189 protein-coding genes and 1 pseudogene (1 of these 190 running past the window's edge) are annotated in these 230686 nt (G+C 71.9%); 84 read left to right on the top strand and 106 right to left on the bottom strand.

All coding sequences use genetic code 11. The features are described from left to right. Positions 1-52: 52 nt before the first annotated feature. From ACH4U8_RS25120 to ACH4U8_RS25130, 3 genes are all read right to left on the bottom strand, one after another. Positions 53-1828 (bottom strand): Cys-Gln thioester bond-forming surface protein, encoded by a 1776-nt coding sequence (locus tag ACH4U8_RS25120; protein ID WP_395780313.1) that lies wholly within the window; start codon positions 1826-1828, stop codon positions 53-55. Between the two features lie 259 nt (positions 1829-2087). Further along, positions 2088-3536 carry an APC family permease gene (locus ACH4U8_RS25125; protein WP_395780315.1) on the bottom strand — a complete coding sequence of 483 codons (1449 nt, stop codon included), beginning with the start codon at positions 3534-3536 and terminating at the stop codon, positions 2088-2090. A 57-nt stretch (positions 3537-3593) separates the two neighbouring features. Further along, a complete protein-coding gene (locus tag ACH4U8_RS25130) occupies positions 3594-4889 on the bottom strand; it encodes a zinc-binding dehydrogenase (protein WP_395780317.1) in 1296 nt (431 codons plus the stop codon). Between the two features lie 177 nt (positions 4890-5066). Between ACH4U8_RS25130 and ACH4U8_RS25135 the strand changes: the two genes are divergently transcribed. After that, positions 5067-5708 (top strand): helix-turn-helix domain-containing protein, encoded by a 642-nt coding sequence (locus tag ACH4U8_RS25135; protein ID WP_395780319.1) that lies wholly within the window; start codon positions 5067-5069, stop codon positions 5706-5708. Positions 5709-5874: 166 nt separating this feature from the next. Beyond that, positions 5875-6576, top strand: a complete 702-nt coding sequence (locus ACH4U8_RS25140) for a transcriptional regulator (protein ID WP_395780321.1) — start codon at positions 5875-5877, stop codon at positions 6574-6576. Positions 6577-6670: 94 nt separating this feature from the next. Here ACH4U8_RS25140 and ACH4U8_RS25145 read toward each other — a convergent pair whose 3' ends face one another. Next, positions 6671-7477, bottom strand: a complete 807-nt coding sequence (locus ACH4U8_RS25145) for an anti-sigma factor family protein (protein WP_395780323.1) — start codon at positions 7475-7477, stop codon at positions 6671-6673. Further along, positions 7474-8034: a sigma-70 family RNA polymerase sigma factor gene (locus ACH4U8_RS25150; protein ID WP_395780324.1), complete on the bottom strand. Its 561-nt coding sequence runs from the start codon at positions 8032-8034 to the stop codon at positions 7474-7476. Before ACH4U8_RS25150 ends, ACH4U8_RS25145 begins: the two co-directional genes overlap by 4 nt. 347 nt (positions 8035-8381) lie before the next feature. Between ACH4U8_RS25150 and ACH4U8_RS25155 the strand changes: the two genes are divergently transcribed. Both ACH4U8_RS25155 and ACH4U8_RS25160 read left to right on the top strand, forming a co-directional pair. Continuing rightward, positions 8382-9353, top strand: a complete 972-nt coding sequence (locus ACH4U8_RS25155; RefSeq protein ID WP_360313408.1) for an ATP-binding cassette domain-containing protein — start codon at positions 8382-8384, stop codon at positions 9351-9353. Then, positions 9350-10150, top strand: coding sequence for an ABC transporter permease (locus tag ACH4U8_RS25160; protein WP_360313406.1), 801 nt, complete (start codon positions 9350-9352; stop codon positions 10148-10150). The genes ACH4U8_RS25155 and ACH4U8_RS25160 overlap by 4 nt, the downstream gene beginning before the upstream one ends. A gap of 516 nt (positions 10151-10666) precedes the next feature. On the opposite strand, the gene ddaH is transcribed toward ACH4U8_RS25160, so the two are convergent. Next, on the bottom strand, positions 10667-11512 hold the full coding sequence (gene ddaH, locus ACH4U8_RS25165) for a dimethylargininase (RefSeq protein ID WP_360313404.1): 846 nt from the start codon (positions 11510-11512) through the stop codon (positions 10667-10669). A 1266-nt stretch (positions 11513-12778) separates the two neighbouring features. On the opposite strand from ddaH, the gene ACH4U8_RS25170 reads away from it, so the two are divergent. Both ACH4U8_RS25170 and ACH4U8_RS25175 read left to right on the top strand, forming a co-directional pair. Further along, entirely contained in the window at positions 12779-13471 is a 693-nt protein-coding gene (locus tag ACH4U8_RS25170) for an LmbU family transcriptional regulator (protein ID WP_395780326.1), read from the top strand. A gap of 703 nt (positions 13472-14174) precedes the next feature. Next, on the top strand, positions 14175-15524 hold the full coding sequence (locus ACH4U8_RS25175; protein WP_379990206.1) for a lysine N(6)-hydroxylase/L-ornithine N(5)-oxygenase family protein: 1350 nt from the start codon (positions 14175-14177) through the stop codon (positions 15522-15524). An 85-nt stretch (positions 15525-15609) separates the two neighbouring features. Here the strand turns inward: ACH4U8_RS25175 and ACH4U8_RS25180 are convergent, their stop codons facing one another. From ACH4U8_RS25180 to ACH4U8_RS25190, 3 genes are all read right to left on the bottom strand, one after another. Beyond that, positions 15610-16482, bottom strand: coding sequence for an SAM-dependent methyltransferase (locus tag ACH4U8_RS25180; RefSeq protein ID WP_360313398.1), 873 nt, complete (start codon positions 16480-16482; stop codon positions 15610-15612). Between the two features lie 191 nt (positions 16483-16673). Beyond that, positions 16674-16826, bottom strand: coding sequence for a hypothetical protein (locus ACH4U8_RS25185; RefSeq protein ID WP_395780328.1), 153 nt, complete (start codon positions 16824-16826; stop codon positions 16674-16676). Between the two features lie 137 nt (positions 16827-16963). Next, the gene (locus ACH4U8_RS25190) at positions 16964-18463 is read right to left on the bottom strand and encodes an MFS transporter (RefSeq protein ID WP_360313394.1); all 1500 of its coding nucleotides are present in this window, start codon (positions 18461-18463) and stop codon (positions 16964-16966) included. A 131-nt stretch (positions 18464-18594) separates the two neighbouring features. Here ACH4U8_RS25190 and ACH4U8_RS25195 point away from each other — a divergent pair, with 131 nt between their 5' ends. Beyond that, entirely contained in the window at positions 18595-19365 is a 771-nt protein-coding gene (locus ACH4U8_RS25195) for a TetR/AcrR family transcriptional regulator (RefSeq protein ID WP_395780330.1), read from the top strand. Between the two features lie 189 nt (positions 19366-19554). Here ACH4U8_RS25195 and ACH4U8_RS25200 read toward each other — a convergent pair whose 3' ends face one another. Beyond that, on the bottom strand, positions 19555-19995 hold the full coding sequence (locus tag ACH4U8_RS25200; RefSeq protein ID WP_360313390.1) for a MarR family transcriptional regulator: 441 nt from the start codon (positions 19993-19995) through the stop codon (positions 19555-19557). 160 nt (positions 19996-20155) lie between these two features. Between ACH4U8_RS25200 and ACH4U8_RS25205 the strand changes: the two genes are divergently transcribed. Next, entirely contained in the window at positions 20156-21670 is a 1515-nt protein-coding gene (locus ACH4U8_RS25205) for an MFS transporter (RefSeq protein ID WP_379990202.1), read from the top strand. Between the two features lie 65 nt (positions 21671-21735). Next, positions 21736-22755: an NADP-dependent oxidoreductase gene (locus ACH4U8_RS25210; protein ID WP_360313386.1), complete on the top strand. Its 1020-nt coding sequence runs from the start codon at positions 21736-21738 to the stop codon at positions 22753-22755. A gap of 123 nt (positions 22756-22878) precedes the next feature. Here ACH4U8_RS25210 and ACH4U8_RS25215 read toward each other — a convergent pair whose 3' ends face one another. From ACH4U8_RS25215 to ACH4U8_RS25235, 5 genes are all read right to left on the bottom strand, one after another. Further along, positions 22879-24336, bottom strand: a complete 1458-nt coding sequence (locus tag ACH4U8_RS25215) for a CHRD domain-containing protein (protein WP_395780332.1) — start codon at positions 24334-24336, stop codon at positions 22879-22881. 194 nt (positions 24337-24530) lie between these two features. Beyond that, on the bottom strand, positions 24531-25154 hold the full coding sequence (locus ACH4U8_RS25220; RefSeq protein ID WP_379990200.1) for a hypothetical protein: 624 nt from the start codon (positions 25152-25154) through the stop codon (positions 24531-24533). Between the two features lie 242 nt (positions 25155-25396). Beyond that, positions 25397-26866: an SDR family NAD(P)-dependent oxidoreductase gene (locus ACH4U8_RS25225; protein WP_360313380.1), complete on the bottom strand. Its 1470-nt coding sequence runs from the start codon at positions 26864-26866 to the stop codon at positions 25397-25399. Between the two features lie 187 nt (positions 26867-27053). Further along, complete coding sequence (locus tag ACH4U8_RS25230) at positions 27054-27467, bottom strand: PPOX class F420-dependent oxidoreductase (RefSeq protein ID WP_395780334.1); 414 nt, start codon at positions 27465-27467, stop codon at positions 27054-27056. Further along, on the bottom strand, positions 27353-28078 hold the full coding sequence (locus ACH4U8_RS25235) for a YitT family protein (RefSeq protein ID WP_395780336.1): 726 nt from the start codon (positions 28076-28078) through the stop codon (positions 27353-27355). Before ACH4U8_RS25235 ends, ACH4U8_RS25230 begins: the two co-directional genes overlap by 115 nt. 124 nt (positions 28079-28202) lie before the next feature. Here ACH4U8_RS25235 and ACH4U8_RS25240 point away from each other — a divergent pair, with 124 nt between their 5' ends. After that, positions 28203-28673: a MarR family winged helix-turn-helix transcriptional regulator gene (locus tag ACH4U8_RS25240; protein WP_360313374.1), complete on the top strand. Its 471-nt coding sequence runs from the start codon at positions 28203-28205 to the stop codon at positions 28671-28673. Positions 28674-28705: 32 nt separating this feature from the next. On the opposite strand, the gene ACH4U8_RS25245 is transcribed toward ACH4U8_RS25240, so the two are convergent. Both ACH4U8_RS25245 and ACH4U8_RS25250 read right to left on the bottom strand, forming a co-directional pair. Beyond that, a complete protein-coding gene (locus ACH4U8_RS25245; RefSeq protein ID WP_395780338.1) occupies positions 28706-29137 on the bottom strand; it encodes a nuclear transport factor 2 family protein in 432 nt (143 codons plus the stop codon). Between the two features lie 869 nt (positions 29138-30006). Beyond that, positions 30007-30552, bottom strand: a complete 546-nt coding sequence (locus tag ACH4U8_RS25250) for a GNAT family N-acetyltransferase (protein WP_360313368.1) — start codon at positions 30550-30552, stop codon at positions 30007-30009. Positions 30553-30702: 150 nt separating this feature from the next. On the opposite strand from ACH4U8_RS25250, the gene ACH4U8_RS25255 reads away from it, so the two are divergent. The 4 genes from ACH4U8_RS25255 (at position 30703) to ligD (ending at position 33971) form a co-directional block, all read left to right on the top strand. Continuing rightward, positions 30703-32202 (top strand): pyridoxal phosphate-dependent decarboxylase family protein, encoded by a 1500-nt coding sequence (locus tag ACH4U8_RS25255; protein ID WP_395780340.1) that lies wholly within the window; start codon positions 30703-30705, stop codon positions 32200-32202. A 42-nt stretch (positions 32203-32244) separates the two neighbouring features. Then, positions 32245-32415, top strand: a complete 171-nt coding sequence (locus ACH4U8_RS25260; RefSeq protein WP_355537031.1) for a DUF5670 family protein — start codon at positions 32245-32247, stop codon at positions 32413-32415. 258 nt (positions 32416-32673) lie between these two features. Continuing rightward, complete coding sequence (locus ACH4U8_RS25265) at positions 32674-32952, top strand: hypothetical protein (protein ID WP_360313363.1); 279 nt, start codon at positions 32674-32676, stop codon at positions 32950-32952. Positions 32953-33089: 137 nt separating this feature from the next. After that, positions 33090-33971 (top strand): non-homologous end-joining DNA ligase, encoded by an 882-nt coding sequence (gene ligD, locus ACH4U8_RS25270; protein ID WP_360313361.1) that lies wholly within the window; start codon positions 33090-33092, stop codon positions 33969-33971. A gap of 54 nt (positions 33972-34025) precedes the next feature. Here the strand turns inward: ligD and ACH4U8_RS25275 are convergent, their stop codons facing one another. Then, the gene (locus tag ACH4U8_RS25275; protein WP_360313359.1) at positions 34026-34976 is read right to left on the bottom strand and encodes an ATP-dependent DNA ligase; all 951 of its coding nucleotides are present in this window, start codon (positions 34974-34976) and stop codon (positions 34026-34028) included. A gap of 305 nt (positions 34977-35281) precedes the next feature. Further along, positions 35282-39916 (bottom strand): hypothetical protein, encoded by a 4635-nt coding sequence (locus tag ACH4U8_RS25280; RefSeq protein WP_395780342.1) that lies wholly within the window; start codon positions 39914-39916, stop codon positions 35282-35284. A 352-nt stretch (positions 39917-40268) separates the two neighbouring features. Here ACH4U8_RS25280 and ACH4U8_RS25285 point away from each other — a divergent pair, with 352 nt between their 5' ends. Together ACH4U8_RS25285 and ACH4U8_RS25290 are read left to right on the top strand one after the other, a co-directional pair. Beyond that, complete coding sequence (locus ACH4U8_RS25285; protein WP_360313355.1) at positions 40269-41381, top strand: glutamate--cysteine ligase; 1113 nt, start codon at positions 40269-40271, stop codon at positions 41379-41381. Positions 41382-41564: 183 nt separating this feature from the next. Continuing rightward, positions 41565-43358 (top strand): amidohydrolase, encoded by a 1794-nt coding sequence (locus tag ACH4U8_RS25290; RefSeq protein ID WP_395780344.1) that lies wholly within the window; start codon positions 41565-41567, stop codon positions 43356-43358. A 52-nt stretch (positions 43359-43410) separates the two neighbouring features. On the opposite strand, the gene ACH4U8_RS25295 is transcribed toward ACH4U8_RS25290, so the two are convergent. Next, entirely contained in the window at positions 43411-43956 is a 546-nt protein-coding gene (locus tag ACH4U8_RS25295; protein WP_360313351.1) for a YbaK/EbsC family protein, read from the bottom strand. 251 nt (positions 43957-44207) lie between these two features. Further along, entirely contained in the window at positions 44208-44885 is a 678-nt protein-coding gene (locus ACH4U8_RS25300; RefSeq protein ID WP_395780346.1) for a hemerythrin domain-containing protein, read from the bottom strand. Between the two features lie 167 nt (positions 44886-45052). Between ACH4U8_RS25300 and ACH4U8_RS25305 the strand changes: the two genes are divergently transcribed. After that, positions 45053-48535 carry a BTAD domain-containing putative transcriptional regulator gene (locus ACH4U8_RS25305; RefSeq protein WP_395780348.1) on the top strand — a complete coding sequence of 1161 codons (3483 nt, stop codon included), beginning with the start codon at positions 45053-45055 and terminating at the stop codon, positions 48533-48535. Positions 48536-48570: 35 nt separating this feature from the next. Here ACH4U8_RS25305 and ACH4U8_RS25310 read toward each other — a convergent pair whose 3' ends face one another. The 5 genes from ACH4U8_RS25310 to ACH4U8_RS25330 form a co-directional block, all read right to left on the bottom strand. Then, the gene (locus ACH4U8_RS25310; protein WP_395780350.1) at positions 48571-50316 is read right to left on the bottom strand and encodes a GMC oxidoreductase; all 1746 of its coding nucleotides are present in this window, start codon (positions 50314-50316) and stop codon (positions 48571-48573) included. Positions 50317-50455: 139 nt separating this feature from the next. Then, positions 50456-50686 (bottom strand): DUF5302 domain-containing protein, encoded by a 231-nt coding sequence (locus ACH4U8_RS25315; RefSeq protein WP_355547702.1) that lies wholly within the window; start codon positions 50684-50686, stop codon positions 50456-50458. A 138-nt stretch (positions 50687-50824) separates the two neighbouring features. After that, positions 50825-51493: a TetR/AcrR family transcriptional regulator gene (locus ACH4U8_RS25320; protein WP_395780352.1), complete on the bottom strand. Its 669-nt coding sequence runs from the start codon at positions 51491-51493 to the stop codon at positions 50825-50827. Between the two features lie 94 nt (positions 51494-51587). Then, complete coding sequence (locus ACH4U8_RS25325; RefSeq protein WP_395780354.1) at positions 51588-53192, bottom strand: DHA2 family efflux MFS transporter permease subunit; 1605 nt, start codon at positions 53190-53192, stop codon at positions 51588-51590. Between the two features lie 272 nt (positions 53193-53464). Further along, positions 53465-54169 (bottom strand): hypothetical protein, encoded by a 705-nt coding sequence (locus tag ACH4U8_RS25330; protein WP_395780356.1) that lies wholly within the window; start codon positions 54167-54169, stop codon positions 53465-53467. 383 nt (positions 54170-54552) lie between these two features. Here ACH4U8_RS25330 and ACH4U8_RS25335 point away from each other — a divergent pair, with 383 nt between their 5' ends. From ACH4U8_RS25335 to ACH4U8_RS25355, 5 genes are all read left to right on the top strand, one after another. After that, a complete protein-coding gene (locus ACH4U8_RS25335; RefSeq protein ID WP_026218929.1) occupies positions 54553-54774 on the top strand; it encodes a hypothetical protein in 222 nt (73 codons plus the stop codon). Positions 54775-55063: 289 nt separating this feature from the next. Beyond that, entirely contained in the window at positions 55064-56875 is a 1812-nt protein-coding gene (leuA, locus tag ACH4U8_RS25340; protein WP_395780358.1) for a 2-isopropylmalate synthase, read from the top strand. Positions 56876-56920: 45 nt separating this feature from the next. Continuing rightward, the gene (locus tag ACH4U8_RS25345; protein ID WP_395780360.1) at positions 56921-57613 is read left to right on the top strand and encodes a FadR/GntR family transcriptional regulator; all 693 of its coding nucleotides are present in this window, start codon (positions 56921-56923) and stop codon (positions 57611-57613) included. Positions 57614-57741: 128 nt separating this feature from the next. Next, positions 57742-58860: an LLM class flavin-dependent oxidoreductase gene (locus ACH4U8_RS25350; RefSeq protein WP_395780362.1), complete on the top strand. Its 1119-nt coding sequence runs from the start codon at positions 57742-57744 to the stop codon at positions 58858-58860. A 59-nt stretch (positions 58861-58919) separates the two neighbouring features. Continuing rightward, complete coding sequence (locus ACH4U8_RS25355; protein WP_360313331.1) at positions 58920-59552, top strand: FMN reductase; 633 nt, start codon at positions 58920-58922, stop codon at positions 59550-59552. Positions 59553-59596: 44 nt separating this feature from the next. Here ACH4U8_RS25355 and ACH4U8_RS25360 read toward each other — a convergent pair whose 3' ends face one another. From ACH4U8_RS25360 to ACH4U8_RS25370, 3 genes are read right to left on the bottom strand one after another with little or no spacing between them, the layout of a single operon-like run. Continuing rightward, positions 59597-60400, bottom strand: a complete 804-nt coding sequence (locus ACH4U8_RS25360; protein ID WP_395780364.1) for an SDR family oxidoreductase — start codon at positions 60398-60400, stop codon at positions 59597-59599. After that, the gene (locus tag ACH4U8_RS25365) at positions 60400-61152 is read right to left on the bottom strand and encodes an SDR family oxidoreductase (protein ID WP_395780366.1); all 753 of its coding nucleotides are present in this window, start codon (positions 61150-61152) and stop codon (positions 60400-60402) included. The genes ACH4U8_RS25360 and ACH4U8_RS25365 overlap by 1 nt, the downstream gene beginning before the upstream one ends. Continuing rightward, the gene (locus ACH4U8_RS25370) at positions 61149-62375 is read right to left on the bottom strand and encodes an acyl-CoA dehydrogenase family protein (protein ID WP_360313325.1); all 1227 of its coding nucleotides are present in this window, start codon (positions 62373-62375) and stop codon (positions 61149-61151) included. The genes ACH4U8_RS25365 and ACH4U8_RS25370 overlap by 4 nt, the downstream gene beginning before the upstream one ends. A gap of 146 nt (positions 62376-62521) precedes the next feature. On the opposite strand from ACH4U8_RS25370, the gene ACH4U8_RS25375 reads away from it, so the two are divergent. The 3 genes from ACH4U8_RS25375 (at position 62522) to ACH4U8_RS25385 (ending at position 64755) form a co-directional block, all read left to right on the top strand. Next, positions 62522-63163: a TetR/AcrR family transcriptional regulator gene (locus ACH4U8_RS25375; RefSeq protein ID WP_360313323.1), complete on the top strand. Its 642-nt coding sequence runs from the start codon at positions 62522-62524 to the stop codon at positions 63161-63163. A gap of 82 nt (positions 63164-63245) precedes the next feature. After that, positions 63246-63869 carry a GNAT family N-acetyltransferase gene (locus ACH4U8_RS25380; protein ID WP_395780368.1) on the top strand — a complete coding sequence of 208 codons (624 nt, stop codon included), beginning with the start codon at positions 63246-63248 and terminating at the stop codon, positions 63867-63869. 163 nt (positions 63870-64032) lie between these two features. Next, entirely contained in the window at positions 64033-64755 is a 723-nt protein-coding gene (locus tag ACH4U8_RS25385) for a hypothetical protein (protein WP_360313319.1), read from the top strand. 326 nt (positions 64756-65081) lie between these two features. On the opposite strand, the gene ACH4U8_RS25390 is transcribed toward ACH4U8_RS25385, so the two are convergent. Both ACH4U8_RS25390 and ACH4U8_RS25395 read right to left on the bottom strand, forming a co-directional pair. Further along, the gene (locus ACH4U8_RS25390; RefSeq protein WP_395780370.1) at positions 65082-65279 is read right to left on the bottom strand and encodes a DUF397 domain-containing protein; all 198 of its coding nucleotides are present in this window, start codon (positions 65277-65279) and stop codon (positions 65082-65084) included. A gap of 35 nt (positions 65280-65314) precedes the next feature. Beyond that, positions 65315-66058, bottom strand: a pseudogene (locus ACH4U8_RS25395) (helix-turn-helix domain-containing protein); the annotation flags it as partial. A 764-nt stretch (positions 66059-66822) separates the two neighbouring features. Between ACH4U8_RS25395 and ACH4U8_RS25400 the strand changes: the two are divergent. The 4 genes from ACH4U8_RS25400 to ACH4U8_RS25415 are packed head-to-tail and all read left to right on the top strand — an operon-like array spanning position 66823 to position 68341. Next, entirely contained in the window at positions 66823-67038 is a 216-nt protein-coding gene (locus tag ACH4U8_RS25400; protein WP_380020499.1) for a hypothetical protein, read from the top strand. Continuing rightward, entirely contained in the window at positions 67038-67244 is a 207-nt protein-coding gene (locus ACH4U8_RS25405; RefSeq protein WP_395780372.1) for a hypothetical protein, read from the top strand. Before ACH4U8_RS25400 ends, ACH4U8_RS25405 begins: the two co-directional genes overlap by 1 nt. Then, a complete protein-coding gene (locus ACH4U8_RS25410) occupies positions 67241-67453 on the top strand; it encodes a hypothetical protein (RefSeq protein WP_395780374.1) in 213 nt (70 codons plus the stop codon). The genes ACH4U8_RS25405 and ACH4U8_RS25410 overlap by 4 nt, the downstream gene beginning before the upstream one ends. A 12-nt stretch (positions 67454-67465) precedes the next feature. Continuing rightward, a complete protein-coding gene (locus tag ACH4U8_RS25415; RefSeq protein WP_395780376.1) occupies positions 67466-68341 on the top strand; it encodes a methyltransferase domain-containing protein in 876 nt (291 codons plus the stop codon). A gap of 362 nt (positions 68342-68703) precedes the next feature. Here the strand turns inward: ACH4U8_RS25415 and ACH4U8_RS25420 are convergent, their stop codons facing one another. The 6 genes from ACH4U8_RS25420 to ACH4U8_RS25445 all read right to left on the bottom strand — a co-directional run bounded on the left by ACH4U8_RS25420 (position 68704) and on the right by ACH4U8_RS25445 (position 75006). Further along, positions 68704-69537, bottom strand: coding sequence for a hypothetical protein (locus ACH4U8_RS25420; RefSeq protein WP_395780378.1), 834 nt, complete (start codon positions 69535-69537; stop codon positions 68704-68706). 41 nt (positions 69538-69578) lie between these two features. Then, positions 69579-70910 (bottom strand): class I SAM-dependent methyltransferase, encoded by a 1332-nt coding sequence (locus tag ACH4U8_RS25425; RefSeq protein ID WP_395780380.1) that lies wholly within the window; start codon positions 70908-70910, stop codon positions 69579-69581. 172 nt (positions 70911-71082) lie between these two features. Beyond that, positions 71083-71835 carry an amino acid ABC transporter ATP-binding protein gene (locus ACH4U8_RS25430; RefSeq protein ID WP_360313442.1) on the bottom strand — a complete coding sequence of 251 codons (753 nt, stop codon included), beginning with the start codon at positions 71833-71835 and terminating at the stop codon, positions 71083-71085. Positions 71836-71888: 53 nt separating this feature from the next. Further along, positions 71889-72803: an amino acid ABC transporter permease gene (locus ACH4U8_RS25435; RefSeq protein WP_360313307.1), complete on the bottom strand. Its 915-nt coding sequence runs from the start codon at positions 72801-72803 to the stop codon at positions 71889-71891. Positions 72804-72912: 109 nt separating this feature from the next. Next, positions 72913-73818: an ABC transporter substrate-binding protein gene (locus tag ACH4U8_RS25440; RefSeq protein ID WP_360313305.1), complete on the bottom strand. Its 906-nt coding sequence runs from the start codon at positions 73816-73818 to the stop codon at positions 72913-72915. A 264-nt stretch (positions 73819-74082) separates the two neighbouring features. After that, positions 74083-75006: a UbiA family prenyltransferase gene (locus ACH4U8_RS25445; RefSeq protein ID WP_395780382.1), complete on the bottom strand. Its 924-nt coding sequence runs from the start codon at positions 75004-75006 to the stop codon at positions 74083-74085. A gap of 182 nt (positions 75007-75188) precedes the next feature. Here ACH4U8_RS25445 and ACH4U8_RS25450 point away from each other — a divergent pair, with 182 nt between their 5' ends. The 3 genes from ACH4U8_RS25450 to ACH4U8_RS25460 are packed head-to-tail and all read left to right on the top strand — an operon-like array spanning position 75189 to position 77779. Next, on the top strand, positions 75189-76244 hold the full coding sequence (locus ACH4U8_RS25450; RefSeq protein WP_395780384.1) for a type III polyketide synthase: 1056 nt from the start codon (positions 75189-75191) through the stop codon (positions 76242-76244). A 6-nt stretch (positions 76245-76250) separates the two neighbouring features. Then, positions 76251-76769 (top strand): isoprenylcysteine carboxyl methyltransferase family protein, encoded by a 519-nt coding sequence (locus ACH4U8_RS25455; RefSeq protein ID WP_395780386.1) that lies wholly within the window; start codon positions 76251-76253, stop codon positions 76767-76769. Then, complete coding sequence (locus ACH4U8_RS25460; RefSeq protein WP_395780388.1) at positions 76766-77779, top strand: NAD(P)/FAD-dependent oxidoreductase; 1014 nt, start codon at positions 76766-76768, stop codon at positions 77777-77779. The genes ACH4U8_RS25455 and ACH4U8_RS25460 overlap by 4 nt, the downstream gene beginning before the upstream one ends. 67 nt (positions 77780-77846) lie before the next feature. On the opposite strand, the gene ACH4U8_RS25465 is transcribed toward ACH4U8_RS25460, so the two are convergent. Beyond that, positions 77847-79277 carry a PLP-dependent aminotransferase family protein gene (locus ACH4U8_RS25465; RefSeq protein ID WP_395780390.1) on the bottom strand — a complete coding sequence of 477 codons (1431 nt, stop codon included), beginning with the start codon at positions 79275-79277 and terminating at the stop codon, positions 77847-77849. Between the two features lie 63 nt (positions 79278-79340). Beyond that, entirely contained in the window at positions 79341-80180 is an 840-nt protein-coding gene (locus ACH4U8_RS25470) for an SAM-dependent methyltransferase (RefSeq protein ID WP_360313293.1), read from the bottom strand. A gap of 332 nt (positions 80181-80512) precedes the next feature. On the opposite strand from ACH4U8_RS25470, the gene aspS reads away from it, so the two are divergent. Next, complete coding sequence (gene aspS, locus ACH4U8_RS25475) at positions 80513-81814, top strand: aspartate--tRNA(Asn) ligase (protein WP_395780392.1); 1302 nt, start codon at positions 80513-80515, stop codon at positions 81812-81814. Positions 81815-81891: 77 nt separating this feature from the next. On the opposite strand, the gene ACH4U8_RS25480 is transcribed toward aspS, so the two are convergent. The 4 genes from ACH4U8_RS25480 to ACH4U8_RS25495 all read right to left on the bottom strand — a co-directional run bounded on the left by ACH4U8_RS25480 (position 81892) and on the right by ACH4U8_RS25495 (position 87772). Continuing rightward, complete coding sequence (locus ACH4U8_RS25480; RefSeq protein WP_360313289.1) at positions 81892-83406, bottom strand: RNA polymerase sigma factor; 1515 nt, start codon at positions 83404-83406, stop codon at positions 81892-81894. A gap of 970 nt (positions 83407-84376) precedes the next feature. Further along, positions 84377-85234: an NAD(P)H-binding protein gene (locus ACH4U8_RS25485; RefSeq protein WP_360313287.1), complete on the bottom strand. Its 858-nt coding sequence runs from the start codon at positions 85232-85234 to the stop codon at positions 84377-84379. 147 nt (positions 85235-85381) lie between these two features. Further along, the gene (locus ACH4U8_RS25490; protein WP_395780394.1) at positions 85382-86227 is read right to left on the bottom strand and encodes an AraC family transcriptional regulator; all 846 of its coding nucleotides are present in this window, start codon (positions 86225-86227) and stop codon (positions 85382-85384) included. A gap of 9 nt (positions 86228-86236) precedes the next feature. Continuing rightward, positions 86237-87772, bottom strand: coding sequence for an acyl-CoA carboxylase subunit beta (locus ACH4U8_RS25495; protein ID WP_395780396.1), 1536 nt, complete (start codon positions 87770-87772; stop codon positions 86237-86239). Between the two features lie 815 nt (positions 87773-88587). Here ACH4U8_RS25495 and ACH4U8_RS25500 point away from each other — a divergent pair. The 3 genes from ACH4U8_RS25500 to ACH4U8_RS25510 all read left to right on the top strand — a co-directional run bounded on the left by ACH4U8_RS25500 (position 88588) and on the right by ACH4U8_RS25510 (position 91472). Further along, positions 88588-89478, top strand: a complete 891-nt coding sequence (locus tag ACH4U8_RS25500) for an SIS domain-containing protein (RefSeq protein ID WP_395780398.1) — start codon at positions 88588-88590, stop codon at positions 89476-89478. 40 nt (positions 89479-89518) lie between these two features. Then, a complete protein-coding gene (locus tag ACH4U8_RS25505; RefSeq protein ID WP_395780400.1) occupies positions 89519-90451 on the top strand; it encodes a 1-phosphofructokinase family hexose kinase in 933 nt (310 codons plus the stop codon). Between the two features lie 166 nt (positions 90452-90617). Then, positions 90618-91472, top strand: a complete 855-nt coding sequence (locus tag ACH4U8_RS25510; protein ID WP_360313277.1) for a class II fructose-bisphosphate aldolase — start codon at positions 90618-90620, stop codon at positions 91470-91472. Between the two features lie 463 nt (positions 91473-91935). Here the strand turns inward: ACH4U8_RS25510 and ACH4U8_RS25515 are convergent, their stop codons facing one another. The 7 genes from ACH4U8_RS25515 to ACH4U8_RS25545 all read right to left on the bottom strand — a co-directional run bounded on the left by ACH4U8_RS25515 (position 91936) and on the right by ACH4U8_RS25545 (position 98395). Beyond that, the gene (locus tag ACH4U8_RS25515; RefSeq protein WP_395780402.1) at positions 91936-93315 is read right to left on the bottom strand and encodes a cytochrome P450; all 1380 of its coding nucleotides are present in this window, start codon (positions 93313-93315) and stop codon (positions 91936-91938) included. Then, a complete protein-coding gene (locus ACH4U8_RS25520) occupies positions 93312-93932 on the bottom strand; it encodes an ATP/GTP-binding protein (RefSeq protein ID WP_360313273.1) in 621 nt (206 codons plus the stop codon). Before ACH4U8_RS25520 ends, ACH4U8_RS25515 begins: the two co-directional genes overlap by 4 nt. Further along, on the bottom strand, positions 93913-94212 hold the full coding sequence (locus tag ACH4U8_RS25525; RefSeq protein ID WP_379988508.1) for a DUF742 domain-containing protein: 300 nt from the start codon (positions 94210-94212) through the stop codon (positions 93913-93915). The genes ACH4U8_RS25520 and ACH4U8_RS25525 overlap by 20 nt, the downstream gene beginning before the upstream one ends. 47 nt (positions 94213-94259) lie before the next feature. Then, positions 94260-94667: a roadblock/LC7 domain-containing protein gene (locus ACH4U8_RS25530; RefSeq protein ID WP_360313269.1), complete on the bottom strand. Its 408-nt coding sequence runs from the start codon at positions 94665-94667 to the stop codon at positions 94260-94262. After that, a complete protein-coding gene (locus ACH4U8_RS25535; RefSeq protein WP_379988503.1) occupies positions 94664-96067 on the bottom strand; it encodes a sensor histidine kinase in 1404 nt (467 codons plus the stop codon). Before ACH4U8_RS25535 ends, ACH4U8_RS25530 begins: the two co-directional genes overlap by 4 nt. 1003 nt (positions 96068-97070) lie before the next feature. Next, positions 97071-97676, bottom strand: coding sequence for a septum formation family protein (locus ACH4U8_RS25540; RefSeq protein WP_395780404.1), 606 nt, complete (start codon positions 97674-97676; stop codon positions 97071-97073). Positions 97677-97795: 119 nt separating this feature from the next. Beyond that, positions 97796-98395 (bottom strand): CGNR zinc finger domain-containing protein, encoded by a 600-nt coding sequence (locus ACH4U8_RS25545; protein ID WP_395780406.1) that lies wholly within the window; start codon positions 98393-98395, stop codon positions 97796-97798. A 443-nt stretch (positions 98396-98838) separates the two neighbouring features. Here ACH4U8_RS25545 and ACH4U8_RS25550 point away from each other — a divergent pair, with 443 nt between their 5' ends. Further along, positions 98839-99360, top strand: a complete 522-nt coding sequence (locus ACH4U8_RS25550; RefSeq protein ID WP_379988499.1) for a GtrA family protein — start codon at positions 98839-98841, stop codon at positions 99358-99360. Between the two features lie 79 nt (positions 99361-99439). Here the strand turns inward: ACH4U8_RS25550 and ACH4U8_RS25555 are convergent, their stop codons facing one another. Further along, positions 99440-100288: an IclR family transcriptional regulator gene (locus tag ACH4U8_RS25555; RefSeq protein ID WP_379988507.1), complete on the bottom strand. Its 849-nt coding sequence runs from the start codon at positions 100286-100288 to the stop codon at positions 99440-99442. Positions 100289-100460: 172 nt separating this feature from the next. Here ACH4U8_RS25555 and ACH4U8_RS25560 point away from each other — a divergent pair, with 172 nt between their 5' ends. The 7 genes from ACH4U8_RS25560 to ACH4U8_RS25590 all read left to right on the top strand — a co-directional run bounded on the left by ACH4U8_RS25560 (position 100461) and on the right by ACH4U8_RS25590 (position 106712). Then, the gene (locus tag ACH4U8_RS25560; RefSeq protein ID WP_360313257.1) at positions 100461-100634 is read left to right on the top strand and encodes a putative leader peptide; all 174 of its coding nucleotides are present in this window, start codon (positions 100461-100463) and stop codon (positions 100632-100634) included. A gap of 287 nt (positions 100635-100921) precedes the next feature. Beyond that, positions 100922-102049 (top strand): ABC transporter substrate-binding protein, encoded by a 1128-nt coding sequence (locus tag ACH4U8_RS25565; protein ID WP_395780408.1) that lies wholly within the window; start codon positions 100922-100924, stop codon positions 102047-102049. Then, complete coding sequence (locus ACH4U8_RS25570; protein WP_379988497.1) at positions 102042-103082, top strand: ABC transporter substrate-binding protein; 1041 nt, start codon at positions 102042-102044, stop codon at positions 103080-103082. The genes ACH4U8_RS25565 and ACH4U8_RS25570 overlap by 8 nt, the downstream gene beginning before the upstream one ends. Beyond that, positions 103079-103936: an ABC transporter permease gene (locus tag ACH4U8_RS25575; RefSeq protein ID WP_395780410.1), complete on the top strand. Its 858-nt coding sequence runs from the start codon at positions 103079-103081 to the stop codon at positions 103934-103936. Before ACH4U8_RS25570 ends, ACH4U8_RS25575 begins: the two co-directional genes overlap by 4 nt. Further along, complete coding sequence (locus tag ACH4U8_RS25580; RefSeq protein ID WP_395780411.1) at positions 103933-104721, top strand: ABC transporter ATP-binding protein; 789 nt, start codon at positions 103933-103935, stop codon at positions 104719-104721. The genes ACH4U8_RS25575 and ACH4U8_RS25580 overlap by 4 nt, the downstream gene beginning before the upstream one ends. Continuing rightward, positions 104722-105636 carry an ABC transporter substrate-binding protein gene (locus tag ACH4U8_RS25585; RefSeq protein ID WP_395780413.1) on the top strand — a complete coding sequence of 305 codons (915 nt, stop codon included), beginning with the start codon at positions 104722-104724 and terminating at the stop codon, positions 105634-105636. It abuts the gene before it with no gap. Continuing rightward, positions 105633-106712: an LLM class flavin-dependent oxidoreductase gene (locus ACH4U8_RS25590; protein WP_360313245.1), complete on the top strand. Its 1080-nt coding sequence runs from the start codon at positions 105633-105635 to the stop codon at positions 106710-106712. The genes ACH4U8_RS25585 and ACH4U8_RS25590 overlap by 4 nt, the downstream gene beginning before the upstream one ends. Before the next feature lie 85 nt (positions 106713-106797). On the opposite strand, the gene ACH4U8_RS25595 is transcribed toward ACH4U8_RS25590, so the two are convergent. Continuing rightward, positions 106798-107589 (bottom strand): SDR family oxidoreductase, encoded by a 792-nt coding sequence (locus tag ACH4U8_RS25595; protein ID WP_395780415.1) that lies wholly within the window; start codon positions 107587-107589, stop codon positions 106798-106800. A gap of 182 nt (positions 107590-107771) precedes the next feature. Here ACH4U8_RS25595 and ACH4U8_RS25600 point away from each other — a divergent pair, with 182 nt between their 5' ends. The 3 genes from ACH4U8_RS25600 to ACH4U8_RS25610 all read left to right on the top strand — a co-directional run bounded on the left by ACH4U8_RS25600 (position 107772) and on the right by ACH4U8_RS25610 (position 109496). Next, positions 107772-108377, top strand: coding sequence for a TetR/AcrR family transcriptional regulator (locus tag ACH4U8_RS25600; RefSeq protein WP_395780416.1), 606 nt, complete (start codon positions 107772-107774; stop codon positions 108375-108377). A 61-nt stretch (positions 108378-108438) separates the two neighbouring features. Further along, positions 108439-109134, top strand: a complete 696-nt coding sequence (locus ACH4U8_RS25605) for a glycerophosphodiester phosphodiesterase (protein ID WP_395780418.1) — start codon at positions 108439-108441, stop codon at positions 109132-109134. Between the two features lie 182 nt (positions 109135-109316). Then, positions 109317-109496, top strand: coding sequence for a hypothetical protein (locus tag ACH4U8_RS25610; protein WP_360313237.1), 180 nt, complete (start codon positions 109317-109319; stop codon positions 109494-109496). A 29-nt stretch (positions 109497-109525) separates the two neighbouring features. Here the strand turns inward: ACH4U8_RS25610 and ACH4U8_RS25615 are convergent, their stop codons facing one another. The 4 genes from ACH4U8_RS25615 to ACH4U8_RS25630 all read right to left on the bottom strand — a co-directional run bounded on the left by ACH4U8_RS25615 (position 109526) and on the right by ACH4U8_RS25630 (position 116197). Then, a complete protein-coding gene (locus tag ACH4U8_RS25615) occupies positions 109526-111262 on the bottom strand; it encodes a SulP family inorganic anion transporter (protein ID WP_395780420.1) in 1737 nt (578 codons plus the stop codon). A 1142-nt stretch (positions 111263-112404) separates the two neighbouring features. Then, positions 112405-113904: an MFS transporter gene (locus tag ACH4U8_RS25620; RefSeq protein ID WP_379988488.1), complete on the bottom strand. Its 1500-nt coding sequence runs from the start codon at positions 113902-113904 to the stop codon at positions 112405-112407. Positions 113905-113957: 53 nt separating this feature from the next. After that, positions 113958-114572 carry a TetR/AcrR family transcriptional regulator gene (locus ACH4U8_RS25625; RefSeq protein ID WP_395780422.1) on the bottom strand — a complete coding sequence of 205 codons (615 nt, stop codon included), beginning with the start codon at positions 114570-114572 and terminating at the stop codon, positions 113958-113960. 137 nt (positions 114573-114709) lie between these two features. Next, positions 114710-116197, bottom strand: coding sequence for an MFS transporter (locus ACH4U8_RS25630; RefSeq protein ID WP_395780424.1), 1488 nt, complete (start codon positions 116195-116197; stop codon positions 114710-114712). A 252-nt stretch (positions 116198-116449) separates the two neighbouring features. Between ACH4U8_RS25630 and ACH4U8_RS25635 the strand changes: the two genes are divergently transcribed. Next, positions 116450-118309 carry a protein kinase gene (locus ACH4U8_RS25635; RefSeq protein ID WP_395780426.1) on the top strand — a complete coding sequence of 620 codons (1860 nt, stop codon included), beginning with the start codon at positions 116450-116452 and terminating at the stop codon, positions 118307-118309. A gap of 82 nt (positions 118310-118391) precedes the next feature. On the opposite strand, the gene ACH4U8_RS25640 is transcribed toward ACH4U8_RS25635, so the two are convergent. From ACH4U8_RS25640 to ACH4U8_RS25650, 3 genes are read right to left on the bottom strand one after another with little or no spacing between them, the layout of a single operon-like run. After that, complete coding sequence (locus tag ACH4U8_RS25640) at positions 118392-119585, bottom strand: hypothetical protein (RefSeq protein WP_395780428.1); 1194 nt, start codon at positions 119583-119585, stop codon at positions 118392-118394. Between the two features lie 29 nt (positions 119586-119614). Continuing rightward, positions 119615-122218, bottom strand: coding sequence for a right-handed parallel beta-helix repeat-containing protein (locus tag ACH4U8_RS25645; protein ID WP_395780430.1), 2604 nt, complete (start codon positions 122216-122218; stop codon positions 119615-119617). Beyond that, on the bottom strand, positions 122211-130058 hold the full coding sequence (locus tag ACH4U8_RS25650) for a hypothetical protein (RefSeq protein WP_395780432.1): 7848 nt from the start codon (positions 130056-130058) through the stop codon (positions 122211-122213). The genes ACH4U8_RS25645 and ACH4U8_RS25650 overlap by 8 nt, the downstream gene beginning before the upstream one ends. A gap of 129 nt (positions 130059-130187) precedes the next feature. Between ACH4U8_RS25650 and ACH4U8_RS25655 the strand changes: the two genes are divergently transcribed. Together ACH4U8_RS25655 and ACH4U8_RS25660 are read left to right on the top strand one after the other, a co-directional pair. Then, a complete protein-coding gene (locus tag ACH4U8_RS25655) occupies positions 130188-131063 on the top strand; it encodes a hypothetical protein (protein ID WP_360320762.1) in 876 nt (291 codons plus the stop codon). 79 nt (positions 131064-131142) lie between these two features. Next, on the top strand, positions 131143-131442 hold the full coding sequence (locus ACH4U8_RS25660) for a hypothetical protein (RefSeq protein WP_360320759.1): 300 nt from the start codon (positions 131143-131145) through the stop codon (positions 131440-131442). An 81-nt stretch (positions 131443-131523) separates the two neighbouring features. Here ACH4U8_RS25660 and ACH4U8_RS25665 read toward each other — a convergent pair whose 3' ends face one another. The 4 genes from ACH4U8_RS25665 to ACH4U8_RS25680 form a co-directional block, all read right to left on the bottom strand. Beyond that, positions 131524-136179, bottom strand: coding sequence for an FtsK/SpoIIIE domain-containing protein (locus ACH4U8_RS25665; protein WP_395780434.1), 4656 nt, complete (start codon positions 136177-136179; stop codon positions 131524-131526). A 118-nt stretch (positions 136180-136297) separates the two neighbouring features. Then, a complete protein-coding gene (locus ACH4U8_RS25670) occupies positions 136298-137419 on the bottom strand; it encodes a hypothetical protein (RefSeq protein WP_395780436.1) in 1122 nt (373 codons plus the stop codon). After that, positions 137416-137943 carry a sigma-70 family RNA polymerase sigma factor gene (locus tag ACH4U8_RS25675; RefSeq protein WP_360320750.1) on the bottom strand — a complete coding sequence of 176 codons (528 nt, stop codon included), beginning with the start codon at positions 137941-137943 and terminating at the stop codon, positions 137416-137418. Before ACH4U8_RS25675 ends, ACH4U8_RS25670 begins: the two co-directional genes overlap by 4 nt. Before the next feature lie 206 nt (positions 137944-138149). Beyond that, positions 138150-138563: a helix-turn-helix domain-containing protein gene (locus tag ACH4U8_RS25680; RefSeq protein WP_360320747.1), complete on the bottom strand. Its 414-nt coding sequence runs from the start codon at positions 138561-138563 to the stop codon at positions 138150-138152. Positions 138564-138686: 123 nt separating this feature from the next. On the opposite strand from ACH4U8_RS25680, the gene ACH4U8_RS25685 reads away from it, so the two are divergent. After that, complete coding sequence (locus ACH4U8_RS25685; protein ID WP_395780438.1) at positions 138687-139616, top strand: zinc-binding dehydrogenase; 930 nt, start codon at positions 138687-138689, stop codon at positions 139614-139616. A 96-nt stretch (positions 139617-139712) separates the two neighbouring features. Here ACH4U8_RS25685 and ACH4U8_RS25690 read toward each other — a convergent pair whose 3' ends face one another. Continuing rightward, complete coding sequence (locus tag ACH4U8_RS25690) at positions 139713-140531, bottom strand: DUF2127 domain-containing protein (RefSeq protein WP_360320741.1); 819 nt, start codon at positions 140529-140531, stop codon at positions 139713-139715. A 133-nt stretch (positions 140532-140664) separates the two neighbouring features. Further along, positions 140665-141303 (bottom strand): TetR/AcrR family transcriptional regulator, encoded by a 639-nt coding sequence (locus tag ACH4U8_RS25695; RefSeq protein ID WP_395780439.1) that lies wholly within the window; start codon positions 141301-141303, stop codon positions 140665-140667. Positions 141304-141470: 167 nt separating this feature from the next. On the opposite strand from ACH4U8_RS25695, the gene ACH4U8_RS25700 reads away from it, so the two are divergent. Beyond that, positions 141471-142649, top strand: coding sequence for a thiolase family protein (locus tag ACH4U8_RS25700; protein WP_395780441.1), 1179 nt, complete (start codon positions 141471-141473; stop codon positions 142647-142649). 56 nt (positions 142650-142705) lie between these two features. Then, the gene (locus ACH4U8_RS25705; RefSeq protein WP_395780443.1) at positions 142706-143467 is read left to right on the top strand and encodes a 3-hydroxyacyl-CoA dehydrogenase; all 762 of its coding nucleotides are present in this window, start codon (positions 142706-142708) and stop codon (positions 143465-143467) included. Positions 143468-144019: 552 nt separating this feature from the next. Here the strand turns inward: ACH4U8_RS25705 and ACH4U8_RS25710 are convergent. Together ACH4U8_RS25710 and ACH4U8_RS25715 are read right to left on the bottom strand one after the other, a co-directional pair. After that, the gene (locus ACH4U8_RS25710) at positions 144020-144664 is read right to left on the bottom strand and encodes a TetR/AcrR family transcriptional regulator (protein WP_360320729.1); all 645 of its coding nucleotides are present in this window, start codon (positions 144662-144664) and stop codon (positions 144020-144022) included. Positions 144665-144800: 136 nt separating this feature from the next. Then, complete coding sequence (locus ACH4U8_RS25715; protein ID WP_395780445.1) at positions 144801-146789, bottom strand: hypothetical protein; 1989 nt, start codon at positions 146787-146789, stop codon at positions 144801-144803. A 469-nt stretch (positions 146790-147258) separates the two neighbouring features. Here ACH4U8_RS25715 and ACH4U8_RS25720 point away from each other — a divergent pair, with 469 nt between their 5' ends. Next, positions 147259-148155 (top strand): GntR family transcriptional regulator, encoded by an 897-nt coding sequence (locus tag ACH4U8_RS25720; RefSeq protein WP_395780447.1) that lies wholly within the window; start codon positions 147259-147261, stop codon positions 148153-148155. 124 nt (positions 148156-148279) lie between these two features. On the opposite strand, the gene ACH4U8_RS25725 is transcribed toward ACH4U8_RS25720, so the two are convergent. Together ACH4U8_RS25725 and ACH4U8_RS25730 are read right to left on the bottom strand one after the other, a co-directional pair. Next, on the bottom strand, positions 148280-149011 hold the full coding sequence (locus tag ACH4U8_RS25725) for a GntR family transcriptional regulator (protein ID WP_395780449.1): 732 nt from the start codon (positions 149009-149011) through the stop codon (positions 148280-148282). A 103-nt stretch (positions 149012-149114) separates the two neighbouring features. Further along, a complete protein-coding gene (locus ACH4U8_RS25730) occupies positions 149115-150647 on the bottom strand; it encodes an ArnT family glycosyltransferase (RefSeq protein ID WP_395780451.1) in 1533 nt (510 codons plus the stop codon). Between the two features lie 877 nt (positions 150648-151524). On the opposite strand from ACH4U8_RS25730, the gene ACH4U8_RS25735 reads away from it, so the two are divergent. From ACH4U8_RS25735 to ACH4U8_RS25745, 3 genes are all read left to right on the top strand, one after another. Beyond that, a complete protein-coding gene (locus tag ACH4U8_RS25735) occupies positions 151525-152064 on the top strand; it encodes a TetR/AcrR family transcriptional regulator (protein WP_360320714.1) in 540 nt (179 codons plus the stop codon). A gap of 57 nt (positions 152065-152121) precedes the next feature. Further along, positions 152122-152562: a DUF5360 family protein gene (locus tag ACH4U8_RS25740; protein ID WP_395780453.1), complete on the top strand. Its 441-nt coding sequence runs from the start codon at positions 152122-152124 to the stop codon at positions 152560-152562. A gap of 88 nt (positions 152563-152650) precedes the next feature. Further along, the gene (locus ACH4U8_RS25745; protein WP_380017991.1) at positions 152651-153133 is read left to right on the top strand and encodes a peroxiredoxin; all 483 of its coding nucleotides are present in this window, start codon (positions 152651-152653) and stop codon (positions 153131-153133) included. A gap of 25 nt (positions 153134-153158) precedes the next feature. On the opposite strand, the gene ACH4U8_RS25750 is transcribed toward ACH4U8_RS25745, so the two are convergent. Further along, on the bottom strand, positions 153159-154076 hold the full coding sequence (locus ACH4U8_RS25750) for a S1 family peptidase (RefSeq protein ID WP_395780455.1): 918 nt from the start codon (positions 154074-154076) through the stop codon (positions 153159-153161). A 242-nt stretch (positions 154077-154318) separates the two neighbouring features. Between ACH4U8_RS25750 and ACH4U8_RS25755 the strand changes: the two genes are divergently transcribed. After that, positions 154319-155347, top strand: a complete 1029-nt coding sequence (locus ACH4U8_RS25755; RefSeq protein ID WP_360320702.1) for an ABC transporter substrate-binding protein — start codon at positions 154319-154321, stop codon at positions 155345-155347. 133 nt (positions 155348-155480) lie between these two features. Beyond that, positions 155481-156704, top strand: a complete 1224-nt coding sequence (gene fes / locus ACH4U8_RS25760) for an enterochelin esterase (RefSeq protein WP_379988641.1) — start codon at positions 155481-155483, stop codon at positions 156702-156704. Here the strand turns inward: fes and ACH4U8_RS25765 are convergent. The 3 genes from ACH4U8_RS25765 to ACH4U8_RS25775 form a co-directional block, all read right to left on the bottom strand. After that, positions 156684-158189 carry a DHA2 family efflux MFS transporter permease subunit gene (locus ACH4U8_RS25765; RefSeq protein WP_395780561.1) on the bottom strand — a complete coding sequence of 502 codons (1506 nt, stop codon included), beginning with the start codon at positions 158187-158189 and terminating at the stop codon, positions 156684-156686. The genes fes and ACH4U8_RS25765 overlap by 21 nt on opposite strands. Before the next feature lie 86 nt (positions 158190-158275). Then, the gene (locus ACH4U8_RS25770; RefSeq protein ID WP_360320693.1) at positions 158276-158491 is read right to left on the bottom strand and encodes an MbtH family protein; all 216 of its coding nucleotides are present in this window, start codon (positions 158489-158491) and stop codon (positions 158276-158278) included. Beyond that, positions 158478-165884, bottom strand: coding sequence for an amino acid adenylation domain-containing protein (locus ACH4U8_RS25775; protein WP_395780457.1), 7407 nt, complete (start codon positions 165882-165884; stop codon positions 158478-158480). The genes ACH4U8_RS25770 and ACH4U8_RS25775 overlap by 14 nt, the downstream gene beginning before the upstream one ends. Positions 165885-166027: 143 nt before the next feature. Between ACH4U8_RS25775 and ACH4U8_RS25780 the strand changes: the two genes are divergently transcribed. The 3 genes from ACH4U8_RS25780 (at position 166028) to ACH4U8_RS25790 (ending at position 170233) form a co-directional block, all read left to right on the top strand. Beyond that, on the top strand, positions 166028-167209 hold the full coding sequence (locus tag ACH4U8_RS25780) for an amidohydrolase (RefSeq protein WP_395780459.1): 1182 nt from the start codon (positions 166028-166030) through the stop codon (positions 167207-167209). A gap of 558 nt (positions 167210-167767) precedes the next feature. Continuing rightward, positions 167768-168895: a serine hydrolase domain-containing protein gene (locus ACH4U8_RS25785; RefSeq protein WP_395780563.1), complete on the top strand. Its 1128-nt coding sequence runs from the start codon at positions 167768-167770 to the stop codon at positions 168893-168895. Positions 168896-169027: 132 nt separating this feature from the next. Further along, a complete protein-coding gene (locus ACH4U8_RS25790) occupies positions 169028-170233 on the top strand; it encodes a serine hydrolase domain-containing protein (RefSeq protein ID WP_395780461.1) in 1206 nt (401 codons plus the stop codon). Positions 170234-170244: 11 nt separating this feature from the next. On the opposite strand, the gene ACH4U8_RS25795 is transcribed toward ACH4U8_RS25790, so the two are convergent. The 5 genes from ACH4U8_RS25795 to ACH4U8_RS25815 all read right to left on the bottom strand — a co-directional run bounded on the left by ACH4U8_RS25795 (position 170245) and on the right by ACH4U8_RS25815 (position 174911). Continuing rightward, the gene (locus ACH4U8_RS25795) at positions 170245-170475 is read right to left on the bottom strand and encodes a phosphopantetheine-binding protein (RefSeq protein WP_360320660.1); all 231 of its coding nucleotides are present in this window, start codon (positions 170473-170475) and stop codon (positions 170245-170247) included. A 7-nt stretch (positions 170476-170482) separates the two neighbouring features. Further along, the gene (locus tag ACH4U8_RS25800) at positions 170483-171115 is read right to left on the bottom strand and encodes an isochorismatase family protein (RefSeq protein ID WP_395780463.1); all 633 of its coding nucleotides are present in this window, start codon (positions 171113-171115) and stop codon (positions 170483-170485) included. Positions 171116-171152: 37 nt separating this feature from the next. Then, positions 171153-172784, bottom strand: a complete 1632-nt coding sequence (locus tag ACH4U8_RS25805; RefSeq protein ID WP_395780465.1) for a (2,3-dihydroxybenzoyl)adenylate synthase — start codon at positions 172782-172784, stop codon at positions 171153-171155. Continuing rightward, positions 172781-173968 (bottom strand): isochorismate synthase, encoded by a 1188-nt coding sequence (locus ACH4U8_RS25810; RefSeq protein ID WP_395780467.1) that lies wholly within the window; start codon positions 173966-173968, stop codon positions 172781-172783. Before ACH4U8_RS25810 ends, ACH4U8_RS25805 begins: the two co-directional genes overlap by 4 nt. 163 nt (positions 173969-174131) lie before the next feature. Continuing rightward, complete coding sequence (locus ACH4U8_RS25815) at positions 174132-174911, bottom strand: 2,3-dihydro-2,3-dihydroxybenzoate dehydrogenase (protein ID WP_379988632.1); 780 nt, start codon at positions 174909-174911, stop codon at positions 174132-174134. 191 nt (positions 174912-175102) lie between these two features. On the opposite strand from ACH4U8_RS25815, the gene fhuB reads away from it, so the two are divergent. The 4 genes from fhuB to ACH4U8_RS25835 all read left to right on the top strand — a co-directional run bounded on the left by fhuB (position 175103) and on the right by ACH4U8_RS25835 (position 181677). Next, complete coding sequence (gene fhuB, locus ACH4U8_RS25820; protein WP_395780469.1) at positions 175103-177373, top strand: Fe(3+)-hydroxamate ABC transporter permease FhuB; 2271 nt, start codon at positions 175103-175105, stop codon at positions 177371-177373. Between the two features lie 203 nt (positions 177374-177576). Next, positions 177577-178467 (top strand): SigB/SigF/SigG family RNA polymerase sigma factor, encoded by an 891-nt coding sequence (locus tag ACH4U8_RS25825; protein ID WP_395780471.1) that lies wholly within the window; start codon positions 177577-177579, stop codon positions 178465-178467. 245 nt (positions 178468-178712) lie between these two features. Further along, entirely contained in the window at positions 178713-181067 is a 2355-nt protein-coding gene (gene secA2, locus ACH4U8_RS25830) for an accessory Sec system translocase SecA2 (RefSeq protein WP_395780473.1), read from the top strand. A gap of 235 nt (positions 181068-181302) precedes the next feature. After that, entirely contained in the window at positions 181303-181677 is a 375-nt protein-coding gene (locus tag ACH4U8_RS25835; protein WP_360320651.1) for an RNA-binding S4 domain-containing protein, read from the top strand. Between the two features lie 58 nt (positions 181678-181735). On the opposite strand, the gene ACH4U8_RS25840 is transcribed toward ACH4U8_RS25835, so the two are convergent. From ACH4U8_RS25840 to ACH4U8_RS25855, 4 genes are all read right to left on the bottom strand, one after another. Then, on the bottom strand, positions 181736-183319 hold the full coding sequence (locus ACH4U8_RS25840) for an APC family permease (RefSeq protein ID WP_395780475.1): 1584 nt from the start codon (positions 183317-183319) through the stop codon (positions 181736-181738). Positions 183320-183460: 141 nt separating this feature from the next. Beyond that, positions 183461-184681: a Cmx/CmrA family chloramphenicol efflux MFS transporter gene (locus ACH4U8_RS25845; RefSeq protein ID WP_395780477.1), complete on the bottom strand. Its 1221-nt coding sequence runs from the start codon at positions 184679-184681 to the stop codon at positions 183461-183463. A gap of 136 nt (positions 184682-184817) precedes the next feature. After that, entirely contained in the window at positions 184818-185399 is a 582-nt protein-coding gene (locus ACH4U8_RS25850; RefSeq protein WP_395780479.1) for a TetR/AcrR family transcriptional regulator, read from the bottom strand. Between the two features lie 207 nt (positions 185400-185606). Beyond that, positions 185607-186260 carry a TetR/AcrR family transcriptional regulator gene (locus ACH4U8_RS25855; RefSeq protein WP_360324079.1) on the bottom strand — a complete coding sequence of 218 codons (654 nt, stop codon included), beginning with the start codon at positions 186258-186260 and terminating at the stop codon, positions 185607-185609. A gap of 220 nt (positions 186261-186480) precedes the next feature. Between ACH4U8_RS25855 and ACH4U8_RS25860 the strand changes: the two genes are divergently transcribed. Both ACH4U8_RS25860 and ACH4U8_RS25865 read left to right on the top strand, forming a co-directional pair. Further along, the gene (locus ACH4U8_RS25860; RefSeq protein ID WP_395780481.1) at positions 186481-187104 is read left to right on the top strand and encodes a TIGR03086 family metal-binding protein; all 624 of its coding nucleotides are present in this window, start codon (positions 186481-186483) and stop codon (positions 187102-187104) included. After that, positions 187101-187976 carry an alpha/beta hydrolase gene (locus ACH4U8_RS25865; RefSeq protein ID WP_395780483.1) on the top strand — a complete coding sequence of 292 codons (876 nt, stop codon included), beginning with the start codon at positions 187101-187103 and terminating at the stop codon, positions 187974-187976. The genes ACH4U8_RS25860 and ACH4U8_RS25865 overlap by 4 nt, the downstream gene beginning before the upstream one ends. 97 nt (positions 187977-188073) lie before the next feature. Here the strand turns inward: ACH4U8_RS25865 and ACH4U8_RS25870 are convergent, their stop codons facing one another. From ACH4U8_RS25870 to ACH4U8_RS25885, 4 genes are all read right to left on the bottom strand, one after another. Continuing rightward, entirely contained in the window at positions 188074-188862 is a 789-nt protein-coding gene (locus tag ACH4U8_RS25870) for a hypothetical protein (protein ID WP_395780485.1), read from the bottom strand. A gap of 41 nt (positions 188863-188903) precedes the next feature. Further along, positions 188904-189692, bottom strand: coding sequence for a hypothetical protein (locus tag ACH4U8_RS25875; RefSeq protein WP_395780487.1), 789 nt, complete (start codon positions 189690-189692; stop codon positions 188904-188906). Further along, positions 189679-190209: a SigE family RNA polymerase sigma factor gene (locus tag ACH4U8_RS25880; protein ID WP_360324089.1), complete on the bottom strand. Its 531-nt coding sequence runs from the start codon at positions 190207-190209 to the stop codon at positions 189679-189681. Before ACH4U8_RS25880 ends, ACH4U8_RS25875 begins: the two co-directional genes overlap by 14 nt. Positions 190210-190362: 153 nt before the next feature. Continuing rightward, entirely contained in the window at positions 190363-190962 is a 600-nt protein-coding gene (locus ACH4U8_RS25885) for a TetR/AcrR family transcriptional regulator (RefSeq protein ID WP_395780489.1), read from the bottom strand. A gap of 99 nt (positions 190963-191061) precedes the next feature. Between ACH4U8_RS25885 and ACH4U8_RS25890 the strand changes: the two genes are divergently transcribed. Then, on the top strand, positions 191062-191547 hold the full coding sequence (locus ACH4U8_RS25890) for a pyridoxamine 5'-phosphate oxidase family protein (RefSeq protein ID WP_395780491.1): 486 nt from the start codon (positions 191062-191064) through the stop codon (positions 191545-191547). 18 nt (positions 191548-191565) lie between these two features. On the opposite strand, the gene ACH4U8_RS25895 is transcribed toward ACH4U8_RS25890, so the two are convergent. The 5 genes from ACH4U8_RS25895 to ACH4U8_RS25915 form a co-directional block, all read right to left on the bottom strand. After that, the gene (locus ACH4U8_RS25895; protein ID WP_395780493.1) at positions 191566-192378 is read right to left on the bottom strand and encodes a polysaccharide deacetylase family protein; all 813 of its coding nucleotides are present in this window, start codon (positions 192376-192378) and stop codon (positions 191566-191568) included. A 189-nt stretch (positions 192379-192567) separates the two neighbouring features. Next, positions 192568-193131, bottom strand: a complete 564-nt coding sequence (locus tag ACH4U8_RS25900; protein ID WP_395780495.1) for a rhodanese-like domain-containing protein — start codon at positions 193129-193131, stop codon at positions 192568-192570. Between the two features lie 114 nt (positions 193132-193245). Beyond that, positions 193246-194448, bottom strand: coding sequence for a homoserine O-acetyltransferase (locus ACH4U8_RS25905; protein WP_395780497.1), 1203 nt, complete (start codon positions 194446-194448; stop codon positions 193246-193248). 33 nt (positions 194449-194481) lie between these two features. After that, on the bottom strand, positions 194482-195831 hold the full coding sequence (locus tag ACH4U8_RS25910) for a bifunctional o-acetylhomoserine/o-acetylserine sulfhydrylase (protein ID WP_360324101.1): 1350 nt from the start codon (positions 195829-195831) through the stop codon (positions 194482-194484). Between the two features lie 380 nt (positions 195832-196211). Continuing rightward, positions 196212-196292 carry a putative leader peptide gene (locus ACH4U8_RS25915; protein ID WP_360324125.1) on the bottom strand — a complete coding sequence of 27 codons (81 nt, stop codon included), beginning with the start codon at positions 196290-196292 and terminating at the stop codon, positions 196212-196214. Between the two features lie 314 nt (positions 196293-196606). On the opposite strand from ACH4U8_RS25915, the gene ACH4U8_RS25920 reads away from it, so the two are divergent. The 4 genes from ACH4U8_RS25920 (at position 196607) to ACH4U8_RS25935 (ending at position 201527) form a co-directional block, all read left to right on the top strand. Further along, positions 196607-197662 carry an isopenicillin N synthase family dioxygenase gene (locus tag ACH4U8_RS25920; RefSeq protein WP_395780499.1) on the top strand — a complete coding sequence of 352 codons (1056 nt, stop codon included), beginning with the start codon at positions 196607-196609 and terminating at the stop codon, positions 197660-197662. Positions 197663-197823: 161 nt separating this feature from the next. Then, a complete protein-coding gene (locus ACH4U8_RS25925) occupies positions 197824-198309 on the top strand; it encodes a (2Fe-2S)-binding protein (RefSeq protein WP_360324105.1) in 486 nt (161 codons plus the stop codon). Positions 198310-198315: 6 nt separating this feature from the next. Further along, positions 198316-199338, top strand: a complete 1023-nt coding sequence (locus tag ACH4U8_RS25930; protein WP_395780501.1) for an FAD binding domain-containing protein — start codon at positions 198316-198318, stop codon at positions 199336-199338. Further along, entirely contained in the window at positions 199335-201527 is a 2193-nt protein-coding gene (locus ACH4U8_RS25935) for a xanthine dehydrogenase family protein molybdopterin-binding subunit (RefSeq protein WP_395780503.1), read from the top strand. The genes ACH4U8_RS25930 and ACH4U8_RS25935 overlap by 4 nt, the downstream gene beginning before the upstream one ends. Here the strand turns inward: ACH4U8_RS25935 and ACH4U8_RS25940 are convergent. Further along, on the bottom strand, positions 201510-203066 hold the full coding sequence (locus ACH4U8_RS25940; RefSeq protein WP_395780505.1) for an ATP-binding protein: 1557 nt from the start codon (positions 203064-203066) through the stop codon (positions 201510-201512). The two genes, ACH4U8_RS25935 and ACH4U8_RS25940, sit on opposite strands and share 18 nt — an antisense overlap. Positions 203067-203306: 240 nt before the next feature. Next, positions 203307-203828, bottom strand: coding sequence for a protease (locus ACH4U8_RS25945; RefSeq protein ID WP_395780507.1), 522 nt, complete (start codon positions 203826-203828; stop codon positions 203307-203309). A gap of 132 nt (positions 203829-203960) precedes the next feature. Between ACH4U8_RS25945 and ACH4U8_RS25950 the strand changes: the two genes are divergently transcribed. From ACH4U8_RS25950 to ACH4U8_RS25965, 4 genes are all read left to right on the top strand, one after another. Beyond that, positions 203961-204914, top strand: coding sequence for a GlxA family transcriptional regulator (locus ACH4U8_RS25950; RefSeq protein ID WP_395780509.1), 954 nt, complete (start codon positions 203961-203963; stop codon positions 204912-204914). A gap of 142 nt (positions 204915-205056) precedes the next feature. Beyond that, positions 205057-206784 carry an alpha-glucosidase gene (locus ACH4U8_RS25955; protein WP_395780511.1) on the top strand — a complete coding sequence of 576 codons (1728 nt, stop codon included), beginning with the start codon at positions 205057-205059 and terminating at the stop codon, positions 206782-206784. A 29-nt stretch (positions 206785-206813) separates the two neighbouring features. Next, on the top strand, positions 206814-207335 hold the full coding sequence (locus ACH4U8_RS25960) for a DUF4232 domain-containing protein (RefSeq protein WP_395780513.1): 522 nt from the start codon (positions 206814-206816) through the stop codon (positions 207333-207335). A gap of 105 nt (positions 207336-207440) precedes the next feature. Further along, complete coding sequence (locus ACH4U8_RS25965) at positions 207441-208607, top strand: N(5)-(carboxyethyl)ornithine synthase (RefSeq protein ID WP_395780515.1); 1167 nt, start codon at positions 207441-207443, stop codon at positions 208605-208607. Positions 208608-208848: 241 nt separating this feature from the next. On the opposite strand, the gene ACH4U8_RS25970 is transcribed toward ACH4U8_RS25965, so the two are convergent. After that, positions 208849-209316: a hypothetical protein gene (locus ACH4U8_RS25970; RefSeq protein ID WP_360323107.1), complete on the bottom strand. Its 468-nt coding sequence runs from the start codon at positions 209314-209316 to the stop codon at positions 208849-208851. Between the two features lie 367 nt (positions 209317-209683). Between ACH4U8_RS25970 and ACH4U8_RS25975 the strand changes: the two genes are divergently transcribed. Next, positions 209684-210589, top strand: coding sequence for a Gfo/Idh/MocA family protein (locus ACH4U8_RS25975; protein ID WP_395780517.1), 906 nt, complete (start codon positions 209684-209686; stop codon positions 210587-210589). 297 nt (positions 210590-210886) lie between these two features. Here ACH4U8_RS25975 and ACH4U8_RS25980 read toward each other — a convergent pair whose 3' ends face one another. The 8 genes from ACH4U8_RS25980 to ACH4U8_RS26015 form a co-directional block, all read right to left on the bottom strand. Beyond that, entirely contained in the window at positions 210887-212038 is a 1152-nt protein-coding gene (locus tag ACH4U8_RS25980; protein WP_360323111.1) for an MFS transporter, read from the bottom strand. A 201-nt stretch (positions 212039-212239) separates the two neighbouring features. Next, a complete protein-coding gene (locus ACH4U8_RS25985) occupies positions 212240-213277 on the bottom strand; it encodes a BadF/BadG/BcrA/BcrD ATPase family protein (RefSeq protein WP_360323113.1) in 1038 nt (345 codons plus the stop codon). After that, positions 213265-214551 carry a 6-phospho-beta-glucosidase gene (locus ACH4U8_RS25990; protein WP_395780519.1) on the bottom strand — a complete coding sequence of 429 codons (1287 nt, stop codon included), beginning with the start codon at positions 214549-214551 and terminating at the stop codon, positions 213265-213267. Before ACH4U8_RS25990 ends, ACH4U8_RS25985 begins: the two co-directional genes overlap by 13 nt. Beyond that, complete coding sequence (locus ACH4U8_RS25995) at positions 214548-215453, bottom strand: carbohydrate ABC transporter permease (RefSeq protein WP_360323117.1); 906 nt, start codon at positions 215451-215453, stop codon at positions 214548-214550. The genes ACH4U8_RS25990 and ACH4U8_RS25995 overlap by 4 nt, the downstream gene beginning before the upstream one ends. A 100-nt stretch (positions 215454-215553) precedes the next feature. Continuing rightward, positions 215554-216519, bottom strand: coding sequence for a sugar ABC transporter permease (locus tag ACH4U8_RS26000; protein WP_360323119.1), 966 nt, complete (start codon positions 216517-216519; stop codon positions 215554-215556). 4 nt (positions 216520-216523) lie between these two features. Beyond that, positions 216524-217807, bottom strand: coding sequence for an ABC transporter substrate-binding protein (locus ACH4U8_RS26005; protein ID WP_360323155.1), 1284 nt, complete (start codon positions 217805-217807; stop codon positions 216524-216526). 235 nt (positions 217808-218042) lie between these two features. Then, on the bottom strand, positions 218043-219254 hold the full coding sequence (locus tag ACH4U8_RS26010; RefSeq protein ID WP_360323121.1) for an ROK family transcriptional regulator: 1212 nt from the start codon (positions 219252-219254) through the stop codon (positions 218043-218045). Positions 219255-219389: 135 nt separating this feature from the next. Next, positions 219390-219914 carry a VanZ family protein gene (locus ACH4U8_RS26015; RefSeq protein ID WP_395780521.1) on the bottom strand — a complete coding sequence of 175 codons (525 nt, stop codon included), beginning with the start codon at positions 219912-219914 and terminating at the stop codon, positions 219390-219392. A 189-nt stretch (positions 219915-220103) separates the two neighbouring features. Here ACH4U8_RS26015 and ACH4U8_RS26020 point away from each other — a divergent pair, with 189 nt between their 5' ends. Next, positions 220104-221537 (top strand): sugar porter family MFS transporter, encoded by a 1434-nt coding sequence (locus ACH4U8_RS26020; protein WP_395780523.1) that lies wholly within the window; start codon positions 220104-220106, stop codon positions 221535-221537. A gap of 310 nt (positions 221538-221847) precedes the next feature. Here the strand turns inward: ACH4U8_RS26020 and ACH4U8_RS26025 are convergent, their stop codons facing one another. Together ACH4U8_RS26025 and ACH4U8_RS26030 are read right to left on the bottom strand one after the other, a co-directional pair. Next, a complete protein-coding gene (locus ACH4U8_RS26025; protein WP_395780525.1) occupies positions 221848-223503 on the bottom strand; it encodes an ABC transporter permease in 1656 nt (551 codons plus the stop codon). Continuing rightward, positions 223500-224438, bottom strand: coding sequence for an ABC transporter ATP-binding protein (locus ACH4U8_RS26030; protein ID WP_360323129.1), 939 nt, complete (start codon positions 224436-224438; stop codon positions 223500-223502). The genes ACH4U8_RS26025 and ACH4U8_RS26030 overlap by 4 nt, the downstream gene beginning before the upstream one ends. A 56-nt stretch (positions 224439-224494) precedes the next feature. Between ACH4U8_RS26030 and ACH4U8_RS26035 the strand changes: the two genes are divergently transcribed. Then, a complete protein-coding gene (locus tag ACH4U8_RS26035) occupies positions 224495-225016 on the top strand; it encodes a GbsR/MarR family transcriptional regulator (RefSeq protein WP_395780527.1) in 522 nt (173 codons plus the stop codon). Between the two features lie 116 nt (positions 225017-225132). On the opposite strand, the gene ACH4U8_RS26040 is transcribed toward ACH4U8_RS26035, so the two are convergent. Further along, positions 225133-225840: a DUF1524 domain-containing protein gene (locus ACH4U8_RS26040; RefSeq protein ID WP_395780529.1), complete on the bottom strand. Its 708-nt coding sequence runs from the start codon at positions 225838-225840 to the stop codon at positions 225133-225135. A 216-nt stretch (positions 225841-226056) separates the two neighbouring features. Here ACH4U8_RS26040 and ACH4U8_RS26045 point away from each other — a divergent pair, with 216 nt between their 5' ends. The 3 genes from ACH4U8_RS26045 to ACH4U8_RS26055 all read left to right on the top strand — a co-directional run bounded on the left by ACH4U8_RS26045 (position 226057) and on the right by ACH4U8_RS26055 (position 229820). Continuing rightward, positions 226057-226680: an RraA family protein gene (locus ACH4U8_RS26045; RefSeq protein WP_395780531.1), complete on the top strand. Its 624-nt coding sequence runs from the start codon at positions 226057-226059 to the stop codon at positions 226678-226680. A gap of 468 nt (positions 226681-227148) precedes the next feature. Next, positions 227149-228957, top strand: a complete 1809-nt coding sequence (locus tag ACH4U8_RS26050) for a hypothetical protein (protein ID WP_395780533.1) — start codon at positions 227149-227151, stop codon at positions 228955-228957. A gap of 500 nt (positions 228958-229457) precedes the next feature. Then, complete coding sequence (locus ACH4U8_RS26055; RefSeq protein WP_360323156.1) at positions 229458-229820, top strand: cupin domain-containing protein; 363 nt, start codon at positions 229458-229460, stop codon at positions 229818-229820. Between the two features lie 55 nt (positions 229821-229875). On the opposite strand, the gene ACH4U8_RS26060 is transcribed toward ACH4U8_RS26055, so the two are convergent. Further along, complete coding sequence (locus ACH4U8_RS26060) at positions 229876-230502, bottom strand: TetR/AcrR family transcriptional regulator (protein ID WP_395780535.1); 627 nt, start codon at positions 230500-230502, stop codon at positions 229876-229878. A gap of 112 nt (positions 230503-230614) precedes the next feature. Here ACH4U8_RS26060 and ACH4U8_RS26065 point away from each other — a divergent pair, with 112 nt between their 5' ends. After that, positions 230615-230686 carry the 5' end (the start) of an NADP-dependent oxidoreductase gene (locus ACH4U8_RS26065; RefSeq protein WP_395780565.1) on the top strand. It continues 939 nt past the right edge of the window, so only the first 72 of its 1011 coding nucleotides appear in the window; it begins with the start codon at positions 230615-230617; its stop codon lies beyond the right edge, outside the window.

Here is a 230686-nt window from a genome sequence, read left to right on the forward strand (position 1 = left end):
CCTGGTGACTCGGCCCGGTTCAGCGGTCGTGCGGTTGCCCGGGTCGAGGACGTCAGACCTGGTGGCGACCACGGCGGCGGTTGAAGTAGATCGCGCCGCCACCGGCCGCGAGCAGTGCGGCGGCCGCACCGGCGATCAGGAAGGTGGCGGAGTCGTCACCACCGGTGTTGGCCAGGTCCTTGCCCTTGCCCGCGGGGGCGACGGGCAGCCACGGCACGACAACGGCCGGGTCGTCGGTACCGGGCTCCACGATCGGCTTGGTCGGCCCGGTGCTGCCGCTCGGCTGCGCGCTGGTGGCCGGCGGCGCCGAGGAGGTCGCGGGGGCGGACGTGGTCGTCGGCGCGCCCGTGGTCGCGGGGGCGCCCGTACCCGGGCCCTGGCTGGTGGTCGGGGCCGCACTCGTCGGCGGCGCGGACGAGGTCGCCGGTGCCGAGGTGGTCGGCGCGGCGCTGGTCGCGGGGGCGGACGTGCCCGGGGCCGGCGGCGCGGTCGTGGTGGGCGGCTTCGGCGTGGTCGGCGGCGTGGTGTTGACCGGCGGCAGGCTGGTCGGCGGCAGGCTGGTCGGCGGAGCCGTCGTCGGCGGGACGGTCGGCGCCTCGACGCAGTCGAGCTTGTTCGTGTAGGTCTGCGAGTAGTTGCCCGGACCGGTCACCTTGATGGTGTAGTCGGTGTCCTCGGCGACCTTGACGAAGTGCGTCTTGGTCGAGCTCGGCGGCACCTTCACCGTGGTGCCGTTGACCTTGAAGTCGGCCGGTCCGTCACCGGAGTTCTTCAGCGTGACGGTGACACCGCCCTCGACGCAGTCCTCCTTGGCCGCCGAGGAAGGCACCGGGACGGGCTGGTGGGACCACTTGACCTGGGCCGAGGCACTGGCCGAGAACGGCTGCGAGCCCGCGGTGATCAGGGTCTGGGTGTGCTTGCGGTTCTTGCCCAGGAACACCCGGCCGATGTTGATGCCGGCCTTGGTGGTGGCCGAGATCTTGGTCTCGCCCGGCGTCTTGGGCGCCTTGACGTAGAGCTCGGTGCCGTTCGCGGCCGTGTTGATCGGGTTGCCGTCCTTGCCCACCAGCGAGGCGCCGGCCGGGACGTTGCCGTCGAGCTTGACCGCGACCGGGTCGGTGCCGGAGGTCGTGACGGTGATCGGACCGACGCCCGGAGTGTCACTGTCGTTGCCCGACTTGGTGGTCGGCGACAGCTCCAGCGCGGCGCCCGGCTCGGTGGCCAGACCCTTGTTGGCCGGGCCGGTCAGGTAGGCGTAGAGGGCGTTGACGTCCTCGTCGTTGCTGCTGCTCGCGTCGACACCGTTGCTGTAGTGCCAGATCGCCGCCTGGGTGGCCGCGACGGCCTCCGCCGCGTCGAGGTCGTAGAACTTCTTGTCCTTGTCCTTGCCCCGGCCCTTGTGCAACGGCAGACCCGCGGTCTTGGCCAGCGCGTCGAGGTCGGCGGTCTTGGGGTACGAGTTGTTCAGCACCCAGTTGATCTTCGCGACCTTCGCGGTGTCCTGGAGCCAGGACTCCCCCCAGGTGCCCTCGCGGTACTCCGCCTGGTCCTGGACGGTGGTGTCCAGGTCGATGCAGTAGACCAGAACCTCGGGCGTCCCCCGGCGCTCCTGGCTGAGGATCATCAGCTCGGTCTGCACGCCGAAGGGGAAGCCCTTCAGGCGGACCGAGCCCTCCGTGTCGTCCACGTGACCGCGGAAGCGGAGCTTGGTGCCGGCGTCGGCGTCCGCGTGCGCGGTGGGCGCCAGGCCCACGACCGCGACCGCGGCCAGTCCGGTGGCGACGAACGCCGAAGCCACGCGGGATATACCCCGCTGCGTCTTATGCATGAAAGAAACGACTCCTCGCGAAAAGGCGGCCCCCGCTGCCCGGGTCTGTCACCGGGATCCCCACCCCTGGGCCGCCGAACGCAAGAATCGTGGTAGCGCGAAGTTTAGTCAATTCACGTCCAGGGAAATCCGGCCGCGAATCGGAATCCGCCCGGCGGCGTATCCGGGCATTGATTACCATTTGCCGTTTTTGATGCCGATGGGCGTCCGTCGCGCCCGCCGCCCCCCGAGCGGGCGGCGGCGGGCGCGACGGAACCGGCTACGCCGCGTCGTCGGCGAACGTGCCCGCGCGGGCGGCGCGTTCCGGGTCGCGGGCGCGCAGGACCGCGTAGCCGGCGATGCCCACCACCAGGGCGCCGACGAAGACGTACGGCAGCACGTTGAGCGGGGATTCCGGGACGGGCCACAGGTTGCGGTAGAAGACGTAGACCATCGCCGCCGCGCCGATCAGGCCCAGGGCCCAGGTGATCGCCAGGGCCCGGGCGCCCGTCCTGCGGACGAACAGCGGCGCGGCCAGACAGACCAGGACGTACGACAACATGTAGCCGAAGACGCCGATCGTGTCGATGTACGTGGTCGCGTCCAGGCCGTTGGTGCCGGCGAGCACGACCGCCACCGTCGGGATCGCGACGAAGGGCGTGACGACCAGGATCGCCGCCGAGGGCGTCTTGTGCGTCGGGTGCGCGCGACCCAGGCGGGCCGGCACCACGCCCTCCCTGGCCATGCCGAACAGCAGTCGGGCCGCGACCGTGACGCAGGCCATCACCACCGCCAGGAACGAGGCGGCGAAGCCCGCGTGCAGGAAGAACTTCAGGAAGCCCAGGCCGGAGAGTTCGGCCAACTCGTCCATCGGGTCGGCGCTGGCCACCAGGCCGTCGGGGCCGCCGAAGCCGACCACCTGCGCGTAGGTGGCGAACATGTACAACAGCCCGGCCAGCAGCGCGCTGCCCATCACCGCACGCGGGATCGCCTTGTACGGGTCGGTCGCCTCCGCGCCCAGCGAGGCCGCGCCCTCGAAACCGACGAAGCCGAGCACGCCCAGGACCACCGCGAACACGACGCCGTCCAGGGTGCTGCCGCTCAGGGTGAGTTGGTCGGTGTCGAACAGGTCGTTGCCGCTCTTGAAGAACACCGCGAGGAGCACGACCACGATCAGCACGATCGAGATCACCTCCAACGTCGCCGCCACCCGCGCCGCGGTGCGCACGCTCGCGATGGTCAACCGCACCGCGATGGCGGCCAGCAACACGTCGAGCAACACCTGACCGGCCACGCCGGTGAAGGCGCCCACGCCGATTCCGTCCAGCGCCCGGCCGGTGTAGTAGCCGGCGCCCGCGAGCGAGCCGGAGCCGATGCACACCGCGCCGATCAGCAGCGCCCAACCGGTCACGAACGCGCCGGCCGGTCCGAGCGAGAGCCGGGTGAAGGCGTACAGCGAGCCGGTGCCGGCCCGGCGGCGGGCGAACACGCAGATGCAGTACGCGATCGCCAGCACCGCGGCCATGGCCAGGAAGAACGAGAACCACGCGCCGTTGCCCGCGGACGCGGCCATGCTCGCGGGCGCGAACGCGATCACCGCGCTGGGCGCGACGTTGGCCACGCTCTGCGCGCCCACCTCGAAGGTGGTCACGCTGCGCCGGGCCAGGCCGTCGTCGGGCGGGCCGGAGTGGGTGCCGGGGGAGGGGAGCGAGGCTGCGGATGCGGGCACGGGTGCTGCCTTTCCGGACTTTCCGGCCGAATTGCCTGGGGTGAGAGTAGTCATCGGTCAGCCCTCGCGCTTGGTGGGGTCGTACGCGGACGGGGCGTGCGTGGTGGAGCCGGAGGCGGACCGGGGCGCGACGTACGCGGTGTACGCGTCGTAGGCCGCCGAGTCGGAGCCGGCCACGCCGGCCTCGGCCGGGTCGTGGGGCGCCGGCCGGTAGCCGGTGATCAGCAACTGCCGCAGGGCACGGCCCTCGTTCAGCTCCGCGAGGGCGTCCCCGGCCTCCTCCAGCGGACGCCGGGCCGAGATCATCGACTCGACGTCCAGGAAGCCGCCGACCACCAGGTCGACCAGCACCGGGATGTCGCGGTGGGCGACCACCGAGCCGTAGTTCGAGCCGAGGATGCGCTGGTCGGCCTCGGCCAACGCGAGCGGGTCGAAGCGGGCGGTGCTGCCGGTCGGCGGGAGGCCGACGATCACCGCCGCGCCACCTTGACCGAGCGCGGCGATGGCCTGCTCGGTGGTGGCGATCTTGCCGATCGCGTCGAACACGTAGTCCAGGCCCTCCGGGACCAACGTGCGCAGCGCCGCCACCGGGTCGACCGCACTCGCGTCGACGGTGTCGGTGGCGCCCAGCGTGCGCGCCAGGTCGAGCTTGTCCGCGACCACGTCCACCGCGACGATCCGGCCCGCGCCGGACAGCCGGGCGCCCTGTACGCAGGAGAGCCCCACGCCGCCGCAGCCGATCACCGCGACCGTCGCGCCGGCCTCCACTCCCGCGGTGTTGCGGACCGCGCCCACCCCCGTGGCGATCGCACAGCCGACCAGGGCCAGCGCGTCCAGCGGCGCGTCCTTGCGCACCTTGATCGCGCCGGAGGCGGGCACCACCACCCGGTCGGCGAACGAGGATACGCCCAGGTAGTGGTGCAGTTGCTCGCCGTCGGTCGAGCTCAGTCGGCTGGTGCCGTCGTACAGCACGCCCTTGGGCGCGACCACCTCGGCGACCAGCGAGCACGCGGCGGGCCGGCCGGCGAGGCAGTAGCGGCAGGCGCCGCAGGCCGGCACCCAGGACAGCACCACGTGGTCGCCGACGGCCAGGCCCGAGTCCTCGGTGTCCGGCCCGAGCGCGGTCACCACGCCGGAGCCCTCGTGGCCCAGTACGACCGGCATCGGCACGTCCCATTCGCCGCGCACCACGTGCAGGTCCGAGTGGCACACGCCGGCCGCGACCACCGCGACCTCGACCTCGCCGGAGCCGGGCGGGGCCAGCACGAGATCGGTCATGGTCAGGTCGTTGCCGGGGCGCAGAACCACGCCGCGGACGCGGTCGGCGGGTGCCGGGGAGGGGATGGTGCTCATGGCTGCTCCTGGCTGGACGAGGTCGCGTTTAGTAGCGCTAAACTTTCGTCAAGGTTTTACAGGAGTAAACTCGTGGCGTAAAGACCCCCGAGCAGGGTGAATCCGAACCTTTACGGACCGCTCGGCGGTCGCGGAACGGTGCGCTGAAACGACGGGAGGACGGGTACCGTGTCGCGCGTGCCAGCACATACCGGAGCAGAGTCCGGCGCAGAGCCCGCGGCCACACCCGCCGCCAAGGACACCTCCAGTCGGATGTCCCGGGTCGGCCCGCGCCTGCGCGAACTGCGCCTGGCCCAGGGGCTGACGCTGGTCCAGGTGGCCGGCGCCGCCGGGGTGACCAAGGGCTTTCTGAGCCTGGCCGAGCGCGGCAAGGCGTCGGTGTCCGTGCCGACCCTGCTGCGCATCTGCGACGCGGTCGGCACCAGCATCGCCGCCCTGTTCGACTACCCCGACCAGGACGTGGTGCGCAGCGGCATCGGCGCCCCGCTGGAGATGGGCGGCATCGGGATCGAGGAGTTCCTGTTGACGCCGGCGGAGGAGACGCACGTCCAGGTGATGCGCACCGTGCTGAGCCCGGGCGGCGGCTCGGGCGGCGCGTACGCGCTGGAGGCCGAGACGGTGTTCGCCTACCTGGTCCGCGGCAGCCTCGAACTCACCGTCGACGGCGCCGTGCGACATCTGGGCGCGGGCGACTCGACCACGTTCTCCGCGCGACTCGAACACGGATGGACGAATCCGGGCGAGATCGAGGCCGAGGTGTTGTGGTCGATCGCGCCGGCGCTGCCGCGCCATGTGACCAAGCTACGGCCCAACCGGTAATCATCGGTTGCCGATCGGTTGCCGCTCGCTTGCCGACCGGGGTCGATCGAGTGCACACCCGGTACGGACCGGGTGCCGGCCCGATGTCCCCCGGACGCGGGCCGGTTCGCCGTGTTCCCGGAGACGTCGGCACCACGCCGGCGCCGAGGCTTTCTATGCTTGCCGCGTGACCGACCCCAATGACCTCGATGTCCGACCGGCGTTCTCGCCGTCCGCAGCCGCCTCCGCCCGGGGGGTGATGGCGCTAACCTGCGAGCGTGTGGCCGCGACATTGGCTTCGTACGAGCTGCGGGTGCTGCCGTCGACCGTGGCCCAGTGGGAAGCCGGGACGGAACGCCCGAACGAAGCCGAACTGCTCGCCCTCGCCAAGTCCTTGGTCGTCCCCGTGAGCCAACTCATGGGCGGCCGACCGAGCAATCTCCAGGACCACCGGATCGCGGCCGGCCTCACCCGCGCCCAACTCGCCAACCAGGTACGGATGAAGGAGATCGGCTACGCCCGACTCGAACGTGCGAACAAGTGGCGGGCCGACGAGCAGCGGACCGGCTTCCTGGTCCGCGCCCTCGGCCTGTCGATGCGTGACCTGGCCGAGGTGTCCGGCGTCGGCCCCGAACTGGAAAACCTGCTCGCCGAGGCGGTGGTGGGTCGCTGGAAGACCCAACTGCCGGATATCACCCGGTTGATCGGGATGCGCCGCAAGCGCATCGGCGAGGTGCTCGAAGCGCTGAGCTCGGTCTTCCCGGAGGGCATGGACGTGGCCGACGTGCCGCGGGCCGCGGTGGTCGAGCGGTTCTGGGGGCTGCTCGGCGACCCGGTCGCGGACCCGGGCGCCCCGGGCGTGTGGCTGCTGCAAGGACGATTCGCGTAACCGACCCCGAACCGAACGGTCCTGCCGTCCCGTCGGATCCGACGGGACGGCAGGACCGTTCTTTGTTCGCGCCGGGCGCGTCCGGCGGCACCTACTAGACCGGTACGCCGACCAACGTTCCGCCGTCGGCGATGCGGACCTCGAAGCGGGCGAGTTGGTCCGCGGGCGTCCAGGTGCCGGTCCGGATCACCAGGGGCGCCTCCGAACCCGGTACACCGTAGCCCTTCTGCGGGACCGTCCAGCCGGAGATCTGCTGTTCCTTGCCGTCCTTGCCGATCGCGACCAGCGAACACCGCAACGGACCGCGAACGTTGCGCAGTTCGAGCGCGAGGTTGGTGCCCCAGCCCTTGCTCTCCAGTGCGATCCGGGCGGCTGCCCCGGTGCGCGGATCGGTGGCCTGCAGCGTCGTCCCGTTCTCGGCGATGGCCCGGAACGGGTCCGCCTGCTGCGCCGAGGTGGACGAATCCTCCTTGAGCCAGGTCCGGCCGGCGAGCACGCCCGCACCCAGACCGATCACCAGGAGCGCGACGCACGCGGCGACCAGGAGGGCGAGCCGGGGGGTGCGTCGGGCGTTGCGCCGCGCGGCCGATTCGTCCACCGGACCCGGGCCGGCGACCGGCGGCGGGGCAGCGGTCGGTTCCGGCGTCGGCACCGGGACCGGTCCGGGTGTCCACGCCGGTCGGGTCGGCGCCGCGGGTGCCGGTGCCGCCGGCTCCGGCAGTTCGTACACGCCCTCGTCGCGCACCTCGGTCAGCAGCGTGGCCAGACCGGAGAAATCGGCCAGCTCGTCGAGACAGCGGTCGCAGCCGGCCAAATGCTCCTCGAACGCATCCCGGTCCGCCGGCTCCAACAGGCCGAGGGCATACGCGGCGACATCCGCATGTTCGGGTTGCACGCTCATGCCGACACACCCCTCTCCTCCAGGACGAGCCGCAGCGCGCGCAGCGCGTAGTACACGCGTGACTTCGCCGTACCCGCCGGGATGCCGAGTACCTCGGCCGCCTGGTTGACAGTACGGTCGCGGAAGAACGTTTCGATCAAAATTTCCCGGTGCGATGTGGAAAGGGCGTCCAGCGCGTCGCCGACCACCACCGAGCGCAGCAGCCGATCGACCTCGTCGCCGGTGGGCAGCGTGGCCAACGGCTCGTCGCCGACCTCCGGCGGACGGGCCGCGCGGGCCCGCTGCTCGTCGATGACCAGCCGGCGGGCGACGGTGACCAGCCAGGGCAGCAGCGGCGCGGCGGGATCGAGCTTGGTGCGATTGCGCCAGGCCCGGACCAGCACCTCCTGCACGCTGTCCTCGGCCCGCTGCCGATCGCCACCGTTCAGTCGCGACACGACCGCGAGCAACGGCCGCGAGTACTCGCGATAGAGCATCGTGACGAACTTGGTCTCCTCGTCCGAGCCCGGCGGGTCGGAACCCGGCGGGCCGGACCCCGGCACGTCCACATCGGACATTCGCGACCGGCCTCCTCCCGTAGCCGAGATCCGCATCCCGGAGCAGGCAACACCCTAGGGGGCGCCTGCCTGCCGCCATGGCGCCATCCCTGTTTCGGCCATCCGACCAGGCACGATGCGAAAATGACGCCACTTTGGCTCCATGGGGTTCACTGTGGCGTCAAAAGTGTGCCATGCTGGCCGCAACGGACCTCCAGGGTCACCGGAAGCGGTTGTTGTGGTCGGATCGCCGCCGGATTGCGACCCGATCACGGACCGATCGGTACTTGGCACCACCATGGCGCCGCGGCACTGCCATGCCGGCGCCGAACCATTCGACAGATCCAGGGAAAGGAAGGGTGGGCGCGATGACCGCCACCACCACTCGGATCGCCACCCCGGGCGGAATCACCGCCCGCGGGGTGCGCAAGTCCTACGGCGACAAGGTCGTGCTCGACGGCATCGACCTGCACATCCCCGAGGGCACGATCTTCGCCCTCCTGGGTCCCAACGGCGCCGGCAAGACCACCACCGTGCAGATCCTCACCACGTTGATCGGCGCCGACGCGGGCGAGGCGCGGGTGGCCGGGCACGACCTGCGGACCGACCCGGACGGGATCCGCCGGGAGATCGGCGTCACCGGACAGTTCGCGGCGGTGGACAACCTGCTCACCGCCGAGGAGAACCTGCTCCTGATGGCGGACCTGCACCACCTGGACCGGCGGGAGGGCCGGCGGCGCGCCGCCGATCTGCTCCACCGCTTCGACCTCGCCGCCGAGGCCGGGAAGTCGGCGTCCACCTTCTCCGGTGGCATGCGACGCAAGCTCGACCTGGCGATGACCCTGGTCGGCCGCCCGAGTGTGCTCTTCCTCGACGAGCCGACCACCGGCCTGGACCCGCGCAGCCGGCGGGTGATGCGGGACCTGATCCGCGATCTGGTCGCCGACGGCACGACCATCTTCCTGACCACGCAGTATCTGGAGGAGGCGGACCAACTCGCGGATCGCATCGCGGTGTTGGACCACGGGAGGCTGGTTGCCGAGGGCACCGCGGCCGAGCTCAAGGGGCGCATCCCCGGCGGGCACATCCGGGTGTTCTTCGCCACCGAGCGGCGCCTGGACGCGGCGGCCGCGCTGTTCCCCGGCGCGCTGCGCGACAACGAGGAACTCGCCCTGCAAATCCCCGGCGACGGCAACATCGCGGCCCTGCGCGACGTGCTGGACGCGCTGGAGTACGCCGGTGCGGAGGCGCAGTCGCTGTCCGTGCACACCCCCGACCTCGACGATGTCTTCCTCGCCCTGACCGGTCGGCCCGAGTCGTCCAAGGAGAACGCGCGATGAGTACTTCCACCTATGCGGTACGCGACTCGATGACGATGTTGCGCCGCAACCTCAAGCGCGCCCGGCGCTACCCGTCCATGACGCTGTCGACGGTCATCACCCCGATCCTGATGTTGCTGCTGTTCGTCTACGTGTTCGGCAACGCGCTCGGCAACGGCATCGAGCTGCCCGGCGGCGGCTCCGGCCGCGGCGACTACATCGACTACGTCACCCCGGGCATCATCTTGATGACGGCCACCTCCGGTGCCGTCTCCACGGCCGTGTCGGTGTGTTCGGACATGACCGAAGGCATCATCAACCGCTTCCGCACCATGTCCATCTCCCGGGCCTCGGTGCTCACCGGTCACGTGCTCGGCAACGTCATCCAGACCATGATCGCGCTGGTCATGGTGACCGGCGTCGCCTTCGCGGTCGGTTTCCGGTCGAACGCGACCCCGATCGAATGGCTGGCCTCCATCGGCCTGTTGCTCCTGCTCGCCTTCGGGTTCAGTTGGCTCTCGGCCGCGATGGGCCTGGGCGCCTCGACCGTGGAGACCGCGAGCAACGCGCCGCTGCCGCTGACCTTCCTGCCGTTCCTGGGCAGTGCGATCGTCACGCCCGACTCGATGCCCACCGGGCTGCGCTGGTTCGCCGAATACCAGCCGTTCACCCCGATCAACGAGACGCTGCGCGGCCTGCTCCTGGGCACCGGGATCGGCAACGACGCCTGGATCGCCCTGGCCTGGTGCCTCGGCCTGGCGTTGGTCGGCTACCTGTGGTCGCGCTCGATCTTCAACCGCGAGGCCCCGAAGGTGTAGGCCCGTCACCGTGTCGCACGATGCCGAAGGGCTCGGCCCGTCACCAGGTGACGGGCCGAGCCCTTCGGCATCGTCGCGCGCTCGGGGTGCCCCGAATTCCGGCGGATTTCTCGGCCGGCGGTATTTCCCGGGCGATGACCCGGTTCCTCCTGTGACCGGCCGGCCGCAGGAGGAACCGGGCCGCCGACGGGAATTGCCCGGGCGGAGGCATTTCCCGACGGCAGTCGATGGGTGGAACCGATGATCAGCCTTGTCCGGCCGGCGATTCGGGTAATTCGGTGCGACCCGGCCGCAGGGGTCGCACCCGAACCCCGCCGACTTCCCGATCCGTATTCCGACACCCGCTCCGGTGAGGCGAGCGTACTTCCCGGTCGGAATTCGGTGACCGGAAACGACGGTCGGTCGAGTCGGCCGCGAACAATTGGGCCCACCACGAATCCTCGGCGCCGCCGGCGGGGGCTGTCCCGTCGACGGGACCCGGTACCGAACGAGCGCCCCGCCCCGCATCGGGGCCGCTCAGCGGCGCAGTTCGAGCGTGCAGCACTTGGCGTTGCCGCCGGCCTTGAGCAACTCGACCAGGTCGATCCCGATCGGGACGTAGCCACGTTCGCGGAGCTGCGGGCCGGCGAGTTCGACGGCGCGTTCCGGCAACAGCACGTGTCGGCCGTCGGACAGCGCGTTGAGCCCGAAGACGACCGCGGTGGCCTCGTCGGCCAGGATCGCGTCGGGGAAGCGCTCGGCCAGCAGCCGCCGGCTGTCGGGGGAGAACGCCTGCGGGTAGTACATGATCTCGTCGGGGCCGAGCACCGTGAGCGCGGTGTCCAGGTGGTAGAACCTGGGGTCGACCAAGGTCAGGCTGAGCACCGGGATGCCGAAGAACTCCCGTGCCTCGTGGTGCCCGCGCAGGTCGCTGCGGAATCCGGAGCCGGCCAGCAGTTCGCCGCCCACGTAGAGGAAGTCGCCCTCGCCCTCGTTGAGGCTCTCGGCCTGGCGTACCTCGGACCATCCGTCGGCGCGGAACCAGTCGAGGTACGCCTGCGATTCGTCGGCGCGCTGCGGGTGGCGAAACCGGGCGACGAGCACCTTGCCGTCCACGACCGTCGCGCCGTTGGCCGCGAACACCATGTCCGGGAGACCGGGCACCGGTTCGATCAACGCCACGTCGTGCCCGAGCGCGACGTAGGCATCGTGCAGACCCTTCCACTGGGCCGACCCGGTGTCCGCGGAGGTGGGCACCCGCGGGTCCATCCACGGATTGATCGAATACGTGACATCGAAGTAGGTGGGCCGGCACATCAGGAAACGCCGCGGCCGAGCCGTGCGGTTGCCGTCCGAAGTCGCCTGGGTGTTTGTCTGGGTCACTTTGATTCCCTTGTTCTCCGCGATTTGTGTCCGGGGTGAAATCAATGCCGATGCGAAACGGTGTGTTCGACCGGACGGAAACACGGCGTTCGCCCGATGCAGGCATGCCGGAAAGGAGCGGGATCGCCGCGGGCCGAAGTTAGCACGAGGTGTGGGCCGCACTCGTCCCGTTGACGGGACAACCACCTGCAATTGATATTCGGGGATTTCATCGGAGTCGATTCGGGTAATTCCCCCCGGCGTTCCGTCGGGCGCTCGGTCGGGGTGCGGGCGGGTGCGCGACGGGGTGCGCGACGGGGTTCGCGGGCCGGGCCGAGGTCGTCGCCGGCGGGCTGCGGCGAGCCGGGCCCGCATCTGCGGATCGCCCACCGGCCGGCCGACTCGCCCGGTGGTGGGTCGACGCCCGACCCGGCCGCGTCCGGTGCGGTGCACAGGCCGGGAACCGCCGCGGAGCCGAGCGCCGGCCCGGTTCGGCGCGGATCCGGGCCGGCCGAATTCGATCGATCGACGCGCGTCGCCGGCACTCGAACGGGGCACCGAAGAATCCGTCCGGATGGTCGAAGTCATTCCCCATGCGGCCCGGTCGTGAATGTGCGATGACACCCGCCTATCGGTGCCGTTAGGACCGCGTCAAGACGGCCGGGTTTTCGAGCCGCAGCAGGTACGCGCCCTTATAGTGACCGGCCCCGCGAACTCGCTCGATCCGATCACCCCGGCCATGTATGGAAACAACTTGGTTGGTCAAATCTTTTTTCGCCGGTTGTGGAATGAGACGATCGACTACCCGGCGACAGTGGGCGGTATCGTTCCGAAACGATCAGCGGCCGTTTCCTTGATTTCCGGGAGTTGCTGGGATCTACTCGGGTAGGCCGTCGAAGAGGCCCACTTTGAATGTGGATCTTCGGGAGACGGCAAGGCGTGACGCCGGTAGCCGCAATGCCAACGGGGATCTGCAAAGAGGCGAACGGGGCAAGTCGTTGATGCACGCATTCGTACATATGTCCACCATGTCCGACCGCGCGATCCCAAGGATCGCGTGGCACGGTCGTACGCAGGTGGAGCCCAGGTCGTCGAACATTCGGCCGGGAGCGATCCGAGAGTGGCCTTCGGGTCCGATCGCGCCGATGGGATCGATGGTCGACCGAATGTATATCGGATATGTCTGGTATGCACCCGTGGTGGGACTCCCCGTGGCAACGAACTGCGCAAGAGCGGCACGGAATCTGCGCAACATTCGCTTGTTCGAGCGTGCACTCACATGGAGGCATGGTGGCGAATCAAACCAGAAATCATGAAATCGCGAGAGAGACGCAGCTTCGCTCGGGCCCGGGGGTCGTCGCCCGACCGCGGAGAGCCATCGGGGACCATCCGCACTGCGGTCGGCTGCTCACCACAAAAGTGGGTCTGCAAATACCTGCCGATATGACCTTCGAAGACTGGGAGCAGGCCGGTCGCAAGCTGTCGGGAATCCTGGATTCCTCGTCGTGGTGGCTCGGCGACTGGTTGGTATACGGCAAGGACCACTATACCGATCTGTACCAGCGGGGGATACGCGCGGCCGGATTAAGCTACCAGACGCTAAGGAATTATGCATGGGTTTCGAGGCGTTTCGAGTTCCATCGCAGGCGGTCGGCACTGAGTTTCCAACACCATGCGGAATTGGCCTCGTTGCCGCTCGCCGAACAGGAACTGTGGCTGGACCGCGCGGAAGAGATGAAGTGGACCACCAAACAGCTTCGCAACGCCATCCGTGACGTCCGGGCGGCGACCGAGGGGCAGGACGGCCGGCAGGCCGAGGCGACGCGCCGGCTCGCGGTGCCGGGCGATCGCATCCAGTGGTGGCACAAGGCCGCGGAGCAATCGGGGATCGACTTCGAGCAGTGGGTGCTCGCGACGCTGGACAACGCCGCCGAGCGGGTCCTGGAGGACGTCGAGGAGCAGACGGCGGTCAGCGCCTGACGGCAGGTGATCGAGGCACAACGGGGTGATCGTGGACAGTGCACCGCCCGGGGCGGTGCAACGCACCACGATCCCGGGGCCCGTGCTCGCGAGCACGGGCCCTTCGGTCGTTCTCCGGAACGGGTCCGGCTTCGGCTGCCCGGCCGCCCGGCAATTCGTCGATCGTCCGCCGAGCCCGGAATACCCGGCGGGTGTATGGCGAAAGGGGCGTCCGCCGAGCCGGCGTCCGGCGCCGGTTACCAATTGATTACCACGGATCGGCTCGACCATCCATGAACGGCCCGGTTCGCGATACCGCCGGGTAACGAACACGCGGGAACTCACCCGCTCGGTAATCCGGTGCGCCATGTCGCGGAGCATCCTGGCTTCGTGTGCCCGGGCAGTGGTTCGGTACCCGGGTGGACGATCGGGCCGGCGGACCGACCGGAGCGTTGTCCCGTCGGCGGGACGGCCCCGGCGGTCGTATTGCGGACCGAGCCCCTTGAAAGGTTTGCCCGGCCCCCCTACGTTGGAACTGCGGTGCCCCCAGACGCAATATCGAATGCGTTTCTCCCGTATGGCCGGTCGAGAGATTCGGGAGCATGGGCACGTCGGACAATGGTTATCCTGAATTCCCGACCAGGGTCCTCTTATCGGTTTCCGTGACCGACCCGCCGAAGATACGGAAGTCCCTGTCGCCGCCCTGCTAGCGGGAGAGTTTTCTATGGGCACTTTTGCACGCGAGATCTACGACGTGGTGGGCATCGGGTTCGGCCCTTCCAATCTGTCGTTGGCCATTGCGCTGGACGAGTATCGGTCCGCAGGTCCGGACGATCCGTCACAGCCGTCGGCGATGTTCTTCGAACGACAGCCCGCGTTCGGCTGGCATCGCAATATGCTGTTGCCCACGACGACCATGCAGATTTCCTTCATGAAGGATCTGGCCACGTTCCGCAATCCGGTGTCGAGCTTCGGCTTCGTGTCGTTCCTGCATGCGTCCGGTCGGTTGACGCAGTTCGTCAACAACCAGGACTTCTTTCCGACGCGCCAGGAATTCCACCAGTACCTGGAATGGGCGGCGGCCCGCTTCACCGACCGGGTCCGCTACGGCACCGAGGTGACCGGGATCCGGCGGCCCGCGGCGACCGAGGGCGACGCCGGCGAGCCGTACGTGGAACTGGAGGTCCGCAGCGGCTCCACGACCCGGGTGGTGGGCGCACGCAACGTGGCCGTCTCCACCGGCCTGGTGCCGCGCATGCCCAAGGGTGTGCAGCGCGACGAACGTGTGTGGCACAGCTCGGAGTTCCTGGACAAGTTCGGTCGGATGGACCCGGCCGGGCTCAAGTCCGTGGCGGTGGTCGGCGCGGGTCAGAGCGCGGCCGAGATCACCCGCTATCTCTACGACGAACTGCCGCACGCGCAGGTCTACTCGATCATTCCGTCCTACGGCTACTGCGTGGCCGACGACACCCCCTTCGCGAACCAGATCTTCGACCCGGGCGCGGTGGACACCTACTACTTCGGGACGGATCGCTCCCGCGAGGCGTTCTGGCACTACCACCGGAACACCAACTACTCGGTGGTCGACGACGAGGTGATCCGCGACCTGTATCGGCGTTCGTACGACGAAGAGGTGCGCGGCCTGGACCGGTTGCGCTTCCTCAACCTGACCAGGGTCGACCAGGTCAAGCGGGCCGGCGACGAGACGCGGGTGTCGCTGCTGTCCCTGCCGACCGACGAGACGCCGGAACTGGACGTGGACGCGATCGTGTTCGCCACCGGCTACGACGCGATGGAGCCGACCGCGCTGCTCGGCGACCTCGATCGATACTGCCTGCGCGACGACACGGGTCGGCATCGCGTCGCCCGGGACTACCGGCTGGTCACCACGCCCGAGTTGGGCTGCGGCATCTACCTCCAGGGCGGTACCGAGCACACCCACGGCCTGACCTCGTCGCTGCTGTCGAACCTGGCCGTGCGCAGCGGTGAGATCGCCGAATCCATCATCGGCCGGCGCGCCGAGCCGATGGCGGAGCCACCGCTTCGCCGGGTGGTCGCCGGCGAGACCGGGTGATCCCCTCCATCCGGGAGTCGCGGCCCGTCGGCGATCCCGACGGGCCGTTCCCGGCTCGGACGCGGCTGTCCGGCGCGGTGCACCGTCAGGGCTTGATGCCGACCGCGCCGTAACCCCAGACGTTCTCCACCGTGTCCAGGGGGTGGTCCGGCTCCGCGTCCGGGTTCCAGTGGGTGCGCAGACCGGGGTCGACCAGGTCGAAGCCGGCGAACAGCGACAGGATGTCGTCGTGGCCGCGCATGGTCATCTCGGCGGAGGCGTTCTTCCATCCGTCGGCGCCCTTGCGGCCCTGGTTCGGGTCGGCGTCGAAGGACGCGTGCGAGAGCAGCAGCATGCTGCCGGCGGGCAGCGCGTCGCGCAGTCGGGCGACGATCTCGTGCGGCTTCTCGTCGTCCCGGATGAAGTGCAGTATGGCGACCAGCATCAGCGCGACGGGCTCGCCGAAGTCGATCACCTCCAGCACCTCGGGCGCCGACAGGATGTCCTGGGGCGAGCGCAGGTCGGCCTGGGTGAAGGTGGTCCGGCCGGGTCCGGCGTCGGCCATCAGCGCCCGCCCGTGCACCAGCACGATCGGGTCGTTGTCCACGTACGCCACCCGGGCGTCCGGGGCGATCTCGTGCGCCACCTCGTGGGTGTTGCCCGAGGTGGGAATGCCGGTGCCGATGTCCAGGAACTGCCGGATGCCCCGGCGCGCGGCGTAGCGCACCGCGCGGCGCAGGAAGAGCCGATTGAGTTGCAGGGTGACCGGCAGGTCGGGAATGGCGGCGACGATGGTGTCCGCCGCCGCGCGGTCCACCGCGAAGTTGTTCTTGCCGCCCAGCAGATAGTCGTAGATCCGGGCGGTGTGCGGAATGCTCGTGTCGATCCGTGCGGGCAACCGACTCTCGACCTCGTCGAGGCGGGGCAACCGCCAGGTCTCGTCGTCGTCTCCCGCGTCCCCCGCCGGTATGGATGTCACGTTCGCCTGCCTCCGCACCACCGATTCCCCGTTTTCGCCGAGCGTACTGTGGCCATTCGCGGTTTGGGATCGCGCCGAAGGCGCTGTGGGGGAATCGATACACGGCCCGGGTCGCCGGGCGGTCGACTCGGGCGGGCGGTGCCGGCGATCGGCCCCGTGGCGCGGACCGCCGGCACCACCCTGCTCGGGGGTTACTCGGGCATGCCCTCGTCGACCCAGCGGGCGAAGGCGTCCACCCGGTCGGCCGGCCAGGGCCCGTCGCACGGCATGGTGCCCGCACGCAGCCGGGCCAGGATCGCCTCGGCATGCGCGCCGACGCCGGCGTGCGACCACAGGTCGAACATGGCGCCTGGTACGGCCGTGAGCCGGCGGGCGCGCCGATCCCGGCGAACTGGCCGTACCGCACCGCGTCGCTGATCCGGTGCGCCCTCGGCGGCACGATCCCCCCCGACACCCCACCGCCGTCCACCCCGGCCACGCCCTAAGGCGAGTCGATCGGCTCCTCGTCGCGCGGCCGGCGCGGCAGCAGGAACGCGGTGAGTACGACGAGCGCGAGTGCGGCCACGACCACCCACAGGGTCTGTTCCAGCGCGTGCGTGTACGCATCGGCCCGATCCGCGGCGTCCGGTGCGGCGGCGGCGTCGAAGAACACCGTGCCCAGGATCGCCACCCCCAGCGTGGCGCCGAGTTGCTGGTTGGCGTTCAGCACGCCGGACGCCGAGCCGGTCTCGTGCTCGTCGACGCTCGCCAGTGCGATGTCGAAGAACGGGGCGAGCACCAGGCCCATGCCGATCCCGACGACCACCAGGGACGGTGCGAGCTGCCCGGCGTCCACGTCGGCGCCCACCCGATGCAGGGTCAGGGACAGCGCGGCCACGCCCACCGCCATCACCACCGCGCCCGCGTGCAGGACGGTCCGGCCGAACCGCGGCACCAGCACGGCACCGGCGGCCACCGCGCCGAGCACCACGCCCAGCGCGATCGGGGTGCTCGCCAGGCCGGCGTGGATGGCCGACCAGCCCAGGCCGATCTGGAGGAACAGGCCGAACACCAGGATCAGTCCGTTCATCGCGGCGAAGAACACCAGGCCCACCGACAGGCTGCCGGTGAACGCCCGTTTGGCGAGCAGGCTCGGTACCACCAGCGGTGATCCACCGGCTCGCGCGATCCGCCGCTGCCACCAGGCGAAGGCCGCCAACACCGGCAACGCGCCCGCCATCGAGGCGAACGTCCAACCGGGCCAACCCGATTCGCGCCCCTGGACCAGCGGATACACCAACAGCAGCACGGCGGCCGAGACCAACACCATGCCGATCGGGTCGAGCCCGGGCCGCCGCGGCGCCCGCGATTCGGGCACGTAGCGCAGCGCGCCGAGGATGGCCAACACGCCCAGCGGCACGTTGATCAGGAAGATCGCCCGCCAGCCGGTGCCCGCGGGATCCGCCTCGATCAGCGCGCCGGCCACGATCGGGCCGCCCACCGAGGCCAACGCCATCACCGGCCCGAACAGGCCGAAGGCTTTGCCGCGTTCGGCCGGCGCGAAGACCGACACCACCACCGAATACGTCTGCGGGATGGTCAGCGCGGCGAACAGGCCCTGCACCGCGCGAGCCGCGATCAGCAGCCCGATGGACGGCGCGACCGCGCACAACGCCGAGGTCGCGGTGAAGCCGCCGAGGCCGATCAGGAACATCCGGCGGCGGCCCAGGATGTCGCCGAGCCGACCGCCGGTGATCAGGCCGACGGCGAAGGTCAGCGTGTACGCGGCGGCGATCCACTGCAGCCCGGTCGAACCGCCGCCCAGGTCCGCCCGCACCGACGGCGCGGCGACCCCGACCACGGTCGCGTCGAGCAGGTCCATCGTCTCGGCCAACAGGGCCACGGCGAGCGCCGCCCACCGCCGCGGATGGGGCACGGCCTCCGTCACCGAAGGCCGGTCCGGGGCCGGCGGGGCGCCCGACGGGAAGGTGCTGACATCCATGACTCTCCTCGACGAATAAGGTTCGTACCGAACGAATGTCGTTCGGTGGAACGATCGCTGTTCGTTCCAGGAGTCAGTGTTCGGGTCAACTACGCTGTTCGCAACCCCCGATCGAAACAGGACGGCAACAGATGGCGAGAACGCCGCGGACCGGATCCCCAGGCACCCCCGACCGACCGCCCGCGGACGCGGGCGCCGACGTGCCGGAACTGCCCACCCCGCCGTGGCGGCGCGGCCGGGCCAAGCCGGTGCGCCCGCCGCTGAGTCGGGCGTCGATCGTGCGGGCGGCGCTGGCCGTGCTGGACGAGGGCGGCCTCGAAGCGGTGAGCATGCGGCGGGTCGCCGACGAATTGCAGACCGGACCGGCGTCGTTGTACGTCCACGTGTCGAGCAAGGAGGAACTGCTCGAACTGGTGCTGGACCACGTGCTCGGCGACGTGGTGATCCCGGAGCCGGACCCCGAGCGCTGGCAGGCCCAACTCAAGGAGGTGGTGCTGGACTTCCGGACCGTGTTGGCCGCACACCACGACCTGGGCCGGGCGGTACTGGCGGCGATCCCCTCCGGACCCAACGCGCTGCGGATCAGCGAGGGGCTATTGGCCGTGATGCGCGGCGGCGGTGTCCCCGAACAGGCCAGCGCGTGGGTGCTGGACGTGCTTCAGCTCTACATCTCGGCCGACGTCTACGAGGCGGCGCTGCACCTGTCCCGGTCCGAACACGGGGAGGATCCGATGGCGATGGCCCAGTCCTACCTCGGCGAGGTCATCGAGTCGTTGCCCCCGGACCGATTCCCGACCCTGATCGCCCTGAAGCCGCACATGACCACCGGCGGCCGGTTGGCCCGGGTCGAATTCGGCCTGGACGTCTTCATCCGCGGCCTGGCGGACCTGCCGCACCCGTGACCCCGGCGGCGCCGTCGCCTTGGTCCGCGCCGGGCGGGTGCGGGCGCTCTGTCGGCGTCGATCACCCAGGGCGGCCCCGGCGCAGGCCGAACCCGCAGCGGCGCGGGCAGTACGGTGCGACGACGATGGTGACGCCGTTGGGCAGTTCGACCACGCCGGTGCCCGGCCCGGCGAGGCGACCGATTCCGGTCAGGCGTGCGGAGCCTCCATGGCCGGCCGCAGCCGGGCCAACAGGCGGTACAGCGCGAGGCGTTCCTCTGGGGTGAGGGCGTCGAGGGCGGCGCGGGTGGTCTTCATCTCGCTGCGGATGCGGCGGATCGTGGCGTGGCCCTCGTCGGTGGCCACCACGTTCTTGACCCGGCGGTCGTTCGGGTCGGGCTCGCGGCGGACCAGGCCGCGCGATTCGAGCCGGTCCACGATGCCGGTGACGTTCGAGGCGTCGCACACCAGGCGGTCGGCGAGCCCGCGCATCGGCAGCGGGCGGCGGAGCAGGGACAGCGTCTTGGCCTGCACCGAGGTGAGGCCGTGCCGGCTGACCACGGCGGCGAAGTCGTGGAAGTACGCCGTGCCGACGGCGGCCATGGCGTCCATGATCTCGGCGGTGTCGGGGCGGTCCGCAGTGCTGCTCATGGAGCCAAGTTAACGCAAAAAGGTTGAGGACTTCAACCTTTGAACTTGACGTAGCAATTTCCGACTGTCTACGGTCGGTCCGTCGTATTGCTTGAAGACCTCAACCATCGAGGCTCCCAAGCTTCCCTCCTGCCCCGTCCCCTTCCAGGAAGAGCACCCCGTGAGCCTCACCCCGCCCGGCAAGGGCACCGGTACCGCCGCCGGTGGCGCCACCGCCGACAAGGGACGATCCGGTGCCCCGCTGATCCTCGCCCTGGGTCTGGCCGCCATGGTCGTCGCGATGGCGCAGACCCAGGTCATCCCGATCCTCGGGCTGCTCCAACAGGAGCTGGGCACCACTCCCGCCGGCGTCGGCTGGGTGACCACCGCGACGCTGCTGTCCGCGGCCGTGTTCACCCCGCTGCTCGGCCGCTTCGGCGACCAGCACGGCAAGAAGCCGACCCTGGTCGGCGTGCTGATCGTGATGATCGCCGGCTCCGTGCTGGCGGCGGTCACGTCCTCGCTGCCGCTGCTGATCCTGGGCCGGGTGCTCCAGGGCGCGGCGACCGCGATCTTCCCGCTCGCGTTGTCGATCATTCGCGAGGAGCTCCCGGTGGAGAAGCTGCCCGGTGCGATGTCGCTGATCAGCGGCACCCTCGCGTTCGGCAGCGGCCTCTCGCTGGTGGCCACCGGGCTGCTCACCCGCGGCGACGACCCGAACTACCACCTGGTCTTCTGGTTCTCCGCGATCCTGTCCGCCGTCGCCCTGCTCGCGGTGATCCTGCGGGTGCCGGCCGGGGGCAGCAAGGCGGGCGGCCGGATCGACCTGCTCGGCGCGGCCACCCTCGGCCTGTTCCTGGTGCTGCTGCTCCTGGGCATCTCGCAGGGCCACGAATGGGGTTGGGCGTCCGGCCGGACCATCGGCGCCTTCGTCGGCGCGGTGCTGACGGCGGGTGTGTGGGTCCGAGTCGAGCGCCGGGTCGCCGACCCGCTGGTGGACCTGCGGATGTTCGTGCACCGTCCGGTGCTGCTGACCAACCTGGCCGGTCTGTTCGTCGGCTTTGCCGCGTTCAGCCAATTCATCGGCATCTCCTACCTGGTGCAGATGCCGGAGCGGGTGGCCGGCTACGGATTCACCGCGTCGGTGTTGCGGGCCTCGGTCGAATACCTGCTGCCGGGCGCGCTGATCTCGCTGCTCGCGGCGCCGCTGGGCGGTCTCCTGGTGGGCAGGATCGGTGCCCGCACGACCCTGGCGATCGGCTCGACGGTGGGCATCGCCGGCTTCGCGTGGCTCGCCTTCGGCCATGGCACCTCCGCGTCGGTGATCCTCGCGGGCATGCTCACCGGCATCGCGATCTCCTTCGGGTACGCGGCGATGCCCGCGCTGATCGTGGCCAACGTGCCGCACCACCAGACCGGCATCGCGAACGGCATCAACTCCATCTCGCGCAGCGTCGGCAGCTCGATCGCCAGCGCCGTGATCACCACGCTGCTGGCCTCCGAGTCGGTCCGGGGCCTGCCCGCCGGCGTCCCGCCGATCCCGGCCGAGAGCCGGTTCACGCTCAGCTTCGTGATCGCCGGGGTGATGTTGGTCCTGGTCGTCGGGGTGGCGTTGCTGGGCCTGAAGCGGGTACCCGCCAGGGCCGAACCCGTGGCCGTCCCGGTGCCGCAGGAGCGGCAGCCCGTGGACGCCTGACCCGAGAGCCGCACCGACGCCCCGCCTCCCCACCCACCCTTCACCGACGAGAGAGGCCACCACCGATGACCCCCACCACCAGCCGCGCATGGCACCTGCTGGCCCGCCCCAAGGGCTGGCCGAAGGCGGAGGACTTCGCGCTGCGCGAGGTCGAGATCCCGGAACTCGCCGACGGGCAGATGCTGATCCGCAACCTGTTCCTGTCGGTCGACCCCGCGATGCGCGGCCGGATGAACGACGTCAAGTCGTACACCCCGCCGTTCGAGCTGAACAAACCCATGGACGGCGGCGCGGTCGGCCGGGTCGTGGCCTCCAGGGCTCCCGGTTTCGAGGTCGGCGACGCGGTCCAGCACTGGCTCGGCTGGCGCGAGTACTCGGTGGTCCCGGGCAAGGGCGCGGGCGCGGTCAAGGTCGATCCCGACCTCGCGCCGCTGTCCGCCTACCTGGGCGTCCTGGGCATGCCGGGGATGACCGCGTGGGCGGGCCTGCTCGACGTCGCCTCCTTCAAGCCCGGCGACGCGGTGTTCGTCTCCGGCGCGGCCGGTGCGGTGGGCAGCCAGGTCGGCCAGATCGCCCGGCTCAAGGGCGCCTCGCGGGTGGTCGGCAGCGCGGGTTCGGCGGACAAGGTCGCCTTGCTCGTGGACGAGTACGGCTTCGACGCCGCGTTCGACTACAAGCAGGGTCCGATCGCCGAACAACTCGACAAGGCCGCGCCCGACGGCATCGACGTGTACTTCGACAACGTCGGCGGCGAGCACCTGGAGGCCGCGATCGGCGCGTTGCACACGCACGGGCGGGTCGCGATGTGCGGCGCGATCGCGCAGTACAACGCCACCGAGCCGACCCCGGCGCCGCGCAACCTGGCGCTGTCGATCGGCAAGCGGCTGCGCCTCCAGGGCTTCATCGTGATCGACCACTTCGGCCGCCGCGACGAGTTCCTCGCCGAGGTCGGCGGTTGGCTGCGCGAGGGCAGGCTCAAGTATCGCGAGACGGTGGTCGAGGGCATCGAGAACAACCTCGAAGCGCTCCTGGGCATGCTGCGTGGGGAGAACACCGGGAAGATGGTCGTCGCCCTGCCGGAGTGACACCGCCGCGGCACGGTTGCCGCCGCCGGACATGCCGAGGGACCGCGCGTGGGGTCGGTCGCGCGGTCCCTCGGGTCCTTCGGGTCGGGCGAGTCGTGCGGGTCTTGAGCGGTGCGCCTGCGGTCAGCCGATGAACAGGTAGTCGGCCTGGTAGGGCACCTCGGCGGTGGGCCGGCTCGCCGGGTCGCACGCGCCGGCCGGCGCCACGCCGCCCCGGGTGTTCAGCCGCAACACCTGGGTGGTCGCGGAGAGCAGCCCCTCCGGCTTGCCGGTCCGGGTCGCGTTCAGCACCAGCTCGGGGATGTTGCCGTCACCGTTGGGCAGCTTGCTCGCCACCGCGCCGGTCACCGCGCTGCCGTCCGGAGCGATCCACTGCGGCGGGCCGGCGGTCGGTGTCACGAAGGTGTGCTTGAGACCGCCCTGGAGCTTGGCCGCCACGTCGAGCTGGGTGAACGCGGTGCCGCCGTCCTTGGTGGTGCACTGGTAGATCTGCTTGCCCGCGACCACCGACAGGTTCGCCGCCGGCGGCTTCGGGGTCACCTTCCGGTCCGGTTGCCCGCGCACCGCGCCGCCCGGGAACTCGCCCGTGTGCAGGTTGGTGTAGTAGTTCGCCGGCGTCGCGTCGATCCGCTCGACCACGGCCGGGTCGATCCCCTCCACGGTGCCGGCCAGGCCGGTCACCGACTGCGGCAGGCCGGCCTTCGCCTCGAACAGCGGTGCGACCACGTCACCGTTGGCGCCCGCCGCCCCCCGGTGCAGGTGGCCCAGGGTGGGTGGCGCGACGCCGGTCCAAGCGAACGACCAGTCGATGCAGTTGCCCCACGGCCGGATCGAGGTGTCCGCGCGGCCGTCCGGGTCGCCGGTCTTCCCGCCCGCCGGGTCGGCCACCTCCTGCTTGCCCGTCGCCTCGGCGGGCAGCGTGCCGTTCTTGAGCACGCTGTTCACCTCGACGGGGCGGGTGAGCTCGACCAGTTGGCCGCGGATCGCCCCGCCGGGAAACTCGCCGGTGTGCACGTTGAAGTACACGCTCGCCGGGTCGCTCGTGATCTTCGCCCGCAGCGCGGCGTCGGTGACCTGGACGCTGCCGGTGACCGCGTTCGCGGTGCCGGGCAGGGTCGAGGCGAAGAACGGCACCGCGACCTCGCCGTTGCGGCCCTTGCCGCCCAGGTGCAGGTGGGCCGCGGTGGGCGCGCCGATGCCCTCCCAGCGGATCCCGAAGCTCACCTGGTCGCCCTTGATCCGGACCAGCGCGGTGCCCTTGCCGTCCCGGTCGCCCACCGCGGCGTTGCCGCCGGGCACCTCGTTCGCGCCGGACAGGCCCGCGGCGAAGAAGGTCTCCGCACCGGACGCCGGTTCGGCCGCGCCGGTGGTGGTGTGGTCGGCGGCCGGGACGGTGCCGCCGTGTTCGGCCCCGTGCGCGGTGCCGGGGTTGTCGGCCGGGTCGTTGGCGCCCTTGGCCACGGTGGCCGAATCGGCCTTCCCGGCACCGGACTTGGTGTCCGAGGACGCGCAGCCGGAGACGGCGAAGGCGAGGGCGGTGGCGAGGGCGACGGTGGGCAGCGTGTACTTGCGTGCGGGCATGACGAATCTCCCCGAGGTCATGGTTCGGTGAAGTACGCGTGGGTGGGATCGGCCGGGCCTCGTCCGCGTCGTCGGCGCGGGGGCGCGGGGCCGGTAATGCCGGTGGCAACTCATCGATGATGCCCCGGAGTTGCCGGATCAGTGGTCCTTGGCGAGCGGTGCCGGGGCGGACCGACCGGCACCGCTCGGGTCGGTCAGTATCCGCCGCCGGTCGAGGGCTTGTCGGTCTGCGGCGCCGTGCTCGTGGCCGCACCGGCCTTGCTGCCGTCGGGGGTCACCGCGAACCAAGTGCCGTTGACGCCCTGGCCCTTGGTGTCGCCGGGCTTGGCGTCGGCCGCGAAGCGGTACACCGGCCAGCCGCCGATGGTGACCTGGGTGCTGCCGTCGGTGCGGGTGACACTGCCGACGGCGGACTGGTCGATACCGTTCAAGGTGACGCCGCCGGTGTCGGTCACGGCGGGCCACTTCACGGCGCAGTCGCCGTCGCAGTTCGACTTGGCCGGCTTGGCGGTGTCCTTGTCGAAGCGGTACAGGGTGAAGCCGCTGCCGTCGGTGACGATCGCACCGAGCTTGGCGTCGGTGCCCGCCTTCAGTACGGCCTTGCCCGCCGTGCCGTTCGGGGTCTGGCCGGGCGCGCTCGGCGCGGGCTGGGACGGCTGCGTGGCGGGCGGGGTGGTGTTGCCGGCGGCCTTGCCGTCGTCCTTCGAGTCGCTGCCACAGGCGGACAGCCCCAGCCCGAGCGCGCCGGCGATGGCGACGGCGGCGATGCCGCGGGTGCCGCGGCGGCTGTGGGTGCTGTGGGTGCTGAAAACGGACATGGTGAACCCCCGCAAGATGATCGATGGTTTGGTCGAACGGCGGTACGGGAGGAGGACTTTGGGTCCCCGTTCCCGAGTCGACCGGTTCGCGTGCCGGTCGTTGCGCGTCGACATCCAGCAGTACGGGGGAGGGGTCGCGGAGGGTTCAACGCGGTCCGAAGTTTTTTTCCGCGAACCCGGCCGGAACCCGAACCGGCCCCGGCGAGAAGCTTCGCCGGGGCCGGAACGCGCAGGTGGGCGGCCTACCAGGCGGCCGGTGCGTAGTCCTTGAGGAAGCAGCCGTACAGGTCCTCGCCGGCCTCGCCGCGCACGATCGGGTCGTATACCCGGGCCGCGCCGTCGACCAGGTCGAGCGGCGCGTGGAAGCCCTCGTCGGCGAGCCGCATCTTCTGCGGGTGCGGGCGCTCGTCGGTGATCCAGCCGGTGTCCACGGCCGTCATCAGGATGCCGTCGGAGAGCATCTCCTCGGCGCTGGTGCGGGTCAGCATGTTCAGCGCGGCCTTGGCCATGTTGGTGTGCGGGTGGCCGGGGCCCTTGTAGCCGCGGCTGAACTGGCCTTCCATCGCGGACACGTTGACCACGTACTTGCGCCGTGCCGAGGCCGCGGCCATCGCCGGACGCAGCCGGCTGACCAGGACGAACGGCGCGGTCACGTTGCACAGTTGCACTTCGAGCAGTTCGACCGGGTCCACCTCGTGCACCCGCTGCGTCCAACTGTTCACCGGGTCCAGGTCGGGTACCAGGCCGCCCGCGTCGATCGCGGTGCCGGTCTCGATCCGGGCCGGCGAGGCCGATCCGCTGGTGAGCGCGAGCGCGGTGAGCGCCTGTGGGGTCAGTGCCTGTTCCTCCGCGCGGGACTGGCCGGGCAACAACACGTGACCGCTGCCGCCGATGTGGCCGAACGAGACCATCTCCGGCAACTCGCCGGCCGGGAGCGGGGCGGCCTCGGCGGCGGCCAGTGCCGCGTACGCCTGCGGGGTCCGACGCACCGTCTGCGCGGCGTTGTTGATCAGGATGTCCAACGGCCCGGCCTCGGCCACCGAGTCGGCCAGCGCGACCACCTGGGCCGGGTCGCGCAGGTCTATCCCGGCGATCTTGAGGCGGTGCAGCCAGTCCGCGCTGTCCGGCATCGCGGCGAACCGGCGGATCGCGTCGTTGGGGAAGCGGGTGGTGATCGTGGTGTGCGCGCCGTCGCGGAGCAGGCGCAACGCGATGTACATGCCGATCTTGGCCCGACCGCCGGTGAGCAGGGCGCGGCGCCCGGTCAGGTCGGTGCGCTGGTCGCGGCGGGCCCGGTTTTCGGCGGCGCACTCGGGACACAGCTGGTGGTAGAACGCGTCCACCTCGCGGTAGCGCTTCTTGCAGATGTAGCAGGCCCGGGCGCGTTCGAGCACGCCGGCGATCTCGGTCGTGGTGACCGTGGTCAACGCGATGCCGAGCGTCTCGTCGTCGATCCGCCCGGGGGCGCCGGTCGCGGTGGCGGCGGTGACCGCCTCGTCGTTGGCGATCACCCGGTCCCGGCGCTCCTTGCGGCGGCGTTCCTTGACGCTCTTGTAGATGGCGGCCGTGGCCCGGCGGATCCGCACCGCGTCCGGGTGCTCGACGTCCAGGTCCTCGACCTCGGCGAGCACGCTCAGACACAGCTCCATACGCACGGGGTCGATGCCTGCCCGCACGCTCGTGTCCGCCTGAATGTCGCTACTCGCTGTCATCGTCGTTGCCGTTTCCTGTATTCGCCGCCACCACGAAACCCCGGCGAAACTCTACGTCGTGCGGGGACCTGGACCAATTCCCGCACCGGCCCGCCCGGGTGCTCCCGGGCCCGGCCGCCGCCCGTCACGCACCGCCACGGCATCGGTGCGAGGGGTTCGCGGCGGCCCGCCGGACCGGCGCCCTCGCTCAGGTGCGGGACCAGCCGTAGGTGCGCTCGACGGTGATCCGGATGACGACCCGGTGTTCGGCGGCCATCACGGCGCGGTATTCGGTCCAGTCCGGGTGTTCGCCGACGATCCGGCGGTAGACCTCGACCAGTTCGTCGGCCGCGGTGTCGTCGGGGGCCCGGCAGGGCGCGCCGATCTCGGCGCGGCCCTCGGCGACCAGGTAGCCGGCGTAGTCGGGCGCGGTGACCAGGAAGCTCGCGCGCGGGTCGCGGGCGAGGTTGCGGGTCTTGGCGCGGTCGGTGGTGGCCGAGATGCGAATCAGCCGCAGGTCCGGCTCCCAGAGGTAGGAGACCGGGGAGAGCTGGGGGCGGCCGTCCCGCTTGAGGGTGGTGAGGACGCCGCGTCGATCGGTGCCGAGGAGTTCCGTGTCCATGTCGGGTGGCTCGCTTCCGGTTTGGGGGGCAGGGTCAGGCGGGGCAGGAACCAGTGGGCCAGCGGGCCGATGGTGAGGGTGAACACGACCGTGCCGACGCCGACCGTCCCGCCCAGCAGCACCCCCGCCACCAGCACGCTCGCCTCGATCACCGTGCGGCCCACCCGGATCGAGTGGCCCCGGGCGGCCCATCCGGTCATCAGCCCGTCGCGCGGCCCCGGGCCCAGACCCGCGCCGATGTACAGGCCGGTGGCGATCGCGGTCACCACGACGCCCGCGAGCAACAGCCCGGTCCGCAGCGGCAGGCCCGTCGGCGTCGGCAGCAGCCACAACAACGCGTCCACCACCAGGCCGACCAGCACGACGTTGGCGATCGTGCCGATCCCCGGTCGCTGCCGCAGCGGGATCCAGAGCAGCAACACCAGGACGGCGGTGCCGATCACGATTCGTCCGAACGGCAGCCCGGTGCGCTCCGCGACGCCCTCGTGCAGCACGTTCCAGGCGTCCAGCCCCAGCTTCGCCCGCACCATCAGCGCGATGCCGACGCCGAACAGGGCCAGGCCCAGGAACAGCCGGATCAACCGATTCGGCAGGCGATCGGGCACGCTCACGAGGTACCGGCCTTCCCGGCCGCACCGTCGGCGTGGACGTCGGGCCGAACGGAGTGGTTGATGTGTCATGTAAATCGTCGCGGGCAGGTATATGACATGTCAAGTAGCTGCTAGATTGGCGGCCATGGCCGGTATCGAGGAGACGCCCTGGCTCGACCCGGGGCAGCAGCGCGCGTGGCGGGGATACCGCCGCCTGCGGCTGCTCGTGGACACCCGGGTGGCCCGAGATCTGGCCGTCGACTCGGGCCTGTCGGATCCCGACTACGACGTGTTGTCCGAACTCTCCGAGGCGAGCGGGCACCGGCGCAGACTGGGCGAGTTGGCCGAGCGCATGTTGTGGTCGCAGAGCCGGATGTCGCATCACGTCAAGCGCATGCAGCAGCGCGGCCTGGTCCGCCGCGAGGAGTGCGCGCGGGACGGGCGCGGTGCCGAGATCGTGTTGACCGCCGAGGGGTTGCGGGTGATCGAGGAGGCCGCGCCCCGGCACGTCGCCTCGGTCCGGCGGAACCTGATCGACCTGCTCACGCCGGACCAGATCGCGCTGCTGGAACAGATCGCCGACACCGTGGTCGAGCACCTGGAGGCCCGCCCGTGACCCGCGCCCGCCGGCGGGCGCGGGCGAAGCCGTCAGGCGCCCTGCGCGTAGCCCTTGGCGACGTGTTCGAGCCACCACTGCGGCGCGGCGTTCATCAGCGTGCCGAAGTCCCAGTAGTCGTGCCAGCGCACGATCTTCCCGTCCCGGAACTCGTGGATCGACACGAACGGCAGGATCACCTGCTCGCCGCTCTCCCAGTGCCACTCCTCGGCGTGCTCGGTGACCACCAGGTCGCCTTCCGCGACGGTGCTGCGGTGGTGATGGATGTAGCCGGTGAGCATCTCCAGGCCCAACCGCAACCGCGCCTCGATCGCGGCCGGCCCGGTCGCGCCGGGACCGGGCGCGGCGACGTCCGTGTAGTGGCCGTCGTCGGCGAAACAGGCCGCGACCTTGGCGAAGTCGCGGGCGTACAGGTCCTGCCAGAACTGCTCGATCAGCCGCTTGTTCGCGGTCGCGTCACTCATGGCGCGCACCCTACGCACGCACGCCGAAACTAAACAGAGGCAAGCTTCTCCGTGCCGCCGCGCCGTGCCACGACGCGCCCGAGCTCGGGTACGCCACACCCCGGCCGCCGTCGGTTCCGGGCGCCGCCCGCGGAACCCCCCCCCCCCCCCCCCCCCCCCCCCCCCCCCCCCCCCGCCCCCCCCCCCCCCCCCCCCCCCCCCCGCCGCGCCGCCCCCCCCCCCCCCCGGCCCGCGGGGGGGGGGGGGGGGGGCGCGGGGGGGCCCCCCCCCCGGCGCCCGGAACCGGTCGACCACCTCCTCCGGATCCACCGCCGTGCCCCGTCGCAGCACCGGCCACCTCGGCCGGGCCGCGCAGGTCCAGCGCGAGTTCGCGCACCGGCGCCGCGCCGGCCCGCTCGTCACCGCGCCCGCGGTTGTCCGCCTGGGCCCCCAGATGGAACGGCTCGGGCAGACCGAGCCGCCGGGCCAACTCCGAAGCGAACAATCGCGGCTCGCGCAAGGTGCCAGGCCGGCCCATCAGTTCGGCCGGCGAACACCACAACACCTGGGCCAACGCCAGGAGTTGTGGCTCATCCGGGCGGTCGGTGCCGGCTTCCCAGGCCGCGACGTCGGTGGCCGTGACCCGGGTCCGGAACGCCGCCATCGCCTCGGCTACCCGCGCGAAGGGCGGCCTCGGCGCGCGACGTTGCCGGCCGGCCGCCCGGGGCGAACGGCGGATGGTCCGCGAATCCCGGAAGTGACCGCACGCGCACAGGCCGGGGCGGTGCGCACCGGGTACGAATCGGTGTGATCACCCCACGGCGCTGCCGGCATGTGTGCTCGGATCGGGAGGATCCTCCGACGCCCGTGCCGGTGTGCGCGGCACCGGGTCAGCGCCGATCGAGCAGCATTACCGTGAGCAGCGGCGCGTCCGGCCAGGCCGGACGCAGATCGCCGAGCACCCGATAGCCCCACCGCTCGTAGAGCGCGAGCACCCTCGGGTGGGTCGGATCCACCAGCAGGGTCACCCGCTGTTCGGTACGGGCCGCCAGCAGCGTGTCGTGAATGGCGCGGGCCGCACCCGAACCGCGCCACGGTTCGCGAACCATCAGCTCGTTGAGCGCGAACGTGCGCCGGCCGTCCTCCTCGATGTCCACCGCGGGCACCGGCTCGGTCAATCCGACCCACCAGCGCGCACCGGCCCGGAGCGGGTAGCCGAACGCGTAGCCGACCGGGATGTCCCGGCTCCAGCCCACGACGCACTCGAAGCCCGGCGCGGCGGCGTAACCGGCCAGCCGCCGCGCGAAGTTGTGCACCGACTGGAAGGGGCGGTCCAGATCCGCCGCGTACACCTCGGCGTAGATGTCGAGCAGCACCTGCCGGATCTCGTCGAGGTCGCCGCCTCGGTGATGGGTCCGCTCGATGTCGGTTGCCACGCGTCCTCCAGACAGAGGTGATCGGCCCCCCGGGCGGATCTTCCCCGCGCCGCGCGTCCCCCACGCACCGCCGTCCTGATGAACCGTCAACGACCTTGCACAGCAAGGAAATACTCGACGCGGACCGGGCCCGCGTGTTCCCCTGCCGGTATGGCTGACCCCCTCCACGAACGCGACCTCGTCCGGCCCGCCCTCGACCTGGTGGCCAAGGCCGCCGGGCCCTACCTGGAGGCGCTGCCCGAACTGCCGGTCCGCAATCCGGCCGCCGACGCGCTCTTCGACCGGTTGGGCGGGCCGCTGCCCGAGCGTGGCGACGGCACACTCGCCAGTGTCGAGGAACTGCTCGACGTCGGCACCCGCGCCGCGATGCAGTCCTCGGGGCCCCGGTTCTTCCACTTCATCGTCGGCGGCGCCACGCCCGCCGCCCAGGCCGGCGACTGGATCACCGCGCTGCTGGACCAGGCGGGCGGTCTGTGGGCCGCGTCGCCGCTGGCGACCGAGGCCGAGACGGTGGTGCTCGGCTGGCTCAAGGACCTGTTCGGGCTGCCCGACGCGTACGGCGGTGTACTCACCCCGAGCGCCACCTTCGCCAATCTCACCGCGCTCACCTGCGCGCGCCACTGGTGGGCCGCGCAGCACGGCGTCGACGTGAGCGCCGACGGTCTCGCCGGACTGCCGACCATGCCGGTACTGGCGAGCGGATACGTCCATCCCAGCAACCGCAAGGCGTTGCAGATCCTGGGCTGCGGGCGGGACACGCTGCGGGTGTGCGCGCGCGACGACGTGGGCCGGGTGGACATCGACGCGATGGAGCGCGCGCTGATCGAGATCGACGGACCCGCGGTGCTGATCGCCGCGGCGGGTGAGGTCGACACCGGCGACTTCGACCCGATCGAGGCGCTCGCCGACCTGGCCCGGCGGTACGGCGCGTGGCTGCACGTGGACGGTGCGTTCGGCCTGTTCGCCGGGGTCTCGCCGCGGCTTCGCCACCTGGTCCGGGGGGTCGAGCGGGCGCACTCGGTGGCCGCCGACGGACACAAGTGGCTCAACGTGCCCTACGAGAGCGGCTTCGCCTTCGTGCGCGACGCCGAGCTGATGGGCAGGGCGTTCGGCGCGTGGAATGCCCCCTACCTGCCCGGTGTCGGCGACACGCACCTCAACTACGCCTCGCTCGGGCCGGAATCCTCGCGTCGAGCCCGGGCCCTGCCGATCTGGGCCACGCTGCGCGCCTACGGCCGGTCCGGCTACCGGTCGATGATCGAGCGGCACCACGACCTGGCGAACCATCTCGCCGCGCTGGTCGAGCAGGCCCCCGAACTGGAACTGCTGGCCCCGGTCCGGCTGTGCGTGGTGTGCCTGCGCTACCGCCCCGAAGCCGCGCTCGGCGAGGCCGGACTCGACGAGCTGAAATCGCCGGCTGGGCGCCGAACTGAACGAGGACGGCCGGGTGTACGCCGGTACCACCGTGTACGCGGGCCGGGTCGCGCTGCGTCCGGCGATCGTGAACTGGCGGACCACGGCGGCGGACGTCGAACTGTTCGCGCAGGTGGTCCGGGAGATCGGTGCCCGGGTGGCCGCGGACCTCGGTGTGGGCACACCGGCGGGCGCCGACACAGACGCCCTCGAATGAATTTGCGACGCACCGCGTGAACCGAGACTTCCGGGGCAGACGTCGGCCGGAGGTGGTTCAAGATGATTCCGCTGCTTGTCGTGCTTTTGCTCGCTTTGATCCTGTTCGGTGCGGGATTCGCCCTCAAGGCTCTCTGGTGGATCGCCGTCATCGTATTGGTGCTCTGGGCCCTCGGGTTCGTCTTCCGCAGCGCCGGCGCGGGTGGTCGGCGCGGGCGCTGGTATCGCTGGTGAGTCACGCGTAGCCGAACCGGCGCAGACGGGGCCCGTCCGGGTGACGGGCCCCGTCGCCGCGCCCGGGGTCGGTCGGCGCGGCACGCGCCGATTCGGCCGCGCCGCGATGTCGAAACGATTTTGCGCGGGGGTCCGGACGGCGTGACGGTAGGAGTACTTTGGGCACACCGAGGGCACCTCGTATGCCGTCATCCACGGCGGCGTCGTCTGCGGCGATCCGGACATTCGCGCACCAGACCGACCAGAGGATTCGAACCCATGTACTCACAGCACTCGATCGCGGGACACCGCCGAAGCGCTCGACCGGAGACCACGGTCGAGATGACCTACGGCCTGGCCTGCACGATGTGCGGCCGCGACCTGCGGGCCGCAGCGGACCGACCCGCGCACGACGCGGTGCCGGTCGGACACGTGGAGGAGCGGCAGACCTTCGCCTGCCGAGGAGTGTGCGCCCGCTTCGCCAGCGGTTCGGCGGACGGGATCGCCGAGGAGCCGGTGCCGCTGGACGAGCGCGTGGCGGCATTCCCCACCGACTGAACACCGCCGGGCGACCGACCGAAAATCCGCCTGGCCGGCGACCGGGGTCCACCGGGCCGCCGACCGGAATCCGCGAGGCCGCCGGGCGATTGCTCGGCCCCGCGCATCGAAACGCGGCAGCGGGGGACTTTCCTCCCATGCCGGACCGCATCGCCACGACAGTCGACGGACGTTCGCTGACGCTCACCCACCTGGACAAGGTGTGGTGGCCCCAGACCGGATACACCAAGGGCCAAGCCCTGGACTACTACGCCCGGATCGCCCCGGTCCTGCTCCCGCACATCACCGGACGCCCGGCCACGTTCATCCGCTTTCCGCACGGCGTGGACGGCGGCAGCCGCTTCTACAACAAGAACGTCCCGGCCGGCGCGCCCGACTGGGTGCGCACGATCGAGGTGGTCGGCCGGGAGGAGAACCGGCGACACGTCGACGTCGACTCGTTGGCCACCCTGATGTGGGCGGCCAACCTGGCCGCGATCGAGATCCATGTGCCGCAGTGGGGCACCGACCCGGACGCCCACGACCGGCTCGTGCTCGACCTGGACCCCGGACCCGGCGCGGGCCTGCCCGAGTGTCGCCGGGTCGCGCTGCTGGCCCGCGACCTGCTCGCCGCCGACGGGCTGACCTGCGTGGTCAAGACCTCGGGCAGCAAGGGGCTGCACCTGTACGCGGCCCTGGAACCGACACCGGAGGCGGCGGTCGGCGCCTACGCCAAGGCACTCGCGATGCACCTGGAGCGGGAGCACCCGGACCTGGTCGTGCACCGGATGGCCAAGAAGCTGCGCACCGACCACGTGTTCGTGGACTGGAGCCAGAACGCGAGCGCGAAGACCACCGCCGCGCCCTACACCCTGCGTGCGCAGCCCGAACCGACCGTGTCCACACCGGTGTCCTGGGCCGAGATCGAATCGCGCGCGGAGCTGGTCTTCACCCCGGCGCAGGTGCTGGAACGGGTGGCCCGCGACGGCGACGGGTTCGCGCCGCTGCTCGCCGCCGAGACGACGGGCAGGCTGCCGTAAGGGCTTCCGAGTCGGTCGGTCCTCGGCTGTCGGTCCGGTCGGACCTCGACCCGGTCAGTCCTCCGCCAGGTCCGGCCGCAGCCGGTGCCAGGACGGATGGCGCAGCAGGCCGGCCCGGGTACGCATCGAGTACCGCACCTCGCCGACCAGCCGCGGCAACACCCAGCGCGCGTCGGCCACCACGGGTTGCGGCGTGAACGGGCACGCGTCGATCGAGGACACCTCGAGCAACTCGCCCAGCACGACCCGATCCCGGATGCCGAAGCCGGTGCCCACCGCGCCGACGTAGCGCAACAGCCCACCCTCGCGCACCCCCACCAGCAACGCGCCGGGCAGCCCGGTGAGCCGGCCGCGACCGGGCACCCATCCACCCACGATCACGTCCACGGTGTGCACGTGCCGGATCTTCACCCAGTTCGGCGAGCGCTCGCCGGGCGTATAGAGCGAGTCCAGCCGCTTGCAGACCAGCCCCTCCAGACCCTCCGCCCGGGTCGCCGCGAGGGCGGCCTCGCCGTGACCGACCAGCGCGGCCGGGGTCGACCAGTGCGGGCCGCGCAGATCGAGCCCTTCGAGCACCCGGCGCCGGTCCGCGTACGAGCGGCGGAGCAGCGGCTCACCGCCCAGGAACAACACGTCGAACAACAACAGCCGCACCGGCACCCGCTCGCGCATTCGGGCCGCCTCGGCCGGCCGACCGGCCAACCCCATCCGGGACTGGAGCCGTTCGAAGTCGCTGTGCCCATGCTCGTCCGGCGCGACCACCTCCCCGTCCAGCACCGCCGACCGGGTACCCAACGCGGTCCGCAACCCGCGCAACTCCGGATAGGCCGCGGTGATGTCCGCCCCCGACCGCGCCCGCAACACCACCGTGCCGTCCCCCGGCAGGTAGCCGACACACCGCTGCCCGTCCAACTTCGTCTCGTACGCCCAGGCGTCGTCCTCGGCGACCGGCGGCAATACCCCCGAGGTGGCGAGCATGGGCGGATACACCGGCAGATCGACCATGGGAGGAACGTGGTCGCACCACCCCACCGCTACACACCCGACCCCCCGAACGGCCCAACGCCGCCCGGTCCGCCCACCACCGAAGCCGTCGGCGCGCCGACCTCGGTGGTGGACGGTCGCCCGATCCGCTACGTTCGGTGCCCGCGTGTTGTCGGAACGAACCGGTCGACGAGGGTCGCCCGGTGGGACGGGGGAGCGGCCCAGAGCACGGAGGCGCCCGGGGGAACGCCGGTTCCGCCGCGATTCACCCCGGGGCAAACCCCGCGAACGCGGTGTGCCGATCGGGGCCGCTCGGTCGGGTGGGGTCAGCGGGTCAGCAGGGCCTCGATGGTGGAGCCGGGGGATTCCGGGAGCCAGGTGGGGTCGCAGCCGGCGAGGGCGGCGAAAACTCGGTGCCACCGGGTCGGGTCGGGGTCCAGGTGGGTCTTGAGCAGGGCGGCGATCTCCGTGTGCGCCTCGGTCGCGGCGGCGTGGATGGCGGGGTCGACCCCGATGCGCCGGGTGGCCTCGGCGATCCAGCGCAGCAGCGAGCCGGCGCCGCGGGCGAGGTGTACCAGGTCGTGGCCGGTCAACAGGCCGGCCGAGACCAGGTGGTCCAGGTGGGTGTACCACGCGGCGTCGCCCAGGACACTGTTCCCGAAGGCCACCGAGGCGCGCGCGTGCGCCGCGTCCAGGGTCGCCGCCGTGCGGGCCACCCGGTAGTACACCGGCCCCAGTTCGAGCAGCCGTGCGGGCGAATCCGGCTGGAGGACGAGACGGTTCACCACCTCGGCCGGGAACGGCTCCCGCTCGTGCTCGGCCACGATCAGGGCCCAGTCGCGCAGATACGGCAGGTCGAGCACTTCGCCGGCATCGGTGCCATCGAAGCACCTGCGCAGCTTGGTCACCAGCTTCTCGCCGGACCGCTCACGGTCGATCCGCTCGGTGAGCGCCGCGTCCGGATCGGCCGTCGCGAGTGCCTTGACCACCACCCGACCGGCGGTCGCGCCCAACACGCCCTGCTCGACCAGGTCGCCGATCCGATCCGCGCCGCCGTGGCGCAACAGGCCGCGCAGGCCCAGCAGTCGGTCCAGCAGCGACGCCTTCTTGCCCAACTGGCGCAGTGCGTGCTCGATCAGCTCCGGATCGGCCGCCTCGACCTTGATCCGCAGCGCCGGCAGCACCGAAGCGGTGGCCCGACGGTCGGCCGACAACCGCTCGCGCAACACCGGGTCCAGCGCGAGCAGATCCGCCGGTCCGGCGGCGGGCCGACCCTGCGGCACCCGGGACAACACCGCGCGGCGCACCGCGACGTGCTCGCGCGCCGACGGCGTCCCGTACAGATCCGCGTTCAACTCCGGATCGTCCAGCCGCAACAGCCGGGCCCGGACCTCGGCGTCGCGACGCCGGGCCGCCAGGATCCGCAACGCGTCCCGATCGCCGGTCAGGAACGCGTATTCGTCCAACGCGCTCGACGCGTACTCGACGTGGCGCGCATACGCCCACAGAGTGGGGTAGGCGTGCGTGCCCAGGAGCGGCAGCAGCACCGCGAGCGCCTCGGGCGACGCGCGCAGCAGCAGATCGCCGGCCGGCCACCGCCAACCGCGCCGAATCCGCCAAGTGTTCGCGTACGCCGCCTCGAACTCGACGACGATCGGCGACCGGAGCCGCCGCCAATCGCCGACGCCCGCGCCGCCGACCGCCGCCGACTCCACCGCCGCGTCCAGGAGTTCCGGCAACGCGCGGTCGCCGGCCGTACCCATGGCGAGCAGCGCGGCCGACCACCGGGCCGGGTCCACGCCCAGCCGCTCGGCCACCGACACCTCGATCGCCCGGTGCAGCGGATCCGCCACGATCCGCGAGCGCCACTTCCTGGGCAGCGGGGTCAACGCCAGTGCGGGCAGCACGCCGAGCAGGTCGAGCGGCCCGACGAAGCCGTGCCGATAGGCGCTCTCGGCCAGGAAATCGCCACCGCCACGCTGCTCGTCGTAGTACTCGCGGATCCAGCGCAGGTACGAATCCGGCCGGGCCGGGCCCGGCCAGGTGTCCGACATCGGGTACTGCTCCGGGCGTTCTGCGGGCGTGCCGGCCAGGATCGAGGCGAGCCGATCCCGGGTCGGCTCCTCCAGGTCCTTGTTCTCGGCCATCGCCGCCAACACCTCGGGCTCGCCGAGGTCGATCAGGTCGTTGGCCACCGACTCGTCGAACACCCGGCGCCCCAACGCCGCACGCGGCCGCACCGAAGCACTGTCGAAACACGCCTGGTAGAGCCAACCGGGGAACTCGTAGCCCGGCGTGTCGGCGATCCGCACCGACGCCAGCGCCGCGAGCACGTCCGGATCGTCCGGCACCGGAACGCCCTGCGGATCGGGCCCCGAGGCCAGGGTGCGCAGTACCTGCACCGCCACCAGCCAGGACGAACGATCGGGCTCGGCGGCGCGGCCGACCCGGGCGCGCCGGATCGTCGGCTCGGCCGCCGCCGGTTCGCTGCTCGCGCTCTCCGCCGCCTCGCGCCGCGCGGCCTCCAGCGTCGCGGCGTCCGCGCGGGCCAGCTCATCGGCGTCGGGACGCGGACCCGCCACCTGGCCGGCCAGCACCACCAACTCGGCGAGCGACCCGGTGAAGCCGTCGACCAGACCGACCGCGACGGCCAACGCCTCGGTGTGGCCCGCGAGATGCTCCCGGGTCAGCTCGGCCAGCCGGGCCCGCATCGGGGCCAGCACGGTCTCCGGGTTCATCGAATGCGCGGACTGGACCACGGCCTGCGCCGGATGGGCCACGTCGATCAGTTGCACCGGATCGAGCAGGTCGTTCTCCACCGCCGCGTTCACCCAGGCTTCGTCCCGGCCGAACGGCTCGGCGCGCAGCCACTCCGGCGGCGGGGTGTCGATCGTCCGGCGTGCGTAGGTGCGCTGGGCGTTGACCAGCATCAGGCACAACCGGGCCCGATCCTCGTCGGTGGCGTCCTCGTGCCGGATCAGGTCGTCGATCGCCTCGAAGGCGAACGGTTCCGCCCGGTTGGCCGCCATCAGCAGCGGGAAGTCGTGGGCGTACGGCTCGTGCACCAGGTCGCGCACGGTGGTGCGACTGGTCCGGGTCTGCAGACGGTGCGGCAACGTGGCCGGGTCGTCGTAGGGTTCGCCGCTCGCACGCAGGTCGGCCAGGCCGTCCTCGGCCTTGAGGGCGGCCTCCACCCGCTTGCGGATCTGCGCCGCGGTGTCGGCCCCGCTCCGGTCCAGGAGGGTGCGCACGCCGTCCGGGCCGTGCCGCTCCCACACCTTGATGTAGGCGTACTGCTGGGCGATCTTGCGGCAACCGAACGCCAGCGCCCGCGCGGCCAGTTCCGGTTCGCCGCCGGCCACCAGCGGCAGCAGCGTGCGCCGGTCGCCGTGCGCGAGCAACTCGCTGCGCAGGCCCGGGTCCAGCGGTGCGCGTCGGGCGATGACGCGGCGCAGCGACGGGGTCGCGCGCATGCCGAGATAGGCGGCGGCGTCCACCGCCGGGACCTGCTTGGCGACCAGGCGGGCGAGTTCGCGGATGTCCAGACCGACATTGCCGGCCAGCGCCTGCCACGCACGCGGGTCGGTCGAGGTGATCGCCGCCTCGTGCACGTGCGGGGGAAGCGAGCCGCTGGAGAGCAGGTCGCGCACCAGGGTGTCGGGCAACTCGGGCAACAACTCGCGCAGGTCGTCCGGGTCGGCGCAGACGAGCAGGTGGCGGAACGGCTTGGTCAGGGTCGGCGGGGGACCGCCGGCCTGCTCCGGCGGCGCGGTCACGGTGCCCGCCTCGATGCCCGCCAGCAGGGTCGGCAGCGCGTCGCGGTGCCGGGGCAGCACGGCCCGCAGGGTGTTCCAGCGGTCGGCGTGGCGGCCCAGGTGTCGGTGCAGCAACGCGCGCAGTTCGGGGCACTCCGGCAGTTCGACCAACGTGGCGACCGCGGTCCGGGCGGGGGTCACCTCGGTCAACACCCGGGCCGGGTCGGCGGGTTCGGCCAACTCGCGGGCGAGCGCGGCGATCCGGGCCAGTGCGGGGTGCTTGGGCGTGCCGATCGCCGCCCGCAACACCGCGAGCGTCGGCCGGGCCACCGGGCCCACCGTCGTCGGATGCGCGGTGTAGAGCGCGACCAGCAGGTCCTCGGGGCAGTCCGGGTCGGCGGCCAGCAGCGCGGCGGCGGCCTCCGGCAGCGGCTCGCGCCCCTGCTCGACCCGCAGCGCGGCCCAGTCGATCTCCCGGCGCCAGGTCGAGGGATGGAATCCGGCGCGCAGTTCGGCGATCAGTCCGGCGGGGCCCTCGGCCTCGGCCACCGCGACGGCGAGCGCGTCGGCCGCGGCCCGGTGTGCCCCGGCCGGCTCGCCCGGGCGGTCGAGCAGCGCGGCCACCTCGGGGCGCACGTGGCGCAGCGCCTCGGGCAGCAGGTGGGTGCCGCCGTGTCGGCTCAGGGACAGCAGGCCGCGCAGTTCCTCGGCGGCGGTCAGGGTGCCGGCGCACACCCGCAGCGCGTGTGCGACCAGTTCCGGTCGTTCGGCGACCACCGCGGCGGCCGGTCCGCGGGCCGGCGGATCCTCGGCGGACCGGGCGAGCAACTCCTCGTGCAGCGCGCTCAACGGGTGCGGCGTCCCGGTGTGGCGCCCGGGGGCGAGTACGACCCGACGCATCCAGGTGGTCGCCTCGGGATGCGTGTGCACGATCCGGTCGACCACCGGGTCCGGTTGCTCCAACAGCGCGGCCAGGTCGGTCGGCGTGAGCACCGTCCCGTTGTGCGCGAGCCGGCGGCGGACCCACGGGTCGGGATCGTGTGCCGCCAACGCCCGCAGGGCGGGCGAGAGTTTCCGGTCGCCCAGGAGGGCGGCGATCACGTCGTCGCCGATCCGCCGGCGGACTCGGCCCAGGTCGCCGACGGCGGCTCCCTCGAACAGCAGCCCGACCAGGAGAGCCTTGTTCGCGACCTGCACCCGTGACATCACGTGCCCCCGTACTCGCCCGTTCCACTTGCGGGTTCCACCTCATCACAACGCCCGGACATCGGGGACGCCCGCCCCGAAGCGGACTCGCCCGACTCGGACGCGACCCCGGGTCGACGTGTCGACCTGCGGTGGATACGGGTACAACCGAGCGAGTCCTCCCAAGTAGTACGGCCTGTCCGGATCTTGGTCGAGTACGTACTGCGTCGCGATGCCGAACCCGGTGGGGTGCCGGGGTGTTCCCGGAGCCGATGAGCAACCGGGCGCGGTCGTGGCGCATACCGGCTGCGGACGGGTCGGGTCCGAGTGGAGGCCCTGCCCGGCGGGTTCGCCCGCTCGAAAGGACGGTTCGGTGAAGACCACCCTGGGTGTCGAGGAGGAGTACCTGCTCGTGGACCCGGTCAGCGGACTGCCGGTGCCGGCGGCCGAGCGGGTCCGGGCCGAGGTGAGCTTACGGCCCGGGTACGGCGTCGGCGACGTGCAGCCCGAACTGCTGAAGGCCCAGTTGGAGGTGGCCACTCCGGTGTGTTCCTCGCTCGACGAGATAGGCCGGCACCTGTACCGGATGCGACGCGAACTGTCGGCGGCGGCCGAACGGGTCGGCTGCCGGCTGGTCGCCTGCGGGACCACGCCCGCGGGCGACGGGAAGCCGATGGAGATCAGCGAACATCCGCGCTACCTCGCGATCGCCGAGAACGCCCGGCGATTGGCCGACGTGCAACTCATCCACGGGATGCACGTGCACGTGGCGGTGCCGGATCGGGAGACGGGTGTGCAGGTCGTCAACCGGATCCGGCCGTGGTTGCCGCTGTTGGTCGCGATGGGTGCCAACTCGCCGCTCTGGCAGGGGGTGGACACCGGGTTCGCGAGTTGGCGCACGATCCATTACGCGCGCTGGCCGGTCGAGGGTCAACCACCGGTGTTCGTCGACTTGGAGGAGTACGAACGCAGGGTGGACGCGCTGCTGGCGGTGGGAGTGATGCTCGACCGAGGTCAGGTGTACTGGCAGGTGCGACTGTCCGAACGATTCCCCACCATCGAGATCCGCTGTCCGGATGTGCAGTTGCGGGCGGACGACGCGGTGATGCTGGCCGGGCTGATCCGGGCACTGGTGGTCACCGCGCTGCAACAGCACGGCGAGAAGGCGCCGTACGCCGCACCCGACCCGGAACTGCTGCGTGCGGCCTGCTGGTTGGCGGCCAGGGACGGGCTGGAGGGGGATCTGTTCGGGCCGGTGGGGCCGGCGGGCACGGCCCGTCGGGTCGAGGCGGGCGACCTGGTCCACGAGATGCTCGCGCACGTCACCCCCGTGTTGGATCGCTTCGGGGACACCACGCGGGTGTTCGCCCTGGTGGATCGGCTGATCCGGCAGGGGACGGGGGCCGATCGGCAGCGGGCGGCATTCGTGGCCGGGGGGCTGCCGGGCGTGCTGGACCTGATGGTCTCGGATACGTCGGCCGGGTAGCCGTCGGCCGGCCATGCCGGTTGAGCTCGGCCGAGTGGCCCGCCGACGCGTGGGCCTGATTCGTCCCCCGGTCGGCCCGACCGACACAGGATGTCCGAATATCACCTTCGATGTAACGGTCCGTCGCCGACAGACTGCATAGCGACACGGGCGTCGATACAACGAAGGACGGGGTGAGCGGTGATGTCGGAGGGATTCGCGCCGGAGACGGGCGCACAAGCGGGCCCGGGAGCCGAGCCCGGCGCGGCCGACGTGATTTTCCACGGCGGCGAAATCGAGACGGTGGCGGGTGGGCCCGGCCCCGAGGCGGTCGGGGCGGAGCCGGGTGCGCGGCCCGAGGCGGTCGCCGTCAAGGACGGCCGGATCGTCTTCGTCGGCGACCTGGACCGGGCGCTGGAACACTGGCGCGGGCCCGAGACCCGGTTGTACGACCTGGCCGGCCGGGCGTTGTTGCCGGGCTTCATCGATCCGCACGGCCACGTGGTCGGCACCGGACTCCAGGAGACGATCGCCGACCTGCTCGGCGAGCCGGACGGCGACGTCGGGGACGTCGAGGCGATCGTGCGCAAGTTGCGCGAGTTCGCGGACGGCGAGGTCGGCCGGCGATCGGCGTGGATCGTCGGCTTCGGCTACGACGACGCGCTGCTGGCCGGCGGGCAACACCCGACCCGGGAGGACCTGGACCGGGTCTCCACGGAGCGACCGGTGCTGGCCATCCACCAGTCGTTCCACCTGGGCGCGGTGAACAGCAAGGGGCTGGAACTCCTGGAGTACAGCGCCGCGACGAAGAACCCCAAGGGCGGGGTGATCCGGCGCGGCGACGAGTCGGTACTGCCGTTCGGCGAACCGAACGGGGTGCTGGAGGAGACCGCGTTCTTCCCCGCCTCCGGTCACGCGATCATCGGCATTGCCGAACAGGACCGGGCCCGGTTCCTGGCCAAGGGTCTGCAGGCGGCGGCGAGTTACGGCTTCACCACGGTGCAGGAGGGCGCCGCGGAGTTGGCGGTGCTGGGCGACCTGCGGGCCCTCGCGGCGGTCGCGCCATTGCCCCTGGACGTCGTGGTCTACGTCAAGGCGGCCGAGGCGATCGAGGCGCCGCATCTGGTCGAGGCGAGCCCGGACTACCTGAACGGTCTGCGGGCGGCCGGGATCAAACTCAACCTGGACGGCTCTCCGCAGGGCCGGACGGCCTGGCTGCGCGAGCCGTACCTGACGCCGCCGGAGGGCCTGGACGACGACTACTGCGGCTACCCGACCCTGGAGGAGGAGGTCGCCCTCGACCAGGTCCGGGCCGGCTTCGCGCACGGCTGGCAGGTGATCGCCCACGTCAACGGCGACGAGGCGATCGCCCAGTTGATCCGCTGCGTGCGGATCGCCACCCGGGAGGCGCGGCCGGCCGATCGGCGCACGACCGGCATCCACTGTCAGACGGCGGGCGAGGACCAGATCGAGGAGTTTCGCCGGCTGGGCATCATCCCGTCGTTCTTCTCGATGCACACGTTCTACTGGGGCGACTGGTACTACGAGACGGTGCTCGGGGAGGAGCGCGCCGTCGACATCTCGCCCGCGCAATGGGCCCTGGCCCGCGGCATGGTCTACACGTCGCACCACGACGCGCCGGTGGCCCGGCCGAGTTCGATCGCGATCCTGTCCGGCCAGGTCACCCGCAGGACCCGCAAGGGCATGGTCCTGGGCAAACATCAGTGCGTGTCGGGGGCGGACGCGGTGCGGTCGATCACCATCAACGCGGCCTACCAGTACGGCGAGGAGGCCGACAAGGGCAGCATCGAGGTGGGCAAGCTGGCCGACCTGGTGATCCTGAGCGCGAATCCGGTGACCGTACCGGGTGAGGCGATCGCGAGGATCACCATCGAGGAGACGATCAAGGCGGGTCGCACGATCCACCCGCCGATCGAGGAGATGCCCGTTCCGGTGCCCTCGGGCGTGGGATTGCAGTTGTTCACGCACCACTGCTGACGGCGTGGTCCTCCCGCCCGGACCGGATCGGCACGGGCGGGAGGACCGGGAATCAGGCCAGGGGGACGCCGAGGCCGGGCAGCACCCGCGCGCCCGGGAGCTCGGCCAGCAGGCGGCCGGGTACCCACAGCTTGGAGCCGCGAATCCCGGAACCGACCACGATGCGCGGGTGCGCGGCGACGGCGGCGTCGATCAGGATCGGCCAGTCCGCGGGCAGCCCGATCGGGGTGATCCCGCCGTACTGCATCCCGGTCGCCGCGAGCACCACGTCCACCGGCGCGAACGACGCCTTGCGGGCGTCGAGGTGCCGGCGGACCAGGCCGTTCACGTCCGCCCTGGTGGTGGCGGTGACCAGACACGCCGCGTAGGTGACCGTGCCGCCGCGCTTGGCGGCGATCACCACGCAGTTCGCGCCGTCGGCCGGGGCCACGTCGTAGCGGGCGCAGAACGCGGCGGTGTCGGCCAGTTCGGGATCGATCGCGGCGACCTCGACCGGATCGGCGGCCCCGGCCGGCCAACCGGCCAGGGCACGGGCCACCGGTTCGGCCAGCAACTCGGGGTGGGACAGGGCGGGATGAACGGCAAGTGCGGTGCTCATGAGGCCATCCAACCCAATCGACGACACTTTCGGGTCGGCGCGCGGGGCCGAATGTGCGCCACCGGCGCGTCGATGGGAGTGGGCCGCGTGCGGTGGGTGCGGGCCGGCTCCGGGTCGCCGAGACCGGCGTCGCCTCGGTCGAGTCGGGTCCGGACCCCCGGATCGCGCCGGACCCGGCGGTGCGTGCGCGTCGCGGGGGCGCGGATCCGGCCGCGGGCGGACAGGCGCACGGGCACCGGGAGTCGATGCGTTCAGCCCCGGACCCGGCGGACCATGCGGGCGTACATCGGGCGCCCGACCAGGTGCCAGAGCAGCCGGGCCGGGAGCGGCAGCCCACCGAGCATCGTGGCCCGCTCGGCCGGGTGGGCGTCTTCCAGCACCACCCCCAGCAGAAGCAGGATCTGCGGCTTGGGCGTGGTCTCCACGAAGTGCTCGCCCATCGCGTGCCACTCCTGCGCGGTGAGCAGCCGCTGAGCCAGCGGAAGCAGTTCGGCCTCCTCCTCGTCGAGGTGCTCGATCAGCGCCGCGCGGTGCTCGACCAGCGCCGCGACCAGCGCGTCCCGCTCGTTGCCCCCGGCGTTCGCCGCCCACGCCGCGAGCAGTTCCCCGGCGGTGGTCAGCGAACCGGCCACCCGCTCGTGCTGGGCCTCCATCCGCAGCACCAGATCGGCCTCCAGGTCGACCCGCGCCAGCAGCGGCGGCCACAACAACTCGTCCTCGCCGGTGTGGTGCCCGTGCAGGCCCAACCGGTACAGGTCGAAGTGGTCGGCGAGTACCTTGGCCCGGGCGGTGTCGCCCGGCTCGACGGCGGCGACCAACTCGATCAGCAGCCGCGATTCGCGGCGCAGCCCGCGGTGGACGATCACCATGTCCCGGGTGTCGAAGCCGGCCGAGGCGGGGGAGACGGGCGAGGAGGACGAGGCGGTCATGGCGGGTGATCCCTTCGGTGGGCCCTCGGCGTGGTGTCGCCGGGCATGCTCATAGCCTGGTCCGGGCGTCTTGGAGGAATCCTGGAAGGAACATGGAGCCGCCCGACGGGGTTGTCCGGCGAGCGGCTCGCCGCCGGCCGAGCCGCTCGAACCGGATAGGGGGATGGATGGTCTACCTGCGTGTGCTCGGCCCGTTCGAGGCCGACGTGGACGATGCGACCGTGCCACTGGGTGGTCCGCGCCAGCGCGCCGTGCTCGCGCTCCTGGTGGCCGCGCGCGGGCGGGTCGTGTCGATCGACCGGATGATCGAGGACCTGTGGCGCGGCGAACCACCCGCCCAGGCCGTCACCTCCCTCCAGGCGTACGTGTCCAACCTGCGTCGCCTGCTCGAACCGGGTCGACCGCGACGGGCCCCGGCCACGATCCTGGTCAGCGCGGCACCCGGCTACGCCCTGCGCCTGCCGGACGACGCGGTGGACGCGTGGCGCTTCGAGCACCTGCTCCGCGCCGCGCGGGAGCGGGCCGAGACCGACCCGGCCCAGGCGCGCACCCTGGTCGAGGCGGCGCTCGCGTTGTGGCGCGGCCCGGCGTTCGCGGCCGCCTCGGACGAGCCGTGGGCCCTCGCCGAGGCCGCCCGGTTGAGCGAACTGCAACTGAGCGCACGCGAACTGCACATCGCCGCCGGCCTGCGCTCGGGCGCCGCGGCGGGCGCGGCTGCGGACGCCGAACGGCTCACCCACGAGGCGCCGTTGCGCGAGGAGGGTTGGCGTCTGCACGCCCTGGCGCTGTGGGCGGACAACCGACAAGCGGACGCGCTGGCCACGCTGCGCCGGGCCCGCGCGGTCCTGGCGGCCGACGTCGGCCTGGACCCGGGGCCCGCCCTCGCCGAGGTCGAGGCGGCGATCCTGGGTCGCCGCATGGACGTACTCCGGTCGGCGACCGGCGTCGCCGACCGGGCTGCGGCGGGCGATCGGGACGAGGCAACCGCCGGGGCGGCCGGCCGGCCGACGACCGGTCGCGCCGACGCCGACCGGCCCGCTGCCCGTACCGACCGCGACGCGGTGCCCGCGAGTCCGGCGCACCCGACCGCGGCGCCGGCCTTCGGCGCGGTCCCCGACGCCGACACCCACCCCCGACCCGGCGGCCCCGCCGACCTGTTCGTCGGACGGGACGACGAACTCGCCGCGCTGCTGGGCGCGGCCGGCCGGGTCGGAGCGGCCGGCCTGCGGGTCGCGCTGGTGACCGGGGAGGCCGGACTGGGCAAATCCGCGCTGCTGAGCCGACTCGCCGGCGAACTGGAGCGGGCCGGGCTGCTCGTGGCCACCGGACGGTGTCCCGAGGTCGACGGCGCACCGCCCGCGTGGGCGTGGGTGGAGGCGCTGCGGGCGATCGCCGAGATCGTGCCGCCGCCGGCCGAGTCGGCCGCCGCCCTCGCGCCGCTGCTGGGCGACGACCCGGCGGAGGGGCCCGGGCAGGACACCGCGGCGGGCCGGTTCCGGCTGCACCGCGCGGTCTGGTCCTGGCTGGCCGCCGGCGCCCGGCGTCGGCCGCTGGCCATCCTGCTGGACGACCTGCACCGCGCCGACGCCGAAACGCTGGCCCTGCTCGCCGCCGCGGCCGACGGCGAGGCCGCCGGCGCGCCGCTGTTCGTGGTCGCCGCCTACCGTCCCGACGAGGTGGCCGGCCGGCTCACCGAGACCCTGGCCGGACTGGCCCGCCGATCGCCGGTCCGACTGGCGCTGCCCGGCCTGCCGGAGGCCGCCGTGGCCCGGGTCGTGGACGCCGTGTCCCAGACGCCCGTCGACCCCGCGACGATCACCGCGTTGGCCGAACGCACCGGCGGCAATCCGTTCTACGTGCGGGAGAGCGCCCGCCTGCTGGACAGCGAAGGGGCCCTGGTCGCGCTCTCCGACGTGCCCGAGGGGGTCCGCGACGTGCTGCGCCGACGGCTGGCCCGGCTGCCCGAACCCGCCGTCGCGGTACTGCGGTTGGCCTCGGTGGCGGGCCGCGAGGTCGACGTGGACGTGCTGGTGCACGCGGCCGAGGTCGAGGAGGGCGGCGTGCTGGACGCGTTGGACGCCGGCCTGATCGCCGGGCTGCTCACCGAACCGACCCCCGGGCGAGTGCGGTTCGTCCACGCGCTGGTCCGCGACACGATGGTCGCGGACCTGAGCGGGCTGCGCCGCACCCGGATGCACGGCCGCATCGCCGCCGCCCTGGAACGGCTCGGCAGCGGCGACGTCTCGGCGCTGGCCTACCACTACGGCCACGCGGCCACCGCCGCCACCGCCGCCCGGGCCGTCGAAGTGTGCGTGGCCGCAGCCGAGTTGGCCGAGCGCCGGTTCGCCCACGACACGGCCGTCGAGCTGCTCGGCCGGGCGCTGGAATGCCTGGACCGGATTCCCGCCGACACCGCCGGCGACCGGGACGGGCGGCGGGCCGACCTGTTCGGCCGGCTGCTGCGCGCCCAGGTCCGGGCCGGCGACGTCGGGGCGGCCCGGTCGACCCGGCAACGCGCCTTCGAGGCCGCCGAGTCGATGCACCGCGACGACCTGACGATCGCCGCGTTCACCGCGTGGACGGTGCCCACGCCGTGGCAGAGCCGGCCGTACGGAAGCCTGGACCTGGGTGTGCTGGCGGTGTTGCGCCGGCTGATCGCGCGCACCGACCTCGACCCGCGGACCCGATGCCGGTTGTTGAACGGCTACGCCGGCGAGCTGATGGGGGAGGACATCGAGCCGAGGCCCAGGGCGATGGCCGAGGAGGCCGTCGCGCTCGCCGCCGACCTGGGCGATCCCGACCTGCACGCACTCGCCCTGACCACGCTCACCGGCAACCTGGACAGCCTGCCGGACGCGCCGGCCCGGGCCGAGGCCGCCGCCGAACTGGCCCGGATCGCCGATGCGTTCGACCTGCCGGAGTATCGCTGGTACAGTCGGTACAACCAGGCCATCGCCGCGGCCGACCAGAACGATCCGGCCGTCGCGCGCCGGTTGGTCGAGGAGAGCACGGCGATCGCGGAAAGCTACCGGATGCCGGAGGCGATCGGCGTCGGCGGCTGCGCGCTCGCCACTCTCGCGCACATCGACGGCCGCCACGACGAGGCCGAGGAGTACTACCTCCGGGCCACCGAGCCGATGATCGCGCAGGGTTCGCTGCACGCGTACGGTCTGCGCCGGCTCGCCCTCGCCACGATCCTGCTCGGCCGCGGCCGGATCCGCGAACTCGCGCCACAGGCACCGGGGATCCTGGCCGACTTCGGGCCGTTCGTGGCCGACCTGTGCGCCCTCGCGGTGGCCGCCGACGGTCGGATCGAGCAGGCGCGGGCGATCCGGGCGGTGATCGAGCCGATCCGCCGCGACTTCTTCCACACCCCGATGTCGGTCTTCCGCGCGGCGGTGGTGGTGGCGTTGGGCGAACACGAGGAGGCCACCGCGCTCTACCCGACCCTGCTCCCGCTGCGCGACGCCGCACCCGCGTGCGCGGGGTTGTCCCTGGCGATCCGGCCACCGGCCCACGACCTGGGCGAACTGGCCCGCTTCCTGGGCCGGGAGAGGGAAGCCCGCGCACACTTCGACCGCGCCGCCCAGATCGCGGACACCTGGCACGCGAAGCAATGGGCGGCCGACGCCCGAGCGGCACGTGGCTAGGGACTACACGAGCCGAGCCGCCGCCGCGCCCGCCGTCAGTCCTGTGCCGACCGCGGTCCCGACCGCACCTCCACGATCGGCAGTCGCAACGCCCCCGGCGCGTCCGCCGGGACCGCCGGCGCCACCGGTGCGGTGCGGGCGATCCGCCGATAGGCCGAGCCCAACTCCGGCCGGGGATCGGCCTCGCCGCGGTTGGGCCACAGCGCCGTCGCACGCTCCGCCTGGGCGGTGATGGTCAGGGACGGGTTGACGCCCAGGTTCGCGCTGACCGCCGCACCGTCCAGGACATGCAGTCCCGGATGCCCGTACACGCGCTGGTACGGGTCGACCACCCCGGTCGCGGCCGAGTCGCCGATCACGCAACCGCCCAGAATGTGCGCGGTCATCGGCACGTTGGCCAGATCGCCCCAGGTGCCGCCGGCCACCCCGCCCAGTCGTCGGGCGATCCGTCGGACCGCCTCGTGGCCGGCCGGGATCCAGTTCGGGTTGGGCTCGCCGTGGCCCTGTCGGGTGGTGATCCGGGTCCGGCCGAACAGGCCGCGTCGGCGATACACCGTCAGCGAGTTGTCCCGGGACTGCATGACCAGCGCGATGATCGCCCGCTCGGACCAGTTGCGCACGTTCATCAGCCGCAACCGGGACGGGTGTTGCCACGACTCGCGCAGGAATTGGCGCACCCGGGGCCGGTCCCCGTCGGTGAGCAGGGTCTGCAACAGCCCCATCGCGTTGGAGCCCTTGCCGTAGCGAACCGGTTCGATGTGGGTGTCCGCGTCCGGGTGCCACGAGGAGGTGATGGCCACTCCGCGCGTGGCGTCGACCACCCCGGTGGTCGGGGCGACCGCGCCGACCAGCGCCTCGGAGTTGGTCCGGGTCAACCGGCCGAGCGTGCCGGACAGGTGCGGCAGCGTACCCTCGGCTGCCATCCGGTGCAGCAACCGCTGGGTGCCCAGCGTGCCGGCGGCGAACACCACCTGCTCGGCGGTCCAGGTGCGGGGCGCGCGCGGCGCCGTCGCGGGCCCGGTGTGGACGGTCTCCACCGCATAGCCGCCGGTGGACCCGTCCGGGTGCCGGCCCGCGCCCAGCGGGCGGACCCGGCGCACCGTACGCTCCGCGTGCACCTGGGCGCCCGCCCGTTCGGCCAGGTACAGGTAGTTCTTGAGCAGCGTGTTCTTCGCGCCGACCCGGCAACCGGTCATGCACGAACCACATTCGGTACACGTGGTCCGGCGCGGCCCGGCTCCGCCGAAGAACGGGTCGGCCACCTCCTCGCCGGGCGACTGTCCCTCCTCGGGGAACAACACGCCGACCGGCGCGAGACGGAAGGTGTCGCCCGCGCCCATTTCCTCGGCGACGGCCTTCATGTGCTCGTCGGCGGGCGTCATGTGCGGGTTCGTCACTACGCCCAGCATGCGTTCGGCCTGGGCGTAGTACGGCGCGAGTTCGGCGTGCCAGTCGGTGATGCGGGCCCACTGCGGGTCGTCGAAGAAGGGTTGCGGCGGCTCGTACAGCGTGTTCGCGTAGTTCAGCGAACCGCCGCCCACACCCGCGCCGGCCAGCACCACCACGTCCTTGAGCACGTGGATGCGCTGGATGCCGGTCAGACCCAGGGCCGGCGCCCACAGGAAGTCGCGCAACTGCCACGAGGTTTTGGGGAAGTCGGCATCGGCGAACCGGCGACCGGCTTCGAGTACGCCGACCCGGTAGCCCTTCTCGGTCAGCCGCAACGCGGCGACCGAACCGCCGAAACCCGAACCGATGACCAGAACGTCGTAGTCGAACACGGGGGACCCTTCGCCGGGCGGGCAGGAGGCATGCCACGAGATCTCGCGATCCGGCGATCCTACTGCTCGGTAACCCGGCGAAGGCAGTCCCTCGCTGGTCCGATTCGGTGACTCGAATCGGCGTGCGGGGTGGTCCGATTCAGCCGCTCTTGCGACGGAACGAGCGCTGCTGCGCGGCGGGCCCGTGCGCACCGTGGATCTTGGACCCGTCGCCGCCCGGACCGTCGCCGGTGCCGTCGGTCTTGGTGCCGCGCTTGCGGGCGAGCGCCTCGCGGAACTTGCGCTTGGTCTCGTCCTCGGGCGTCTCCGGCTCGGTGGCCTCGACGACCGTCTCCTCGGGTGTCTCGTTCGCGGGTGTCTCGTCAGCCATGGTGCGTTCCTGCTCTCGAACTGGATGCGATCCGTGGGGACACCCTTCCACGTCCGAGCCCGGGATGGCACGCCCGCATCGGGTAACGCCCACAAGAGCGGACATACCGGCTGCCGGTGCCGACCTGTGCCGGGTCGCTCAGGTGAGCCGCGCCGTCCGGGTGACCAGCGTGTCGATGAAATCGTTGAGCGGCGGCCAGCCGAAGCCGGGCGTCGTCATCCGCAGCAGGATCGCGCCGTGCATTGCCGCCCACACGGCCAACGCGTCCTCGAACGGGTCCGTCCCCGTCGGGCGGTCGGCCGACGAGGTGTTCGCCACCGCGTCGACCAGGGTCTGGAAGACCTCCCGGCGACTGGGCGGCGGCAACGGCGGAGCCGCCGGGTCGACGACCTGCGGGGGCATCCGCAGGAACAGCGCGCGGTAGCGGCCGGGGCGGTCCATCGCGAACCGGGCGTAGGCCCGACAGCCCTTGAGCAGCGCCCCATTCGGTTCGGCGTCCGCGGCGGAGGCCGCCACGATGGTGGCGTGCAACTCGTCGAAGTAGCCGTTGAGCACGGTGTCGAGGATGTCGTTCAGGTCGTTGAAGTGCGCGTAGATCGACGGCGCGGTGATCTCGGCCTCGCGTGCGATCCGGCGCAGCGTCACATCGCCCGCGTGTCCGTCGCGTTCGATGAGGGCGGTTGCCGCGGCCAGGATGTCGTCCCGCAACCTCGCTCCCTGGCCGCGGCGATTGCGTCGGCGGGTGGGTCCGTGATCGTCGTCCATGCCGGCCAGCGTACGAGGCGGGCCGGCGGCGCTCGCGGGCATGGTGCCTCCTCCGGTGTGTCGCCGACGGGCCGCCCGACGACGGATGCCCGGCGACCGGCTCGGGCCGGTCGCCGGGTGCCGGGATGACGCTCCGTCAGGCGGCGGGCACCGCCCGGGCGTCGGTCGATTCGGTGGGCCGCCCGGTGGCCACCGAGGTGCTGACCGTGCGGCGCGGGAGGCCGAAGGCGACCACGATCGCGCCGATCGCGGCGACCGCCGCCGCCACCAGGGCGCCGTTGTTCATCGCCGTGGTGAAGGCGTGGTCGGCGGCCGAGGTGAGCCGGTGGCCGTCCTCGGGGGACAGGTGCGCGGCAACGGCGTGCGCGCTGGGCAGGTCGCGTTCGGCCACCGAGGCCGGGCCGGTCGGGTGCAGGTCGGCCATCTCGGACCGGTAGTGCGTGGAGACCAGCGTGCCGACCACCGCGATGCCCAGCACGCCGCCGAGTTCGCGGACCACGCTGTTGAGTGCACCCGCCATCGCCGAGAACCGGGCCGGCACCGACGCGGTGATCTCCATGCTCGCCGGGGCCATCATCATGCCCATGCCGGCCCCGACCAGGGCCATCTCCGCGGCCAGTACGACGAACGGGGTGTCGGCGTCGGTGGTCAGGCCGAGCACCGACAGGCCGATCGCGATCGCGCCGAGTCCGCCGGTGAGCGTGCCGCGAATGCCCAGCCGGGCGGTGACCACCGGCGACAGGCCGGACATCGTGGCCATCGCCACCGCGAACGGCATCGCGGACAGGCCCGCCTTCAGCGGGCTGTATCCGTGTACGAGCTGGAAGTACTGGGACAGCACGAACAGTGTGCCGAAAAGCGCGAAGAAGGTCACCGCCAGCGTCGCGGCGGCGAGCACGAAGCCCCGGTTGGCGAACAGCCGTACCTGCACCATCGGTTCGTCGCGGCGCAGTTCCCAGGCCACGAACGCGGCGGTGCACAGCACGAATACGCCCGCCTCGACGAGGGTGAGCGGCGCGGTCCAGCCGCGCTCGGGCGCCTCGATGATCGCGTCGACCAGCGCGCCCAGGCCGACGACGGACAACACGGCGGCGGGCAGGTCGAGTCGGGTGGTGCCCTGGCGCGGGACGCTCGGCACGATGCGCAGGATGCCGACGAGCGCGGCGAGCACGAGAGGCACGTTGATCCAGAACGCGCTGGACCAGGAGAAGTGCATCAGCAGCGCGCCACCGGTGACCGGGCCGATCAGCACCCCCACGCCGGCCGCGGCGGACCAGACGGCGAACGCCTTGGGGCGTTCCACCGGCGGGAACATCCGGATGATGATGGCCAGCGTCGCGGGCATCACGAACGCCGCGCCCAGGCCCATCACCGCCCGCCAGGCGATCAGTTCGGCCGCGGTCGAGGACAGCGCCGCGATCGCCGATCCGGCGCCGAACAACGCGAGACCGCCGAGCAGCGCGCGCCGGGCGCCGAACCGGGCGCCCAGGCTGCCGGCCAGGAGCAGCAGGGCGGCGAAGACCAGCGTGTAGGCGTCGGTGATCCATTGCAGATCCGACGTCGACGCGTCCAGCCCCTTCGCCAACGAGGGCAGCGCGGTGTTGAGCACCGAGTTGTCGAGCGTCACCGCGACCAGCGTCGAACTGAGCACGAGCAGCGCGGCCCACCGACGCGGGTGGCCGGCGGCCTCCGAAACGTCGGCGGAGCCGGCATCGGGTGATCGGGATTCTTGGCTGCTCACGCGGTACCCCCTGATTAACGCATGTGTGCTTACGGCTGTAAACATAGCTCGTGGCTATACGCCCGTAAAGCCAAGGATTGGCAAAGCGCACCGAACCGGCCCGGTCGGCCCGATGGAGCTTCTGTGGCGACGACACCGACGTCACCGCGGACCGGCTGCGCGGCAAACCGGCCGCTCGGACCTCCAGGCCGGGCGGTCACACGTCGCCGGACCCCGGCCCGGACCCGGCGCGGCGCCGGCCCGCCCGCCGCCCGCCGGCGGATCGCCCTCGGTCAGAACTCCCGCGTCACGTCCAGCGGTCCGCAGGACAACGTGCCGCGCGCGTGCGGTGCGGCGATCCAACTGTCCGTGCTCACGAAGTCCCGCCCCCGCTGCTGCGCCTCGCGGGCCGGCGTCGGGTCGTCCCAGGTCACCGCGAGCGGCTTGTGCTCGACGTCCCAGCGGGCGCCGCCCAGCGCGCGATCGTCGGCGGAGGTCGCCTCCAGGTGGGTGAGCCGACCGGCCTCCGTGGCCAATACGCCCGCGTGCCACAACGTCACGCCCGCCTCGTTGCGCACGATGGCGGGCGGCACGACCAGTGCCAATCCGGTGCCGTCGTGCCGCTCCGAGTCGAAGCGCAACACCAGGCGACGCGGGATGGTCGGCAATACCACGTCCAGCACGAGATCGCCGTCCGGGACATGGCCGAACAAACAGGAGGTGAACCGGATCGGCCCGGCCGACAACGTCGTGGCCAGCGCCGACCGGGCGAAGCGGTCGCCCGAGCGGGTCACCGATACCCCGTACTGCCCGAACAGCGGCGGCGCCGGCGGGCGCGGGCCGGCGGGCCGGGCCGAGGTCTCCATGCCGATCGTGGTGTACAGCCCGGCCGGCGTCCGCAGGATGCCGCCGTGGAAGACCCGTACCTCCTCGTGCGCAAGCAGGATTTCGGGCGGCCTGACCAGCTCGATGTCCACCGGGGCAGTGCTCTCGCTCATGCCGCGACCCTATCGGCGGGCGGCGGCCGGACCGGGTGGCTCGGGGTGTCGCGGGGCGTCGTGGCGGCGGGTCGCGACCCCGTCGCGAGCGTCTCGGCGCCGCCCCGCGCGGTGCCCCCAACGGGCGTCGGCGATCCGTTCGGGCGTCGCCCGATCGGCTCAATCGGGTTTACCGGGGCGTTGTGCGCATACGGTGCACGGCCCGGTCGTGGCCGGATCCCGCGTGACCTGCGGCGAGGTTGCGAGCGGGGCATATCGGTCGGGTTCGACGGGCGCATACGGGATTCGAACCGCCATATCGTGGGGACACTTTCCGGTTACGGCTTCGCCTATACCGCCCCCGAACGCCCCGCGCGTCACCCGACAGGCGCATACTGGTGGGGATGACGACGTCAGCCGTGACCCGGCGCATTCTGCCCACCAGTCCCTTCAATGTCCCGGTCGCTCCCATCATCGAGGATTTCGAACTCGGTGCACGAGTGACGCACGATCAGTACGGACTCGGTCGGATCGTCGGTGTCGAAGAGGACATCGCGGTCACTGTCGATTTCGGATCGCGCCAGGAACGCATCTGCCGTCCCTACGCGAAGCTGAGCAACCTCTGAACGTCCCGACTCCACGCGGTCGGCACAGGGGAGGCGCCCCCGGGTAACCGGGTCGGCGCCTCCTTCTTGTTTGCGTGGCCTTGTTCGCGGCGTTCCGCACGCACATTCGCCGGCGTTCACTCCCGCCCAAAGACATCAGGTTGTCAGACAACTTGTGCTAGCGTCACCGCCATGAAGCTGCGCGTCCTTCTTCTCGGTCGCCGCGGCGGGGTCTGAGCCGACCGGCGCCCCGCCGCGGGGTTCGGTGCTGCCGGTCGACCCCTTCGAACGGCGAGGACGACCCCGCACCATGACCGAAGACGGCTTTCCCACCCTGCGCACCCCGGCCGGCCCGATTCCCGACGGCCGACCGCACTGGAACCGGCAACGTTCGAGCGCGATGCCGTATCACCGCTACCGCCCGGCGCACGAGCGGGTTCGGGTCGAGATCGACCCCGACCGACGCACCTGGCCGACCCGGCGGATCGAACAGGCCCCGCTGTGGGTCCCGGTGGACCTGCGCGACGGCAATCAGGCGCTGGCCGAGCCGATGGACCCGGCGCGCAAGCGGCGGATGTTCGACCTGCAGGTGGCGATGGGCTTCAAGGAGATCGAGGTCGGCTACCCGTCGGCGAGCCGCGCCGACTACGACTTCGTCCGACACCTGGTCGAGAGCGACGCGGTTCCGGACGACGTGACGATCGTGGTCTTCACCGCCGCCCGGACCGACCTGATCGAACGCACCCATCGGTCCATCGAGGGCCTGCCGCACACCGTCGTACACATGTACACCGCGACCGCGCCGACCTGGCGCGACGTCGTGCTCGGGCACGACCGGGCCGCGCTGCACGGCCTGATCCTGGCCGGCGCGAAGGACGTGGCCCGCGGCGCGGACGCGCGGCCGGGGGCGGACATCCGCTTCGAGTTCTCGCCCGAGGTGTTCAACCTGACCGAACCCGACTACGTCCTGGAGGTGTGCGACAGCCTCACCGAGTTGTGGGACGCGAGCCCGGATCGACCGGTGATCCACAACCTGCCGGCCACGGTCGAGATCGCCACGCCGAACGTCTACGCCGACCAGATCGAGTACATGCACCGCCATCTGGCCCGCCGGGACGCGGTGATCCTGTCCGTGCATCCGCACAACGATCGTGGTACCGGGGTCGCCTGCGCCGAACTGGCGTTGCTGGCCGGGGCGCAGCGGATCGAGGGCTGCCTGTTCGGCAACGGCGAGCGCACCGGCAACGTGGACCTGGTCACGCTCGCGCTGAACCTGCACACGCAGGGCGTGGATCCGATGATCGACTTCTCCGACATCGACGAGATCCGGCGCACGGTCGAGTACGCGAACCGGATCGAGGTACCCGCGCGACACCCCTATGGCGGCGACCTGGTCTACACCGCGTTTTCCGGCACCCACCAGGACGCGATCGGGAAGGGCTTCGCGCACCACGCGCGGCAGGCCGAACGGCTGGGCTCGACCGCGGCGCAGGCGCCGTGGGACGTGCCGTACCTGCCGATCGACCCGGCCGACGTGGGTCGTGACTACGAGGCGGTGATCCGGGTCAACAGCCAGTCCGGCAAGGGCGGCATCGCCTACCTGATGCAGAGCGCGCACGGGCTGGACCTGCCGCGCCGGCTCCGGATCGAGTTCTCCCGGGTGGTCCAGGAGGCCACCGACGACAGCGGCGAGGAGATCACCGCGGCCGAACTGGGCGCGTTGTTCCAGGGCGAGTACCTGGATCGGCACTCGCCGATCGAGGTCACCGAATGGCGGGTGCAGGAGGGCGAACCCGGGCGGCACCGGTTCACCGGGACCCTGACCGACGCGGCCGGCCGTCGCCCGGTGGACGGCACCGGCAACGGTCCGCTGTCCGCGCTGACCTCGGCTCTGGGCGCGGCCGGCATCCGGGTCGAGATCCTGGACTACGTCGAGCACTCGATCGGCGCGGGGGGCGACCGACAGGCGGCGTCGTACCTGGAGTGCCGCGTCGACGGGGTCACCCGGTGGGGCGTCGGCATCGACACCTCGATCCTGGCCGCCTCGGTGCGCGCGACGATCTCGGCGGTGAATCGGGCTCGCGCGGGGGAGCGGGAGGGGGTGGGCGTGCTTCCCGGCTAGGATTCGGGCAATTCGTCAGACAACCTGAGACGTGATGGTGACGCGATGACGTTCGGCCCCCTGCGCCGCAGCCCGCTGGTCGGCCAGGCGGCCGAGCGGCTTCGCGACCAGATCGCCGCCGGGCGCTGGCCGGTGGGCGGCAAGTTGCCCGGCGAGGTGGCGCTCGGCGCGGAACTGGGCATCGGCCGCTCGACCGTGCGCGAGGCGATCCGGGCCCTGGCGGGAGCCGGCCTGGTCGAGTCCCGGCAGGGGTCCGGCGTCTTCGTGATCGCCACCGAACCGGTCGAGGATCTGCCGGCGCGGTTGCGGCGGGCCTCGGCGGTCGAGGTGTACGAGGTACGCAATCTGATCGAGGTACGGGCCGCGATGTTGGCCGCGGAGCGGCGCACCGACGAGGACCTCGCCGCGCTGGAGGCGGGCCTGGCCGCGCGGGCCGCGGCGCTCGGCGACGACGAGGCGTACATCGACGCGGACATCGCCTTCCACGCGAGCATCGTCGCGGCGGCCCACAACGAGGTGCTGACCGACCTGTTCGCCGTCTTCCAGGTGACCATGCGCCCGGGCCTGCTCGACCTGCTGGCGGCCATGGACGAACAGGGCCTGCGTACTTCCGCCGCCGACCCGGGCGCCGACGCCCACGCGGCCATGGTGGCCGCGATCCGAGCCCGCGACGCGACCACAGCGGCCCGGGTGACCGAGGCCGAACTGGCGGTAAGCCTGCAAATCCTGCGCGAGTAGCGAGTAGCGAGCAGCGAGGAAGGGGTGGCGGATCCGGCCGCAGGCCCGTGCGCGCTTCGGGAATAGCTCGGACCCGATCCTGCTTTCATGAGTTGATTGAGTGTTCAACTACTGAGAGAGTGGTCATCGTGCAGTTCGGGATCTTCACCGTCGGAGACGTCACCGTCGACCCCACCACCGGCCGGGAGCCCACCGAGCACGAGCGGATCAAGGCGATGGTGGCGATCGCGCTCAAGGCCGAGGAGGTCGGCCTGGACGTGTTCGCGACCGGTGAGCACCACAACCCGCCGTTCGTGCCCTCGTCGCCGACCACGCTGCTCGGCTACGTCGCCGCCCGGACCGAGCGGATCATCCTCTCCACGTCCACCACGCTGATCACCACCAACGACCCGGTGAAGATCGCCGAGGACTACGCGATGCTCCAGCACCTGGCCGACGGCCGGGTGGACCTGATGATGGGTCGCGGCAACACCGGGCCGGTCTACCCGTGGTTCGGCCAGGACATCCGCCAGGGCATCCCGCTGGCGATCGAGAACTACGCGCTCCTGCACGAGCTGTGGCGCAACGACGTGGTGGACTGGGAGGGCCGGTTCCGGACCCCGCTCCAGGGCTTCACCTCGACCCCGCGACCGCTGGACGGCGTCCCGCCGTTCGTGTGGCACGGCTCGATCCGCAGCCCCGAGATCGCCGAACAGGCCGCCTACTACGGTGACGGATTCTTCGCCAACAACATCTTCTGGCCCCGCGACCACTTCGTCCGGCTGATCAACCTCTACCGCGACCGCTTCGAGCACTACGGCCACGGTACGCGCGAGCAGGCCATCGTCGGGGTCGGCGGCCAGGTGTTCATGCGCCGGAACTCGCAGGACGCGGTACGCGAGTTCCGCCCCTACTTCGACAACGCGCCGGTGTACGGCCACGGTCCGTCGCTGGAGGAGTTCACCGACCAGACGCCGCTGACCGTGGGCAGCCCGCAGGAGGTCATCGACAAGACGCTGACCTTCCGCGACTCGTTCGGCGACTACCAGCGTCAGCTCTTCCTGATGGACCACGCGGGACTCCCGCTGAAGACCGTGCTGGAACAGCTCGACCTGCTCGGCGAGGAGGTACTGCCGGTGTTGCGCCGGGAGTTCGCCGCCCGACGCGCGGCCGACGTGCCGGCCGGTCCGACCCACGCGGCACTGGTCGCCCGGCGGGACGAGGCGGCGGCGCAGGTCGCGGCCGACGAGAGCGCGCCGGCGCTCTGACCGGTCCCACCCATCACCGGACATCCGGCGCAACGACAGAGAAGGGAACAGGGATCACCATGGCGCAACCGGTCAAGCTGGTGGTCGTCTCGGCCGGGCTGGGCAAACCCTCGTCCACCCGCATGCTCGGCGACCGACTGGCCGAGGCGACCAGGCGGCAGTCGGTCGATCGGGGCGTCGAGGTCGACGTGCACACGGTCGAACTACGCGACGTCGCGGTGGACATCGCGCACAACCTGATCACCGGCTTCCCGCCGCCGGGGCTGCGCGCGGCGATCGACACGGTCACCCGGGCGGACGCCCTGATCGCGGTCACACCGATCTTCACCGCGTCCTACAGCGGGCTGTTCAAGTCGTTCTTCGACGTGTTGGACAACACCGCGCTGACCGGGAAGCCGGTGCTGATCGCGGCGACCGGCGGCACCGCACGCCACTCGCTGGCCCTGGAGCACGCGCTGCGCCCGCTGTTCGCCTACCTGCGGGCCGCGGTCGTACCGACCTCGGTCTACGCGGCGACGGAGGACTGGGGCACGTCGGCGGGTGCCGGCGACGACCTGGCCGCGCGGATCGCCCGCGCGGGTGGCGAACTCGCCGACCTCGCGGCGGGGTTGCCGCAGGCCGCGGCCGGGCCCGACCCGGTCGAGGAAGTGGTGCCGTTCGCCGAGCAGTTGGCCGCGCTGCGACGCGGATGAGCCCGCCCGGGGCCGAAGATGTGCTTCGGCCCCGGGTCCGGCGGTCAGTTCTCCCGCGCTCGGTCTTCCTTCGCCTGTTCCAGTCGCGCCTGGAGTCTGCGCATCCCGGCCAGCCAACGATCCGGGTCGGCGGCCCGGCCCGCGTACATCCGGGCCACCTCGGGGTGCGGCAGGACCAGGAACGGGGCGTTGCCCGTGATCGCCTCGGCGACCACCTCGGCGACCTCCGCCGCACTGATCGCCCCGTCGTCCAGGAGCAGCCGGGCCGCCTCGCCGGACGCGCCCATCAGCGCGGTGCGCACCCCCAGCGGGCAGACCGCCTGCACGGTGATGCCCTTGGCGCCGTAGGTGATCGACATCCACTCGGCGAACGCGTAGGCCGCGTGCTTGGTGACCGAGTACGCCGCCGCGTCCAGCATGGTGAGCAGGCCCGCGGCGGAGACCGTGGTGACCAGATGGCCGCGCCCCCGGGCCAGCCAGGCCGGGGTGAGCAGCCGGGCGGCGCGTACGTGCGCCATCACGTTGACGTCCCACGAGCGGTCCCAGGACTGCTCCGAGGCGTCCAGGCCGCTGCCCTCGCCGATGCCGGCGTTGGCGCAGTAGATGTCGATCTCGCCGCCGAGCGCCTTGCGGGCGCCGGTGACCAGCGCCGCGACACCCTCCTCGCCGGCCGCGTCGCCGGGCAGCGCGATGCCGTCGATCTCGGCGGCGACGGCACGGCACGCGTCCGGATCCAGGTCGTTGACCACCACCCGGGCGCCGTCGGCGGCGAAGCGCCGGGCCAGCGCCGCGCCGATCCCGGCGCCGGAGCCGGTGATCACCACGCCGGCGCCGGCGAGCGCGGTCATCAGACGCCGCCGGACAGGCTCACGCCGCCGTCGACCAGCAGCGTCTGACCGGTGATCCAGCTCGCCTGCTCGGACAGCAGGAACGCCACCGCGCCGGCCACGTCCTCGGGCACGCCGAGCCGGGCCAGCGGATACGCCGCCGCGACCTCTTCCTCGCGGCCCTCGTACAGCGCGTTCGCGAAGACCGTCTTGACCACGGCCGGCGCCACCGCGTTCACCCGTACCCGCGGGCCGAGTTCGCTCGCGAGCTGGGCGGTCAGGTGGGTCAGCGCGGCCTTGCTGACGCCGTAGAAGCCGATCCCGTGGGCGGGCCGCTCGCCGGCCAGCGAGGAGACGTTGACGATCGCGCCGCCGTGCTCGCCCAGCCACGCCTTGTGCACACGCTGGGTCCAGGCGAGCGCGGCGAGCAGGTTGACCTCCAGGATCTTGCGCCCGGCGTCGAGGTCGAGTTCCACCAGCGGGCCGTACACCGGGTTGATGCCGGCGTTGTTGACCAGCATGTCGATCCGGCCGAACGCCTCCATGGTCGCGGTCACCGCCGCGTCCTGGTGGGCCGGGTCGTGCGCCTTGCCGGCGACGCCGATCGCGTGTTCGGGGCCGCCGAGCGAGGCGACCACCTCGGCGAGTGTGTCCGCGCCGCGCGCGGTCACGCAGACCCGGTCGCCGCGTGCGACCAGGGCCTGGGCGATGCCCAGGCCGATGCCTCGGCTGGCGCCGGTGACGATGGCTACGGGACGGGACGCGTCACTCACTGGGCGGCTGCCTCTCGGTAGGACTTGAGCTCGCGCTGGGCGAGCGAACGGCGGTGTACCTCGTCCGGCCCGTCGGCCAGCCGCAGTGTGCGGGCGTGCGTCCACAACGACGCGAGCACGAAGTCCTGGGACAGGCCGCCGGCGCCGTGCGCCTGGATGGCCTTGTCCAGGATCCATTCGACGGTGAGCGGCGTGGCGATCTTGATCGACTGGATCTCCCGGTGCGCGCCGCGGTTGCCGACGGTGTCCATCAGCCACGCGGTCTTGAGCACGAGCAGGCGCAACTGCTCGATGCGCACCCGGGATTCGGCGATCCACTCCTGGATCACGCCCTGGTCGGCGAGCGGTCCGCCGAACGCCTCGCGGGCGACCACTCGGCGGCACATCAGCTCCAGGCCGCGTTCGGCCATCCCGATCAGCCGCATGCAGTGGTGGATCCGGCCGGGGCCCAGCCGGGCCTGCGCGATGGCGAAGCCGTCGCCGGCGTTGCCGACCAGGTTCGCGGCGGGCACCCGTACGTTGTCGAAGACCACCTCGGCGTGCCCGCCGTGCGGCCCGTCGGTGTAGCCGAAGACGTGCATGCCGCGGCGGATCCGCACGCCCGGGGTGTCGCGCGGCACCAGGATCATGCTCTGCCGGCGGTGGCGCGGCGCGTCCGGGTCGGTCTTGCCCATCACGACCAGGATCTCGCACGTGGGCGCCATCGCGCCGGAGGACCACCACTTGCGGCCGTCGATCACGTACTCGTCGCCGTCGCGCACGATGCGCGTGGTGATGTTGGTGGCGTCGGAGGAGGCGACGTCGGGCTCGGTCATGCAGAACGCCGAGCGGATGGTGCCTTCCAGGAGCGGCTTCAGCCATTGCTCCTGCTGCTCGGGCGTGCCGAAGTCGTGCAGCAGTTCCATGTTGCCGGTGTCCGGCGCGGCGCAGTTGAGCGCCTCCGGGCCCAGGTGCGGACTGCGGCCGGCGATCTCGGCCAGCGGCGCGTATTGGAGGTTGCTCAGCCCCGCGCCCTCGGCGCCCGGCAGGAACAGGTTCCACAGGCCGCGCTTGCGGGCCTCGACCTTGAGCTCCTCGATCACCGGCGGCCGGCCCCACGGATCGGCACCCGGCTCGGCCACCTGTTCGGTGAACACGGCTTCGGCGGGGTACACGTGCTCGGCCATGAACGCGAGCAGCCGCTCGCGCAGTTCCTCGGTCCGTGCGTCGTAGCTGAAGTCCACCGGCGCCTGCCTCTCCCTGGTCGCGGACGGCGCGGACGTTTCGTGGCCGTAGGGTGCGCGAAACGTACCGTGCGCAAAATACGGTACCGACCGGTCGGTATCTTGGCTAGGGTAGCGTCGAACGCTCCCTCGAAAGGTTGGACATCATGGCGGCTAGAGGTCGCGGCAACGCGGCACCGGTTGGGTCCGAGGCCGAGGTCGACGGGGCGCCCCTGCCCCAGCGACTGTTGCGGATCGCCTCGCGGATGTTCGCCGAGCGGGGCTTCGAGAGCACCTCGGTCCAGGAGATCGTGGCCGCCGCCGGCGTCACCAAGGGCGCGATGTACCACTATTACGCGTCCAAGGACGACCTCCTGGTGGAGATCTACCACCGGGTGCTCGCGATGCAGACCGAGCGGCTGAACACCATCGCGGACGGCTCCGAGCCGGTCGTGGACCGCCTGCGCGAGGCGGCGGCGGATGTCGTGGTCACCACGCTGGGCAACATCGACGACGCCGTCGTCTACTTCCGCTCGATGCATCTGCTCGCGCCGGACAAGCGCAACGAGATCCGGGCCGAGCGGCGGCGCTACCACGACCGCTTCCGCTCGCTGATCGAACAGGGCCAGCACGAGGGCCTGTTGCGCGCGGACGTGTCGGCCGACATCGCCACCCACAACTTCTTCGGCGGCGTCCACCACCTCAACAGCTGGTATCAGCTCGACGGCCCGATGTCGCCGCGACAGGTCGGCGACGCGTTCGCCGACCTGCTGCTGCATGGGCTGGCGCCGGCGGCGGGAGCGCGGTAGCGGGCCGTCTCGGCGGCGGAATTCGCTCGCGTGGGACCGTGTGTGGCGTCGAGAATCGACCATGCTGACTGACCATTGGCCCGTGTTCGGCCTGCGAGTGACCACGCCCCGACTGGAACTGCGTACGGCGAGCCAGGACGACCTGGTGGAGCTGGTGGAACTGGCCGCGCGCGGCATCCACGCGCCCGACCGGATGCCCTTCAGCGAGCCGTGGACACGTCAGCCACAACCGGCCTTCGCCCGCAACGGCCTCAAGCACTACTGGGCCACGTGGGCGAACTGGCAGCCGGAGAACTGGCGACTGCTCCTCGCGGTCGTCCACGACGGCGTGATCATCGGTACCCAGGACTGCGGCGCCAAGGACTTCGCCCGTCGGCGCGAGGTCTCCTCCGGATCGTGGCTGGGACAGGCCCACCAGGGGCGCGGCTTCGGCACCGAAATGCGGGCCGCGATCCTGGAGTTGGCCTTCGCCGGCCTCGGCGCACACTGGGCCGTCTCGTCCGCCTTCCCGGACAACGCCCCCTCCCTCGCGGTGTCGCGACGCCTGGGTTACGCCGACGATGGCCTCGACGTCCTGCACAACGAGGACGACACCCCGCGCCCCCTGCAACGCCTGCGCCTGACGAGGGACGCCTGGCTCGAACACCGCACGATCCCGGCCGAGATCGAGGGACTGGCGGCGTGCCGCGACATGTTCGGCGCGTGAGGGAAACGAGCCGAGTCCGGGCCGGTGACCGGACGCCGGGGAATCACATTATGGCGGGTATGTAGTCGATTACAGGGCAATTCTGCTGGCCGAAAATGCAGCCTTGACGCGTTCGAGTATGGATGACTTAATCAATTAACTTCAATCTGCGATTGGGTTTTCCATGCGAAGAATTGCCGTATTGCTGGCGGCTTCCCTGATAGGACTGGCGGGGGCAATCGTCCCGGCTTCGGCTCAGGCGAACGAAGAATCCACCAAGACGATCACCCTGGGCGGGGAGAGGTTCGTCGTCCCCAAGAGTGCCGACCGGGACGGTGGGGCGAGGGTCAAGGTCCCCGCCGAGACCTTGTCCAAGATGCGGCGAGAGGCCGCTCCGGCAGGGTCGGCCCGCAGTGCCGACGGTGGCACCCTGTGGTACCGCGCACTGAGCCGGAGCAATACGCAGGTCTGGGGGGACTGGAAACTCTCCAATGATGTGCTAAATCCCGGTTATGTGGGGAATGCAGGCAATAACGACCCCATCGTCGCCGTTCAGTTTCTGTGGTACCAGCATCCGCCGTTCGGCTACAACCTGGGACTCCGAGGTCATTGGAGCGATTTCGGCTATGGGTCGATATTTCCCCTCAGCTTCGACGACAATAATGCAGACGCCTCGGTAGTCATGTATACCCCGCTTTTGCAGCCTTTGGAGGAGCTGGCCTTCTTCAACTCCGGACCGAACTCGGTCGTGGCAGCCGGCCACATACAAGATGTCGGCTGGCAAGGGGGCACCTATTTCCAGCCCGAATCGGGGTATCCGTGGGGGTGGCCGTGGGTCGGTGCCTACTGGATCGGTAGCACCGGTCAGGCACGCTGGATCGAAGCCTTCTGGGTCGACACCGTCTGAAGGCCCTCATCGAGAGAACCGCCGACGCTCCCTGTGCCACGAGAAGTTCGAGGCACGGGGAGCGGAAGGCGGGTGAGCCGGGCCTCGCCAACGCCGCCGCCCGGATCGGCACCGACCGCATCCACATCGACCTCGCCAACGACGACCGGGCAACCCGCGCCATCCTCAAGGCCGAACACACCGCCCCCGAATGGATGCGCTACCACGGCACGTCCCGCCGAGTCGTCGCGGACCTGATCTCGCGCGAACGCCGCAGGCCGACGCAACTACTGGCTCTCGCCGACCGATTGCGCATCGCGTAGAACGCGGGTGCGGTCAGGACCGGGTCAGTCGCGGAGTGCGTCGGTCAGCGCCGTCCAGGATGCCGCGCCGATCGTCAGGTATCCGATGCTCGGGTCCTTCGAGTCGCGGATCGGGACGACGCCCGGGAGATCATCGCGGACCTCGACGCAGTCGCCTTGATCTCCGTTGCTGTACGTGCTCTTGCGCCACGTTGTGATGCTTGCGTCGCGGGTCCCTTGCATGCTTCCAGCTCCTTGATGACTGCCCGGATCATCGCTGCCGACTCCTTCGGGGAAAGGGCGTAGGCGCGTAGGCGATCGTACGCCGCCTGAAACCCTGCGACAGCAGCAGGATCCTCGCGCAACTGGCCAGTGTGGCTGCCTTCGAGGTATGCGACCGGTTCACTGTCCGGCGGAGCCAAGAGGGTCAGCGATCCGCCCAGCAGTGTGTGGGCTCCTGAGCTGAAAGGTAGGACTTGGATCGTGCCGAACTGTGTGTCCATTCGGGGCAACAGCACTTCGAGTTGTGCTTGCATGATCGCTGGACCACCGATCGGCCGACTGATGGCAGCTTGGTCAATGATCGCGCCGTACTGCGGTGGGTGTTCCCGAGTGAAGATGCGTTGCCGATTCGTCCGCGCGAGGACGCGTCGTTCGATCTCGGCTGCCGGCGCCCCGGGTTCGAAGCCGACGAACTGCGCCCGAGCGTAGCCCGGCGTCTGCAATAGCCCCGGCACGGTGTCCCCGGCGTATTGCAGGATCCCAGTGGCACTCGCCGCGATTGCCATGAACGCCCGGTAGCGGTCCGGGAATTGATCGTGCTCCACCATCTCGTACAGCCGTCCGAACAACCCGTCCGTCTCGAACGCGATATCCAGCCTGGCGGGCATGTCCGGCGGAATGGGGCTCTCGCCGGTCTCGTACCGGGACAGCGATGCCTTGCTGTAGCCCAGAACCGACGCGCACGCCGTCAGTGACATCCCGAGGTTGTTGCGCTTGACCCGGATCTCGCGCCCATACATCTGGCGTGGCGAGCCTTTGGGATCGACGTCCTTTTCTTGATATCGCACGGGTGTTCCCCCTTCCGTTCCACCGCAAATCGGTAACGGTGCCGAGATGCACAGGCTAGCTCTCCCGCCCCATGATGGGGACGTAGAGCGACGGACTGTGTACGGAACGGAGAGGCAACTCCCCTTGCTCAAAACGTCGCAGGCCGAAGGATGGGGCTGCGACGGGCGTAGGGAGTGGGGCTCAACTTTGGCGAGTCGCCCCACTCCCCGCGTGCCTCACAGAAAGGACACGTGCCCACGATGACATATCAATTCGGGTGGACTCAACGCGGTTCGGGACCTGTGCCGGTGGTGGATCGCGACTGGCAGGACGAGCGGTTGAGCCTGCTGGTTCGGGAGTGGGTCGGCGCGGCGGAAGCCGATAGTGCTGCGTTCATCCCACCCCGGAGGCCGCGAGTTCGGTCGTACCTTCGTTTGTTGTGGACCTGGCGGTTGTCGGTTCGGTTCCGTGTGGTGCGCTCGGGGGGACGGAACGTGCGATGACCACTCGACAGCGGGCTTCGGGGAGTACGCAGGAGGATCTCGATCGGGGGTGGGCGTTCTTCGAGCGCTATCGGCATGCGTGGTGTCGCGACGCGTATTCGGGGCGCGAGGGTGTGCTTATGGATGTGCGGGGGCGGCAGGTTCACCTCCGGCTGCGCAGTGGGATCGAATTCGCTTGCCGGGTTGGGGATTTGGTCATTCTTCGGCCGCCTACGCCGATTCTGTACCGGAGCGTGAGATACGTCGGTGCGGAAGACGCGACCCTTCGGCCGGACGGCACGCTCGCGGAGTTGTGCGCTGTGGACCAGGGCATGTTGGCGACGGTGCGACCGCCGGTCGGCGCCGAGTGGTTCGCGTTGTTGTCCGATCTGGAGCGCGTCGGCTGCCTGTTGGGCGCCGTGGCCGATTGGTCGGAGCCTCCGTTTCCGCTCGACGAAGAGGAGGGGTGATGACGGCGATACCGATGCCGCCACCGACCGACAACGACCCGACACCCACCGACTCGGAAGGCACGACGATGGCGGACCACGCCAAAGACGACAAGGACGGCGACGCCAAGACCCCCCATCGGCAGTGCGATGGCCGGTGGGACAGGCCCGTGCCGCCCAAAGACAAGGACAAGGACCAGGACAAGGAGAAGGAGAAGGACCAGTGAGCGCCTCGGTCGACTGGGACGCCGTGTTCGCGGCGACGCCCCGGCGCTCGTACGTCCCGGCGGTGGTGTGGAGGAGCGACGACGCCCGGATCGACCGGGACGTCGATCCCGAGGCGTGGGCGGAGGTCGTGGCGGCCGACATCCCGCTTGTCACCCAGATGGATGACGGCATGCCGGGCGGGAGCCTGATCCCGACGTCGTCGGCGTAGCAACCCTCGCTCGTGCGGCTCATGCTCGAACAACTCGACGTCGACCCGGATCACGAGATTCTCGAAATCGGGACCGGTACCGGGTGGTCCACCGCGTTGTTGGCCACCGCGCTCACGGCCGGCCGGGTGACCTCGGTCGAAGTGGATCCCCTCGTGGCGATCCAGGCGCAGGAGTCCTTGCGTGCCGCCGATTCGAGGCCGACCCTGATCGTCGGCGACGGGTTGCGCGGATACCAGGAGGGGGCTCCCTACGATCGCCTCATCGCCGCCATGGCGGTGCGGAACGTGCCCTACGCGTGGGTGGAGCAGGTCCGGCCCGGAGGGGTGATTCTTACGCCCTGGGGCACGGCCTTCCACAACTCCGGGCTTCTGCGTCTGGTCGTCGCGGACGACGGCACGGCGTCGGGCCGGTTCGTGGGAAACGTCAACTTCATGTGGGCCCGCTCGCAGCGGCCGAGGTTCGAGGCGCGGCGTTTCGTGGGCGATGTGATCGCGGATCCGAACGCGGGCAGGGTCCGCCACACGACGACGGATCCGCGCCCCCTTCAGGAGGAGCACGCGGACTTCGCGATCGGCCTTCGGCTGCCCGATGTCGAGCAACGCACGTTCTTCGGATCGGGCGCGCGGGCCGGGGAGTTCACCACGTGGTACGTCGACGGGGAGTCCTGGGCAGCCGTCGACTACGTACCGGACGCCCGCGCGTTCGAGGTCAACGAGGGCGGGCCGCGCGATCTGTGGCGGGAGATCGAGGCCGCCTACCAAGCGTGGCGGGCGCGGGGTGAACCCCCACGCGAGCAGCATGGCGTCACGCTGACCGTGGACGGCCAGTGGACGTGGCACACCGGGCCGCGCGGTCGGGTGAACCGCGGGGCGGCGTCGAGTCGCTGAGCGGCTCCCGCAGCAAGCACCGCAGGAGCAGCCTCGACTCGCGAAGTCACGCGGTGTCGGGGCTGTTCCGACCTCGGAGTCGGCCCCGGTAGGTCAACGCGACGGCCGGAACAAGCTCGGCAGCGGGAACCCGGTTCCCGTCGTTGTCGGCGGGTGCATGAAGTCGCCCCATGGCCTCGCGAATCGCGTCCCCCGGCGACCCCTTGCCGCGACGCTCGGCTTCGGCACGCGTGGGACCGACAAGGCATGCGCGTACCTGTCCCGGACCGTCGCCGCGAGTTCGTCGGTGGTCGGCTCGCCACCCACCGGCCGTGCCAACCGGCAGGACAGCGCGGCCCCCACGCACCGATCGCCGCCGCGACCTACGCGGGATCGACCGGTGCGGGGGCGAACGCGGCCCGCTCGATCAGATCGGCGAGGCCCGCCAGGTCGTCCTTCCCGGCTTCGACCAGGTCGGCCCAGTCGAGGGCGCTGCCGCGACCGAGGAAGCGCATGCCCTCCGCGCCGGTCGAACCCGCCACGAACGGGAGAACCGCCCACTCCACCCAGCAAAACGCGTCACCGGGCCACCAGCCGTGGCCGTCGACCAACGCGCGGACGATCGCCGTCAGGGCTTCGCAGACCGGATCGCCGACCGGCACCGCGGCCCCGCCCGTCGATCGCCCCGGCCCGAACCCGCCTGCCTCGACCCTGCCCTGCGCGACACGCAACGCCATCGCGTCCCACACACTCAACGAGTACAGCGAGTGCGTGCGCATCGACGTGTATTCGGCCGGCAGCTCTCCCGGGTGCACCGACACCTGTACCCGAACCTCGTCGCCGTCGGGGTCGAAGCCGATCTCCTGGAACCAGCGTTGTACGTCGGGGCTGCCCACCCTGGCCCAACGCGGCTCGAAATGCGAGATGTCCACCCCGAAGACCGGGTCGCCGGGCCGCACGCACACCAGCACGATGCGATAGGGCGCGGCATCCTCGACCGCCGTGGCGACCTCCTCCACCGGGAGATCGACCATGGCCGCCACTTCGCGCATGCCCTCGGGGCCGCCGCCGCACTGTTGCACGAAGGCCGCGAGCGAGACGACGCGACGTGCGGTCGATGCGTTGTGGCCCACCGACGGCACCGCCCGGAACCGACCCGAAGCATCCGCCCCCGTCCGCTCCGCCCCACCGTCGCCCGCCCCGAGCCCGTCCGTCACGCCGCGACCCTATCGCCCGCCCCGACCGAGCGCTCAACCGCTCACAGCGTGCGGGTCGGTGGCATCCCCGAGCACCCCGACGTCGGTGTCCTGACGGCCAGGATCTGGTTCACGCCGATGCGGTTCTGTTCGAAGGCCAGGGCCGAGGCGGCCATGTAGAGGCGCCAGACGCGGGCCCGGCCGGGTGAGGTGAGGTGGGCGGGGCGGTCGCCGGCGGCCTCCAGGTTGGCCACCCAGGCGCGGAGCGTGGTCGCGTAGTGTTCGCGCAGCGCGTGTACGTCGCGGACCTCGAAGCCCGCCTCCTCCAGGACCGACACCGTGCTGCCCACCGGGGTCAGTTCGCCGTCCGGGAAGACGTAGCGGTCGATGAACTCGTCGACGTGGTAGGTCGCTTCGTTCGGCGCCGGGCGGCGGGCGATCTGGTGGTTGAGCAACCGGCCGCCGGGGGCCAGGAGTTCGTAGAGGATGTCGGCGTACTCGCGGAAGCGGATCCGGCCCACGTGTTCGGCCATGCCGATCGAGGAGATCGCGTCGTAGGGGCCGTCGGCGTGTTCGCGGTAGTCCTGGGTCCGGATCTCGACCCGGCCGGTCAGACCCGCCTCGGAGACGCGTTTGCGGGCCAGTTCGGCCTGTTCGTAGGAGATGGTGATGCCGACCACCTGGACGCCGTAGTGCTCGGCGGCGTGCAGCGCCATCGAGCCCCACCCGCAACCCACGTCCAGCAGGCGCATGCCGGGGCCCAGGGCCAGCTTGCGGCAGACCAGGTCGAGCTTGGCCCGCTGGGCGTCCTCCAGCGTCGCGTCGGGGCGGTCCCAGTAGGCGCACGAGTAGACCATCGAGGGGCCCAGGATCAGCGCGTAGAAGTCGTTGCCGACGTCGTAGTGGTACCGGATCGCCTCCTGGTCGCGGCGCAGGCTGTGCAGGATGCCTCGGCGGCGGCGCACCTCCTCGGCGGGCGCCGGCGGCGGTACCGGCAGCCCGGTCAGCGCGAGCGCCGCGCCCATCGGCCGCAGCGCGTCCAGCGCGGCCCGCACCGCCGGCCGGCCCGGCTCGGGGCGTGCCGCGACCGCCCCGGCCGGTGCGCTGCTCCCGGGCGGCGTTTCGTCGCGGTGCAGGGCGACGCCGACCAGCCGGTCGAGCGCGTCGTAGAGGTCGCCGTCCACATCCAGGTCGCCGGACACCCAACCGCGGGCGAAGCCCAGCTCACCCGGCTTCCACAACAGTCGGCGCAGCGCGCGTCGATTGCGCACGACGAGTGCCGGACCGTCCGGCGGACCCGCCTCGCTGCCGTCCCAGGCCCGGATCCGGATCGGTGTGGGGCGGCCGAGTACCTGCCCGGTCAGTGTGGCCAGGCGGTCGGCGGTGTGCGGCATGCCGGATTCCTCCGCGGTGTGGATTCCCGGGCTCCCGAGCCGGGATGACACCTGTGCCCCTACCCCACCGGGCCCGGACCGCGAACGGAATTGCTCCGTCCGAGGCGGTGATCCGCCCCGGACGGAGCATGGTGTGCGGGGCCGGCCCCGGTCACGTCACCGTCGAGCCGCGTCACAACACCTTGGACAGGAACGCCTTGGTGCGCTCGTGTTGCGGGTTGCCGAGCACTTCGCGCGGCACTCCGGCCTCGACCACGACGCCGTCGTCCATGAACACCAGCGAGTCGCCGACCTCGCGGGCGAAGCCCATCTCGTGGGTGACCACGATCATCGTCATGCCGTCCCGGGCGAGGTCGCGCATCACGTCCAGTACCTCGCCGACCAGTTCGGGGTCGAGCGCCGAGGTCGGCTCGTCGAACAACATCAGCTTGGGGTCCATCGCCAGTGCCCGGGCGATGGCCACCCGCTGCTGCTGGCCGCCGGAGAGCTGGGCGGGGTAGGCGCTCGCCTTGTCGGCCAGCCCGACCCGGGCCAGGAGTTGGTGCGCGCGCTCCCGGGCGGCGGGCTTGGCGATGCCCTTGACCTGGGTGGGCGCCTCCATGATGTTCTCCGCGGCGGTCATGTGCGGGAACAGGTTGAACCGCTGGAACACCATGCCGATGTCGCGTCGTTTGAGCGCGACCTCGCTGTCCCGGAGTTCGTAGAGCTTGCCGTCCTTCTCCCGGTAGCCGACGAGTTCGCCGTCGACCCACAACCGCCCGGCGTTGATCTTCTCCAGGTGGTTGATACAGCGCAGGAAGGTGGACTTGCCGGAACCCGAGGGGCCGACGATGCACATCACCTCGCCCGCGCCCACCTCCAGGTCGATGCCCTTGAGCACCTCCAGGAAGCCGAACGACTTGCAGACGTCCTGGGCCTTGACCATCGGTTGCCGCCCGGCGGAGGCCGGTTCGGGCGCGTTCTTCTCGAAACTGGTCGTCATCGGATCTCGACCCCCGGACGCCGGGTGGGGAACAGGTTGGCCCGGATGCGCTGGAGCGGCGTGGGCGGCAGCGCCCGGCTGGCCCCGCGCGAGAAGTATCGCTCCAGGTAGTACTGGCCGATGCTGAAGACCGTGGTGAGCAGCAGGTACCAGAAACAGGCCGCGAAGAGCAGCTCCATCACGGCGAGGTTGTTGGTGTACACGTCCTTGGCCTTCTGCAGTACCTCGGGGTAGACCACCGCGCTGGCCAGCGAGGACGTCTTGAGCATGTTGATGAACTCGTTGCCGGTCGGCGGCACGATCACCCGCATCGCCTGCGGCAGCACGATCCGCCACAGGGTGCGGCCCTTGGACATGCCGAGCGCGTGCGCGGCCTCGGTCTGTCCCTCGTCGACGGACTGGATGCCCGAGCGCACGATCTCGGCCATGTACGCGCCCTCGTTGATGCCCAGACCGAGGAAGGCCGCCATGAACGGGGTGATCACGTCGTTGGTGTTGCTGCCGAACATGGTCGGGAAGACCAGCGCGAGGTTGCCCCAGATGAGCAACTGGACCAGGACCGGCGTGCCGCGGAAGAACCAGATGTAGACCGAGGAGACGGTCGAGGTGACCGGGTTGCCGGACAGCCGCATGATCGCCGCGACGATGCCCAGGAGCAGGCCGAGCGCCATCGAGGCGAGGCTGATCAGGAGCGTGTTGCCGGCGCCCTTCATGATCTGGTCGTCGAACAGGTACTTGCCGGTCATGCTCCATTGGATCTTCGCGGTCGCGAACGCGTTGATCAGGAGGCCGACCAGGACCAGGACCACGACGGCGGCGACCCAACGCCCGTAGTGCGGCACCGGGATCGCTTTGATGTGTTCCCGCTTGGCCGGCTGCTTGTCGGCGGCGGGGGTGTCGGGCGTGGTCACGGGAAGGTGACCTCCTCTTGGAGCACGAGTGCGGGGGCGGGCGCGGGTGGACCGATGGCACGGTCCGCCGGGTCCGACCCCGCCGGGCGGGCGGGGCCGGACCCCGGGATCAGGAGGTGCCGCCGTTGATGGTGACCTCGGTGACGGCGCCGGCCTCGACCTTCCAGTTGCCCAGGATCTTGGCGTACTCGCCGTTCTTGATCAGGGCCTCCAGAGCGGACTTGAGCGCCTGCTGGAGCTGCTGGTTGTCCTTGCCGACACCGATGCCGTACAGGCCGGCGTCGACCTGCTCGCCGGTGACCTCGAAGTCCTTGCCGTCACCGGAGGTCTGCGCGTTGTAGGCGGCGACCGGGAAGTCGTTGAGGTCGGCGACCGAGGCGCCGGTCTTGAGCTTGAGCAGGGCCTCGCCGTCGTGCTCGTACTTCTGGATCGTGATCGCGCCCTTGCCCGCTTCCTCGCACTTCTTGGACTGGGCGATCGCGACGTCCTCGTTGGTCGTCGCCTGCTGCAGCGCGACGGTCTTGCCGCACAGGTCGTCGAGGGTCTTGATGTTCTGCGGGTTGCCCTTCTGCACCAGGATCGAGGTACCGGCGCGGAAGTAGTCCACGAACGCCAGCCCCTGGCCCTGGCGTTCCTTCTTGTCGGTCATCGCGGACATGACCATGTCGAAGCGCTTGGAGGTGATCCCGGTGATCAGCGAGTCGAACTGCGAGTTCTTGTACTCGTACTTGACGCCGAGTTGCTTGCTGAGCGCGGCGGCCAGCTCGGGGTCGACGCCGACCGCCTTGCCGTCCTTCATGAACTCGATCGGCGCGTACGCGATCTCCGAGCCGATCTTGAGCTTGCCGGACTTCTGCACGTCGGGCGGGAGCATCTTGAAGAACGGCGCGTTCTCGTCCTTCTTGCCGAGTGCGCTGTCGCCGCCGTCGTCCCCACAGCCGGTCAAGAGCATGGAGCCCGCGATCAAGGTTGCGGCGCAGGCGATCAGGCGGCGGTGGGTAAGGCGTCCGCTCATGTGCGGGTTCCTCCAGGTATGCGGGGACAACAGGGGGGCCGGCACGGCTCGGGCTGGCTCACGTTGCCCGATCTGCGGGCGGTTTGGGCCAAACCGGGATCGAGCTATGGGCATGAATGATTTCCTGGTGCTCTGAACTGGACAATGGGACAGATTGTTAAATACGAAGATCCAATTTGACAGATTGTTAAGCAGGGGTCAGTTTATTTCATCCGATCAGGTGCTTTTATAGGACATACCGAAACGGCTCTGGTCGGCCACGGTCTACGCGCATTGGCGTGATGCCCGGTGGACCCGGCGGACCCGGCGGGCTCCGGATCGGGCGATGCCGGTACCCCGGCGCAGCAGCAGGGCCACGTCGATCGCGGCGACGGCGATCGCGGCGGCGAACGGGACCCGGGGCCCCCGACCGCCGAGCAGCGCACCCGCACCCGTCAGGGCGCCGGCGCCGACCAGGGCGAGTCGTCCGGCCCGGTCCGGGCGGCCGTACGCGAGCAGCGCGGTGGCGCCGAGCAGCGGCAGCGGGGCGAGCGTGCGGATGCCGGCCGGCCCGAGTCGGTGCGGCAGGCCGCGTACGCCGGTCGCCCGGTCGCCCGCCAGGTCCGGCAGCGCGTCGGCCAGATGCGCCCCGCAGCCCAGCAGCGCGCCGGCGCCGACCACCCACCACGTGGGCCCGGGCCGTCCGGGCAGCCCGAACGCGACGAACGCCGGCAGGCCGGCGAAGCCGACCGCGTAGGGCACCCAGGACCAGGCGGTGCCCTTGACCCCGAGGTTGTAGGCCCACGCGGCGCCCACCCCGACCAGATGCGCGGTGCCCGCCGCCGGCCCCGACGCGAAGGACAGCGGCAGGCACACCACGAGCGCGGACCGGGCGGCCAGGGCCACCCGTTCGGCCCCGACCAGCCCGGCCACCACCGGCTTGCCGGTCCGCCCGGCCGATCGATCGCGGGCGGCGTCCACCGCGTCGTTGCACCAGCCGACCGACAACTGCCCGCTGAGCACCGCCGCGCCGACCAGCACGCAACCCCCGGCGTCCCGGCCCGCGGCGGCGGCCAGGGTCGTCACCAGGGCCGTGACGGCGACGGTCGGGCCCGGATGGCAGGCGAGCAGGAGACCGACGAGCGGGGCATGTTCGTGCGGACGGGTGGTGATCACGGTCGAGTGGCTCGACGTTGCGGCTTCGCTCACGTGGGGGACCTTTCCGGGAGGGTCGGGCGCGGGACCGGCGCATGCGGGCCACGAGCGCGGGCAAACGACGTGGGTTCGCTGTTCCCGCTGGGCACTGTTCCAGCGTTCCCCAACGCCGGCGGTTCCGATCGCCGCCCTCCGCCGTCCGGTTTTCTCGTTCCTTCATCCCGTGGGGGTTCGTCGTGACCCGCATCGCCGCCGTCCGTGGTGCCCTGCCGCCGCACCGTTACCCACAAGCCGAGATCACCGAGGCGTTCGCGGCGCTGTGCCTGCCGACCGGCGCCGATCGCCGGGTCCTGGACCGGCTGCACGCGAGTGCTCGGGTGGACACCCGCCACCTGGCCCTGCCCCTGGACCACTACGCCAAGCTGGACGACTTCGGCGCGGCCAACGACGCCTACCTGGAGGTCGCGGTCGACCTCGCGGCCGAGGCGATCGAGTCCGCACTCGGCGCGGCCGGACTGAGCGCGCGCGACGTGGACCTGATCGTGTTCACCACGGTGACCGGGCTCGCGGTGCCCTCGATCGACGCCCGCCTGGTCGGCCGGCTCGGCCTGCGCCCCGACGTCAAGCGACTGCCGGTCTTCGGCCTCGGCTGCGTCGCCGGCGCCGCCGGGATCGCCCGGGTACACGACTACCTGCGCGGCTGGCCCGAGCACGTCGCGCTGCTGGTCTCGGTCGAGTTGTGCTCGCTCACCGTGCAACGCGCCGACGCCTCGATCGCCAACCTGGTCGCGGGTGCGCTGTTCGGCGACGGCGCGGCGGCGGTGGTCGCCTGCGGGGACGCGCGCACCGGCCCGGGACACGGCCCCAGGGTGGTGGCCGGCCGCAGTCGGATGTATCCGGACTCGGCGCGGGTGATGGGCTGGGACGTGGGCGGCTCCGGCTTTCGGATCGTGCTCGGCGCGAACGTGCCCGACGTGGTCCACGAGTATCTGGCCGGCGACGTGCGCTCCTTCCTCGCCGAACACGAACTGACCACGGCCGACATCACCGCGTGGGTATGCCACCCGGGCGGCCCCAAGGTGCTCGAAGCCGTCGCCGAGACGCTCGAACTCCCGGCCGGCGCGCTGGACCTGACCTGGCGTTCGCTGGCCGCGACGGGAAACCTGTCGTCCACCTCGGTGCTGCACGTGCTGCGCGACACGATGGCCGCCCGACCCGAGCCCGGTACCCCGGGCCTGATGATCGCGATGGGCCCGGGGTTCTGCTCCGAACTCGTCCTGGTGGAGTGGTAGGTCGCGATGTACTGGTACTTCGGCCTGGTCGGCCTGGTCGCCCTCGAACGGCTCGCCGAGTTGGTGGTGGCCCGGCGCAACCTGGCCTGGAGCCTGGCCCGGGGCGGTGTGGTCAGCGGAGGGCGGCACTACCCGCCGATGGTCGTGCTGCACGTCGGCCTGTTGGCCGCGTGTGTGCTCGAAGTCTGGCTTGGCGATCGGCCGTTCGTGCCGTGGTTCGGGTGGACCATGGTCGCCTTCGTGCTCGCCGCGCAGGCGCTGCGCTGGTGGTGCATCACCGCGCTCGGGCCGCACTGGAACACCCGGGTGGTGGTGGTTCCGGGGCTGCCGCTGGTGCACAGCGGGCCGTATCGATCGACCTGGCTGCGGCACCCGAACTACCTCGCGGTCGCGGTCGAGGGCCTGGCGTTGCCCCTCGTGCACGGCGCGTGGGTCACCGCGTTCGTGTTCACCGGCCTCAACGCCGCGCTGATGGTGGTCCGGATCCGCTGCGAGTCGGCCGCGCTCTCGGCGGCGACCGCGTGATCGACCTGCTCGTGGCGGGCGGCGGACCGGCCGGCCTGGCCACCGCGATCCACGGGGCGCTCGCCGGACTGCGGGTGGTCGTGGTGGAACCGCGGCCGGCGCCGGTGGACAAGGCGTGCGGCGAGGGGCTGATGCCCACGGGCGTGACCGCGCTCGCCCGGCTGGGCGTCGTGCCCGCCGGCCGGCCGTTGGCCGGGATCCGATACCTGGACGACCGGCACGCGGTCGAGGCCCGGTTCCGGGCCGGGCCCGGCCTGGGCGTGCGCCGCACCACGCTGCACGCCGCACTGTACGAACGGGCGTCGGCGCTGGGGGTCGAACACCGGGTCGGGCGGGTCGGCGACGTGCGGCAGGACGCGCACGGGGTGACCGCCGCCGGCCTCACCGCACACTGGCTGGTAGCGGCGGACGGCCTGCACTCGCCGATCCGGGCCGCGCTCGGACCCACCGTGCCGGATCGACGCGCTCGGCGGTACGGGCTGCGCCGGCACTTCGCGGTCGCCCCGTGGACCGACTTCGTCGAGGTGCACTGGTCGCCGCACGGCGAGGCGTACGTGACGCCGGTCGGGCCGGACCTGGTTGGCGTCGCGGTGCTGGGCCCGCGCGGGCGGCCCTACCACGAGCACCTGGCCGCGTTCCCCACGCTGCGCGCCAGGCTGGCGGGCGCGGCGGCCGGCGACGTACGCGGTGCGGGGCCGCTGCGCCGCCGGGTCCGCACCCGGGTCGCGGGCCGCGTCCTGCTGGTCGGCGACGCGGCGGGCTACACCGACGCGCTCACCGGAGAGGGCATCGCGCTGGCCCTGGCCTCGGCCCAAGCCCTGGTCGCCGCCCTCGTCGCGGGCCGCCCCGAGCGCTACGAAGCCGACTGGCGTCGGTTGTCCCGCCGCCACCGCATCCTCACCGAAACCCTCCTCACCGCCCGCTCCCGCCCACGAACGGCCCGCCTGATCGTCCCCACGGCCCACCACCTACCGGCGGCCTTCGGCACGATCGTCAACGCGCTGGCCTAGCCCGTCCCGCCCGATCGTCGCGCCGAAACGGGGCCGATCACGACCCGATCGCGGGAGCACCCCGCGTTCACCCGTCCGCGGCCGGCGGCAGCGACCGGCAGAGCGTCTGTACCGCCGCCGGGTATGCGTGGTCGGGGGGTGTCGCGTAGCCGACCACCAAGCCGTCCGGGGCCGGGCCGGTCGCGTCCGGGTGGCGGAACGCGGACAGGCCGTCGAGGGCCAGACCCCGCGACGCGGCGGCGGCGACGGCGGCGGGCTCGGTGCCGGCCGGCAGCCGCAGGACGGCGTGCAGGCCGGCGGCGATGCCGGTCGCGGTGACGTGCGGGGCGTGTGCGGCCAACTCGGCGAGCAGGTGATCGCGGCGGGCGCGGTAGTGCCGACGCATACGACGGATGTGCCGGTCGTAGTGGCCGCCCTCGACGAAGTCGGCGAGGGTGAGTTGATCGGTGACGCCGGCCCACGCCTCGCGCAGGCCCTTCACCGCCAGGACGTCCGCCACCAACGGCTCGGGCAGCACCATCCAGCCGAGCCGGATCGCGGGGGACAGGCTCTTGCTGACCGAGCCCACGTACACCACCCGGTCCGGATCCATGCCCTGGACCGCGCCCACCGGACGGCGGTCGTAGCGGAACTCGCCGTCGTAGTCGTCCTCCAACACGATCCCACCGCCGGCCCGCGCCCAATCCAGCGCCGCGACCCGCCGATCGGGCGACAGCGGCCCACCTGTGGGGAATTGGTGTGCCGGCGTCAGCACCGCCACCCGCGCACCCGGCAGGGCGGCCAACGCCTCGGTGTCGGCGCCGTGTTCGTCGATACGCAGGGGCAACGTACGGGTCGACGCGGTGGCCAGGATCGAACGGTGGAAGGCGAGCCCATACGACTCGACCGCGACCGGTCCGCGCAACGGCCCGGCGAACAGCAGCCGCAACGCGTGCGCGAAGCCCGAGCAGATCACGATCCGGTCCGGATGCGTGCGCACCCCGCGCACCCGCGCGAGATAGTCCGTCAGCGCGGCTCGCAACTCCGGGCGTCCCTGGGGATCACCGGGCCCGAACGCCTCGTTCGGCGCGGCGTTCAGCGCCCGACGCACCGACGCGACCCAGGCGCCACGCGGGAAGGACGCCGCGTCCGGCTGCCCCTGGCGCAGATCGTGCGTGGAGCCGGCGGGCCGCGCGGGCGGATCGGTCCGGGCCCGGCGGCGCGGCGCGGCGAGCGGTTCGGCCCGCCGGGCGACCCGGGTCCCGGAGCCCTGACGCGCCGTCAGCCAGCCCTCCGCGACCAACTCGGCGTACGCGTCGGCGACCGTGTTGCGCGCGATGCCCAGATCGGCCGCGAGCGAGCGGTACGGCGGCAGCGGCGTCTCGGCAGCCAGTCGCCCGGTCCGGATCGCGTCCCGGATCGCCCGGATCAACACGGCCCGCCGGCTGCCCGTACCGGACAGCTCCAGATGCAGGTCACGGCCGACCCAGGGGGCGGAATCGACCTCGATTTCCGACATGTGGACGAACGATATACCCGCTCGCCGACGTGCCCGCCGCCCCCCACCGCGCTCCGAGCGACGCTACGGCTTGCGGGCCACCGCCCCCAGGACCAGCCGCTGGCTGACCGACAGACTGCTCTCGTCCACCGGCTCCTCGGGACGCCACAGGTCGATGTAGACCAGCCCCGGCTCGGCCTGCTCCAGACCGTCCAGGTAGGCCAGGATCTCCGCACGCTCGCGGAAGCGCCCGCTCTTGTGCGAGCCCTGCATCACCTGCTCCAGCCGCTCCGACTCCGGGCCGCCGCGCAGGAAGTGGGTCAGGAACAGCCAACTCCCGGACGGCAACGCGTCGAGGTAGGTGCGCACCAGACCGGCCGGGTCCTCGTCGTCGTTGATGTGGTGGATCACCCCGAGCAACATCAGCGCGACCGGCCGATCGAAGTCGATCAGCCGCAGCAGGTCCGGGTTCTTCAGGATCGAATCGGGCTCGCGCAGGTCGGCGGTGATCACCGTGGTCCGCTCGTTCTCGGCCAGCAGCGCCCGACCGTGCGCGAGCACGATCGGGTCGTTGTCCACGTAGACCACGGTGGTCTCCGGCGCCACCGCCTGGGCGACCTGGTGGGTGTTCTGCGCCGTCGGCAGCCCCGACCCGATGTCGACGAACTGCCGGATGCCCTGCTCGACCAGGAAACGCACGCCGCGGTGCAGGATCCGGCGATGCGCACCCGCGTCGTGTTCGAGGGCGGGGGCCACCTCGATCAACTTGTGGGCCACCTCGCGGTCGGCGGCGTAGTTGTCCTTGCCGCCGATCAGGTAGTCGTAGATGCGGGCGACGCTCGGCACGTTGACGTCGATGCCGGCCGGCGGTCGCTCGTCGGCGGCCTCGATCGACCACACACGGTCTCCAGCGTTCTCGGACATGTTCTCGACACCTCTCGGGGCCGCCGGTCGGGGTGGTGCGGCACACCGCCGATGGTAAACCGCAGGTAACGCGCATCGTCGCCAATTGCCGTCCCATCGACGGGAGTTCGTGATCAAGCACCCGGACAAGTCGGGTGATGTACGGCCCTGCCGGTTATGCGCAGGAGCCGGATCGCCGGCCGCACGTCCACACGGATCCATGCCCGCCGCCGCCGAATAACCCCAGGACATCGCCCACCCGGCCGGCTACGCTGACGAACCCCGCGGGTGGCCGTCTACCACCCGACGTACCCGGCGCGACCAACGCGCCCGCAACCAAGGGAGTTGCCGCCATGTCGCGCACCCTCGTGAGGGACCTGTCCGAGCATCTCGACGAGACGGTCACCGTGCACGGTTGGATCGACACGCTCCGGCTGCAACGCCGCATGCAGTTCGTCGTACTCCGCGACCACACCGGCCGAGTCCAGCTCGTGCACCCCCGCGCCGACGACCCGATCGAGGCCGCGTTCGAACAGGTCACCGTCGAGTCGGCGGTACGGATCACCGGCAAGGTGGTGGCCAACACCGCGGTCCGCCTCGGCGGCCTGGAACTGCGGCCCGAACGCGTCGAGATCCTCTCGCTCGCCGAACCCGGACTGCCGATCGACGCCCACACCGGCCCCGACCGCCGCCTCGACTGGCGCTTCCTCGACCTCCGCCGTCCCGAACGGCGACTGGTCCTGGACGTACAGACCACGGTCGAACAGGCGATGCGCGCGGTCACCGCGGCGGAGGGCTTCACCGAGCTGCACACGCCCAAGCTGATGGGCACCGCGTCCGAATCCGGCGCCGAGGTGTTCACCGTCGACTACTTCGGCCGGCCCGCCTACCTGGCCCAATCACCGCAGTTCCACAAGCAGATGGCCATCGCGGCGGGCATCGACAAGGTCTTCGAGATCGGCCCGGTCTTTCGTGCCGAACCCTCGTACACGTCCCGCCACGCCACCGAGTTCACCGGCGTCGACGCCGAACTGGCCTGGATCGACGGCGTCGAGGACGTGATGGCCTTCGAGGAGCGTCTGCTGCGGGCGGTACTGGCCGACGTCCGCGCCGTGCACGGTGCCACGATCGCGGAACTCCTGGGCGTCGAGGTCACCGTCCCCGAGCGGCCGTTCCCGCGGATCACCATGGCCGACGCACTGACCCGACTGCGCGCCGGGGGCTGGGACCCGGCGGGCCTGCGGGTCGACCTGGACCCCGAGGGCGAACGGGCGCTGTCCGCCCTGATCGCGGCGGAGACCGGACACGAGTTCGTCTTCGTGACCCACTTCCCGGCCGGGATCCGGCCGTTCTACCACCTGCGCCCGGACGACGACCCCACGGTCACGGAGAGCTTCGACCTGCTCTGGAAGGGCGTCGAGATCACCACGGGCGCCCAACGCGAGCACCGTCACGACCGACTGCTCGCGCAATTGCGGGAAAAGGGCCTCGACCCGGCGCCGCTCGCGTCCTACCTGGACTGCTTCCGCTACGGCACGCCGCCGCACGGGGGCCTGGGACTGGGGCTGGGCCGACTGCTGATGTTGCTCCTGGACCTGCCCTCGATCCGGGACGCGATGTTCCTGTTCCGCGGTCCGCACCGACTGACGCCCTGACGGCGCGGCTTGGGGTGTGGCGCCGGGTACGGACGGAGGCCGCCGCGATGGCGGTCCGTCCGTACCCGGGGTCCTGCCTAGTCCAGGTAGTCGCGCAGCACCTGGGAGCGGGACGGGTGGCGCAGCTTCGACATGGTCTTCGACTCGATCTGGCGGATGCGCTCCCGGGTGACCCCGTAGACCTTGCCGATCTCGTCGAGCGTCTTGGGCTGACCGTCGGTGAGCCCGAAACGCATCGAGATCACGCCGGCCTCGCGCTCCGCCAGGGTGTCCAGGACCGAGTGGAGCTGCTCCTGGAGCAGGGTGAAGCTGACCGCGTCGGCCGGGCGGATCGCCTCGGTGTCCTCGATCAGGTCACCGAACTCGCTGTCGCCCTCCTCGCCGAGGGGGGTGTGCAGGGAGATCGGCTCGCGGCCGTACTTCTGCACCTCGACGACCTTTTCCGGGGTCATGTCGAGTTCCTTGGCCAGCTCCTCCGGGGTGGGCTCGCGGCCCAGGTCCTGGAGCATCTGGCGCTGCACGCGGGCCAGCTTGTTGATCACCTCGACCATGTGGACCGGGATGCGGATGGTCCGCGCCTGGTCGGCCATGGCCCGGGTGATCGCCTGCCGGATCCACCAGGTCGCATAGGTGGAGAACTTGAAGCCCTTCGTGTAGTCGAACTTCTCGACCGCACGAATGAGACCCACGTTGCCCTCCTGGATCAGGTCCAGGAAGAGCATGCCGCGGCCGGTGTAGCGCTTGGCCAGCGAGACCACCAGGCGCAGGTTGGCCTCCAGCAGGTGGTTCTTGGCCCGCTTGCCGTCCTCGGCGACGAGTTCGAGCTCGTGCCGGAACTGCGGCGTGAGGCCGGGCTCGGAGTCCAGCTTCTCCAACGCGAACAGGCCGGCCTCGATGCGCTTGGCGATCGACACCTCCTGCTCGGCGTTGAGCAGCGAGACCTTGCCGATCAGCCGCAGGTAGTCCTTGACCGGGTCCGCGGTGGCACCCGGAGTGGTGACCTGCTGCTGCGGGGCGTCGTCCTCGTCCGTGGTGAGGACGAAGCCGCTGGGACCGACCTCGGGGGCCGCGGCCTCGGCGGGCTCGTCGAAAAGGTCTTCTTCGACCAGTGCCTCGTCGCCGTCCTTGGGGGCGGGCGACTCGACGGCGGTCGTCTCGGTGGCGGTGGTCTTCTTGGCCGCCGTCTTCTTCTTGGCTGCAGCCTTCTTCGGCTTCGGAGCAGATTCCACGACGGACTCTCCCGATTCCGTTGCCGCGGGCGTGACTTGCGCGGGCAAGGTCTCTGTGTTCTTGACACGGGTTGAGCGCGTGGATAGCGTCTTCTTGACAGATCGCCGAGTTGTGGCTACGTCTCTCCGCGGGGTCTCTTTGACCGGGTTGACGGTCAACGTCACACCGGCTTCATCGAGGACCTCGTTGAGGCTACGGAGGATGCTCTTCCACTGCGTTGCAGGGATGGCATCGGTTTCGAAGGCTCGGCGTATGTCCTCGCCGGTAATCGATCCTTCGGCACGGCCACGCTCGATGAGCGCCACCAGAGATTCCGATTCGGCGATTCTGTTGGGAAGCGTGCTGGACGAGCTCGGGGTCACAAATAACCTCTCGGTTCACGCGGGCATGCTGCGGCGCCGCAACTACACCGAATCGATGACGGATCCGCGGGACCGGATCCGTCGGCGCTGCCGGCGCCACTCAAGGCATCGCTCCGATCGGCACAAGTGTTACGCCCCCGCGAGCGTGACCTGGGTCACGTCGGTCCGCAGCGGCTTCGTGCGGTGGGTTCCCCAGTGTGCGGGACGGCCCGGTGATCTGCACGGTCGTGCCGGTGGGCCCGGGGTTTCGGGCCCGGCACGGCCGTCGTGGCCGGGGATCGACGATATCCGAACGCCGGTGGTGGAGGGTCGGATTTTTCCTGGAGCATGCGGATCGGGGTCGGGCACCGGCGTCGGTCGTACGGTCCTGAACCTGTCTTGAGAATGCCCGTCCTCCGCCGCGTTACGCGCGGGACGGGCCACCGCGGTGTGGCTCCGTGCCTCGGCGGCCCGCTCGGGGCGGCTCGGCGCGGGCTCCGGGGCGGGGGTCGCGGGGTGCGGCGGGCGGCCGGCCGGAAAGTGGTGGGGGGATTCTTCCGGGCCGGCGCGCCGGTAATGGCCGGCGGTGGGACGGTCGGGAAATCGCCGAGGATGGATTGCGACTTTATCGGCCGTCCGGGTGACGGCGGTCACCGATGTTCGCCGGCGGCGGGTCGATATCGCGCCGCGGGGTGAATCGGGACGATCATTGTCCGGGTATTTCGTCAATCGAAAACGACGCCGGCGATCGATCGCCCGGAGATCGATTCGGGAAAGCGATCCGGATTCGGCGGCGCGGGATTGACCGGGTGTCGAAGAAGATGTGTCGTCGGTGTCGTGTGCTGATGTCGTGCGGGTGAACGTCGGTGGATATGCGCGCGGTGAATCCACCCGGAATTCGATCATCGGCGGGTTTACCGACCGGGCGGGAACCCGTGAGGGCGGCCGACGACGTGGTCGTCGGCCGCCCGCGTGGTGGTGGGTGGACGGGTCAGGGGGTCCAGGCACCGGTGGGGGCCGCGGCCCGGACGAACTCGGTGAAGTCGCGGCCCGCCCGGCCCAGGGCGCGGGGGATGCCGTCGGAGATCCTGGCCTCCAGGCCGTGCAGGATGCCGTTCAGGGCCGAGGTCCACAGGCCCGCGTCGAACTCGGGCACGCCCCGCTCGACCAGCGCGGCGGTGTACGCGGCGGGCTCGACCGGGATGTAGCGGGCCCGGTGTCCGGTCGCCGCGGCGATCTCGGCGAGGGCCTCGTCGAAGGTCACCGCGCGAGGGCCGGAGAGTTCGTAGGTCTCGCCCGCGTGGCCGGGGTCGAGCAGGGCCGTCGCCGCGACCGCGGCGATGTCCTCGGTGTCCACGAAGGACACCGGGGCGCTCCCGGTCGGCAGGTACAGCTCGCCGGCGCGGATCTCGTCCCGGAACAGGCCCTCGCTGAAGTTCTGCGCGAACCAACCGGGACGCAGGATCGTCCACTGGGCGCCGCTGTCGCGCACGGCCGCCTCCAGCTCCAGGCGGGCGTGATTGGCCGGGTCGTCGTCGGCGAAGTGGCCGGGGGTGTCGGTGCCGCGGGCGGAGAGCAGGACGATCCGCTCGACCCCGGTCGCGACGGCCTGCCGGACGAAGGCCGGACCGGTCGACATACCGTCCAGCGGGACCAGGTAGAGCGCGGACACGCCGGCCAGCGCGGGGGCCCAGGTGCTGTCGTCGTACCAGTCGAAGTGTTGTTCGGCGGAGCGGGAGGCCACCCGCACGGCGGCGCCTCGGGCGCGGAGCGCGTCCACCACCCGGCTGCCGGTCTTGCCGGTGCCGCCGATGACGAGGATCGGGTGTTGCTGCGTCGCTTCTGTCATGTGTCCAGCCTGGACGCGGCCGGGCGGGGTGACCATGGGCGAGAAGCCGGGGCACATGTCCGTGCGTCCGGGCCGCGCGGAGCCGTCGGGGTGTTGTGGGCGCCGCGTCGGGTGCTTCGGCGGAGGATTGCCGCCGGACGGGCCTGGCTAGGCCGCGCGGGTGTTGCGGTAGGCGGTCGGGCTCAGGCCGCGGACGCGTTTGAACGCGGTGCTGAACGCGAACGGGTCGGCGTAGCCGACGCGGCGGGCCACCGCGGCGACCGTGGCGTCCGGCTCGGTGAGCAGGTCGGCGGCCAGCGACATGCGCCACTCGGTCAGGTAGGTGAGGGGTGGTTGGCCGACTCGGGTGGTGAACCTCTCGGCGAGGGAGGTGCGCGAGACGCCCGCCTCGGCGGCCAGGGCGGCGATCGTCCAGGGCCGGGCCGGCGCGTCGTGGACCGCGCGCAGGGCGGTGCCCACGACCGGGTCGGCCAGGGCCAGGTACCACGCGGGCGGCTGTGCCTCGGGGCGGTCGAACCAGGCGCGGAGGGTGCAGACCAGCATCCAGTCGAGCAGTCGGTCCAGGACGAACTGTTGGCCCGGCTTGTCGGCGGCGATCTCGGCCGAGACGAAGTTCAGCACCTCGTCGCAGCCCTCGTCGTCCGGGACGAGCAGCGCCCGGGGGAGGGCGGCGGGTAGCCGGCGGCCGATGTCGGCGTGTGCGCGGTAGGCGCCGGAGAGCAGTTCGGTGGTGGGGCCGGCGGCCCCGTCCGGGTGGGCGTCGGTGACGAAGGTGACCGGGGTGCAGCCGCGGATCAGGGCGGCGTCGCCGGGGCCCAGGGGCAGTGCCGGGCCGCCTTCGGGCAGGAGCCGGCCGCTGCCGCGGACCACGGAGTACAGGGTCAGCGGGGCGCCGCTGGTGACCTCGGCGGACGCGCCCGGCGGCAGGACCCGTCGGTCGAACAGCGCGCCGTCCGCCCGGATCCCGCGCAGCAGATCACCCAAACCGTCCATGGGGTGAGCCTAAGGCAGGTACTCGGGCCGCCGAATCGGCTCGACCGGGCCGGTGAGCCGGGCGCGGGCGCGGGTCAGGCCCGCGAGCAGGGCGTCGCGTACCTCGGTCGGTGCGATCACGTCGTCGTAGGAGAGCGCGTTCGCCGAGCGCCACGGGCCGCTCGCCTCGTTCGCGGTGAGCCGCTCGGTGGTGTCCGCGTCGTGCTTGGCGGCGGCGGCGCCGGCGGCGGCCGGGATGCCGCCGAGGGTGACGCCCGGGAGCGCGTACGAGACGGTCTGCGCGTCGAACGGGTTCATCGCCATCACCGAGCTGCCGAATCCGAACGCCTTGCGCAGCGTCACGTGCAGCTTCGGGACGCGTAGCCGGTGCTGGGCGGCGAACAGGCGGGCCGCCGCGCGCAGGACGCCCGATTGCTCGGCGGCGGTGCCGGCCAGGACGCCGGGGTTGTCGGCGAGGAAGACCACCGGGAGGTGGAACGCGCCCGCGAGGTGGACGAATCGGGCGGCCTTGTCGGCGGCGTCGGCGTCGATGGTGCCGGCCCGGACCGCCGGTTGGTTCGCCAGTACCGCCACCGCGTGGCCGCCGAGGCGGGCGAGCGCGGTGACGATGGAGGCGCCGTGCGCGGGTTGCAGCTCCAGGACCGTGCCCGCGTCGAAGACCTCGGTCAGGACGGGCTTGATGTCGTACGGGCGGCGGGCGTCCGGGGGGATCAGGTCCAGGAGGGCCTCGGTGCCGCGCGGGCCGACATCGGTGTTGCCCGACTCCGGTCCCGCGTACGGCGGATGTTGCCAGGCGTGGGACGGGAAGTAGGAGAGGTATCGGCGGGCCAGTCGAAGCGCGGCCGCATCGTCGGGCACGGCGTTGTGTGCGACGCCGCTGACCACGCAGTGCACCCGGCTGCCGCCGAGGGTGTGCTTGTCGACTCGTTCGCCGGTGGCGGCGGCGACCAGCGGGGGGCCGGCGGTGAACAGGGCGCCGGTGCCCTCGACCATGATCACGAAGTCGGACAGCGGGGCGGTCAGCGCGCCGTGTCCGGCGGACGGGCCGTGCACGATCGCGACGGTGGGTACCAGGCCGGCGAGATCGACCAGGGCCTGGAGGTCGTTGGGGGTCGCGGTGTGCCCGGCGAGCGCGTTGCCCGCGCGGTGGCCGGCGCCTTCGAGCAGGGTCACCAGCGGCGCGCGTTCCTGGCCGGCCAGGCGGACCAGCCGGGCCCGCTTGGCGGCGGCGCCCGGGCCGATCGAGCCGCCCTGGACGGTGAAGTCCTCGGCGCCGACGAACACCGGGCGGCCGTCGATCAGGCCGGAACCGGCGACGAACGCGTCGGAGGGGATTTCCGCGCCGCCGGTGAGCGTGCCGAGTTCGGCGAACGAGTCCTCGTCCAGGAGCGCGGCGACCCTGGCCCGGGCGGGCAGCCGCCCCGGTACCGCAGCCGTGTATCGGGCGACCTTCGCCGGCCCACCCATGGCCCGGGACCCGGCCCGCCGCCGCGCCAGATCGGCAACCAACGGCCCCCAGGCGGCCCGGTTGTCGGCCTCTCCCATGTGTACGGATCCCCCGTCGATCAAGCAGCAGACCCCGGCGCGAATCCACGCCCGACGCCCTGCTCCGCGAGCCGCGCCAATGTAACGCCGCAGCCTCACGAACGACAGCCCCACACCCCATCCACCCGCAGCGCGGCCGATACGGGAACCACCCGGGTCCCGGCACCACCCGCCCTTGGGCCGATCAACCCACATGGCGGGCCGAGCGTCGGTTCGGGACGGCCCGGTGGTGGTCGTTCCTGCGTGGCACGCCGGTGCGGTCGCGTCCGTGTTGCCTGCTTGTGGGGGCGGCTCGGGTCGCTTGTTCGGGTGTGGCGTTTGTGTTGTCTCCTGGCGCGGGTTGCCTTCGTGTGGTTCGCCTGTGTGGTTGCGTGCGTGTTGCGTGCTGGTGCGGTTGTCTTCGGGTTGCCTGCCGGTGGGGTCGGTTCCGGGTCACCGCCGGTGTTGTCGCCTCGGCGCTGCGCAACCCCGCTCACCGCGTGGCCCTCGTCGCCAAGCCGTCGACTTGCTCCGATCGCCTCATGCCGGCAACCAGCTCTGCCCCGCGCGGCTCCGCTCGCTCCGTGTTGCCACCTTGCCAACCCTCGTCGCCGCGATGCTGTGCCTCCTGCGGCTGCGGTGCCGAGCTGCGGTGCCGCGCTGCGGCGCTGCGGCGCTGCGGCACTGGTGGGATGGGGGAGATTTGGGATTAATAGGGCTTATTGGGCGGTGATGGAGCGCGCGAGATTGCTCATTCGTGCTTGAAACTGCTATCAAATGAATAGTTTCAAGCATGGGAGTGCAGCAGTGCGCACTGCCAAGGACCCGGGAGCGCCATGACGACCGTGAGCCATACCTCTGCCGAGATCGCCACCCAGCCCGAGTTGTGGGCGCGGGCCGCCGCGTTGGCCGGGGACTGTGTGGGATTGCCCAAGTCCGGTGAGCGGGTGGCCATCGTCGGGTGTGGGACGTCGTGGTTCATCGGTCAGGCGTATGCGGTGCTGCGTGAGCGTGCCGGGCTCGGGGTCACCGACGCCTTTGCGGCGTCGGAGTTCCCCGGCGTGCGGGACTACGACCGGGTGATCGCGTTGACCCGTTCGGGCACCACCACCGAGGTGTTGCGGCTGCTGGCGGACATTCGCGGCGCCGTCGCGACGACCGCGATCACCGGCACGCCGGGCACGCCGATCATGACCTCGGCGGACGAGATCGTGATGCTCGACTTCGCGGACGAACAGTCCGTCGTGCAGACCCGGTTCGCCACCACCGCGCTCGCGCTGCTGCGGGCGCACGTCGGGGAGGACCCGGCGGCGGCGGTACGGGACGCGGAGACGGCTGTTGCCTGGGTGCCCGACGCCGCGCTCGTGGCGGCGGAGCAGTTCACCTTCCTGGGCTCGGGCTGGTCGACCGGTCTCGCGGCGGAGGCCGCGCTGAAGATGCGCGAGGCCGCCGGCGCCTGGACCGAGAGCTACCCGGCGATGGAGTACCGGCACGGGCCGATCAGCATCGCCGCGCCGAACCGGATCACCTGGGTGTTCGGGCCGGTGCCGGAGGGCCTCGCCGAACAGGTCGCGGCCACCGGCGGCACGTTCGTGGCCGGTGCGCTCGACCCGATGGCGGAATTGGTCCGAGTACAGAAGCTCGCGGTCGCGGTCGCGGAGAGCCGGGGGCTGAACCCGGACGAGCCGAGGCACCTGACCCGGTCCGTGGTGTTGGACGCGTCGTGACGAACGGCGGCGGCGGGGCCCGGGACCGGCGGGAGACCTCGTGATCCTCACGGTGACGCCGAATCCGGCCTGGGATGTCACCTACCACCTGGACCGGATGATCCGGGACGGCGCGAATCGGCCGGTGTCGGTCGGCGGGCGCGCCGGAGGCAAGGGCATCAACGTCGCACGCGTGTTGCGTTCGCTGGGGGTCGCCGTCGCGGCGGTGGCCCCGCTGGGCGGCGTGACGGGCGAACGAATACGGGCCGATCTCGCGGCGGCGGACATCGCGTTGACGGCGGTGCCGGTGGTGGGCGAGACGCGCAGCACCACCACGATCGTGGAGACCGGCTCGGGCGGCGCGACCTCGCTCAACGAACTCGGCGCCGCGCGGACCGCGCGGGAGTGGGCACGGGTGGTTGCCGCCACGGCCGAACTCTTGCCTGGGGCAACGGTGTTGGTGCTTTCCGGGAGTCTGCCGCCGGGGGTTGCGGCGGGCGGCTATGCGGAGTTGGTGACGCTTGCGCGCGCCGCGCGGGTGCCGGTGCTGCTGGACGCGTCGGGGCCGGCGTTGGTGGCCGGGGTCGCGGCCGGGCCGGACGTGGTCAAGCCGAACGCCGACGAGTTGCTCGCGGCGACGGGCGAGAGCGATCCGCTGCGGGCGGTGGCGCGGCTGTTGCGCGAGGCGCGGGCCGACACGGCGGTGGTTGCCTCCTTCGGTTCGGAGGGCATGGTCGCCGGGACCGGTGCGGGATGGTGGCGGGCCGCGCCGCCGACCTCGGTGCACGGCAACGCCACGGGCGCGGGGGACGCGGCGGTGGCGGCGTTGGCGCGCGGGTTGGCCGAGGGCAGCCCTTGGCCGGACCGGTTGCGGGACGCGGTGGCCCTGTCGGCGGCGGCGGTGGCCGCGCCGATGGCGGGGGACGTGGACGGCGAGCTGTACCGGACCTGGCGGCCGAGGGTGCGGGTCGATGTGGTGGAGCCGCCGCGATGAGGTACGGCCGAGGGTTCGGCGGGGCGCGGGCCGGTGTCCGCGCGGGTCCGGGCGCGGGTGGGCTCGGGGTTGCCGGGCGCGGGACGGCCGGGCGCGGGACGGCTGGGCTTGGGATGGCTGGGCTCGGGGTTGATGGTGGTCGGGATCGTTCACGAGGAGAGATGACATGCCGTTGACCTCGACGGGGATATTGACCGACGCGGCGCGCGCGGACGGGGTGGGGGTGGCCGCGTTCAACGTGATCACCTTGGAGCACGCCGAGGGGGTGCTGATCGCGGCGGAGGCGGCGGGGCTGCCGGTCGTGGTGGCGATCAGCGAGAACGCGGTGAAGTTCCGACGCGGGCGACTCGGTCCGTTCGCGGCCGCGTGTCGCGTGTTGGCGGAGGAGGCTGCGGTACCGGTCGCGCTGCACCTGGACCACGTCGAATCGGTGGACCTGTTGCACGCCGTCGAGGGGACCGGGATCAGCTCGGTCATGTTCGACGCGTCGCGGCTGAGCTACGCGGACAACGTGGCGGCCACCTCGGACGCGGTGGCCTGGGCACACGAGCGCGGGATCACGCTGGAGGCCGAACTCGGCGAAGTCGGCGGCAAGCCGGGGCATCCGGCGCTCGACGCGCACGCGCCGGGGGCCCGGACGGATCCGGACGAGGCCGCCGCGTATGTGCGGGCGACCGGCGTCGACGCGTTGGCCGTCGCGGTCGGCAGCAGCCACGCGATGCTGGATCGGACCGCCACGCTCGACCACGAACTGATCGCGCGGTTGCGGGCGGCGGTGGACGTACCGCTGGTGCTGCACGGGTCCTCGGGGGTGCCGGACGACGAGCTGCGGAGTGCGGTGGCCGCGGGGATGACGAAGATCAACGTGGGCACGGCGCTCAACATCGCCTACACCGGGACGTTGCGGTCGCGGTTGGTGGCCGAGCCGGGGAAGGCGGATCCGCGGCCGGCGCTTTCCGCTTCGCGCGGGGCGGTGGCGGATGCGGTCGGGGCGTTGTTGCGGGTGATCACCGGGCACTGAGCGCGCGGGGTCCTCAAACGCCGGACGGGCTGAGGGGGTTCGTTTCTCGGGTTGCGGTCTGGTGGGGCCGAGCTTTGGTTGTCCTCAAGCGCCGGACGGGCTGAAGGGGGTTCGCCCCCCGGGTTGCGGTCTGGTGGGGCGGGACCTTGGTTGTCCTCAAGCGCCGGACGGGCTGATAGGGGGTTCGCCCCTCGGGTTGCGGTCTGGTGGGGCCGAGCTTTGGTTGTCCTCAAGCGCCGGACGGGCTGAAAGGGGTTCGCCCCCCGGGTTGCGGTCTGGTGGGGCGGGACCTTGGTTGTCCTCAAGCGCCGGACGGGCTGATAGGGGGTTCGCCCCCCGGGTTGCGGTCTGGTGGGGCGGGGCCTTGGTTGTCCTCAAGCGCCGGATGGGCTGGAGGGGTTCGTTCCCCGGGCTGTGGTGTGGTGGGGAGGGTGTGGGGGGTTGGCCGCGCACCCTCCCTGGGTCAGCCGAAGAGCCAGGTGGTGAGGCGGGTCCACCATGTGGTGGGTAGGGGGGCCGGCGGGGGTAGCGGTGGGGTGGTGGGGCGGGGTGGGCGTGGGGGGCGGGTCCATTCGGCGGGTGGTACCAGGGGAACCGGGGTGAACTCGACCGGTAGCGAGGTGAGATAGCGGGCCCAGGTGGCCGCGTGCCAGGCCGGGGGGCGGTCGGGGTGGGCCAGCCGGATATCGGGCAGTCGGCTGTTGAGCGTGTCGATCGCGGTGTCCGTGATGGCTCGACCGATGTCCTGTCCCGGACACAGGTGCGCGCCGCCGCTGAACGCCAGGTGGGCCCGGTTGTTGTGGACCGGCACGGTGAGGTCGGTACGGATCTGCGGGTCGACGTTGCCGGCCATCACGCCGAGTACGAGCAGGTCGCCGGCCTTGATCCGACGCCCGCCCAACTCGGTGTCCACCAGCGCCCAGCGACCCGGGATGACCCACAACGGCGGTTCGTCCCAAAGGACTTGCTCGACCGCGTCGGGCAGGCTCAACCGCGCGCCGGCCAACGAGGCGGCGAACCGGTCGTCGGTCAGGACCACCCGCATCGTGTTCGCCATCAGCGAGATGGTCAGCTCGTTCGCCGCGACCATCACCAGCCGCAGGTGGTGCAGGACTTCGTCGTCGGACAGCTTGTTCGGGTGTTCGAGCAGCCAGGACGGGAAGTCGGCGGCCGGCTCGACGCGCTTGCGGTCGGCCAGGTCGCGCAGCGTCTGGAGGATGAACTCGTTGCACTCCAGGGCGCGTTCGCTCTGCATCATCAGCTCGGCGCTGGCCTCGACCAGGCGCGGGCCCATCGCGTCGGGCAGACCGTAGAGCTGCGCGATGACCAGCATCGGCAACTGCTGCGCGTACTGGGCGACCAGGTCCGCGTGACCGTCGGCCGCGATCCGGTCGATCAGGTCGTGGGCGAGTCGCTGGACGTGCTTGCGGATGCCGCGTCGGTCGAACCGGTCCAGACTCTCGGTGACCACGGTGCGCAGCCGCTGGTGCTCGGCGCCGTCGGTGGACACGCAGTCCGGGCGATACTCCATGATCGGCAGGATGGTGGCGTCCGGCGGGATGCGACCCTCGCGCCAGTCGCGCCAGTTGCGCGCGTCCCGGGAGAATCGGCTCGGCGTGCGCATGACCTCCAGGTTTTCCCGGTAGCCCAGGACCAGCCAGCCCGGGAAGTCGCCGTCGACCAGGATCGGTGCGACCGCTCCGTATTCGGCGCGCAACCTCTCGTACGCGGCGCCCGGGTCGGCGATGGTCTCCGGGCCGTACAACCTGGTGATGCCCTCGGTGGCCGTCGTGCCCGCGTGCGCGGGGCAGCCGGGCGGCGGAACGGGGGGAGGAGCGGTCATTGCATCTCCCGGTTCGTGGTGAGCGTGTAGAGGTATTGCATGAGGGCCAGCAGGACGTCCCGGCTCGAACCCCGACTGCGGGCGTCGCAGTCGACCATCGGTACGGACTCGTCCAGGTCGAGCGCGCCGCGTAGTTCGTCCATCGAGTAGACCGGCGACTCGGGGAACGTGTTGACCGCGACCACGAACGGCACGCCGCGGTCCTCCAGTCGGCCCAGCACGTCGAAGCACACCTCCAGGCGCCGGGTGTCGACCAGGACCACGGCACCGAGCGCGCCGTCGAACAGGCCGTTCCACAGGAACCAGAAGCGTTCCTGTCCGGGGGTGCCGAACAGGTAGAGCACCAGGCGCTCGTCGAGGCTGATCCGACCGAAGTCCATCGCCACGGTCGTGGTGGTCTTGTGCTCGATGCCCGCGAGGTCGTCGATGCCGACGCCCGCCTGGGTCATCGTCTCCTCGGTGGTGAGCGGTCGGATCTCGCTGACCGCACCGACCAGGGTGGTCTTGCCGACGCCGAAGCCGCCGACGATCACCACCTTGACCGCGGCGGCGGCCGTCGCGGGCAGCATGTCCTCGGGGCGCGGTCCGGCGAGGGTCTCAGAGCCTTTGTAGTCCATGCATCACCGCCTTGAGCAGATCGATGTCGGGCAACGACGCGGTCGGGATCGGGGCCCGCGCCTCGAGCTGATCCGTGTCGACCATGTCCAGGAGCACCAGGGTCAGCACGCTGGTCGGTAACCGCATGTGGGCGGAGATCTCCGCCATCGACAACGGCTGTTCGCACATCCGCAGGATCGCGGCGAGCTCGGGAGCCATCCCGCGCTCGGGTTCGTGCTTGGCGACGAACAGCGTGACGAGGTCCAACCGGTGCCGGTCCTCGGGGTTTTCCCCGACCATGTACAGCCGTTCGGGGTATGGATCGCGCCGGGAGCGCTGCGGCACGATCACGGAAAGGCCCCGTCGCGGCGCGGCGGACTGGTGAGGTGTTCGCCGATCCGGATCACCAGGTCGCGCATCCGATGGCCGAGCAGACCGGTGTCCACCTGACCGTCGGCCAGCACCGCGAGATACGCGCCGGCGCCGGCGGCCATCATGTAGAAGTAGCCGCCGTTGACTTCGATCACGACCAGGCGCATCCGGCCGTCCCCCTTGGGGAATTCGGACGCGATCGCCGCGGCGAGGCTCTGCAGGCCGGCGCACGCGGCGGCGAGCCGGTCGGCGGTGTCCGCCGCGGTGTTGTGCTGGGCCATCCGCAGGCCGTCCGCGGAGAGCAGCACGATGTAGCGCGTGAACGGCACGCTCTTCGCCAGATCGGCGAGCATCCAGTCCATGTTCGGTCGGTAGCCCGTCATCGATATCCCCCGTCGTCCCACGTATCGTCCCTGCTCTCGGATCGCCGTTCACCGGACGGAAGTTCGCCGTTGATGCCACTGAGGAAGGCGTCCAGGCCGAGTCCCGGCGGGGTGTCGTCGACGCTCGGCGTGGTGGGCTTGGGGCCGGTCGCGCGGTGCTCGCCGCGCGGTGCCGCGGCGCGGGGAACGGTGCCCAGGTTGCGTCGACGGCGTTGCGGCAGCCCGTTCGCGCCGAACTCGGTGACGACCGGCGTGTCGGTCATCATGTCGTGCAGGGAAGGGAGTTCGTCCAGGTGTTGGAGGTGCTCGGGCATCGGGTACATCGGCGGTACGTTCGCGGTGATCTGGTTCTGCGGGATGACCACGACCGCGCGTACGCCGGAGTAGGCCGACGGGCGCAGCATCACCTTGAAGTTGTTGGCCTTCGCGAGGCGGCCGACCACGGTCAGGCCCAGTCGCGGCGTCTCGCCGAGATCGCCCAGGTTGAGCGCGGCGCCGTCCAGGGACAGGATGCGCTCGGCCCGGCGGCGGGCCTCCTCGCTCAGGCCGACGCCGGCGTCCTCGATCTCGACCGCGATGCCGGTCTGCACCTCGGTGGTGCTCAGGTGCACGGTGGTCGAGGGCGGCGAGTATCGGGTGGCGTTGTCGAGCAGTTCGGCGATCGCGTGGATCAGCGGTTCGACGTGCTGCGAGATCACCGCGACCTCGACGACCGAGTGCAGCTTGACCCGGCGGTAGTCCAGGATGCGCGACATGGCGCCGCGCAACACGCTGTACATGCCGATGTCGGTTTCCCACTGGCGACCCGGGCGGGCGCCACCGAGCACGGCGATGCTGTCGGCCATCCGACCGATCAGCGCGTTGCCGTGGTCCAGGTGCAGGAGGTCGCGGAAGACGACCGGGTCGTCGCCGTGCCGGTCCTCCATGTCCCGCATGTCCTGGGCCTGTTGGTGAATGGTGGCCTGGACGCGGCGGGCGATGTTGACGAACGCGCGCTGGGCGGAATCGCGCAGGTCCTCCTCGGCGCTGACCGTGTCGATCACCGAGCGGATCACATTGCGGTGTGCGACCGCGAATTCGGTCGGGTCTTCCGGTTGCGGGGCGACCTTGCGCATCACCTCCGGTACCGGCTCGCCGGCCTGGAGGCGGCCGATCGCCTCGGGCAACATCTCCTCCGCCAGCCGGACCGTCTCCTGTTCCTGTGCGGCGAGTCGGCGGCGCAGCCCGACCTGTTGCTGCTGGAGTCGTACGTGCAGTTGCGCGATCGTGCGCCCGCGGCGGCCCGCCTCGGCGGCGCACACGGCGACGGCGACGGTCGCGATTCCACCGCACAAGGCCACCGCGGGGCGAGCCTGGGAGGAGACCGCGGCCACGGCCGCGACCGCGCACGCGGCGGTCACGAGGAAGGGGAGAACCCACGCGAGGGCCGGCCGTCGGCCTCCGGGGGACGATCCAGCGAGAACCATCGGCATCCTCGAAAAAGTCGGAACGAATCGTGCGGGTGTCCTGCGGACCACGCGGCGGGCCGATTGCGGCCGCCGGCGGGGGTGTTCGGGTGCTCCCGTGTAGGCGGGGCAGGGCCTCGTCGGGCAGGGGAAGCACCGTCGCGGGCGCCAGGCTACGCGGACGGGTGGGGCGGATCGGGCGTGTGGAGCACATGCCGCTCGAACGGGTGAATCAGCGAGGATTGGGACATCACTCGAACAGAACGCGATATTGGCGCGGTCCGGTGCGGGCGCGGTTTCGCGGGCGGCGGGGCGGGGCGCGGACGAGCAGGGCTTACCCGTACGGGCCGGATGGGGCCGAGCCGGGACTGCGGGGACTTGGTGCGGCGGCGCGGGATGTTCGCCGGATCGGAGGGCGACCGGGCCCACTGCCGCCGACCGGGCACGCACCCGGCCGCGATGTCGGCTCCGTGTGAGACAGGCGAGTGCGGGCGTGTACGCGAGGTGGGCCGGGAACGGCCGTGTGTGTGGTGCACGTCCGCTGCGTCGCAGGGTGTGCGGCCGCGGGTCGCGAGGGCGCCGCTCGGGGTGGGTCCCTCGGCACGCGCCGAGCCGGCTCGTCCGCCGGGGCGAGTGTCGCGGTGGCCGATCGCCGTCCCGCGGGCCTGCCGGCACCGCGCGATGGGCGGGTTCGGCGGTGCCAACTCCGGCTTACGCCATGCGGGTTCGGCGGTGGCAACTCCCGCTTTCGTCAAGCGGGTTCGGATAGGGGCCGGTTGTCGGGCCGCGTCGGGCCGCGTCCGAAAGGAGACGCCCCGGTCGGTGCGGGTGTGCCGGATGTCCCGGCGGTGGCGGCGATGGCCGCCGTGCCGACGGCGACGCCGGGGTTTTCGGGCGGCGGGCCGCCGCACCGCCTCGCAGCCGCTGCGGTGCCGCTGTGCTCGCCGCCCGCCCGCGGCTACTTCAGTGGGGCGGTGAGCCGACCGTGGTCCGTGCGCTTGAGGAGGCAGGTCAGGTCGCGGTCGTTCTCGTTGAGCCAGCTTCCCGCGGTGGGGCGCATGGTGAGCTTGGAGAGTTCGATGTCGCTGTTGCGCTGGGCGGCACCGGTGACCAGTTCGGTGCACTTCTTGGCGATGTCCTCCTGGAAGGTCATGCTCGTCGGCGACATGTTCGACGGCAGCGTGTACTCGCCGACCACCTCCGCGTCGTGCGGTGTGGTGCAGGCGACGATGTCGATGTTCTCGCCCTGCTCGTTGATGCAGTCGCCCTTGTGCAGCTTGACCATCTTGACCCGGCCGCTGGTCTTGGTCGCGGTCCCGGACGGGGTGGCGCCGCCGCCGCCGGTGGCGGGCTTGCCGGTCGACGGATCGGTCTTCGCCGGCAGGGTCGGTGCCGGCGGCATGGTGATCATCGGGGGTTTGGTCCCGGTCGAGCTGCCCTTGTCGTCCTTCTTCTTGTCGTCGTCCTTGCCGAGGCAACCGGTGAGCAGCGTCGAGGCGATCAGAACGGCGACTGCGGCGGCGGCCGAGCGGGCGGACACGCCGGAGAACCGGGAAACGCGCATGGGAAATCGAAGCCTCTCGCTGGGAATCGCCCAGAGTCTTGCGGAGGCGTTCGTTCCGGTCTTCAGGGGCTTCCCTTATCTCCGGCGTCCGCCGGTCAACCCCGACGACCGGGGCGGGCTCACGCCTGGGGAGCGTTCTTGGTGCGCTGGTAGTGCCGGGCCACCCGGGCGCGGTTGCCGCAGCCGGCGGAGCACCATTCGCGGCGCGGGTTGTTCTTGACGAAGTGCAGCACGCACCCCGGGCCGTGACAGGGCCGCAGCTCGGCCCGGTCGGGACCGGTGACCAGGTCGATCGTGGCGTCCGCCAGCTCGGCCAGCACCGCGGCGATCGGCGCCGCCTCGGTGCGGGTGTCCGCCGTCGGCCAGGTCAGCTCGCGCCAGTGCGGCGCCGCGCGGGTGTACGCGTTGAGCCGGGTCGGCACGTCGGCGGCCGGCGCGGTGTCCGTCATCGCGGCCCGCAGCAGCGCGGCGACGCACTCGCGCAGGTCGAGTACCGCCGCCAGGTCCGCCGCGTCCACCGCGAGCAGCGCGGCCTCCGAGGGCGGGCCGGCCAGGCGCGGCGCGATGTCGCGCAGCCAGGCGGCCAGGTGTTCCGGTTCGGCCAGGCCCTCGTGCGGCACGCCCCGCACCGCGTAGCGGGTGTTGGCCAGCTCCACCGGCAGCGGCTCGCCGAGCAGGGGTGCGCCGCCGGTGCCGAGGTCCGCGATTCGTGTGCTCACCAAACTAATGCTACCGGGTCGCCTCATCCATGTGGATGGAGACGGTTCGGCGGCCCGGGTTCGGGCCCGGGCCTCGGTTCGCCGGCCGGGGTCGCCTCTCGGTACACCTGGGGGCGGATGTCGCCCCGCGTGAGTGATGTGGCACACACGGTGTGGTGTGACGAGGCAGACATCGACGGCCGGTCGATGCTCGGAAGGGCGGGGGAGGGGTCACGATCGACGGAAACCGGCGGAGTTTTGCCCGTATTCGGTAGGGATTGTCGCCATCACTTCGTCGCTCCCGGCTGTGCCGGCGTTCACATCGCCCCGGGGTGAACCCGCCGGAGCGGGGTGGGGCCAGCCCTACCGAGAGAGGGAAGTGGGCCCCATGGGGAATGTGTTGCGCGATCCCTAGGTTTGATCCGACGGGCCGACAGGGCTCGCAGGGGGTCAAGGAGAGTCACGTGAACAACCGCAGCCGGGTCGCAGAGCAGAACACCACTCAGCCGTCGACGCCCGGTACGGTCGCCTCCTTCGCTCGCTTCGTGGTCTTCGGTGGCGGTACGGGGCTGGCCTCCAGCGCCGCGCTCGTCGCGCTCTCCGGACACCTGCCGATCCCGGTCGCCAACGCGATCGTCACCGTGGCCGGCACCATCCTGGCGACCGAGCTGCACAGCCGGTTCGCCTTCCGGGCGGGCCGCGCCGATCTCAAGGCGCACTTCCAGGCGGGCGGTTCGGCGGCGGTCGCCTACCTGTTCACCACGGCGGCGATGCTCGGCCTGCACGCGGTCCAGGCCGCGCCGAGCATCATGGTCGAGCAGGGCACCTACCTCGTCGCCTCGGGCATCGCCGGACTGGCCCGGTTCGTCTTCCTGCGACTGGCGGTGTTCGCCCCCAAGTCGGCGGGCAAGGCCGGGTCGCCCACGACCGTCACGGCCACTCGCACCCGCGCGCTCGGTCGCGACGCGCTGGTCGCCGCGGCCTGACCGCCGCTCGATCCCGGGTCCGCCCCGCGCCTTCCGACCGAAGGTGTGGGGCGGACCCCTTTTCGCGTCGGGTCCCGCCCTATTCCGTGGGCAGCCCCGACTCGCGCAGCCGACGGCGATGCGGCGGCAGCAGCAGTACCTCCAGGGCGTCGGCGCACGCCTGGGCCCGATCGCGGAACCACGGGATGCGCTCGTCGGTCATCACGGCGGGCGTGGACCGCACGGCCAGGGCGGCGTGCGCGTGGCCGGCCCGGTTCAGGATCGGCACCGCCAGGGTGCGCACTCCCGGCACCGATTCGCCGTCGTTGAGCGCGTAGCCGATCGCCCGGGCGGCCTGCAACTGGGCCTGTAGCGCGACCGGATCCACCACGGTGCGCGCGGTCTGCGGGGCGAGCGGCAACAGCGGCTCCAGCCCGCCGTCCGCCGGATCCGCCCAGGCCAGCAGCACCTTGCCCAATGCGGTCGAGTGCAGTGGGCGGCGCAGCCCGAGCCCCGTGCCGGGTTGTACCGAACTGCCGACCAGGACCAGCGCATGCCGGCCGCTGCGGATGGCCAGGTCGGAGGTCGCCGAGGTACGCCGGGACAACTGCTCCAACTCGGGTGCCGCGTGGTGCAGGCCGCGTTGGTGGTAGGCCAGCAGGCCCAGCTCGGCGACCACCGGGCCCAGTCGGTAGCGGCTGGTGCGGTCGTCCTGATCGAGGAAGCCCGCGCCGACCAGGGTGCGGGCCAGGCGATGGGCGGTGGACACCGACAGGCTCAGCCGACGGGCGATGTCCGAGGCGCTCAGATCGGTGCCGGTGGCCCGGAAACAGTGCAGGATGCCCAGCGCCCGTTGTACGGCCTGCGCCCCGGACGGTGCGGCGGTCGCGCGCGGCGCGTGCGCGGCCGGCGGGTCCGCGACGTTCGGCGCGTCTTCTTCCGGGTGCATCGTGTCCGGCGTGTCCACCGACATCCCCCAACTCGCCGTTCGACAGCAGGTTTTCACCATACGGCAAGCCGATGGACGACTGTGTGCCACGGATCGCGTCGGAGCGCATCCGGACATCCCACATCGTGGGAAGGTTTGATCGTACGGTGTGGATCGTGCCAGGATCCAGCCGATGCACCATTCGGTGCGCCGGCGCTCGACCGCGCCGGTGATCGACGAAATCGAGAGGGAGGCCCCGGTGTCCGCAGACGCGTTGTACACCGCGCCGCTCTCCACCGCCCGCGCGCTGCTCACCAGCCGCCGGCACATCGACCTCGCGCGCGTCGCCAGCGCCGGCTGTCGCTGAACCACCGCCGCACCGAAGCTGCGTACCCCCGCGCCCGACGATCGATGCGATCGCCGCTGATCGCCGCTGATCGCCGCTGACCGAACCGTCGGCGTCGGCATCGGCGCCGTCGTCTGCGCCTGTGCCTGCGCACCTGCTTGTCGCGGCGTCCGCGCAGCGTAGGTCGTCACCTCGCATGATCCGTTGCCCCCTGCCCGGACCGGTTCGGTCCCGGGTCGATCCGCGCCGTGCCCAGCCGGGCCGCGGACCCCCTCGCCGCCGCTACGAACGCGAACGGAAGTATCGCCATGACCGCCGTGACCGGCGCCCGTCCCGACGAACTGTGGTTCACCCGCTGTCCCGTCCCCACCGCCACCGGCATCGCGGCCGATCTGGGCCTGCTCGACGCCGAGTTCGCGGCCGAGGGCATCACCGTGCGTTCGCTCCAGGACGTCCCGGCCGAGGTGGCCGCCGACCACCACTACACGCACGCGCTGCCCGGACTCTTCCGCGAGGGCGGCAACGTGCCCGCGCTGTGGGCGCGTTCGCGGGGCGAGGCGACCCGGCTGGTCGGGCTGACCTGGATCGAGGAGAGCCAGGCGATCCTGGTCCGGGCGGACAGCGGCATCGCCGCCCCCGAGCAGTTGCGCGGTGTGCGGCTGGCTGTTCCCCGGCACGACATCGCGATCGACTTCTGGCGGGCGATGGCCCTGCACGGCTTCGCGGGAGCGCTCTCGCTCGCCGGTGCGAGCCTGGCCGACGCGCACCCGGTCGAGGTGCCCGCGGCGGCCGGAATCGGGCAGTGGGAAGCCGAGTTGGCCGCGCTCGGCCGCGGTGAGGTGGACGCCGTCTACGTCAAGGGCGCGCTCGCGGTCGAGGCCGCCGCGCGGCACGGCGCGGTGGTGGCGATCGACCTGGACGCGGCGATCGACCCCGCGGCCCGGATCAACAACGGCACGCCCCGGCCGATCACGGTGCACCAGGATCTGTTGGACCACCACCCGGAGTTGGTCACCCGGTTCCTCGCGGTGTTGGTCGAGGCCGCCGACTGGGCCCCCGGGCATCCCGCCGAGGTGGCCCGGATCCTGGGCGCCGAGACCGGCGCGGGCGCGCTCGGGGTGGCCGGCGCGTACCGCGAACTCGGCCCGGACACGCTGCGGATCGACCTGTCGCCGGAACGGCTGGACCTGCTCGCCCGGCAGGAACGCTTCCTGCACGCGCAGGGCTTCCTGGCCGCGCCGGTGGACGTGCACGCGTGGGCGGCCCCCGAGCCGCTGCGGCTGGCCCGCGAACTCGCCGACGCACGCCGCACACCGACCCGATCGTCCCCGCGTAACCCCGACTCGGCCGGGGCGCTCGGCCGGGCAACCACATCCGCATCGTCGCTCGACCCCGAACCGTTCCGCATATCCACGCTGGAGGCATCCCATGAGTAGCCGGTCCCCTCGTCGCACCCGTCTGCTGTCCGCCGTCGCGCTCGCGACCGCGACGCTGATCGGGCTGACCGGCTGCGGCTCCTCGTCGAAGGACGCCAAGGCGTCCACCGGCGGCGACGCCAAGGCGGGGGTGACGCTGCGGATTCCCGACCCCGGCAACAACGGTGTACTCGCGCTCGGCAAGAAGGACGGATCGCTGGACGCGGCGTTGGCCAAGGTCGGCGCCAAGGTCTCGTGGACCGGCAGCGCGGGCCCGTTCGCACCGGCCGCACAGGCCATCAACGCCGGCCAACTCGACGTCGCGCTCGGCTCGATCACCTCCGCCGTCGCCGCGCTCGGACAAAAGCCGAGCTTCAAGCTGTTCGGCGCCACCGCCCCCGACCTCGCGGGCGAGGGCATCCTGGTGAAGAGCGACTCGAAGATCGACTCGATCCGGGACCTGGTCGGCAAGAAGGTGGCCTGCTCGCAGGGTGGGACCAGCGAATACCTGCTGCTGGCCGCGCTCGAACAGGCGGGCATCCCGGCGGACAAGGTCGAGCGGGTCTACCTGCGGGCCGACCAGACCGCACCGGTGTTCGCCGCCGGTCAGGTCGACGCGTGGGCCACCTGGGCCACCTACTCGGTGCCCGCGCTGGCCTCCGGCAACGCCCGCTTCCTCGCCGACGGCCGCGCGCTCGGCTCGGACAACTACTCGGTCTGGGCGGTGCGCAACGCGTTCGCGGACAAGCACCCCGAGGTGATCAAGGCCTTCTACGCCTACCTGCACGAGGCCGGCACCAAGGAGATCGCCGACCCGGCCGCGTACATCAACGTCTTCACCGACTCCGGGCCCACCGCGTACGGCGCCGAACCCAAGCGCGTCCAGGCCGACTTCACCAGGCAGGGCGCGACGGTCGAGCCGATCCGGCCCGCCGACGTGGAGCGCTTCGGCAAGGTCGCCAAGTTCTTCCTGGACCAGAAGGTCACCCCGAGCCTGGTCGACGTCAAGCCGCACCTGCTGGACGTGGCCACCCTCGCCGGAGCGACCGGATGACCGCGCCCACACAGGTCGCCGAAGCCCGCACGCGCGAGTATCCCGGCCTGGTGACCCCGCGCCCGCGACTGCCGCGCCCGCGGCCGCGTTTCCTCAGCCCCGCGCTGCGCACCATCGGTCCGCTCGCGCTGATCGGCGGCTGGGCCTGGGCCTCGCACAGCGGCGCGCTCAGCCCCGACCTGCTCGGCTCGCCCGCCGACGTGCTGCGCGCCGCGCGCGAGATGTGGGACAACGGCCAACTCCCGGACGCACTCCGCGTGTCGCTGGGCCGCGCCGGCCTGGGCCTGGTCTTCGGGCTGACCATCGGGCTGGCCCTGGGCGTGCTCACCGGCTTCTCCCGACTCGGCGAGGAACTCCTCGACTCCTCGGTGCAGTTGCTGCGCACGGTGCCCTTCCTGGCCTTGGTCCCGCTGTTCATGGTGTGGTTCGGCATCGGCGAATCGGCCCGGGTGATCCTGATCGCGGTGGCCACCGCGTTCCCGATGTACGTCTCCGCCTCCGGCGGGGTGCGCAACGTGGATCGCAAGCTGGTCGAGGCGATGCGCAGCTTCGGCGTCGGCCGGATCGCCCTGGTGCGTGAGGTGGTCCTGCCCGGAGCACTGCCCGCACTGCTGTCCGGGTTGCGGCTGTCCATGACGCTGAGCGTGATCGCGCTGATCGCGGCCGAGGAGATCAACTCCACGGCGGGGATCGGCTATCTGATGAGCCAGGCGCAGAGCTTCTCGCGCACCGACATCCTCACCGTCTGCATCCTGGTCTACGCGATCCTGGGACTGTTCGCGGACATGATCGTACGCATCCTCGAACGGGTGCTGATGCCGTGGCGCGGCCAGGGTCACGGAGCGGGCCGATGAGCGCCGAGATCGCGGTACACATCCGGGGCCTGCGCCGGGAGTTCGGCCCCCGCGCCGTGCTGGACGGCGTCGATCTGGACATCGCGCGCGGCGAGTTCGTCGCGCTGCTCGGGGCCAGTGGTACCGGCAAGACCACGCTGCTGCGCATCCTGGGCGCGCTCGATCGCAGCGACGGCGGCACCGTCCTGGTCCCCGAGGCCCGCACCATCGTCTTCCAGGAACCGCGTCTGGTGCCCTCCAAGCGGGTGTTGGGCAACGTGGTGGTCGGCCTGCCGGGGGGTCGGGCGACCCGGGACACCGGGCTGCGCGCGCTGACCGAGGTCGGCCTGGAAGGGCATGCCCAAGCCTGGCCGGCGACCCTGTCCGGTGGCGAGGCACAGCGCGTCGCCCTCGCGCGGGCGTTGGTTCGCGAGCCGGAACTGCTGCTCCTGGACGAACCGTTCGCGGCACTGGACGCGCTGACCCGGATGCGCATGCAGGACCTGGTCGGCGAGTTGTGCCGGGTACACCGGCCCGCCGTGCTGTTGGTCACGCACGACGTCGAGGAGGCGATCCGGCTGGCCGACCGGGTCGCGGTGTTGCGCGACGGACACCTGGTCACCGACGAGGTGGTCGCCGTCGATCGGCCGCGCGACCCCACCGATCCGGCGTTCGCGGCGCTGCGGCGACGACTGCTCGCCGATCTCGGGGTGCACACCGCTCCCGCTCCCGCCCCTGCCGCCGCCGTGCCCATGGCCGCCTCCCTGTCCCTGTCCTCCTCCCCGTCTTCGACCGGAGTGATCTGAATGACCGTCACCATCGGTGTCCACGGCAGCAACCCGTCGCTGTACCTGCTCGCCCGCCTGGGCATCCTGGAACGTGCCCTGGAGCCGCTGGGCGAAAGTGTGACCTGGGTGCCCGTGGAGGGCACCCGAGTCGGCGAACTGCTCGGCGACGGCACCATCGACTTCGGCGGGACCGGCTCCACGCCGCCGATCGTCGGCCAGGCGCAGGGCCACGATCTCGTCTACGTCGCGGTGTCCGCACCCCGACCCGAGCACGGCGCGCTGTTGGTCGCCGACGAGGGTCCGGTCCGGGCCCCGGCGGACCTCAAGGACGGCACGGTCGTGCTGAGCATCGGCTCGTGGCAGACCCACTTCGTGGCCAAGGCGCTGAACGACGTCGGACTGTCCTACCGGGACGACATCACCCCGGTGCGCCCGGAGGCCGGCCGGGACCAGGCCGCGCGGCTGCGCGCCGGGGAGATCGCCGGCTGGGTCGCGCAGGGGCCGGAGTTGGTCGCGGCGCGGCGCGAGCCCGGGCTGCGGGTGTTGCACCGCGTCGGCGAGGTGATCACCGACCGCTCGGTGTTCTTCGCGAGCCGGGCGTTCGCCGAGGAACGCACCGAGTTGCTCTCGATCGTGGTGGCCGCGCTGCGCCGGGCCGACGAGTGGGCGGCGACGCACCTCGACGAGGCGGCCGAACTGCACGCGGCCGAACTGCCGGGGACACGGGCGGACTGGGCCGAGGCGCTGGCCGCGCTGCCGTGGCAACTGGAGCCGGTGCCCGCCTCGTTCATCGCCGAGCAGCAGGAGGCGGCGGACATCTTCGCGGCCAACGGCTTCATCGACCGGACGATCACCGTGGCCGCCGCGCAGGCCGCCGGTCCGGCGGCCCGGGTCGCCGAGGTGCTCGCACCGGCGCACGGCGGTGCCCGATGAGCGCCGAGGTGTTGTGGTACGTGATCCCGCGCGAGGGGCCGTATCCGTGGGAGCCCGCCGGGCGGCGTCCGGTCGATCTGGCCTATCTCCAGCAACTCGGCGGCGCGGTGGACCGGTTGGGCTTCAGCGGTGCACTGCTGGCGACCGACTTGTACGACGTGTGGTCGCTGGGCAGCGTGCTGGCCGCCGCCGCGCCGACGTTCCGGCCGCTGCTCGCGGTGCATCCGGGGCTGATCGCGCCGACGTTGCTGGCGAAGATGGCGCTGAGCTTCGAGGCGTTGTTCGGTGCGGGGCGGTTGCGCTTCAACGTGGTCAACGGTTCGACCGAGGGCCTTCGTGAGTACGGACTGCATCTGGACCACGACGAGCGGTACGAACTGAGCGCCGAATACTGGTCGATCGTCAAGCGGCTCACCTCCGGCGAGGTGTTCGACCACAAGGGCAGGTTCTACGACCTGCGGCAGGCCGGCGCGGGGCTTCGCGAGTTGCGGCGCGACGGCGGGCACGTTCCGCTGTGGTTCGGCGGCTCGTCGCCGGCCGGTATCGAGATGGCCGCCGAGCAGGTCGACGTCTATCTGACCTGGGGTGAACCGCCGCATCTGCTCAAGGAGAAGCTGGAGCGGGTGCGCGAACGCGCCGCCGCGCACGGACGGGAGCTGCGGGTCGGTCTGCGGCTGCACCTGATCGTGCGGGAGAGCGAGAACGAGGCGTGGGCGGCGGCCGATCGGCTGCTGGAGGTGACCAGCCATGCGACCTACGCCCGGCAATTGGGGCAGGCGGCGGACGCGGACGGGGTCGGGTGGGAGCGGCAGTTCCGCCAGCACGGGGGCCGGGTGCCGGCCCGGGCACGGGAGTTGGAGGTCTACCCGAACCTGTGGCCCGGGATGGGGCTGTTCCGGCCCGGGCCGGGCACGGCGGTGGTGGGCAGTACGGCGCAGGTGATCGAGCGCCTCCAGGAGTTCGAGGCGCTGGGCGTGGACACGTTCATCCTGTCCGGCAATCCGCTGTTGGAGGAGGCGTATCGGGTCGGCGAGACGGTGTTGCCGGCGCTGGGGGTGCGACCGCGGGTGGGGTGAGGTCGCGGTGCGCCGGCGCCGCCGATCCGGGGCGCGACGGGGCCTTCCTCGGGGCGGCCCGGTCGCGCCCGGGGGCTGGTTCGGTTCAGGCGGCCTTGTGGGCGCCGCCGTCCACGAGGTGGTCGGTGCCGGTCACGCTGCCGGCGAGCGGGGAGACCAGGTAGGCGACGGTGCTCGCCACCTCGGCGGGTTCGACGAAGCGGCCGGTGAGCACGCCGGTCGCGCCGGGGAGAGCGGCGAGCAACTGTTCGTGGGACAGGCCCATGGACGCGGCCAGTTGGGCGCCGTAGCCGTCCGGCGCCTCCCACATCGCGGTGCGCACCGCGCCGGGGGAGACCGTGTTGACCCGGACGCCCTGCGGGCCGAACTCCTCGGCGAGGGCCTTGCCGAACGCGGTCAGCGCGGCTTTGGTGCTCGTGTACGGCACCGGGCCGTGGTGCGGCGCCCGGGCGCCGAGCGAGGAGATGTTCACGATCGCGCCGCGCGCCTCGATCAGTGCGGGCAGGGTGGCGCGGGTGGTGCGCACGGCGGCCAGGAGGTTCAGTTCGAACGAGGCCAGCCATTGCTCGTCGGTGAAGCTCAGGAAGCCGCCGGTCTGATCGTTGTCGGCCGCGTCCCCGCCGCCGACGTTGTTGACCAGGACGTCGAGCCGGCCGAACTCGGCCGCGGCGCGTTCGGCGAGTCGGATCGGTCCGTCCGCACGGGCCAGGTCCACCGCCATGGTGTGGGCGCCGGTCGCGGCCAGCTCCGGGGTGATGGTGCGGGCGGCGGCCAGGACCCGCACACCCTCGTCGCGAAGAGTGGTCACGATCGCCAGGCCGATGCCTCGGCTCGCACCGGTCACCAGGGCGGTCTTGTCGTTGAGGCGCAGGTCCATGAGGGCTCCCTCTGGTACAGGATTTTCGGGATATTCGGGATATAGGGATCGCAGGCTTGGGTGTGACGAACCACGGGTGCCGCATGCGCTAAATGGCTCTTCGGTGACGCCATTAACCTAGAAGATGCGTCATCGATGTTGCAAGTAGAGGTTGAACGGCGACTCTGGCGTACAGTTCGGGGGTGACTTCCAAGGCAGGCGGGACCAGTGACCGGCCGCGACCGCTGCGAGCGGACGCCGAGCGCACCGTGCGGGCGATCCTGGAGGCGGCCGAACGGGTGCTCAGTGCCAACCCGGCGGCCACGATGGAGCAGATCGCGGAGGCCGCCGGCGTGGCCAGGACGACGGTGCACCGTCGCTTCGCGACCCGCGAGGCGTTGATCGTGGCGATGACCGGGTGGGCCACGCGGCAGTTCCACGACGCGGTGACCGCGGCCCGCCCGGACAACACGCCGCCCGCGGTCGCGCTGTACCAGGTGACCGCGAACGTGCTGCGGGTGAAGATCGCGTGGGGCTTCGCGATGAACGCGCTGCGCACCGACGACCCCGAGGTGGCGCACGTGCACACCGACGTGCTCGATCGTTGCGATCGGCTCTTCCGACGGGCGCGCGAGGTCGGACTGCTGCGCCCGGACGTGGACCTGGACTGGACCCGACGCGTCTACTACGCGCTGATCCACGAGGCCGCGCAGGACGACCGGGGCCAGGACGCGGACGTGCTCGCGACCCGGATCGTGGACACCCTGCTGCACGGATTCGGCCCGTCGGACGGCCCGTCCGCGCGATGAGGTCGGGTCGGCCGACCGACGTGTACGGTGTGCCCGCCGGTCCCCGATCGAGAGGCTTGTCGTGACCCTGGCCGTGGCCCACCGAGGCGACCCCCGGCGCTTTCGGGAGAACACCCTGCCGTCGTTGGCCAGCGCACTGAACCGGGGCGCGGATCTGGTCGAGATCGACCTGGAGGTCACCCGGGACGGGCATCTGGTGCTGCTGCACGACGCGACGCTGCGTCGGTTGTGGTGGCGCAACGCGCACGTACGCGAACTGACCCTGGCTCAGGTGCGCGAGATCGGCCGGCGCGGGAAGTATCGAGTGCCCAGCTTCGACGAGGCGTTGGAGCTGATCAAGGGCACCAAGGGCGGGTTGATGGTCGACTTCGGCGAGATCGAACTGGCCGAGCCCGCGGTCGAGGCGGTGGCCCGGCACGGGGTGAACGAACAGATCCTTTACGTCGGCGGGCCGGTGGCGATGGGTCGGGTGCGCGAGCACGCGGCGGACGCGCACATCGGGCTCAGCGGCGACTCGTTCGCCCGGGTGCCGGAGCCGGCGGTGTTGCGCGACCTGCGGCCGGAGTACATCAACCTGCGCTGGCGGGCGTACGACGCGGCCTCGGTCGCCCGCTGCCACGCGCACGGGTACGGGGTGAGCGCCTGGACGGTGGACTCGCCGCGGGTGATGCGCCGGTTGCTGGACATGAAGGTGGACATGATCATCAGCAATCGCATCGGTCGGCTGCTCGACGTGCTGGCGGAGCGGCAGGGCTGAGCGGCGGGGCGGCGGGGCGGCGGGGGAGCCGGCCGAGGGAGCGGGGCGGTGCGCCCGGGCGGCGGGTGGTCGCGGGCGGGTGGCTCGGGCACAGCGGTTACCGTGGCGGGGCAGCCCGGTCGTGCACTCCGGTCGGGTGCTCCGTGCCGACTTCGTACGCCGCCTTGACCCGAGGAAACGTGATGACCGAACCCACCCCGGAGCCCGCCCCGCCCGCCGCCCCCTCGGCGCCGGCGCGGCGGCCTCGGGAGACGCAGAAGCAGACCGAGAAGGGCATCCTGATCTGGCTCTGCTTCTTCCTGTTCGTCACGCACATCATCGGCGGCGTGTTCTGGCTCGCGTTCCACTACCTGGGCGAGTAGCGGCGGGCTCCGGCGGCAGTCGCGCGCCGTCAGTGCGCCGCCGGTTTCGGGCGGTCGGCCCGGACGAGTTCGCGGGCGTGGCCGATCGCGCCGCGGGTGTCGGGGAAGACCAGGTGGTCCCGGCGCAGGTGTTCGGCGATCCGCAGCGCGTCCAGGACCTGATCGTGGTCCGGCTGGACGCCGGAGAGCAGCACGGTGACGCCGCGTGCCTCCAGGTCGGTGATCGCCTCGCCCAGGACGCCGGCGCCGGTCGCGTCGATCGCGGTCACCCGGGACATCCGCAGGATCACCACCTGGACGCCCTGTACCTCGGACAACCGGGTGACCAGGCGGTGGGCGGCGGGGAAGAACAGGGGTCCGTCGAGGCGGAACACGGCGATGCGGCGGTGCGGGTGCGGGGCGGCGGGTGTGGTCTCGGTCTCGGCTGCGGTCTCGGCTGCGGTCTCGGCACCGGTCTCGGGTTCGGTTTCGGTTTCGTCGGTCGGTAGCGGGATCGGTTCCAGGCGGGCCGAGCGGGTCACCTGGCGCAGGGCCAGGACCACGGCGAGGCCGATGCCGATCACCACGGCGGTGACCAGGTCCACCGCGACGGTCACCACGAAGGTGACCGCGAGTACGGCGGCGTCGGCGCGGGTGGAGCGGGCGAGTGCGGTCAGCGTGGACACCTGGACCATCCGCACGCACGTGGCCAGCAGTACGCCGGCGAGGGCGGGCAGCGGGATGTGGGAGACCAGGCCGGCCGCGCTGAAGACGATCACCGCGAGCACCAGGGCGTGGGTGAGCGCGGCGAGCCGCGAGGAGGCGCCGGCGCGGACGTTGACGGCGGTGCGGGCGATGGCCGCCGTGGCCGGGACGCCGCCGAACAGGGGGGTGGCCAGGTTGGCGAGGCCCTGGCCGAAGAGTTCGCGATCGGGGTCGTGCCGTTGGCCGGTGGTCATGCCGTCGGCCACGCTTGCGCAGAGCAGCGATTCGAGGCCGGCCAGGGCGGCCACGGCCAGGGCCGACGGCAGCAGCACGACCAGCATCGACGCGTCGAAGAAGGCCAGGGACGGGGCGGGGAGGCCGTTGGGCAGTGCGCCGATGCGGGCCACGTCGAGGGTGGGCAGTGCCTCGGCCAGGAGGGTCGCGGCGGCCACCGCGAGCAGCGAGAAGGGTACGCCCGGCCGCCAACGGGCGCCGACCAGGAGCAGCGCCGCGACGCCCAGGGCCATCGCCGGCGCGTCGGCGTCGGGATGTTCGAGGAAGCGCACGGTGGCGTGTGCGGCGACCTGCCACACCTTCTCGCCCTCGCCCGCCGCGCCCAACGCGGCCGGTACCTGTTGCAGGGCGATCACCACGGCGATGCCCGCGGTGAAGCCCTCGACGACGGGTAACGGCAGATACTTCGCGGCCCGGCCCAGGCGCAGTACCGCGACCGCGACCAGCAGCACGCCGGCCAGCAGGCCGACCATCAACACCCCCTCGGTGCCGTGCCGTTGCACGACCGGAACCAGTACCACGGTCATCGCCCCGGTCGGTCCGGACACCTGGAGGTTGGATCCGCCGAACACGGCCGCCAACGCCCCCGCGACCACCGCCGTCACCAGCCCGGCCTGCGCCCCGACCCCCGACGCCACCCCGAACGCCAGTGCCAGTGGCAGGGCGACCACCGCGACGGTGAGGCCCGCCAACAGATCGCGCCCCGGTGCACGACGCACCGCCACCAGATCACCGGGCCCCGGGAACAACCCGGCGACCCGCCCCCATCCCCTGAACAACGTTTGCATCAACGGCCCTGACCTCTCGTCAGCCGAGGCGACCCGTACCCGTCGGGCATGCCGAATCGCCGTACCCCGCACATCGGTTCGTGTGCCGCACACCCCGGCCCAGGCCCGGGTGCCCGGCTGCGGGCACCGTCGAACCGCCCTCACACGTGCGGGCGCGGACCCCCGGAGGGGGCCGTGGAAAGTCGGGTGTCGTGTGATCCGTGTCGTCAGGTGGTCCGCATCCGGCGAACGCGCGAATCGCGGCGCGGCCCCATCGCGGGGGCACACTCGCCTCGGGATCGACCCTAGCAAAAACCGATGATCAAAATAACCGATAGTCCTACATCCATCACGTTACGCACCCAACCGGCACGCTACCGCACCCATCGGACGGATCGAACGACCCTCCGGACGTGCGGCATTGCCCGGGATGCGGCGAATCGTGGATGCGGGCGTGGCGGGGGATGCGGTAGGGGTGCGGCGTGAAGATTCCGGTGATGGTGTCGCGGGCCCGGGTGCGCGGGGAGGAGATACGAGTCGTGCGCCCCGCGCGCGGGTTGGCGCGCGGGGTGGTACTGGATCTCGACGCGTACCTGGGGGCGTATCCGGACCGGGAGGCAGCTGCGGTGATCGGCGGGCTGTGGTTGTCGGCGGCCCGTTCGCCCCGATCGTTGATCCCCCTGCCGATGCGGGGCAATCCCCCGCCGGCCGGGGCCTTCGGGGAAGGGCGGCGGCTCGACGTGGTGTTGGTGCCTCGGGCGATGCAGTTCGCGCCCTCGCGATGGAAGCAGGTGCGGGCGCGGCTGGACGCGGGCCGGCCGCAGACCGTGGAACCGGCGGGAGTCGGCCCGGGCGAGGGGCCCGACATCGACCATCGGGCGCGGCACTACCGGGAGAACCGTGACCTGTTTCGGCAACACGTGCACGCGGACACGTTGTTCATGACCGGGACCGCAAAGGTGTTCCGGGAAACCGCCGGGCGGTTCCTCGATGTGGCCCGCGAGGGGCCCGGGTTCGTGCCCGGGCACCCCAACCATGGGCATTTTTGCACCGAGTTCCACGGGTTGGACAAAATCCCGGCGCCTGGCGCCCGGCGCCCGGGAGATCCACGTGGAGTACTGCACCCGGTGGGCCGCCGCGTCCCGACGGCCCGCCGGGTGGGATCACATGTGCACGGCGGGGGCCGTCTTCGAGGCGGGGGCCGGCGCGCCGGGCCGGAAGAGGACGGCGGTGACGAGCAGGCCGATCGCGAAGAACGCGGCGGACCAGCGATAGGCGGTCGCGTAGCTCTCCAGGGCGGCGTGGGCGAAGGCTTCCGGGCTGGGCTGCCGGCCGTCGAGGTAGTCGGATCCGGCCGTGGCGGCCAGCGTGCTCAGCAGCGCGATGCCCACCGAACCACCCACCTGCTGGACGGTGTTGACGGCGGCGGAGGCGACCCCGGCGTCCTCCGCGCGCACGCCGAAGGTGGCCGCGCTCATGCACGGTGCGATCACCAGTCCCACACCGGCGCCGAAGGCGATCAGGCCGGGCATCAGGTCGCCCGCGTAGCCGCTGTCCAGGTCCAGGCGGGTCAGGTAGAGAAGTCCCAGGGCGGCCAGGCCCATTCCGGTCGGCACGATCGGCTTGGGGCCGAATCGGGGGAGCAGTATCACGGTCGCGCTGGTCGCGGTGATCATGATGCCGAACACCATGGGCAGGAACGACAGTCCGGTCCGCACCGGGCTGTAGTGCAGGGTCTGCTGCATGTAGAAGGTCAGGAAGAGGAACATGCCGAACATCCCGGCGCCGGAGATCAGCATGCCCAGCAGTGCGGCACCCCGGTCGCGGTCGACGACCACGCGAAGCGGCAGGAGCGGATTGGCGACGGAGCCCTGGATCCGGACGAAGACGGCCAACAACGCGGCGGCGGCGATCAGGCAGCCGTAGGTGATCGGATCGCTCCAGCCGTCGCTTTCCGCGCGGGAGAAGCCGTAGACGAGCGCGAACAACCCGGCCGAGACGGCCAACGTGCCGGGCAGGTCCAGGCGGGGGCGGTCGGCGGCGGGTTCGTGCCTGCCGAGCAGGAGGAAGCCGCCGACGATCGCGGCACCGGCCAGGATCAGGTTGACGTACAGGCACCAGCGCCAGTCCAGGTGCTGGGTCAGCAGGCCGCCCAGCAGTAGTCCCACGCCACCACCCGCACCGGCCACGGCGCCGAACACGCCGAACGCCTTGGCGCGTTCGCCCGGGTCGGTGAAGGTGGTGGTGAGCAGGGACAGCGCGGCGGGTGCGAGGAGGGCGCCGAACACGCCCTGGAGCGCGCGGGCGGCGACCAGGACCTCGAAGTTGGGCGCGGCGCCACCGGCGGCGGAGGCCAGGGCGAAGCCGAACAGGCCGATCAGGAAGGCGTTTCGGCGACCGAACAGGTCGGCGATCCGGCCGCCGAGCAGAAGCAGGCTGCCGAAGGCGAGGGCGTAGGCGGTGACCACCCATTGGCGGTTGCCGTCGGAGAAGCCCAGGTCCTGCTGGGCGGACGGCAGTGCGATGTTGACGATCGTGGCGTCCAGGACCACGGTGACCTGTGCGAGGGCGATCACCGCGAGGATCAACCAGCGGCGGGGCAGGGCGGCGGGTCCGGTCGGGGTCGGCGATGCGACGGCGGAGGCGGCGGTGCTTTGCGACATGGCGATGCTGCTCCTGTCGGTGGGAGGAGACGCGCGTCGGGGCGGCCGGCGGGTCAGGGCCGGCGCAGCGCCGGGAGCACGACGGCGTCGATGTAGCGGTGCAGGTATTCCTCGTCGGCGACGCAGCCCTCGACCAGCGGTCGGCCGGTCACCGCGCCGATGAGCAGGTGGGCCAGCAGGCCCGACGCAGGGTTGTCCGGGTCGAGTTCGCCGCGCGCGACGGCCCGGGCGAGCACCTGGTCGAGCACCGCGGACTCGGGCTCGACGATGGTTTCCCGTACGGCCAGGCCCAGTTCGGGGTCGTTCAGGATGGCGTGCGCGACACTCGCGAGCAGCGCGGTGTTGGGCGCGGCGCCGTACGCGATCCGGCGCGCGGTCTCGTACAGGTCCTCGTGCAGCGAACCGGTGTCCAGACCGGCCAGGGAGATTCGTTTGTTGTGCCGCAGCGCCGCCGCGACCAGGCGCGGCTTGCTCTGCCACTGGCGGTACAGGGTCGCCTTGCTGGCCTTGGCCCGCGCGGCGATGGCCTCCATGGTCAGGGCGGCATAGCCCGTCTCGCGGAGCAGGTCGACCGTGGCCACGTAGATCTCGGTCTCGCGCTCGGCGGTCAGCCGGGAACGCCGGTTGGTGGTGGCGGAGTCGGTGGTTCCGGCCGAATCGATGTGCATGCGCGCGTACCCCGGTCAGCGAAACGATGGCGTTTCGATAACCGTAGGGCTCGATCAATCGAAACGCAAGCGTTTCGATGCTTGCGGGAGCCGCTCGGCACGTCGGTGGGGAAAGGTGCCGTGCCGAGCGATGGACGCTACGCGTCGTTCGCCGGGGCGACCGCGCGCGAGCGCGGCGAGAAGAGCACGGCGGTCGCCACCGCGGCGAGGGCGAGCAGCACCCCGCTCCACTCGTACACCGGTGCGAGCCGCGCGCCGACCACCGCCGTCGACGGCTTCATCGGATTCGCCCCCCAGTCGCGGGCGCCGGTCAGCCGGAACGCGTCCACCGTTGCCCGGGCCGGCACGGACACCCCGATCACGGCACCCGGTACGCACGCCCCGATCGCCGCCCCCATCCCGGCGCCCACCGCCCGGACGCCGTCCACGGCCACGCTCAGACACGGCCCGACCGCCAACCCGGCGCCGAACCCGATCAGGAGCAGCGCCGGAACCACGTTCGTCGGGTACGCGCTGTCCTGGTCCAGCCCGTACAGCGGCACGAAGCCGACGCAGCACAGGCCCAAGGCGAGCGGCACCAGCGTCTTGGCGCCGAAGCGGCGAAGCAGCGGGCCGGCCGCGAGCGGCGCGGTGAGCAGCAACGGCAGCACCAGCGGCAACAATCGCGGTCCCACCTGGGCCGCGGTGAGCCCCGGGCCACCGCTGTGCAGGTACACCGCCACGAAGCGCACCGTCCCCAAGGCGGCGGTGCCGCCCACCGCGAGACCGAGCAACGCCGCGCCGCGATCGCGATTCAGCGGTATCCGCGGCGGCAACAACGCGGTGCCCGCGAGCGCCTGCCGCCGGGCGAACACGACCAGCAGTACACCGCCGACGGCCGGGACGAGCCATGTCGTGCCGGACCCGCCGGGCGACTCGATCCGCAGGCAGCCGTACAACACACAGCCCACGCCCGCCGTCGCGGTGAGCGCGCCCGGCAGGTCGAAGCCCGGGATCCGGGCGCGGGCCGGCTCGGGGTGCCGGGCGAACAGCCGCACCACCGCGAGGGCGAGCACGCCGAGCAGGACCGCCTGGGCGACCGGCAGCGCCCGCCGGTTGTCGTCCCCCAGCGCGCCGGTCACGAGCACGGCCAGGCCGCCGCCCGCAGCGGTGACACCGGCGTACAGGCCCAGTGCCCGGTCGCGTTCGGCGCGCTCCGGGCGGGCCGCCAGGAGCAGGGCCGGGCCGGCGGTGAGCACGAGTGCGCCGAAGCCGCCCTGGAGGGCCCGACCGGCGAACAGCGGGCCCCGGCCGCCGACGGTGCCGACCACAAGCGAGGCGCCGGCCAGGCCGATCAGCCCGACGGTGAACATCCGGCGCGGCCCGACGTGATCGGCGAGCCGGCCGGCCGGCAGCAACAGCGCGCCGAGCGCGAGCAGGTGGGCGCGAGCCGCCCAGAGGACGTCGTCCGGATCGATCCGCGGCTCGGCGGCGGGCGGCACCGGGACCGCGTCCGGCAGCGACGCGGCCAGGACCACGCACACCTGGGCGAGCATGACCACGAGCAACAACCACCGGCGGTACGCGCCGGTCGGGCCGACTACGGGGGACGCGGCGGGTGGGCCGACGGTGCGGTCGAGTGCCATGACGCCTTCCGGCTGTGGCCGACAGGACTGGACGAGACGACGCACGACGGTCGCCGGACCGAACGCCGGACCGAACCGCGACCGGCCCGGCCGGTGGGCCGGGGCTTCGAACCGTGCGCCGTGCGTCGGGAGCGCTCCGTGCTTCCCCGGTTGCGACGAGTCTCGGCCGCCGTCCGGTTCCCGGCGAGGGATCTGCCCACGATCCGGCCGCCGATTGCGGCGATGGGAGTCCGGATTTATAGGGTGTGCCGCATGACCCCGGGTATACCTGGCAGACGCGTTGTCGACGGCCGCTTCGAGTTGCTGGAGCGGCTCGGTGGTGGCGGCATGGGCCTGGTCTGGCGGGCTCGCGATCTGGCGCTGGAACGCGAGGTGGCGCTCAAGGAGGTCCGGCCGCCCGATCCGGCGCTGTTGGAGGACGACCCGACCGCCGCGCGGATGTTGCGCGAGCGGGTGCTGCGCGAGGCCAGGTCGTTGGCCCGGCTGAATCACCCCAACGTGGTGACGATCCATCACATCGTGGACGCCGCCGAGGTTCCGCACCCGTGGCTGGTGATGGAACTGGTGCCCGGAGGCTCGCTGCACGACCGGCTGATCCACGGCCCGATCGCCCCCGCCGAGGCCGCCGCGATCGGGCGGGGCGTGTTGTCCGCGCTCGACGCCGCGCACGCCGCCGGGATCCACCACCGCGACGTCAAGCCCGGCAACGTGCTGCTGCGCGGCGACGGCAGCCCGGTGTTGACCGACTTCGGCATCGCCGCGCTGCGCGAATCGACCAGTCTGACCGCCACCGGCGACCTCATCGGCTCGCCCGAGTACATCGCACCCGAGCGCATCCGCGGCGAGGAGGACAACACCGCGTCCGACCTGTGGTCGCTCGGGATGATGTTGTACGTCGCGGTGGAGGGGCAACATCCGCTGCGCCGGGCGACCAGCCTGGCCACGCTCGCCGCGGTGCTGACCGAGACGGTGCCGCCGGCGAGCCGCGCCGGCGCGCTGGCCCCGGTCCTGGACGCGTTGCTGGTCCGTGACCCCGCGGCCCGCCCGGACGCGGCGCAACTGGACCGGCTGTTGGCCGAAGCGGCCGGTGCGCCGACCGGGCGGCCCACCTCGCAGCACACCACGTCGGCGCTGCCGGTCGCGGACGCCCTCGCCTGGCAGCCGGCCGACCTCGGCGGCGGTCGCGCGGCGGCGGGCGGACCGGCGACGGGTGGATGGACGGCGGCCGGATCGACGGCGGCCGGACGGGCCGAGGACGGCCCGGCCTGGTCGGGCGCGGACCGGGTCGGCCCGCAGACGAACTCCGGTGCGGGGCAGGCGTCCTCGACCCCGCCACCACCGTCCGCCCCGCACTCCTCGCACTACGGCACCCCGTTCACCCCGGCCGAACCCCCGTCACCGGACCTGGCCCGGGCGCGCCGCACCCGGATCATCGCCGGCTCGGCGGTCGGCACCGCCCTGGTCGGCACGTTGGTCGCGGTGATCCTGGTGTCCCAGTTCCGCGACTCGGGCTCGGATGCGGACCACACGTCGGCCGGCGCCGGCAAGCCGGGCACGAGCAGCCCGAGCCCGACCAGGTCGGCGGACCGGCCGGGGATCCCGGTCGACGAGGACGTGGATTCGACCCCGACCCGGCCGTCGGCTTCGCGTACCACCAAGCCCCCGACGGAAACGGCGAACCTGCTCACCCCGGCCGCCGTCCGCGAAGTGATCACCGCGATGACCCCGACCATCGGGGGCACCAAGGTCAAGAAGTTCACCGTCCACGACAAGTTCGCCTCGGTGGACGCGCCGGTGGCCGGCGACGCCCGCCTGTACGACCGCTTCACCTACCGCGACGGCGCCACCACGAAGGACAAGGGATTCGGGAGCACCGACCGCGACGACAGGACCTTCGACCTCGCGAAGGTCAACTGGGACGCGCTCCCGGCCCTGATCGCCAAGGCCGACAAGGAACTGGGCATCAGCACGCCCAAGACCCGCTACATGATCGTGGACCTCGGGCTGAGCGACCGGGTGCCCGCGCTGAAGATCTACGTGAGCGACGACTACGGGTCCGGCTATCTGCGGGCCGACCTGGACGGCAAGGTCGTCAAGATGTACCCGCGCTGAGCAAACCGCCCACCGCGCGACTGCCCACCACGTGCGACCGGCCGGGTCGCGAACGACCCGGCCGGCGCGGATCGTGCTCGAATCAGCGGTCGTAGCAGAGCACTCGCGCCTGGCCCGCCGCCAGGTGCGCGTAGGTCTTGTCCGGGCCGACCCAGTCCTCGCCCCGGTTGACCATCCGCAGCACGACCTTGCCGTCCTTGACCGGCAGGCTCACGCCCTGGATCCAGGCCCCGCGGTGCGAGGTCTGGTCGACGGTGAAGGTGGAACGCACCGGCGCGGAGCTGCTGTCGGTGTCCAGCACCTGGTAGAACGCGGGCTTGCCGGCCGCGTCCCGCCAGGTCGAGCCGCCGGGCACGTACACCTGCACCGAGCAACTCTTGGCCTTGGCACCGGCGTTCCAGGTCCACACGGCGGCGACGGTGGAGTCGTCCTTGGTCTTGGAGCCGGACATCGGGATCGCCCAGAAGTCGTCCCCGCACCCCGCCGTGCCCAGACCGCCGCTGCCGACCTTGTACCAACCCTCCTTGCCGTCGCTGTACTGGCCCTGCACCCGGAACCCGGCGCCCGAGTTCGCGCAACCCAGGCCGGCGTAGCCGTTGTAGACCTGCTGCGGGCCCTGGGCCGGCGCGACCGGCGGCTTGGCGGGGGAGGTCGGCGGCGCGACGGGCGGCCGGCCGGGCGTGCTGCCGGTGGTACCGCCGCTTGCGCCGCCGGTCGTCGGATTGCCCGGGACGGATCCGCCGCCGGGGGTGCCGGTGCCGCCGGGTGTGCCGCCGCCGATCGCGCCGCCGCCGGCGCCCCCGCCGACCGCGCCGCCACCCCCACCTGCGGCGCCGCCGCCGGAGCCGTTGTTGTACTGCACCGAACCACCGGTGCCGGTGCCCGAACCACCGGCCGGTGGGTAGCCGACCGGGGCGCCGCCGGGCGGGCCCTGCGGGACGGGTGTGCCGTCCGGGCCGACCGGGACTCCCTCGACGGGCGCCGGTTCGGCGCTGCCCGGGGTGCCCCAACCGGCGGGCGTGCCGGGCAGCGCGGCGTTCGCCGCGACGTGCGCGAGATCGCGGCGCGGGTGCGAGGCCGCGCTCGGGGCGGCCAGTAGCGGCACCAGCACGATGACGCCGGTGGTCAGCGCCGCGGCGCCGCCGATCGTGCCCCAGACCCGGGCGCCGGGCACCGGGCCGCGGGCACCGGTGCCGGGCCGGCGGGCGAAGGTGGCCGCGAAGCCGTTCTGGTCGTCGGACGAACCACCGTTGCGTGGGCGGTTGTTGGCGGACAAGAGGTCTCCAGGTGTTGGGGGGACGGTGCTCACGCGGTGGCGCCCGCGAGGGACGCGGGCAGATCCGCGACCTCCAGGGCGATCAGTTGCGCCGCGTCGGGGTTGTCGAGTTCGGCGACCCGGCTGGCCTGACGTTCCGTCATCTCCTGGAACGCCTGCCGGGCCGAGCGCCCGTTGCCGAAGCCGCCGCCGCGGGTCATTCCGGCGAACAGGGCGAGCAGTTCGGCGCGTGCGGCGGGGCTCAGTTCGTAGCGGTGCCGCTCCGCCTGGTGCTCGACGATGGCCACGAGCTGCTCGGCGTCGTAGTCCTCGAACAACAGGGTCCGGGTGAACCGGGAGGCCAGGCCCGGGTTGGAGGACACGAATCGGTCCATGTCGTCGGGATAGCCCGCGGCGATCACCACGACGTCGTCGCGGTGATCCTCCATCAGCTTCACCAACGTGGCGATCGCCTCGGAGCCGAAGTCGTTGCCGCCGGCGAGCGGGGAGAGCGAATACGCCTCGTCGATGAACAACACGCCGCCGATCGCCCGGTTGAACGCGGCGGCGGTCTTGGGCCCGGTGTGGCCGACGTACTCGCCGACCAGCGCGCTGCGGTCGACCTCGACCAGGTGGCCGTGGCCGAGCAGGCCGAGCGCCTTGAGCAGCCGGCCGTACAGCCGGGCCACCGTGGTCTTGCCGGTCCCCGGGTTGCCCGCGAAGACCAGATGCCGGCTCAGCGGCGGCGCGGGCAACCCGGCCTCGACCCGGAGCCGGACCGTCTGCATCAGCTTGGCCATCGACGCGACATCGCGCTTGACGCCGTCCAGGCCGACCAGTTCGCCCAACTCGGCGAGCAGGTCGGGCAGGCTCTCCTCGACCACGTCGGGCAGTTCCGGGGCGGGCACACCGGCGCCGACACTCGGCGCGGCGCCCGCGGTGCCGGCGGTCGCGGGCCGCGCGGCGGCGACCCCGCCGAGCGCCGGGTCGCAGTCGTCGAACACCGGCGCGGCCTCCGGCTCGGTGCTCAGCTCCTCGGTGCACTCGCGCACCCGGCAGCGGCGGAACAGCGGATCCGCGCCGCCGCCCACGTGCAGCGCGGCGTAACCGGCGCCGATCACATCGCAGCCGGTGTAGGTGCCGCCGGCCTGCTCGGCGACGTACACGCCGTTCTTGCCCGGCCGTTCGATCCGCAGGCCGTGCACATTCGGCCGGGCGCCGGTCCACACCACCAGGCCCGAGCCGGTGCAGTCCTCGATCGAGCCACCGGCCAAGTCGGCCCGCGAACCCGCGTCGAACACGATGCCCGCGGCCCCCGCGCCGGTGACCCGGTTGCCGGCCAACTCGGCGACGCCCTCGCCGGTGACCTCGATCCCGGTGCGCCCGGCCGCGCGCACCGTGCACCCGGACACCTTCGATCCGGTCGGCGAACCGATCCCGATCCCGGTCGCGGTGTCCGCGACCAGGCAGCCGGAGAGCGCCGCGGAGGACCGGCCGGTGACCGCGATCCCGGTCATCGCCGCGGCCGAGACCGTACAGTCGGTCAGCTCGGCCCGAGCGGTGTCCGCGGTGTGCACGCCGTGTTCGGGGGTGCCCTGGACGCGGCAGTCGGCCAACTTGAGCACGGCGGTGCCGGCGGCGTGGACCGCACCGAAACCGGAGTCGAGGATGCGACAGTCGGTCAGGTCCGCGCCCGCGCCCTCGGTGAGCAACACACCGTTGGTCGCCGAGCGGCGCACCGCGCAACCGTGCGCGACCACCCGCGCGGTGCCGTCGAGCACGATGCCGGCCGCGGCGGCGTCCAGGATCCGGCAGTCGGTCAACTCGGCCCGGGCACTGCCGCCGAGCCGGATGCCGGCCGCGCCCGGCGCACTGACCCGACTCTCACCGGCCACCGCCGAGGAGGCGTCCTCCAGCAGCAGCCCGACCCGCCCGCAACCGCCCAGCACCGAATCGGTCAGCCGCAACATCGCCCGCCCGCGCAGCCGGATCCCCGAGCCGGAGGTGGCGTCCAGGCGCAGTCGGGCGATGCCCACCCGCGCGCTGCCCGACACCACGATCCCGGTGCCCTCGACGGCGCTCACCTCGACGTCCTCGACCCGGGCCCGCGCGTCCCCGGACACATGCAGACCCGCGAGCCGGGTGCCGGTGATCCGTGTGCCGGTGAGCAGCAGCGCCGAGGTGGTGCCGCCGGCCGTCGGCGGCGCGTCCAGGTCCGGATCGCCGCCGTCCTCCGCGTCCCGATCGGGCCCGCCGCGCACCTCGATCCGACCGCCGGTGACCACGCAGTCGGCCAGGATCAGGCCCGCGCCCGGCCCCACGCTCACCGCCGGCGCCTCGGTACCCGCCCCGCGCAGACCCAGTCCGCGCACCACGCAGTCCGCCGCCTCGACGGTGACCGCCGGGCCGTCGGCACTCGCGGTCAACACCACCTCGCCGCCGCCGGGCTCGGGACACAGCGTCACCGACCGGGCCAGCACCAGCGATTCGGTGTAGTGGCCCGCCGCGATCAGCACGGTCGCGCCGGGGCCGGCGGCGCGGACCGCGTCCGCGATCCGGCGATGCGTGCCCCGGCCCTTGGCGGCCACCCGGACGTCCGGCGCGGTGGAGCCGCCCGTGTGATGTTCGACGCTCGACATCTGTGCGCTACGCATCCTTCTGCTGGTACCAATCCGGGTTCATTCCCGCGCGCACCTGGGGCAGCAGCCACCCGTTGAACATCTTCTCGCCGATCTTGAAACCGATGTTGAGCAGGAACTCGCTGACGCCCGCGCGGTGGAAGAACCGACCGCCGGCCGCGTTGAGGAAACCGATCCGGGCGAGCGAGACGCTGCCGGTGCTGACCACGCCGGACAACGAGGCGATCGCGCCGTCGCCGAACGCCTCCCAGCCGGAGAGCTTGTGGGTGAGGCCGTCGGCGCCCTTGATGCCGAACACGCTCGCGTTGATGCTGCCGTTGACCAACCCGGCCAGCAGGCCGACGCCGGCGTTGTAGTTGAAGTCGTAGATGCCGCTGCGCCAGCGCAACGCGGTCTCGTTGCCCGCCCACTCGTTGGCCCACGTCTTGTCGTGGTTGCCCGGCCGGCGGTTCCAGTGCTTGCCGCCGTCGATGTTGCCGTAGCCGCTCTTGAGGTCGCCGAGCTTGCGGAAGCCGTCCCACTTGTTCTCGTGCACGAAGGCGCCCACGCCGCCCTTGACCACGCCGCCGACGGCCGCGTTCAGCGCCGCCTTCTGCCAGTCGGTCTCGGACAGGCTCTTGCCCTGGGCCCTGGCGTTGATGTCGGCGACGATGATGTTCGCGGTGAACTCGATGGCGAACTCCTGGGCGAACTCCACCGCGAGCTTCTTGCCCAGCACTGTCCCACCGCCCTGGTAGGCGGCCTCGGCCAGGTGGATCGAGCCGGTCGTCGGGATGCCCGGGATGCCGGTCAGCGCGGTGCGGAACTGCGTCGCGTCGATGCCGGTCAGGTGGCCCGTCCACGGCATGCGCTGACCCTCGCGGATGCGCCGCACCCAGCCGCGCACCTCGGTCACCTGGCCGCGGAAGTCGTACTCGCTGCCGACCACCCGCCACCGGTTCAGCGAGTCGGTGGTGATCACCGCGCCGCCGTCGGTACGCCGGGCCAGGAGGTGGCCCTCCCCGTCGTAGCGCCGCCATTGGCCGCGCCACGCGTCCCGTTCCAGGAAGTGCCCGTCGGCGGTGGCCGTTCGGGTGCGCACGGCGGTGCCGTGGTCGAACTCCGTCCAGGTGGCGGTGTTCGGCGAGGTGGCCCCGCCCGGTCCGTACTCGCGCACCCGGGCCGGCGCGTCGGTGATGTGCGGCGGCGTCTCGCGGATCACCAACGTCTCGCCCGGGGTGGTGGGCACGAGCCGGTCGCGGAAGAGCAGGTTCTTGCCGTCGAGCGGGGTCGCCTGCCACGCACCGGCACCCTCGGCCGCCTTCGGGTTCCACCACACCCGTTCGTGGGTGCCCGCGGTCGCCGGCGGGAGGGGATTGCCCGCCCGGTCGAACTTCTGCCACCTCCAGGCGTCGGCACCCGGTGCCTGCCACGCGTCGACATAGCGGCCGCTGTCGAGCATGCGCCGCTCGCGGACCAGGTTGTTTCCCGCGTCGAAGTCCCGGAACGAGTCGTCGAAGGGCAGCTTGGGGTCGTCCGAGCTGCGGAACAACACCCGCTTGCCGGACTCCTGTACCCGACCGGCGTCGTCGAGCCGTTGCCATGTCCAGGTCTTCGCCGTCGACGAGCCGTGCGCGACGATGGTGATCTCGTTGCCCGCGGCGAGCGTCCAGGTGTCCCGGCGGCCGGCCACGTAACCGTGGGCGTCGTACTCGACCCAGTTGCTGCGCGGGTTGGGGGCGACCGGAGTCTGGGGGGCGGCCGCGCCGGGGGCTCCGTGGACGGGCTGCTCCGGCGTGGCGTAGTGGCGGACGTTGCCGTTCTCGAAGCCCTCGCGAACCATCTCCCAGTGGGTGATGGCGCCGTCCGCGTTCGTCACCGGCCGGAGGTCCTGCCAGTTGCGCCCGTCGGGCCCGCCCGGGGTGTCCAGGCGGTAGCCGGTGACGCCGTCCCGGTTCCACGGGGTGGTCCCGGCGGGGGCGTTCGCGTGCGGTGTCACCGAATCGCCGGCCTTGAGCGTCGTTCCGTCGGCCAACTTGGTCTGCGAGCGGGCGAAGGTGCCGTCGGCCAGGGTGTCGAAGGAACTGCCGTCGTCGCCGACGAAGCGCACGCCGTTGCTGTGCGGGACCAGGTTTCCGGTCGCGTCGGGGGCCGATTTCTCCCAGGTGAACACCTGATAGCGGGTGTCCGAGGCGAGGAAGGCGTGATTGCCCGTCGGTTCGGTGCGGTGGTCGCTCAGCCACTTGCGGGCCCAGTTCGGCGGGCGCTGCTCGGAGATCCGGTTCGTGGTGAACGTCGAACCGTCCGCCTTGACCTCGTGCTTGCCGGTCTCCTTGCCCTGCGGCGACAGTTCGTCCCAGGACGCCTTGCGGATGCCGGCGCCGTCCAGCGGGTGTTCGAGGTAGTGCCGGGCGTGGTCGGTCCGGTGCATCGGACCCCACTGCTTCTGGACCAGCTCCCCGGCTTGGGTGCCGGCTCCCGGCCCGTGCCGGTCGCTCCAGCCGCCGTCCCAGTGCGAGGTGCGCGGACCGTTGGCCAACTCGTTGCCGGCGCCGTCGTAGCGGTGCCAGGTCCAGCCGTCGGTGCCCTTGACACCGAGGGTGTGTCCGGCCCGGCCGTCGAACTTCTGGAGGGTGTCCCGGAATTCGCGCACCACGACGAAGTGCTCGTTGACGTCGGTGTAGCCGAAGCCCGACGTGTCGAACTTGCGCGAGCCCTGACCGAGTGGGGTGCCGTCGGCACCCCACTCGATCCATTTGGTGCGATGGCTGAAGGTGCCGAAGCCGCTGAGGTCGGTGCGCCGGAACGCGTCGAGCGTGCTCCCGCCGGGCAACATCCGGCGCTCGAAGATCGTCACCTGGTCGGGCGAACTCGACTTCAGCCGCAGCCCGCCGTTGGCCGCGCCGCTCGTGTCCACGGTGCCGCGCTGGAACTCGTTGCGGGTGAAGGGGTCGCCGGGGGAGTCGGGGTGGAACTCCTGGCGCCAGGTCGGCGTCGGAGTGCTGTGGTCGACGACGTACTGGTGCTTGGTCATCCGACCGTCGTCGAGCACGTTGAAGCCCTCGCGGCTGACCGTGCCGTTCGTGCCGAACTCGTGGAACTCGCCGTGTCGCGGGGTGTTCGGGTGTACGACGTCCACCCGGTAGCCGGTGTGGGTGCCGTCGGCGTCCGTGAGCCGGGTGAGCCGTTGCTCTGCGGGGAGCGGGTTGCCGTGCAGGTCGGTGAGGGTGTCGCCGACCGCGAACGGGCCTTGGCCGGCGCGGCCCAGCTTGGTGCCGTGTTCGAAGGTGTTGTTGGCGGTGTCGTAGCGGAACGAGTGGCCGGTGGCCGGGTCGGTGACGCGGTAGCCGTTGTCGACGACGGTGATGGCGCGGTCGGTGACCCTGGCGCCGTTTGCGTCGGTGAGGACCCGGCCGGCGCCCTCGCCGACCACGAAGCGGGCTTCGCCGGGGCCGCCGACGGCGATGCCGTGTTCGACCACCGCGCCGTTGGCACTGTGCAGGGTGGACTCGCTCGTGCGCGTGTTGATCACCCGGAAGCCCTGGTCGGTGACCGTGGCGGTGTGGTGGGGTATCGGCGCGCCGAGCGTGTCGGTGAGGTGGCGGTGGTCGCCGCTGCCGACCAGGAAGCGGGGTTCGCCGGTGCCGCCCAGGACGATGCCGTGTTCGGCGACCCACCCGTCCGCGGTGTAGCGGGTGCTGTGGGTGCCGCCCGTTTCGGTGACCCGATAGCCGCCGCCGGTGAGCGGGTTGACCTCGACATTGGGGACGTGGGCACCCTGCGCGTTGGTGAGCACGTGGCCGGTTCCGCTGTTCACGATGAAGTGCGGCTCGCCGACCTCGGTCAGGGCCAACCCCCGCTCGACCGCGACGCCGTTGCCGTCGTAGCGGACGGAGTGGCCGGTGGCCGGGTCGGTGACGCGGTAGCCGCCGGTGAGATCGGCCAGGTCGTGGGTGGTGGTCGGCTTGCCGTGTACGTCGGTGAGGACCGGGGGGCGGCCGTCGCGGAAGACCACGAAGTGCGTGTCGCCGGAACCGGTGAGGGCGATGCCGTGTTCGGCGACGGAGCCGTCGGCCCGGTAGCGGGTGGTTTGTCCGCTGTTCGGTTCGGTGATGCGGTGGCCGCCGTTGGTGGTGGAGGTGACGTCGACGTCGGTGATCCTGGTGCCGTGCACGTCGGTCAGTACGGGGCCGTGTTCGCCCCGGACGACGAAGTGCGCGTTGTCGGTGCCCTGGAGGGCGATGCCGTGTTCGAGGATGGTTCCGTCGCCGCCGTACCGGATGGAGCGGCCGGTGGTGGTGTCGGTGACTCGGAAACCGTTGTCGAGGGTGGTGACCGCGGTGCCGCTGACGGGCTTGCCGTGGGTGTCCGTCAGCACCGGGTTGCGTCCTTCGCGCGGGACCACGATCCGGGTGTCGCCGAGTCCTTCGAGGGCGATGCCGTGTTCGGCGACGGAGCCGTCGGCCCGGTAGCGGGTGGTTTGTCCGCTGTTCGGTTCGGTGATGCGGTGGCCGCCGTTGGTGGTGGAGGTGACGTCGACGTCGGTGATCCTGGTGCCGTGCACGTCGGTCAGTACGGGGCCGTGTTCGCCCCGGACGACGAAGTGCGCGTTGTCGGTGCCGTGCAGGACGATGCCGCGGTCGGCGACCCGGCCGTCCGTGCCGTAGCGGACGGAACTGCCCGTGGCGGGATCGGTGACCCGGTAGCCGCCGTCGAACGAGGCGAAGGTGTGGTCGGTGATCGGCTCGCCGTGGGCGTTGGTAAGCACCGGAGGTCGTGCGTCGCTGTGCACCACGACGTGGGGTGCGAGGGTACTGCGAAGGGCGATGCCCCGGTCGACGACGGCCCCGTTGGTGCCGTAGCGGACGGTGTGGCCGCCGGTGGTCTCGGTGACCCGGTAGCCGCCGCCCACCACCGTGACCTCGACGCCGGTGACGGGGGTCCCGTGCACGTCGGTCAAAACCGGCCGGCCGGCGCCGTCGTCGACGATGAACCGGGGCTCGTTCGGCGAGTGCAGCGCGAGGCCCTCGTCGAGGACATGCCCGTCGTTGCCGTACCGGATGGAGCGGCCGGTGGCGGGATCGGTGGTCCGGTAGCCGTCGTTCACCGGTATGTGTACGACCGCACCCTCGGGCAAGGTCGCGCCGGGACCGACGTGCGGGGCGATGTTCGGGTTCGGCGGCACGACACTCCCGGCGGCCGACGTCGGCGGCAGCGTGCCGCCGCCGCTGCCGCCGCCGAGGTCGTGGTGGCTGCCGCCGACCAGTCGCGGGCGCTCCAGCAGGCTTTGCGCCCGGAGTTCGGCCATGCCCTTGTCGATCCGGGCCGGATCCACGCCGAGCGAGTCCAGCCGGGTGAGCGCGGTCTCCACCTTCGTCGAGGCCGTCTCCACCGCGATTCCGGCGTTGCGCTCGTACACGGATGGCGTGGACGGCCCGTCGGGGCGGATTCTCAGGTCGTGCAACACCTGCTGGGCCCGGCCCAGTTCGTTCCGCGCCGAGGTCAGGTCGCGCCATGCCTCGACCCGGTCGGCCCACTGCGGATGGTCGGCCCTGCCGAACAAGGCGCCGATCCGGTCCGACTCGCGCTGCCAGAGCTGTTCCAACTGGGCACCGGTGAGCCGGTTGGACGGGCCGGTCAGGCCGTTGCCGGGCGCCGTGGGCGGTGCGACGGCCACCTGGTTCGCGTTCGGCGTGCCGGGGCGCAACTCGGCGCCGCCGCCCGGGCCGTGCGGCGGCGGGACCGGCGGCAGCGCGCCCGCGTCGGCCGGTGAGCCCGAGCGCAGCGGCGTCTTCGGGCCGTGGTCGAGCAGGTTGAGCGCGTTCCCGGCGTGGTCGGGGACCGGCGCCGTCGGCGGCGGGCCGCCCGCGAGCGCGGTCGGGCTCGGTGCGGACGGGTTCGCCGACGAGCCGAACTCGGTCGGCCTGAACTCCACATGCGGGCCGGGGGCGCCGTGGCCGGGCAGACCCGGGCCGGCCAGGCCGTGGTTGGTCAGCCCGTGGTTGGTCAGGCCCGACGTGGTCAGGTTCGGCGCCGGCAGGGCGTGGCCGGCCGCGCCGACGGCGGGCAGACCCGGCGTGGTCAGTCCGTGGTTCAGGCTCGGGTTGACCACGTGCCCGATGCCGGTGGCGCCGCCCGGGAGGTTGCCGGTGAGTGCGGACGGCAGGTTCAGGCGCTGCGTGCCGCCGTTGTGCACCAGGTCGAGCGCGGACAGCGAGGTCGGCGACGGGGTGTGCGTGACGCTCGGGAGCGCGGACGGGGTGGGCAGCGCGTGCACCGCGCCGGCCGCGCCGGTGGTCGGGGAGAGTTGTCCGACCGAGTGGACCGCGTTGAGCTCCAGCCGACCGCTGTTCGCCGGCGTCGGCAGTTTGGCCCAGTCGCCGATCTGCACCATCCGCATGTCCCGCGCGCCCAGGTCCACGAGCGCGTCCATCCGGCGCACCGCGTCCGGGGCGAACTGCATCACCTCGCCCAGGGAGGCGGGGACGTGCAGACCGCCGGGGGAGGTGACGGTCAGGTTCGTCGTCGGCAGGTCGAGCGCGTTCATCCGCAATTCGTTGGCACCGAACCCGGACCAGTCACCCGCCCGGATCCGGGCCAGGTCGCCCACCGGCATCTCGGGCAGCGCGCCCACCCCGTGCAGCGGCGGCGTCGGGATCTGGCTCAGGCCGCGCCCACCCGCGCTCAGCAGCGGCGAGGCGAAGCGGAACTTGCCCAGCACACCGCGCTCGTAGAAGCCGATCTGCAACGCGCGCTTGAGGCCGAACCGGCTGATCTCGGCCGCGTCGACCGGCAGGATCAACCGCAGCCACTTGCTGCCGCCGAGTTCGGACTTGAGGAACTTCCAGGTGCTGCCCGCGGCTCCCTTGATCATGCCGGGCAGGCCGCGGAACAGGGCCGGTATCGCCTTGAAGCCCTGGACCACCGCGAGGCCGCCCTTGGTGAACGCGCCGGCGGCCCACGACGGGAACTTCAGCACCGCCCCACCCACCCACAGGGCGCCCGATTTGACCCAGCCGCCCGCGAGTCGGGCGAAGTCCTTCAGGCCCGGGATGAAGGCGAACGAACGGAACGCGCCCGCGCCGAAAGCACCCTTGAGGGCACCCCACGCGCCCTGGACGAAGCCCTTGAGGCCCTTGTCCCAGATGAACTTCGCGCCGTCCTTGAACAGCTTGAGCAGGTTCAGGCCCTTGGTGGTCGGCGCGATCATCCCCAGGCCCGCCAGGAACAGATCGAGCAGCCCGGCCTTGCCGTTCGCGACGTCCACCGCGGTCTTGACGAACAGGACCAGGTTGATCCCGATCGCGAGCAGGGCCAACGGGCCGCCCAACAGCAGCGCGGGCAGGATCAGGATGATCGCCAGCCAGTTGAACGCCTCCCAGAACAGGTCGCAGCCCGAGACCGGCTGCTTGATCCCGGTCGCCGAGCTGTTGAGCACCTTCGCGGCGGTCTCGGCCTGGGTGCGCAGGATGGTGCCCGCGGCGCGCGCGGTCTTCCCGTGCTCGGCGCGCTGTGGGTCCTCCGGGGCCAGGTCCCGACCGGTGGTCAAGGCCGCGTCTGCGGTCCTTTGTTGCTCTCGCATCGTGTCCGCGTACGGGCGCAGCGCCTTGGCCGAGTTCTCGAACGCGTCGGCGATGCTGGTCACGAACTCGCGGAGCGGGCCGCTGATCTTGTCCCGCAGCGCGTCGGCGGTCTGCCCGACGAAGGCGCCCTTGCCGGTCTTGTCCAGGACCGAGTTCAACGCCTCGTCGATCTCGCGGGCGACCCGCCCCAGGCTCTCCATCGAGGTGATCAGCGTGTCCAGCCGAACGGGGTCGCCCGGGGTGGGATCGGTACTCAGGCCGATCGCGTTCCAGTCGGTGGGGCGATTGCCCATGACCCGTCGTCTCCTCGCCGTGCTCGCCGGACCTCGCCCGGACCACGCCCGGGCCACTCGGTCGGTTCATCGGCCTCGCGATGAACCGACCGAGTGGCCCGGGCGTGGTCACGGCGACGGATCCGGTCGGTGGATCCGCGATGGCCGACGGGAGCGGACGTGGTCGACTTCGCGCTGGACTACAGCACGTTGAGCGAGGCCAAGAAGGACCTGTACGACCTCGCCGGCCGGATCTCGCCCACGCTCAAGTCCAGCGACTTCGCGACCCTGGGCAAGGGCGGTTACACGGACGCCCAGGCGGTCTTCGGCGACCCGACGCTGACCGGCGCGTTCCGCAGCCTGTACCGGCTGTCCGCGGGCCCGATGACCCGGGCCGAGGACCTGCTGAAGAAACTCGGCGACTGCTTCGGCAAGGTCGGCGACGCCTACTTCAACGCCGACGCGCAGATCACCGAGGGCATGGGCGTGATGGGCGCCACGATGGGCCTGGCGGAGTGGCGGAACAAGGTCGCCGCCTGGAAGTACAAGCAGGACCACCTGTCCGAGTGCGCCACACCCGGCCCGGACGGCAACCTCCCGGAGTTCTGCAAGGCCACCGACCCCGGCGACAAACCGCCGCTGGATCAGGTGATCACCACGCCCAACGGCGGCCGGATCGAGACCCATCTGACCCTGGACGCCGACGGCAACGTGATCAAGGAGGAGACCAAGGTCGTCAGCAACGGCCAGACCTACACCTCGGTCACCACCTACGACTCGAGCCGACTGAACTACACCACCGTCTCCACCGCGGCGGACGGCAGCGTGACCACCACCGAGACGCACCTGAACGCGGACGGCGGCGGCACCCAGAAGGTGGTCGACTCCGAGGGGAAGACGCACACCTACGTGCGCGTCGACGGCAAACACCAATGGGTGGACACCACACCCAAGCCCCCGGAGAAGCCCGTTCCGCCCGGCTCCGGCGGCGGCGGTGGCGGCGGGCGCATCCCGCGCCGCGACTGACCCGCCCCCGCATACCCCGAGCCCCCGTAGCCCCCGTTCGTCGTACCCCCACGACGAGCCGATCTTCCCTGGAGGAACCATGCCCGATATCGCACTCGACTTCGGCCGCATCGACGAGGTCGCCGGCAAGCTCACCACGGCCAAAGAGACCATCACGCCGATGATCAACACCCTGCTCTCCGACGTGAACGGGCTGCTCGACAACGGCATGGTCTTCAAGGAATCGAGCCCGGCCATGCGCGAGGCCTACTCGAAGTTCAACACCAGCCTGACCGCCGCCGTCGACGGCATCCTGATCTTCTCCGAGATGTTCGCCAAGATCCGCACCCAGATGCACGAGATGGACGTGGAGATGGCGAAGAACCTGAAGAAGAACTGAGCCCTCGCCGAACCGATTCGGGCCGCCTCCCCCCGAGGGAAGCGGCCCGAACTCGTGTGCCCGACGCGGAGGCCGGCCCGGCTACGGGGCCGACCGCAGTACCGTCAGCGGCACCTGCACCGCCATCGGCGCACCACCGGGACCGGCGGTCCAGCCCCGGCCGATCCCGGGCGGCGCCGAGCGCACCACGTTCGTCGGCAGCCGTACGCCGATCATGTCGCCCTCCTGCATGTTCTTCGGTGCGAGCAGGATGCCGCTGCGACTGCCGCGCCGGGCCGCGGTGAGCCAACTGCCCATCGCCACCTGGAGGGCGTCGTAGGACCCCGCGTACAGCAGCCCCTGCCCTCGGTCGCGGCCCGCGACCGCCAGGTCGCGCAGGACCCGGTCGGCGGCGGGCATCCCGAGCAGCTCGGCGTCGTCGACCACCACCACACGCGGACCGGACAACTCCGCCAACGCGCGCTCGACGTCCTCGGCGGCGGGGTTCTCCTCGGTCAGCAGCCGCACCTGCGGATGTTGCCCGAGGCCACGCAGCGGCGATTCGCGCGGGGTCAGTACCACCAGCGAAGTGCCGCCCGCGAGCAAGGACACCGACAACGACGCGAGGGTGGTGCTGCGCCCGGTCCCGGCGGGCCCGATCACGCAGAACACCGACCTGGCGGCGAAGTCCGCCCCGATCGGCTCCGCACTGTCGCCGCCGATGCCCAGCAGCCCCCACATCGGGCGGCGCAGCTCGGCCGGCACCCGCTCGTACGCGGCCGCGAACTCGACCACCCGCGGCAGCGTCGGGATCAGCACCGGCATGCGGGCGGGCGGCACCGCGGCGTCCCGCAGGGCCGCCGCCGTGCCGATCCGGCGCAGCGCCTCGGCCTGCTCCTGCCCGCTCGGATCGGGCGCGAGCAGCGCGACCTGACTCTCCGTCTGGGACAACACGTGCCAGCCGCGCCCGGGCCCGATCACCGCCGGCACCTTGCGCATCGGCATGCCGGCGATCTGGTAGTCGCTGCGATCCGCCTGGCGCAGCAACAACTTGTGGTCGTTGTGCGCGGCCAACCGCCCGCTCAGCAGCGCCCGTTCGGACGTGGCCACGATGTGGATGCCGGCCGCCGCGCCCTCGCGCAGCAGGCGCATCATGTCGTCCACGAGCCGGCCGCCGTCGTGGTCGTCGAGCAGCGCGACCAGCGAGTCCCAGCCGTCCAGCAGGACCACGATGTGCGCGGGCCGCTCGGCGGCCGGGAGCATCCGGCGCAACTCCACCAATCCGGCGGCGTTGCGCGCGCTGCACTGTTCCTGCCGCTCGGTCAACTCGCGGACCAGGCGGCCCAACAGGCGCCCCATCCGCTCCATGTCGTGCCGCGAGACCACCGCGCCGCAGTGCGGCAGGGTCTCCAGCGCGGCCAGCCCGCCGCCGCCCGCGTCGATCCCGTACAGGTGCACGTCGGCGCAACTCGCGGAGTGCGCCGCGGAACCCGCGAGGGTGCGCAGTACCTGGGTGCGGCCCGAGCGCGGCGAGCCGATCACGTACAGGTGGCCGAACGTGGCCAGGTCCATCGTGGTCACCCGCTGCTGCTGGAGCTGCGGAATGTCCTCCAGGGCGTAGGGGATGGGCGCCGGGCAGGTGTCGGACGGGTCGACGTCGGCGCGTTCCACCGTCGGCAGGTCGTCCAGGAGCACCCGTTCGGCCAGTGCCGGCAACCACGGGCTGGGCTGCGCGGTGTAGTCGGGCAGTGTCTCGGCCGCCTCGCGCAGGGCCAGGACCAGCGAGTTCAGGTCGGTCGGGTTGGGTGCGTCGGCGGTCTCCGGGCCTTCGTCGATCACCGGCAGCGCCACCGGGCGGCCCAGGCCGCTCAGGGTCAGCTCGGTGGCGCGCACCGAACGCGTCGGGCCGGTCTCGGGGCCGCCGGGGATCGGCCGCTCGGCGCCCACCCACGCGGCCTGGAACGGCACCGCGGCGTTGGGTCCGGTGCGGATCAGTGCCCGGCCCGGGGTGCCGGCCGAGATGTGCACGGCCTCCATGGTGTCGATGATGTCCTGGCTCTCGCCCGCGTCCGTCACCCGCAGCGCGATCCGCAGGTTGGTGTTGGCGCGGATGTCGCCGGTGACCACGCCGGCCGGGCGCTGGGTGGCCAGTACCAGGTGGATGCCGAGTGAACGGCCGCGCTGGGCGATGTTGATCAACCCCGTGACGAAGTCCGGCACCTCGCGGACCAGGGTGGCGAACTCGTCGATCACCAGGATCAGTCGGGGCAACGGCGCCAGGGTCGGGTCGGCGGTGCGCTTGCCCCGGTACTCGGGGTGGTCCTTGGCGCCCACGTCGGCCAACAGGTGCTCGCGGCGCCGCAGTTCCGCGGCCAGCGACTCCAGCGCCCGGGTGGCCAGGTGTTCGTCCAGGTCGGTGACCATGCCCAGGGTGTGCGGGAGTTCGGCGCACTCGCTGAACGCGCTGCCGCCCTTGTAATCGACCAGTACGAAGGTCAGCTCGTCCGGGCGATTGGCCACCGCGAGCGCGGCCACGAAGCTCTGCAACAGCTCGGATTTGCCCGATCCCGTGGTGCCCGCGATCAGGCCGTGCGGGCCGTCGCGGACCAGGTCGATGCGCAGTGGCCCGTCGTACCCGGCGCCCAGGGTGAAGGTGGTCGAGGCCGGTCGGCGGGCCCAACGGGCCAGGAAATCGGCCGCCTTCGGTGGTTCGGCGTCGACCAGGTCGAGCAGCTTGACGGTCTGCGGCAGGCCGCTGTCGTGCTCGGGGCTGACGTCGCGCAACGGGGCCAGGGAACGGGCCAGTTGCTCGCACCACGCCGCGTCCACGTGGTCGGCCCGCACGTCCGCCACGTCGGGCAGCCCGGTCTGGCGCACGGTCAGGTTTCGACCCGCGGCCAGCACGACGGCGGTGCACTCCTCCGGCAGCAGCCGCTCGCGTTCGTCCAGACAGACGCTGAACACCCGGGCCGGCGGACCCTCGGTGAGCACCTGGACCATGCCGGGCACCTCGCGCAACTGCCGGGCGCCGTCGGCGATCACCAGGATGTCGGGACCGCTGAACATGGCCTGGCCCATCGACGAGCCCATGCTGCGCTGTCGGCCCTGGATCTGCGCGACCAGTTCGGAGATGCGGTTGGCGGTGGACTCCGGGTCGGTGCCGAGCAGGACGACCGGCGCGGCCGAGCGCGACTGCGGGCGCAGGTGCGGCAACCAGCGCACCCAGGCCCAGTCGGCGGCCCGCTCGGGATCGGTCAGCACCACCACGCGCAGGTCGCGCGGACTGTGCAGGACGGCGGCCTGGATCACCAGCCAGCGGGCCAGCGCCTGGATCGGCTCGGTCGGACCGGCTACGCCGAGCACCCCGTGGTCGGGGATCTCGACGCCGATGGGCGTATCGGGCAACGTCCAGCTCGCGGTGCGGTGATGCTCGTCCCGGGCCGGGTCCTCGACCTCCTTGACCGACGGCTGATCCACCGTGCCGATCCGCAACACCAGATGGTCGGCGTCGCGTCGGCGTCGCTCCCACAACCGGCTGCCCGGGCCGGTCGCGATCAGCGCGACCGCGGCCGGGTCGGGGCCGACGTCGCTGCGGACGATGCGCTCGCGTCGCACGGCGGTGTGGATGTCCGCGTGCAGGACGCGCAACCGGCGTCGGTACTGCACGCCGTCGAGCTGATGCTTGACCCGATTGCTGCGGCGGCCGGAGATCCAGTTCGCGATCGCCATGAACGGGCTCATGATGCAGAAGATCAGATAGAAGTACGACTTGAAGAACCCGACCATGGCCAGACCCATCACCAGTGGCGCGATCATCACCAGCAGCGGGAACGGCAGCCGGTTCGGGTCGAGCGGCGGCGAGGGCAGCCGGATCTTCTCCGCGTCCAGGTGCGGGGCGATCCGGGGCGGCCGGTTGTAGTCCAACCCGATGCCGTCGTCGGAGGGCGTGACGTCGGCGTCCGGCTCGACCGGCTCGGACAGCCGTAGCAGGGACGGGCCGACGACCAGGTCCGACTCGTGCAGCCAGGGCGTTCCCGGCGGCGCGGGAGCGCGGACCGCGGGCTCCTTGGGCGGGGCGATCCGGGCGCTCTCCCGCTCGACCTTGAGGTCCGCCTCGCGCTCGTCCTCCAGGACCCGTTCCTCGTGCTTGCGGGGCAGCGCCGCGGCGGCGGTGATCGCGTCGGTGGGCGGCGGCGCGACCTCGCGGCCGTGCACCGCGCCGTCGTCGGGGACGGTGCGATGCCAATACGCCGAGCCGTCGGGGCAGATCGTCACCCACAGGCCCCGGGCGGGCACGTCGGCGGCCGGCAGCCGGATCGCGCAGCCCTCGTCGGCGCCGATCTCGTGGCTTCCCGGGCCCAGCGGCCAGACCCGGCCGGTGTAGGGGCCGGACACCGCGTGCACCTGCACCAGGGTCTGCGGATCGAAGGGGTGCCGGGGTAGCCGCACCCGATCGGGCTCGGCGGCCGGTGCGCCCAAGCCGAGCACGGCGGCCTCGTGGATGCCGGAGACGGTCAGCGGAGCCTGCGGGTCCAGCGCGGTGTCGCCGAGGTAGAGCGTCTGCCCGTCGTCCGGCGCGTTGCCGTCCAGGAACGCGCTCAGCTCGGCGGGTCGCCCCTCGGGGGCGGCTTCCACGGGTGCGGCCGGTCGCCGCACGGCGGTCGCGAGATCCGCCACGGTGCTCCCGGGCGGGAGGTCCACGAGATGGTCGCGGCGCAAACCGTCCGCGGCGTCCACGGTGGTGACGGTGAGTCTCACGTTGGCGTGCTCCTGGGGGTGGGCGGGGATTGGGGCCGGGGGTGCGGCCTGGGCAGGGACGCGGGCAAACGCCGGACGGGCCGATCAACGGCCCGTCCGGCGTGTGGGAAGCGGGGGATCACACGTCGACGGAGACGCCGCTCGGCTTGTCGGTGTCGGCGGGCTCGTCGAAATCGTCGTGCGGGGTCGGCTCGGTCGGGCTCGCCGGGCCCTGGACGGAAACCGGCGTCGACGCCGCGGCCGGCACCGGATCCAGGTCCGGATCGGCCGCGATCGGCACCGGGAGCGTCGCGTCCTCCGTGGCCCACGGCGGCAGTTGCCACACCGTCGCGGCGACCGAGCGCGGCAGCGGCCGGGCGTCCACCCGCAGCGGGGTGCCGTGCACGAGCAGCGCGCCGGTCGGCGACACCGCCAACAACCGGGCGTGGCCGCGCGGTCGACCCAGGGTCAGCACCGACACCGGTGAGGCGGCGGGCACATCGGGGGTGTCCGCGCACACCACGACCTGCGGATGGCGGCGGCTCGCGGCGGCGGTGGTCGCCCGGGTGAACGCCTCGGCCGTGCTCGGTCCGGCGTGCCGGGGATGGATGCCCACCGCGACGGTGACCGCGCCGGCCGGCAACCGGGCGTCGAGCTGGGCCGCGAGCGCCTGCACGGTGGCCCGCGCGCCGCGTCGTTCGCCGGACACCGCCAGTACGCGCGGGCCGGTCAACAGGTCGAGGAAGACCACCGCCTCCTGCCGGGTGCCGACCGCGACCAGCAATGGAGCCGGACCACTGCCGACTTCCAGGTCGGTGCGCGCGATCCACCACAGCCGGGGGTCGAGTTCGTCGACCGCCCACGGCTCGGCGGGCACGGGCAGGTCCGGCCCGCAGGAGACCAACACGCCCACCACGTCGCGCTCGACCAACGCGCCGTACGGACGGGCGCCGGCCGCGACCCGCGCCGCGAGTTGCAGCGCGTGCTCGGCGTCGACCCAGGTGTTCGGCTCGCGCAACGCCCGCACCAGCAGCCGACGGCGTCGCCGATAGCGGCTGAACGCGGTGACCGGCTCGGCGAACGCCGACACCGTGAGCGCGAGTTCGCGGCGCAGCCGACGGCGCACGAAGCGCCATCCGCCGCGCCGCATCGCGGCCCAGTGGGCGAGGGCGTAGACGAGGATGAGGATCCCCGCATAGCCGAGCAGGGTCGTCACATCGTGTCCGGCGACCTGCATGGCGAGGTCCTCGGAGCCTGTCATCCGCTCTCCTCGATCGCGGCCGGCTCCCGACGGATGGCCGCGATCCCGTGGTAGGTACGAGACTTGACCGTCCCGCGCGGTATCCCCAGGGTGCGCGCGACGTCCGCGCCGCTGCGATCGAGCAGATGCACCTGGGCAAGCGCCTCGCGGTGCGGCGCGGCCAGTGCGCGCAACGCCCCCACGAGCACGCACCGATCCACGATGGTCGCGGCCGGATCGGGCACCGCGGGCAACCCGGCGAACTCGCTCGGGTCGATGCCCACGGGCAGCGATCGGTTGCGCCTTCGGGCGTCCACGGCCAGGTTGCGGGCGACCCGGAACAGCCACATCCGGATCGGCCTGCCGTCCCAGTCCAGCCGGTCCGCCGCTTCCCAGGCACGTAACAGCGTTTCCTGGACCACGTCTTCGACGGTGTGCAGATCCGCGCCCAGGATTCCGCTCACGTACCTGCGCAACGGCGTGCTCTCCGCCATCAGCAGTTCGATCCGCCGTTCGCGCTCGTGGGTCTCACGGCCAGGCGACACGACTGGGCTCCTCGGAAGTTCGGCCGGCGTCCGTTCCGCCGGTCAAGATCACGATATGGAGCCGGAAATACCCTCGGCGGGCCGGAAAATGAACAGTCGGCGATCTTCTGGCGGACCCCCGGTGACCCGGGGCCGTGCAGCCCGAACACGCAGGTGGGGCGCTGCCGGCGGCGGGCGGGCGAGTGGGCGGAGCCGGGCCGGCCCGATCAGCCGACCGTCGGCGGGTGTTGCCCGTCGTAGCGCTCGCGCGCCCGGTCCACCTCGGGAATGTGCTGCTCGGCCCAGGACTTGATGGCCCGCATCAGCGGCAGCAGGCTCTCGCCCAGCGGGGTCAACGCGTAGTCGACCCGGACCGGGACGGAGGGCGTGACGGTGCGGGTGACCAGGCCGTCGCGTTCGAGGTTGCGCAGGGTCTGGGTGAGCATCTTCTGGCTGACCCCGGCGACTCGGCGGGACAGGTCGCTGTAACGCTGCGGACCGTCCGCCAGCGCGTTGACGAGCAGGCTGACCCATTTGTCGCTGATCCCGTCCAGGAGCCGCCGGGCCGGGCACTCGGCCATGTACGCGTCGAACGCGGAGCGGGCCTGGGCGCGGCGTTCGGCCGCGGTACGGGTCGGCATGGCTCTCCTTCGGGTTGGATACGCACTTTCGGGTACGTGCTTACCCAGGGAGAGTAACTCTTCGTAGGTTTGCGGTCGAGGGGCCGGGAGGGCCGGCCCGACGCAGAGTGTGGGAGTGGTGTCATGCGTGCGGTGATCGCCCGAGCCGGCTCGCCCGTGGTCGAGGTCGTGGACACCCCCGACCGCGAACCCGGGCCGGGGCAACTGCGGATCCGGGTCGCGGCGGCGACGGTGAACCCGGTGGACGCGATGGTGCTGGACGGGGCGCCGGTGCGGTTCGCCCTGGTGTCCGCCCGCGAGGTGTTCGGCCTGGGCTGGGACGTCGCGGGCGAGGTGGTCGAGGTGGGCCCGGGGGTCGGCGGGTTCGCGGTCGGCGACGCGGTGCTCGGGCTGCGCGATCGGCTGGACGTACGGGCCGGGGCACTGGCCGAGTTCGTGGTGTTGGACGCGGATGCGGTCGGGGCGCTGCCGGCCGGTCTGGACCCGACCGCGGCGGCGACGATCCCGCTGAACGGGCTGACCGCGTGGCAGGGGCTGGACCTGCTCGGCCTGTCGGCCGGGGACACCCTGCTGGTGACCGGTGCGGCGGGCGCGGTGGGCGGCTTCGCCGTCGAACTCGCGGCGGCGCGCGGGGTGCGCGTGCTGGCGGTCGCGGGCGCCGCGGACGAGGACTTCGTCCGCGCCGTCGGGGCCGCCTGGTTCGTCCCGCGTGGTCCGGAACTCGCGGACCGGGTGCGGGAGATCGTGCCGGGTGGCGTGGACGCGGTGCTGGACGCGGCGATGCTCGGCCCGGACGCGCTGGACGCGGTGCGCGGCGGCGGGGCATTCGTGGCCGTCAACGCGGGCGCGGCGCCGCCGGCCCTGCGCGGCATCCGGGTGCATCCGTTGTGGGTGCGGGCGGACGGTGCGCGATCGGCCGAACTGGCCGCGCTGGCGGCCGAGGGCGCGCTGACCCTGCGGGTGGCCGAGGTGGTCGCGCTCGCGGACGCGGCCCGGGCGTTCACCCGGCTGGCGCAGGGCGGGCTGCGCGGGCGGTTGGTGCTGGTGCCGTGAGTCGGGGCCGCCCGGCGGCTCGGGCGGTCCGGGCGGCCGGGCCGGGAAGTCGACCCGGACGCCCGGGGTTTCGTGGTGCGGGACGGTGTGGGACGGTCAGGGGGTGCGTGCGGGTGGCGCCTTGGGCGTGTGTACGTGCTCTTCCCACGGTTGCCGCGGCGGCCCGGCGTGGATCGCCTCGTCGATCTCCAGCAGCGATTCGCTGTGCCGTTCGCGCTCGAACGCCTCGGCCCCGCCGCGGACTCCGAACAGCCGCTTCGCGACGATGATGTAGACGACCGCGAGGATGTTCAGGACCAGCGTGGCCACCTTGAACGGGCTCACGTGCTCACGCATCTCGTAGCCCTCCAGCGGCAGGAAGGCCGCGGTGGCGACCACCGTGAGGTATTCCGCCCAGCGCTTGAGCAGCCACAGGCCGACCGCCTCGACGATCTCGATCACCGCGTAGGCGACCATCGCGACGGCGACCCAGACCAGCGTCGAGTGCTTGTAGTCGAAGGTCTTGCGGATCGAGTCGACGATCGGCGAATGGTCCAGGTCGTAGTGGAAGTGCTCGGCCACCGGCCGGAACGCGGTCAGGTCGTCCTCGAACAACCTGCGCACCGAGTCCTGCGAATTGCTGAATCGCCAGACCGCGTAGGCCGCGACCAGGATCAATACGCCGCGCGCGGCCCGCTCGACGGCCAGGAAACGCAGGATCAGCACGTCGCGTAGGGCCCGCCCGCGCATCACCGTCGGCGCGTCGCCGGCCGGGCCGCGGCCCTTGACCTCGCCGAGCACGTAGTCGCCGCAGCGCAGACAGCGCCACGCCTCGCCGACCGGCGTGCTCGCGTGCAGCCGGTCACGCAGCGCCGGTTCGTCGGGAGCGTACGTCTCGTGCCCGCGTCGGGCGCAGGTCCGTCGATTCCAGTCCACGCGGTGAAGCTATGGCCCTCGGATCGCGTTACGTCCCGGGTTTGACCGGGTTCGCATCAAGGATTGGTCATCGAAGCGTGAAATGACGGCCCGGGGACTCCTCCGGCACCGGATCGCATCCGCCGGGGCGGGGTCAGGCCCCGGCGCCGCAGCCGGCTTCGGCTTCGGCGCCGGTCAGCACGGTGTCCAGGTGGGCCGCCCACTGCCGGATGATCGTGCGCCGGCGCGCCTCGTTCTCGGTGAGCAGTTCCCGGACGCCCAGTCCCCGGGCCAGACTGAGCGTGCCCTCCACGGCGGCCGGCACCCCGGGGCGGGACACGTCCGCGCCGAGCAGATCGACCGCCATGTCGTACATCGCGGCGCTCAGTCGCCGATCCAGCGGCAGCACCCTGGCCCGCAGGGTCTCGTCCTGCACCGCGGCCACCCACAGGTTGAGCGCGGCCCGGTACAGCGTGCCCCGGAACATCGACACGAGCGCGTCCAGCACCGTCTCGGTGTGCTCGGGGCCGGGTGGGATCCGGGCCCCGTCCAGGCGTATCCGGGTGAACAGGTCCCCGGCCATGTGATCGATCGCGGCGGTGAACAGGTCCTCGCGAGTGGGGAAGTGGTGCTGTACCGCGCCCCGGGAGACGTTCGCCCGCTCGGCGACCACGGTGACGGTGCCGCCGAGCCAGCCGACCTCGGCCAGCACCTCGACGGCGGCGTCCAGCAGCCTGGCTCGGGTGACGCGACTGCGGTGCTGGCGTGGTTCGCGTACGGGTGCGCTGGTCACGGGGGTCAGCCTAGTGCCGCCCCCGGGCAGGGTGCCGCACGTCAGGCGCCGGTGCCGCGACCGGAAACGCCCGCGGCCCGGGTCGATGCTTGACAGGGATTGCACCGGAGGGTCGAATGTCTTAGCGAACGTTCAGTAATGTCGCGGATCCGAGGGGACCAAGCACCATGACCACAGCCGTCGTCGTCGACGCGGTGCGGACCGCGTCCGGCAAGGGCAAGCCCGGCGGCGCGTTGTCCGGCACCCACCCGGTCGACCTGCTGGCCCACACGCTCCGCGCCCTGGTCGAGCGCAACGATCTCGACCCCGCGCTGGTCGAGGACGTGATCGCGGGCTGTGTCTCGCAGGCCGGCGACCAGTCGCTCAACATCGCGCGCAACGCGGTGCTCGCCGCCGGATTCCCGGACGGCGTCCCGGCGACGACGGTGGACCGGCAGTGCGGATCGAGCCAGCAGGCCGCGCACTTCGCCGCGCAGGGCGTGATCGCCGGCGCGTACGACATCGTGATCGCGGCCGGCGTCGAGTCGATGAGTCGGGTGCCGATGGGCTTCGCCGCGCGCGGGGGCGATCCGTTCGGCGAATTGCTCGGCAAGCGTTACCCCGAGGGGTTGATCCCGCAGGGCTATTCGGCCGAGTTGATCGCGGCCCGCTGGAATCTGGACCGGGAGGCGCTCGACCGGTTCTCCGCCCGCTCGCATCGGCTCGCCGCGCAGGCCGGCGCCGAGGGCGCGTTCGATCGGGAGATCGTGCCGATCACCCTCGACGGCGGTGTGCACCGGGCGGACGAGACGGTGCGGCCCACCACCACCGAGGAGGGGCTGGCCGGGCTCGCGCCGGCGTTCGTGGACGAGGGCATGGGCGCACGTTTCCCGGAGATCGATTGGCGGATCACCCCGGGCAACTCGTCGCCGCTCACCGACGGCGCCTCCGCCGCGTTGATCATGAGCGAGGAGCGCGCGACCGCGCTCGGGCTGACGCCGCGCGCCCGCTTCCACGCGTTCGCGGTGACCGGCGACGACCCGCTGCTGATGCTCACCGGGGTCGTCCCGGCCACCCGCAAGGTGCTCGAACGGGCCGGCCTGGGCATCGACGACATCGACGCGTTCGAGGTCAACGAGGCGTTCGCGCCGGTGCCGTTGGCGTGGGCGGCGGAGGTGGGCGCCGACCCGGAGAAGGTGAACCGGCGCGGCGGGGCGATCGCGCTCGGGCATCCGCTCGGGGCCTCCGGCGGGCGGCTGCTGAGCACGCTGCTGGGGGTGTTGGAGTCCACGGGCGGCCGGTACGGGCTGCAGACGATGTGCGAGGGCGGCGGGATGGCCAACGCGATGATCATCGAGCGGCTCTGAGGTTCTTCCGTTCCTTTCGGTTTTTTGTTCGCTCGGATCACTACGGAGACAGATAGATGCGTATCGAAGGCACCACCGCCCTGATCACCGGCGGAGCCTCGGGTCTGGGCCTGGCCACCGCCGAACGGCTCGTCGCCGAGGGCGCGTCCGTCGTGCTGTTCGACCTGCCCTCGTCCCCGGGCAAGGACGTGGCCGAACGGCTCGGCGAGCGGGCCGTGTTCGTTCCCGGCGACGTCACGCGGGAGGACGAGGTACGGGCGGCGGTGGACGCGGCGGACGCGGACGGCACGTTGGCGATCACCGTCAACTGCGCGGGCGTGGCCGACGCGGCTCGTACGGTGGGGCGCAAGGGCGCCTTCCCGCTGGATCTGTTCGCGCGGGTGGTCAACATCAACCTGATCGGCACGTTCAATGTGCTGCGGTTGGCGGCGGAGCGCATGATCGCGCACGAGCCGGTGGACGGCGAGCGCGGGGTGATCGTCAACACCGCGTCGGTCGCGGCCTTCGACGGGCAGATCGGGCAGGCCGCGTACAGCGCGTCCAAGGGCGGCATCGCGGCGATGACGCTGCCGATCGCGCGGGACCTGGCCGGGGTGGCGGTGCGGGTGATGACGATTGCGCCCGGGTTGTTCGAGACGCCGTTGCTCGGGGGGTTGCCGGAGGCGGCGCGGGCTTCGCTGGGGGCGCAGGTGCCGCATCCGAGTCGGCTGGGGCGGCCGGCGGAGTATGCGGCGTTGGTGGCGCACATCGTGGAGAACCAGATGCTCAACGGTGAGGTGATTCGGCTCGACGGCGCGATCAGGATGGCGCCGAAGTAGGCGCTGGGCGCTGGGCCTTTGGCCTCAGACGCCGGCCCCGGCTGGGGTGACCCGGCCTCCGGCCGAGGTGGCCTCATGCGCCGGCCGGGCTGTTTCGCCTCATGCGCCGGCGGGGCTGGGTGGCCTCAAGCGCCGGCCGGGCTGTTTCGCCTCATGCGCCGGCGGGGCTGGGTGGCCTCAAGCGCCGGCCGGGCTGGTTCGCCTCATGCGCCGGCGGGGCTGGGTGGCCTCAAGCGCCGGCCGGGCTGATTCGCCTCAAACGCCGGCGGGGCTGAGTGGCCTCAAGCGCCGGCGGGGCTGAGTGGCCTCAAGCGCCGGCGGGGCTGAGTGGCCTCAAGCGCCGGCCGGGCTGGTTCGCCTCATGCGCCGGCCGGGCTGGTTCGCCTCATGCGCCGGCCGGGCTGGTTCGCCTCATGCGCCGGCGGGGCTGGGTGGCCTCATGCGCCGGCGGGGCTGATTTGCCTCATGCGCCTACGGGGCTGATTGCCTCAGGGGCCCGCGGGCTGATTTGGCTTGGGAAGTGTTTGGTCGGTGTTGGGGGTTGGGTGTGGGTCAGGGGTTGGTTTTGGGGGTGTGGGCGACCGTGGCCAGGGAGATGGTTACGTAGCGGGTGGCGATTTGTTGGGGGGTCAGGGGGCCTGTGGGGCGGTACCAGTTGGCTACGGCCTGGCAGCTCGTGATGACGGCGCGGCCGGCGTCGATCGGGTATGGGGTGGTGAACTCGCCCAGGGCCACGCCGTCTCGGACCGCGTCGTGCATCAGGGCTTCGAGTTCGTCGCGCATCGCGATGTAGCGGGCCCGGTTGTCGGGTTCGAGGCTGCGCATCTCGGTGTCCAGGAAGGCCAGCGGCGCGCGGTTCGCCATGTACAGCACGATGCACTCGACCAGTGCGGCGAACCGCGCGGAGGGTGTGTCGTCGGCCTCGGCGAGGGCGCCCCGACAGCGACCGAGCGCGGCGTTCATCGAGCCGATCAGCAACTCGACCAGCAGCGCCTGCTTGTTCCGGTAGTGGTAGTACAGCGCCGGCACCGTCACCCCCACCCGGCGGGCGATGTCGCGCACGGTCGTCCCGTGATACCCGTGCTCGTCGAACGCGGCGAGCGAAGCGGCCAGGATCGGCGGCAACGACAGCGGACCGTACGCGCGCCAATCGGTGTGGCCGTCGGCACGTAGGTCCGCCGCGAGTGGCTCCGCCATGGGTCCTGCTCCTGAATTCGCACACGGGCTCCGGCCGTTCCGAAGCACGTTCGTGTTGGTGGTCGGTGTGCCGACGATCGTTCGCTCGGCGATCCGGCCGAACTCGGCCGCACCGCGCGGGATTTCGGGCCGCCGCTCAGCCGCCGATCTGTTGCAGCGTCTTGACCAGTTCGGCGAAGCCGATGCCGACCTCGTCCAGCACGCGCAGCAGCGCGGGCGGCGGGTCGCCGATCTGCCGGTTGAGCGGACCCACCCGACCCGGAACGCTCGCCAGGTCGCCGCCGCGGAAGCGCGACTCGGGGTCGGCCGGGGGACGTATCTGGTAGCTGCGCCAGTTCCGGGCGGGCCAGTTCAGCAGCGTCAGGTCGGGCGCGTGCCAGGCCATGAAGGCCCACCGGCGCTCGTTGCCGGCCTGGATCAGTACCGGCTCGCCGTACTGCGCCAGACGCGTCGCGGCCACCGCCGCGATCGGGACCGGGTTGCCGAACGAGCCGGTGATCCGCCAGATCCCGTCCTCGATACCGGCGACCCAGCCGTGCGCGGCGAACTCCTCGATCGCGTCGGCGTACGGGCCGTCCTCGGCGGGTGCGGCCGGGACCGGCTCGGCGTCGTGGGAGGGGACGTACAGCGGCGCCGGCGACGGCACGGCCGGCGGAGTCGGGGCCGCTGTCGGAGTCGGGGCCGGCGGGCGCGGAGTCGCCGGCGGCGCGGGCGTCGTCTCGACCGGGCGCGGCGGCGCGACCGCACGCACCGGTGCGGGTGTCGCGGAGCGTGGCACGGGCGTGGGTTCCGGGCGGGCGGTGGGCCGGGTCTCGCTCGGTCGAGCGGCGGCGGCCGGGCTGTACGCGAAGACCACCGCGGAGTGCAGCACGCTGCCGTCGGCGCGGGTGACGCTGCCCCGCACGGCCGGCCCCTGGCCCGCCGCGGGCGGGAAGCCGGCGCTCGAGGCGCCGCTCGGGATGATGCCCAACTCCCGCCAGGAGCCCGGCGATCCGTCGGCCGAGGTGCTCACCGTGACCGGCTCGCGGGCGGCCTCGGCCAGCACCACGCGCAGTCCCGCGCCGTCCGCCCGGGCGCCGAGCAGTACGAGTTCGGCGCCGGCCGCGACGCCGCGCAGCGCGTCCAGGCCGGCGACCGAGGTGGTCCGGCCCTCGCCGAGCGACAGCGCCGGACCGCCGGCGGTCCGCACCGCGAGGTCGAGGCCGCCGCCGGCCGCCGCGGTGCCGGCGAACCCGGCGCGGGTCAGATCGGCGTTCCCGGTCAGCGCGAACCACCGGTCGCCGATCCGCCACTGCGCGAACCGGCCGTGTACCAGCCGCTGTTCGGGCAACACGAGCACCTCGGCGGGACGACCGCCGAGTGCGGTGCGCAACATCGCGCCGGTGTGGCCCGACCAGTTCTCGTGCACCCCCAGCAGCACCCGCGCGGGAGCCAGGCGGGCGATCAACTCGCGCAGCGTGTCGCCCGCCGGATCCACGGCCGGCGCGTACATGTGCAGTTCCTCCACCGGGCCGGCCGGCACCTGGTCCAGCAGCGAACGGTCGAGGTTGTCCAGCAGTCGTGCGTCGGGCCCGGGCGTCTCGTCCGCCAGGATGTGCCGCTCGGTCAGCAGCGCGGCGATCTCGCGCAGATACTCGCCCGCCCACGGGGCCATCGCGACCCCGGCCGCCTCGGGCAGCTTGTCCAGCCAGTCGGCGACATCGGCCAGCAACGCGTTGGACGCGTCGTCCTCGGTCTCGACCACCGTCCACAACCGGTCCTCGCCCGCCCAGCCGGGCAGCGCGGGGGTGCCGCCGCCGATCGCGATCCGGCACGCGTGCTCGCCGAGCAGTACGACCAGCTTGGCGCGCAGGCCACCGGGACACACGGTGGGCGCGTAGAGGTAGTCCAGACCCGCGCCGCGCACCTCGCGGGGGTCGTGCGCCTCCTGCGCGGCGTCCCCGAGGATCGCGACGCGGGCGGAGAGACCGCGGGCGAGGGGGACGGCGACGCGCTCCAGGAAGGGCAGGTCGACGTTCAGGCCGAGGAACAGGGCCTCGTGCAGGGCGGCGCCGTCGGTGCGCTCGCGCCATTCCCGCAGGAGCGTGACGGGGGATGCGGATCGGGTGTGCTGCGACGCGGTCATATGTCGATGTCCAAGGTCGTTCGTCCCGAGGGAATGGCGTGCGGGTGCGGCTCGCGGAGGTGGTCGGTGGAGCCTTCGACACGGTTTCGATGGTAGGCCCGGTCGCGGATCGGTGGCGGCCGGCCGACGCCCGATCGAGCGCGCCTCGGAGCGGCGCCGGTCGGCGTGCGGGCCGCGCGGGTCATCCGAAACCACCTTCCTCGTCGCGAGGATCATCGCAGGAGTCGGCGTCGGCGATGGCCGAGGACCCACGTTGTGGGCACCACCCGGGCGCGCGGCACCCCCGTGTTCTTGTCGCAGACCCGACTGCCTGAGATATTAGTCCGAGCCGGCATGGGAGTGTCCGGTCCCGTCGGGATCGACACGCGGGTCGTCGGATTCCGTGAACCGGTCGCGGCACCGGCTTGCCGATCTTCGCCGATCCTCGTCGCCGAGCGGAATACGGCCCGGATCCGAGGAGAATCCGGACATGACGCCGAGCCCGACAGCGCGTACCAAGAGCCGGACCGCCCTCGCCCGGGAGACGATCCGAGGCCGCATCCTGCGCCTGGAGATGCCGCCCGGGACGGTGTTCAGCGAAGGGGATCTGGCCACCGCCCTGGACATGGGCAAGACGCCGGTGCGCGAGGCGCTCAATCTGCTCACCCACGAGAGCCTGGTCGCGGTCGCGCCGCATTCGGGCTACCTGGTCATGCCGGTCACCCTGCGCGACATCCGGGAACTGCTCGAACTGCGGCTGACGATCGAGACGTTGGCGGCCCGACTGGCGGCCGGCCGGCGCGATGCGGAGGGGCTGCGCGGCTTGCCCGAGGCGGCGCGGGCGTGGCGGCGCACGGTGCTGGCCGGCGGGTCGACGGCGGGGCGGACGTCCGGGTCGGCTCCCGGGTCGGCTCCCGGGGCGGCACCCGACGCGCGTCCCGCTGCGGATCTCGATACGACGTCCGGGCCGGCGGCGGGGGCCGGGGGGCGTGTGGGGGCCGGGTTCGCGTCCGTGCCGCTCGGGTGGCTCGGGTTCGGTGCCGCGCTCGCCGAACGGGCCGGCAACGGGCGGGCGGCCGAGATCGAGGACTACGTGCTGCGCCACCAGTTGCGCCACCTGTGCCTGGCCGCCGTACTCGGCGAGCCGACCTGGCCGGCACCCGACCACGGGCCGCTGAGCGCGGCACTGGCGGCGGGCGACCAGGACGGTGCCGCCGCCGCCGTCGAGGAGGGCATCCGGGCACTGGGCGCGGCCGTGTTCGGCGCCCTGGTGCCGCCGGTCGCCGCGCATCTGGGCCGCGGCAACGGCGACGGCTGCGCCGCCGAGCTGCCGGCCGACCTGCTCGACCTGGACCTGGGCACCCTGCTTCGCGCCGGGGCCCGCTGAGCCGTCGCCCGCCGAGCCGTCGCCCGCCGAGCCGCCGCCCGTCGAGTGCCCGCCCGCCGAGCCGCCGGCCGGGGCCGGGTCGGGTACGGGCGCCGCCGCGCGTCGGTGCGGCGATCGGGTCCGGTCACGGTCCCGACGCGGAGCCGGCGATGTTCACGTCCAGGAGCGCGTCACTGGAGAGCAACGTGTCCAGCACCCGCTCGCGGCATCCGTTCAGCCGGGTGTGCACCGCGTGCCGGGCCGCGTCCGGGTCGCCCGCCGCGAGCGCGTCCAGCAGCGGCGCGTCGTCGCCGGCGATCGAGCGCGGATGCGGCCCGTCGGCGGCCACGCACAGGCGGAGCAGCCGATGGTGGGCGTGCAGGGTCCCGCCCAACACGCGGCGCAGGTGTCGATTGCCCGCCAGCTCGCCGAGCAGCAGGTGCAGCCGGGTGTATCGGTCCAGCCACGCGTCCGTGCCCTCGACCGGCCCCGCGCTCCGTACCCACGCGCTCTCGCGGGCCATCGGCGCGGTCACCTCGGCCGGCCGCCGGGCCACCGCCCCCGCCGCCTCCTGCTCCAGCACCCGATGCAGGTCGAACAATTCGCGCGCGGAGCGCAGGGTGACCCGGGAGACCCGGTAGCCGCTGCGCGGAAGCACCTCCACGAAACCGTCCTCGGCGAGCAGGGCGAGCGCCTCGTGCACGGGCGTCTTGCTCATGCCCAGTTCGCCGGCCACCGCCTTCTCGGTGAATCGTGCGCCGGGCGCGAGTTCCAGGTGCAACACCCGACGCCGGACCTCCCGGTACGCCGAGCCGGTCATCGACCCGGGCCGGCCCTCGCCGCCGGTGCGGTAGCCGGGCGGACTCGCATTCGCCATGACGCTCCTCACTGCCCGGCCGCGTCCCGGGGGGCGCGACGGGCGTCGATTCGGGGTCGGGTGCATCGGTCGACTCGGGGCATGCCGAAGGTCGACCCGTCGGTCAGTAGAAGTGCCGCAGCTCCGGCCACAGGCGCGACCAGGGTTTCGCCGTGCCCGCGCACAGTTCGACCACCGCGTGTTGTTCCTCGTTGTCGACGCCCATGCCGTTGTCCACCCGAGTGACCAGCCTGCAGCCGACGAAGTCCCGGTATCTTCTGGTGACTTCGCCCTCGCGCACGACCACGACCGGGCCGTCGGCGCGGTCCGGCGGCGGGCCCCAGTCGGCGAACGACATGTGGCCCGAATACGGCTTCGGCAGCCCTCGGGCGGGACCGTACCGGTCGAGTGCGCCCGCCTCGCCGTAGTTGCCCGCGAACAGCACCGCCCGGTCGCGTTGTTCGGCCGGGATCTGCACCCAGGCCACCGCTGCCGCGTCGGCCAGTTCGGGCCAACCGATCTGCTCGCCCTGTTCCGGGTTGATCCCGATCACCGCGTTCACCCGGCCGACCGGCAGCAACGGCAGCGAGATCACCGCGCTGGTGACGGTGGCGACCACGAGCATCGAGCCGACCGGCAGCCGCCGACCCGGTCGGGACGCGGTCCATTGCACGGTCGGCTCGCAGCCGGCCGCGACCAGCACCAGGAGCAGCGGCAACGCGTAGTACGACTTGCCGCCGGAGCCGATCACCAGGACGCACAGGACCAGGTATCCGGGCAGTATCGAGCGAGCCCAGCGAAGCTCCGCCGAACGCCACAACCGCACCCCGCCGGCCACCCAGATCGGCACGAACAGCGGTGACAGGTAGGCGATTTGCAGCGGGACGAACAAGATCCGGTTCTCCACGCCGTCGTCCGTGCTGATCCCGCCGGCGACGGTGAACTGCGGCCAGTCGTGGCCGGCCTGCCAGATCAGGCCGGGGGCGCTGAGCAGGACCGCGACCGCGACGCCGGCCCCGAGCAGGCGGCTGCGCAGCACCTCGCGCGGGCCGACCGCGAGCAGCCCGACGAGCAGGGCCACCACGAGATAGCCGACCAGGTACTTGTTCAGCATCGCGCCGCCGACGGCCGCTCCCACCGCGAGCCACCAGCGCCCGTCGCCGGTGCGCAGCAGCCGCAGCAGGAACCACGCCACCAGGAGCCAGGCGAGGATGTCCAGCGTCGCGGTGGACCACAGGTGGCCGACGCCCAGCACGATCCCGGAGGTGGCGGCGCAGGCCGCGGCGAGCAACTGGCCGGCCCGGCCGCTTCCGAACTCGCGTGCCATCAGCGCGACGACCAGGACGGTCGCCGCGCACGCGAGCGCGGCGAATATCCGCAGATCCTGCGGCTGGTCCCCGAACAACTCGCCGGACGCGCGGGCGAGCAGCGGCGTGAGCGGGGGTTGGTCGACGTAGCCCCACGCGAGATGTCGGCCGGCCACCACGAAGTACAGCTCGTCGCGATGGAAGCCGTAGCGCCCGGACAGTGCCACCTGCACCGCGAAGACCGCGATCATGATCAGCACGATCGGTCGCTTCGCGAGCGGCGGCAGGGCGGGCGGTACCGGTGCGGGGAGCAGCGGTTCGGCCGACGTGCGTTTCTCCACACGGCTCATTCCGTCATGGTGCCGGATCCGGGGTCGGTACGGCAGAGACTCGCGTGCGGGTCCATACAACGAGTCGGGATCGAATTCCGGGGTCGACGGCCTCGATTCGGCGGAACCCGAGATGTCCGTTTGCCGGCGCCGTGACCGAATCCGGCCCACGGCGTCGATCGGGGGTGGCCTGCCATGGGCACGCGGGGTTCGGATCGCCGGGTCGCCGCCCGGTATCGGCTGCACGAACAGCTCGGCGCCGGGGCATGGGGGTGGTGTGGCGGGCGACCGACGAGCTGCTGCACGCCGGGGTCGCGATCAAGCAGGTGAGCATCGGCCGCCGCTTGCCGGAGGCGGAACGCGAGCAGTGGGTGGCCTGGGCCATGCGGGTGGCCCGGCCGAACCGATTCCGGGTCTGTCGGCCAAGGACCCGGCCCGGCGCCCGGACGCGGACCGGCTCCGGGAACTGCCCGCGGCGAACGTGCCGGACAGCGGCGCACGCGACATCGCCCGACGCCCGGCCGCCCCCATCGCGCGATCGGCGGGTGTCGAATCGACGGCCGAGGAGCCCGCCTCCGTCGAACCGCCGGCGCCGACCGGGCCCGCGTCGCCGCCGTCGGTCCCGGGCGCGTCGGCCGTGACTCCACTGCCCGGCGCGCCGCCCGGCCCGGCCGGCCGCGCCGGAGCCGGCTTCGGTGGGCACGAGCGGACCGGCCGAGCCCGCCGAGCAACCGACCGGTCCGCTCGGGCCGTGCCCACCAACTCCCTTGTCGCGTACGGGAGATAACCCGACCGCACCCGAAATCCCGACGCCCGCGTCGGGCCCTTCTGCTGCTACGGTGACTCCCGACCGTCCGGACGGTCCGGGCGATTCGGGAGCGGGAACGGGGGCGCGCCGGTGCGCGATCGACTACTGGACGCGGTGGAGCGAATACTGGTCCGGGACGGTGTGGAGGCGGTCCGCCTGGACGCGGTGGCCCGCGAGGCCGGCGTCAGCAAGGGCGGCCTGCTGCATCACTTCCCGAGCAAACAGGAACTGGTACGCGGCGTGGTCGAGCGGCTCGCCGACCGGTTCGACGAGGTGCTGCCCGAACCGGGTTGCCCACCGGGTGCGTTCACGCTGGCCTGGCTGGACGCGAGCATTCCCGGGCAATCCCCGACCGGGGACCGCAGCGGCATCGACCGCGTACCGCTCGCGCTGGTCGCCGCGGCCGGCGGCCCCGAGGTGCTCGGGTGCCTGCGCGAGCGATACGCGCACTGGCAGCGCCGCCTCGCTCGGGACGGCCTGGAACCGGCCGTCGCCGACCTGGTTCGGATGGCCGTGGACGGCTGGTGGATGGCCCGGTTGCTCGATCTGGGAGTCCCGCACGACGAAGCGCACAACGATCTGCGGGCCCGGTTGGTCGAGTTGATCCGCAGCAACGGCGGCGCACCGTGATCGCGGGCCTGCCGGTCGACGGTGTCGCGGTGCCCCACCCGAGTGGCGGAACGAGCCGTGGGTAGCACGTCCGAGCGCCGGCCCGGCGCCGACCTGATGTGCTTCACCCGGGTCTCGATGACCATCGCGGACGTGGGCTTCCTGCTCTACTGGACGGTCACCCTGTTCGCGCTGATCCCGGCCGAGTACGCGTACAAGGACTACGCCGATCCGGTGATCAGCGACTGGAACTACTCGTTCGTGTTGCTCGACCTCGCCGCAGGGGTGACCGGGCTGGCCGCGCTGCGCCTGGGCCGTCGCACCGCGACCGGCAACGCCCATCCGCTGATGCTGATCTCGCTCGTCCTGACGAGCACCGCAGGCCTCCAGGCCGTCGCGTTCTGGGCGCTGCGCGGCGACTTCGCCCTCGAATGGTGGGCGCCGAACCTGTTCCTGCTGCTGTTCCCACTTCCCGCGATCACCGTGCTGGTACGACGTACGGCGCTCGTCGGGCCCTGAGCGACCCGGGTAACGTCACGGTGCGAGGCGCGGCCGGCCTCGCACCGCGACCGCACTCCGCCCCCGCCTCGCCCGAGGAGACCACGACGTGTCCAAGACCCCCGAGATCGGCGCCCCGGCACCGGACTTCACCCTCGACGCGGTTCACCTGACCGACGGCGAGGCCCGCCGCGAACCGCTGACCCTGTCCGGCCAACTCGGCCGTCCCCTGGTGCTGGCCTTCTACCCCGGCGACGACACGGCGGTCTGCACCAGGCAACTGTGCTCGTACTCCTCCGGCTTCGAACAGTTCGTCGACCTGGATGCCACCGTCTGGGGCATCAGCCCACAGGACCTGGACAGCCACGAGAAATTCGCCCGCAAGCACAACCTGCGGATGCCCCTGCTCGCCGACACCGACCACAGGGCGATCGACTCCTACGGCATCGGCCTGGGCAGTAACGCCCTCCGCCGAGCCGTCTTCATCATCGACGCCCAGGGCATCCTCCGTTGGAAACACGTCGCCCTGGTCGGCCTCACCTACCGAGGCATGGACACCCTGACCGCCCAACTGAAACTCCTGCGCGGCTGAGCGACGACATCCGGATGCCGGGTGTTCAGAAGTTCAGGGGTTGGATGAACGTGGGGGCGCCCTCCGAGGGACCGCCGCTGATCAGGCCGACGCCGGTGGAGCCGATGTGGACCGGGCCGCCGGAGTCGCCGGCGGCGCCGGACTGGGTGCTGCGGACCAGGCCGGTGACGGCGCCCTCGGGGTAGTTGACGGTGACGTCGACGGCGTCGACGGTGCCGCACCGGGTGCCGCTGGAGGCGCCGGTGGCGCAGATCCGGTCGTGCAGTCGGGGTTTGGCGAAGCCGGTGATCCTGGTGGTGGAGTTGCCGTCGACGATGTCGCCGGCCAGCGGCAGGCCCTCGGCCGCAGGGATCACCGCCCAGTCGGCGTCGGGAAAGCGGTACTGGCCGACGGTGCCGATCAGGGTGCCGGTGCCGTCGTACCAGGTGGACGCGTCCCGGGCGCAATGGCCCGCCGTGGCGGCCGTGTTCGGGCGGTAGCCGTTGAAGCCGGCGGTGCAGATGAAGACCGTGCCGGTGAGCCCGCTGTAGATCGTGCTGCCGCCGTGGAACCCGTTCGGGGGGCGGGAGTTCGGGTCGGCGGCCGGGCCCCGGGCCAGCCGGGGGCGGATTGCCGCGCCGAGGTGGACGATGTCGACCGGCGCGGGCGTCAGTCGGGCGGTGGCGAGGAAGTTCGAGGTGGCCGGGTCGGCGGCGCCGCGCAGCATGCCGATGGTGAGTGCGCAGCGCTGGTGATCGACGTACCAGTACTGGCCGGCGCCGGCCAGGCCGTCCAGCGCGAGGCCGTCCAACCGGTGCTGGAGCGCGCGCAGTTGCTCCAGTCGGTCGACGAGGCAACCGGCGGCGGGCGGGTCGGCCGCCGCCGGTCCGGCCTGGGTGCTCAGCACGAGCGCGGCCGCTGCGGCCATCGACAACATCGAACGCGTCACGGTGGTCCGCTTCATGCCGGACACCGTACGGACCGACGCGCGGCGGAGGGCGGCCTACCGCGCCGGCGTCACCCGAACGGAGGATGCGATCCCCGCACGAGCACCGCGCCTTCGCGGCCGGGCGTGACGTGCGCCACCCGGGCGGATGGCGATCCGTACCGTCTTGCGCAACTCATGGAAGGTAAGGCTAACCTAAGCACGACCCCGGGGGTCGTGCCGAGCCCGACCCCCGTCCTTACTCGTGCCCGGAGCCCCACATGCCCTCATCTCATCGCTCGCTCGCGACCGCCCGGCGGCGCGTGGTTCGGCTGCTCGCCGTGGCGGGGGCGGCCGGATTGCTGCTCACCGGGTGCGGTTCCGACTCGGACTCCAAGTCGGACACCAAGCCCGCCGCGAACCAGAGCGGCGCCGCGCCGGCCGCCGGCGACTCGGCCGGCGGCACCCGCACCGTCAAGGACGCGACCGGCACCGCGGTCCAGGTGCCGGCGAGCCCCAAGCGCGTCGTGGTGCTCACCCAGGAGGACCTGGACGCGGTGCTCGCGCTCGGCGTCAAGCCGGTCGGCATCACCAACGGCCAGGGCCTGGACAAGCCACCCGCCTACCTGACCGACAAGGTCAAGGGCATCGAGGTGGTCGGGAACCTGCTCCAGCCGGTGATGGACAAGGTGATCGCGGCCAAGCCGGACCTGATCCTGGCCGGCGACATGCAGGACGAGCAGGTGCTCAAGCAACTCCGCAGGATCACCCCGGCGACGCTGGTCACCATGGCCCCCACCGACGACTGGAAGTTGTCCTTCCGCGGCATCGGCAACGCGGTCAACAAGCTGGACCAGGCGAACAAGGTGATCACCGACTACGAGGCCAAGGCGAAGAAGACCGGCGAGGACCTGACCGCGAACAAGGGCGCCGCGGTGAGCATCGTGCGCTGGAACCCGAACGGCCCGAGCTGGATGGAGAAGCGCCAGTTCGCCAGTGGCGTCGCGCTCGACATGGGGCTGACCCGGCCCAAGGCGCAGGACAAGGACGGCAACGCGCACACTCCCGCGTTGAGCCTGGAGAAGATCGCCGAGATCGACGGTGACTGGCTGTTCCTGGGCACGCTCACCGCGGACGGCGCGAGCGCGCTCAAGGAGGTCCAGGAGAAGCCGGCGTACAAGGAGTTGAACGTGGTCAAGAAGAACCACGTGGTCACCGTGGACGGTTCGGTGTGGTCCACCCGAGGTGGTCCGCTGGCCGCCGACGTGGTGCTCGGCGACATCGCGAAGGCGCTGTCCGCCACCTCCTGATCCGCCACCGTCCGGCCCGCCGGCATCGGCCGCGACCGGCCCCGGGACGCGCAACGCGCCCCGGGGCCGCCGCCGTTGCGGGCCCGCGTCCGTCCGACCGCCCCGTTCGTCCTCGTGCAGAAAGCCGACCATCATGGACACCCCGATCCTGCACGCGCTGACCGAGGCGGTCGCCGCCGGACGAGCCGACGCCGGCGCCGAGTTCTGGGCCAGGGTCGAGGCGGTCGGCGCCCCGCTGGTCGAGCCGGATCCGGCCGACCCCGGGCAGCGCCTGGTCACCTTCGTGTGGCGGGACGACCCGACGGCGCCCGCCCGGGACGTGCTCGCGCTGCTGCACACGTTCACCGACCGGGACCGGCACGCGGGTGATCTGACGCCGCATCTGATGCGCCGACTGCCCGGCACCGACGTGTGGGCGCTCACCCATCGGCTGCCCGCCGACCTGCGCGCGTCGTACCAGTTCTTCGTCGGCACCGGGGCTCGCGCGCAACTGCTGCGCACCGATCGGGCCGCCTGGCTGGGCGTGTTGGACGGCGCGGTGCCCGACCCGTACAACCACGCGCCCACGCTGGCCGCGCGGGACGGCCGCAATCCGTCCTCGGTGCTGGCGCTGCCGGACGCGCCCGCGCAGCCGTGGGTGCGCCGCCGGCCGGGCGTGCCGCGCGGCTCGCGTCTGGACACCACGGTGGCCGGACGCCGGGTGAGCGTGCTCGTGCCCGCCGGCGTCCGGCCGGAGCCCTTCCGGGTCGCCGTATTCCTTGACGGCGAGGTCTGGGGCTCGGTGCTCGACATCGGCGACACGCTGGACAACCTGCATGCCGAGGGCCGGATTCCGCCGACCCTCGCGCTGCTCGTGGACACCATGGGTCGGGATCGGCGGATCGCCGACCTGACCTGTAGCGAGGCGTTCGTGGATTGGTTGGCGGACGTGTTGTTGCCGTGGGCCGGTCGGCACTACGGGTTCGACCCCGATCCCGCGCACACCGTGGTCGTCGGGCAGAGCGCGGGCGGCCTGACCGCCGCCTTCGCGGCCCTGCACCGGCCGGACCGGTTCGGCAACGTGCTCTCCCAGTCCGGGTCGTTCTGGTGGCCCGACCCGGACGAGGGCAACGACGGCCCCGAGTGGTTGACCCGGCGGTTCGCGACGACCGAACGGCTGCCGATCCGGTTCCACGTCGAGGTGGGGTTGCTGGAGTGGATGCTGGTCGCCGAGAACCGACGCCTGCGGGATGTCCTGCTCGAACGCGGCTACCCACTCACCTACACCGAGTTCGACGGCGGCCACGACTACGCCTGCTGGCGCGGCGGGCTCGCCGTCGGACTCGTCGGACTGCTGTCAGCCTCGGCCGGAGGCTGAGGCACCGGCCGCCTCGGGGTCCGGGTCGGTGGCCCGCCCCGGACGGTTCGGCTCCGGGCCGGGGTCGGTGGCCGCTTCCGCGCGGTTCGGCTCCGGGTCGGGGCCGGCGGTCGGTTCCGCGTCGTCGTCCCCGAACGGCGGTGGAGCCGGCGCCTCGCGGGGCAACCGCAGCGCGAACACGGCACCGATCGCGACCAGTACGGCGGTGACCCAGATCGCCGCGCGGTACGGCCCGGGCGAACTCGCGTCGTGCCCCGACCCGCCGCCCGCCTCGATCACCGCGGCGCCGACCGCGATCCCGAGCGAACCGCCGAGCGTGCGCACGATGGTGAACAGGGCCATCGCGTGGCCCATGTCCGGCGGCTCGATCTCGCCGAACCCGGCGATCTGCACGGTCAGCACGGCGGTGCCCAGCACCAGCCCGACGGCGAACATCAACACCCGTACCGCCCAGGTGTTGTCGGCGACCCCGGGCAGCGCGAGCGCGCCGAACACCAGCGCGGCCGACAACAACGCGGGCGTGGCCAGCCGCCGAGGGCCCAGCCGGGGCAGCAACCGGTCGACCACCTGGGACGCGAACATCAGCCCGACCGCCTCGGGGAAGACCCCCAGGCCCGCGTCCAGCGCGGAGGCGCCGAGCGCCGCCTGGTACAGCAGCGGGAAGACGAACAACACGCCCATCAGCCCGGCCGAGGTGAGCAGGGCCAGCGCGCCGGCCGCGCCGAACGCCCGATCACTCAGCAGTCGAAGTCGCAACAGCGGTTCGGCGGAGCGAAGTTGGTGGGCGACGGCGACCACCAGCAGGACCAGGCCGAGGACTCCCGAGACCGCGATGGCCGGCGAACTCCAGCCCTGCGACGGCCCGAAGCCGAGCGCGTAGGTGAGCAGCCCGAGCGTCGGCGTGGTGAGCCAGAACCCGATCCGGTCGAACGGCCCGCGCACTCCCTCCCGATGCTCGCGCAGCCCGAACAGGCCGAGCAACACGGCGGCCGTGCCGATCGGCACGTTGACCAGGAACAGCCAGTGCCAGGACAGGTGTTCGGTCAGGAACCCGCCCAGCGGCGGACCCAGCGCCGGCATCAGCGCGGTCGGCACGATCAACCACTTGGCCAGCTTCATCCGCTCGTGCGGCGCGAACGCGGTGAACAGGATGGTCATCCCGACCGGCGTCAACAGCCCGCCCGCCAGGCCCTGTACGACGCGGGCCAGCACCAGGGGGACCAGGTCCCGGGACAACCCGCAGGCGGCCGACGCGGCGGTGAACACGGCGAGCGAGCCGAGGAAGACCCGCTTGGTACCGAAACGATCGCTCAACCGCCCGGCGACCGGCAGCGCGACCACCAGGGCGACCAGGAACGCGATTTCCACCGTGTTCGCGGCCACCGCGGGCCGGTCGAAGTCCTCCGCGATGGTCAGCAGCGCCGGATTGACGATCGTCGAATCCAGGCCGTTCATGCACATCGCCGCGGTGTAGACGACGATCACGACCCACCCGGCGGCACGCTTGGCGGTCGCCGGTGCCGCCGGTGCCGCCGGTGTCGTGGGTGCGGCCGGTTCGGGGTGGTGCGCGGTCACCGCGCGGCCGGGCCGAGGTCGGTCCAGTGCCCGGTGACCCAGTCCAGCGCCGCCGAGCGCGCACACGGCCCGTGCACGCCGGTCCAGCCCTCCGGCACGGCGGCGAAGTCGGGCCACAACGAGTGTTGCCCGAGGTCGTTCACCAGCACCAGGAAGTCGCCCGTGTCGTCGTCGAACGGGTTCGGCGGGGTGTCGTGGTCACGAGGGGTCATGGGAGTGGCTCTCCAACTCGGTGAGGCGGTCCCGGACCACACGCGCGATCTGCGCGATCGGGCCGGGCAGGGTCATGTCCTTGTGTGAACAGGCCACGTTCGTGTTGTCGATCCGACCGCTCACGTACGGGGCCCAGGTGTCGGGGGTGAGGGTCTCGTCGATGGTGTCCACGGTGGCCCGGAAGAACAGCACGTCGCCGCGGAACACCCGGTGGTCGAAGCCGCGGACCAGGTGATTGGTGTTGAGGTAGATGTCGTTGAGCGCCTCGATCGTGGCCTCGTCCAGCCCGGCCAGCGGGCTGCCCTCGCGGCGCAACACCGCGATTACCTCGGCGAGTTCGAGGGGCGCCCCGGCCAGGATCTCCGGTCCGTAGCCGCCCATGGTGAGCAGTGCCTCCAGCGCCTCCGCCAGATCGGGCACGGGCAACTCGCGAAAACCCTCGGCCGGATACGCGTCCAGGATCGCGAGCAACTCCACCTCGTGGCCCAACTCCTGGAGCCGGGTGGCCATCGCGTGCGCGATGATTCCGCCGGTCGACCAGCCGAGCAGCCGGTACGGGCCGTCCCCGTGCACCTCGCGCAGCCGGTCGACGTAGTGCGCGGCCAATTCCTCCAGTGTCTCGGGCAGCGGCTCGCCGGCGGTCGCCGGGCCCACGCCCTGGGCCTGGAGGCCGTACAGCGGCATTTCCGCCGGCAGGTTGCGGATCAGGCCCGCATAGCACCAGGACAGACCGCCGGCCGGATGCACGCAGAACAGCGGCGCCCGCTCCCGGTCCGCCGCCGCCGACCCGGCGGGGCGCAGCGCCAGCAGCACGTCCAGCGCGTCGGCGCGTTCCGTCGCCTCCAACGCGGCGTCCAGGCCGGCGGCAGTGGGCGCCTGGAAGATCGTGCCGATGCCCACGTCCGCGCCCAGGGCCGACCTGATCCGCCCGGCCAGTCGCACCGCGAGCAGCGAATGCCCGCCCAGGTCGAAGAAGTTGTCGTGCACACCGACCGAGGGCACCCCGAGCACATCGGCGATCAACGCGCACAAGCGTTCCTCGCGCGGTCCGCGCGGGGCCCGACCGGCGGTGCTCGCGGCGGTGTGTTCCGGGCGTGGCAGCGCCTTGCGGTCCAGCTTGCCGTTCGCGGTCAGCGGCAGTCGGTCGAGCACGACCACGGCCGACGGCACCATGTGCGTGGGCAGGGTCGCGGCGGCGTACTCGCGCAGGGCGGGCCCGTCCAGGGACGGCCCGGCGACCACGTAGCCCACGAGTCGTTTGTCGCCGGGAGTGTCCTCGCGCAACACCACGGCCCCGTCGAAGACTTCCGGATGGGCCGCCAACACCGCCTCGATCTCGCCGAGTTCGACCCGGAAGCCGCGAATCTTGACCTGCTGGTCGGCCCGGCCGAGGTAGTCCAGGGTGCCGTCCGCGCGGCGCCGGGCCAGGTCGCCGGAGCGATACATCCGGGCCCCGCGCTCGCCGAACCGGGCCGCGTGCGGATCCGCCACGAAGCGGCCCGCGGTGAGCGCGTGCCGACCCAGATAGCCGCGCGCGAGGCCCTCGCCGGCCACGTACATCTCCCCGGTCACCCCGGGCGGGACCGGCTGGAGCCGATGGTCGAGCACATACACCCGCAGATCCGGGATGTTCACCCCGATCGTGCTCGCCGTGCCGGCAGCGGCCGACGCGCGGTCCAACGGGTGGTAGGACACGTGCACCGTGGTCTCGGTGATGCCGTACATGTTCACCAACCGCGGCGCGTCGTCGGCGTGCCGCTCGTACCAGTCGGCGAGCCGGGCCGGTTCCAGCGCCTCGCCACCGAAGACCACGTAGCGCAGCGCCAGTTCGCGCCCGGGGCGCTCTCGGTCGGCGGCCACGAGTTGGTGGAACGCGGACGGTGTCTGGTTGAGCACGGTGACCCGCTCCCGGGCGAGCAGGTCGAGGAACTCGGCCGGATCGCGGCTGATCAGGTGCGGCACCACGACCAGCCGGCCACCGAACAGCAGCGCGCCCCACAGTTCCCAGACCGAGAAGTCGAACGCGTAGGAGTGGAACAGGGTCCAGACGTCGTCCGGACCGAAGCCGAACCAGTGGTCGGTGGCGGTGAACAGTCGGGCCACGTTGTGATGGGTGACGGGCACCCCCTTGGGTCGACCGGTGGATCCGGAGGTGTAGATCACGTACACCGGATCGCTCGCCCGCAGCGGGCGCTTGCGCTGGTGCTGACCCAGGTCCGAACTCGGGTAGGCGTCCGCGTCCTTGCCGTCCACCGCGATCCGGGGCAGCTCGTGCGCGGGCAACCGGCGGGCGGTCGCCGAGTCGGTGAGCAGGACGACGGGCTCGGCGTCGTCGAGCATGTAGGCGAGCCGATCGGCCGGGTAGTCCGGGTCGAGCGGCAGGTAGGCGGCGCCCGCCTTGGCGACCGCGAGCAGGGCCACCACCAACTCGGGCGAACGCGGCAGCGCGAGCGCGACGATGTCGCCGGGGCCGATGTCCCGGGCGACCAGCAGCCGGGCCAGGCGGTTGGCCCGGGCGGAGAGTTCGGCGTGGCTCAGCGACAGGCCCGCGCAACTCACCGCGATCCGCTCGGGATGCGTCCGGGCGGCCTGTTCGTAGCGGGCGACCAGGGTGGCCGACGCGGTCGCCGTCGCGGTGGGGCCGGCGTTCCACTCGACCAGGGCGCGGTGCCGCTCGGCCTCGTCCAGCAGCGGCAGCGCGTCGATCGGCGCGTCCGGGTCGGCGACGGCGGCGGTGAGCAGCGCGGCGAGTCGCCGGGACAGGCCCAGCACGGTGGCCCGGTCGAACAGGTCGGTGCGGAACTCCAAGAACCCGCCCACACCGCGCCCGGGTTGCTCGCCCACGTTCAAGGTGAGGTCGAACTTGGCGGTCCCGGACGGCACCGCGGTCATCCGCGCGGTCAGCGGGCCGAGCGCGAACTCGGTGTCGGGCAACGACTGCCACGCGATCAGCACCTGGAACAGCGGGTGCCGGGCCAGCGAGCGCGGCGGATTGAGCTCGTCCACGACCCGGTCGAACGGCACGTCGGCGTGGTCGTACCCCGCCAGGGTCGCGGTGCGCACCCGGTCCAGCAGGGTGCGGAAGCTCGGCGCGCCGGAGGTGTCGGCGCGCAGGACCAGGGTGTTGACGAAGAACCCGACCAGGTCGGCGGTCGCGTCGTCGTCGCGGCCCGCGACCGGGATGCCCAGCGGGATGTCGGTGCCGCAGCCGTGCCGGGTGAGCAGCGCGGCCAACGCGGCCTGGACGGCCGTGAACACGCTGGTGCCGCTCTCCCGGGCCAACTCGGCGAGCCCGGCGTGCGCGGTGGCATCGAGGTGGAACGGCACGGTGTCGCCCGCGTACGAGGCAATCTGCGGGCGGGGTCGGTCGGTGGGCAGGTCGAGTTCGTCCGGCAGACCGGCGAGGGTGCGCTTCCAGAAGTCGAGTTGCCGGGCGGCCAGGGGAGTGGGCGCGGCGGGACCACCGAGCAGGCGGGCCTGCCACGCGACATGGTCCGGGTAGCGCACCAACAGCGGCGTGAACTCCGGTGCGCGACCGGCGACCCGGGCCGCGTAGGCGGTGGCCAGGTCACGCGCGAGCGGTGTGGTGGACGCGCCGTCGCCGGCTATGTGATGCAACACCAGGACCAGCGTGTGGGTGTGCTCGTCGGTGCGGAACAGGGTTCCGCGCAGGGGAGGTTCGACCGCAAGGTCGAAGCGGTGGCGCACGGCGTCGGCGATCGATTCGCCCGGCGCGGCGAGATGCAGCTCGGGACGGGCCTGGTCCACGGTCAGGATGCGCTGGTAGGGCTCGCCCGTCTCGCACACCTCCCCCGACGAGTCTGCTGCGCCCGCCTCGCCCGGCGTGCCTGCTGCGCCCGCCTCGCCCGGCGTGCCTGCGGCGCCCGCCTCGGCCGGTTTCGGCGCTTGGCTCGGTGTTTCCTCGTCACCGACCATCGGGTAGACGGTGCGCAGCGTCTCGTGCCGGGCCACGAGGTCGACCAGCGCATGTTCGAGCGCGGAGTGGTCCAGCGGGCCGGTCAGGGTCAGGACGAGTGGGATGTTGTAGGTCGGACTGGGGCCTTCGAGCCGGTACATGAACCACAACCGCTGCTGCGCGGGGGACAGCGGCAGCCGGTCGGCGGGATGCGCCACCGGCTCCAGCACCGGGCGCGATTGCGGCGCGCTCCCGGACCGGACGAGTTCGGCCAGGCCCGCCGGCGTCGGCCGGCGGAACACGTCGGCCAGACCGATCGGTGCCTCGAAACTCTCCCGGGCCCGGGCGGCCAGTCGCGCGGCGAGCAGCGAATGGCCGCCCAGCTCGAAGAAGTCGGCGTCTCGGGCCGGTTGTTCGGCCAATTCCAGGACGGCCGCGAACAGATCGCAGATGATCTCCTCGTGCAGTCCGCGAGGTCCCTCCCGCAGACCGGGCGCGCTCGACGCCGGGTCCGGCAGCGCGCGCTGGTCGATCTTGTCGTTGGCGGTGCGCGGCAGCGCGGACAACACGAGCACCGCCGCCGGCACCATGTGCTCGGGCAACCGGGCGGCCAGGTGGGCTCGGAGCGCCTCGGGCGCCGGGGCGCGCCCGGCGACGGGGACGACGTAGCCCAGCAGGCGCTTGCCGTGCGCCGCGTCCCGGGCGATCACCGCGGCCTGCGCGACGTCCGGGTGGGCGGCCAACACCGCCTGGATCTCGCCGGGTTCGATCCGGAAGCCGCGGATCTTGACCTGTTCGTCGGCCCGGCCCAGCAGTTCGAGGGTGCCGTCCGCGCGGCGCCGGGCCAGGTCGCCGGTGCGGTACATCCGGGCGCCGGGATCGCCGTGCGTGGCGCCGAACGGGTCGGCGACGAACCGCTCGGCGGTCAGGTCGGGCCGGTTCAGGTAGCCGCGGGCCAGGCAGGCGCCGGCGATGTGCAGTTCCCCGGTGACGCCGACGGGGGTGGGGCGCAGCGAGGCGTCCAGGACGTAGGCGCGCGAGGCCCGGACCGGCCCGCCGGTGCCGTCCGGGCCCCAGAAGTAGGCGTCGACGGTGGTTTCGGTGGGTCCGTACAGGTTGATCGGTCGGCTGCCCGGGATCGCGGCGAGCCGTCGCCACAGCGGCTCGGCGACGCTCTCGCCGCCGACCACCAGCACGGCCGGGTGGTGCCGGTCGGGTGCGTCCAGGCCCTCGGCGAGCAGTGCCTCGGCGTAGGTGGGCGTCACGTCCAGGTAGTCGATCCGGTGTTCGTGCAGGTAGCCGAGCAGGGCGAGCGGATCGCGGTAGCCGGCGTCGTCGAGCAGGTGCAGCTCGTGGCCGTGCACCATCCACAACACCGGGTCCCACGAGGCGTCGAACGCGAACGACGCGCTGTGCGCGATCCGCAGCCGGGCGCGGCCGGTGCGCTCGACGGCGGGCGCGATGTGGTCGGTGGCGTGGCTCTCGTAGAGGTTGGCGAGCGAGGCGTGGGTGACCGCGACACCCTTGGGCCGGCCGGTCGAGCCGGAGGTGTGGATCACATACGCGCTCTGCCCCGGGCGGGGCGGCTGCGGGGCCCGATCCGGGCGCGCGGCCAGTCGGGTACGGGTGGCCGGATCGTCCAACAGCACGGTGGGGATGCTGTGTTCGGGCAGCGCCGCGATCGTGTCGGCGGCGGCGATCAGGCAGCGCGGGGTGGTGTCGGCGAGCACGTCGCGGATCCGCCGGGCCGGGTGGCCGAGATCGAGGAACTGGCAGACGCCGCCGGCCTTGAGCACGCCGAGGAGGGCGACCACGGTGTCCGCGCCCCGGCGCAGTGCGACGGCCACCGGGATCTCGGCGGTCACCCCGATCGCGATCAGCTCGTGGGCAAGGCGGTTGGCGGCCGACTCGATCTCGGCGAACGTGCGGGTGTCCGCCCCGGCGCGGACCGCGACGGCGTCCGGGGTGCGGGCGGCTTGGCGGGAGTACGCCTCGGGCAGGGTGAGGTCGGCGGGCGGTTCGGCGCGGCCGGCGGTGGCCCGGGCGACCTCGGCGGGGGTGAGCAGGTCGATCCGGCCGATCGGCCGCTCGGGTGCCTCGTGCAGCAGCTCGACGAGTGCGTCGAGGTAGCGCAGCACGCCGAGTTCGTGACCGGCCAGGTCGTCGGGGGAGTAGCGCGCGGGATGGGCGTCCAGATCGATGCGCAGGCCGCCGTCGGCGGTCGGGACCACGCCGACGGCCAGGTCGTCCACCGGGCCGGCGGCCAGGTTGTGCACCCGGCCCACGGCTTCGCCCAGGGCCAGGTCGCCTTCGAACGCCTTGATGTTGACCATCGGTCCGTACAGCGGGCGGGCCCGGCCCGACGCGCCCAGTTCGCGCAGCAGGTCCTCCTGGCGGAACCGCTGGTGACGGCGCACGGCGCGCAGTTCGAGCACGACTCGGCGCAGCAACTCGGGCGCGGTGTCCCGGGGTTGTACGCGCACTCGCAACGGCAGGATGTTGACCGTCATCGCCGGGGTGCGCAGTGCGGTGGGGCTGCGTCGATTCAGCAGCGGGAGGCCGAGCACGATCTCCCGGGCGCCGGTGGTGCGGTGCAGATAGCCGGCGGTGGCCGCGATGAGCAGTTCGGCCCAGGTGGCCCGGGCGATCGAGGCGGCCTCGGTCAGGCGCGCGGTGCGGGCCGGCGTGAGTTCGACGCTGCGACGCAGGATCGGGCCGGTGGGCAGGGGAGTTGCCGGTTCCCGGGTGAGGGTGACCGGTTCGGGGTGATCGGCGAGGCGATCGAGCCAGAAAACCCGGTCGGTGTCGTACGCTTCGCTCCCTCGGTAGTCGGCCTCCTCCGCGACCAGTTGGCGCAGGGTGCCGAACGGGTTGGGGGTGGGCCGAACTTGGCGGGCGAGCGCGGTGTACGACTCGGCGACGCGGCGGTCGATCAGGGCGAGCGCGTAGGCGTCCACCGCGACGTGATGCACGCGCCGGTACCACCAGTGCAGTTCGTCGGCGAGCCGGAACACGGCGTGGGTGACCAGCGGGCCGGTGGTCGGGTCGACGGCGCGGGCCAGGTCGTCGTGCAGCCACGCCCGGGCCTCGGCCGCCGGATCCTGCGCGGTGCGCAGGTCGAGCAGGTGCACCGGGTGTTCGTGGTCGGTGACGCGTTGGGTCGGGGTGCCGTCGGTGCCGGCCACCACCAACAGACGCAACGTCTCGGCCTCGGCGCCGACGCGGCGCAACACCCGGGCGAACAGCTCGGCGTCCAGCGGGCCGCGGATCTCGACCCGGTCGCCGGTGTTGTAACCGGGGTCGTCCGGCATCAGGGCCTGCGCGTAGACGATGCCGGCCTGGGCGGCGAGCAGTGGCAGGCGGGCGGAGCCGGTGTCGGTCCCGGCGCCCGGGTGCGGGTGACCGGTACGGGCCGGCACGGGCGCCTCGGTCTCGGCGGGATCCGGAACGGTGGTCTCGGCCTGGTGGGGACGCATGGTGTGGAGACTCCCGGGGCGCGACGACGACAGACGGCACGTACCGGCCCCCGGCACGTGAAGTTAGGTAAGCCTAAGCTATCTTCCGAGGGTTCGTCAGGGTGCCCCCGGGACGAAGAAATCTCGATGAAGCGGAGCGGAACATGAGCGTGGCCGACGTGGCGGACCGACCGGCCTCGGATGCCGACCGGACCGCGATCCGCGACCGGGTCCGGGTGAACCGGGACGAACTGCTCGCCCTCAGCAGGCGGATCCACGCCCACCCGGAGCCGGCGTTCGCCGAACACCGGGCCGCGGCGTGGTGCACCGAGCTGTTGCGCGCCCACGACTACGCGGTCACCGCGCCCGCGTACGGCCTGGACACCGCCTTCGTCGCGAGCATCGGCTCGGGCCCGATCACCGTCGCGATCGCCTGCGAATACGACGCGCTGCCCGGGATGGGCCACGCGTGCGGACACAACCTGATCGCGGCGGCCGGCGTCGGCGCGGCACTCGCGCTCGGGCCCGTCGCGGACCGGCTCGGACTCACCGTGCGGGTGGTCGGCACGCCGGCCGAGGAGCGCGGCGCGGGCAAGGCGTTGCTCCTGGACGCGGGCGCGTTCGACGGCGTGGACGCGGCGATGATGGTGCATCCGTGCCCGTTCGAGGTGGCCGAGTTCCGCTCCTTCGCGCTCGGCACGCTGTCCGTGGAATACCTGGGCACCGCCGCGCACCCGAGCCTGAACCCGCACGAAGGCCGCAGCGCCGCCGACGCGCTGACGGTGGCTCAGGTCGCCCTGGGACTACTGGGACGGCAGTTGCCGGTGGACTGGCGCGTACACGGCATCACCACGGCGGCCGGCACCTCGCCCAACGCGGTACCGGAACGGGCCACCGCCGAATACGAACTGCGCACCACCGACGCGGCCCACCTGGCCGAACTGCGCACCCGCGTCGAGGCCTGCTTCCGCGCCGGCGCGCTGGCCATCGGCTGCGAGGTCCGGCTGAGCCGCCCGGAGCCGGACTACCTCGACTTCCGCACCGACCCCACCCTGATCGCCCTGTGGCGCGCCAACGCACGCGAACTGGGCCGCCCGGAACCGATCGAGCGACCCCCCTTCGCCTGTACCGACATGGGCAACGTCTCGCACGCCATCCCCAGCATCCACCCCGTCCTCGACATCACCGGCGGCACCTGCGGCCCCCACGAACCCGCCTTCGCCGAAGCCGCCATCTCCCCGGCCGCCGACCAAGCCATCCTCGACGCCGCCACCGCCATGGCCTGGACCGCCGCCGACTACGCCCTCCTCCGCCAGGGCGGCGGCACGGGCACCACCCGCGGCTAGCCCAACCCGCCCCTCCCACCCGACACATGCGCCGGGGCCGGATCCGCTCCCCCCGGCGCAGTGCCACCACGAACTGCCGAAGCAAGGGCTCACGTCCACTGAAATTGTTTCCGGTGCGGCTTCTGCAGTGCTTGACGGCAACGTCAGCGGACGAGGGTGGGTACGGGGGCGGCGGTTCCTCGGGTCCGCCGACGCGGCTGAGGGCTTCGCCAATCGAGTCGATGGCCTGTCCCGCTCTCGACGGCCGCCGACCCCCTCGGCGCACGGATGCCGGGAGCGCGAGCGCAGCTCTTGCCTACGTCGTCAATGCCGCTCCACCACCGCGTGGGTGTGGTTGGCCCCACCTGTTTGCACCGGGCTGCACGACCGGGTGTTCGGGTGTCCGCACGGTGGTTGGTCGACGGGGCTGCGCGGGACGGTGAGGCGGTGTTGCCGAATCGTCGAGGAGTCGTCGTGTCCCCACCCGTGGTCCATGTCCCTGGCAGCCCGTTTCTCCTGACCCGCCGTCGGTGTTGTGCGCTGGCCGTCGCGCTGACCGGCTCGGCGGTGGTGGTGGCGATGCCGGCCGCCGCTGCGGAGCGCGGGCCGGTCGGCCGCGAGCAATTGCGCCGCGAGGCGCAGTGGTTGCTGGGCGAGGGCGGCTACGTGAACGCCGCGATCGTGACCCGCGATGGGCGCGAGTGTGCCGAGGGGTATGCCGGGCCGGCCGATCTGCGCACCGGGCGGCCCGTACCGCGTGCTGCGCAACTGCGGATCGGCAGCGCGACCAAGACGTTCGTGGCGACCGTCGTGCTGCAACTGGTCGCCGAAGGACGGTTGTCGCTCGCCGACTCGGTGGACAGGTGGTTGCCGGGGGTCGTCGCAGGCAATGGCAACGACGGGCGTCGGGTGACCGTGCGGCATCTGCTTCAGCACACCAGTGGTCTGCACAACTACTCGAATGAACTGCCGGATACCGCCGCGGGGTTCGAGCGGGACCGGCTGCGCAGCAGTACTCCGGCCGGGCTGGTTGCCGGGGCGATGCGGTTCGCGCCTAGCTTTCCACCCGCCGACCCGGCGGACCCGGCGCCGAACTGGGAGTACTCGAACACCAATTACGTCCTGGCCGGGATGATCGTCCGGCAGGCCACCGGGCGTTCCTGGGCCGAGGAGGTGCATCGCCGGGTGGTGCGCCCGCTCGGTCTGGTCGACACCTACGCCCCCGGCGACGATCCGACGCTGCGCGCGCCCTACACGCACTCCTATCACCGCTTCGCGGACCGGGACGCCTGGGTGGATACGACCATTCGCAACATGACCTGGGGCGATGCCGCCGGCGAGATGATCAGTACCCATGCCGACCTGGACCGCTTCTTCACCGCGCTGTTGCGGGGCCGGTTGTTGCCGCCCGCGCAACTCGCCCTGATGTGCGACACCGTGCCGATGCCGGCCGACTTCGAGCAGGTCATGCCGGGAGTGCGCTACGGGCTCGGACTGATGCGCCAACCGCTGCCCGGCGGCGGATTCCGCTGGGGACACGGCGGCGACATCGAGGGCAGCAAGATCCGGATGGGGGTCACCGAGGACGGCCGGCGCAGCGCCGTGATCGTGGTCAACGGCACCTACGCGGACGACGAACACGAGTTGCCCGCCGAGGTGTCCGTGCAGCGACTGACCGACCGGCTGCTCGCTCCCGGGGCCTCCTGAGCACGTGCGCACGTGTCCCGAGGTGATCGCCCGCCCGCACGCGCCCGGCGACCACCTCGGCCTCGCTGCCGAGACCACACCACCACCGTCGCCGGCCCACGCCGCCACCGCCCACCCGGAAAGGAACCCACGATGAACTTAGCCACCCGGCCACCCCGTTCGAGGCTCCGTGCCGCATGCCTCCTGACCGCCGCAGCCGTTCTCGTCGGAGCAACAACGGCCGCCGCAGCGCCGAACGACCCTTCCCACCGGCCCCCTTCCCGCCTCCAACGCGACGCCGACGCCATCCACGCCGCCGGCGCCATCGGCGTCACCGTGCACTACTCCGCGCCGGCCACGATCCGCACCGCCCGCAGCGGCGAAGCCGAACTCGGTACCGGCCGACCACCGCCCCGCAACGGCTACTACCGAATCGGCAGCACCACCAAGACCTTCGTGGCCACCGTCACCCTGCAACTGGTGGCCGAGGGCCGGCTGCGCCTGGACGAGCCGATCGAGCCCTGGCTGCCGGGGCTGGTGCGCGGCAACGGCAACGACGGCCGCCGCATCACCCTGCGGCAACTGCTCCAGCACACCAGCGGCATCCCGAACTACACCGCCCTCCCGGCCGCCGTCCCGGGGCTGTACTCCGCACGCGGCTACCGGGAGAACCGCTTCCGGCACTACCGGCCCGAAGAACTGGTCGCCGCCGCACTCACGTTGCCGAGCCGCTTCGAACCCGGCACCTCGTGGGCCTACTCCAACACCAACTACCTGCTCGTCGGCATGATCATCGAGCGTGCGACGGGCCGATCGTGGGGCACCGAGGTGCACGACCGGATCCTGCGCCCACTCGGCCTGCACGACACCCGGGTCCCGGGCGACGACCCCTACCTGCCCCGCCCGCACGCACAAGCCCAGCACACCTTCACCGGCGACGACCGGCCCACCGACACGACCGTGCTCAACCACACGGTGGCCGACGCGGCGGGCGCGATGTACGGCACGCCGAGCGACATCGACCGCTTCTTCACCGCGCTGCTCTCCGGTCGGCTGCTCGGCCCCGCCGAACTCGCCGAGATGCAGCGCGTACACCCGATTCCGGACGAGCCCGGGCGCGGCTACGGCCTGGGCCTGGAGAGCACCGAGCTGAGCTGCGGCGGGCGCTATTGGCAGCACGGCGGCGACGTTCTGGGCTTCTCCAGCGAGAACGGCGTCACGGCCGACGGTCGGCGCGCCGTCCTGGTGGTGAAGAACGGCGTCGACGAGAACGACGAGGCGGGCGGCGCCCGAGTGGACGCGGCGACCAGGACGCTGATCGACCACGCCCTGTGCGCGCCGGACTCGTCCCGACCGTGACCCCCTGCCGACTACGGCTTGGGCGAGAGCAGTTCGGCCCACCCCTCCAGGGTCGGCCGTTCCGCGAGGTCGGCGAAGTCCACCGCGACGCCGTGCTCCCGGGTCCAGCGTTCGACCAGGGCCATCACCCGCACCGAGTCGAGGCCGTAGTCGACCAGGTTCTCGTCGTCGGGGATGTCCACCGGATCCTCGCCGAGGATGTCGGCGACGTCGGTGCGAATCAGTTCGAGGTTCAGGGCCATGTCCGGTCTACTTCCCCGCGAACAGCGATTTGGTATCGGTGACCACCGCGCAGTTCGCGGCGGCCCATTGCAGTGCCATCCGGTGGTTGTCCGAGGTGAAGTCGGCCACCGCGTCGGCCACCACGAACGCCTGGATGTCCTGCATCCACGCGTCGCACGCCGTGGTCATCACGCCGATGTGCGCGTATACCCCGACGATCACCAGTTGATCGCGGCCGAGTTCGCGCATCCACTCGCGCAGCTCGGTGCGGACGAAGGCGCTGTACTTCCACTTGGTCAGCACGGTGTCGGCCGGGCCCGGTGTCACGGCCGGGGCGATGGCCGCCGCGTGCGGATCGTCGGGGAGCCCGGGGCCCCAGAAGTCCTGCTGCAGGCCGCGCTGTTCGGCGCTCTGGCCGCCGGGCTGCGCGGAGTAGACCACCGGCACGTCGAGCCGACCGCAGTCGTCCTTGAGTCGGGCGACGTTGGTCAACAACTCGGTGACCGGCGAGGCGTCCGGGGTGAACGCGGACAGGAAGTAGTTCTGCAGGTCGTGCACGAGCAGCACGGCACGCGCCGGGTCGACGACCCAGTCGACCCGGTTGGTCGGCAGCTCGGTCGCATCCGGCATCGGATACGGAGCGATCTTCGGCAGTGCCATGACGGCCTTTCAAGGGGAGAGGGGTGAATCGCCCGAATCAGCGTGCGTTCTCGGCCAGTCCGGCGGAGATCGCCGCACGCAGGTCCTTCTTGCTGACCTTGCCGACGCCCGTGTACGGGAACGTCTCGACGAACTCGACGTGATCGGGCACCTTGTAGCCGGCCAAACCGCGTTCGCGCACGAACCGGCGGATCACCACCGGCTTGAGCGGCTCGGCCCCGGCACGCAGGATCACGTAGGCACAGGTGCGTTCGCCCAGGTAGGCGTCCGGTACCGCGACCACGGCCACGTCGTGCACGGACGGGTGGGCGAGGATGTGGTTCTCCACCTCCTCGGCCGCGACCTTCTCGCCGCCGCGATTGATCTGGTCCTTGGCCCGGCCCTCGACCACCAGGTGGCCCGAGGGCAGCCGGCGGACCACGTCCCCGGTGCGGTAGAAGCCGTCCTTCGTGAACGATCTCGCGTTGTGCTCGGGCGCGTTCCAGTAGCCGCGAATCGTGTACGGCCCTCGGGTGAGCAGGTGACCGGTCTCGCCCTCGGGCAGATCCGTATCGGCGTCGTCGACGATCCGGATCTCGTCGTCGGGCGAGATCGGCCGGCCCTGGGAGGTGACGATCAGCTCGTCCGGGTCGTCCAGTCGGGTGTAGTTGACCAGGCCCTCGGCCATCCCGAACACCTGCTGGAGCGTGCAGCCGATCGTCGGGGCGACCCGGCGGGCCGCCTCCTCGCTGAACTTCGCCCCGCCGACGAGCAGTACCCGAAGGCTGCTCAGGTCGAAGCCGCCGCGCTCGGCCGCCACGGTCCAGGCCAGTGCCAGCGGCGGGACCACCCCGGTGATGGTCACCCGTTCGCGCTCGATCAGCGCGAACGCCACGTCGGGGGTGGGTTTGGGGCACAACACCACGCGGGCTCCCGCGTACAACGCACCCAGCGTGCCGGGCGAGCTGAGCGGGAAGTTGTGGGCGGCGGGAAGGGCGCACAGGTACACGCTGTCCGCGTCCACCGCGCAGATCTCGTTCGAGCCGCGCAGCGAGTAGATGTAGTCGTCGTGCGTGCGCGGGATGAGCTTGGGCACGCCGGTGCTGCCGCCGGACAGTTGCAGGAAGGCGAGTTCGTCCGGGGCGGGTGGGTCGGCGAGTTCCACCGGGTCGCGTTCGATGTCGGCCAGTGCGGTGTGTTCGCCGGGTTCGCCGACCACCAGGACGTGCTTGAGCGTGGGCAGGTCGGCGCGTACCCGGCTCGCCAGTGCCCGGTGGTCGAAGCCCTCGGACACGTCGGGGATCACGTAGGCGACGGCCTCGGTGAACGAGCAGAAGTAGGCGATCTCGGTCTCGCGGTGTGCGGGCAGCGCGAACACCGGCAGCGCGCCGATCCGAAACAGCGCGAAGACAACGGCGAAAAACTCGGCCACGTTGGGGAGTTGAACGACCACCCGGTCGCCCCGGCCGATGCCGCGCGCGAGCAGCCCGGCGGCGAGCCGGTCGGCCCGCTCGTCCAAGTGCGCGTAGGTCCAGCGACGGTCGCCGTCCACGATCGCGATCCGGTCGGGGTGCGCCGCGGCGCGTTCGCGCAGCATGCCGCCGAACGTCTCGCCGCGCCAATACCCGGCGGCCCGGTAGCGCTCGGCGAACTCGGCGGGCCACGTGGGACCGAGGCTCGGGGTGCTCACGGCCGGCCACCCACGGCGTGCAGGAAGGTGTGGAACTTGGCCTCGGTCTCGGCTATTTCGGCCTCGGGCGAGGATGCCGTCACGATGCCCGCGCCGGCGTACAGCCGCAGGGTGTCCGCGTCCGCCTCGGCGCAGCGGATGGTGACCACCCATTCGCCGTCGCCGTCCGCGTCGCCCCAGCCGACCATGCCGGTGTACAGGCCCCGGTCGAACGGCTCCAGGTCGGCGATGGTCTGCCGGGCGGTCGTGGTCGGGGTGCCGCATACCGCCGGGGTCGGGTGCAGCGCGCAGGCCAACTCCAGTGCGGAGGCCGGGTTCCGGTCCGGGAGCGTGCCGGTGACCGTGGTGGACAGGTGCCACATGGCCGCGGTGCAGACCAGGGTCGGCCGCTCGGGCACCTCCAGCGTCTCGCAGAACGGCGCGAGCGCGGCCCGCACCGCGGCCACCACGACGGCGTGTTCGTGCAGGTCCTTGTCGGATTCGAGCAGGCCGGTCGCGCGTCGTACGTCCTCGGCCAGGTCGCTGCTGCGCTTGGCGGAGCCGGCCAGCGGGTTGGCCCGCAGTTGCCGACCGGTACGCGAGACGAGCAGTTCCGGACTGGCGCCGATCAGTGTGCTGCCGGCGGGCACCCCGGGCACCGCGAAGGTGTAGCCGTGCGGGTCGCGCCGGGCCAGGCGCTGCAACAGCACCGGTATGTCCGGCGGTTGGGCCGAACGCAGTTCCAGGGTGCGGGCCAGCACCACCTTGTCCAGCGCGCCGGCGCGCATGCGCCGGACCGCCTCGGCCACGCTCACTCCGTACGCCTCGGGCGTGGGCACCGACCGGATGTCCCAGGCGGTGGAGCTCGGTTCGGGCGCGGGCAGCACGATCAGCGGGTCGGCGGACAGCGGCGGTCCCCAGCCGGCCGCCTCCGGGACCGCCAGCGCGGCGCGCTCGCCCTGATCGAAGGGGACGGCGCCGAGCACGATCGGGGCGCGTCCGCCGACCGGGCTCGCCGCGGCCAGGGTCTCCGCGACCCGGGCGGCCAACGGCCGCTCGTCGTGCCCGACTTCCGCCTGCACGCCGTGGGTGAGCAGGGTGCGGGTGGGCGTGGCGAGGAAGCGCGCGTCGCCGGGTCGATACGCGTCGAGCAGCGCGGTCGCCGCGCCCACTGTGGCGAGGCCGGTGGCTTCTGGGGTGGTCACCTGAGGCTCCTTTGATTCTCCGGCGGGGTGTTGCGGAGGCCGTGTGCTGCAAAGGCCGTGCGGCGGCTCGATCGACGAGCCGGTGTCGAACCGGTGCGGGATGGTGTCCGCCGCGCCGGGCGGGACGGTGTGGGTCGGGCCCGGCACAGGTGCTGAGGGTCCGTCACACGTGCAGCGTCGCGCCGCCGTCGACGTACATGTTGTGCATGGTGATCTGCCGGGCCCGGTCGGAGGCGAGGAAGACGACCGCCTCGGCGATGTCGGCCGGGTCGGCGATCCGGCCCAGCGGGATACCGGTGCGGTAGCTGGCCAGGTCGCCGTCGAGGACCCGCCGGGGCGCGTCCGCGTCGGTCCACAGGGCGCGTTGCATGGGGGTGTCGGTGGAGCCGGGTGAGACCACGTTGCAGCGCACGCCGCTGCGGGCGAGTTCCAGGCCCAGACACATCGTGAACATGGTCGCGGCGGCCTTGGACGCCGCGTACGCGGCCATCCCGGTGCGCGGGATGCCGGCCGCGTTGGAGCCGACGGTGACGATGCTGCCCGCACCGCGTTCGACCATCGGACCGGCCACCGCGCGGCTGGTGTGGAAGACCCCGGTGCTGTTGACCGCGAACGTCTGTGCCCAGGCCTGGTCGCCGAGTTCGGTCACCGGTGAGGTGTGCAGCACACCCGCGACGTTGACCAGGATCGCGATCGGGCCCAGGTTTCGTTCGATCGCGGCCACGGTGGCGGTGACCGCCGGTCCGTCGGTGACGTCGAGCGGGTAGGCGACCACCGCGTCGGTGTCGTCGTCGGTCATCAGCTTCTTGACGCCGACCGGGTCGCGGTCGGTGGCGGCGACGATCGCGCCGTGGTCGACGAGGGCCCGGACGACGGCGGCACCGATGCCCTGCGCGGCGCCGGTGACCACCGCGATGCGGCCGGCGAGGTCTGATGGGTGCACGAAAATCCCCTCGGCAAACACAACTCCGGGGTCGGAGTTTAGGTGAGCCTAACCTAACTTCGCACCGGTGGTCGATGCCCCTGGAGCCGGCGGCGCTGCCTCCGGAGGTCGTTCGCGGCGCCGGTGATCCGCGCGGCGATCTCCCCGGAGGTTCCTCGAAGAGCCCTGTCTGCTTAGGTTAGCCTCACCTTATGACTGTGCATCAGCCGATTCTGCGAAATTCGGCGGGCCTTCCGAGCGACCCCGCCGACGCGCCGCCCGAATCGCCCTCGGACGAACGCCCCGACGCCCTGTCGCGGAACCCGCACGGCCGGCGCACGGTGCTCTTCTCCGGGATCGCGCTGGTCGCTGCGGTGCTGGTGCTGGCCGGCGTCTCACTCTCGGTGGGCGCCGGCGAGGTCGGCGCCGGCGGCGCGTTCGACTACCTCTTCGATCGGGGCGGCGCCCGCTCGGACAGCCATCTGACCCTGGTCATCCGCGATCTGCGCCTGCCCCGTACGCTGACCGCGCTGCTCGCCGGCGCCGCGCTGGGCATGGCCGGCTGCCTGCTCCAGACGGTCACCCGCAATCCGCTCGCCGAGACCGGCCTGCTCGGTGTCAACGCGGGCGCCTCGCTCGGCGTCGTGCTCGGCATCACGCTGGTCGGCGTGCAGACCGGATACGGCTACCTGCTCTGGGCGTTCGTCGGCTCGGCCGTCGCGGGACTGCTGGTCCTGCTGATCTCCGGTCAACGCGGCGGCGGTTCGCCGATGCGCCTGGTGCTGGCGGGCGCGGCACTGAGCGCGACATTCGGCGGCATCACCAACGTGCTGATCGTCAACTCGGCCGAGGCGTACGACACTTTCCGCTTCTGGGTGCTCGGTTCGCTGGCCGGCATCCAGGGCTTCGAGTCGCTGGGCAGCCTGGCCCCGGTGCTCGCGGTCGGCTTCGCGATCGCGCTGCTGAGCTCGCGCTCGTTGTCCGCCCTGGTACTGGGCGACGACCTGGCCCGCAGCCTGGGCCACCGCCCCGCCCTGACCCGGGTCCTGGTCGCCCTGGCGGTGACCCTGCTCACCGCGTCCTCGGTCGCCCTGGTCGGCCCGATCTCCTTCCTCGGACTGCTCGCCGGCTTCCTCGCCCGCACCCTGGTCGGCCCGCGCATCCCGGCCCAACTGTGCTTCGCCGCCCTGATCGGCGCGGCCGTACTGACCGCCGCCGACGTCGCGGCGCGCGTGGTCTCCCGGCCGTTCGAGGCGCCGGTCTCGGTGATCGTCGCGCTGATCGGCGCGCCGCTGCTGATCGGCGTGGTCCGCTCCCGACGGCTGGGCGCACTGGGCCTGACCGACCCCGCAACGGCCGAGCCGGCCACCCGTGCTGCGGCTCGCCGCTCGCCGCTGCGCAGGTTGGGACCGGCGGTGGCCGCCCGACTGCCGCGCCGACTGCGCACGTTGCCCGAGCACCTGGTGTTGCGGCGCGGCGGGTTGTCCCTGTTGTTGCCCAGCCGGGCCGTGCTGACCACGATCGTGCTCACCGTCGTCCTGCTCGGCGCGATCGTGCTGTCCGTGTATGCCGGACAACGCGAACTGGGTCTGGTCCGCACGTTCGACGCGGTCCTCGGCCGCGGCGACCACTTCGACGTGCTGCTCGTCCGGGAGTTCCGGCTCGGCCGCATCATCGCCGGGGTGGCGGCCGGCGCGGCGCTGGGTGTGGCGGGCTGCCTGACCCAGACGCTGGCCCGAAACCGGCTGGCCACACCGGAGTTGCTCGGCGTCAACGACGGCGCGACTGCGGCCGTGCTGATCTCCGTCTCGTTCAGCGCGAGCGGCACCTTCGGCGCCTGGTGGGCCGGGCCGATCGGGGCGATGGTCGCGGTGCTGGTGGTCACCGCGGTCGCCGGCGGCCTGGGCCAACGCGGCTACCGGGTCCTGGTGGTCGGTCTCGCGTTGTCCGCGCTGGCCTCGGCGATCACCCAGGTGGTGCTGTCCCGACGCTCGCTCAACTCGGCGAGCGCGCTGTACGTGTGGAGTTCGGGCAGCCTGAACGGGCGCGGCTACGACGTCGCCGGGCCGGTACTGATCGGCTTGGCCGTACTGGTCCCGCTCGCGCTCGTGCTCGGCCGCAAGCTGGACGTACTGCGCTTCGACGACTCGACCGCCGCCTCGCTGGGCGTGGATCCGGCCCGGATCCGACTGGTCTGCCTGATCGCGGCGGTGTGTCTGGCCGGCCTGGCGGTCGGGATCTGCGGGCCGGTGGGCTTCATCGCGCTGGCCGCGCCGGTGATCGCCGGCCGGCTGGCCGGGCCGTTGCGGGTGCCGATCCTGGGCTCGATGCTGGTCGGCGCGATCCTGATCGTGCTGGCCGACATGCTCGGTCGCATCCTGCTGGACGGCGCGGAGATACCGGTCGGCGTGGTCAGCACCGTGCTCGGCGGCCCGTTCCTGCTGTGGGTACTGCTGGGACGCTCGGGGGCAACGCGCGCGTAGGGGGCGGTCGGTGGCGCTCGGCGCGGCGGATCGGCCAGTGCAAAGACCGCCGCAGTGCTCGCCCACGACCGCGATCCGGCGTGCTCCGCCATGCTCCGGCGGCAACAAATTGCGACGAACGGGTGTACTCCCAAAGGGGCGGGGCACTATGCCCGGGCACCGAACAGCACGCACCGGGTACGAATCAGAGGGGGACGCCGACCATGAACCCGAGCGCCACGACCGCTTGCACAGCCGCCGAGGAGGCCACTGGGGCCGCTCTTCCGGTCGCGCCGGCAGCGGCCGCACCGCCGGTGGTCGAGTTGCCGATCGTCGAAGACATGGCGGACGTCACCGCGAGCGACGCGCGAGCGATGTCCAAGGTGCTCTTCGACCGACTGAAGGTGCTGGAGGAAGGCACGCACGAGTACCAATACGTGCGCAACACCCTGATCGAACTCAACATCCCGTTGGTCCGGTTCGTGGCCGCCCGCTATCGCTCGCGGCACGAGTCCACCGAGGAGATGGTCCAGGTCGGCACGATCGGCCTGATCAAGGCGATCGACCGGTTCGACGCGTCGTTCGGGACCGAGTTCCCCACCTTCGCGATCCCCACCATCTCCGGTGAGATCAAGCGCTTCTTCCGGGACACGAGCTGGGCCGTGCACGTGCCCCGCCGACTTCAGGAACTGCGCATCGAACTGGCCCGCGCCCGGGACGCGTTCACGAACGAGTTCGACCGCGAACCGACGCCCGGCGAGTTGGCCGAGCGGCTCGGCATCGGCATCGAGGAGGTCACCGAGGGGCTGACCGCCGCCGCCGGCTACTCGGCCGCCTCGCTGGACGCGCCGGCCGGGGACAACGGGCCCGCCGAGAGCTACGCCATGCGGTCCTCGTTCGTCGATCCGGGCTACGAGATCGCGGAGAACCTGCACGTACTCAAACCGCTGCTCGCGGCACTGCCGCAACGCGACCGGGAGATCGTGTCGATGCGGTTCGGCGAGGAGCTGACCCAGGCCCAGATCGGTGAACGCCTCGGGATCTCCCAGATGCACGTGTCCCGCCTGCTCAGTCGCATCCTGACCCGGCTGCGCGGGGAACTGCTCGCCGAGTGACGCGACGGTGTGCCACCGGGTGACGACGGAGCGGGGCCGACGGGAACAGGGTCGGGCCCCGCTTCGTTGTTCGATCGGCTGCCTCGGTCGAGCTTCTCGGCCCGAGTGCGCCCTCGGGTCGGGTACGGGCCGAGGTGGTGGTGTCGGGGACACGAGGCGCGGGCGCGTGTCGTATCTCGTGGAGTGCCCGACGCACCACACGTCGACGACGCGAGTGCGCACGCGCCCGCCGAAGTGGAGGCCCAGTGGGCTCGTCCGGTGCTCTCACCCGGTCCGTACGTCGCTTCCTGGGCAGAGCGGGGACGGTGGGCTCGACGAGCCTGCGCCCGCTGGTCCGCCGGGCCGGAGAGCGGGAGGCGGCGCTGCGCGCCCTGACCGACGCGGAGTTGCGCGCCGCGGCGGACGCGCTGCGGAGTCGGGCCGACACGAAAGGTGAGACCCGGCAGTCGTGGGACGACGACGTGCTGGTCGAGCTGTGCGCGCTGGGCCGTGAGGCGGCCCACCGTGCCCTGGACGAACGTGCCTTCGACGTACAGCTCCTGGGTGTGTTGGGCCTGCTGCGCGGCACCGTGGTGGAGATGGCCACCGGCGAGGGCAAGACCCTGGTCGGCGCGCTGGCCGCGGCCGGGTTCGCGATCCAGGGTCGGCGGGTGCACGTGTTGTCGGTCAACGACTACCTGGCCCGCCGCGACGCCGAGTGGATGTGGCCCGTCTACGAACTCCTGGGCGTGGAAGCCGGCTATGTGACCCAGGCGTCCACCCACGCGGAGCGGCAGGCCGCCTACGCCCGGGACGTCGTCCATGTCGCGGTCGGCGAGGTGGGCTTCGACACGCTGCGCGACCGATTGCGCACCACCGCCTCGGAGTTGGTGTTGCCCGAGCCGGACGTGGCGATCGTCGACGAGGCGGACGCGGTACTGATCGACGAGGCCCGGATCCCGCTCGTCCTGGCCGGCGGGGTGGCCGCGGGCTCGGACGAGGCGGAGGCCGCCCGGGTGGTCTCGGGCCTGGTCGACGGCCTGCACTTCGCGGCCGAGGCGGACGGGATGACGGTGCACCTCACCGACGCGGGGGTGACCGAGGTGGAACGCGCCCTGGGCGTGGACAACCTCTTCGCGCTCGGGATGGACGCCCGGCTCTCGCAGATCAACGTCGCGCTGTACGCGAGCGTGTTGCTGCGCCGAGACGTGGACTACCTGGTCCGGGACGGCCGGATCCGCCTGGTGGACGCCAACCGCGGCCGACTGGCCCAGCGCCAACGCTGGCCGGACGGGCTGCACGCGGCGGTGGAGGCCAAGGAGGGCCTGGTCGTCGGGCCGCGCGGGGAGGTGTTGGACCAGTTGATCGTCGCCGACCTGATCGGCGGCTACCCGACCGTGGCCGGGATGACCGGAACCGCGGTGATCGTGGCCGAGCAACTGCGCGAGTTCTACCGCCTGGAGACCGGCGACCTGCCGCCGAACGTGCCCTGTGTGCGGGTCGACGAGCCGGACCGGCTGTACGACGACGAACAGGCCCGCGACGCCGCGCTGATCGACCTGGTGGAGCACGCGCACGCCACCGGCCGGCCGATCCTGGTGGGCACCCGCGACGTCGCCAAGTCCGAGCAGATCGGGGCCGCGATAAGGGAGTTGGGCCTGGAGTGCGCGGTGCTCAACGCCCGGGACGACAGCCGCGAGGCGGCGATCATCGCCGAGGCCGGGGCGGTGGGGGCGATCACCGTTTCCACCCAGATGGCCGGCCGCGGCACCGACATCCGGCTCGGCGGCCGGGACGGGAAGGACCACGAACGGGTCGCCGAACTGGGCGGGTTGCTGGTCGTCGGCGTCGGCAGATATCCCACCCGTCGGCTGGACGACCAGCTTCGCGGGCGGGCCGGCCGGCAGGGCGACCCGGGCACCTCGGTCTTCCTGACCAGCCTGGACGACGAATCGATCACCCGGCACGCGTCCGACCCGCCGCCCCGATCCGCCCGGGTCGAGGACGACGGACGCATCCGCGACGCATCGGTGCGGCGCTACGTCGAGCACGTGCAGCGGGTGGCCGAGGGCACGCTGCTCGAAGGACACCGCACCACATGGCGGTACAACCAGCAACTCCGGCTCCAGCGCGAGGAAGTGCTCGACCTGCGCCGGCGCATCCTGCACGACGACGAGGCCGCCCTGGTCCTGGCCGACCTGCGCCCCGAGCGCTGGGCCGAACTCCTGGACGAGGTAGGCGAATCGGTCCTGGCCGAAGCCGCCCGGCAACTCCTCCTCTACGACCTCGACGCGGCCTGGACCGAGCACCTGGCCCGCACCGCCGACCTGCGCGAAGGCATTCACCTGCGCGCCCTCGGCCGCCAGAACCCCCTCGAAGCCTTCCACGCCGAGACCCAACGCGCCTTCATCCCCCTTATCTCCCGCGCCCAATCCGCCGCAGCCGACCGCCTCGACACCGCCCACATCACCGACGCCGGCCTCGACCTCGAACGCTCCGACGTGCAACGCCCCACCTCGACGTGGACCTACATGGTCCGCGACCAACACTTCACCGCGATCGACGAACCCTTCCTGACCGGAATCGGCAAACGCCTGCGCTCGGCGAGCCGGGAGGACTGAACGAACCGTGAACCGAGCCGTCGGTCGGGCGCCCTGGCCGGGAGCGGATTCAAGCGCCGACACGGCCTGCGCCTGGTGGCCATTCTGGTTTGAGTGCAGGCAGCGTCAACGGGCACCGCGTCCGGCGGCGGCGCCGAATTTGCGCAGGGTTGCCGCGTCCTCGTGGGGCCCGGGGCTCGATGAGCTGCTTCGGCGTGGGGGTCGGTCTTCGTGGGGGCGGTATTAGAGTCGGGGGATGGGAGCGACTGACGAGGGGACCGTGCGGGTCGACAGTTGGGTCTGGTCGGTGCGGTTGACCAAGACTCGGTCGTTGGCTGCGGCGGCGTGCAAGGCCGGGCACGTGCGGGTCAACGGGGACAAGGTGAAGCCGGCGCAGGCGATCAAGGTCGGCGACGAGGTGCGGCTGCGCCAGGACGGGCACGAGCGGATCGTCGTGGTCAAGCGCATCGTCCGCAAGCGGGTCGGCCCGCCGGTGGCCGCCGAGTGTCTGATCGACAACAGCCCCCCGCCGCCACCGCGCGAAGAGGTCGCGGTGGCCCGGCGCGATCGTGGTGCCGGCCGGCCGACAAAGCGCGAGCGGCGGGTGTTGGAGCAGTTCCGTGAGCGCTGAGCGATGAGCGATGGTGGGCCCGACTGTCGAGCCGGGCCCACCGGGTCGGGGTCCGACGTCAAGGCTCGACCGGACCGCCCGCCGGGTTCCGTTCCGCCACCGCACGCGGCAGCGTCTCGCCGCGGAAGAACGCCGGCTGCGCGAACCGATACCCGAGCATCAGCACCGCGCCCAGGAGCAGCGCGCCGATCCCGGTCAGGAATACCCCGCCGAGCTGCCAGTGCGGCGCGAACGGCAGCGTCCAGTAGGTCGTGCCGTAGTCCTTGTCCGAATACACGATGCACGCGTCGACGAAGAAGTACGCCAGCAGCGCCCCGCCCAGGCCCGGCATGACGCCCTTGGTGACCAGGTCGCGTCGGCTGCGGGTGAGCACCCGCCGGTGGAACCAGACGCACGCGAAGCCGGTGATGCCGTAGTAGAACGCGATGGCCAGCCCGATCGAACCGATCGAGTCGGTGAGCACGTTCGTGCTGACCCGGGTGATCGCGACGTAGAAGACCACCGACGCGATGCCCATCCCGACCGTGGACCAGGTCGGCACCAGGTTCCGGTGGTGCACGCGGGCGAAGTTCTGCGGGATGGCCCGGTGTGCGGCCATCGACAGCGCGGTGCGCGCGGTCGGCAGGATCGTGGTCTGGGTGGAGGCGGCCGACGACGTGAGCACCATGAACACGAGCAGCTTGGCCATGAACCAGCCGAACCCCTCGGTGCCGAACACGCTCGATCCGAGACTGGAGAGGACGTCCCCGGAGTTGTCCGGATTGGCCAGACCGTTGCCGGTGTCGCCGGCACCCGCGAAGGACAGGGCCGAGGTGCTGATCAACAGATAGATCAGCAGCAGGAGCACGGTCGACACGACCGCGGCCCGACCCGGGGTGTGCCGGGTGTCCGCGGTCTCCTCGTTGATCGAGACGGCGGTGTCCCAGCCCCAGTAGATGAACACCGCGGCCAGGACGCCCTTGGTCAGCGCGTCGATCGAGTCGATCTCGAACGGGTTGAACCAGGACCAGCCGATGTGCACCGAGCCGTCCGGCGCGTTGCCCAGGTAGACCTTCCACAGCGCGGTCAGACCGAGGGCGATCAGCACCACGATCTCGATGGTCAGCAGCACCTTCTGGAGGTTGGCCGACAGTTCGATGCCGACGTAGCAGATCCAGGTCATCAGGATGATCCAGACGACCCCGGCGAACGTCGTCCAGAACGTGTCCTCGGCCAGGCCGTGGGCGCCGATCAGTTGGAAGCCGTACTGTCCCGCGATCTGCGCGAGGTTGGCCATCACGATGACGTCCGCGACGATGATGGCCCAGCCGCCCATCCAGCCGGTCATCGGCCCGAACGTGCGCGAACCCCACGTGAACGTGGTGCCGCAGTCCGGGGTGTCCTCGTTGAGTTCCTTGTAGCCGTAGGCGATCAGGAACATCGGGATGAAGGCCAGCACCATCACGATCGGCGATTGCAGGCCGACGCCCGCGACGATGATGCCGAGCGTCGCGGCGATGCTGTAGGCCGGTGCGGTGGAGGCGAGCCCGATCACGACGCTGGAGGCAAGGCCCAGCGCGCCGGTCTTGAGGCCCTTCTCGCCGGCTGCGCGACGCAGCGGCGGTTCGGACGGGGAGGGTCTTGCGGGGTCGATGGTGGCCATGGCGAACCGTCCTGTCCTAGACGGGTGGTTTTACACCCGTTCGACCGAAAAGGACCATCGGAAGCAGGTCATCAGATTAGACCCGCCGGTAACCCGACCGGCAGCCCCGGCGCCCGGGAAAATCAAGGAACTGATGCTCTGTCAGACGCCCCGCCCGGACAGCCCGACAGGCTCCGGCGCCGAAAGGGTCGGCGACGCGGCCCGGTCGAGCCGGCCGCGGGCGCGCAACCGCGAGTCCAGTCGAGCGGCCGCCAGTCCGGCCAGCCCCAGCCCGGCGCCGACCCAGGCCACCGCCGCGTAGTCGAAGCCGGCCGCGATCACCCGGCCGCCCAGGAGCGGCCCGATGGTGATGCCGACGTTGAACGACGCGGTGTTGGTCGCCCCGGCCAGGGTCGGCGCGTCGGCGGCGATCGCGAACACCCGGGCGTTGACGGCCGGGTTGGCGGCGAATCCGGCCAGTCCGAGCAGGAAGACCAGGACCAGGGTGGCCGCGAGGTTCTCGGCGGTGAGCGCGAGCAGGACGCACACGGCCACGATCGTGCCGATGCTCGCGTACAACGTGCCGAACGGGTGCTCGTCGGCCAGTCGGCCGCCCGCGGTGATCCCGACCACCGCGCCCACGCCGTACCAGGACAACGCCAGCGGCACCCACGCCTCGCCGATGCCCGTGGTGTTGGTCAGCATCGTGCCCAGGTAGCTGAAGACCGCGACCACGGCGCCGAAGCTGAACGCGGTGGTCGCGTAGGCCACCCACAATTGTGGCCGCCGCATCGCGCGCAGTTCGGTGCGTACCGAACGCGGCGTCTCGTGGGTGGGGCGCCCGGCCGGCAGGACCACGTACACGGCCACCGTGCTGAGCGCCGTCAGTACCGCGACCGCCCAGAACGCCGCACGCCAACCGGCCCAGTTGCCGATCATCGTGCCCAGCGGCAGGCCGACCACGGTGGCCAGGGACAGTCCGCCCGCCACCACGGCCATCGCCTTGGCCTTCGCGTTCGCGGCGACCAGGCCCAGCGCGGTGACGGCGGCGACCGCCCAGAAGCCCGCGTACGCGACGGCGCTCACGAAGCGGGTGGCCAGCACGAGCCAATAGCCGGGCGCCAGCGCGCCGACCACGTGGCCGAGCACGAACACGACCTGGAACGCGACCAGCGCGGTGCGGCGCGGCCATTGCAGCGTGGCGACCGCGAGCAGCGGCGCGCCGACGACCATGCCGACGGCGAAGGCGGAGATCAGCAACCCGGCGTCGGGGATGGACACGCCGAGATCGGCGGCCATCGTCTCCAGCAGCCCGGAGAGCATGAACTCCGAGGTGCCCTGGGCGAATATGCCCAGTCCGAGGATGTAGACGGCAAGGGGCATGGGGGACTCCCGAGTGTCGTGGGTGATGTGTTTTGGAATGATCAGTTCAAAACGAGCGCATGCGTGGTTGCTCCCGGCGGCGCGCGGAGTGGGTCGCCTGGGCGGGCGGGTGTTTCCGGTGGGTGTTTCCCTCCGCCTACAGCGCGCCCAGGGTCGTGTTCGCGATCGCCTCCAGGCCGGCTCGGTCCACGCCGCTGCGTGCGGCCAGGCGGATGCCCGACACCGTGCCGATCACGGCGTGCGCGAGTGCGCCGGCGTCCTTGTCCCGGTCGACCTCGCCGGCCAGGCGACCGTTGTCGATGGCGGCCTTGATCGCGGCATGCCGGCGCGCGTAGTCGCGCTTGAGCAGCAGGGCCACCTCCGGATCGCGCCCGGCCAACTCGATCGCGGTGTTCACGACCAGGCAGCCGCGCCGGTCGCCGGTCTCGTCGCTCTCCTCGGCCACGATCACGGACAACAGTGCGCGGATCTTGTCGTGCACGGGCCGATCGCTCTCCAGGTTCGCGACCTGAAGCGATGTCATGTGCTCGATGTAGCTCCGCAGCGCCCGCAGGAACAGCTCGTGCTTGCCGGCGAACGTGTTGTAGATGCTGCTGCGGCCGAGCCCGGTCGCGTCGCACAGGTCCTGGGTCGAGGTGGCCTCGTAGCCGGCGACCCAGAAGGCTTCGAGCGCCGCCTGGACCGCCTCGTCTTCGTCGAACTTCCGGGGTCGGGCCATGCGAGAACGCTAACAGGTTTTGTAATGGTCGGTCCAATACGGCGGATCGGCGCCTGGGGGGAGCGTTGCGCGGGCTCGCCGGGTCTCGGCTCCGCCGCGCGCCCGTCGGGTCTCCGCCGTACCGCGCGCCCCTCGGGCCTCCGCCGTGCCGCGTGCCGGGTGTGCGTGCCGCCCGGGCGCGCAGGCCGGTCGGGCGCCCGGCGCGCGCTAGCCGTCGGTCAGCTTGGCGCCGAGGGTGGTCGGGTCGGTGGCCGCGGCGAGCAGGCGGGTGCGGATCGCGGTGCCGGCTCGGAGGTAGGCGCTCGTGTCGTCGTGCAGCATGCTGATGCCGTTGGCGGTCTCCAGGAACGCGATCAGTTCGAAGACCAGTTGGGCCGCGTCGAGGTCGGCCGGCGCGTCGCCGTTCGTCTTGGCGGTCTCGATCTGGGCGAGCAGCAACTCGCGCCACCCCCGCCAGGCCCCCGCGATCGCGTCCCGGACCCGGCCCGGCCGGGCGTCGAACTCGGCCGAGGCGTTGAAGAAGAAGCAGCCGCCGGGGAACACCCGGTCGCGGGAGTAGGCGATCCAGCGCTCGGTCAACCGCCAGAGCCGGATCAGCCCGGCGGGCTCGGCGCGTGCGGGGGTGACCACGTGTTCGAGGTAGACGTCCACGGCCGCGGCGATCGCGGCGAGTTGCAGTTCCTCCTTCGATCCGAAGTGTGCGAACACCCCGCTCTTGCTGATCTCCAGGTCGCCCGCGAGTCGGCCGATGGACAGCCCTTCGAGGCCCTCGACGGACGCGATGTCCGCGGCGCGGCGGACGATCGCCAGTCGGGTGCGATCGCCCTTGCGGACCCGCCCATCCGTGGGGGACGCGCTCACGATCACTCCTGCCTCCGGCGGTTCGGCGGATCGGCGAATCCGCCGGACGGTCGTTCGACCGATCGCCGTCGATTATCTCCCGGTCGCCTTGACAGGCTCTCGCCCTCGGTAAATAGTACGACCGGTCGTGCAGTTTTCCAAGAAGTGCACGCTTCGACCCGACCGGCCGTCCGCCACCGCACGACCGGCCACCACCAGCCCTCGCCCGAGGAGGCGCCCGATGACCGACCCCCGAACACCCGCCGGCACCGACCCCGCCATCGACCTCCGAGCGCTCGACGCGCAGGCGCTGGACCGCCGGGCGATCGTGATCGCGCTGGACGCGGCGCGGCTCGTCCGGCCCGATCAGTGGGAGTCGCCCACCCCGTGCGAGGGATGGAACCTGCGTGATCTGCTCGGCCACATGGTCGCGGAGAACCGCGGCTTCATCGCCGCGGCCGCCGGCGCCACGGATCGGCGGGTCTGGCACGACGCCTCGCTCGGTGCCGACCCGTGGGTCGACTTCGCCGACTCGGCGGTGGGCGTCACGGCCGCGCTGTCCGGTCCCGAGGTGCTGGAACGGCGCTTGCTCATAAGGGAGTTCGGTACCTTCCCGGGCTCGGTCGCGATCGCCATGCACTTCCTGGACAACCTCGTGCACGCCTGGGACGTCGCCCGCACGATCGGCCTGCCCGGCACCATCGACCCCGAACTCGCGCTGTGTGCCCTGGCGTTCGCCGAGCGTTGGGAGCTCGGCCGGCCCGGCATCGCCTTCGGCGGCGCGGTCGAGCCGCCGGTGGACCCGACACCGGGGGAGCGCCTCCTGGCGCTGCTCGGGCGCACGCCGCACCGGCGGTCGGCGTGAGTGCCGTCGAGGCGTCCGCGCGGATCGCCCTGCGGGCCACCGGTGCGCTGTCCACGCGAGCGGCCGGCGCCCTCGCCTACCTGCTGTTCCGGCGCCCGTTCGTCCGAGGTCGGGTGCGGCCCGGCGAGCATTCGGCGCACATGTTCGCGATCACGGAAACGATGTACGTCGGCGGCAAGCGGGTGGTCACCTACCGCTGGGGCGACGGCGCCGAGCCGGTGCTCCTGCTGCACGGCTGGCGGTCGCGCGCCTCGCGATTCGCGCCGCTCGTCGAGGAGTTGCGGGCTCGCGGGCTGACCCCGATCGCCTTCGACGCGCCGGGCCACGGGGATTCCGGCGGCACGAGTACCACCGTCCTCGAATACGCCGAGATCGCTCTCCGACTCCAGGAAAGACACGGCGACTTCCGGGCGGTGCTCGGGCATTCCTTCGGCGTGCTCGGTGCGTTCCAGGCGCTGCGCTCGGGACTGCGGGCCGACCGGGTGGTCGCGGTGGCGGGGGTGTGCGACATGGAGTACCTGCTCGACCGGTTCAGCGCCGAACTCGACCTCGACCCGAGGGTCAAGGCACGGTTGCGGGAGCAGGCGGACACGCGGCTCCTGGCCCCGGAGTCGGCCATCTGGCAGCGGTTCTCCGCGCCCTACGGAGCCGGCCCGGCGCGGGTGCCGATCCTGGTCGTGCACGACGAGGACGACACCATGGCGGTGGCCGACCAGGGCTATCGACTCGCGGCGGCCTACCCCGACCAGGCCCGGCTGTACGTCACCCGAGGGCTGGGCCACAACCGGGTACTGGGCGACGCCGCGGTCCTCGCCGAGGTGCTCCGCTTCCTCGACGCACCTCGGCGGGAACGCGCGACGGAGTGTGTATGAGAGCGGCCGGACGGAACGCCCGCGGTAGCCGACGGGACACCGCAGCCGCCCGACGGGACACCCCCGACGGCACCTCACCCCGGCGGATCCGGCGGCCTCACCCTGCGGACCCCGCCCGCCGCTCCGCCGGCGCACCGACCCGCGCGGGCTGCGGTGCCTCGACCCGCGCGGATCGCGGTGCCTCGACCCGCCCGGCCGACCGCCGCGGCCCGGGCCACGGGTATCGCTCCACGTTCCGCACCGGCGGCGGCACGGCGGGTGTCTCGTCGTCGACGATCCGGTGGTACCGCAGCGCGAAGTAGTTCGCGGTCGGATGGCCCGCGAGCAGCGGAGCGGCGAAACTGCCGGTGCCCTTGACCATGTCGGAGCGCGAGTTGGCCAATTGCACGTAGGTGAAGGTGCCCGCGCTGCGCCCGATCCACCCGGTGAAGAGCACCACGTGGCCGTCGTCGGTGTCGTCGAGCGCGTCGCCCGGGAGCAACTCGTCCCGCTCGATCCGGTCGGTGAGCGAACGCCGGTCGAGCGAGTCGGTGTTGAAGTCGGTGCTCGGCAGGTGCCAGGCCATCGCGACCAGGCCCGAACAGTCCGTGCGGTATTCGTGCGCCCCCTCCGGGTCCGCGGCCTCGGCTCCCTGGTCGTACTGGATGTCGCGGTCGTACCAGTCCTCGGCGCGCTCCAGGACCTCGGCACGGGTGATGTCCGCGCCGCGCTCGGAGGTGGTCGGCGAGTGGGCCCCGGCGGGAGCGGCGGAGGTGGTGGCCGCGGCCCGCGGCGCGGCCGACCCGCCGAGCGCGGCGGCGGCGAGGAACGAGAGGGCGAACAGGGCGCGGGTACGGCGATCCGTGCCGAAAGTGACGATTTGTCGCATGACACCAGACTTGGCCATGCCGGCACGCTCGTGGTGGATCGCAACGCGGGTCGGCCGGGCTACTTGGCCGCGCCGAGTCCGATGTCCAGGACGGCCTCGACCTCGCGGCCCCGCTCGTCCAGGAAGTGCAGTGAGCCGCCCGCGCTGTAACCGGCGCCACTGGGGACCTGAACGGTGAAGGACCTGGTGCCGTTCGCCAAGCCGCGGTCGACGGTCCGCACGGTGATCGGCGCCTTGTCGTTCTCGAACCTCGCGGTCACCGCGACCACCTTGGCCGACACCTGACCGAAGGTGATCGTCCCCAGCGATCCGACGCCCGGCCGGTACAGCGCGGTGTCGCCGACGGCGATCGAGGCGATGTTCCAGGCATGACTCGACTCCGGGGACACCCCCTGGGCGGGTTCGCACCACTGGCCGCCCCGATTGTCCAGGCGCCCGTCCAGGAACACCTCGACCACGTCGCACCCGGGCGCATCGATCGCGGCCTGCGCGTCGCCCCGGGGGGCGCGCGCCAGCGCCCAGCGATGCCCGTCGAACTCGCCCGTTGCGATGACGTTCCGGTCGGGCGACTCGGTCACGGTTTCGGGGTGCGGGGGAATCGTGGACGAGGCCGGCGCCTCGCGTGCCGGGCCGGTCGCCCGGGTGTGCGATCCGGACAGGGACGCCGCGGTCATCGCCGAGACCGCGACCACCGCCACGACCGAGGCGGCGATCAACGCGGTACGTCGGCGCCGGGCGCGTCGACCGCGCTGCTCGATCCGGTCGATCGGTGCGACGCTCGGCGGCAACTCCTCGACCCGGGCGGCCAACTCGTCCCGCAGCCATCGCTCCTGGTCAGCCCCGGTCATCTGCGTACTCCTCGTTTCCGATGCGGATTCCGGCAAGTCCCGGATGGACACGCAGTTTGGCCAGGCCCCTGGCGGCCTGACTCTTGACCGCGCCGAGTGAACAGCCGAGGATCCGGGACACCTCCGCCTCGGGTAGATCGTCCCAGTAGCGCAGCACGATGATCGCGCGCTGCCGGGCGGGCAGATCGGCGAGCGCGGTGCGCAACATCTGCCGCTGGTCGGCCCGGACGTACGGGTCCTCGCCGATCCGCTCCGGTGGTTCGGCCCGCAGGTGCTCGGCGACCCGCCGCTTGCGGAAGCGGGACGTGTTGGTGTTCACCAGGATGCGGCGCACGTAGGCGTCCGGACTGTCCGCGCGGCGCACGCGACGCCAGTTCAGGTACGTCTTGGTCAAGGCGGTCTGGGCGACGTCCTCCGCGATGGCGTGGTCACCGCTCAGCAGGTAGGCGGTTCGTACCAGTCCGCTCCAGCGGGATTCGACGAACGCCCGAAAATCGGCGACCTCTTCGGCTTTCACTCGCACCTCCGAACTCACAGAGCACCGACTCGACCCGGAAGGTTGCCTGGTCTCCCGAAGTTTTCCGACCCGGATTCGCGCGACCGGGGAACGGCTCGTGGGGGTGCGTGGGCTTCGGCGATGCGGTCCGGGCGGGGCCGGCCGGGGTCGGGTCTACCCGCCCGAGGAGCCGGATCCGAGCACCGCTCGGGACGCGGTCAGGGCGATGCCCTCGATCGACGCGGGCGGAGTGCGGCCGGCCGCCAGGTGAGTCCGGATCGCCGCGTACGGGATGTCCACCAGCGCGAAGGCGACCCGCTCCAGCGCGGCCGGGGTGACCCGGCCGAAGCGGGCGCGGGTGTACGACCGCAGCGCGCTCGCCACGGCCTCGTTGAGCGTGGTCGACTCCGGGCCCAGCTCCTCGGGCCACCGCGCGATCAGGTCCTCGCGCCGATGCAGCAGCAACACCGCCGCCTCGTCCGGATGTTCACGCACCCAGGCGAACACGGCCCGAACCGCGCGGTCGGCCCCCCGATCCGGGTCGGGATCGGCGAGCGCGGTCAGGAACGGCTGTTGGAAGCGTCGCACGGTGCGCACCCACAGGCGGGCGAGCAACAGGTCGCGCGACGCGAAGCGGTGATACACCGACCCGACCGGCGCACCCGCCTCGGCGGCCACCGCCGCGACGGTCACGGCGCCTGCGCCGGTGCGGGCGGTGACTCGCAGCACCGCGTCGAGGAAGTCGTCGTCGGTGAACCTCGGTTTGCGGCCCACGATTCCTCCGCGCTTGACACCGGCCGGCGGCCGGCGTTTTCTGGAATCAGGATTCTAGTATGGAACAACCAATACGGCGAACGATTGGCGGTACGCACCATGCCGACCTCACCGACCTCACCGACCTCACCGACCGGCTCGCCGAACCTCGTCGACGCGGCGTTGCGCATCCTGCGCTCGCACGCGTTCGGGTTCCTGGCCGGCACCGACACGGCCGGCGCGCCGCGGGTGCGTCTGGTGCAACATCTCGCGGTCGAGGACGACGCGACGATCCGGATCGGTACGAGCCCGCGCTCGCGCAAGGCGGTCGACCTGATCGCCCGGCCGCAGGTGTGCTACTCGGTCGAGGACCGTGCGGCGGTGGCCTATGCGACGTTTTATGCCCGAGCCGAACTCGTCTGTACCGGACCGGAGTTGGTGACCCATTGGGACGAGACGCTGCGGCCGTTCTTCCCGGCCGGGCCCACCGGCGGCGACTTCGCGCTCGTGCGCCTGGTACCGCACCGAGTGGAACTGGTCGACTTCACCGCCGGCATCCATCCCGATCCGTATGGGCTGGTCGCGGCGGTGGCGCAGGTGCCGTAGCCGGGTGCGCGACCGTGCTCAGGCCGGGAAGTCGAAGGTGTAGCCCTGCCGGACCAGCCACGGCAACAACTGCTTGAGTGCGGCCAGGGTCTGCCCGCGGTCGCCGCCCGCGTCGTGCATCAGGATGATCCCGCCGGGCTTTAGCTCCTTCTCGGCGGTGGCCAGGATCTTGTCCGCGCCGGGACGTTGCCAGTCGCGCGTGTCGTCGGACCAGTCCAGCGAGCGCATGCCGCGCCCGGCCGCCATCGCGCGCACCTGCGGGGACCAGTCGCCGCCGGGTGCGCGGAACCAGTCCACCCTGGTCCCGGGGCCGGCCGCCGCGACGATCTGGTCGTGCGCGGTGGTGATCTCGTAGTCGATCCGGGACAGCGGGCGCTCGGCGATGCGCTCGTCGTGGGTGACCGAGTGGTCGCACAGCCGGTTGCCGTCCGCGACGACCTCCTTGACCAGCTTCGGATCGGCCTTCGCGTTCGGGCCCAGCATGCAGAAGGTGGCCTTCGCCCGATACTCCTTCAACAGCGCCAACACCTGTGGGGTCCACTGCGGACTCGGCCCGTCGTCGAACGTCAACGCGACGGTACGGCCGCCGCTCGCGGTCCTGCGCACCAGCGTGTCCGGCACCAGCGGCGGCGGCACCGACGCCTGCGGATCGGCCGCCGTCGGTGCGTCGGACGGGGGCGGCCCGACGTCCGCGGCCCCCTCGCGTCCGCCGGGCCCGGCCGCCCGGTCGCCGGAGTCCGAGGAGCAGGCCGCGGTGCCCACCGCGAGCACGGCGGCGATCGCGAGAATGGTCGGATTACGCAGGCCACGACGGGTGTTGAGGCTAGTCACCGGTTGACTCCCAGCATGGTTCGAAAGCGAGGAAACACTTTCGAACACGCCCACAGCCAACGAAGGGGTTCCGTCTCGGGACCCATTTTGCGGCGACTTTGTGCGTTGTCGACCATCCCCGGACGATTCGACCGGCCGCGCGGTGGGCACGGCGGCGGTCTCGCCCCGGCCGAGTCGGGGCGGGGGCGATCAGGCCCGGTCGAGGGCGGTGAGGGTGCCGGCCAGGTCGAGGGCTTCGGGGGCCGGACGGTTGTACGGGAGCCTGCCGAGCACGCTCGCCATGCCGCACGTGTCGGTCACGGCGGAGAAGATCAGACCGGAGCCGATCGCGCCGGCCAACAGGCGCACCTTGGGCGCGCGCCGGCCGACCGCCAAGCCGAGCACGACCATGGTGCCGGCGGCCAGCCGGACCTGACGCTCCATCGGCCACACGTTGCGGGCATCGTTCGGGCCGTCCAGGGCATGACCGTCGGCGACCCAGGCCGAGGTGCCGCCGGTCAGGTGCGTGGCCGGGACACCGGCGGCGGACAGTTCGGCGCGAGCGCGCTCCGAGCGGGCCCCGGAGGCGCAGACGATCAGCAGCTCGGCGTTTTCGACCCGCTTGAGCACCGGTATCGCCTCGCGCAGCCGGTCCAGCGGGACGTTGTGCGCGCCGGGGATGTGGCCGGTCGCGTACTCGCCGGGGGTGCGCACGTCGAGCACGGTGAACTCGGTCAGCCGGGCGCGGACCTGCGCGGGGGCCAGGGCGGTCATGGGGATCGGGCCTTTCGACGGAGCCCGATGCCGGGAGCAGGAGGCACCGGTTCGGGGCGAATCCTGCGGTCGGGCATCGGGCGGGCTGAGCGGAGGGCTACCTACCGGTTGTGACTACCTTCGGCCAACGGAGGGATCGAGCTCGGTGTTCCGGGTCCGGCCCGGAAATCGGGATTGTTCCGGGGTCGCCTGCCGGTCCGGGGGCGCGGTTCGCGCCAGCAGCTCCGCGAGCAGCGGAGCCACCTGGTCCAGTTCGATCAGGAAGCCGTCGTGGCCGTGGGGCGACTCGACCACGCGCAGCGGACCCGCACCCGGTATGCCCTCGGCGAGGGTGCGCTGCTGGCTCGGCGGGTAGAGCCGGTCGCTGTCCACGGCCGCGACCACGGTCGGTGCGGTGACCCGGGCCAGGGCCGCGGCCACGCCGCCGCGATCCCGGCCCACGTCGTGGCTGTTCATCGCCTCGGTGAGGCTCACGTAGCTGCCCGCGTCGAAGCGCGCGGTCAGCTTGGCGGCGTGGTGGTCGAGGTAGGACTCCACCGCGTACCGCCCGGGCGGGTCCTCGTCGGGTTGGCGGGTCCGGCCGAAGCGGGTGGCCAGCTCGGTTTCGCTGCGATACGTGACATGCGCGATCCGCCGGGCCAGACCGAGCCCGCGCCAGGGCCCGGACTCGGCCGGCCGGTCGTGGTAGTCGCCACCGGCCCAGCCCGGATCCGCCCGGATCGCGTGCACCTGGGTCGAGCACCAGGCGATCTGCTCCGCACTCGCCGCCGCGGTGGTGGCGATCAGGAACAGCGCGCCGACCCGGTCCGGGTGCGTCACCGCCCACTCCACCGCCCGCATGCCACCCATCGACCCGCCCACCACCGCCGCCCAGCGCTCGATCCCGAGCAGCTCCGCGGTGGCCACCTCCGCCGCCACCTGATCGCGAACGGTCAACCGGGGAAAGCGACTTCCCCAGGCCCGACCGCCCGGCCCGGGAGATGCCGGGCCGGTCGTGCCCCGGCAACCACCGAGCGCGTTCGGGGCCACCACGAAGTACCGATCGGTATCCAGCGTGCGGCCCGGCCCGATCAGGCCGTCCCACCATCCCGGAGTGGGAAACCCCGGCCCGGCGGGACCGGCGACATGGCTGTCGCCGGTCAGCGCGTGCAGGACCAGGACCGCGTTGGCGCGGTCCGGGGCGAGCCGACCCCACGTCTCGTAGCCGATGTGGACCTCGGGCAGCAGCTCCCCGGACTCGGTCCACAGCGGCCGCGACAGGGTCAGCGAGCGCGGCCCCGCCGGGGCGGCGGGACCGGTGGGCGTGGCGTGCGACATGGTGACCTGCTCCGTTCGGGTTCCCGCTGCCCGCTAGGACGCCTGCGCGGCGCGGAAGCCGGCCGCCAGGTCGGCGCGCAGATCGGCCAGGCCCTCGATGCCGACGGAGAGCCGGACCAGGCCCGGGGTGACCCCGGTGGCCAGCCGTTCCGCGTCGGTGAGCTGCGCGTGCGTGGTACTGGCCGGGTGGATCACCAGGCTGCGCACGTCGCCGATGTTGGCCAGGTGGCTGAACAGCGACAGCCCGTCCACGAAGCGGCGGCCCGCCTCGACCCCGCCCTTGAGCTCGAACGCGACGATCGCGCCCGCGCCGCGCGGCAGATAGCGCTTGCCCGCGTCGTACCACCGGCTGCTCGCCAGCCCCGCGTAGTGCACGGTCTCCACCTCGTCCCGAGCCTGCAACCACGTGGCCAGCGCGCTCGCGTTCGCCACGTGCCGCTCGATCCGCAGCGACAACGTCTCCAGGCCCTGGAGCAGCAGGAAGCTGGTCAGCGGCGCGATCGCGGCGCCCACGTCGCGCAACAACTGCACCCGCAACTTGGCGGCGTACGCGCCCGGGCCCAGGTCCGGCCAGTAGCGCAGCCCGTTGTAGCTCGCGTCCGGCTCGGTGAAACCCGGGAAGCGGTCCGGGTACGCGCCGAAGTCGAAGGTGCCACCGTCCACCACGATCCCGCCGATGGCGGTGCCGTGTCCGCCGAGGAACTTGGTCGCCGAGTGCACCACCACGTCCGCGCCGTGCTCCAACGGGCGCAGCAGGTACGGCGTGGGCACCGTGTTGTCCACCACGAGCGGCAGGCCCGCCGTGTGCGCGAGATCGGCGACCGCCGACACGTCGAGGACGTTGCCGCGCGGGTTGCCCAGCGTCTCGGCGAACAGCAGCCTGGTCTCCGGCCGGATCGCCGCGCGCCACGCGTCGAGGTCGTCCGGATCGTCGACGAAGGTGACCTCGATGCCCAGCTTGGGCAGCGTCCAGTGGAACAGGTTGTACGTGCCGCCGTACAACGACGAACTGGACACGATGTGGTCGCCGGCGCCCGCGAGGTTGAGCACCGCCAGCGTGGTCGCGGCCTGCCCGGACGCGGTTGCCACCGCCGCCACGCCGCCTTCGAGCGCGGCCACGCGCTGCTCCAGCGCGTCGGTCGTGGGGTTGTGGATCCGGGTGTAGATGTGTCCTTCCTCGGACAGGTCGAACAGCCCGGCGGCGTGCGCGGTGTCCTTGAAGACGAACGACGTGGTCTGGTAGATCGGCACCGCACGGGCCCCGGTGGTCGGGTCGGGCGAGGTGCCGGCGTGCACCTGCCGGGTCTCGAAGGACCACGCCGCGGGGTCGTCGGCAAGCCCGGTCTCGATCGTGGGCGGCGCGTCGGTTGCTTCGAGGGTCATCGGGAAACTCCTTGCGGGGTAAGGGAGTCGACGTGGTCGAGCGGGTTGTGGCGGATGGCGGGAGAGGCCACCCGGATGCGGCGACGAGCAGGGTCGCGCGACGGACGGCCACGGGGTCGAAGGCGCGGGTCGCCGCGGTCTCGGCCGCCCTGCGGGCGTGACGGTGCCCACGACCCGATCGGCGACGGGTGGTCGACGATCGGGTGAGGAGAGCGGCGGGAGACGGTGGACGACGCGGCCGCCGGCCGGACGAGACGCGGTCCACCCGGCTCGCGGGCGACGCGGTCGCCGTCGCGCGAAGCGCGGTTGATCGAGTCGGCGGGTCAGCGCCCGGACTCACACACCGCGCGAACCTCGGAGACCGAAGCGGTCACCCGGGTTCAGTGGCACATTCGACACGCCATGCTGGTCACGCGCACGAGATCCACGTGGCGGCGACTGACGAGCATGGGGCTGGGCATGGCCGCGAGTCTAGGCGGCCCGACCGGAATTGCGCCACGGGGTAGTTCGAAGCGGATGGGAAAGGCCGGGCCGGAAGCCGGCTGGACCGATGCGCCTTCCGCGTGCTTTCATCACCGCCATGACTTCGCGTCAGGTCGCTTCCGTGCTGCTCGACCCCTTCTGGGTGGGTCGACGAGCCGACCATTTCGACCAGACCTGTCGCTGAACCCCGCCGTCGTGCGGCCTCCCGCCGCCGAACGAGCACAGGCTGCCCACCCCGTAGACGCTCGTCGGTCCGGTGTGCCCGGACCCCGGCTGTACCGAGGACCCAGTCATGGCAACCAGCGCACCGCCCACCCTCCCCGTGATCGACATCTCCCGATTCGGCGACCCGACCGCCAACCGGGCCGACTTCCTGGCCGAACTGCGGCACGCCGCACGCGAGATCGGCTTCTTCCAGGTGGTCGGCCATGGTGTCGACCGGGAGCTGCGTGCCCGCGCCCTGGCGGTCTCCCGGCGCTTCTTCGCGCTGCCCGAGGCGGACCGGCTCGCGATCGAGAACGTCAACTCGCCGCAGTTTCGCGGCTACACCCGCACCGGCACCGAGTACACCCGGGGCGGCCCGGACTGGCGCGAGCAACTCGACATCGGCCCGGAGCGCGCGGCGCTCACCCTCGGCCCGGACGACCCCGCCTACCTGCGGCTGATCGGGCCCAACCAGTGGCCGGCCGCGCTGCCCGAGCTGCGCGAGACGGTGCTCGCGTGGCAGGAAGAGGCGCTGCGGGTCGGTCGCGAGGTGTTGCGCGCGCTGGCCGCGGCGCTGGGTCAGGACTCCGGCTACTTCGACGAGTGGTTCGACGCGGAGGCCGCGGTGCACGTCAAGGTCGTGCACTACCCGGGACGGCCGAGCGCCGACGTGGACCAGGGCGTGGGCGCGCACAAGGACTACGGCTACCTCGCGCTGCTGCAGCAGGACGACGTGGGCGGCCTCCAGGTCCGGGCTCGGGACGGTTCGTGGATCGACGTCGCGCCGCTGCCGGACGCGTTCGTGTTCAACATCGGCGAGATGTTGGAGATCGCCACGCGCGGCTACCTGCGCGCCACGCAGCACCGGGTGATCGCCCCACCACCCGGCGTCGACCGCTACTCGCTGCCCTTCTTCCTCGGTCCACGCCTGGACGCGGTCGTCGAACCGCTCACCCTGCCCCCCGAGTTGGCCGCCGTCGCCGACGGCATCACCGAGGACCCCGACAACCCCCTCCACCCCACCTACGGCGAAAACGCCCTGACCGGCTGGCTGCGCTCCCACCCACGAGTGGTCGCCCGCTGGTGGCCGGACCACCTCCCGCCGGAAGCGACCGGCCGGGTCGCGGCGGGTGAGGCCGAGTAGCCCGGCCGGCGTTCGAGGCCGAATAGCCCGGCCGGCTTCGAGGCCGGCCGGGCCGGAGGCCGAGACAACCCCGTCACCCCTCCGTGCTTGAGGCCACCGCCCGGGGGTACCAGCGAAGCTCCCGGGCCGGGCCGTCGGCCCGAACGCCTCCGGGAGGGACCATGACCGCCGATGAAGACGAACTCGTAGTCGTCGAACTCCACGTCAACGGCGAAGCCCGACTGCTCCGCATCGACCCCCGCGTCACCCTCTTGGACGCGCTGCGTGCCCACCTCGACCTGACCGGCCCCAAGAAGGGCTGCGACCTCGGCCAGTGCGGCGCCTGCACCGTGCTCGTCGACGGCCGCCGGATCACCTCGTGCCTGACCTTCGCCGTCATGTACGAAGGCCGCGAGGTGACCACCGTCGAGGGCCTGGGCGGCGACCCCGAAGGGGACCTGCACCCGGTGCAACAGGCGTTCGTCGACCACGACGCGTTCCAGTGCGGGTTCTGTACGCCGGGCCAGATCGTCTCCGCCGTCGCGCTCCTGGCCGAGGAGCACGCGGGCGACGACGACGAGATCCGCGAGTGGATGAGCGGCAACCTGTGTCGGTGCGCCGCATACCCCAACATCGTCGCGGCGATCGCCGCCGCGGCCGGACGGTAGGCCCCGATGCGCTCCTTCACGTACACCCGTCCGGCCGAACCCGAGCGACCCTGGGCCGAACTCGACCCGGACGCGATGTACATCGCCGGCGGCACCAACCTGGTCGACCTGATGAAGTGCGGCGTCGCCGCCCCGGCCCGCCTCGTCGACATCGGCCGACTCCCGCTCGCGGACATCGCGGTGGACGCGGCCGCGGACACACTCCGGATCGGCGCCCTGGTACCCAACAGCGACCTCGCGGCGCATCCGGTGGTCCGCGAGCGCCTGCCGGTACTCTCCCGCGCCCTCCTGGCCGGCGCGTCCCCGCAGTTGCGCAACCTGGCCACGCTCGGCGGGAACCTGATGCAGCGCACCCGGTGCGGCTACTTCCGCGACCTCGCGATGCCGTGCAACAAGCGTGTCCCCGGCTCCGGGTGTGCCGCGCTGGACGGCGAACACCGCGGTCACGCGGTGCTCGGCACGAGCAGTCGGTGCATCGCCACCCACCCCTCCGACCTCGCGGTCGCGCTGGTGGCCCTGGCGGCACGGGTGTTCATCGATGGGCCGAACGGCCCCCGCGTCGAGCCGATCGAGGCGTTCCACCTGCCACCGGGGGACACCCCCGAGCGGGAGACCACGCTGGGCCACGGCGAGTTGATCACCGCGGTGGAGGTCCCGCTGACCGCACTCGGCGCGAACTCGCACTACCTCAAGGTGCGCGAGCGGGCCTCGTTCGCGTTCGCGATGTGCTCGGCGGCGGTCGCACTGGAACTGCGCGAGGGCACGGTACGGGCCGCGCGGATCGCGCTCGGCGGCGTGGCGACCACGCCGTGGCGGGCGTACGCGGCCGAGGCGGCACTGGTCGGCCTGCCGCCGAGCACCGCCGCGTTCGCCCGGGCGGGGGACGCCGCCACGGACGGCGCCGTGCCGGGCCGGGACAACGGGCACAAGGTCGAACTGATCCGCCGCGTCGTCGCCCGCGCCCTGGGCACCCTGGTGGGCCCAGGCGGCGCCGAAGGCTTCGGTACCGCAGCAGGGGAGCAGCGATGAGCCCGAACGCCGGCCCGTGGATCGGCGCCGCCGAACCCCGCATGGACGGCCCGGTCAAGGTCACCGGCACCGCGATCTACACCGGCGACGTGGCACTGCCCGATCTCGCGCACGCGGTGCTGGTGCAGAGCACGATCGCCAAGGGCCGGATCACCGGGATGGACATCGCCGCCGCCGAGACCGCCCCCGGCGTGCTCGCGGTCTGCCCCTCCGACGGGTCGTTGGGCCTGGGTCGGGTCGCCTCGTACTACTCGGCCGACAACGGCCCGATGGGCGACGGCCGCTCCCCGCTGTCCGACGCGGTGATCCACCACCACGGGCAACACATCGCGATGGTCGTGGCGGAGACGCTCGAACAGGCGGTGGCCGGCGCCGAGCGCATCCGCACCCACTACCACCGGGAACCGCCGCTGGTCCGGATCGAGGACGCCATCCCGCAGACCCCGCCGGGCCGCGAGGACATCGTCCGGGGCGATCTCACCACCGGACTCGCGGTGGCCGACGTGACGGTGGAGGCGTACTACCGGACGCCGCCGCAACACATGAACCCGATGGAGCCGTGCACCACGACCGCGCACTGGGTGGGCGACCGGCTCACGGTGTACGACTCGACGCAGTACGTGAACGGGGTGCGGGACGCGTTGGCGACCGCGTTCGGGGTGCCGACGGCGCAGGTGCGGGTGTTGTCCGGCTTCGTCGGCGGGGGCTTCGGCAGCAAGGGCACGGTCTGGCCGCACGTGCTGCTGGCCGCCGCCGCGGCGCGCCTGGTTCGTCGGCCGGTGCGGCTCGCGCTCACCCGGCCGCAGATGTTCACCTCGTGCGGCACTCGGCCGGCGACGCGGCAGCGCATCGTGCTCGGCGCGCATCGCGACGGTCGGCTGACCGCGATCGGGCACGACGGCACGTCGGCCTGCTCGTTCGGGGAGAACGTGGTCGAGTCGACCGGTGGATCGACCTCGATCCTGTACGCCTGCCCGAATGTGAGCATCCGTCAGCGGATCGCGCGAGTGGACATGCAGGCGCCGACCTTCCAGCGGGCTCCGGGCCGGGCCCCGGGATCCTTCGCGCTGGAGTCGGCCCTCGACGAGCTGGCCCACGAACTGCACCTGGATCCCGTCGAGTTGCGGCTGCGCAACCACGCGGACACCGACCCGTCGTCGGGGCTGCCGTGGTCGGGCAAACACCTGCGGGAGTGCTACCGCGCGGGCGCCGAGCGGTTCGGCTGGGATCCGGGCGACCGCACCCCCGGTACCCGTCGCGAGGGCGACCTGCTGATCGGCAGCGGAATGGCGTCCGCGACCCACGAGATGGACCCCGGCCCGGCCTCGGCGTACGCCGAACTGCGGGTCGACGGCACGGCCGTGATCGGCGTCGCGTCGCACGACATCGGCACCGGGACGTACACCGTGCTCGGCCAGATCGCCGCGGACGTGCTCGGTCTGCCGCCGGAACGGATCATCGTCCGGCTCGGCGACAGCGAACTGCCGGACGCGCCGCCCTCGATCGGCTCGCAGACCGTCGCCTACGTGGGCCCGGCGATCCGGCGCGCGTGCGAGGCGGTCCGCGACGACCTGCTCGCGACGGCCGTCGCCGACCCCGAATCGCCGCTGTACCGCCGGGAGATCGGCACGATCGAGTTCGGCCCGCAGACGTTCGTCGCCGAACTGGCCCGGATCGGCGAGCCGTCCGTGTCGGGGGTCGGCCATCACCGACCCGATGCCAACTCGCGGTACGCGGTGCACTCCTTCGGCGCGCAGTTCGCCGAGGTCGCGGTGGACGCGCTCACCGGTACGGTCCGGGTGCGGCGGATGGTCGGCGCGTTCGACATCGGCCGGGTGATCAACCCGCGTACCGCGCGCAGCCAACTGCTCGGCGGGATGACCTTCGGCCTGGCCCAGGCGCTGATGGAGGCGACCGTGCTCGACCCGCTTCGCGGGCACGTGGTCGAGCCGCATCTGGCGGGCTACCACCTGCCGGTCAACGCCGACATCGGCTCGATGGACGTGCTTTTCGTCGGCGACCCGGACCCGCACATCAGCGACCTCGGCGCCCGCGGCGCGGGTGAGATCGGCGTGGTCGGCGCGGCGGCGGCGATCGCCAACGCGGTCTTCCACGCGACCGGGGTGCGGGTGCGTACGCTGCCGATCACACCGGATCGGGTGGTGACCGGCTCAGCCGTCGGCCCTTAGGGCGGCGTCGGACGGAGCGGGCTGCCCGGTCGGCGTCCGCTCCTCGGCCGCGGTCGTGCCGTCCGGTGTCGCGACCGGCAGGGTGAAGGTGATCCGGGTGCCGGTGGTGTGCTCGGGATCCAGCGCGATCGTGCCGCCGTGGAACTCGACGATCTTCTTGCACATGGCCAGACCCATGCCGCTGCCCGGATACGCGTCGCGGGTGTGCAGCCGCTGGAAGATCACGAAGATCCGCTCCGCCTGGGCCGGATCGATGCCGATGCCGTCGTCGGTCACCGAGATCCGCCACATCCCCGCGTGCTGCTCCGCGTCGACCACGACCCGCACCGGCCGGTCCGGCCTGCGGAACTTCACCGCGTTGGCGATCAGGTTCTGTAGGACCACCGACAACTGGGTGCGGTCGCCGCGCACGGTGGGCAGCGAGGTGTGGGCGACCTCGGCGCCGGCCTCGCGGATCGCGATGTCCAGATCGCCGACCACCGTCTCGTACACGGCGTTCAGGTCCACGGGGGTCTCCTCCACCGGTCCGCGGCCGACCCGGGAGAAGGTGAGCAGGTCGTCGATCAGGGCCTGCATCCGGACCGCGCCGTCCACCGCGAAGGCGATGTAGCGGTCGGCGCGTTCGTCCAAGTGGCCCTGGTACCGCTTCTCCAGGAGCCGGCAGAAACTGGCCACCTTGCGCAGCGGCTCCTGGAGGTCGTGCGAGGCGACGTAGGCGAACTGTTCCAGGTCGGAGTTCGAGCGGCGCAACTCGTCGGCCTGCTCGTCCAGGCGCCGTCGGGCGTCGTCGGAGAAGGCCAACTCGTCGGCGAGCCGGTGTCGCATCGCCTCCATCGCGTCGGCCAGCGCCCGCAGATCGGCCGGTCCGGTGGGGGCGATCGCATGCCCGAAGTCGCCTCGGGCAACCACGTTCGCATCGGCCACCAGTCGGCTCACCGGCAGCGTGACGCCGCGGCGCAGGCCCGCGAACACCATGATCGCGCCCGCCAGGATCACCAGCGCGATCGCGCCGAACACCCACGTTCGCAACGCGCGGACGTCCTGGAGGCCCGCCCGGGCGGCGTCGCGTTCGTGCCGGAGGCGGTCCACCTGGTCGCGGGTCGCCGCGCGTAGCGCCGCATAGGGGGAGGGGTCCGTGACGGCCGCGCGGACCTCCGCCGGCGGCGGTGTCCCGGGCTCGACGTTCAGGGCCGGGCGCACCACCCGGGCCTCCCAGGCCCGGGCGCGCTCCAGCACCACCCGCAGCCGGGCGGTCCCGGCGTCGTCGTCGCGCAACAACTCCTGAAGTACGGCGACCTGTTCGCGCTCGGTCTCGTGGCCGGCCGAATACCCCGTCTGGAGCGCTGCGTTGCCGGACAGGATCTGCTCCCGGATGGCGGCGTCCTGGTCGGCGTACGCGGTCTCCAGGCGCACCGCGGCGATCAGCGCGGGTGAACTGTGGTCGACCAGGCGCCCGTTGACCGAGGTCGAGCGGGTGAGCACCCAGGTACCCAGCAGCATGAGCAGGGTCAGTACGACCAGCGTCGTGGCCACGCCCACGAGCAACCACCGTCGGGTGTCCCACGTCCGCCGACGCACGAGGTCGCGCGTCGACCACCCCGATCGCGGATCGGCTTCGATCGCTTGCTCCACCACACCGTCCCCATCGTCACGAACCCGCAGCCGCGCCGGCCGTGAGCCCGGACATCGTACGAGGACCGATACCTGCCCGGATCGCGGATTCTTGCACCCGATCGGGGCGGTGGATCACACGCCGGTCGTGCGGGGCCGGATCGGCGATCAGGCGCCGGTGGTGGAGCCCGGACGGACGATCATCAGCACCGTCACGGTGGCCCAGAGCAGGTTGAAGACGCCGGTGGACATGGCCAGTCGCGCCGTGGCGCGGTGTGCGGCCGAGGGCGGGGCGGGCGCCGCGTCGACCGCGGACGTGGCGGCCATCGGTGCGGGCGCGGCCTCGGCCGTGCCCACGGCGGCGAGCAGCGCGTCCTGGCGGGGCAGTACGACCAGGGCCAGGAGCGCCGCGGCGAGCCCGGTCAGCACGATCGAGACGATCAGCCAGGTGTCGCCGAGCACGTCCATGTTCAGCGCGACGCCCAGGCCGAAGACCGGCACCACGACGCCGAAGACGGCGTAGATCCGGCAGATCCGGTGCAGGTTGTGCACGATCGCGTGGGCGCGTTGGTCGTGCGGATCCGCGAGCGCGTGCCTGGCGGCGGGCGGGAACATGCTCGCGGCGACCGTGACGGGTCCGATCGCGATGATTGCGGCGAGCACATGGATGGCGAGAAGGAACTTGGTCACGGACCGAGGCTAGGAGCGCCGGCGGGGCCGAACGAGTGGCAATAGTGACACTCTTGCGCGGATTCTCGCCAAGCCGATTCCGCCGGCATGCGCGGGTTTGGCGGGAATCGGGTGCACACCTAGATTATTGCCATGCATACCGTCGCCATTCTGGCCCTCGACGGCGTCATGGGCTTCGATCTGACCACGCCGATCCAGGTGTTCGGACGCACCCTGTTGCCGGACGGGCGGGCCGCCTATCGGGTCCGGGTCTGCGCGGTCGAGGCGGGCACCGACGTCGACGCCGGCGAGTTCACGATGCGCGCGCCGTGGGGGCTGGCCGAGTTGGCCGAGGCGGACACCATCATCTGTCCAGGTCGGGCCGACCCGAGCATGCCCACGCCCACGGCCGCGATCGCCGCGCTGCGCGTGGCGGCGGCGCGCGGCACCCGGATCGCGTCGATCTGCGTGGGCGCGTTCGTGCTCGCCGAGGCCGGTCTCCTGGACGGACTGCGGGCCACCACGCACTGGCTCGGCACGGCCACGCTGGCCGAGCGATATCCCGAGGTCGCGGTCGACCCGGACGTGCTCTACATCGACAACGGCTCGATCCTGACCTCGGCCGGTGCCGCCGCCGGCCTGGACCTGTGCCTGTACATGATCCGCCTCGATCACGGCTCGGCGGTCGCCGCGAACAGCGCTCGCGACGCCGTCATGCCGCTCGAACGCGCGGGCGGACAGGCCCAGTTCATCGTGCACGAACCGCCCGCCCCGGACGGCGCGAGCCTGGAGCCGCTGCTCGCCTGGCTGCGTGCGCACAGCGACCGCGAACTACTCCTGGAAGACATCGCCGCGCACGCCGGGATGAGCGCCCGCAGCCTGAACCGGCACTTTCGCGAACAGACCGGCACCACTCCGCTGCAATGGCTGCACCGGGTCCGGATCAGCCGAGCCCAGCACCTGCTGGAAACCACCGCCCACTCGGTGGACCGGATCGCCGCGCAGACCGGCTTCGGCTCGCCCACCGCCTTCCGCGACCGCTTCAAACGGGTCACCGGAACCACCCCACAGTCCTACCGCCGGGCCTTCCGCAGCCGCGACGACTGATCGCCGGGCGTAGCGGGCCGTCCTCGACGAGGCGTCGCACACCGTCGGACCGGTGAAGCGCGGCTCGGCGGGGCAGGACAGTCACGGTGGCTCCGGTCGGATTCGCCGGAGCGGGTCGACGCGGAGGGGACGGGTTCGAGGGATGACACTCGACGGTGCGCGGACTGCGGACGACGTGTGGTGGAAGTCCGCCGTGGTGTATCAGATCTACCCACGCAGTTTCGCCGACTCCGACGGCGACGGGATCGGGGACCTGAACGGCATCACCGCACGCCTGGACCACCTGTCGGACCTCGGGGTGGACGTGTTGTGGCTGTCGCCCGTCTATCCCTCGCCGCAGGACGACAACGGCTATGACATCAGCGAATACCGGGACATCGAACCGCTGTTCGGCACCCTGGCCGACTTCGACCGATTGCTCGCATCGGTGCACGAGCGCGGGATGCGGCTGGTGATGGACCTGGTGGTCAACCACACCTCGGACGAGCACGCGTGGTTCCGCGAGTCGCGCGAGGGGCCGAACAGCGCCAAGCGGGACTGGTATTGGTGGCGGCCGGCGCGCAAGGACGCGGGGTCGGCCGGGGCGGTGGGTGCGGCGGGTGCCGCGCCGAACAACTGGGGGTCGTTCTTCTCCGGGTCGGCGTGGCAGCACGATGCCGCGAGCGACGAGTACTACCTGCACCTGTTCTCGCCCAAGCAGCCCGACCTCAACTGGGAGAACCCCGAGGTCCGGCAGGCCGTGTACGCGCTGATGCGCTGGTGGCTGGATCGCGGGGTCGACGGCTTCCGGATGGACGTGATCAACCTGATCTCGAAGGACCCCGACCTGCCGGACGGCCTTCTGCACGGCGACGGCCCGTACGGCGACGGCTCGCCGTACTACGTCAGCGGCCCTCGGGTGCACGAGTACCTCCAGGAGATGCACCGCGAGGTGTTCGCCGGCCGGCCCGAACGCCTGCTCACCGTCGGTGAGATGCCCGGCGTGACGCTGGAGCACGCCCGGCTGTTCACCGATCCGGCCCGCGGCGAGGTGGACATGGTCTTCCAATTCGAGCACGTGGGCCTGGACTTCGGGCGAGACAAGTTCGACCTGCGGCCGCTGCGGCTCACCGACCTCAAGGCTTCGCTGGGCCGCTGGCAGAGCGGCCTCGCCGAGGTGGGTTGGAACAGCCTCTACTGGAACAACCACGACCAGCCCCGGATCGTCTCCCGGTTCGGTGACGACGGACCCGAGTACCGGGTGCGCTCGGCGACCATGCTGGCCACCGTGCTGCACCTGCACCGCGGCACGCCCTACGTCTACCAGGGCGAGGAACTGGGCATGACCAACGCCCCGTTCGCCACGATCGAGGACGTGCACGACATCGAGGCGCTGGGCCACTACGCGCAGGCGGTACGGGCGGGCGAGGAGCCGGCCCGGGTGCTCGACGGACTGCGCGCACGGGGCCGGGACAACGCCCGTACGCCGATGCAGTGGGACGCGTCCGAGCACGCCGGCTTCACCACCGGCACGCCCTGGTTGCCGGTCAACCCGAATCACACCACCATCAACGCCGAGGCGGCGGTGGCCGATCCGGACTCGGTCTATCACCACTACCGCCGACTGATCGCCCTGCGGCACAGCGAACCGGCAGTCGTGCACGGCGACTTCACCATGCTGCTCGCGGACGACGAACGGCTGTACGCATTCACCCGCCGACACCGGGGCACCACGCTGCTCGTGCTCGCCAACTTCACCGGCGAGACGGTGGCGCTACCGGCCGATCTGGCGGCGCAGGGGGCGCGGGCGCCGCTCGTACTCGGCAACGCGGGGCCGATCGACGCGCTGATATTGCGCCCCTGGGAGGCTCGCGTACATCGGCACGTGTAGCCAACCGGCACGCCGGATACAGACCGCGTATGAGGACTATCGCTTCCGTCACCACCATTGCCCTCGCGTCGTCCGTCCTGGTCGCGGGCGCGGCCTCGACGGCCGGCGCCCAAAAGAGCAACCGCGCCCCGCTGCGCACGTGCGCCGAGGGCTCGCTCGGCTACGACGCACACGCGCTGCCACCGATCGCGAGCAGCGTGGTACTGGTCACCGTCACCAACCTGGCCGGCTCGGCCTGCACGATCGACCGTTTCCCGACGGTGACCTTCGCCGGGCTGGACGGCACGGCGCGACCGGTGCCGCCGGTGTCGAGCGGCGCGCGGCGGATCGACGCCGCCGGGAAGTTGTACGCGGCGCTGCGCACCGACGACCGCAGCGGCGCGGCACGATACGTTCCGAGCCTGACCGTCGCGGCCCATCCGGCCCACACCGGCAAAACCTTCACCGCAGCCGGGATCGGCGCGCCGACACCGGGTATCGCGGTCTCCGATCCGATCACCACGCTGTGGCGGAACAGCGTCGACGAGGCGGTGGACGCGCTCCCGGGTTGAGCCGGCCATCGGGCCGCGGCCGGTCGCCGATTCGGGCGGATCGGCCGCGGCTTTTCGGCGCTGCGGATTCGGGGGCGGATACTTGGGGTCTACCTAAGGAATCTCATGATTCGCAGGACCCGCATGACCCTGGGCATTCTCGGCTCCTCACTGAAGGAGAACGAGCACCGGCTGCCGGTCCACCCGCTGCACTTCGAGCGGATCGACCCGGACGTGCGCGAACACCTGTTCCTGGAGGAGGGGTACGGCGAGCGCTTCGGCGTCGCCGACGCGGAACTCGCCCGATTCGTGGCCGGGATGTTGCCGCGTAAGCGCCTGCTCGCGGAGAGCGATGTGGTGCTGTTGCCGAAACCCACCCACGAGGATGTGGCCGCGTTGCGCGACGGCCAGGTGTTGTGGGGCTGGCCGCACTGTGTGCAGGATCCGACGATGACCCAGGTCGGTATCGATCGCAAGCTGACGATGATCGCCTGGGAGGAGATGAACCACTGGACCGCAGCGGGCGCGTTCAGCGTGCACGTCTTTCACAAGAACAACGAACTGGCGGGCTATTGCTCGGTGTTGCACGCGCTGACGCTCGGCGGTGCGACCGGCAGCTACGGTCGCCGGATGCGGGCGGTGGTGCTCAGTTTCGGGGCCACGGCGCGCGGCGCGGTGATAGCACTGGAGGCGATGGGCGTTTCGGACGTGACCGTGCTCACCGCGCGGGACGCGGTGGCGGTGGCGTCGCCGATGCCCTCGGTCGTGATGGGTCACTTCCGGTTCGCCGAGGACGATCCGACCCGGCTGGAGGCGCTCACCGAGGACGGGCCGGTGCCGCTGGGCGCGTATCTGGCCGGCTACGACATCGTGGTGAACTGCGTTCGTCAGGACACCGACGCGCCCTTGACGTTCGTGCTGGATCGGGACCTGCCGGAGTATCGGCCGGGGTCGTTCTTCATCGACGTCTCGTGCGACGACGGCATGGGCTTCGAGTGGGCCCACCCGACCACGTTCGAGGAACCGACGTTCACCGTCGGTGACAACTGCCGGTACTACGCGGTCGATCACAGTCCGTCCTACCTGTGGGACTCCGCGACGTGGGAGATCAGCGAGGCGCTGATCCCGTATCTGGGCACGGTCATGGCCGGCCCGACCGCCTGGGACGCGGATCCGACGATCGCCAAGGCGATCGAGATCCGCGACGGCATCGTGCGGAACCCGAAAATCCTCAGCTTCCAACATCGTTCCGCCGACTACCCGCATCCGGTGGTGGCCCGCGCGGGAGGATGAGCGGGGACGGTGCCGTGCCACAGGTGGGGGGACGATGCGGATCCGGGTGGTGGGGCGGGCGCACGCCGAGCCGAGGCGGGTCGTTTTCACGTCCGGGGTCGGCGGCGGGGTCGGCTGAGTTGTCGGTGGGCGACGTGATCCGCTTCGAGGCTCCGTGGCTCGAACTCTGGCCCTGCGTGGTGTGAACAGGCGCGCCGAAGGCCCTCGTCGGCGGGCGAGGGCCTTCGGCGCGGTCGGTTGGTTACTTGTCGCTCGGGAAGGTGCGGTGGGCGCCGCCGGGTTCGCTGCGGGTCCGGGGTTGGGCGGCGGGGTCCGCGGACCAGGTGGTGCCGGTTTCGTCGTCGGCGGTGGGCTCGTACTGGAGGCGGTCGGCGCGGGCCTCGGCCTGTGCGGCCCGCTCGCGCGCCATGGCCGCGTCCTGGCGGGCGGTCGCGGTGTTGCGTTCGAGGATGGCCCGGTCGACGGCGCGCCGGTCACGGTTGTGGCGGGCCCGGCCCATTCGGGCCCTGCTGCCGATCATGAGCAGGCCGATGCCGAAGATCAGGGCCAACGCGAGGCCCGAACAGAAGATCGCCAGCGAGTTGAGCGTGACCATGTCGGTATCGAAGATGCTCACCGTGTACTCGGGTCCGCCCGATGTGTTGTAGGCGATCAGCAGAGCCGCGAACGCTGCGGCACAGCCGGCAAGCAGCAGTCCCAGAAGGAACATGGCGTCATCCTTCTTGTCCGGAGGGCGACAATTCCCCCGTAGTCAGCGCTTACCCACTCACCACCCCCACACACGACCCACCCCCCGGCTCGGCGCTGGGTCGGGCGGCGCGGCACTGCGCAGGGTGCGGGCTGGGGGACTGCCGCCCGCGTTGCCCCGCCTGCCCGCTTGTGCCCGGCCGCTTGCCCTGCCCGACTGTGGTGAGCGTTTCATGGCGTTTTGTTCGTGGGTGCGTGGTGGTGTTGTCTCTGTGTGAACGCGTTGTGGCGTTGTGGTGTGGGCCGGCGCGGTGGGGGTGGGTGAGAGGGTGATGGGGCGGGGCTAGGGTCGGGGCGACTTGATCGTTGTTCGAAGGGACGTCCGGGCCATGCGTCTTGGGTTTGCCGGATTCGCGCACAGCCATCCGTTCACCGATGCGGGTGTGGCCCGTGACCTGGGGGTGACGCGGATCGATGGTTGGGCGGCGGGGGAGCCGGAGCGATTCGCGGCCTTTCGGGAGCGGCACGAGTGTGAATCGGCCGGATCGCTCACGGAGTTGCTCGACCGCCGGCCGGACGCCGTGGTGGTGACCGTGCGGCCGGCGCTGATCGCGGACACCGTCGCCCGGATCCTGCGGGCCGGCGTACCGTGCTTCGTGAACAAGCCGGCCGCCTCCTCGGTCGCCGCGCTCGCCGAGTTGCACCGGGCCGTGACCGGGTACGAGGAACGTTTCCTGACCACGTCCGTGTTGCGCTTCGCGCCGGCCGTGACGGAGTTGGCCGAACGCATCGCGGGCCGCCGGGTGTTGAGTGCCCGGGCGCTGGTCCGGCATGACATCGCCGGCTTTCTGACACCGGAGCGCGCCTGGCAGGACGACCCGGCCGAGGGCGGCGGCACGCTGGTCTCGCTCGGCCTGCACGGCGCCGAACTCCTGGACGCGGTGGCCGGCCCCGGCGCGCGGGTGCTGGCCGCCACCGGTTCGGTCCTGGTCCACCCGACCACCCGCTCGGAGGACGTCGGCGCGATCATGCTCGGCTGGCCGGACGGGCGCGTGGGCACGATCGAGGTCGCCGGGGTGGGCGGCGACGAGGTCTACGAGGTGGCCGTACAGACCGAGGACGGCGTCGAGACCGCCCGTCTCGGCGGCTCCGACTGGCAGGAGGCCCTCGGCTACCGAGCCACCATGCGCGCCGTACTCGCCATGGCCGCCGGCGCCCCCTCCCCCCTCCCATGGCCCCGCACGCACGCGGTCCTCACCGCAGCCACCACCGCAGCCACCCTCGCCCGCCCCTGACCCCAACCCCCCCCGACGCCCGCGCCGGACTCCCACACGCCCGTCGTCAGCCCTGGCCCACGCCCCACGCAGGCGCTCGCTGCTGACGCCCGACGCCTGCGCCCGAGCTTCTTGCCTGGCCCGATCCCCGCGCCCATGGCCCACGTCTGTGCCTGGCCCACCTGCTTGACGCCCACGCCCGGCCCACGCCCGGCCCGCCCTGCGCCCGGTCCGCGCCTGGTTCGTGCTCGACCGCCGTGCGTTTCACGACCGCGCCCCGCGCAGGCCCATCCGGTGTGCCGACGCCTGTGGTCGGGGTCAGGGGTGGGGGTGGGTGGCTTTTCGGAGGAGGGGGAGGGAAGCCAGAAGGAGGATGGGGAGCAGCAGGAAGGCGGCGCGGGTGGGCATCAGGTCGGTGGCGAGGCCGAGGAGGAAGGGGGCGCCGCCGGCGGCGAGGGTGGTGGCCACGGCCAGGCGGGAGACGGCGAGGTCGGCTCGGCCGTCGGCGGCGCGGATCGCGGCGGCGGTGGCCAGCGGGAACTGAACGGACATGCCCAGGCCGGAGACGAACAGGCCGAGGTAGGCGAGCCAGGGGACTGTGGCCGACCAGAACAGTGCGAAGCCGACCAGGTTCACCGCGACCGCGCCGCCGTACAGCCGCTGCAACGGGAGGCGCAGCGCGAGCCGCCCGCCCGCCAGCCGGCCCAGGCACAGGCCGGCCACCACGGCGGTCATCGCGGTGGCGGCGGCACCCTCGGACATCCCGGTGCGATCACGCAGCAGTGTCGAGGCCCACAACGACAGCGAGAACTCGACCCCCACCGAGCACACCGTCAACAACCAGGCCCACCAATACGCGGCGGGCAGCGACCCACCAGCCGACGGCGACGGCGACGGCGACGGGGGCGCGGCGACCAGGTCCGGCACCCGCGTCCGCCCGAAGCCCACCGCCAGGGCGCCGAAGAGCACCGGGACCAGCAACATCGCCCAGCGCCAGCCCGGCCCGGACGAGTCCATCACGCCGATCAGCAGCGGCGCGGCCATCCCGACGCCGGCCGCGAGCCCGTTGGCCTCGCTCAGGGCGCTCGGACCGGCGATCGGGCCGTGGTGGTCCGCCAGTGCCGTGCCAGCCACGTTGACCACCAGGAACGCGCCGAACCCACACAGCAGCGCCGCGCTCAGCGACACCGCCGGCGTCCCGGCCGCGCAGTACGCCAACACGCCCGCGCTCAACAACACACAGCCCGCCCACAACGTGCGCCCGCGCCCGAACCGCCGCATCGGCCGATCGCCGAGCAGCGCGATCAACACGCCGGCCGCCGCGTACGCCGTACTGTGCAGCGCCGCCACCGCGTTGCTCACGCCCAGGTCGTCGCCGAGCAGCGTGACCGACGGCCCGAAGCAGTACAGGAAGTAGCCGAACGCCGCCATGTGCAGATACAGCAGCCAGGTCGCGCGATCACGGGTCAACCCCGATATCGAACCCTCGATCACGCGAAATCGCCCACCGTCGTCCTCGTCCGCATCCTGTGGGCCCCGTCGCGGATGGTCCCGCCCCGCCGGGATCGTATGCGACCCGCGGGCCCCCGGGCACCTCGGGGACGCGGCGGCCGGGTCGGGAAGGCCACGGCGACCATCGGCGCCTGCCCACCCGCCCGACACCCCCCCGGATCAGGCCGGACGCGTCCACCCCGTGCGCAGCAGCCGCTCCGCCACGCCCGTCGGATCCGCCGGCGCCCGTCCGTCCGCGCGCAGCCGATCCAGGCCCAGCAACGCGGCGCCCACGACCGGCGGATCCACCGCCACCCGCAACACCGCGCGCGGCGCGGAGCGCAGGATCAGCCGGGAGACCGCAGCCATCAACATCGGGGGCTGCGCCGCCAGGACCCCGCCGCCCAGCACGACGTCCGCCTCCTCCGCCAGCAGGTCGAGCCGACCCAGCGCGGTCACCGCCATCACCGCGATCTCCCCGGCCTGGCGCTCGACCACCTCGCCCGCCACCGCGTCCCCACCGTCGGCGATCCGGAACAACAGCGGGACCAGCTCGTGCAGCCGCTCGCTCGCCAACTCGCCCAGATGCACCGCCTCGGCCACCGCGGTCGCCGACTCCAGGCCGAAATGCCCGGCCGTCGCCTCGGCCAACGCGGTCGCCGGTCCCCGACCGTCCTCGGCCCGGACCGACGACCACATCACCTCCTCCATCAGGCCCAGCCCGCCGCCCCAGTCGCCGGTCATCCGCCCCAGCGCCGGGAATCGCGCGGTCCGCCCGTCCGGCAGCAGGCCCACGCAGTTGATCCCGGCCCCGCACACCACCGCGACCCCGCGCGGCGCGCCCGTGCCCGAGCGCAACACCGCGAACGTGTCGTTGCCGACGGTGACCGTCCGGGCCCAGCCCCGGTCCTCGAACTCCTTGCGGAGCTGCAACTCCTCCACCGGCAGGTCGATGTTGGCCAGATACGCCGCGACGTGCTCCACCGGTCCGGCCCCCGCGGCCGACCGCAACACCTCCTCGACCAGTGAGGCGATCCGCTCGACCGCCGCGTCCTGGCCGAGTTGGTACGGCGCGTAGCCCGCGCCCCGACCGCGCCCCCAGACCCGACCGTCCGCGTCGACCACCGCGACGTCGGTCTTGGAGTTGCCCGCGTCGATCGCGAGCACGGCCGGGGCCGATCCGGAGGACTCGGCCCCGCCCTCCGTCACCGGGCCCACGGCAGGTGCTCCTTGCCCGCCGCGAGCAGCCGATCGGTGAGTGCCTCGGCGATGTCGTACTGTCCGACCAGCGGATGCGCGAGCAACGCGGTGACCACCCGATCGCGCCCACCGCGCAACGCGGCGTCCAGCGCGAGTTCCTCGTACGCCGCCACGTGCGCGATCAACCCGGAGTGCAGCGGCCCCAGCGGCGCCACCGGCAGCGGCGTCGCGCCGTTCGCGTCGATCCGCGACGGCACCTCGATCACCGCGTCGTCCGGCAGGAAGGGCAACGTGCCGTTGTTGCGCACGTCGGCGATCTGGACCCGGTCGCTCTCCTCGGTGCTCGTGCCCAGCAGCGCGGCCACCAGGGCCACCGCCGCCTCCGAGTAGTAGGCCCCGCCCCGGCGTTCCAGCAGCTCCGGCTTGGTGTCCAGGGTCGGATCCGCGTACAGCTCCAGCAGTTCGCGCTCGATCGCGGCCACCTGTTGGGCGCGGGAGGCGCTGTGCCGCTGGGCGGAAACCACCGCGTCGTGCGCGTAGAAGTAGCGCAGGTAGTAGGACGGCACGGTGCCCTGCGCGCGCAGCAGTTCGACCGGCAGTTCGAGGTCCTCGGCGATCGCCGGACCGTGCTCGGCCAGCAGCGTCGACATCAGGTCCGGACCCGGCTCGCCGTGCTCGTCCAGCAGGTACAAACCGCGTTCCCAGGTCAGGTGGTTGAGCCCGACGTGGTCCAGCCGCAGCCGCTCCGGCGCGACGTCGAGCATCGCGGCGAACCGGCGCTGGAAGCCGATCGCGACGTTGCACAGGCCCACCGCGCGGTGGCCGGCGTCCAGCAGCGCGCGGGTGACGATGCCCACCGGGTTGGTGAAGTCCACGATCCACGCGTTCGGCGCGGCCCGGCGCACCCGTTCGGCCGCGTCCAGCACCACCGGCACCGTGCGCAGCGCCTTGGCCAGGCCACCCGCGCCGGTGGTCTCCTGCCCCACGCAGCCGCAGTCCAGTGGCCATTCCTCGTCCTGCGCGCGGGCCTCCTGACCGCCCACCCGGAGCTGGAAGAGCACCGCGTCGCAGTCCTCGACCCCCGCGTCCAGGTCGTCGGTCAGCACCACCCGGGCCGGGTGGCCGTACCGGGCCAGGATGCGCCGCACCACCGCGCCCACCGGCTCCAGCCGTTCGATCACCGGGTCCACGAGCACCAGCTCGTCGACCGGCAAGGATTTGCGCAACCGGCCCAGGCCGTCCGCCAGTTCGGGCGTGTACGTGGACCCACCGCCCACCACAGCGAGCTTCAACCCTTTACTCCCGTCAAAGTCACGCCCTCGATGAACGCCTTCTGGGCGAAGAAGAACACGAGGATCACCGGCGCCATCACAAGGAGCGTGGCGGCCATCATGAGATTCCAATTGACCTGGTGTGCGCCCTTGAACGACTCCAGGCCGTAGGACAGGGTCCATGCGCCCGGATTCTCGGACGCGTACACCTGTGGACCGAAGTAGTCGTTCCAGCAGTAGAAGAACTGGAACAGCGCCACCGCCGCGATCGCCGGCCGGATCATCGGCAGCACGATCGAGATCAGGATGCGCAGCTCGCCGCACCCGTCCACCCGGGCCGCGTCCAGGTATTCGGACGGGATGGTGAGCAGGAACTGACGAAGCAGGAAGATGGTGAACGCGTCGCCGAAGGCCATCGGGATGATCAACGGCCAGAGCGTCCCGCTCAGATGCATCTGCTTGGCCCAGAAGATGTACATCGGGATGATGATCACCTGCGGCGGCAACATCATCGAGGAGATCACCATCATCAGCGCCACGCCCCGGAAGCGGAACCGGAACTTGGCCAGCGCGTAGGCCACCGGCAGGCTGGAGACGACGGTGAACAGGGTGCCGAGGCCGGCGTACAGCAGCGTGTTGCGCCACCAGGTGCCGAAGCCCGGAGTCTCCATCACCTTGGTGTAGTTGCCCCACTCCCACGAGGTGGGCCACAGGTCGCTGGTCAGCGCCTGCTTGTTGCTCATCACCGAGGTCAGGAACAGGAACACGAACGGCAGGATGAAGAACAGTACGGCGGTGACGGCGAGCGTGTGCACGCCGATCCAGGTCAGTACGCGCTTGCGCCGGTGTGGGCGCGGCGGCGTCCGGGCGGGCGCGAGCGGCGGCGCGATGCCGACGGCCTCGGCCGTGACGGTCTGGGCCATGGATCCGATCCCTTCTGGGCACGGTGGATCGTCGAACTGGGCTTACCGGCAAGGGAGTTCCAACGCCGGTGGCGAGTGCGGGCGGGATTCGGCCCGACTCTCAGTCGTCGTCGAGCAGACCCGAGCGGCGACGCAGCAGCAGGAAGGTGAACGCCATCGCGATCACGAACAGGAGCAGCGAGATCACACACGCCGCACCCGTGTTGAAGGTGGAGAACCCTTCCTCGTAGACCAGTTGCGGCAGCGTCAGCGTGGTGCCCTGCGGATAGCCCGGTTCGAACGACTGGCCGGAGTTGCCGATGATGCCGCTCGCGACCTTTCCGGCCACCATCGCCTGGGTGTAGTACTGCATGGTCTGGATCACGCCGGTGACCACGGCGAACAGCACCACCGGGGTGATCGCCGGCCAGGTCACGTACCGAAAGCGCTGCCACGGCCCGACGCCGTCCAACTCGGCCGCCTCGTACTGCTCGCGCGGCACGTCCAGCAGCGACGCGGTGAAGATCACCAGCAGATCGCCGATGCCCCACAGCGCGAGCAGGGTGAGCGCGGGCTTGGACCAGTCCGGGTCGTTGAACCAACCGGGCTGCGGGATACCGACGTTGCCGAGCAGGTGGTTGACCGGACCGGTACCCGGGTTGAGCAGGAACGCGAAGCCGATCGTGGCGGCCACCGGCGGGGCCAGGTAGGGCAGGTAGGACAGCGTGCGGAAGAGCCCGCCGCCGCGCTTGAGCCGGATCGCCAACATGCCCAGCCCCAGGCCGAAGATCACCCGCAAGGTGACCATCACCACGACCAGCCACAGCGTGTTGCGCAACGCCTGCCACAGCGGCGGGTAGTCGTTGAGCACGTAGTTCCAGTTGCGCAGGCCCACCCAGACCGGCGCGTTGATCAGGTCGTAGCGGGTGAACGAGTAGTACACGGTCGCGCAGAGCGGATACGCGAAGAAGACCGTGAAGCCGATCAGCCACGGGGAAAGAAAGGCGAGCGTGCGCAGGTTCCGCCGGCGGCGCTGCCTGCGCAGCGCCGCCGGGACCTCCGCCGCCGCGGGGGCGGTCGTGGTCATCGGATCACTTGACCTGGGCCACGTCGGTGTCGATCTGCTTGTCCAGATCGGCCAGGCTCTTGGTCAGGTCGCCGCCCTGGCCGGCTTCCCACTTGTAGGCGTACTCGGAGAGGGTGACCTGGTACTTGCCGCCGTTGGGGCTGGCGGGCGTGGTGTTGCTGGCGGGGTGCTTGAAGGCGTCGATGAACGGCTTGAAGTGCTCGTCGTTCGCCAGCGGCGACGCGGCCAGCGCGGCGTTGGTGCTGGGCACGTTGTGGATCGCCTGCGAGAACGCCACCAGCGCCTCGGTGTCGGTGGTGACGAACTTGACGAACTCCCAAGCGGCGGCCTGGTGGTGGCTCGACTTGGCGATGCCGACGGTGGTGCCGGTGAGGTAGCTGCGGCCGTACTTGTCCTGCTGGTCGTCCGGGACCGGGAACGGCGCGGTGCCGTAGTTCAGGTTCGGCGCGTCCTGGGCGAGCATCGCGGTGCGCCACTCGCCGTCCATGGTCATCGCGAGCTTGCCGCTCATGAACGGGTTCTCGGCGGAGAACTCCTCACCGAACGTGGTGCGGAACTTCTCCAGCTTGTCGAACCCGCCCTGGCTCTCCACGAATTGCTTCTGCCAGTTGAAGAACTGCGGGACGACCGGGTCCTTGGACAGGTTCGACTTGCCGTCGGGCGTCTGGTAGGTCGGGCCGAACTGGGCCAGCGTGTGCGCGGCGGAGAACTCGTAGGCGTGGAAGGTCGGCACGAAGCCGGCGACCTTGAACGTCCCGTCGCCGTTCAACTGGTTGAGCTTCTTGGCGGTCTCGGCCAGCTCGGTGAACGTCTTCGGCGGCTGGGTGATGCCCGCCGCGGCGAACATGTCCTTGTTGTAGTACAGCCCGTACGAGTCGGCGAGCAGCGGCAGGGCGCAACGCTTGCCCTGGAACTGGGTGTAGTCCAAAACCGGCTTGGGGAAGGTCGTGGCGGGGTCGATGTTGGACTTGGCCAGCCACGGCGCCAGATCGGTCCACGAGCCCGAGGTACAGAACTGACCGACGTTGTCGGTGGTGAACGAGGAGACCACGTCCGGGCCCTTGCCGGAGCGGATGCCCTGGGTGATCTTGTCGTCGGTGACGTTGGAGACCACCTTGACCTTGATGTTGGGGTGCTTCGCGGTGAACTTGGCGACCAGGTCGTCGACCGCCTTGGTCTCGCTCTCGGCGCTCCAGCCGTGCCAGAAGGTGATGGTGACCTTCTTGTCGGGCGCCTCCTCGGCACCGGTTCCCGAGCCGCCGTCGTCGCCGGCGCACGCGGAGGCCATCAGGGCGAGCGTGGCGGCGCACGCGAGGGTCGTGATGGAACGACGGAGCCGTGGGAGTCTGTGCACTGGGTCCTCCTCCGGAGATGGCGACGGCGCGGCCGGGACGAGCGGCGCCGGGGGCCTTGCGGTGGTACGGGTCGAGCGACAGAGCGCGCGAACGGGCCGAGGCCCGCCGCGACGGGGTGCGGTGCGGGTCGGACGAGTGAGGATGTGCCGCCGGTCGGGCGGGAGTGCGTCAGGTCGTGGTGAAGACGACGTCGCGGGCGACGTCGAGCGCCGCGTGCACGGCGCCGGTGGAGACGGGATTGGCGGGCACGTCGCCGAGCACGACGCGCGGACGCGGGATCGCGAGGCGGTGCAACTCGTCGACCACGCGCGAGCGCAACGCCTCGCCACCGGCCATCGGGATGGCCCCCGACAACACGACGAGCCCCGGATCGAGCACCGAGACGATCACCGCGAGGCCGACCGCCAGCCGGTTGGCCAACTCGTCGAGGAAGGCTCCGCCGCGCGATTCGGTCGCGCGCACGGCGCGGGCGACGGCCTGCGGCGCGGTACGACTGCCCACCCCGTAGGCGCGGGCCAGGGACAACACGGCGGGCGCGCCCGCGAGTTGCTGGAAGCCACCGGTGTTGCGGCGGCTGACGTCGTGCGGCAGCGGGGCGCCGGGCATCGGCATGTAGCCGACCTCGCCCGCGCCACCGGTGGAGCCTCGGTGCAGTCGGCCGCCGAGCACGATCGCGCAGCCGATGCCCTCGTCCACCCACAACAGGACGAAGTCGCCCCCGTCGCGGGCCGATCCGTCCCGCTGCTCGGCGAGCGCGGCCAGGTTGACGTCGTTCTCCACGTCCACGGTCAGGCCGAGTTCCTCGCGGACGAGGTCCAGCACACCGGGGGAGTGCCAACCCGCGAGATGGCGACCGTAGCGGAACTGTTCGGTGGTCGGGTCGAATGCGCCCGGGATGCCGATCACCACGTGCGCGAGGTCGGCGAGGTCGAGCCCGGCGGGCTTGGCCGCGGCGCGCACCGCGTCCCGGATCCGGCCCGGCGTGTCGGCCGCTTCCCGTCGTGGGGTGGGCAGTTCGTGTTCGCCCACCACCCGTCCGGTGAGATCGGCGATGGCCACCCGGATCCGGGCGGGCGTCACGTCCAGACCCGCGACGTGTCCCGCCGCCGGGTTGATCTCGTAGAGCTGGGCGCCGGGTCCTCGGCCGCCCTCGGTGGTGCCCACCCCGACGACCAGGCCGGCCGCCTCCAGGCGGGAGAGCAACTGCGAGGCGGTCGGCTTCGACAAACCCGTCATCGAGCCGATCTGGCCCCGGGACAGCCGCCCGTGCCGCAAGAGGAGTTCGAGCGCGGCCCGGTCGTTGATGGCCCGCAAGAGGCTCGGCCGCCCGGCCTGCTCCCGCCCGGACGCTCCCGCGCCGCGCTCGGTGCTACCGGCCATCAGCGGTTCTCCCTCTCGCCACTGTTAGGAAACCTTCCTAAGAGTTGTAGAGGAAATTAGGCCCGCCCTCTCGGCACTGTCAAGGGTGTCCGCCAAGGTCGTTTCCCTTGCGGGGCAAGCGAATCGGCGCGAATCTCAACCGGCGCGCTGATGCGCGCCCCGCGCGACGGCTCGGCACCCGGCGCAGAGCCCGGCCGCGATGACCGCGCCGGCGGTGTTCAGGAGCACGTCGTCCACCGACGAGACCCGGCCGATCGCGAGCAACCACTGGGCCGTTTCGATCGCGGCGGACGCACCCGCGGCCAGGCCGGCGATCCGCCACGCGCCCGTTCGACCGGCGAAGTGCGGCGCGTGGAACGGCAGCAGGAAGCCCAGGGCCGCGAACACCGCGAGATTGCCGCCGACCTGGACCACCGCGGTCGCCGGGTCGCCGCGCAGCACCGCCGCGAGGTCGCGCAGCGGCAGCAGGCTGAGCGTGTGGCCGGAGCCGACCGGGGTCAGCACCATCCACACCCACGGCAGGGTGCCCAGCACCATCGCGGCGACCACCGCGACGCGGGGCCGACGTACCGCGAGCAGGACGACGAGCACGAGCACGAACGGCGCGGCGACCGCGCACGCGACCAGGACCGCGCCCCACCGCGACCATCCTCCACCCATTCGGCGGACTGTACCGGCGGACGGCGGGGCGCGCAGGCGTATGGGTGGGCGCCATCCGGGCGCATCCGCATGGTTAGGCCGGTGATCTCGGGCAACTCTCAGGGTCCGGCATCTTCTTTGCAGCAGCGCACCGCACTGTACCCACTGCGCCGGCTCCCGGGACCGGTGCACGGACCGCAGGAGGCGGCATTGGCCGACAGCACACCGGCGACCGGGCAGTCGAGCGGGGACACCTACTCGGAGCACCTGGGCCACGTCGTCTTCATCACCGCGGCCGCCGCGATGGGCGGCTTCCTCTTCGGCTACGACAGTTCGGTGATCAACGGCGCGGTCGAGGGCATCCGCGGCAAATTCGAGCCCGGTTCCAGCCTGCTCGCCCAGGTGGTCGCCGCCGCGCTGGTGGGTTGTGCGGTCGGCGCGGCGATCGCCGGACGGATCGCCGACCGGATCGGCCGGATCCGGGTGATGCAGATCGCCGCCGTGCTGTTCGCGGTCAGCGCGGTCGGCTCGGCGCTGCCGTTCGCGCTGTGGGACCTGGCCATGTGGCGGGTGCTCGGCGGGGTGGCGATCGGGATGGCCTCGGTGATCGGCCCGGCCTACATCGCCGAGGTCGCCCCGCCGGCCTATCGCGGTCGGCTCGGCTCGTTCCAGCAGGCCGCGATCGTCACCGGCATCGCGGTCTCGCAGCTCGTCAACTGGGGCATTCTCAACCTCGCCGACGGCGACCAGCGCGGCACGTTGATCTTCGGCCTGGAGGCGTGGCAGGTGATGCTCGGCGTGATGGTGCTGCCGGCCGTGCTGTACGGCCTGTTCACCTTCACCATCCCCGAGTCGCCGCGCTTCCTGATCTCCGTCGGCCGGATCGATCAGGCCAAGCAGGTGCTCGCCGAGGTGGAGAGCGACCGGGTCGACCTGGACGCGCGCGTCGCCGAGATCAAGGAGGCGATGCGCCGCGAGCACAAGTCCACGTTCAAGGACCTGCTGGGCGGCGGCGGATTCCTGTTCCTGCCGATCGTGTGGGTCGGCATCGGGCTCTCGGTGTTCCAGCAACTGGTCGGCATCAACGTGATCTTCTACTACTCGGCTTCGTTGTGGCAGTCGGTGGGCATCGACCCGAACAGCTCGTTCCTGTACTCGTTCACCACGTCGATCATCAACATCATCGGCACGATCATCGCGATCTTGTTGGTCGACCGAGTGGGCCGAAAACCGCTCGCGCTGGTCGGCTCGACCGGCATGGCGCTCTCCCTCGGCCTGGTCGCGTGGGCCTTCTCCGCCCGGACCGGCCAGGGCAAGAGCATCAAGCTCCCGGACACCGAGGGCACCGTGGCGCTGATCGCGGCCCATTCGTTCGTGCTGTTCTTCGCGCTGTCGTGGGGCGTGGTGGTGTGGGTCTTCCTCGGGGAGATGTTCCCGAACCGGATCCGCGCGGCGGCCCTGGGTGTGGCCGCGTCCGCGCAGTGGATCGCCAACTGGGTGATCACCGTGACGTTCCCGACGCTGTCGGACTGGAACCTGTCGGCGACGTACGTGATGTACGCGTGCTTCGCGGTGTTGTCCATCCCGTTCGTGCTCAAGTTCGTCAAGGAGACGAAGGGCAAGACGCTGGAGGAGATGGGCTGAAGGGCGGGGCGTGCTGCCGAGGGCGGCCGAATGTGGCGCCCGGCCGTGCGGGAGGCGGCGCCTGCGACCGGGCCGAACGTGGAGCCGGCGGCCGAGACTTGAGGAGAGTCTCGGCCGCCGGGGCCCGGATCCGGGTTCGAGTCCGGATCCGGGTTCGGACCCGGGTTCGAGTCCGGGCCCGGTTCGTGAGGGCCCGGGTGGAGCGCGGGCCCGGGTTGGTCTCCGGGTACATGTGCGAGTTCGTGGCCGGCCCCGGGTGCGCGGGGTCGGGTCGGGGTTCGTGGCCGGCCCGGGAGGGCGTGGCCCGGGCTCAGTCCAGGTCGCGCTCGCGCAGTGCGAACAGGCCCGCGGCCGGCAGCGCGAGGGCCAGGGCGAGCAGCCACGGATACGGCGTGGCCGTGACGTCGGCGCCGGGCAACTTCGGCAGGTGGCCGAACGGCGACACGTCCAGCACCGCCTGCGGCAGCTTGAGCGCCGGCCCCACCCAGCCGAGCGCGATCACCAGCCCGACCAGACCCCACACCGCCGCGGCGAGCCTCGGCAGCGCGCCGACGACCAGTACGGCAAGCCCGACCAGCACCCACACGGCGGGGAGTTGGGCCAGCGCGGCGAGCAGGATGCGCGGCAGCTCGCCGGACACGTCCCCGACGGTGAGCCCGTACGCCAGGCCCATCGCGAGACCGCCGGCGGCCAGGATCAGCACCGGGCCGGCGTACGCGATCAGCAGGTGCCCGCCCGCCCAGCGCAATCGGCCGACGGTGTTCGCCAACAGCGGTTCGGCCCGGCCGTTCGTCTCCTCGTCGCGCAGCCGCAACACGGCACCGGCGCCGAACACCGCGCAGATCAGGCCGAGCATGCCCACCATCGTGGACAGGAACGCGTCGGTCAGCGCCACATGGCCGCCCATCCGGCGGATCAGGTCGCGGGTCCCGGTGTTGTCGCCGACGATGTCCTGCGCGCCGTCGGCGATTCCGCCGAACACCGCGCCGGCCAGGGCGAAGCCGACCGCCCAGGCGCACAGCGTGCCGCGTTGCAGCCGCCAGGCCAGGCCGTACGCGCCGGCCAGCGACGCGGGTGCGTGTGCCGGCCCCGGGCGTGGTCGCACGAAGCCGGCGCCCAGGTCGCGCCGGTCAGCGAGGGTGTAGGCGAGTGCGACGCAGCCGGCGATCAGGCCGACCGGCAGGACCAGCACCCACCAGCGGTCGCCCGCGAACGGCCGCACGTTCTCGGCCCAGCCCAACGGCGAGGCCCACACCAGCGGATGGCTGCCCGCCGAGGCCGCCGCCCGGGCCGCGTCGCCCGAGGCGCGCAGCACGAACGCGGCGCCCAGGACGGCGCCGGCGATGCCCTTGGCCAGGCGGGCGTTCTCGGTGAGCTGCGCGGTCACCGCGGCGACGGCGGCGAACACCAGGCCGGACAGCGCGACGGCGAGGCCGAACGCGAGGGAGCCGGCCGCCGGTTGGCCCGCGCCGAGCAGGATCGCCGTGCACAGCACCAGGAGCAGCGCATTGGCCAGCGTGGCAGTGGTCAGCGCCGCGGTGAGCGGGGCCCGGCGGCCCACCATCGCCGCCGACAGGGCCTCCTGGCGGCCGGTCTCCTCCTCCTCGCGGGAGTGCCGGATCACGATGATCAGGCTCATCAGGCCGGCCAACAGCGCCGCGTAGCCGCCGATCCGCCACGCGGTGAGGGCGCCGTACGAGTCGCCGAACACGGCGCCGTACAGGGCCCGGAGCGAGCCGTTGGCGTTCATGTCCCCGGCCAGGTCGGCGCGTTCGGCGGTGGTGCCGTACAGGCCCTCCAGGGAGCGTTCGACGCTGGAGACGGTGCCGGCCAGGGCCAGCACCCAGACCGGGAGCAGCACCCGGTCGCGGCGCAGCGCGAGGCGGATCAGGGTGCCGATGCCGGCGAGGTGGCGGGGGCCGCCCGGGGCGGCGCCGCGAGGCAGCGGGAGGGCGGTGGTGGTCATCGCGCGGCCACCGCCGCGGTGTCGGTGTTGTTGCCGGTGCCGCCGTCCGTGTCCCGGGTGCGGTAGTGCCGCAGGAAGAGTTCCTCCAGCGTGGGTGGGCTGCCGGCCAGGCCGCGTACGCCGATCTCGGCGAGTTTGCGCAGCACCGGGTCCAGATGGTCGTTGTCCACCTGGAGCACGACGTGGCCGTTGCTCGCCGTCACGTCGTGCACGCCCGGGAGGTCGGCCAGGCCGTCGCCGGGACCGCGCAGTTCGGCGCGGACCGTGGTCCGACTCAGGTGCCGCAGTTCGGCCAGCGAACCCGACTCGACGGTGCGGCCGTTGCGGATGATGCTGACCCGATCGCACAGCGCCTCGACCTCGGCCAGGATGTGGCTGGACAGCAGTACGGTGCGACCGCGCTCGCGCTCCTCGCGCACGCAGTCCCGGAACACGTCCTCCATCAGCGGGTCCAGACCCGACGTGGGCTCGTCCAGGATCAGCAGGTCCACGTCGGAGGCGAACGCGGCGACCAGGGCCACCTTCTGCCGGTTGCCCTTGGAGTAGGCACGGCCCTTCTTGGTCGGGTCGAGTTCGAACCGGGCCAGCAGGTCGGCGCGCCGGGCCGGATCCAGGCCGCCGCGCAGCTTGCCGTACAGGTCGATCACCTCGCCGCCGCTGAGGTTGCGCCACAGGGTGACGTCGCCGGGGACGTAGGCGACTCGGCGATGCAGGGCCACGGCGTCGCGCCACGGGTTGCCGCCCAGGAGGCTGACGTCGCCGCGATCGGCGCGGATCAGGCCGAGCAGGACGCGGATGGTGGTGGACTTCCCGGCCCCGTTGGGTCCGAGGAAGCCGTGTACCTCACCGGCCGTGACGTGCAGGTCGAGGCCGTCGAGGGCATGGGTGCGCCCGAAGGACTTGTGCAGACCGGTGACGCTGATCGCCGTGTTCATGTTTCAGAACATACGCTTCTTTCAGGAACTTGTGAAGTTCGGAAAAGTCAAGAATCATGGCTGGACGATGCTCGGAAGAGCCCGAGCGGAAGGGGACCCGAATGCGAGACGACGGGCCGGCGCGCAACGAGGCCGAGGTCGCTCGGTACATCGAACGCTTCGCGAGCGAATTGGCCGATGCCGGCATGCAGCGGATGGCCGCGCGGGTGTTCGCCGCGCTGCTGGCGGCCGACTCGGCGAGCATGACGTCCGCCGAACTCGCCCAGTCGTTGCAGATCAGCCCGGCCGCGGTGTCGTCGGCGATCGCCTACCTGTCCCAGGTGCGGATGGTCCACCGCGAACGCGAGCCCGGCTCGCGTCGGGACCGCTACCGGCTGCACGACGAACTCTGGTACGAGACCTACGGCGAGCGGGACAAGCTCCTGTCCCGCTTCGAGGTCATCCTCCGCGAGGGCGCGACCGCCCTGGGCCCGGACACCCCCGCCGGCCTCCGAGCCCAGGAATCCGCCGAATTCTTCGCCTTCCTCCAGTCGGAAATCGTCGAGATCATGGAACGCTGGCGAAACCGCCAGGGGTAGGCCGAAGGCCGGTTCGCCTCGGCCGGTCCGGCGCTTGAGGACAGGGTCGGCCGACCCCCGGCCCGGCCGGCGTTCGAGGCCGAGACGAGCCACGGGCGCGGCCCGCCGAGAGGCCGCTACCGCGTGCCGGGCGAAATCGGCACGTTCGGACACTGCGCGCCCAGCCGCTCCAGCGTCGCGAGTTCGGTGGCATCGACCGTCAAGTCGTACTTGGTCTTCACCGTCACCCAGTCCGTCAGGTACGTACACCGAGCCCCCTCGTACGGCGGCAGCCAAGTGCCCGGGTCCTGGTCGGACTTCGAGCGGTTGTACTTGGCCGTCACCGCGACCAGCGCCCGAGGCTGGTCCAGATCGTTCGCGTACTGCTCACGCTGCTTGGGCGTCCACGCGGACGCGCCGGAGTCCCACGCCTCGGCCAGCGGCACCATGTGGTCGATGTCCAGCCCGGACGCGTTGTCGACGTAGGCATCCTCGTAGTACGAGTACCAACGCCCGCCCGTTAGCGCGCACTTGGCGCCGATCTCGGGCGGCATGACGGCCTCCTCGATGAGTACCTCCGCGCGCGTCGAACACCCGTCCTTGTCGGCGTCGATCCAGTGCCGGAACGCGTCCCGGTCGTAGCCGGCGCGATCCTCGTCGGCCACCCGCAGCGCCGCGATCGCATCCCGGAGCGGAGTTTGCACGCCGACCTCGGTGACCCCCGTCGCCCCCGTCGTCCGCGCCGCCGCGCTCGTCGCCGGGGCGAACAGCAGCGCACCCACGCTTGTCGCCGCCACCACCAGCGCGGCCGTGCGTCGTCCGGCCGTGATTCCCGTGTACGTCATCGCTTTGCCCCAGAGTCGCCGTGTCAGGTCCGCTCTTGTTGTAGCGATTTGCCTGCTCAAGATTGGCAACGCGGCGGTTGTTCCACTCGAAAGAGTGGCCCTGATATGGCCATTCGCCGGTAGGTCCGCTCCGGACGACCGGCGCGCGGCTTCGATAGTCTCGCCGCCGTCGAGGGCGGCCGGCCGCCGGCCGCCGGTGCGAACGAAGGGATCACCATGGGCGACGTCGCCGGGTTCGCGGACATCTCGCCGACCACCCTCGCCGATCTGCTCGGCCGCGCCCAGGTGATGGACATCGGCATCCATCCGCTGTGGCCCTCGATGCCGCGCGTCGCCGGCCCGGCGTTCACCGTGCGGTGTGCGCCGGGGGACAACCTGATGTTGCACGCGGCCATCCACCGCGCCGAGCCCGGTTCGGTCGTCGTGGTCGAATCGGGCGACGTGGACCACGCGTTGGCCGGTGGCAACGTGTGTGCCGTCGCGCAACGTCGCGGGATCGCCGCGTTCGTGGCGGACGGGCTGATCCGGGATCTCGGCGAGGTGCGCGCGATGGGCTTTCCGGTGTTCGCGCGGGGCGTCATCCCGATTCCGGGGACGAAGCAGGCCGTCGAGCCGTTCGGCGGGCGCGTACGGTGCGGCGGGGTGTGGGTCGAGGCCGGCGACGTGGTGGTGGCCGACGAGGAGGGCGTGGTGGTCGTACCCGGCGCGCGTCGCGAGCAGGTACTCCGGGACGCCCGGACGAGGTCGGCGCAGGAGGCCGACGAATCGCTCGACACGTGGGAGGCGGCGCACCGGGCCCGGATCGAGGCGCTTTTGGCCGAGCGCGGCTTCGAGGGCTGAACGGCCCACCCTCGTGCACGACTTCCGACACAAGCGCGCCATCGACCACCGGAAGCGTGGCGTGTCGCGGGCCGTGTCGCGTTGGTGTCGTGGATGTGGCGGCCGTGTTTTCGGGGGCGGGCGGTGGGAGAGGGATTCCGGTAGCGCGGTGGTGTCGTCCGGTGTGGGGCCGGGTGGGGGGCGCTGTTCGGGGGTGGGGCGGGGTCGTGCGTCGGGCGTTCGCGAGGTCGGGTTCGGTGGTCGGTCGAGGGCGTGCAAGGACGGGCGCGCCGCGACGGCGATCCGGCGGCGGGTGCCTGTTGCATCGTGGGGTCGACGCCGTTCGGGTTCCCGTCCACCCGGAACATTTTCGGTACGCCCGCCGCCCCGTGTCCTCGGTCGCCGCGGTTGGGGTGTCGCTCGATTCGGCGATCCGCCGCGGCCGCCGGCGGCCGCTCCTGTCACACCCGGCCCGCGGGGTCGTCGCGCGTGTTCGCCCGCATCGCGGGAACGCCGAAACAGGGAGGCTCGACCGTGTTACTGAACTACGAGATCGTCACGGATCCCATTCCTTTGTTGGCCCGGGCGGGGACACCGGCGGTGGGAACGGTGTACGTGATCGTCTCCAACGCCAGTTCGAACTGGGTGTCCTGGTCGTTCATCGACATCGAAGTGCCTGTCGGCAACGGCGCGGGTGACCTGACGCCGGACCGTACGAAGATCGTGCCGGGCATCGAGCACGATCCGTTCGACTTCGGAGAGACGCCGACGTTCAAGTGGGACCAGGGGCAAGGCGCCTTCCGGGCGCAATTCCCCGGAGGAGTCGACATGGTCGACTTCAGGTCCCTGGTTCTGACGCTGAAGAACTTCCCCGTCTCCGAGGCGGAGGGCCTGGCCCGGCTGAAGATCACCGAGGTCGCCTCGGGTGGCGAGGGCAACCAGCCGAAGGACAGGCGCGGCCTCGTCCTGGGAGTGCTGAAGAAGGCCCCGCAGATCCCGATCAACTTCCGCCCCGAGAGGACCCTCGTCGACGACGGCAACAAGGTCGTCCTGCGGTGGGACGGACCCGGCAGCCTCGCCTACACGATCCAGGGTCCGGACGGCCCCCCGGAAACCGTCACCCGCGCGCCGGGCACGATCGACTGGCAGTGGTCCCCGAAACCGGGCACGGGACCGAAACGCGACGCCACCTACACCCTGACGGCCAAACCCGCCGACCCACAGCAACCGGCATACGTCCTCACCACGACGGTCCACCTGCTCAGCCCCGAATTCGAACGCGTCACCGCCAACCTCGGGGTGCACACCCCGTTGGTCCGAGGCACGAAGAACGAAGGCCAGATCACCTTCACCAAGGAAGGCGCACGGATCGACAACGAGTCCAACAAACCCGGCACCATCTCGGCCGCCAAGGCGACGGTGACGCATCTGGTTGCCGATCAGGCGGATGTGAGTACGCAACTCACTGCGGTGAAGGGGAATGTGACGCACCTGGTCTCGGATCAGGTGGACGTGAGTACGCAACTCACCGCGGTGAAGGGGAATGTGACGCACCTGGTCTCGGATCAGGTGGACGTGAGTACGCAACTCACTGCGGTGAAGGGGAATGTGACGCACCTGGTCTCGGATCAGGTGGACGTGAGTACGCAACTCACCGCGGCCAAGGCGAACGTGACGCACGTGGTCTCCGGTCGGATCGACGTGACCGGTCAGCTCTCGGCAGGCAAGGTCGATCTGAGCGAGTTGACAGCCGCCCGGGCCAACGTTCGTGAGCAACTCGTCGCCGGTGAGGCCGTCGTGAACGAGTTGATCGCCGGGCAGGCGCGGGTGAACGGGAAACTCACCACCCATGGACCGGTGTCGGTCTACGACCAGGCGGGGAACCCGCTGCTGGAGACCACCCAGGATCAACCGTTCGGCCTGGTGTCGCACGGTCGACTGGATGTCAGAGGCGAGCTGAACGCCAAGAGCAAACTCCACGTCGACGGTCCCGACCTGCAGATCAACGGCATCGCCTACCTCACCAGCGACCTGAACGTCCACGGTGACGTGCTCTTTCGGAAGAACCTGACCGTCGCGGGAAAGACCGCCCTAACGGGAGGCATGACCGTCGAGGACCTCACGGTCTCGGGAAAACTGAACGCCCGTGGCAACACGCTCGTCAATCAGAACCTGGCCGTGTCGGGCAACGTGAACGTGCGCGGCGAAGCGGTCGTCCAACAGGACCTGGCCGTCTCCGGAAACACGACGCTCAGGGGAGATGTGGGGATCCGGGGACACCTGACAAAGGGTTCCTGACCGGACCCGGGGAGCGGACGGCTCATGAAGACGGACAACCAGGCGCGGACGATCGACCGGCGGCCATCGATCACGGGTGATGCCTCGGCTCGTCCGTAGCGACGGCGACGCGATCGACGACCGGAGTCACCGCGCTGCGAACGGCCGAGGCGAGTGCGCGGCACCTCGATACGCGAGCACGCCGGGATCGACCCGCACTCCGGGGTCCGGCCGACGGAGGCGCGCAGGCGCGGATCGGCTCAACGGGCGCAATCAGGCCGCCCCTCGGTGTGACCGGGGGCGGCCGCACCCGCTTCGAGGTGCGGGCGGGCGCGGTTCCCTCGGAACCGACGACGGGGCGCTGTTTCCGGAGCGGAGCGGGCCCTGCGCAAAGGTCGACCGGGCCGCCGGACGGACGTAGCGTGGAGAGTGCGGGGGTTTGTACGTCGTTTTCGAGGCGTCGACGGCCGACCGTTCGACACTCGGCCGTGATCGATGCCTCCGGACTTGAGGAGGAGATCATGGCTGGTCTCGTCCGTAAGAATTTCGCGTCGCCCGAGGAGACACGCCCGTTCGAAGCGGGCATGGGCAAGGTCGACCTGGTCGCGCTGGATGCCATTCCCGTGGGTCGGGGTACGTTCGAGCCGGGCTGGCGTTGGTCGAAGCACGTGAAGCCGATCGCCGGGACCGACAGTTGTCAGGCGTCGCACGTCGGCTTGACGTTGTCGGGACGGATGCACATCGTCATGGACGACGGTGAGGAACTGGAATTCGGCGCCGGAGACCTGATGGTCTGCCCGCCCGGACACGACGCGTGGGTCGTCGGCGACGAACCGTGCGTGGTGCTCGACTGGGCCGGCTTCGGCGACTACGCCAAGCGATAGCCCGTCCGGGACGCGCGATTCTCGTGGTGATGCACCGAATCTGCCCGAAGTGACGTCATGTGTCGAGGTCGGTGATGGCAAGTCCGGGGATTCGAGGCGTCGTTGCCGAGTACTCCTCCTCGGCGTCGCCGTTTTTTGCGGTGCTCAGAATCGCGCTTGCGATCACCTCGAAGAGGTGGTCGGCCCGTGGTGCGAGGGAGGGTTGATCGCCGAGCCACGCGAGTGCCGCCACCAGCGCGAACAGGTCGGTGCCGTCGAGGTCGCTTCGCGCCGTGCCGGCGGCCTGGGCCCGGGTGAGGAGCAGCGCGCCGGCGGCGCGCAGGGTGACGCACGAAGCGTGGAGAGCGGATTCGCTGTCCTGGATGGCGGCTGCCATCAGTACGGTCACGCCCCGATACTCGGTGGTCCACGCGACGCAGTCGCGTAGCCACGAGACGAGGGCGTCTTCGGGAGAGTTCGACGTTTCGAGTTCGCCTGCCTGAGCCGTCAGTTCGTCGAAGCTCGTGCGGAGCAGGGCCTCGAGCAGCGCCTCGCGCGTCGGGAAGTGCCGCAGCAGGGTGGCGAGTCCGACATCGGCCCGGCGGGCGATGTCGCGCAGTGACACGTCGACGCCTTGCTCGGCGATGGCGGTGCCCGCCACTGCGAGCAGGTGGTCGCGGTTCTTCCTGGCGTCGGCTCGCATCCGTCCCTCTTGACTATCCGGATCAGTGGTCCATATATTCGGATCAGTGGTCCACTTATCTGGATCGCTGATCCGAATAAGTCTATCCCGCAGTGCGGGCAAGGGGAGAACGATGTCGACGCACACGATGCGGGCGATCCGGCTGCATGAGCACGGCGGTCCCGAGGTTCTGCGTTACGACGAG

Source organism: Embleya sp. NPDC020886 (assembly GCF_044333915.1).
GTDB lineage: Bacteria > Actinomycetota > Actinomycetes > Streptomycetales > Streptomycetaceae > Embleya.

Excerpts from the sequence above, each read along its gene's own strand:
- ACH4U8_RS25120 (WP_395780313.1), bottom strand. The coding sequence starts at position 1,828 with ATGCATAAGACGCAGCGGGGTATATCCCGCGTGGCTTCGGCGTTCGTC.
- ACH4U8_RS25130 (WP_395780317.1), bottom strand. The coding sequence starts at position 4,889 with ATGAGCACCATCCCCTCCCCGGCACCCGCCGACCGCGTCCGCGGCGTG.
- ACH4U8_RS25145 (WP_395780323.1), bottom strand. The coding sequence starts at position 7,477 with ATGAGCGTGCAACCCGAACATGCGGATGTCGCCGCGTATGCCCTCGGC.
- ACH4U8_RS25150 (WP_395780324.1), bottom strand. The coding sequence starts at position 8,034 with ATGTCCGATGTGGACGTGCCGGGGTCCGGCCCGCCGGGTTCCGACCCG.
- ACH4U8_RS25155 (WP_360313408.1), top strand. The coding sequence starts at position 8,382 with ATGACCGCCACCACCACTCGGATCGCCACCCCGGGCGGAATCACCGCC.
- ACH4U8_RS25160 (WP_360313406.1), top strand. The coding sequence starts at position 9,350 with ATGAGTACTTCCACCTATGCGGTACGCGACTCGATGACGATGTTGCGC.
- ACH4U8_RS25170 (WP_395780326.1), top strand. The coding sequence starts at position 12,779 with ATGGTGGCGAATCAAACCAGAAATCATGAAATCGCGAGAGAGACGCAG.
- ACH4U8_RS25175 (WP_379990206.1), top strand. The coding sequence starts at position 14,175 with ATGGGCACTTTTGCACGCGAGATCTACGACGTGGTGGGCATCGGGTTC.
- ACH4U8_RS25185 (WP_395780328.1), bottom strand. The coding sequence starts at position 16,826 with ATGTTCGACCTGTGGTCGCACGCCGGCGTCGGCGCGCATGCCGAGGCG.
- ACH4U8_RS25190 (WP_360313394.1), bottom strand. The coding sequence starts at position 18,463 with ATGGATGTCAGCACCTTCCCGTCGGGCGCCCCGCCGGCCCCGGACCGG.
- ACH4U8_RS25195 (WP_395780330.1), top strand. The coding sequence starts at position 18,595 with ATGGCGAGAACGCCGCGGACCGGATCCCCAGGCACCCCCGACCGACCG.
- ACH4U8_RS25200 (WP_360313390.1), bottom strand. The coding sequence starts at position 19,995 with ATGAGCAGCACTGCGGACCGCCCCGACACCGCCGAGATCATGGACGCC.
- ACH4U8_RS25210 (WP_360313386.1), top strand. The coding sequence starts at position 21,736 with ATGACCCCCACCACCAGCCGCGCATGGCACCTGCTGGCCCGCCCCAAG.
- ACH4U8_RS25215 (WP_395780332.1), bottom strand. The coding sequence starts at position 24,336 with ATGCCCGCACGCAAGTACACGCTGCCCACCGTCGCCCTCGCCACCGCC.
- ACH4U8_RS25220 (WP_379990200.1), bottom strand. The coding sequence starts at position 25,154 with ATGTCCGTTTTCAGCACCCACAGCACCCACAGCCGCCGCGGCACCCGC.
- ACH4U8_RS25225 (WP_360313380.1), bottom strand. The coding sequence starts at position 26,866 with ATGACAGCGAGTAGCGACATTCAGGCGGACACGAGCGTGCGGGCAGGC.
- ACH4U8_RS25230 (WP_395780334.1), bottom strand. The coding sequence starts at position 27,467 with ATGGACACGGAACTCCTCGGCACCGATCGACGCGGCGTCCTCACCACC.
- ACH4U8_RS25240 (WP_360313374.1), top strand. The coding sequence starts at position 28,203 with ATGGCCGGTATCGAGGAGACGCCCTGGCTCGACCCGGGGCAGCAGCGC.
- ACH4U8_RS25245 (WP_395780338.1), bottom strand. The coding sequence starts at position 29,137 with ATGAGTGACGCGACCGCGAACAAGCGGCTGATCGAGCAGTTCTGGCAG.
- ACH4U8_RS25255 (WP_395780340.1), top strand. The coding sequence starts at position 30,703 with ATGGCTGACCCCCTCCACGAACGCGACCTCGTCCGGCCCGCCCTCGAC.
- ACH4U8_RS25260 (WP_355537031.1), top strand. The coding sequence starts at position 32,245 with ATGATTCCGCTGCTTGTCGTGCTTTTGCTCGCTTTGATCCTGTTCGGT.
- ACH4U8_RS25265 (WP_360313363.1), top strand. The coding sequence starts at position 32,674 with ATGTACTCACAGCACTCGATCGCGGGACACCGCCGAAGCGCTCGACCG.
- ligD (WP_360313361.1), top strand. The coding sequence starts at position 33,090 with ATGCCGGACCGCATCGCCACGACAGTCGACGGACGTTCGCTGACGCTC.
- ACH4U8_RS25275 (WP_360313359.1), bottom strand. The coding sequence starts at position 34,976 with ATGGTCGATCTGCCGGTGTATCCGCCCATGCTCGCCACCTCGGGGGTA.
- ACH4U8_RS25280 (WP_395780342.1), bottom strand. The coding sequence starts at position 39,916 with ATGTCACGGGTGCAGGTCGCGAACAAGGCTCTCCTGGTCGGGCTGCTG.
- ACH4U8_RS25290 (WP_395780344.1), top strand. The coding sequence starts at position 41,565 with ATGTCGGAGGGATTCGCGCCGGAGACGGGCGCACAAGCGGGCCCGGGA.
- ACH4U8_RS25295 (WP_360313351.1), bottom strand. The coding sequence starts at position 43,956 with ATGAGCACCGCACTTGCCGTTCATCCCGCCCTGTCCCACCCCGAGTTG.
- ACH4U8_RS25300 (WP_395780346.1), bottom strand. The coding sequence starts at position 44,885 with ATGACCGCCTCGTCCTCCTCGCCCGTCTCCCCCGCCTCGGCCGGCTTC.
- ACH4U8_RS25305 (WP_395780348.1), top strand. The coding sequence starts at position 45,053 with ATGGTCTACCTGCGTGTGCTCGGCCCGTTCGAGGCCGACGTGGACGAT.
- ACH4U8_RS25315 (WP_355547702.1), bottom strand. The coding sequence starts at position 50,686 with ATGGCTGACGAGACACCCGCGAACGAGACACCCGAGGAGACGGTCGTC.
- ACH4U8_RS25320 (WP_395780352.1), bottom strand. The coding sequence starts at position 51,493 with ATGCCCGCGAGCGCCGCCGGCCCGCCTCGTACGCTGGCCGGCATGGAC.
- ACH4U8_RS25330 (WP_395780356.1), bottom strand. The coding sequence starts at position 54,169 with ATGAGCGAGAGCACTGCCCCGGTGGACATCGAGCTGGTCAGGCCGCCC.
- ACH4U8_RS25335 (WP_026218929.1), top strand. The coding sequence starts at position 54,553 with ATGACGACGTCAGCCGTGACCCGGCGCATTCTGCCCACCAGTCCCTTC.
- leuA (WP_395780358.1), top strand. The coding sequence starts at position 55,064 with ATGACCGAAGACGGCTTTCCCACCCTGCGCACCCCGGCCGGCCCGATT.
- ACH4U8_RS25345 (WP_395780360.1), top strand. The coding sequence starts at position 56,921 with ATGACGTTCGGCCCCCTGCGCCGCAGCCCGCTGGTCGGCCAGGCGGCC.
- ACH4U8_RS25355 (WP_360313331.1), top strand. The coding sequence starts at position 58,920 with ATGGCGCAACCGGTCAAGCTGGTGGTCGTCTCGGCCGGGCTGGGCAAA.
- ACH4U8_RS25360 (WP_395780364.1), bottom strand. The coding sequence starts at position 60,400 with ATGACCGCGCTCGCCGGCGCCGGCGTGGTGATCACCGGCTCCGGCGCC.
- ACH4U8_RS25375 (WP_360313323.1), top strand. The coding sequence starts at position 62,522 with ATGGCGGCTAGAGGTCGCGGCAACGCGGCACCGGTTGGGTCCGAGGCC.
- ACH4U8_RS25385 (WP_360313319.1), top strand. The coding sequence starts at position 64,033 with ATGCGAAGAATTGCCGTATTGCTGGCGGCTTCCCTGATAGGACTGGCG.
- ACH4U8_RS25390 (WP_395780370.1), bottom strand. The coding sequence starts at position 65,279 with ATGCAAGGGACCCGCGACGCAAGCATCACAACGTGGCGCAAGAGCACG.
- ACH4U8_RS25405 (WP_395780372.1), top strand. The coding sequence starts at position 67,038 with ATGACGGCGATACCGATGCCGCCACCGACCGACAACGACCCGACACCC.
- ACH4U8_RS25425 (WP_395780380.1), bottom strand. The coding sequence starts at position 70,910 with ATGCCGCACACCGCCGACCGCCTGGCCACACTGACCGGGCAGGTACTC.
- ACH4U8_RS25430 (WP_360313442.1), bottom strand. The coding sequence starts at position 71,835 with ATGGTCAAGGCCCAGGACGTCTGCAAGTCGTTCGGCTTCCTGGAGGTG.
- ACH4U8_RS25440 (WP_360313305.1), bottom strand. The coding sequence starts at position 73,818 with ATGAGCGGACGCCTTACCCACCGCCGCCTGATCGCCTGCGCCGCAACC.
- ACH4U8_RS25455 (WP_395780386.1), top strand. The coding sequence starts at position 76,251 with ATGTACTGGTACTTCGGCCTGGTCGGCCTGGTCGCCCTCGAACGGCTC.
- ACH4U8_RS25465 (WP_395780390.1), bottom strand. The coding sequence starts at position 79,277 with ATGTCGGAAATCGAGGTCGATTCCGCCCCCTGGGTCGGCCGTGACCTG.
- ACH4U8_RS25470 (WP_360313293.1), bottom strand. The coding sequence starts at position 80,180 with ATGTCCGAGAACGCTGGAGACCGTGTGTGGTCGATCGAGGCCGCCGAC.
- aspS (WP_395780392.1), top strand. The coding sequence starts at position 80,513 with ATGTCGCGCACCCTCGTGAGGGACCTGTCCGAGCATCTCGACGAGACG.
- ACH4U8_RS25485 (WP_360313287.1), bottom strand. The coding sequence starts at position 85,234 with ATGACAGAAGCGACGCAGCAACACCCGATCCTCGTCATCGGCGGCACC.
- ACH4U8_RS25490 (WP_395780394.1), bottom strand. The coding sequence starts at position 86,227 with ATGGACGGTTTGGGTGATCTGCTGCGCGGGATCCGGGCGGACGGCGCG.
- ACH4U8_RS25495 (WP_395780396.1), bottom strand. The coding sequence starts at position 87,772 with ATGGGAGAGGCCGACAACCGGGCCGCCTGGGGGCCGTTGGTTGCCGAT.
- ACH4U8_RS25500 (WP_395780398.1), top strand. The coding sequence starts at position 88,588 with ATGACGACCGTGAGCCATACCTCTGCCGAGATCGCCACCCAGCCCGAG.
- ACH4U8_RS25510 (WP_360313277.1), top strand. The coding sequence starts at position 90,618 with ATGCCGTTGACCTCGACGGGGATATTGACCGACGCGGCGCGCGCGGAC.
- ACH4U8_RS25515 (WP_395780402.1), bottom strand. The coding sequence starts at position 93,315 with ATGACCGCTCCTCCCCCCGTTCCGCCGCCCGGCTGCCCCGCGCACGCG.
- ACH4U8_RS25520 (WP_360313273.1), bottom strand. The coding sequence starts at position 93,932 with ATGGACTACAAAGGCTCTGAGACCCTCGCCGGACCGCGCCCCGAGGAC.
- ACH4U8_RS25525 (WP_379988508.1), bottom strand. The coding sequence starts at position 94,212 with ATGGTCGGGGAAAACCCCGAGGACCGGCACCGGTTGGACCTCGTCACG.
- ACH4U8_RS25530 (WP_360313269.1), bottom strand. The coding sequence starts at position 94,667 with ATGACGGGCTACCGACCGAACATGGACTGGATGCTCGCCGATCTGGCG.
- ACH4U8_RS25540 (WP_395780404.1), bottom strand. The coding sequence starts at position 97,676 with ATGCGCGTTTCCCGGTTCTCCGGCGTGTCCGCCCGCTCGGCCGCCGCC.
- ACH4U8_RS25555 (WP_379988507.1), bottom strand. The coding sequence starts at position 100,288 with ATGCACCCGGAAGAAGACGCGCCGAACGTCGCGGACCCGCCGGCCGCG.
- ACH4U8_RS25560 (WP_360313257.1), top strand. The coding sequence starts at position 100,461 with ATGCACCATTCGGTGCGCCGGCGCTCGACCGCGCCGGTGATCGACGAA.
- ACH4U8_RS25565 (WP_395780408.1), top strand. The coding sequence starts at position 100,922 with ATGACCGCCGTGACCGGCGCCCGTCCCGACGAACTGTGGTTCACCCGC.
- ACH4U8_RS25570 (WP_379988497.1), top strand. The coding sequence starts at position 102,042 with ATGAGTAGCCGGTCCCCTCGTCGCACCCGTCTGCTGTCCGCCGTCGCG.
- ACH4U8_RS25575 (WP_395780410.1), top strand. The coding sequence starts at position 103,079 with ATGACCGCGCCCACACAGGTCGCCGAAGCCCGCACGCGCGAGTATCCC.
- ACH4U8_RS25580 (WP_395780411.1), top strand. The coding sequence starts at position 103,933 with ATGAGCGCCGAGATCGCGGTACACATCCGGGGCCTGCGCCGGGAGTTC.
- ACH4U8_RS25585 (WP_395780413.1), top strand. The coding sequence starts at position 104,722 with ATGACCGTCACCATCGGTGTCCACGGCAGCAACCCGTCGCTGTACCTG.
- ACH4U8_RS25590 (WP_360313245.1), top strand. The coding sequence starts at position 105,633 with ATGAGCGCCGAGGTGTTGTGGTACGTGATCCCGCGCGAGGGGCCGTAT.
- ACH4U8_RS25595 (WP_395780415.1), bottom strand. The coding sequence starts at position 107,589 with ATGGACCTGCGCCTCAACGACAAGACCGCCCTGGTGACCGGTGCGAGC.
- ACH4U8_RS25610 (WP_360313237.1), top strand. The coding sequence starts at position 109,317 with ATGACCGAACCCACCCCGGAGCCCGCCCCGCCCGCCGCCCCCTCGGCG.
- ACH4U8_RS25615 (WP_395780420.1), bottom strand. The coding sequence starts at position 111,262 with ATGCAAACGTTGTTCAGGGGATGGGGGCGGGTCGCCGGGTTGTTCCCG.
- ACH4U8_RS25620 (WP_379988488.1), bottom strand. The coding sequence starts at position 113,904 with ATGTCGCAAAGCACCGCCGCCTCCGCCGTCGCATCGCCGACCCCGACC.
- ACH4U8_RS25625 (WP_395780422.1), bottom strand. The coding sequence starts at position 114,572 with ATGCACATCGATTCGGCCGGAACCACCGACTCCGCCACCACCAACCGG.
- ACH4U8_RS25630 (WP_395780424.1), bottom strand. The coding sequence starts at position 116,197 with ATGGCACTCGACCGCACCGTCGGCCCACCCGCCGCGTCCCCCGTAGTC.
- ACH4U8_RS25635 (WP_395780426.1), top strand. The coding sequence starts at position 116,450 with ATGACCCCGGGTATACCTGGCAGACGCGTTGTCGACGGCCGCTTCGAG.
- ACH4U8_RS25645 (WP_395780430.1), bottom strand. The coding sequence starts at position 122,218 with ATGCGTAGCGCACAGATGTCGAGCGTCGAACATCACACGGGCGGCTCC.
- ACH4U8_RS25650 (WP_395780432.1), bottom strand. The coding sequence starts at position 130,058 with ATGGGCAATCGCCCCACCGACTGGAACGCGATCGGCCTGAGTACCGAT.
- ACH4U8_RS25660 (WP_360320759.1), top strand. The coding sequence starts at position 131,143 with ATGCCCGATATCGCACTCGACTTCGGCCGCATCGACGAGGTCGCCGGC.
- ACH4U8_RS25670 (WP_395780436.1), bottom strand. The coding sequence starts at position 137,419 with ATGACAGGCTCCGAGGACCTCGCCATGCAGGTCGCCGGACACGATGTG.
- ACH4U8_RS25680 (WP_360320747.1), bottom strand. The coding sequence starts at position 138,563 with ATGCCGACCCGTACCGCGGCCGAACGCCGCGCCCAGGCCCGCTCCGCG.
- ACH4U8_RS25685 (WP_395780438.1), top strand. The coding sequence starts at position 138,687 with ATGCGTGCGGTGATCGCCCGAGCCGGCTCGCCCGTGGTCGAGGTCGTG.
- ACH4U8_RS25700 (WP_395780441.1), top strand. The coding sequence starts at position 141,471 with ATGACCACAGCCGTCGTCGTCGACGCGGTGCGGACCGCGTCCGGCAAG.
- ACH4U8_RS25705 (WP_395780443.1), top strand. The coding sequence starts at position 142,706 with ATGCGTATCGAAGGCACCACCGCCCTGATCACCGGCGGAGCCTCGGGT.
- ACH4U8_RS25710 (WP_360320729.1), bottom strand. The coding sequence starts at position 144,664 with ATGGCGGAGCCACTCGCGGCGGACCTACGTGCCGACGGCCACACCGAT.
- ACH4U8_RS25715 (WP_395780445.1), bottom strand. The coding sequence starts at position 146,789 with ATGACCGCGTCGCAGCACACCCGATCCGCATCCCCCGTCACGCTCCTG.
- ACH4U8_RS25720 (WP_395780447.1), top strand. The coding sequence starts at position 147,259 with ATGACGCCGAGCCCGACAGCGCGTACCAAGAGCCGGACCGCCCTCGCC.
- ACH4U8_RS25725 (WP_395780449.1), bottom strand. The coding sequence starts at position 149,011 with ATGGCGAATGCGAGTCCGCCCGGCTACCGCACCGGCGGCGAGGGCCGG.
- ACH4U8_RS25730 (WP_395780451.1), bottom strand. The coding sequence starts at position 150,647 with ATGAGCCGTGTGGAGAAACGCACGTCGGCCGAACCGCTGCTCCCCGCA.
- ACH4U8_RS25750 (WP_395780455.1), bottom strand. The coding sequence starts at position 154,076 with ATGAAGCGGACCACCGTGACGCGTTCGATGTTGTCGATGGCCGCAGCG.
- ACH4U8_RS25755 (WP_360320702.1), top strand. The coding sequence starts at position 154,319 with ATGCCCTCATCTCATCGCTCGCTCGCGACCGCCCGGCGGCGCGTGGTT.
- fes (WP_379988641.1), top strand. The coding sequence starts at position 155,481 with ATGGACACCCCGATCCTGCACGCGCTGACCGAGGCGGTCGCCGCCGGA.
- ACH4U8_RS25770 (WP_360320693.1), bottom strand. The coding sequence starts at position 158,491 with ATGACCCCTCGTGACCACGACACCCCGCCGAACCCGTTCGACGACGAC.
- ACH4U8_RS25775 (WP_395780457.1), bottom strand. The coding sequence starts at position 165,884 with ATGCGTCCCCACCAGGCCGAGACCACCGTTCCGGATCCCGCCGAGACC.
- ACH4U8_RS25780 (WP_395780459.1), top strand. The coding sequence starts at position 166,028 with ATGAGCGTGGCCGACGTGGCGGACCGACCGGCCTCGGATGCCGACCGG.
- ACH4U8_RS25785 (WP_395780563.1), top strand. The coding sequence starts at position 167,768 with ATGCCGGCCGCCGCTGCGGAGCGCGGGCCGGTCGGCCGCGAGCAATTG.
- ACH4U8_RS25790 (WP_395780461.1), top strand. The coding sequence starts at position 169,028 with ATGAACTTAGCCACCCGGCCACCCCGTTCGAGGCTCCGTGCCGCATGC.
- ACH4U8_RS25795 (WP_360320660.1), bottom strand. The coding sequence starts at position 170,475 with ATGGCCCTGAACCTCGAACTGATTCGCACCGACGTCGCCGACATCCTC.
- ACH4U8_RS25800 (WP_395780463.1), bottom strand. The coding sequence starts at position 171,115 with ATGGCACTGCCGAAGATCGCTCCGTATCCGATGCCGGATGCGACCGAG.
- fhuB (WP_395780469.1), top strand. The coding sequence starts at position 175,103 with ATGACTGTGCATCAGCCGATTCTGCGAAATTCGGCGGGCCTTCCGAGC.
- ACH4U8_RS25825 (WP_395780471.1), top strand. The coding sequence starts at position 177,577 with ATGAACCCGAGCGCCACGACCGCTTGCACAGCCGCCGAGGAGGCCACT.
- ACH4U8_RS25835 (WP_360320651.1), top strand. The coding sequence starts at position 181,303 with ATGGGAGCGACTGACGAGGGGACCGTGCGGGTCGACAGTTGGGTCTGG.
- ACH4U8_RS25840 (WP_395780475.1), bottom strand. The coding sequence starts at position 183,319 with ATGGCCACCATCGACCCCGCAAGACCCTCCCCGTCCGAACCGCCGCTG.
- ACH4U8_RS25845 (WP_395780477.1), bottom strand. The coding sequence starts at position 184,681 with ATGCCCCTTGCCGTCTACATCCTCGGACTGGGCATATTCGCCCAGGGC.
- ACH4U8_RS25850 (WP_395780479.1), bottom strand. The coding sequence starts at position 185,399 with ATGGCCCGACCCCGGAAGTTCGACGAAGACGAGGCGGTCCAGGCGGCG.
- ACH4U8_RS25860 (WP_395780481.1), top strand. The coding sequence starts at position 186,481 with ATGACCGACCCCCGAACACCCGCCGGCACCGACCCCGCCATCGACCTC.
- ACH4U8_RS25870 (WP_395780485.1), bottom strand. The coding sequence starts at position 188,862 with ATGGCCAAGTCTGGTGTCATGCGACAAATCGTCACTTTCGGCACGGAT.
- ACH4U8_RS25875 (WP_395780487.1), bottom strand. The coding sequence starts at position 189,692 with ATGACCGGGGCTGACCAGGAGCGATGGCTGCGGGACGAGTTGGCCGCC.
- ACH4U8_RS25890 (WP_395780491.1), top strand. The coding sequence starts at position 191,062 with ATGCCGACCTCACCGACCTCACCGACCTCACCGACCGGCTCGCCGAAC.
- ACH4U8_RS25900 (WP_395780495.1), bottom strand. The coding sequence starts at position 193,131 with ATGACCGCCCTGGCCCCCGCGCAGGTCCGCGCCCGGCTGACCGAGTTC.
- ACH4U8_RS25905 (WP_395780497.1), bottom strand. The coding sequence starts at position 194,448 with ATGTCGCACGCCACGCCCACCGGTCCCGCCGCCCCGGCGGGGCCGCGC.
- ACH4U8_RS25910 (WP_360324101.1), bottom strand. The coding sequence starts at position 195,831 with ATGACCCTCGAAGCAACCGACGCGCCGCCCACGATCGAGACCGGGCTT.
- ACH4U8_RS25915 (WP_360324125.1), bottom strand. The coding sequence starts at position 196,292 with ATGCCCAGCCCCATGCTCGTCAGTCGCCGCCACGTGGATCTCGTGCGC.
- ACH4U8_RS25920 (WP_395780499.1), top strand. The coding sequence starts at position 196,607 with ATGGCAACCAGCGCACCGCCCACCCTCCCCGTGATCGACATCTCCCGA.
- ACH4U8_RS25925 (WP_360324105.1), top strand. The coding sequence starts at position 197,824 with ATGACCGCCGATGAAGACGAACTCGTAGTCGTCGAACTCCACGTCAAC.
- ACH4U8_RS25930 (WP_395780501.1), top strand. The coding sequence starts at position 198,316 with ATGCGCTCCTTCACGTACACCCGTCCGGCCGAACCCGAGCGACCCTGG.
- ACH4U8_RS25935 (WP_395780503.1), top strand. The coding sequence starts at position 199,335 with ATGAGCCCGAACGCCGGCCCGTGGATCGGCGCCGCCGAACCCCGCATG.
- ACH4U8_RS25950 (WP_395780509.1), top strand. The coding sequence starts at position 203,961 with ATGCATACCGTCGCCATTCTGGCCCTCGACGGCGTCATGGGCTTCGAT.
- ACH4U8_RS25955 (WP_395780511.1), top strand. The coding sequence starts at position 205,057 with ATGACACTCGACGGTGCGCGGACTGCGGACGACGTGTGGTGGAAGTCC.
- ACH4U8_RS25960 (WP_395780513.1), top strand. The coding sequence starts at position 206,814 with ATGAGGACTATCGCTTCCGTCACCACCATTGCCCTCGCGTCGTCCGTC.
- ACH4U8_RS25965 (WP_395780515.1), top strand. The coding sequence starts at position 207,441 with ATGATTCGCAGGACCCGCATGACCCTGGGCATTCTCGGCTCCTCACTG.
- ACH4U8_RS25970 (WP_360323107.1), bottom strand. The coding sequence starts at position 209,316 with ATGTTCCTTCTGGGACTGCTGCTTGCCGGCTGTGCCGCAGCGTTCGCG.
- ACH4U8_RS25975 (WP_395780517.1), top strand. The coding sequence starts at position 209,684 with ATGCGTCTTGGGTTTGCCGGATTCGCGCACAGCCATCCGTTCACCGAT.
- ACH4U8_RS25995 (WP_360323117.1), bottom strand. The coding sequence starts at position 215,453 with ATGGCCCAGACCGTCACGGCCGAGGCCGTCGGCATCGCGCCGCCGCTC.
- ACH4U8_RS26000 (WP_360323119.1), bottom strand. The coding sequence starts at position 216,519 with ATGACCACGACCGCCCCCGCGGCGGCGGAGGTCCCGGCGGCGCTGCGC.
- ACH4U8_RS26005 (WP_360323155.1), bottom strand. The coding sequence starts at position 217,807 with ATGGCCTCCGCGTGCGCCGGCGACGACGGCGGCTCGGGAACCGGTGCC.
- ACH4U8_RS26010 (WP_360323121.1), bottom strand. The coding sequence starts at position 219,254 with ATGGCCGGTAGCACCGAGCGCGGCGCGGGAGCGTCCGGGCGGGAGCAG.
- ACH4U8_RS26015 (WP_395780521.1), bottom strand. The coding sequence starts at position 219,914 with ATGGGTGGAGGATGGTCGCGGTGGGGCGCGGTCCTGGTCGCGTGCGCG.
- ACH4U8_RS26025 (WP_395780525.1), bottom strand. The coding sequence starts at position 223,503 with ATGACCACCACCGCCCTCCCGCTGCCTCGCGGCGCCGCCCCGGGCGGC.
- ACH4U8_RS26030 (WP_360323129.1), bottom strand. The coding sequence starts at position 224,438 with ATGAACACGGCGATCAGCGTCACCGGTCTGCACAAGTCCTTCGGGCGC.
- ACH4U8_RS26035 (WP_395780527.1), top strand. The coding sequence starts at position 224,495 with ATGGCTGGACGATGCTCGGAAGAGCCCGAGCGGAAGGGGACCCGAATG.
- ACH4U8_RS26040 (WP_395780529.1), bottom strand. The coding sequence starts at position 225,840 with ATGACGTACACGGGAATCACGGCCGGACGACGCACGGCCGCGCTGGTG.
- ACH4U8_RS26045 (WP_395780531.1), top strand. The coding sequence starts at position 226,057 with ATGGGCGACGTCGCCGGGTTCGCGGACATCTCGCCGACCACCCTCGCC.
- ACH4U8_RS26055 (WP_360323156.1), top strand. The coding sequence starts at position 229,458 with ATGGCTGGTCTCGTCCGTAAGAATTTCGCGTCGCCCGAGGAGACACGC.
- ACH4U8_RS26060 (WP_395780535.1), bottom strand. The coding sequence starts at position 230,502 with ATGCGAGCCGACGCCAGGAAGAACCGCGACCACCTGCTCGCAGTGGCG.